The sequence below is a fragment of the Microbispora hainanensis genome (genome assembly GCF_036186745.1).
In the GTDB taxonomy this organism is placed as follows: Bacteria; Actinomycetota; Actinomycetes; order Streptosporangiales; family Streptosporangiaceae; genus Microbispora.
In genome coordinates this window covers 4,998,979-5,229,664 of the sequence record NZ_CP108086.1, presented here as the reverse complement: position 1 = coordinate 5,229,664, position 230,686 = coordinate 4,998,979, and the positions used below count along the sequence as shown (strand labels likewise).

At 72.4% G+C, this 230,686-nt stretch carries 206 protein-coding genes and 3 riboswitches (1 of these 209 cut by a window edge); of the genes, 73 read left to right on the top strand and 133 right to left on the bottom strand.

Annotated features, from left to right (window positions below):
• A protein-coding gene (locus OHB01_RS24395) for a hypothetical protein (protein ID WP_328709670.1) crosses the window boundary here: on the bottom strand, positions 1–220 show its beginning. The gene continues 422 nt to the left of window position 1, outside the view; only the first 220 of its 642 coding nucleotides appear in the window; the start codon lies at positions 218–220; its stop codon lies beyond the left edge, outside the window.
• Positions 221–353: 133 nt separating this feature from the next.
• On the opposite strand from OHB01_RS24395, the gene OHB01_RS24390 reads away from it, so the two are divergent.
• The 3 genes from OHB01_RS24390 (at position 354) to OHB01_RS24380 (ending at position 2,790) form a co-directional block, all read left to right on the top strand.
• Positions 354–710 (top strand): arsenate reductase family protein, encoded by a 357-nt coding sequence (locus OHB01_RS24390; protein ID WP_142645058.1) that lies wholly within the window; start codon positions 354–356, stop codon positions 708–710.
• 103 nt (positions 711–813) lie between these two features.
• Complete coding sequence (ybaK, locus tag OHB01_RS24385) at positions 814–1,311, top strand: Cys-tRNA(Pro) deacylase (RefSeq protein ID WP_142645057.1); 498 nt, start codon at positions 814–816, stop codon at positions 1,309–1,311.
• A gap of 78 nt (positions 1,312–1,389) precedes the next feature.
• Positions 1,390–2,790: an amidase gene (locus OHB01_RS24380; RefSeq protein WP_328709669.1), complete on the top strand. Its 1,401-nt coding sequence runs from the start codon at positions 1,390–1,392 to the stop codon at positions 2,788–2,790.
• Here OHB01_RS24380 and OHB01_RS24375 read toward each other — a convergent pair.
• Entirely contained in the window at positions 2,780–3,298 is a 519-nt protein-coding gene (locus tag OHB01_RS24375; protein WP_142645055.1) for a hypothetical protein, read from the bottom strand. The two genes, OHB01_RS24380 and OHB01_RS24375, sit on opposite strands and share 11 nt — an antisense overlap.
• Positions 3,299–3,399: 101 nt before the next feature.
• Between OHB01_RS24375 and murA the strand changes: the two genes are divergently transcribed.
• The 5 genes from murA (at position 3,400) to OHB01_RS24350 (ending at position 9,845) form a co-directional block, all read left to right on the top strand.
• Positions 3,400–4,704 carry a UDP-N-acetylglucosamine 1-carboxyvinyltransferase gene (gene murA, locus OHB01_RS24370; protein ID WP_142556869.1) on the top strand — a complete coding sequence of 435 codons (1,305 nt, stop codon included), beginning with the start codon at positions 3,400–3,402 and terminating at the stop codon, positions 4,702–4,704.
• A 52-nt stretch (positions 4,705–4,756) separates the two neighbouring features.
• Entirely contained in the window at positions 4,757–7,738 is a 2,982-nt protein-coding gene (locus OHB01_RS24365; protein WP_328854021.1) for a transglycosylase domain-containing protein, read from the top strand.
• A gap of 361 nt (positions 7,739–8,099) precedes the next feature.
• Positions 8,100–8,777 carry a response regulator transcription factor gene (locus OHB01_RS24360; RefSeq protein WP_328854020.1) on the top strand — a complete coding sequence of 226 codons (678 nt, stop codon included), beginning with the start codon at positions 8,100–8,102 and terminating at the stop codon, positions 8,775–8,777.
• On the top strand, positions 8,758–9,432 hold the full coding sequence (locus tag OHB01_RS24355) for a response regulator transcription factor (protein ID WP_221889852.1): 675 nt from the start codon (positions 8,758–8,760) through the stop codon (positions 9,430–9,432). The genes OHB01_RS24360 and OHB01_RS24355 overlap by 20 nt, the downstream gene beginning before the upstream one ends.
• A gap of 53 nt (positions 9,433–9,485) precedes the next feature.
• Positions 9,486–9,845 (top strand): response regulator, encoded by a 360-nt coding sequence (locus OHB01_RS24350; protein WP_205829675.1) that lies wholly within the window; start codon positions 9,486–9,488, stop codon positions 9,843–9,845.
• Here OHB01_RS24350 and OHB01_RS24345 read toward each other — a convergent pair.
• From OHB01_RS24345 to OHB01_RS24320, 6 genes are read right to left on the bottom strand one after another with little or no spacing between them, the layout of a single operon-like run.
• Positions 9,811–11,256, bottom strand: coding sequence for a phytoene desaturase family protein (locus OHB01_RS24345; RefSeq protein ID WP_142645052.1), 1,446 nt, complete (start codon positions 11,254–11,256; stop codon positions 9,811–9,813). The genes OHB01_RS24350 and OHB01_RS24345 overlap by 35 nt on opposite strands.
• The gene (locus tag OHB01_RS24340) at positions 11,246–13,144 is read right to left on the bottom strand and encodes a sensor histidine kinase (RefSeq protein WP_328854019.1); all 1,899 of its coding nucleotides are present in this window, start codon (positions 13,142–13,144) and stop codon (positions 11,246–11,248) included. Before OHB01_RS24340 ends, OHB01_RS24345 begins: the two co-directional genes overlap by 11 nt.
• Positions 13,145–13,147: 3 nt before the next feature.
• Positions 13,148–15,565, bottom strand: coding sequence for an ABC transporter permease (locus tag OHB01_RS24335; protein WP_328709664.1), 2,418 nt, complete (start codon positions 15,563–15,565; stop codon positions 13,148–13,150).
• 6 nt (positions 15,566–15,571) lie between these two features.
• Positions 15,572–17,971 carry an ABC transporter permease gene (locus tag OHB01_RS24330; protein WP_328854018.1) on the bottom strand — a complete coding sequence of 800 codons (2,400 nt, stop codon included), beginning with the start codon at positions 17,969–17,971 and terminating at the stop codon, positions 15,572–15,574.
• A complete protein-coding gene (locus tag OHB01_RS24325) occupies positions 17,968–18,687 on the bottom strand; it encodes an ABC transporter ATP-binding protein (RefSeq protein ID WP_142645048.1) in 720 nt (239 codons plus the stop codon). Before OHB01_RS24325 ends, OHB01_RS24330 begins: the two co-directional genes overlap by 4 nt.
• Position 18,688: 1 nt before the next feature.
• Positions 18,689–19,990, bottom strand: a complete 1,302-nt coding sequence (locus OHB01_RS24320; protein ID WP_328854017.1) for an adenylate/guanylate cyclase domain-containing protein — start codon at positions 19,988–19,990, stop codon at positions 18,689–18,691.
• Between the two features lie 131 nt (positions 19,991–20,121).
• On the opposite strand from OHB01_RS24320, the gene OHB01_RS24315 reads away from it, so the two are divergent.
• Positions 20,122–21,120 carry a cyclic nucleotide-binding domain-containing protein gene (locus tag OHB01_RS24315; RefSeq protein ID WP_328709661.1) on the top strand — a complete coding sequence of 333 codons (999 nt, stop codon included), beginning with the start codon at positions 20,122–20,124 and terminating at the stop codon, positions 21,118–21,120.
• Entirely contained in the window at positions 21,117–21,890 is a 774-nt protein-coding gene (locus OHB01_RS24310; RefSeq protein WP_328709660.1) for an MBL fold metallo-hydrolase, read from the top strand. The genes OHB01_RS24315 and OHB01_RS24310 overlap by 4 nt, the downstream gene beginning before the upstream one ends.
• Positions 21,891–21,921: 31 nt before the next feature.
• On the opposite strand, the gene dnaE is transcribed toward OHB01_RS24310, so the two are convergent.
• Both dnaE and OHB01_RS24300 read right to left on the bottom strand, forming a co-directional pair.
• Entirely contained in the window at positions 21,922–25,443 is a 3,522-nt protein-coding gene (dnaE, locus tag OHB01_RS24305; RefSeq protein ID WP_142645045.1) for a DNA polymerase III subunit alpha, read from the bottom strand.
• 79 nt (positions 25,444–25,522) lie between these two features.
• Positions 25,523–26,533 carry a chorismate mutase gene (locus OHB01_RS24300; protein ID WP_142645044.1) on the bottom strand — a complete coding sequence of 337 codons (1,011 nt, stop codon included), beginning with the start codon at positions 26,531–26,533 and terminating at the stop codon, positions 25,523–25,525.
• A 339-nt stretch (positions 26,534–26,872) separates the two neighbouring features.
• On the opposite strand from OHB01_RS24300, the gene OHB01_RS24295 reads away from it, so the two are divergent.
• Entirely contained in the window at positions 26,873–29,473 is a 2,601-nt protein-coding gene (locus OHB01_RS24295) for a serine/threonine-protein kinase (protein WP_328854016.1), read from the top strand.
• Positions 29,474–29,558: 85 nt separating this feature from the next.
• Here OHB01_RS24295 and OHB01_RS24290 read toward each other — a convergent pair whose 3' ends face one another.
• Positions 29,559–30,050: a hypothetical protein gene (locus tag OHB01_RS24290; protein WP_142645042.1), complete on the bottom strand. Its 492-nt coding sequence runs from the start codon at positions 30,048–30,050 to the stop codon at positions 29,559–29,561.
• 188 nt (positions 30,051–30,238) lie between these two features.
• Positions 30,239–31,012: a MerR family transcriptional regulator gene (locus OHB01_RS24285; protein ID WP_142645041.1), complete on the bottom strand. Its 774-nt coding sequence runs from the start codon at positions 31,010–31,012 to the stop codon at positions 30,239–30,241.
• 183 nt (positions 31,013–31,195) lie between these two features.
• Between OHB01_RS24285 and OHB01_RS24280 the strand changes: the two genes are divergently transcribed.
• Entirely contained in the window at positions 31,196–31,921 is a 726-nt protein-coding gene (locus OHB01_RS24280) for a GNAT family N-acetyltransferase (protein ID WP_328854015.1), read from the top strand.
• Positions 31,922–31,951: 30 nt separating this feature from the next.
• Here OHB01_RS24280 and rpsD read toward each other — a convergent pair whose 3' ends face one another.
• Positions 31,952–32,566: a 30S ribosomal protein S4 gene (gene rpsD / locus OHB01_RS24275; protein ID WP_142645039.1), complete on the bottom strand. Its 615-nt coding sequence runs from the start codon at positions 32,564–32,566 to the stop codon at positions 31,952–31,954.
• Between the two features lie 66 nt (positions 32,567–32,632).
• Between rpsD and OHB01_RS24270 the strand changes: the two genes are divergently transcribed.
• From OHB01_RS24270 to OHB01_RS24260, 3 genes are all read left to right on the top strand, one after another.
• Positions 32,633–33,355: a DUF2470 domain-containing protein gene (locus tag OHB01_RS24270; protein WP_328709655.1), complete on the top strand. Its 723-nt coding sequence runs from the start codon at positions 32,633–32,635 to the stop codon at positions 33,353–33,355.
• 194 nt (positions 33,356–33,549) lie between these two features.
• A complete protein-coding gene (locus OHB01_RS24265) occupies positions 33,550–34,695 on the top strand; it encodes a sensor histidine kinase (protein WP_142645037.1) in 1,146 nt (381 codons plus the stop codon).
• Entirely contained in the window at positions 34,692–35,327 is a 636-nt protein-coding gene (locus OHB01_RS24260; protein WP_328854014.1) for a response regulator transcription factor, read from the top strand. The genes OHB01_RS24265 and OHB01_RS24260 overlap by 4 nt, the downstream gene beginning before the upstream one ends.
• A gap of 123 nt (positions 35,328–35,450) precedes the next feature.
• Here OHB01_RS24260 and OHB01_RS24255 read toward each other — a convergent pair whose 3' ends face one another.
• Together OHB01_RS24255 and OHB01_RS24250 are read right to left on the bottom strand one after the other, a co-directional pair.
• Positions 35,451–36,881, bottom strand: a complete 1,431-nt coding sequence (locus tag OHB01_RS24255; protein WP_328854013.1) for a M1 family metallopeptidase — start codon at positions 36,879–36,881, stop codon at positions 35,451–35,453.
• A 65-nt stretch (positions 36,882–36,946) separates the two neighbouring features.
• Positions 36,947–39,727, bottom strand: a complete 2,781-nt coding sequence (locus OHB01_RS24250) for a M14 family zinc carboxypeptidase (protein ID WP_222709383.1) — start codon at positions 39,725–39,727, stop codon at positions 36,947–36,949.
• Positions 39,728–40,132: 405 nt separating this feature from the next.
• On the opposite strand from OHB01_RS24250, the gene OHB01_RS24245 reads away from it, so the two are divergent.
• On the top strand, positions 40,133–42,058 hold the full coding sequence (locus OHB01_RS24245) for a serine/threonine-protein kinase (RefSeq protein WP_142645033.1): 1,926 nt from the start codon (positions 40,133–40,135) through the stop codon (positions 42,056–42,058).
• A gap of 92 nt (positions 42,059–42,150) precedes the next feature.
• Positions 42,151–43,761: a serine/threonine-protein kinase gene (locus OHB01_RS24240; RefSeq protein ID WP_328854012.1), complete on the top strand. Its 1,611-nt coding sequence runs from the start codon at positions 42,151–42,153 to the stop codon at positions 43,759–43,761.
• 213 nt (positions 43,762–43,974) lie between these two features.
• Here OHB01_RS24240 and OHB01_RS24235 read toward each other — a convergent pair whose 3' ends face one another.
• Genes OHB01_RS24235 through OHB01_RS24225 form a run of 3 tightly spaced genes read right to left on the bottom strand, consistent with a single transcriptional unit; the run spans position 43,975 to position 45,900 of the window.
• Complete coding sequence (locus OHB01_RS24235; RefSeq protein ID WP_142645032.1) at positions 43,975–44,904, bottom strand: RluA family pseudouridine synthase; 930 nt, start codon at positions 44,902–44,904, stop codon at positions 43,975–43,977.
• Positions 44,897–45,454: a signal peptidase II gene (gene lspA, locus OHB01_RS24230; RefSeq protein WP_312845711.1), complete on the bottom strand. Its 558-nt coding sequence runs from the start codon at positions 45,452–45,454 to the stop codon at positions 44,897–44,899. The genes OHB01_RS24235 and lspA overlap by 8 nt, the downstream gene beginning before the upstream one ends.
• A gap of 53 nt (positions 45,455–45,507) precedes the next feature.
• The gene (locus tag OHB01_RS24225) at positions 45,508–45,900 is read right to left on the bottom strand and encodes a TraR/DksA family transcriptional regulator (protein WP_142645030.1); all 393 of its coding nucleotides are present in this window, start codon (positions 45,898–45,900) and stop codon (positions 45,508–45,510) included.
• Between the two features lie 709 nt (positions 45,901–46,609).
• On the opposite strand from OHB01_RS24225, the gene ileS reads away from it, so the two are divergent.
• On the top strand, positions 46,610–49,768 hold the full coding sequence (gene ileS / locus OHB01_RS24220; RefSeq protein ID WP_142645028.1) for an isoleucine--tRNA ligase: 3,159 nt from the start codon (positions 46,610–46,612) through the stop codon (positions 49,766–49,768).
• 82 nt (positions 49,769–49,850) lie between these two features.
• On the opposite strand, the gene OHB01_RS24215 is transcribed toward ileS, so the two are convergent.
• The gene (locus OHB01_RS24215) at positions 49,851–51,098 is read right to left on the bottom strand and encodes an MFS transporter (RefSeq protein ID WP_142645027.1); all 1,248 of its coding nucleotides are present in this window, start codon (positions 51,096–51,098) and stop codon (positions 49,851–49,853) included.
• Positions 51,099–51,195: 97 nt separating this feature from the next.
• Here OHB01_RS24215 and OHB01_RS24210 point away from each other — a divergent pair, with 97 nt between their 5' ends.
• Complete coding sequence (locus tag OHB01_RS24210; RefSeq protein ID WP_142645026.1) at positions 51,196–51,558, top strand: ArsR/SmtB family transcription factor; 363 nt, start codon at positions 51,196–51,198, stop codon at positions 51,556–51,558.
• A gap of 254 nt (positions 51,559–51,812) precedes the next feature.
• Here OHB01_RS24210 and OHB01_RS24205 read toward each other — a convergent pair whose 3' ends face one another.
• The 18 genes from OHB01_RS24205 to mraZ form a co-directional block, all read right to left on the bottom strand.
• Positions 51,813–53,897 carry a hypothetical protein gene (locus tag OHB01_RS24205; RefSeq protein ID WP_328854011.1) on the bottom strand — a complete coding sequence of 695 codons (2,085 nt, stop codon included), beginning with the start codon at positions 53,895–53,897 and terminating at the stop codon, positions 51,813–51,815.
• Between the two features lie 46 nt (positions 53,898–53,943).
• Positions 53,944–54,807, bottom strand: a complete 864-nt coding sequence (locus tag OHB01_RS24200) for a DivIVA domain-containing protein (RefSeq protein ID WP_142645024.1) — start codon at positions 54,805–54,807, stop codon at positions 53,944–53,946.
• Positions 54,808–54,856: 49 nt separating this feature from the next.
• Positions 54,857–55,123: a YggT family protein gene (locus OHB01_RS24195; RefSeq protein WP_205829672.1), complete on the bottom strand. Its 267-nt coding sequence runs from the start codon at positions 55,121–55,123 to the stop codon at positions 54,857–54,859.
• 104 nt (positions 55,124–55,227) lie between these two features.
• A complete protein-coding gene (locus OHB01_RS24190; protein ID WP_142645023.1) occupies positions 55,228–55,755 on the bottom strand; it encodes a cell division protein SepF in 528 nt (175 codons plus the stop codon).
• Positions 55,756–55,889: 134 nt separating this feature from the next.
• Positions 55,890–56,603 (bottom strand): YggS family pyridoxal phosphate-dependent enzyme, encoded by a 714-nt coding sequence (locus OHB01_RS24185; protein ID WP_142645022.1) that lies wholly within the window; start codon positions 56,601–56,603, stop codon positions 55,890–55,892.
• A 33-nt stretch (positions 56,604–56,636) separates the two neighbouring features.
• The gene (ftsZ, locus tag OHB01_RS24180) at positions 56,637–58,058 is read right to left on the bottom strand and encodes a cell division protein FtsZ (protein WP_328855864.1); all 1,422 of its coding nucleotides are present in this window, start codon (positions 58,056–58,058) and stop codon (positions 56,637–56,639) included.
• A 247-nt stretch (positions 58,059–58,305) separates the two neighbouring features.
• The gene (locus OHB01_RS24175; RefSeq protein WP_328709652.1) at positions 58,306–58,977 is read right to left on the bottom strand and encodes a cell division protein FtsQ/DivIB; all 672 of its coding nucleotides are present in this window, start codon (positions 58,975–58,977) and stop codon (positions 58,306–58,308) included.
• Positions 58,978–59,008: 31 nt separating this feature from the next.
• Positions 59,009–60,433: a UDP-N-acetylmuramate--L-alanine ligase gene (gene murC / locus OHB01_RS24170; RefSeq protein WP_142645019.1), complete on the bottom strand. Its 1,425-nt coding sequence runs from the start codon at positions 60,431–60,433 to the stop codon at positions 59,009–59,011.
• Positions 60,430–61,509, bottom strand: coding sequence for an undecaprenyldiphospho-muramoylpentapeptide beta-N-acetylglucosaminyltransferase (murG, locus tag OHB01_RS24165; RefSeq protein WP_142645018.1), 1,080 nt, complete (start codon positions 61,507–61,509; stop codon positions 60,430–60,432). The genes murC and murG overlap by 4 nt, the downstream gene beginning before the upstream one ends.
• Before the next feature lies 1 nt (position 61,510).
• A complete protein-coding gene (gene ftsW, locus OHB01_RS24160) occupies positions 61,511–62,962 on the bottom strand; it encodes a putative lipid II flippase FtsW (protein ID WP_142645017.1) in 1,452 nt (483 codons plus the stop codon).
• Positions 62,959–64,335, bottom strand: a complete 1,377-nt coding sequence (gene murD / locus OHB01_RS24155; protein ID WP_142645016.1) for a UDP-N-acetylmuramoyl-L-alanine--D-glutamate ligase — start codon at positions 64,333–64,335, stop codon at positions 62,959–62,961. The genes ftsW and murD overlap by 4 nt, the downstream gene beginning before the upstream one ends.
• Positions 64,317–65,393, bottom strand: a complete 1,077-nt coding sequence (mraY, locus tag OHB01_RS24150) for a phospho-N-acetylmuramoyl-pentapeptide-transferase (RefSeq protein ID WP_142645015.1) — start codon at positions 65,391–65,393, stop codon at positions 64,317–64,319. The genes murD and mraY overlap by 19 nt, the downstream gene beginning before the upstream one ends.
• Positions 65,390–66,757, bottom strand: coding sequence for a UDP-N-acetylmuramoyl-tripeptide--D-alanyl-D-alanine ligase (locus tag OHB01_RS24145; protein WP_142645014.1), 1,368 nt, complete (start codon positions 66,755–66,757; stop codon positions 65,390–65,392). The genes mraY and OHB01_RS24145 overlap by 4 nt, the downstream gene beginning before the upstream one ends.
• Before the next feature lie 63 nt (positions 66,758–66,820).
• A complete protein-coding gene (locus tag OHB01_RS24140) occupies positions 66,821–68,395 on the bottom strand; it encodes a UDP-N-acetylmuramoyl-L-alanyl-D-glutamate--2,6-diaminopimelate ligase (protein WP_142645222.1) in 1,575 nt (524 codons plus the stop codon).
• 79 nt (positions 68,396–68,474) lie between these two features.
• Positions 68,475–70,205 carry a peptidoglycan D,D-transpeptidase FtsI family protein gene (locus OHB01_RS24135; RefSeq protein ID WP_260617039.1) on the bottom strand — a complete coding sequence of 577 codons (1,731 nt, stop codon included), beginning with the start codon at positions 70,203–70,205 and terminating at the stop codon, positions 68,475–68,477.
• Between the two features lie 1,022 nt (positions 70,206–71,227).
• Positions 71,228–72,118: a hypothetical protein gene (locus tag OHB01_RS24130; protein ID WP_142645013.1), complete on the bottom strand. Its 891-nt coding sequence runs from the start codon at positions 72,116–72,118 to the stop codon at positions 71,228–71,230.
• Positions 72,115–73,038, bottom strand: a complete 924-nt coding sequence (gene rsmH / locus OHB01_RS24125; RefSeq protein WP_142645012.1) for a 16S rRNA (cytosine(1402)-N(4))-methyltransferase RsmH — start codon at positions 73,036–73,038, stop codon at positions 72,115–72,117. The genes OHB01_RS24130 and rsmH overlap by 4 nt, the downstream gene beginning before the upstream one ends.
• A gap of 283 nt (positions 73,039–73,321) precedes the next feature.
• Positions 73,322–73,753: a division/cell wall cluster transcriptional repressor MraZ gene (gene mraZ, locus OHB01_RS24120; RefSeq protein WP_079318531.1), complete on the bottom strand. Its 432-nt coding sequence runs from the start codon at positions 73,751–73,753 to the stop codon at positions 73,322–73,324.
• A gap of 572 nt (positions 73,754–74,325) precedes the next feature.
• On the opposite strand from mraZ, the gene OHB01_RS24115 reads away from it, so the two are divergent.
• From OHB01_RS24115 to OHB01_RS24105, 3 genes are all read left to right on the top strand, one after another.
• Positions 74,326–75,306: an AAA family ATPase gene (locus OHB01_RS24115; RefSeq protein ID WP_147942192.1), complete on the top strand. Its 981-nt coding sequence runs from the start codon at positions 74,326–74,328 to the stop codon at positions 75,304–75,306.
• 197 nt (positions 75,307–75,503) lie between these two features.
• The gene (locus tag OHB01_RS24110; protein WP_328854010.1) at positions 75,504–76,760 is read left to right on the top strand and encodes a DUF58 domain-containing protein; all 1,257 of its coding nucleotides are present in this window, start codon (positions 75,504–75,506) and stop codon (positions 76,758–76,760) included.
• A gap of 35 nt (positions 76,761–76,795) precedes the next feature.
• Positions 76,796–79,237, top strand: a complete 2,442-nt coding sequence (locus OHB01_RS24105; RefSeq protein WP_328854009.1) for a DUF3488 and transglutaminase-like domain-containing protein — start codon at positions 76,796–76,798, stop codon at positions 79,235–79,237.
• Between the two features lie 218 nt (positions 79,238–79,455).
• Here OHB01_RS24105 and OHB01_RS24100 read toward each other — a convergent pair whose 3' ends face one another.
• The 14 genes from OHB01_RS24100 to OHB01_RS24035 form a co-directional block, all read right to left on the bottom strand.
• Positions 79,456–79,836 carry a DUF3040 domain-containing protein gene (locus OHB01_RS24100; protein WP_142645008.1) on the bottom strand — a complete coding sequence of 127 codons (381 nt, stop codon included), beginning with the start codon at positions 79,834–79,836 and terminating at the stop codon, positions 79,456–79,458.
• A 147-nt stretch (positions 79,837–79,983) separates the two neighbouring features.
• Positions 79,984–81,228: a DNA polymerase IV gene (locus tag OHB01_RS24095; protein ID WP_142645007.1), complete on the bottom strand. Its 1,245-nt coding sequence runs from the start codon at positions 81,226–81,228 to the stop codon at positions 79,984–79,986.
• Between the two features lie 42 nt (positions 81,229–81,270).
• On the bottom strand, positions 81,271–81,993 hold the full coding sequence (locus OHB01_RS24090; RefSeq protein WP_142645006.1) for a methyltransferase domain-containing protein: 723 nt from the start codon (positions 81,991–81,993) through the stop codon (positions 81,271–81,273).
• 99 nt (positions 81,994–82,092) lie between these two features.
• Positions 82,093–82,503 carry a transcription antitermination factor NusB gene (gene nusB, locus OHB01_RS24085; protein WP_142645005.1) on the bottom strand — a complete coding sequence of 137 codons (411 nt, stop codon included), beginning with the start codon at positions 82,501–82,503 and terminating at the stop codon, positions 82,093–82,095.
• Position 82,504: 1 nt separating this feature from the next.
• The gene (gene efp, locus OHB01_RS24080; RefSeq protein ID WP_142645004.1) at positions 82,505–83,065 is read right to left on the bottom strand and encodes an elongation factor P; all 561 of its coding nucleotides are present in this window, start codon (positions 83,063–83,065) and stop codon (positions 82,505–82,507) included.
• 25 nt (positions 83,066–83,090) lie between these two features.
• Positions 83,091–84,152 (bottom strand): M24 family metallopeptidase, encoded by a 1,062-nt coding sequence (locus OHB01_RS24075; RefSeq protein WP_142645003.1) that lies wholly within the window; start codon positions 84,150–84,152, stop codon positions 83,091–83,093.
• A 273-nt stretch (positions 84,153–84,425) separates the two neighbouring features.
• On the bottom strand, positions 84,426–85,460 hold the full coding sequence (locus OHB01_RS24070; RefSeq protein ID WP_142645002.1) for an LLM class F420-dependent oxidoreductase: 1,035 nt from the start codon (positions 85,458–85,460) through the stop codon (positions 84,426–84,428).
• Positions 85,461–85,555: 95 nt separating this feature from the next.
• On the bottom strand, positions 85,556–86,353 hold the full coding sequence (locus OHB01_RS24065; RefSeq protein WP_147942195.1) for an SAM-dependent methyltransferase: 798 nt from the start codon (positions 86,351–86,353) through the stop codon (positions 85,556–85,558).
• A 77-nt stretch (positions 86,354–86,430) separates the two neighbouring features.
• Complete coding sequence (locus OHB01_RS24060; RefSeq protein ID WP_260617016.1) at positions 86,431–87,006, bottom strand: nucleotidyltransferase family protein; 576 nt, start codon at positions 87,004–87,006, stop codon at positions 86,431–86,433.
• On the bottom strand, positions 87,003–88,103 hold the full coding sequence (locus OHB01_RS24055) for an XdhC family protein (protein ID WP_147942196.1): 1,101 nt from the start codon (positions 88,101–88,103) through the stop codon (positions 87,003–87,005). The genes OHB01_RS24060 and OHB01_RS24055 overlap by 4 nt, the downstream gene beginning before the upstream one ends.
• Positions 88,096–89,295 carry a vWA domain-containing protein gene (locus tag OHB01_RS24050; protein ID WP_261985612.1) on the bottom strand — a complete coding sequence of 400 codons (1,200 nt, stop codon included), beginning with the start codon at positions 89,293–89,295 and terminating at the stop codon, positions 88,096–88,098. Before OHB01_RS24050 ends, OHB01_RS24055 begins: the two co-directional genes overlap by 8 nt.
• On the bottom strand, positions 89,288–90,190 hold the full coding sequence (locus tag OHB01_RS24045) for an AAA family ATPase (protein WP_147942197.1): 903 nt from the start codon (positions 90,188–90,190) through the stop codon (positions 89,288–89,290). The genes OHB01_RS24050 and OHB01_RS24045 overlap by 8 nt, the downstream gene beginning before the upstream one ends.
• A 106-nt stretch (positions 90,191–90,296) precedes the next feature.
• The gene (locus tag OHB01_RS24040; protein WP_142644998.1) at positions 90,297–90,617 is read right to left on the bottom strand and encodes an ArsR/SmtB family transcription factor; all 321 of its coding nucleotides are present in this window, start codon (positions 90,615–90,617) and stop codon (positions 90,297–90,299) included.
• A 118-nt stretch (positions 90,618–90,735) separates the two neighbouring features.
• Complete coding sequence (locus tag OHB01_RS24035; protein WP_328854008.1) at positions 90,736–90,930, bottom strand: hypothetical protein; 195 nt, start codon at positions 90,928–90,930, stop codon at positions 90,736–90,738.
• 20 nt (positions 90,931–90,950) lie between these two features.
• On the opposite strand from OHB01_RS24035, the gene OHB01_RS24030 reads away from it, so the two are divergent.
• Positions 90,951–91,412, top strand: a complete 462-nt coding sequence (locus OHB01_RS24030; protein ID WP_142644996.1) for a UbiX family flavin prenyltransferase — start codon at positions 90,951–90,953, stop codon at positions 91,410–91,412.
• Positions 91,413–91,646: 234 nt separating this feature from the next.
• Positions 91,647–92,261 carry a metal-dependent phosphohydrolase gene (locus OHB01_RS24025; RefSeq protein ID WP_142644995.1) on the top strand — a complete coding sequence of 205 codons (615 nt, stop codon included), beginning with the start codon at positions 91,647–91,649 and terminating at the stop codon, positions 92,259–92,261.
• A 49-nt stretch (positions 92,262–92,310) separates the two neighbouring features.
• On the opposite strand, the gene OHB01_RS24020 is transcribed toward OHB01_RS24025, so the two are convergent.
• Positions 92,311–92,577 (bottom strand): DUF4031 domain-containing protein, encoded by a 267-nt coding sequence (locus OHB01_RS24020; RefSeq protein WP_147942199.1) that lies wholly within the window; start codon positions 92,575–92,577, stop codon positions 92,311–92,313.
• Positions 92,578–93,653: 1,076 nt separating this feature from the next.
• Between OHB01_RS24020 and OHB01_RS24015 the strand changes: the two genes are divergently transcribed.
• Complete coding sequence (locus tag OHB01_RS24015) at positions 93,654–94,268, top strand: hypothetical protein (RefSeq protein WP_147942200.1); 615 nt, start codon at positions 93,654–93,656, stop codon at positions 94,266–94,268.
• On the opposite strand, the gene OHB01_RS24010 is transcribed toward OHB01_RS24015, so the two are convergent.
• Complete coding sequence (locus OHB01_RS24010; protein WP_222709384.1) at positions 94,252–94,560, bottom strand: hypothetical protein; 309 nt, start codon at positions 94,558–94,560, stop codon at positions 94,252–94,254. The genes OHB01_RS24015 and OHB01_RS24010 overlap by 17 nt on opposite strands.
• Here OHB01_RS24010 and OHB01_RS24005 point away from each other — a divergent pair.
• The 5 genes from OHB01_RS24005 to OHB01_RS23985 all read left to right on the top strand — a co-directional run bounded on the left by OHB01_RS24005 (position 94,554) and on the right by OHB01_RS23985 (position 98,692).
• Positions 94,554–94,766: a WYL domain-containing protein gene (locus tag OHB01_RS24005; protein WP_147942201.1), complete on the top strand. Its 213-nt coding sequence runs from the start codon at positions 94,554–94,556 to the stop codon at positions 94,764–94,766. The genes OHB01_RS24010 and OHB01_RS24005 overlap by 7 nt on opposite strands.
• 71 nt (positions 94,767–94,837) lie before the next feature.
• A complete protein-coding gene (locus OHB01_RS24000; RefSeq protein WP_142644991.1) occupies positions 94,838–95,695 on the top strand; it encodes an ABC transporter permease in 858 nt (285 codons plus the stop codon).
• Positions 95,668–96,573, top strand: a complete 906-nt coding sequence (locus OHB01_RS23995) for an ABC transporter ATP-binding protein (RefSeq protein WP_328854007.1) — start codon at positions 95,668–95,670, stop codon at positions 96,571–96,573. Before OHB01_RS24000 ends, OHB01_RS23995 begins: the two co-directional genes overlap by 28 nt.
• Positions 96,570–97,562, top strand: a complete 993-nt coding sequence (locus tag OHB01_RS23990) for an ABC transporter substrate-binding protein (RefSeq protein ID WP_142644990.1) — start codon at positions 96,570–96,572, stop codon at positions 97,560–97,562. Before OHB01_RS23995 ends, OHB01_RS23990 begins: the two co-directional genes overlap by 4 nt.
• On the top strand, positions 97,559–98,692 hold the full coding sequence (locus OHB01_RS23985; protein ID WP_142644989.1) for an LLM class flavin-dependent oxidoreductase: 1,134 nt from the start codon (positions 97,559–97,561) through the stop codon (positions 98,690–98,692). The genes OHB01_RS23990 and OHB01_RS23985 overlap by 4 nt, the downstream gene beginning before the upstream one ends.
• A gap of 141 nt (positions 98,693–98,833) precedes the next feature.
• Here the strand turns inward: OHB01_RS23985 and OHB01_RS23980 are convergent, their stop codons facing one another.
• The 6 genes from OHB01_RS23980 to ribD form a co-directional block, all read right to left on the bottom strand.
• On the bottom strand, positions 98,834–99,283 hold the full coding sequence (locus OHB01_RS23980; protein ID WP_142644988.1) for a PH domain-containing protein: 450 nt from the start codon (positions 99,281–99,283) through the stop codon (positions 98,834–98,836).
• 199 nt (positions 99,284–99,482) lie between these two features.
• Positions 99,483–99,971: a 6,7-dimethyl-8-ribityllumazine synthase gene (ribH, locus tag OHB01_RS23975; protein ID WP_142644987.1), complete on the bottom strand. Its 489-nt coding sequence runs from the start codon at positions 99,969–99,971 to the stop codon at positions 99,483–99,485.
• Positions 99,968–101,227, bottom strand: coding sequence for a bifunctional 3,4-dihydroxy-2-butanone-4-phosphate synthase/GTP cyclohydrolase II (locus tag OHB01_RS23970; protein WP_142644986.1), 1,260 nt, complete (start codon positions 101,225–101,227; stop codon positions 99,968–99,970). Before OHB01_RS23970 ends, ribH begins: the two co-directional genes overlap by 4 nt.
• Before the next feature lie 17 nt (positions 101,228–101,244).
• Entirely contained in the window at positions 101,245–101,877 is a 633-nt protein-coding gene (locus OHB01_RS23965) for a nicotinamide mononucleotide transporter family protein (RefSeq protein ID WP_142644985.1), read from the bottom strand.
• Positions 101,874–102,482 (bottom strand): riboflavin synthase, encoded by a 609-nt coding sequence (locus OHB01_RS23960; protein ID WP_142644984.1) that lies wholly within the window; start codon positions 102,480–102,482, stop codon positions 101,874–101,876. The genes OHB01_RS23965 and OHB01_RS23960 overlap by 4 nt, the downstream gene beginning before the upstream one ends.
• Positions 102,483–103,589 carry a bifunctional diaminohydroxyphosphoribosylaminopyrimidine deaminase/5-amino-6-(5-phosphoribosylamino)uracil reductase RibD gene (ribD, locus tag OHB01_RS23955; protein WP_260617012.1) on the bottom strand — a complete coding sequence of 369 codons (1,107 nt, stop codon included), beginning with the start codon at positions 103,587–103,589 and terminating at the stop codon, positions 102,483–102,485.
• Between the two features lie 130 nt (positions 103,590–103,719).
• A riboswitch (FMN riboswitch) is annotated at positions 103,720–103,870 on the bottom strand.
• 339 nt (positions 103,871–104,209) lie between these two features.
• On the opposite strand from ribD, the gene OHB01_RS23950 reads away from it, so the two are divergent.
• From OHB01_RS23950 to OHB01_RS23930, 5 genes are all read left to right on the top strand, one after another.
• Positions 104,210–105,238, top strand: coding sequence for an ABC transporter permease (locus OHB01_RS23950; RefSeq protein WP_142644983.1), 1,029 nt, complete (start codon positions 104,210–104,212; stop codon positions 105,236–105,238).
• Positions 105,239–105,270: 32 nt separating this feature from the next.
• Positions 105,271–107,064: an ABC transporter substrate-binding protein gene (locus OHB01_RS23945; protein ID WP_142644982.1), complete on the top strand. Its 1,794-nt coding sequence runs from the start codon at positions 105,271–105,273 to the stop codon at positions 107,062–107,064.
• 79 nt (positions 107,065–107,143) lie between these two features.
• A complete protein-coding gene (locus tag OHB01_RS23940; RefSeq protein ID WP_142644981.1) occupies positions 107,144–108,124 on the top strand; it encodes an ABC transporter permease in 981 nt (326 codons plus the stop codon).
• 50 nt (positions 108,125–108,174) lie between these two features.
• The gene (locus OHB01_RS23935) at positions 108,175–109,239 is read left to right on the top strand and encodes an ABC transporter ATP-binding protein (RefSeq protein ID WP_142644980.1); all 1,065 of its coding nucleotides are present in this window, start codon (positions 108,175–108,177) and stop codon (positions 109,237–109,239) included.
• Positions 109,236–110,267 carry an ABC transporter ATP-binding protein gene (locus tag OHB01_RS23930; protein ID WP_142644979.1) on the top strand — a complete coding sequence of 344 codons (1,032 nt, stop codon included), beginning with the start codon at positions 109,236–109,238 and terminating at the stop codon, positions 110,265–110,267. Before OHB01_RS23935 ends, OHB01_RS23930 begins: the two co-directional genes overlap by 4 nt.
• Before the next feature lie 295 nt (positions 110,268–110,562).
• Here the strand turns inward: OHB01_RS23930 and rpe are convergent, their stop codons facing one another.
• Together rpe and OHB01_RS23920 are read right to left on the bottom strand one after the other, a co-directional pair.
• Complete coding sequence (gene rpe, locus OHB01_RS23925; protein WP_142644978.1) at positions 110,563–111,234, bottom strand: ribulose-phosphate 3-epimerase; 672 nt, start codon at positions 111,232–111,234, stop codon at positions 110,563–110,565.
• 161 nt (positions 111,235–111,395) lie between these two features.
• Positions 111,396–112,682 carry an MFS transporter gene (locus tag OHB01_RS23920; protein WP_147942206.1) on the bottom strand — a complete coding sequence of 429 codons (1,287 nt, stop codon included), beginning with the start codon at positions 112,680–112,682 and terminating at the stop codon, positions 111,396–111,398.
• A 53-nt stretch (positions 112,683–112,735) separates the two neighbouring features.
• Between OHB01_RS23920 and OHB01_RS23915 the strand changes: the two genes are divergently transcribed.
• Complete coding sequence (locus OHB01_RS23915; protein WP_142644975.1) at positions 112,736–113,608, top strand: winged helix-turn-helix transcriptional regulator; 873 nt, start codon at positions 112,736–112,738, stop codon at positions 113,606–113,608.
• Positions 113,609–113,820: 212 nt separating this feature from the next.
• Here the strand turns inward: OHB01_RS23915 and OHB01_RS23910 are convergent, their stop codons facing one another.
• The 20 genes from OHB01_RS23910 to pyrR all read right to left on the bottom strand — a co-directional run bounded on the left by OHB01_RS23910 (position 113,821) and on the right by pyrR (position 138,095).
• Complete coding sequence (locus OHB01_RS23910) at positions 113,821–115,320, bottom strand: RsmB/NOP family class I SAM-dependent RNA methyltransferase (protein WP_419197549.1); 1,500 nt, start codon at positions 115,318–115,320, stop codon at positions 113,821–113,823.
• 350 nt (positions 115,321–115,670) lie between these two features.
• Positions 115,671–116,600 carry a methionyl-tRNA formyltransferase gene (fmt, locus tag OHB01_RS23905; RefSeq protein ID WP_142644973.1) on the bottom strand — a complete coding sequence of 310 codons (930 nt, stop codon included), beginning with the start codon at positions 116,598–116,600 and terminating at the stop codon, positions 115,671–115,673.
• A complete protein-coding gene (gene def / locus OHB01_RS23900; protein WP_142644972.1) occupies positions 116,600–117,148 on the bottom strand; it encodes a peptide deformylase in 549 nt (182 codons plus the stop codon). Before def ends, fmt begins: the two co-directional genes overlap by 1 nt.
• A gap of 46 nt (positions 117,149–117,194) precedes the next feature.
• A complete protein-coding gene (locus OHB01_RS23895) occupies positions 117,195–118,436 on the bottom strand; it encodes a hypothetical protein (RefSeq protein ID WP_142644971.1) in 1,242 nt (413 codons plus the stop codon).
• Positions 118,437–118,459: 23 nt separating this feature from the next.
• Positions 118,460–120,127, bottom strand: coding sequence for a hypothetical protein (locus OHB01_RS23890; RefSeq protein ID WP_142644970.1), 1,668 nt, complete (start codon positions 120,125–120,127; stop codon positions 118,460–118,462).
• A 40-nt stretch (positions 120,128–120,167) separates the two neighbouring features.
• Entirely contained in the window at positions 120,168–123,167 is a 3,000-nt protein-coding gene (locus tag OHB01_RS23885) for a primosomal protein N' (RefSeq protein ID WP_328854006.1), read from the bottom strand.
• A 142-nt stretch (positions 123,168–123,309) separates the two neighbouring features.
• The gene (metK, locus tag OHB01_RS23880) at positions 123,310–124,497 is read right to left on the bottom strand and encodes a methionine adenosyltransferase (protein WP_147942210.1); all 1,188 of its coding nucleotides are present in this window, start codon (positions 124,495–124,497) and stop codon (positions 123,310–123,312) included.
• Between the two features lie 186 nt (positions 124,498–124,683).
• Positions 124,684–125,052, bottom strand: a complete 369-nt coding sequence (locus OHB01_RS23875; RefSeq protein WP_142644968.1) for a hypothetical protein — start codon at positions 125,050–125,052, stop codon at positions 124,684–124,686.
• A 67-nt stretch (positions 125,053–125,119) separates the two neighbouring features.
• Complete coding sequence (gene coaBC / locus OHB01_RS23870; RefSeq protein WP_142644967.1) at positions 125,120–126,538, bottom strand: bifunctional phosphopantothenoylcysteine decarboxylase/phosphopantothenate--cysteine ligase CoaBC; 1,419 nt, start codon at positions 126,536–126,538, stop codon at positions 125,120–125,122.
• Between the two features lie 14 nt (positions 126,539–126,552).
• Positions 126,553–126,816, bottom strand: coding sequence for a DNA-directed RNA polymerase subunit omega (gene rpoZ, locus OHB01_RS23865; protein WP_030508986.1), 264 nt, complete (start codon positions 126,814–126,816; stop codon positions 126,553–126,555).
• A gap of 13 nt (positions 126,817–126,829) precedes the next feature.
• A complete protein-coding gene (gene gmk / locus OHB01_RS23860; RefSeq protein ID WP_260617010.1) occupies positions 126,830–127,474 on the bottom strand; it encodes a guanylate kinase in 645 nt (214 codons plus the stop codon).
• 38 nt (positions 127,475–127,512) lie between these two features.
• Positions 127,513–127,836, bottom strand: coding sequence for an integration host factor, actinobacterial type (gene mihF, locus OHB01_RS23855; protein WP_030450375.1), 324 nt, complete (start codon positions 127,834–127,836; stop codon positions 127,513–127,515).
• A gap of 219 nt (positions 127,837–128,055) precedes the next feature.
• Positions 128,056–128,754: an orotidine-5'-phosphate decarboxylase gene (gene pyrF / locus OHB01_RS23850; RefSeq protein WP_142644965.1), complete on the bottom strand. Its 699-nt coding sequence runs from the start codon at positions 128,752–128,754 to the stop codon at positions 128,056–128,058.
• Positions 128,751–129,725, bottom strand: a complete 975-nt coding sequence (locus OHB01_RS23845) for a dihydroorotate dehydrogenase (RefSeq protein WP_142644964.1) — start codon at positions 129,723–129,725, stop codon at positions 128,751–128,753. Before OHB01_RS23845 ends, pyrF begins: the two co-directional genes overlap by 4 nt.
• A gap of 21 nt (positions 129,726–129,746) precedes the next feature.
• Complete coding sequence (locus OHB01_RS23840) at positions 129,747–130,604, bottom strand: dihydroorotate dehydrogenase electron transfer subunit (RefSeq protein WP_142644963.1); 858 nt, start codon at positions 130,602–130,604, stop codon at positions 129,747–129,749.
• Between the two features lie 179 nt (positions 130,605–130,783).
• On the bottom strand, positions 130,784–134,062 hold the full coding sequence (gene carB, locus OHB01_RS23835; protein ID WP_147942211.1) for a carbamoyl-phosphate synthase large subunit: 3,279 nt from the start codon (positions 134,060–134,062) through the stop codon (positions 130,784–130,786).
• Positions 134,055–135,281 carry a glutamine-hydrolyzing carbamoyl-phosphate synthase small subunit gene (carA, locus tag OHB01_RS23830; RefSeq protein WP_328854005.1) on the bottom strand — a complete coding sequence of 409 codons (1,227 nt, stop codon included), beginning with the start codon at positions 135,279–135,281 and terminating at the stop codon, positions 134,055–134,057. Before carA ends, carB begins: the two co-directional genes overlap by 8 nt.
• Positions 135,278–136,609: a dihydroorotase gene (locus OHB01_RS23825; RefSeq protein WP_205829666.1), complete on the bottom strand. Its 1,332-nt coding sequence runs from the start codon at positions 136,607–136,609 to the stop codon at positions 135,278–135,280. Before OHB01_RS23825 ends, carA begins: the two co-directional genes overlap by 4 nt.
• Positions 136,606–137,541 (bottom strand): aspartate carbamoyltransferase catalytic subunit, encoded by a 936-nt coding sequence (locus OHB01_RS23820; RefSeq protein WP_142644959.1) that lies wholly within the window; start codon positions 137,539–137,541, stop codon positions 136,606–136,608. Before OHB01_RS23820 ends, OHB01_RS23825 begins: the two co-directional genes overlap by 4 nt.
• Positions 137,538–138,095 carry a bifunctional pyr operon transcriptional regulator/uracil phosphoribosyltransferase PyrR gene (gene pyrR, locus OHB01_RS23815; protein ID WP_168065543.1) on the bottom strand — a complete coding sequence of 186 codons (558 nt, stop codon included), beginning with the start codon at positions 138,093–138,095 and terminating at the stop codon, positions 137,538–137,540. The genes OHB01_RS23820 and pyrR overlap by 4 nt, the downstream gene beginning before the upstream one ends.
• A 490-nt stretch (positions 138,096–138,585) precedes the next feature.
• Between pyrR and OHB01_RS23810 the strand changes: the two genes are divergently transcribed.
• From OHB01_RS23810 to OHB01_RS23795, 4 genes are all read left to right on the top strand, one after another.
• On the top strand, positions 138,586–139,080 hold the full coding sequence (locus OHB01_RS23810) for a transcriptional regulator (protein WP_030508976.1): 495 nt from the start codon (positions 138,586–138,588) through the stop codon (positions 139,078–139,080).
• A gap of 187 nt (positions 139,081–139,267) precedes the next feature.
• Positions 139,268–140,512, top strand: a complete 1,245-nt coding sequence (locus OHB01_RS23805) for an arginine deiminase (protein ID WP_142644957.1) — start codon at positions 139,268–139,270, stop codon at positions 140,510–140,512.
• Positions 140,513–140,578: 66 nt separating this feature from the next.
• On the top strand, positions 140,579–140,848 hold the full coding sequence (locus tag OHB01_RS23800; protein ID WP_142644956.1) for a hypothetical protein: 270 nt from the start codon (positions 140,579–140,581) through the stop codon (positions 140,846–140,848).
• Positions 140,841–141,272: a type II toxin-antitoxin system VapC family toxin gene (locus tag OHB01_RS23795; protein WP_142644955.1), complete on the top strand. Its 432-nt coding sequence runs from the start codon at positions 140,841–140,843 to the stop codon at positions 141,270–141,272. Before OHB01_RS23800 ends, OHB01_RS23795 begins: the two co-directional genes overlap by 8 nt.
• A gap of 142 nt (positions 141,273–141,414) precedes the next feature.
• Here the strand turns inward: OHB01_RS23795 and OHB01_RS23790 are convergent, their stop codons facing one another.
• Together OHB01_RS23790 and OHB01_RS23785 are read right to left on the bottom strand one after the other, a co-directional pair.
• Positions 141,415–141,852, bottom strand: a complete 438-nt coding sequence (locus tag OHB01_RS23790; RefSeq protein ID WP_076432068.1) for an SAV_6107 family HEPN domain-containing protein — start codon at positions 141,850–141,852, stop codon at positions 141,415–141,417.
• Between the two features lie 403 nt (positions 141,853–142,255).
• Entirely contained in the window at positions 142,256–143,110 is an 855-nt protein-coding gene (locus OHB01_RS23785) for a L,D-transpeptidase family protein (RefSeq protein WP_240970789.1), read from the bottom strand.
• Positions 143,111–143,236: 126 nt separating this feature from the next.
• Here OHB01_RS23785 and OHB01_RS23780 point away from each other — a divergent pair, with 126 nt between their 5' ends.
• Positions 143,237–143,713 (top strand): YbaK/EbsC family protein, encoded by a 477-nt coding sequence (locus OHB01_RS23780; protein WP_142644954.1) that lies wholly within the window; start codon positions 143,237–143,239, stop codon positions 143,711–143,713.
• A 44-nt stretch (positions 143,714–143,757) separates the two neighbouring features.
• Positions 143,758–144,336 carry a GNAT family N-acetyltransferase gene (locus tag OHB01_RS23775; protein WP_328854004.1) on the top strand — a complete coding sequence of 193 codons (579 nt, stop codon included), beginning with the start codon at positions 143,758–143,760 and terminating at the stop codon, positions 144,334–144,336.
• 16 nt (positions 144,337–144,352) lie between these two features.
• Here OHB01_RS23775 and metF read toward each other — a convergent pair whose 3' ends face one another.
• Positions 144,353–145,285 carry a methylenetetrahydrofolate reductase [NAD(P)H] gene (metF, locus tag OHB01_RS23770; RefSeq protein ID WP_142644952.1) on the bottom strand — a complete coding sequence of 311 codons (933 nt, stop codon included), beginning with the start codon at positions 145,283–145,285 and terminating at the stop codon, positions 144,353–144,355.
• 140 nt (positions 145,286–145,425) lie between these two features.
• Between metF and OHB01_RS23765 the strand changes: the two genes are divergently transcribed.
• Positions 145,426–146,493 (top strand): polyprenyl synthetase family protein, encoded by a 1,068-nt coding sequence (locus tag OHB01_RS23765; protein ID WP_142644951.1) that lies wholly within the window; start codon positions 145,426–145,428, stop codon positions 146,491–146,493.
• 113 nt (positions 146,494–146,606) lie between these two features.
• Here the strand turns inward: OHB01_RS23765 and thiE are convergent, their stop codons facing one another.
• From thiE to OHB01_RS23750, 3 genes are read right to left on the bottom strand one after another with little or no spacing between them, the layout of a single operon-like run.
• A complete protein-coding gene (thiE, locus tag OHB01_RS23760; RefSeq protein ID WP_396688644.1) occupies positions 146,607–147,260 on the bottom strand; it encodes a thiamine phosphate synthase in 654 nt (217 codons plus the stop codon).
• A 28-nt stretch (positions 147,261–147,288) separates the two neighbouring features.
• On the bottom strand, positions 147,289–147,663 hold the full coding sequence (locus tag OHB01_RS23755; protein WP_142644950.1) for an Rv2175c family DNA-binding protein: 375 nt from the start codon (positions 147,661–147,663) through the stop codon (positions 147,289–147,291).
• 43 nt (positions 147,664–147,706) lie between these two features.
• Positions 147,707–148,885: an NAD(P)/FAD-dependent oxidoreductase gene (locus OHB01_RS23750; RefSeq protein WP_168065541.1), complete on the bottom strand. Its 1,179-nt coding sequence runs from the start codon at positions 148,883–148,885 to the stop codon at positions 147,707–147,709.
• Between the two features lie 171 nt (positions 148,886–149,056).
• Positions 149,057–149,167, top strand: a riboswitch (TPP riboswitch).
• Between OHB01_RS23750 and thiO the strand changes: the two genes are divergently transcribed.
• The 4 genes from thiO (at position 149,156) to pknB (ending at position 153,700) form a co-directional block, all read left to right on the top strand.
• The gene (thiO, locus tag OHB01_RS23745; RefSeq protein WP_142644948.1) at positions 149,156–150,292 is read left to right on the top strand and encodes a glycine oxidase ThiO; all 1,137 of its coding nucleotides are present in this window, start codon (positions 149,156–149,158) and stop codon (positions 150,290–150,292) included. (Overlaps the previous riboswitch by 12 nt.)
• The gene (thiS, locus tag OHB01_RS23740) at positions 150,289–150,489 is read left to right on the top strand and encodes a sulfur carrier protein ThiS (protein ID WP_079320013.1); all 201 of its coding nucleotides are present in this window, start codon (positions 150,289–150,291) and stop codon (positions 150,487–150,489) included. Before thiO ends, thiS begins: the two co-directional genes overlap by 4 nt.
• A gap of 2 nt (positions 150,490–150,491) precedes the next feature.
• Positions 150,492–151,256 carry a thiazole synthase gene (locus OHB01_RS23735; protein ID WP_142644947.1) on the top strand — a complete coding sequence of 255 codons (765 nt, stop codon included), beginning with the start codon at positions 150,492–150,494 and terminating at the stop codon, positions 151,254–151,256.
• Between the two features lie 353 nt (positions 151,257–151,609).
• Entirely contained in the window at positions 151,610–153,700 is a 2,091-nt protein-coding gene (gene pknB / locus OHB01_RS23730) for a Stk1 family PASTA domain-containing Ser/Thr kinase (protein ID WP_328854003.1), read from the top strand.
• Positions 153,701–153,870: 170 nt separating this feature from the next.
• Here pknB and alc read toward each other — a convergent pair whose 3' ends face one another.
• The 9 genes from alc to uraD form a co-directional block, all read right to left on the bottom strand.
• On the bottom strand, positions 153,871–154,836 hold the full coding sequence (gene alc / locus OHB01_RS23725) for an allantoicase (RefSeq protein ID WP_328854002.1): 966 nt from the start codon (positions 154,834–154,836) through the stop codon (positions 153,871–153,873).
• Complete coding sequence (allB, locus tag OHB01_RS23720; protein WP_142644945.1) at positions 154,833–156,203, bottom strand: allantoinase AllB; 1,371 nt, start codon at positions 156,201–156,203, stop codon at positions 154,833–154,835. Before allB ends, alc begins: the two co-directional genes overlap by 4 nt.
• Before the next feature lie 27 nt (positions 156,204–156,230).
• Positions 156,231–157,403: a glycerate kinase gene (locus OHB01_RS23715; protein WP_328854001.1), complete on the bottom strand. Its 1,173-nt coding sequence runs from the start codon at positions 157,401–157,403 to the stop codon at positions 156,231–156,233.
• A 43-nt stretch (positions 157,404–157,446) separates the two neighbouring features.
• Positions 157,447–158,811: an 8-oxoguanine deaminase gene (locus OHB01_RS23710; protein ID WP_328854000.1), complete on the bottom strand. Its 1,365-nt coding sequence runs from the start codon at positions 158,809–158,811 to the stop codon at positions 157,447–157,449.
• Between the two features lie 207 nt (positions 158,812–159,018).
• A complete protein-coding gene (locus tag OHB01_RS23705) occupies positions 159,019–159,531 on the bottom strand; it encodes a (2Fe-2S)-binding protein (RefSeq protein ID WP_142644943.1) in 513 nt (170 codons plus the stop codon).
• A complete protein-coding gene (locus tag OHB01_RS23700) occupies positions 159,531–160,388 on the bottom strand; it encodes an FAD binding domain-containing protein (protein ID WP_142644942.1) in 858 nt (285 codons plus the stop codon). The genes OHB01_RS23705 and OHB01_RS23700 overlap by 1 nt, the downstream gene beginning before the upstream one ends.
• A 3-nt stretch (positions 160,389–160,391) precedes the next feature.
• Positions 160,392–161,264, bottom strand: a complete 873-nt coding sequence (gene pucL / locus OHB01_RS23695; RefSeq protein WP_142644941.1) for a factor-independent urate hydroxylase — start codon at positions 161,262–161,264, stop codon at positions 160,392–160,394.
• Position 161,265: 1 nt separating this feature from the next.
• The gene (gene uraH, locus OHB01_RS23690) at positions 161,266–161,613 is read right to left on the bottom strand and encodes a hydroxyisourate hydrolase (protein WP_142644940.1); all 348 of its coding nucleotides are present in this window, start codon (positions 161,611–161,613) and stop codon (positions 161,266–161,268) included.
• Positions 161,610–162,083, bottom strand: a complete 474-nt coding sequence (uraD, locus tag OHB01_RS23685; RefSeq protein ID WP_142644939.1) for a 2-oxo-4-hydroxy-4-carboxy-5-ureidoimidazoline decarboxylase — start codon at positions 162,081–162,083, stop codon at positions 161,610–161,612. The genes uraH and uraD overlap by 4 nt, the downstream gene beginning before the upstream one ends.
• Before the next feature lie 175 nt (positions 162,084–162,258).
• Here uraD and OHB01_RS23680 point away from each other — a divergent pair, with 175 nt between their 5' ends.
• The gene (locus tag OHB01_RS23680) at positions 162,259–163,098 is read left to right on the top strand and encodes a deoxyribonuclease IV (protein ID WP_147942222.1); all 840 of its coding nucleotides are present in this window, start codon (positions 162,259–162,261) and stop codon (positions 163,096–163,098) included.
• Between the two features lie 562 nt (positions 163,099–163,660).
• Here the strand turns inward: OHB01_RS23680 and OHB01_RS23675 are convergent.
• On the bottom strand, positions 163,661–164,392 hold the full coding sequence (locus OHB01_RS23675; protein ID WP_142644937.1) for a LytR/AlgR family response regulator transcription factor: 732 nt from the start codon (positions 164,390–164,392) through the stop codon (positions 163,661–163,663).
• 235 nt (positions 164,393–164,627) lie between these two features.
• On the opposite strand from OHB01_RS23675, the gene OHB01_RS23670 reads away from it, so the two are divergent.
• Complete coding sequence (locus OHB01_RS23670) at positions 164,628–165,971, top strand: HAMP domain-containing sensor histidine kinase (RefSeq protein WP_328853999.1); 1,344 nt, start codon at positions 164,628–164,630, stop codon at positions 165,969–165,971.
• On the opposite strand, the gene OHB01_RS23665 is transcribed toward OHB01_RS23670, so the two are convergent.
• Together OHB01_RS23665 and OHB01_RS23660 are read right to left on the bottom strand one after the other, a co-directional pair.
• Positions 165,958–167,115, bottom strand: a complete 1,158-nt coding sequence (locus tag OHB01_RS23665; RefSeq protein WP_260617008.1) for a sensor histidine kinase — start codon at positions 167,113–167,115, stop codon at positions 165,958–165,960. The two genes, OHB01_RS23670 and OHB01_RS23665, sit on opposite strands and share 14 nt — an antisense overlap.
• A gap of 27 nt (positions 167,116–167,142) precedes the next feature.
• Positions 167,143–167,763 (bottom strand): sulfite oxidase-like oxidoreductase, encoded by a 621-nt coding sequence (locus OHB01_RS23660; protein WP_142644935.1) that lies wholly within the window; start codon positions 167,761–167,763, stop codon positions 167,143–167,145.
• A 252-nt stretch (positions 167,764–168,015) separates the two neighbouring features.
• On the opposite strand from OHB01_RS23660, the gene aroF reads away from it, so the two are divergent.
• Positions 168,016–169,065 carry a 3-deoxy-7-phosphoheptulonate synthase gene (aroF, locus tag OHB01_RS23655; protein ID WP_142644934.1) on the top strand — a complete coding sequence of 350 codons (1,050 nt, stop codon included), beginning with the start codon at positions 168,016–168,018 and terminating at the stop codon, positions 169,063–169,065.
• 64 nt (positions 169,066–169,129) lie between these two features.
• Here the strand turns inward: aroF and thiI are convergent, their stop codons facing one another.
• From thiI to OHB01_RS23635, 4 genes are all read right to left on the bottom strand, one after another.
• On the bottom strand, positions 169,130–170,326 hold the full coding sequence (gene thiI / locus OHB01_RS23650; RefSeq protein ID WP_142616738.1) for a tRNA uracil 4-sulfurtransferase ThiI: 1,197 nt from the start codon (positions 170,324–170,326) through the stop codon (positions 169,130–169,132).
• A gap of 244 nt (positions 170,327–170,570) precedes the next feature.
• Positions 170,571–171,221, bottom strand: a complete 651-nt coding sequence (locus OHB01_RS23645) for a response regulator (RefSeq protein WP_142645211.1) — start codon at positions 171,219–171,221, stop codon at positions 170,571–170,573.
• Between the two features lie 89 nt (positions 171,222–171,310).
• Positions 171,311–172,567 (bottom strand): MacS family sensor histidine kinase, encoded by a 1,257-nt coding sequence (gene macS / locus OHB01_RS23640; protein ID WP_328853998.1) that lies wholly within the window; start codon positions 172,565–172,567, stop codon positions 171,311–171,313.
• Positions 172,568–172,751: 184 nt separating this feature from the next.
• Entirely contained in the window at positions 172,752–173,777 is a 1,026-nt protein-coding gene (locus OHB01_RS23635) for a 6-phosphofructokinase (RefSeq protein ID WP_142644932.1), read from the bottom strand.
• A gap of 262 nt (positions 173,778–174,039) precedes the next feature.
• On the opposite strand from OHB01_RS23635, the gene OHB01_RS23630 reads away from it, so the two are divergent.
• A complete protein-coding gene (locus tag OHB01_RS23630; protein ID WP_142644931.1) occupies positions 174,040–174,948 on the top strand; it encodes a bifunctional helix-turn-helix transcriptional regulator/GNAT family N-acetyltransferase in 909 nt (302 codons plus the stop codon).
• Positions 174,949–175,052: 104 nt separating this feature from the next.
• Entirely contained in the window at positions 175,053–175,823 is a 771-nt protein-coding gene (locus tag OHB01_RS23625) for a trypsin-like peptidase domain-containing protein (RefSeq protein WP_328853997.1), read from the top strand.
• Between the two features lie 104 nt (positions 175,824–175,927).
• Here the strand turns inward: OHB01_RS23625 and OHB01_RS23620 are convergent, their stop codons facing one another.
• Positions 175,928–177,121, bottom strand: a complete 1,194-nt coding sequence (locus tag OHB01_RS23620; RefSeq protein WP_328853996.1) for an alkaline phosphatase PhoX — start codon at positions 177,119–177,121, stop codon at positions 175,928–175,930.
• A 413-nt stretch (positions 177,122–177,534) separates the two neighbouring features.
• Here OHB01_RS23620 and OHB01_RS23615 point away from each other — a divergent pair, with 413 nt between their 5' ends.
• From OHB01_RS23615 to mmuM, 4 genes are all read left to right on the top strand, one after another.
• Complete coding sequence (locus tag OHB01_RS23615; protein WP_328853995.1) at positions 177,535–178,824, top strand: MerR family transcriptional regulator; 1,290 nt, start codon at positions 177,535–177,537, stop codon at positions 178,822–178,824.
• 4 nt (positions 178,825–178,828) lie between these two features.
• Positions 178,829–181,657 carry a VIT domain-containing protein gene (locus OHB01_RS23610; RefSeq protein ID WP_328853994.1) on the top strand — a complete coding sequence of 943 codons (2,829 nt, stop codon included), beginning with the start codon at positions 178,829–178,831 and terminating at the stop codon, positions 181,655–181,657.
• An 825-nt stretch (positions 181,658–182,482) separates the two neighbouring features.
• The gene (locus tag OHB01_RS23605) at positions 182,483–182,950 is read left to right on the top strand and encodes a MerR family transcriptional regulator (protein ID WP_328853993.1); all 468 of its coding nucleotides are present in this window, start codon (positions 182,483–182,485) and stop codon (positions 182,948–182,950) included.
• Between the two features lie 473 nt (positions 182,951–183,423).
• Entirely contained in the window at positions 183,424–184,278 is an 855-nt protein-coding gene (gene mmuM / locus OHB01_RS23600) for a homocysteine S-methyltransferase (protein WP_142644927.1), read from the top strand.
• A 191-nt stretch (positions 184,279–184,469) separates the two neighbouring features.
• Here mmuM and OHB01_RS23595 read toward each other — a convergent pair whose 3' ends face one another.
• The 3 genes from OHB01_RS23595 to OHB01_RS23585 all read right to left on the bottom strand — a co-directional run bounded on the left by OHB01_RS23595 (position 184,470) and on the right by OHB01_RS23585 (position 188,348).
• Positions 184,470–186,008 (bottom strand): MDR family MFS transporter, encoded by a 1,539-nt coding sequence (locus OHB01_RS23595; protein WP_142644926.1) that lies wholly within the window; start codon positions 186,006–186,008, stop codon positions 184,470–184,472.
• Positions 186,009–186,642: 634 nt separating this feature from the next.
• On the bottom strand, positions 186,643–187,350 hold the full coding sequence (locus OHB01_RS23590) for an SDR family NAD(P)-dependent oxidoreductase (RefSeq protein WP_142644925.1): 708 nt from the start codon (positions 187,348–187,350) through the stop codon (positions 186,643–186,645).
• A 299-nt stretch (positions 187,351–187,649) separates the two neighbouring features.
• Positions 187,650–188,348, bottom strand: a complete 699-nt coding sequence (locus tag OHB01_RS23585; protein ID WP_142644924.1) for a lysophospholipid acyltransferase family protein — start codon at positions 188,346–188,348, stop codon at positions 187,650–187,652.
• A gap of 118 nt (positions 188,349–188,466) precedes the next feature.
• Between OHB01_RS23585 and OHB01_RS23580 the strand changes: the two genes are divergently transcribed.
• A complete protein-coding gene (locus tag OHB01_RS23580) occupies positions 188,467–189,231 on the top strand; it encodes an alpha/beta hydrolase (protein WP_142644923.1) in 765 nt (254 codons plus the stop codon).
• A 12-nt stretch (positions 189,232–189,243) separates the two neighbouring features.
• A complete protein-coding gene (locus OHB01_RS23575; protein ID WP_142644922.1) occupies positions 189,244–189,741 on the top strand; it encodes a hypothetical protein in 498 nt (165 codons plus the stop codon).
• A gap of 96 nt (positions 189,742–189,837) precedes the next feature.
• Here OHB01_RS23575 and OHB01_RS23570 read toward each other — a convergent pair whose 3' ends face one another.
• The 7 genes from OHB01_RS23570 to OHB01_RS23540 all read right to left on the bottom strand — a co-directional run bounded on the left by OHB01_RS23570 (position 189,838) and on the right by OHB01_RS23540 (position 196,109).
• The gene (locus OHB01_RS23570) at positions 189,838–191,037 is read right to left on the bottom strand and encodes a hypothetical protein (protein ID WP_142644921.1); all 1,200 of its coding nucleotides are present in this window, start codon (positions 191,035–191,037) and stop codon (positions 189,838–189,840) included.
• A 331-nt stretch (positions 191,038–191,368) separates the two neighbouring features.
• Positions 191,369–192,145 (bottom strand): endonuclease/exonuclease/phosphatase family protein, encoded by a 777-nt coding sequence (locus OHB01_RS23565; RefSeq protein ID WP_328853992.1) that lies wholly within the window; start codon positions 192,143–192,145, stop codon positions 191,369–191,371.
• A 4-nt stretch (positions 192,146–192,149) separates the two neighbouring features.
• A complete protein-coding gene (locus OHB01_RS23560) occupies positions 192,150–193,094 on the bottom strand; it encodes an ROK family glucokinase (RefSeq protein WP_142644919.1) in 945 nt (314 codons plus the stop codon).
• A gap of 195 nt (positions 193,095–193,289) precedes the next feature.
• Positions 193,290–193,736: a DUF5304 family protein gene (locus OHB01_RS23555; protein ID WP_142644918.1), complete on the bottom strand. Its 447-nt coding sequence runs from the start codon at positions 193,734–193,736 to the stop codon at positions 193,290–193,292.
• The gene (locus OHB01_RS23550; RefSeq protein WP_142644917.1) at positions 193,733–194,893 is read right to left on the bottom strand and encodes an ArsA family ATPase; all 1,161 of its coding nucleotides are present in this window, start codon (positions 194,891–194,893) and stop codon (positions 193,733–193,735) included. Before OHB01_RS23550 ends, OHB01_RS23555 begins: the two co-directional genes overlap by 4 nt.
• Positions 194,890–195,327 carry an SRPBCC family protein gene (locus tag OHB01_RS23545; RefSeq protein WP_142644916.1) on the bottom strand — a complete coding sequence of 146 codons (438 nt, stop codon included), beginning with the start codon at positions 195,325–195,327 and terminating at the stop codon, positions 194,890–194,892. The genes OHB01_RS23550 and OHB01_RS23545 overlap by 4 nt, the downstream gene beginning before the upstream one ends.
• A gap of 14 nt (positions 195,328–195,341) precedes the next feature.
• Positions 195,342–196,109 (bottom strand): metallophosphoesterase family protein, encoded by a 768-nt coding sequence (locus tag OHB01_RS23540; RefSeq protein ID WP_147942229.1) that lies wholly within the window; start codon positions 196,107–196,109, stop codon positions 195,342–195,344.
• Positions 196,110–196,348: 239 nt separating this feature from the next.
• Here OHB01_RS23540 and OHB01_RS23535 point away from each other — a divergent pair, with 239 nt between their 5' ends.
• A complete protein-coding gene (locus OHB01_RS23535) occupies positions 196,349–198,148 on the top strand; it encodes an AMP-dependent synthetase/ligase (RefSeq protein ID WP_142644914.1) in 1,800 nt (599 codons plus the stop codon).
• Between the two features lie 306 nt (positions 198,149–198,454).
• Positions 198,455–199,288 (top strand): SAM-dependent methyltransferase, encoded by an 834-nt coding sequence (locus OHB01_RS23530; protein WP_142644913.1) that lies wholly within the window; start codon positions 198,455–198,457, stop codon positions 199,286–199,288.
• A 106-nt stretch (positions 199,289–199,394) separates the two neighbouring features.
• On the opposite strand, the gene OHB01_RS23525 is transcribed toward OHB01_RS23530, so the two are convergent.
• The 5 genes from OHB01_RS23525 to OHB01_RS23505 all read right to left on the bottom strand — a co-directional run bounded on the left by OHB01_RS23525 (position 199,395) and on the right by OHB01_RS23505 (position 205,188).
• A complete protein-coding gene (locus OHB01_RS23525; RefSeq protein ID WP_328853991.1) occupies positions 199,395–200,504 on the bottom strand; it encodes a glycosyltransferase family 4 protein in 1,110 nt (369 codons plus the stop codon).
• A gap of 93 nt (positions 200,505–200,597) precedes the next feature.
• Positions 200,598–201,506: a hypothetical protein gene (locus OHB01_RS23520; protein ID WP_142644911.1), complete on the bottom strand. Its 909-nt coding sequence runs from the start codon at positions 201,504–201,506 to the stop codon at positions 200,598–200,600.
• 104 nt (positions 201,507–201,610) lie between these two features.
• The gene (locus OHB01_RS23515) at positions 201,611–202,219 is read right to left on the bottom strand and encodes a C40 family peptidase (RefSeq protein ID WP_328853990.1); all 609 of its coding nucleotides are present in this window, start codon (positions 202,217–202,219) and stop codon (positions 201,611–201,613) included.
• A gap of 71 nt (positions 202,220–202,290) precedes the next feature.
• A riboswitch (cyclic di-AMP (ydaO/yuaA leader) is annotated at positions 202,291–202,445 on the bottom strand.
• A 314-nt stretch (positions 202,446–202,759) separates the two neighbouring features.
• Complete coding sequence (locus OHB01_RS23510; protein ID WP_142644909.1) at positions 202,760–203,722, bottom strand: C40 family peptidase; 963 nt, start codon at positions 203,720–203,722, stop codon at positions 202,760–202,762.
• Positions 203,723–203,871: 149 nt separating this feature from the next.
• Positions 203,872–205,188 (bottom strand): NYN domain-containing protein, encoded by a 1,317-nt coding sequence (locus OHB01_RS23505; protein WP_147942231.1) that lies wholly within the window; start codon positions 205,186–205,188, stop codon positions 203,872–203,874.
• 493 nt (positions 205,189–205,681) lie between these two features.
• Here OHB01_RS23505 and OHB01_RS23500 point away from each other — a divergent pair, with 493 nt between their 5' ends.
• Both OHB01_RS23500 and OHB01_RS23495 read left to right on the top strand, forming a co-directional pair.
• The gene (locus OHB01_RS23500; RefSeq protein WP_142644907.1) at positions 205,682–207,403 is read left to right on the top strand and encodes a DEDD exonuclease domain-containing protein; all 1,722 of its coding nucleotides are present in this window, start codon (positions 205,682–205,684) and stop codon (positions 207,401–207,403) included.
• A 67-nt stretch (positions 207,404–207,470) separates the two neighbouring features.
• Positions 207,471–207,758: an Lrp/AsnC family transcriptional regulator gene (locus OHB01_RS23495; RefSeq protein ID WP_142616764.1), complete on the top strand. Its 288-nt coding sequence runs from the start codon at positions 207,471–207,473 to the stop codon at positions 207,756–207,758.
• 105 nt (positions 207,759–207,863) lie between these two features.
• Here OHB01_RS23495 and trpD read toward each other — a convergent pair whose 3' ends face one another.
• Positions 207,864–208,913, bottom strand: coding sequence for an anthranilate phosphoribosyltransferase (trpD, locus tag OHB01_RS23490; protein ID WP_142644906.1), 1,050 nt, complete (start codon positions 208,911–208,913; stop codon positions 207,864–207,866).
• Between the two features lie 276 nt (positions 208,914–209,189).
• Positions 209,190–209,585 carry a response regulator transcription factor gene (locus tag OHB01_RS23485; protein ID WP_142644905.1) on the bottom strand — a complete coding sequence of 132 codons (396 nt, stop codon included), beginning with the start codon at positions 209,583–209,585 and terminating at the stop codon, positions 209,190–209,192.
• 162 nt (positions 209,586–209,747) lie between these two features.
• Between OHB01_RS23485 and OHB01_RS23480 the strand changes: the two genes are divergently transcribed.
• From OHB01_RS23480 to OHB01_RS23455, 6 genes are all read left to right on the top strand, one after another.
• On the top strand, positions 209,748–210,365 hold the full coding sequence (locus OHB01_RS23480; RefSeq protein ID WP_142644904.1) for a cytochrome c oxidase subunit 3: 618 nt from the start codon (positions 209,748–209,750) through the stop codon (positions 210,363–210,365).
• Positions 210,366–210,382: 17 nt separating this feature from the next.
• On the top strand, positions 210,383–211,192 hold the full coding sequence (locus OHB01_RS23475) for a c-type cytochrome (RefSeq protein ID WP_142644903.1): 810 nt from the start codon (positions 210,383–210,385) through the stop codon (positions 211,190–211,192).
• Entirely contained in the window at positions 211,189–212,268 is a 1,080-nt protein-coding gene (locus tag OHB01_RS23470; RefSeq protein WP_328853989.1) for a ubiquinol-cytochrome c reductase iron-sulfur subunit, read from the top strand. The genes OHB01_RS23475 and OHB01_RS23470 overlap by 4 nt, the downstream gene beginning before the upstream one ends.
• Positions 212,265–213,896 (top strand): cytochrome b, encoded by a 1,632-nt coding sequence (locus OHB01_RS23465; protein WP_142644901.1) that lies wholly within the window; start codon positions 212,265–212,267, stop codon positions 213,894–213,896. The genes OHB01_RS23470 and OHB01_RS23465 overlap by 4 nt, the downstream gene beginning before the upstream one ends.
• 177 nt (positions 213,897–214,073) lie before the next feature.
• Positions 214,074–214,430: a hypothetical protein gene (locus tag OHB01_RS23460; RefSeq protein ID WP_142644900.1), complete on the top strand. Its 357-nt coding sequence runs from the start codon at positions 214,074–214,076 to the stop codon at positions 214,428–214,430.
• A 299-nt stretch (positions 214,431–214,729) separates the two neighbouring features.
• Positions 214,730–215,158, top strand: coding sequence for a hypothetical protein (locus OHB01_RS23455; protein WP_328853988.1), 429 nt, complete (start codon positions 214,730–214,732; stop codon positions 215,156–215,158).
• Positions 215,159–215,160: 2 nt separating this feature from the next.
• Here OHB01_RS23455 and OHB01_RS23450 read toward each other — a convergent pair whose 3' ends face one another.
• From OHB01_RS23450 to coxB, 4 genes are all read right to left on the bottom strand, one after another.
• Positions 215,161–216,336: a L,D-transpeptidase gene (locus OHB01_RS23450; RefSeq protein WP_168065535.1), complete on the bottom strand. Its 1,176-nt coding sequence runs from the start codon at positions 216,334–216,336 to the stop codon at positions 215,161–215,163.
• A gap of 134 nt (positions 216,337–216,470) precedes the next feature.
• On the bottom strand, positions 216,471–216,866 hold the full coding sequence (locus OHB01_RS23445; RefSeq protein WP_142644898.1) for a cytochrome c oxidase subunit 4: 396 nt from the start codon (positions 216,864–216,866) through the stop codon (positions 216,471–216,473).
• The gene (gene ctaD / locus OHB01_RS23440; RefSeq protein WP_260617001.1) at positions 216,863–218,527 is read right to left on the bottom strand and encodes a cytochrome c oxidase subunit I; all 1,665 of its coding nucleotides are present in this window, start codon (positions 218,525–218,527) and stop codon (positions 216,863–216,865) included. Before ctaD ends, OHB01_RS23445 begins: the two co-directional genes overlap by 4 nt.
• Complete coding sequence (coxB, locus tag OHB01_RS23435; RefSeq protein WP_240970787.1) at positions 218,524–219,219, bottom strand: cytochrome c oxidase subunit II; 696 nt, start codon at positions 219,217–219,219, stop codon at positions 218,524–218,526. The genes ctaD and coxB overlap by 4 nt, the downstream gene beginning before the upstream one ends.
• Before the next feature lie 322 nt (positions 219,220–219,541).
• Between coxB and OHB01_RS23430 the strand changes: the two genes are divergently transcribed.
• Both OHB01_RS23430 and OHB01_RS23425 read left to right on the top strand, forming a co-directional pair.
• Positions 219,542–220,675 carry a cysteine desulfurase family protein gene (locus OHB01_RS23430; protein WP_142644895.1) on the top strand — a complete coding sequence of 378 codons (1,134 nt, stop codon included), beginning with the start codon at positions 219,542–219,544 and terminating at the stop codon, positions 220,673–220,675.
• Entirely contained in the window at positions 220,675–220,989 is a 315-nt protein-coding gene (locus OHB01_RS23425; RefSeq protein ID WP_168065533.1) for a sulfurtransferase TusA family protein, read from the top strand. The genes OHB01_RS23430 and OHB01_RS23425 overlap by 1 nt, the downstream gene beginning before the upstream one ends.
• Positions 220,990–220,999: 10 nt before the next feature.
• Here OHB01_RS23425 and OHB01_RS23420 read toward each other — a convergent pair whose 3' ends face one another.
• Together OHB01_RS23420 and erpA are read right to left on the bottom strand one after the other, a co-directional pair.
• Complete coding sequence (locus OHB01_RS23420; RefSeq protein ID WP_142644894.1) at positions 221,000–221,986, bottom strand: carbohydrate kinase family protein; 987 nt, start codon at positions 221,984–221,986, stop codon at positions 221,000–221,002.
• Between the two features lie 180 nt (positions 221,987–222,166).
• A complete protein-coding gene (erpA, locus tag OHB01_RS23415; protein ID WP_079313357.1) occupies positions 222,167–222,520 on the bottom strand; it encodes an iron-sulfur cluster insertion protein ErpA in 354 nt (117 codons plus the stop codon).
• Between the two features lie 195 nt (positions 222,521–222,715).
• Between erpA and nadA the strand changes: the two genes are divergently transcribed.
• The gene (gene nadA, locus OHB01_RS23410) at positions 222,716–223,870 is read left to right on the top strand and encodes a quinolinate synthase NadA (protein WP_221889844.1); all 1,155 of its coding nucleotides are present in this window, start codon (positions 222,716–222,718) and stop codon (positions 223,868–223,870) included.
• A 171-nt stretch (positions 223,871–224,041) separates the two neighbouring features.
• Here nadA and OHB01_RS23405 read toward each other — a convergent pair whose 3' ends face one another.
• From OHB01_RS23405 to OHB01_RS23385, 5 genes are read right to left on the bottom strand one after another with little or no spacing between them, the layout of a single operon-like run.
• Complete coding sequence (locus tag OHB01_RS23405; protein ID WP_328853987.1) at positions 224,042–224,860, bottom strand: maleylpyruvate isomerase family mycothiol-dependent enzyme; 819 nt, start codon at positions 224,858–224,860, stop codon at positions 224,042–224,044.
• Positions 224,861–224,876: 16 nt separating this feature from the next.
• The gene (gene pspAB, locus OHB01_RS23400) at positions 224,877–225,425 is read right to left on the bottom strand and encodes a PspA-associated protein PspAB (RefSeq protein ID WP_142644891.1); all 549 of its coding nucleotides are present in this window, start codon (positions 225,423–225,425) and stop codon (positions 224,877–224,879) included.
• A gap of 13 nt (positions 225,426–225,438) precedes the next feature.
• A complete protein-coding gene (htpX, locus tag OHB01_RS23395) occupies positions 225,439–226,329 on the bottom strand; it encodes a zinc metalloprotease HtpX (RefSeq protein WP_142644890.1) in 891 nt (296 codons plus the stop codon).
• A complete protein-coding gene (pspAA, locus tag OHB01_RS23390; RefSeq protein WP_142616785.1) occupies positions 226,329–226,607 on the bottom strand; it encodes a PspA-associated protein PspAA in 279 nt (92 codons plus the stop codon). Before pspAA ends, htpX begins: the two co-directional genes overlap by 1 nt.
• Complete coding sequence (locus tag OHB01_RS23385; protein ID WP_142644889.1) at positions 226,604–227,416, bottom strand: PspA/IM30 family protein; 813 nt, start codon at positions 227,414–227,416, stop codon at positions 226,604–226,606. The genes pspAA and OHB01_RS23385 overlap by 4 nt, the downstream gene beginning before the upstream one ends.
• A 147-nt stretch (positions 227,417–227,563) precedes the next feature.
• Between OHB01_RS23385 and OHB01_RS23380 the strand changes: the two genes are divergently transcribed.
• Positions 227,564–228,208, top strand: a complete 645-nt coding sequence (locus OHB01_RS23380; RefSeq protein ID WP_142644888.1) for a DUF3043 domain-containing protein — start codon at positions 227,564–227,566, stop codon at positions 228,206–228,208.
• A 173-nt stretch (positions 228,209–228,381) separates the two neighbouring features.
• On the opposite strand, the gene OHB01_RS23375 is transcribed toward OHB01_RS23380, so the two are convergent.
• Positions 228,382–229,593, bottom strand: coding sequence for a hypothetical protein (locus OHB01_RS23375; RefSeq protein ID WP_142644887.1), 1,212 nt, complete (start codon positions 229,591–229,593; stop codon positions 228,382–228,384).
• 63 nt (positions 229,594–229,656) lie between these two features.
• On the opposite strand from OHB01_RS23375, the gene OHB01_RS23370 reads away from it, so the two are divergent.
• Positions 229,657–230,655: an aldo/keto reductase family protein gene (locus tag OHB01_RS23370; RefSeq protein WP_142644886.1), complete on the top strand. Its 999-nt coding sequence runs from the start codon at positions 229,657–229,659 to the stop codon at positions 230,653–230,655.
• Positions 230,656–230,686 lie beyond the last annotated feature (31 nt).

The window sequence follows — 230,686 nt, the reverse complement described above, 5'->3', positions numbered from 1 at the left end:
TGCGGGCCGCCGCGTCGCGCAGCGCCCGGTGGGTGAACAGCGCGGCGCCCGCGAGACCCGCGGCGTACGGCAGCAGGGTCTGCCAGTGGACACCGAAGTAGCTCATGCCGTGGTTGACCGCCAGACCCTCCGGCCGGAGGGTGACGCACACCCCGAGCCCGCCGAACAGGCATGCCTGTCCCTTCGCGACGTCACCCACGACACCACTGACCGTTCCCATCCGCTGCCCTCCCGCTCGGCCACTCCCATCGACAAAAGGCCACGTGAAGAAATTGTCCCCTTTAGATCGTTTTGCCATTCGCCGGGTGGGCATGAAGCCCCGTTTACGCTCCGCCGGGCGGGACAATGACCGCATGGAGATCTGGATCAACCCGGCCTGCTCGAAGTGCCGGTCGGCCCTGTCGCTGCTCGACGCCGAGGGCGCCGGATACACCGTGCGGCACTACCTGGAGGACCCGCCGAGCGCGGAGGAGCTCACCGAGGTGCTGCGCCGCCTCGGCCTGGAGCCCTGGGACGTAGCCCGCCTCGGCGAGCCCGTCGCGGCCGAGCTCGACCTGGAGTCGTGGCCGCGCGACGAGGCGGCCCGCGGGCGGTGGATCGAGGCCATGGCCGCTCACCCGATCCTGATCCAGCGGCCGATCATCACCGCCGACGACGGCACCGCCGTGGTGGCCCGCTCCCCCGAGGCCGTACGCTCCGTCCTCCCCTGAACGCTCCCCTGACGCGGTCGCCCGCCGGGAGCGGAGCGACCTTAAGCGGCCGGAGCGGAGCGACCTTAAGCGGCCGGAGCGGAGCGACCTTAAGCTTGCCGTCGTGAGCAAGACCAAGAGCAAGGGCGGCCAGGGCACTCCGGCGACGGTCGCCCTCACGCAGGCGAAGGCGGAGTTCACCCTTCACCCCTATGACCACGATCCGAACGCCCAGGCGTACGGCGAGGAGGCGGCCGACGCGCTCGGCCTGCCGTACGAGCGGATCTTCAAGACGCTGGTGGCGGAGACCGAGACGGGCCTCGCGGTCGCGGTCGTGCCGGTGGCGGGCAAGCTCGACCTCAAGGCGTTCGCGGCGGCGCTGAAGGGCAAGCGGGCGGCGATGGCCGAGGCGGCCAAGGTGGAACGGGTCACCGGCTATGTGGTCGGCGGCATCAGCCCGCTCGGCCAGCGCAAGCGGCTGCCGACTGTCGTGGACGAGTCCGCGCTCGGCTTCGAGACGATCTTCTTCTCCGCCGGGCGGCGCGGGCTGCAGATCGAGACCGCGCCGGGCAACCTCATCCGGCTCGCCCAGGCGGTGACCGCCCCCATCGCGAAGCTCTGAGCCTGTCTACTGTTGCCATCGCCCGTACGGCTCCGCGGCCGTAAGACTGGCCGGGGAACCACACCGAACGGGGGAGCCGTGAACGAGCTGGCCGACCTCACCGCGACGGAGATGGCCGCGCTGCTGCGGGCGCGCGAGGTGAGCGCCGTCGAGCTGACCGAGGCGTGCCTGCGGCGCGTGGAGGAGACGAACCCGCGGGTCAACGCCATCGTGACGCTGACCGCCGAGCGCGCGCTCGACCAGGCCGCACGCGCCGACGAGGACCTGCGGCGCGGCCTGGTGCGCGGCCCGCTGCACGGCATCCCGGTCGCGCACAAGGACCTCGCCGACACCGCCGGCGTGCGGACCACGTACGGCTCGCGGGCGTTCGCCGACCACGTGCCCACCGAGGACGACCCGCTCGTGCGGCGCATCCGCGAGGCGGGCGGGATCGCGCTGGGCAAGACGAACACCCCGGAGTTCGGCACCGGCTCGCACACGGTCAACGAAGTGTTCGGGGCGACGCGCAACCCGTACGACCTGTCGAAGAGCGCGGGCGGCAGCAGCGGCGGCGCGGCGGCGGCGCTGGCCTGCCGGATGGTGCCGCTGGCCGACGGTTCCGACATGGGCGGCTCGCTGCGCAACCCCGCGTCGTTCTGCAACGTGGCCGGTCTGCGGCCCACCCCGGGACGGGTGCCGGCGAAGTCGGCGACGGCGGCCTGGTACACGCTCAGCGTGCCGGGGCCGATGGCCCGCACCTCGGGCGACCTGGCGCTGTTCATGTCGGCCATCGCCGGGTTCGACCCGGTCTCGCCGTTCTCGATCCGCGAGGACGGCTCGGCGTTCGCGGGGTCGCTCGACATGGACCTCGCCGGGGTCCGCGTCGCCTTCAGCCCCGACCTCGGCGGCCTGCCGGTCGATCCCCGCACCGCGGCGGCGACGGCGCGGGCGGCCGAGACGCTGGCCGCGCTGGGGGTCGAGGTCGAGCGGGTGGATTTGGACCTGTCCGCTGCCGAGGAGGCGTTCCGCGTCTACCGGTCGTGGTTCTACGCGCTCAACTTCGGCGACCTCCCCGAGGTGGGCCCCAACGTGGCCTGGAACGTCGAGCAGGGACGGAAGGTCACCGGGGCCGACCTCGCCAGGGCCGAGCGGCTGCGCACCGGCCTGTTCCACCGCATGCGCGAGTTCTTCGGCCGCTACGACTTCCTGGTCGCGCCCGTCAGCCAGGTGCCGCCGTTCCCGGTCGAGCAGCCGTACGTCACCGAGGTGGCCGGGGTGGAGATGCCCGACTACCTGGCCTGGATGCGGTCGTGCTACTGGATCAGCGTGCTGCACGCGCCCGCGATGTCAGTGCCGTGCGGGTTCACGCCCGACGGCCTGCCGGTCGGCCTGCAGATCGTCGGCAGGCCATGGGCCGACATGGACGTCTTGCGCCTCGGGCACGCCTTCGAACAGGCGACCGGCTTCTGGCGGACCCAGCCGGGCATCGTCAGAGCTTAGGCCCCGGCGGCAGGGCCTGGGGCGTGCCGCCCCGCTGGTTGTAGGTCACGGCGAACTCGATGACCCAGAAGACCGCGGTGGCCAGGAGCGGCCAGGCGAACAGCACGCCGTGCGCGGTCAGGTCCAGCGAGGTGGTGGTGGTGTAGCCGTCCGGTCCCGCCGCCTGGACCCCGCCCTTGGCCGTACTGCCGACCAGCATGGCGACATATCCGGCGAGCAGCCCGCCGGCGGCGAGCCCGATGAGGACCTGGACCGGCTGCTTGCGCGACAGCACGTAGCCCACGATCCCGCAGGCCAGGCCGAACGCGCCGGTGACCACGGCGAACCAGCCGTCGGCCTCGATGAGCGACTGCGACTCGGGGTCGGCCAGATGCGGCGTCCCGTCGATCAGCACGTATCGCGCGGCGGGGGCGAGCGCCGACCAGACGTATCCCGCGACCACCCCGAGGACGGCGAGTACGAGGACGGTTACCCCGATCGCCGCCAGATTGCCCCTCAGATGCCGCACCGTCCCGATAGTACCCACGTGGTGATCGGGCCCGGTCCCGTTACTCTTGCCTGAGCCGCGTGCAGGGGACACACGGCATCGGTGTGGGCCAAGGAGGCCGAGTGAGCGAAGAGGTATGGCAGATCGACCCGTCCGGCCCCCTGCGGGGGGACGTGGAGGTCCGCGGATCGAAGAACGCGGTCTCGAAACACATGGTGGCCGCGATGCTCGGCACGGGTCCGAGCACGCTGCACAACGCCCCCGAGGTCGGCGAGGTGGGGCTCACCGCCGCCATGCTCGAAGCCCTCGGCATCCACGTGGAGATCACCCCCGGTGAGATCACCATCGAGCGGGGCTCCGAGATACGGCCGCGTGTGCCGGAGGAGTACACCGGGCTCAACCGCATCCCGATCCTGATGCTCGGCCCGCTGCTGCACCTGGCGGGCGAGGCGTTCGTCCCCCTCGTCGGCGGCGACCCGATCGGCAGGAGGCCGGTCAACTTCCACGTCGAGGCGCTGCGGTCGATGGGCGCGGAGATCGAGGTCGGCGACAACGGCATCACCGCCAAGGCGGCCCGGCTGCGCGGCAGCCGTATCACGCTCCCCTACCCCAGCGTGGGCGCCACCGAGACGATCCTCATGACGGCGGTGCTGGCGGAGGGCAAGACCGTCATCAAGGGCGCGGCGATGGAGCCCGAGGTGGTGGAGCTGGCGCTGTTCCTCCAGCGCATGGGCGCGATGATCGAGCTGAGCCCCGACCGGCGCATCGTCATCGAGGGCGTCGAACGGCTGCACGGCGCCTCCACCTGGCTGGCCGGCGACCGTATCGAGGCGTTCTCCTACCTCGTGGCGGGCCTGGTGACGGGTGGCGAGGTGCGCGTGCACGGCTGCCACCAGGACCGGCTCGTCACCGCCATCACCACGCTGGCGAGGATGGGCGCGCGGTTCGAGATCACCGACGAGTGGCTGTGCGCCTCCGCCCCGGACGGCCTGCGCGCCGCGGCGGTGCAGACCGACACCCACCCCGGTTTCATGACGGACTGGCAGACGCCGCTGATGGTGCTGTTCACCCGCGCCGAGGGCATGTCGGTGCTGCACGAGACGGTGTTCGAGAACCGGCTCGTGTACGTTCCCGCGCTGCAGAAGATGGGGTGCGAGATCGAGGTGTTCGCCCAGTGCCTGGGCGGGCCGGCGTGCCGCTACCACGACACCAACGCCAAGCACTCGGCGGTCGTGCGCGGAGTCTCCAACCTGCGCGGGGCCGACGTCACGCTCCCCGACATCCGCGCCGGGTTCTCCGCGGTGCTGGCCGCCGCCGTGGCCGAGGGCACCTCGACCCTGCGCGGCGTCAACCACATCGAACGCGGTTACCACAGGCCGTTCGAACAGTTCACCTCCCTCGGGTTGAAGATCAACCGGCTTACGTAAAGCTTTGTGGCCCCTGGGTTTGGAGAAACGCCAGAGGTCGCACTGATATCCCGTGACCTCTCGTCTTCTCGGCGTCAGTCTCGGGCGCGTCAGTCTCGGGCGCGTCAGTCTCGGGCGCGCCGTCCTCGCCCTGGGCATGTGCGGCGCGGCCGGGGGCACCCTGGTCGCCGGGCTGGTGATGCCCTTCGCGGGCGGGGCCGGCCTGGCGGCCAGGAGCGCCGCGTCCACCCTCACCTACCTGCCCGCGCCCCTGCGCGAGGAGCCGCTGCCCGAGGTGACACGGCTGCTCGACCGCAACGGGCGCCAGATCGCCCAGTTCTACTACCAGAACCGGCAGTCGGTGCCGCTGAGCGCGGTCGCCCCGGTCATGCGCCAGGCCATCGTGGCCATCGAGGACGCCCGGTTCTACGAGCACGGCGGCCTGGACATCAAGGGCACGCTGCGCGCCTTCGTCACCAACACGCGGGCCGGCGGGATCCGGCAGGGCGGCTCGTCCATCACCCAGCAGCTCGTCAAGAACATCATGGTGAGCCAGGCCGAGTCGGAGCAGGAGCGGGCGCAGGCCCTCGTCCGTTCGTTCCGCCGCAAGCTCGACGAGCTGCGGTACGCGCTGGCGCTCGAGCGCAAATACACCAAGGACCAGATCCTCGAGCGCTACCTCAACATCGCCTACTTCGGCGCGGGCGCGTTCGGCGTCCAGGCGGCGGCCAAGCGGTTCTTCGGCGTCGACGCCGCCGACCTCACGCTCACCCAGGCCGCGACGCTCGCCGGCGCCGTGCGCACGCCGTACGACACCGATCCCTCGCTGGGCGACGAGCACCGTGACCGACTGCGCACCCGGCGCGACCTGGTCCTCGGCCGGATGGCGGAGCTCGGCATCATCGGCAAGGACGCGGCGCGCACCGCCGCGGCCGCGCCGCTGGGGCTGCACCTGAGTCCCGAGCCCGGCGGCTGCGCGGGCAGCGCCCACCCCTTCTTCTGCGTGTACGTGGAGCGCGAGGTGCTCACCAACCCCGCCTTCGGCTACAGCAGGGCCGACCGGGAGCGGCGCCTCCAGCGCGGCGGGCTGACCATCTGGACGACCATCGACCCGGTCGCGCAGCGGGCCGCCGAGCGCGCCATCTCCGCACGGGTCAAGCCGCGCGACCACCAGGTGGCGTCGGAGACGATGATCGAGCCGGGCACCGGGCACATCCGCGCGATGGCCGTGAGCAAGCGCTACGGGCGCAACCCGCACAACCGCGACCTCGGGCCCAGCACCACCTACAACCTGGCGGCCGACACCGCCCACGGCGGCGGGCTGGGCCTGCAGGCGGGGTCCACGTTCAAGGTGTTCACGCTGGCCACCGCGCTCAAGCAGGGCATGCGGTTCGGCGACGGCTTCGCGATCCCCGGCGCGTACGTCCCGTCGTACGGCTATCGCGACTGCTCGGGCAGGGCGGTCAACGACCCGCACACGGTCATCCACAACGCGGGCGGTGAGGGCGGCGGCGGGCCGTACAGCCTGGAGATGGGCACCTGGCAGTCGGTGAACATCTTCTACATGCGGCTGGAGCGCGAGGTCGGCCTGTGCGACGTCGTGCAGACGGCCAAGTCGCTGGGCATCAGGCGGGCGGACGGCACGCCGCTCCACGAGGTGCCGACGTTCACGCTGGGCGCCAACGAGATGGACCCGACGACCGTGGCGGCGGCGTACGCGGCGCTCGCCGCCCGCGGCCGCTACTGCCGGCCGATGGCCATCACCGCCGTCGTGGAGCGCGACGGCACCCGCACCGACATCCCGCCCGCCTGCGTGACCGCGCTCGAACCCGCGGTCGCCGACGCGGTGAGCCACGTGCTCACGGGGGTCTTCAGCAAGGGCACGATGCGCGGACAGTCCATCGGCAGGCCCGCCGCGGGCAAGACCGGCACGAACAACGGCTACACCTCGGCCTGGTTCGCCGGGTACACCCCCGCCCTCGCCGCCGCCGTCAGCGTGGGCGACATCCGGGGTTCCTACCGCTATCCGCTCACCGGCGTCACCATCGGCGGCCGTTATTACGGCGCGGTGCAGGGCGCCTCGCTGCCCGGCCCGATCTGGGTGGACTCGATGCGCGCGGCCCTGCGGGACACCCCGGCGTACGGCTTCGTGCCGCCCGACATGGCCCGGTTCGGCGGCGGGTTCACCCCGGGCCTGAAGGAGGCGCTGGAGAAGCAGCGCGAGAAGGAGAAGAAGAAGCGGAAGGCCGAGCGCGAAAAGCACGACGACGACGCTTCGGAGCAGGATGCGACAGCCGGTGCGGCGAGCGGCGTCGCGGGGGCTTCCGGCGGCACCGCGACCAGCCCCCTGGCAGCGGGCGGCATGACCGCTCCTACCGGCGTCGGAGCCGCCCCCGCCGTCCCCGTGATCCGCCCGCCCATGCCCGGCGGCGTCTCCACCCGGCACTCGTCCGCCGCCTCGGGCGCGCGGACACCCGGCCGTCCGCTCTTCTCCGGAGCTCGCCCGGTGGCTCACGGCTCCTCTTCCCGTGCACCGGTCCGTACGGGGTCGGCCGGCGCGCCTCCGGCGGCCCGGCGGGTGGGCTGGGCGAGTCTCATCCGTCCCCGCGACGCCGCTTCTCCGGCGTCGGCTCCCGCCGCCCAGCGCGCCTCCGCCCGAAGCGGCCCACCCCAACAGGCCAAGGCCCGGAAGGCCACCGCCCAGCACGCCACGGCCCGCAAAACCACGGCCCGGCAGGTCGGGGCGCGCAAGAGCGCGGCGCAGAGGAGTCAGGCCCGGAAGAGCCAGGCGCGGAAGAGCCAGGCACGGCAGGACGAGGCGCGGCAGGACGAGGCGCGGCGGAGCAGGACGCGCCAGGGCGGAACCTCAGCGACCGGTGGCCGCAAAACCGCCCGTACCGCCACACACGCCGCCACACACACCGGCGCCGCACGAGACGGGCAGCGCGGCCGGGCGGCCCGCCAGACCGGTCACGGAGCGGGCGGACACCGCAAGAAGCACCCCGACGGTGGCCGCCATCCCCGCCACCAGACCAACGGCCACCCCCGGCACTGACAGCACGTCCCGAGCCGCCGCCCGCACCACCGGGCCAACGGCCACCCCAGGCGCTCACAGCACATCCCGAGCCGCCATCCCCACCACCCGGCCAACGGCCACCCGGCGCCGGCACCGCGACGCCTCGACACCGACAGCCGCGCCACAGGGTGAACAGCCACCCCGGCGCTGACACCGCGACATCGACAGCGGCCACGTGCGGCCTCAGGCGAACACCCGCCCCGGGCACTGACGCCGCGCGGTTCGCCCTGACGCGCGCGGGCCGCGCTCGCCGTTTCCCGGAGTGGGCGTCCGGCGCCGGCAGCCGGGACCGCCCGCTGCCGGTCTCGGGGAGTGTGCGAGCCGTGTCACACTGACTTGCATGCGGGTGGTGATCTGTGACGACTCGGCCCTGTTCCGTAAGGGACTGGCTCTCCTGCTCGACCGCGTCGGCGTCACCATCGTGGCGCAGGCCGCCGACCCCTCCGAGCTCACCGCCCTGCTGGAGAAGCAACCGGCCGACGCCGTCATCCTCGACGTACGGATGCCTCCCACCTTCACCGACGAGGGGCTGGTGGCGGCGACGGAGCTGAAGAAACGCTTTCCCGCCCTCGGCGTGCTGGTCCTGTCCACGTACGCGGAGGGGGCGCTGGCCGCGCGGCTGCTCGAATCGAGCCCGCGCGGCGTCGGCTATCTGCTGAAGGACCGGGTCGACGACGCGTCCGCGCTCCGGGACGCGCTGGAGCGGGTCGCCGCCGGCGGCGTCGCCGTGGACCCCGAGGTCGTCAGCATGCTGTTCCGGCTGCGGCAGGAGGAGTCGCTCGCCGACCGGCTCACCGCGCGCGAGCGGGATGTGCTGCGCCTGATGGCCGAGGGCCGGTCGAACGCGGCGATCGCCCGGGCGCTGTTCCTCGGCACGAAGACGGTCGAGGCGCACATCGCGGCCGTGCTCACCAAGCTCGACCTGAGCCAGACCCCGGATGACAACCGCCGTGTCCTCGCGGTGCTCACGTGGCTGCGTATGGAGGGGACAGGTGCCCATCAGAATCGTGATCGCTGAGGACTCGCTGCTCGTCCGCGAGGGCGTGCGGCGGGTCCTGGATCTCCAGCCCGACCTGGAGGTGGTCGCCACCTGCGGCGACCTGCCCGGGCTGATGGCGGCGGTGGGCGAGCACGATCCCGACGTCGTGGTGACCGACATCAGGATGCCTCCGACGGCGTCCGACGAGGGGGTCCAGGCCGCCGTCAGGCTGCGCGAGTCCCACCCGCGGGTGGGGGTCGTGGTGCTCTCCCAGTACGCCGAGCCCGCGTACGCGACGCCGCTGCTGGCGGGGGGCAGCAGCGGCCGGGCCTATCTGCTCAAGGAGCGGGTGAGCGACGCGCACGACCTGATCGAGGCGGTCCGCACGGTGGCCCGGGGCGGCTCGGTGATCGACCCGGCGGTGGTGGACGCGCTCGTGGCCGACACCGTGCACGCGCGGTCGTCGCCGCTGGCCCAGCTCACCTCGCGCGAGCGGGACGTGCTGGCCCAGATCGCGCAGGGCAAGAGCAACGCCGCGGTCGGGGCCGCGTTGTTCCTCACCGAGCGGGCGGTGGAAAAGCACATCAACGCGCTGTTCGCCAAGCTCGGGCTGGGCGCCGAGCCCGACATGAACCGCCGGGTGATGGCCGTGCTGATGTACCTGTCCGAGCACGGGGGTGCTAGCACCCGCTGATCGGGGTGGTCACGCCCTTGGACGCGGGCACCGGGTTCCGGGATCCTGGAGGCATGCGAGTGGTCGACGTGATCATCGTGGACGACCAGGCTCCGTTCCGTTCGGTCGCCCGCGCGTTGATCCGGCTGCTGCCGGGATGGCGGGTGGTGGGCGAGGCGGCGACGGGCGAGGACGCCCTCGACCTGGTGACCGGCGGCCGGCCCACCATGATCCTGATGGACATCAACCTGCCGGGGATCAACGGCATCGAGGCGACCCGCCGCATCCTGGCCGAGTCGCCCGACGTGAAGGTCGTGCTGGTGTCGACGTACGCCGCCGACGACCTGCCGCCCGACGCCGGCGCGTGCGGAGCGCTCGCCTACATCCGCAAGGACGACCTCACCCCCGCGCTGCTGCGCGCGCTTCCCGTCTGAGCGCCAGGCGGGCCGCCTGCAGGCCGCCCATGCCGTGCACCCCGGGCCCGGGCGGGGTGGCGGCGGAGCAGATGTAGAGGCCGGGCACGGGCGTCGCCCAGGGGTGCGGGGAGTAGACGGGCCGTCCGATGAACTGGCCCAGGTCGCCCGCCCCTCCCCCGATGTCCCCGCCCACGTTGTTGGGGTTGTGCGCCTCCAGCGCCCGCGTGTCCATGGTGGCGCGGGCCAGCACGAGGTCCCGGAAGCCGGGAGCGAACCGCTCGATCTGCGCCTCGACCGCCTCGGTCATGTCCACCCGCGAGCCGTTCGGCACGTGGCAGTAGGCCCACAGGACGTGCCCGCCCTCGGGTGCCCGGGTGGGGTCGGCCACGCCCGGCTGGACGAGCAGCACGTAGGGCCGGTCAGGATGGCGGCCCCGGCTCACCTCCGCCTCCGCGTGCGCGATCTCCTCCATCGTGCCGCCGAGGTGGACGGTCGCGGCCGCGCCCACGGCGGGGTCGGCCCACGGCACCGGTCCCGACAGCGCCCAGTCGAGCTTGAACACGCCGGGGCCGTAACGGTAGCGGCTCAGCCGCGCCCGGTAGGCCGCGGGCAGCCGGTGGCCCGCCACGGCCAGCACCTGGCGCGGCGTGAGGTCCAGGAGGATCGACCGGGCCGCGGGCACCTCGTCGAGGCTGCGCACCCGGTGTCCGGTGTGCGCCTCGCCGCCGAGGTCCTTGAGCCGGCGGACGAGCGCGTCGGCGAGCCGCTGGGAGCCGCCGCGCACCAGGGGCCACCCCACGTGGTGCGCGAGCCCGGCCAGCATCAGCCCATATCCGCCGGTGATCGGCGCGCGCAGGTCGAGCATCGAGTGCGCGGCCATCCCGGCGAGCGCCGCCCGCGCCCCGGCCGTACGGAACAGGGCGCGGGCGAGCGTGGTCGCGGGGAGCGCGGCCACCGCGCCGAACCCGGCGGCCCGCAGCGGCGCGCGCGGCACCGACAGAGGGGCGAGCAGTGTGTCGACGAGCCGGTCGCCCCCGCGCGTGATCATCCCGACCGTGGCCCGCCAGGCCGCGCCGTCCCGGCCGAGCCCCAGCGCGGTCTCGCCGAGCGAGCGGTGGACGAGCACCGCCGGGCGTTTGTCCAGCGGATGCGCGGCCGGTATGGCGGGATGCGCCCACTCGACTCCCAGGTCCTGCCAGAACCGGTCCCGGCGGAAGGCGGGCGAGGCCAGCGCGAGCGGCAGCACGGTCGCGCACAGGTCGTGCCGGAACCCGGGCAGTGTCACCTCCGCGGTGCGCAGCCCGCCGCCGAACGCGTCCGCCGCCTCCAGCAGCAGGACCCGCCTGCCCGCCTCGGCCATGGTGACGGCCGCCACCAGCCCGTTCGGGCCCGACCCGACCACCACGGCGTCGAAGCCGTCAGCAGCCATGCACCGGCACCTCTCCCCTGATCGTCGTCCCGGCCCCGGGCGCGGACTCGACGTGCAGCCGCCCGCCGATCGCGCCGAGCCGGTCGGTCATGTTGACGAACCCGTGCCCCTGGACGCCGCCCGGTGTGAAGCCCGCGCCGTCGTCGCGCACGCTGAAGTGCAGCACGCCGTCCTCGGCGTGGATGCGCACCTCCACGGACGCGCCCGGGCCGGCGTGCTTGCCCGCGTTCTGGATCGCCTCAAGGCAGCAGAAGTACACCGCGGCCTCGACCTGCTCCGGATAGCGTTCGGTCAGGTTCACCTCCACCCGGTACGGCAGCGCCACCCGGCGGCCGGCCGAGCGCAGGGCCTCGCCGAGCCCGTGGTCGCGCAGCAGGGGCGGATAGATGCCGTGGGCCAGCTCGCGGAAGGCGGCGTTGGCCTGCTGCACGTCGCCACGCAGTTCGTCGAGCAGCTCGGCGGCCATGGCGACATCATCCTTGATGATCTCGCGGACGAGGCCGAGCTTGACCGCGAGCGCGACGAGATGCTGCTGCGCGCCGTCGTGCAGGTCGCGTTCGATCGCCCGCCGGGAGGCGTCCGCGGCCGTGACGATGCGCAGCCGGGACGCCTGCAGCTCCTCGTTGCGCTGCCGCAGCTCCTCCAGCGACGCCTGCAGCGCGGTGTCCAGGCGCATGTTGTGCAGGGCCAGCCCCACCTGGCGGGCGAGCTGGATGAGCACGCGGTCGTCCTCCTCGGAGAACTCCACGCCTTCGCGTGGCCGCCGCACGACGAGCAGGCCCAGCAGGTCGCCCAGGTGGGCGGCGGGCGCGACCCTGATCGGCGCCTCGCGGTCGTCGAGCAGCGCGGGCAGCCAGACCGACGTCCAGGCGGTGCCGCCGATGCGGGTGCCCCCGATGACGAGCCGTTCCTTGTCGGTGAGGGTGATCACGTCGGCCGGGCGTTCCGGCACGCTGACCTGGCGGTGGAGCGTGCCGTCCGCGCCCACCCACACCTCGGCGCCGGCCTGGCCGAGCGCGGCCCGCAGCGACTCCACGAGCTGGAGCAGCAGTTCGTCGAACGGCACCGCGCGGCTCATCCGGGCGCCGAACGACGCGAGCGCCTCCTCCGGCGTCTGCCCGCGCCGTCCCAGCAGCGACATCCCCACCGAGACCAGGCGGAACCGTACGGGCAGGGCGAGCAGCACCGCCGCGAGCGAGGCGGCGACGCTGGCGACCAGCACGTCGCGCTCGGCGGCGACAGGACGGCGGGCCAGCCCGATGACCACGACCAGGTAGACCGCGACCACGAGCATGGTCAGGCCCGCGATCACCACCGCCTCGACCAGGGCCCGCTCCGCGAGGCGCGCGGTCGCCTTCACCTGGCCGAGCAGCAGGCCCACGGGCATGACCGCCATGGCGCCGAGCATCCAGGGCAGGAGATCGTGCGGGGTGCCGAGCAGGGCGTTGACCGCCACCAGCACGGCGTCGATCGCGGCCGTCACCACCGTGGCCGCGGCGATCCACTGCAGGGTGCGGCGGCGCGCGGCGGGAGCCCTGGGACAGCGGACGGCCACGCCCCCGAGTGCCACGGCCGAGGCGGCGGCCGCGGCGGCGACGACGGACCCCGTGGTGACCGGCAGCGCCGGCGTCCACACGAGCGCGCCCGTCGCCGCTCCGGCCGCGAGCAGCCGGCGGGCCGGGGATTCGAGCAGGCCGTCCGGCAGGCCGAGCCCGCAGATCAGCCAGGCCGCCACGACCAGCGGCGCGGCCCGGGGCACCACGACGGCCACCGCGTGCGTCACGGCGACGAGACCGGCCACGCGGGCCAGCGCCGGGCGGCCGGCGAAGAAGGCGGCCACCGTGGCGGCGAGCCAGGCGGCGGCGACGAGCGCACAGGCGATGATCATGGGCTACTCCGCCCGCAGGATGTGGCCGATCCGCAGCCGGCCGGCGAGCCGCCCCGGCCGGACGGCCAGCAGGTTGGCGACGGCGACGGTCAGCGGCCCGGCCAGGAGCAGCGCCGTCACCGCCAGGGGCGGCACGTACATCAGCGGCATCGTGTCCGCCACCACCCTCCACAGCGTGCGCCCGAGCGCGACCCCGAGCGGCACCCCGAAGCACAGCCCGAACAATGCCAGCAGCGTGGCCTGCACGACCACAGTCCATCGGGCCTGCCCGCGCGTCATGCCGAGCGCCCGCAGCACCGCCACGTCGTGCCGCCGTCGCCGGACCGCCGTCGCGAGGACGTGCCCGACGGCGCCGACCGCCAGGAGCGCCATGAAGACCGCCAGGAGGGCGGGCAGCCGCTCCACACCGCGGATCTGGACCATCGCCTCGGGCAGCGGCCAGGCGTCTCCGAACTCCATGTTCTCGGCGCCCTCGACCGCGGCGACGACGGCCCGCAGCCTCTCCCGCGCGGCGGCGACGTCGATGCCGGGACGCAGGGCGACCTCGGCCGCGTGGAACTTGAAGGCCTGCGCCCCGGCGAAGATCCGGTCGTATCCGCCGGAGGTGACCCAGCCTCCGTCGCCGAAGTCGTTGTGCGGGCTGGCGGGCACGAACGCGATCCCCGTGACGGTCATGGTCACCGGTGTGGCGCCGCCCCGCAGCGCGATCCGGTCGCCCACGCCGGCTCCGAGCAGGTCGGCGCTCTTGGGCGCGAGCGTGACCTCGCCCGCCGTCCGCGGCATCCGGCCGGCGAGGAGCGCCACCGGCAGCGGCCGGCCCACCGGGGCGTACGTGCCCATCGTGACGGAGACGTCTCCGGACTCCGCGACGGCGATCCGGCTGTCGTTGATCCCCTGGATGTCCGGCTCCCGCGCCAGGGTGCGCAGCACCTCGCCGGCCGGCCCGAAGTCCGTCCCGTTCATGCCGAAGAACGCCGACAGCTGGTAGGTCAGCCCGAACCGCTCCGGATGAGCGGAGGCGTCCTGCACCCCGGCGGAGAAGGTGAAGGCGGCCAGCACGCCGAGCACTCCGGAGACCGCGCCGACCAACGCCGGCCTGACCGGGACCGCTGCGGCGCCCCTGCCCGGCTCCAGGGCGAACCGCGCACCGACGACGAGCGGCACGGGAAGACCGGCGCGGGCCGCCGCGAGGGCCACCAGGGACCGGCGTCCCGCCGGGTCGTGCCGGGCGACGGCCAGGGTGACGGCCGCCGCGCCCCCGGCTCCGGCGAGGACGAGCGCGGGGATGAGGATCGACCCGCCGGCCAGGACCGGCCAGTCCAGGTCGAAGCCGGGAGCGGGCTCGACCAGCGCCGCCGATCCGATCGGCATCCAGGTGGACGCCACCGCCGCGGCGACGACCCCCGCGGCCGTGCCGGCGAGCGCCGCGAGGAACGGACCGGCCGCGGCCGCCCGCACCGTCTGGCGCGGCGTCAGGCCGACGGCCCGCAGCACCTGCAGGTCGGCGACCGTCGCCGCCGTGTAGCGCACCACCGACTGCCCGATCAGCACGATCGCCGCGGCCAGCGCGGCGAGCCCGAAGGCGAGCAGGCAGGCGGCCTCGAAGCCGGCCATCCGGCGGATAGGCTCGGCGAACTTCGTCTCGTTGTTCCACACGTCGATGTCGTTGCGGTGGGAGACCCTCGCGAGGCCCTCCCGGAACGCGGGGATGTCCCGCACGCCGTGCTTCAGCCGGACGATGGCGTTGACGAAGCCGTCCTCCCCGATCAGGTTCTCCCGATATTTCGCGAACAGTCCGTACGACGGGAGGAGGGCGCCGTTCTCCCCGACGCGGTCGGCGAACCACGGCGCGCGGACCATGCCGACGATCGTGACCGGGAGCGACGGTCCCCGTGGCGGCTCGCCGTTCGCCGGGTCGTAGTCCGGGTCCGATGCCTGATCAGGGGACATCAGCCGCATGACCAGCCGATCGCCCGTGCGGCGGTGGTAGGACTCGGCGAACCCCGGAGTGATCACGGCCTCGTCGGCCCGCCCCGGATCGGGCAGCCGTCCGTCGAGGACGACGGGCCGCTCGACGGTGTGCAGGAAGCCGGTGTCGGCGGGCGGGAAGCTGGAGATGTCGTCGGACGCGGGGATGCCGTCCACTCCGAAGCCGACCGTCACCGCGAACGTCGTCAGCGCCTCGACCTCGGGGAGCGCCCGCACCGGTGCCCAGTCGAAGCCCGGCTGGTTGGGCAGCACCGCGATCGTGGCGGGCAGCGTCTCTCGCTGCAGCCGGTCCAGCGCCGTGCCGCCGCGCCGTGCGCCCGCCACCGAGGCCAGGACGGTGGCCGAGGCGAAGGCCACGAGCAGGGTCAGCACCGCCAGTGGCCGCCAGCGGCGGCGTAGCTCCAGCCGCAACCAGGTGGCCGTCATGGTCATCGTCGCTCACTCCGTCCGGAGGATGTGGCCGATGCGGAGCCGGGCGGCGTGCCACCCCGGCCACAACGCGAGGAGGTTGGCGATCAGGACCGCCGCCGGCCCGATCGCCAGCAGCGCCCAGAGGGCGACCGGCGGCTCGTAGAACAGCGGGGTGCGCTCCGCGACGACACGCCAGAGCGTGCGGCCCAGCGCGACGCCGAGCGGCACGCCGAACGCCAGCCCGGCCACCGCCAGCAGCGACGCCTGGGTGAACACGACGAGCCGTGACTGCGCCCGGGTCATGCCGAGGGCCCGCATGACGGCGACCTCGTGCCTGCGCCGCCGTACGGCGGTGGCGAGCGCGTGGCCCACCGCTCCCACCGCGAGCAGCGCCAGGAAGCCGCCGAGGAAAAGCGGAAGGATCTGCACGTCCTGCACCTCGGCGAGCTGCTCGGGCGGTTGCATCGCCTCGACCGAGATCCGGTCGCCGCCCCCGATCCCGGCCATGTCCTTCGTGAGCCGGTCGAGGACGGCCTGCGGATCCGCGCCCGGGCGCAGGGCGACGAGCGCCAGGTGATACTTGAAGGCCGCGCCGAACATCGCCTCGAATCCGTCCGCGGTGGCCCACGCGCCCGCGTCGTAGTCGTTGTGCGACCCCTGCGGGACGAAGCCGATTCCCCGCACCGTCATCTCCCGCGGCCCGGTCGTGCCCGCGAGCCGTACGGACGAGCCGACCTCGGCGCGCAGGGACCGCGCGGTCGTGGGGGCCAGGACGACCTCGCCGGGGCCTTCGGGCATCCGCCCCGACAGGAGCACGACGTCCGCGGATCCGGCGAACGACTGGTGCCGGTAGACCGTGACGGAGACGCCGCCCGCCTCCGCGACCGCCACCCGGGCGTCGTTCACCCCCGCGACGTCGGGGTCCCGGGCGGCGGCCGTCATGACCTGCTCCGCCGCGGCCCAGTCCTCCCCGCTCTCGCCGAGGTAGGCGGTGAGCTGGAAGGTCTGCCCGAACCTGGTGGGATTGCCCGCCGCGTCGGCGACCCCCGCGGCGAACGTGAAGGAGGCGAGCACGCCGAGCACACCCGCGACCGCCGCCACCAGCGCGGGACGCACCGGAACCGAACTGGCGCCCTGACCGCGTTCCAGGGCGAACCGGGCGCCGGCCACCAGGGGCACGGGCAGCCCGAGGCGGTCCGCCGCCCGCGCCACCACGGAGCGGACCGGTGCCGCCTCGGACCGGGCCGACACGACGGCGAGCCAGGCCGCGGCGAGCGCCCCGGCCAGGACCAGCAGCGGGGCGGCGGCCCAGCCGCAGCCGAGCACGAGCGGGTCGGCGCTGAAACCGGGGGCGGGCTCGACCAGGGAGGCCGCGCCGATCGGCGTCCACATGGAGGCCGCCGCCGCGCCCGCGGTCCCCAGCGTCGAGCCGGCGACCGAGGCGAGGAACGGCCCGGCGCAGACGGCGGACAGGCACTGCCGTGTCGTCAGCCCCGACGCCCGCAGGACCTGCAGCTCTCCGACGCCGGCCGCGACGTAGCGGGCCACGGACTGGCCGACGAGGACGATCGCTGCGGCCAGGGCCGCCAGGGCGAAGAAGACGAGACACAGGCTCTCGTAGGCGTTGACCTGCTGACGGTGCCGGGCGACGTCGGCGGCGTTCCAGATCTCGATGTCCGTACGCCCGGTGATCTTCGCCAGCCCGGCGCGGAAGGCGGGCAGCCCGCGCTCCCCTTGGTCGAGCCGGACCAGGGCGTTGACGAATCCCGACGAGGAGGGGCCGAGGAAGTTCTTCGGATGCGCGGCGAAGAGGGCGGGCGAGGGGAAGACGGAGAACCAGGCGCCCTTGTCGGCGAGCTTGTCGGAATACCACGGGGAGCGGATGACGCCGACGATGCGCGCCCGCACGCGGGGACCGCCCGGCTCGCCGCTGAAAATGAAGTCGCCGGCCTGCCGCTCGGACAGCAGGCGCAGGGTGAGGGTGTCGCCGACGCCCAGTCCGTACGCGCCGGGGAAGTAGCCGGTGACCATGACCTCGTCCGGGCGGGCGGGGTCGGCGAGCCGTCCCTCCAGCACCACGGGCCGCTCGACGGTCCGGAACGCCTCACGGTCCACCGGGGGCAGGTAGCCGAAGTAGCCGGGCAGCTCCTCGACGAAGAAGGGCGCCACGGCGAAGCCCGACACCGCCGCCACGCCGGGCAGTGCGCGCACCGCGTCCCAGTCGAATCCCGGCTGGTTGGGCAGGACGACGGCGTCGGCCGGCAGGGTGACGGCGTTCAGTCGGGCCATCGCGCTGTCTCCGCGCCGCGCGCCGGCGAGGGCCGCCAGCACCGTGGTGGTCGCCACCGCCACGAGCAGCGCGAGCACGGCCAGCGACCGCGCCCGCCGGCGCGCCTCCAGCCGGAGCCAGACGCTGACAAGGCTCACGGCGTCTCCACCCGGCCGTCGCGCATCCGCACGGTGCGGCCCGCACCCGCGGCCACTTCCGGCGAGTGCGTCACCATGATGATCGTCTGGCCGGTGCCGTGGAGCCTGCGGAACAGTTCGAGGATCTCCAGCCCGCCCTCGCTGTCGAGCGCGCCGGTCGGCTCGTCGGCGAGCAGCAGCGTCGGCTCGTTCACGAGCGCGCGGGCGATCGCCAGGCGCTGGCGCTGTCCGCCGGACAGCACCGCGGGCACCTGCTCCGCGCGGTCGCTCAGCCCGAGCAGGTCGAGCACGTCGCGGGCCCGCGACTCGGCGGCCCGCCGCTTCATGCCGGCGAGGACGCCCGGCATGATCAGGTTGTCCAGCGCGGACACGCCGTCGAGCAGGTTGAAGAACTGGAACACGAATCCGATGTGGCCGCGCCGGAAGCGGGCCAGCCAGTCCTCGTCCCTGCCGTCCACCCGCTCGCCCGCGACCTCGATCGTCCCCTCGTCGACCGCGTCGAGGCCCGCGATGACGTTGAGCAGTGTCGACTTGCCGCAGCCGGAGGGGCCGGTGACCGCGACGAACTCTCCCTGGCGTACGTCGAGGTCGACCCCGCGCAGCGCGCGCACCGGGGCGAGGTCGGCGGTGAACGTGCGCCGGGCGCCGCGGACCCGCACCGCCGCGGGTTCCGTGGTGACGCCGTCGATCGCGGCGGCGGGCTGGGGGGCGGACATATCAGTTCACCTCTAGGTGATAGGCGTTGACGGGGGTGGAGCGGCCCTTGACGAGCCGGGGGCCGAGGGGTTTCCAGGGCCAGTGCTCGCCGGCCGCGCGCACGGTCGTCTCCGCCGCGACCGTGCCGGCGGGGCGGGCCAGGTCCTGCATGCGCTGGGCGAGGTTCACCGTGTCTCCCACGAGGGTGTACTCGACCCGTTCATCGCTTCCGAGGAGGGCCGCCGCTACCTCCCCCGTGGAAATGCCGATGCCGAGTCCGAAGGGGACGAGCCCCTGCCCGGCCCACTCGGCGTCGAGCCCGCGCTGCCGGACGTGCATCTCACAGGCCGCGTGTACGGCTCTCGCGGCGTGGTCGGGCGTGGGGTCGGGGGCGCCGAAGACGGCCATCACGGCGTCGCCCACATACTGCATGACCGTGCCGCCCGCGCTGAGGATCGCCGCGTTCATGGCCCGCCGGTGGGCGTTGAGCTGGCTCGCGAGCACCGCGGGGTCGGTGGCCTCCGCGATGGCCGAATAGCCGCGCACGTCTGACATGAGCACGGTCACGACGAGCCGTTCCGTGCGGCCTGCGGCGTCGCGGTCGCGCAGCAGCTTGTCGGCGAGGCCGCCGGGGAGCAGCCGCGACAGCGTCTCGCCCTGCTCGTCTCGGCGCAGGATCGCGGTGTGCAGCATCCGCAGCCGGCGCAGCGCCCCCTGCAGTCCCGCGCTCGCGCCCCTGGCGAGGACGAGGAAGAGACGCTCGATCTCGGCGTTGACCGCCTCGGGCGGCTCGCCCCGCGACGCGGCGATCGCCTTCACCGTACGGCCCTGGGCGACCTGGTGGAGCAGGTCCTCCTCCGCGGGCGAGAGCCGTCCATCGTCGTGGGCAGGCGTCACCAGCTCGCGCACGATCGCCGGGTCGATGAGCGAGCCGCCGGCGGCGACCTCCCGGATGGCCCTGCCGAGCAGGCCGGCGTCGGCGACCCGGTCCTTGAGAAGGTAGGCGTACCCGGCCGCGCCCTCGTCGAGCAGCCGGATCGCGTAGTCCGGGTCGTCGTACTGGCTCAGCACGACGACGCCGGTGCCGGGTAAGAGCTTGCGCACCTCGCGCGCCGCCTCGATCCCCTCGTCCTGGTAGGTCGGCGGCATCCGGATGTCGGTGACGACGACCTGCGGGCGCAGCCGGACCGCGGCGGCCACGACTTCGGCGTAGTCGGCGGCCAGCCCCACGATCTCCAGTGCGGCGTCGCGGCCCAGCAGCGCGCGCACACCCTCGCGGACGATCAGGTTGTCGTCCGCGAGCACCACGGTGATGCGTTCCACGAGCGAAATTACATATCCGGCGGGGCCGGGCGGGAAGGGTGCCAGGACGAGAGTCCGGGGGTGCTGGCACCCCCACGCGTTCGCAGGCTGACGCCCTCGAAGCCGGCCCGCATGGTTCCTACGGTCGGAGCATGCGAGTCGAATCGAAGATCACTTCTATCTCCTGGATCCCGTCCGAGGCGGTCAAGGGCTACACCAAGCCCGCGTTCACGATGGGGTTCACACATTACGACGATCCACCGCCCGACGTGATCACCGACGTCGCCGGCCTGCGTGACCGCGACGCGTTCCGGTTCGCCAACCGGCTGCGCGTCTGGGCCGAGTTCGACGGCGACCGGGTGGTCGCGCACGGCGCGGACGGCGGCCTCGTCATGGGCGCCACGACCGTCCGCCTGGGCCCGCTGGGCGTGCGGTTCGCCGCGTACGGCCTGCCCGACCTGCGGCCCGAGCCGCGGACCGGCGACGGGTGGATCACCTTCAGGCAGACCGCGGGCGGACGCACCGCGCTGCCGTTCCCCCGGCGCGTCTCGCGACCGCCGTACCTGCGGATGCAGTCGCCGCTCGTGTGGACCACGCTCGCGGTGACCCTGCACGCCGACGGACGGACCGAGGGGACGCTGGAGGGCGCCAGCCCGTTCCCCCGCCACTGGGTCTACGGGCCCGACGACCGGCTGACGCTCAAGGCCGGTCTCACCGACATCACGGCGTGGGCGGCCCAGGCGGGGCCGGACCGCACGCCGTGGGGCGACGAGGACTCCCCCGTGCTGGTCACCGCGGCCGAGACGGCGCTGGAGCGCCGGCTTTCCCTGCTGATCATGCGGGGCGCCCGCAAGCCGGTCATCCGCTCGCTGCCCGCCGGCACGCGGCTCGTGCGGCAGGGCGAGCCGGGTTCCTCCCTGTTCCTGCTTCTCGACGGCGTGCTCGGAGTGGACGTGGACGGCACGCCACTGCCCGAGCTCGGCCCCGGCGCGATCCTCGGTGAGCGCGCGGTGCTCGAAGGCGGCCTGCGCACGGCGACGCTGACGGCGCTGACCCCGGTCAGGGTGGCCGAGGCGGCCGCGGACGCGGTGGACAGGAAGGCACTGGCCGCGCTGGCCGAGGGGCACCGGCGAGAGGAACAGCTCACGTGAGGCTCGCGATGCTCGGCGTCCGCGGCTCGACCCCGGCGCCGGGCCCCGAGTTCGTGCGGTATGGCGGTCACACGAGCTGCGTGGCCGTGCTGCCCGACGACTCCGCCGTCCCGGCCCTGGTGCTGGACGCGGGAACCGGCCTGCGCGGGCTGGGGGCCCTGCTGGACGGGGCGCCGTTCCGCGGCTCCGTCCTGGTCACCCACCTTCACTGGGACCACGTGCAGGGGCTGCCGTTCTGCCCGCCGCTCGACCACCCCGGCGCGCGGGTCGACCTCTACCTGCCCTCGCCGCGGCCGCTCGAGACGCTGACCCGGGTCATGTCCCCGCCGCACTTCCCCATCACCCCGGGCGGCCTCGCGGGCGCCTGGCGGTTCCTCCCCTCCGCCTGCGGCGTGATCGAGGGGTACGCCGTCACCGTGGCCGAGATCACCCACAAGGGCGGTATCACCCACGGCATCCGGGTGGAGGGCGACGGAGTCGCCATCGCGTACCTGCCCGACCACGCGCCGCAGGCGGGATACGCGGCCGCCGCCGAGCTGGCGGCGGACGTCGACCTGCTGCTGCACGACGGCCAGTTCCTGCCCGGGGAGCAGGCGACGGCCGACGCCTACGGCCACTCCACGGTCGCCGACGCCGTCGCCTTCGCCGCCCGCTGCGGCGCCCGCCGCCTCGTGCTCACCCACCACGCCCCGGCCCGTACGGACGACGCGCTGGACGTGCTGGCCAAGGAGGTGGAGGTGGCCCGCCAGGGGGACGTGCTCACCCCCTGAGACTCGTTCCCGGCCCCGGCCGGGCGCCCGGTCAACCGGCCAGGCAGGCCGGGCCGAGCAGCTGCTTGAGGTCGCCCATCAGGGCGGGCGAGGGGGTCACCCGGAGCCGGTCGTCCAGCCGCATGACCGTCGTGCGCGGCCCGTTGTGCACCTGGAGGTGGACCTCCGTGGTGCCGGGGTGGGTGGTCAGCACCTCCTTGAGCCGGCCGACGACGGGCGGCGTGCAGCGGTTGATCGGCATGCTGACCACCAGCGGCCCGCCGTTCTCGGCACTGAGGTCCGGCGCGGTCACCTCCATCGCGATGATCTTCGCGACGTCCTCCCGCTTGTCGATCCTGCCCTTGACGAAGACGATCGCGTCCTCGGCGAGCACGGTCGCGCAGAGCTGGTAGGCCGACGGGAAGATCATGACCTCGATCGAGCCCTCCAGGTCCTCCAGCATGGTGAGGACCCAGGTGTCGCCCTTCTTGGTCACCTTGCGCTGCAGGCCCGACAGGATGCCGCCGACCGTGACGACCTGCCCGTCGGGACGGCTGTCGTCCTGGAGGGCCGCGATCGAGCAGTCGGCGCCCGCCGACAGGATGTGCTCGACGCCGAACAGCGGGTGGTCGGAGACGTACAGGCCGAGCATCTCGCGCTCGAACTGCAGCAGCGTCGTCTTGTCCCACTCCCCCGGCGGGATCTGCACGTCGAAGGTCTGGTCTTCGGCGCCGTCGATCGCGCCGAACAGCGAGTCCTGGCCGATCGCCTCGTTCTTCTTGATGTCGATGATCGCGTCGACGGCCTGTTCGTGCACCATCAGCAGGCCCTTGCGCACGTGCCCGAACGAGTCGAACGCGCCCGACTTGATCAGCGACTCGATGACGCGCTTGTTGCAGACGATCGCGGGGACCTTGCGCAGGAAGTCCTTGAAGTCGGTGAACCTGCCCTTCTCCTTGCGCGCCGCGATGATCCCGTCGACGACGTTCGCGCCGACGTTGCGGATGGCCGACAGGCCGAACCGGATGTCGGTGCCGCGCGGGGTGAAGTCGAAGTCGGAGTCGTTGACGTCCGGCGGGAGCACCTTGATGCCCATGCGGCGGCACTCGTTGAGATAGAGGGCCGACTTGTCCTTGTCGTCCTTGACGCTGGTGAGCAGGGCCGCCATGTATTCGGCCGGGTAGTTGGCCTTGAGATAGGCGGTCCAGTAGGACACCAGGCCGTATCCGGCGGTGTGGGCCTTGTTGAAGGCGTAGTCGGAGAACGGCAGGAGGATGTCCCACAGGGCCTTGATGGCCGCGGCGGAGAACCCGTTCTCCTTCATGCCCTTCTCGAAGAACTCGAACTGCTTGTCCAGCTCGGCCTTCTTCTTCTTGCCCATCGCGCGGCGGAGCAGGTCGGCGCCGCCGAGCGTGTAGTTGGCCACCTTCTGGGCGATGGCCATGACCTGCTCCTGATAGACGATCAGGCCGTAGGTCGTGCTGAGGATGTCCTTGAGCGGCTCCTCCAGCTCGGGGTGGATCGGGGTGATCTCCTGCTGGCCGTTCTTGCGCAGCGCGTAGTTGGTGTGCGAGTTGGCGCCCATCGGGCCGGGCCGGTAGAGCGCGAGGGCCGCGGAGATGTCCTCGAAGTTGTCGGGCTTCATCAGCCGCAGCAGCGTGCGCATGCCGCCGCCGTCCAGCTGGAAGATGCCGAGCGTGTCGCCCTTGGCCAGCAGCTCGTACGTCTTGGTGTCGTCGAGCGGGAGCTCCAGCAGCTCGATCCTGTTCCCGGTGTTCGTCTCGATCATCTTGAGGCAGTCGTCGATGATCGTGAGGTTGCGCAGGCCCAGGAAGTCCATCTTCAGCAGGCCGAGCGTCTCGCAGGTCGGGTAGTCGAACTGCGTGATGATCGCGCCGTCGGAGTCGCGGCGCATGATCGGGATGTGGTCGGTCAGCGGCTCGGCCGACATGATGACGCCCGCGGCGTGCACGCCGGTCTGCCGGATCAGGCCCTCCAGGCCGCGCCCGAGGTCGATCGTCGCCTTGACGTCGACGTCCTCCTCGTACAGCTTGCGCAGCTCGCCCGCCTCGTTGTAGCGCGGGTGGTCGGAGTCGAAGATGCCCGACAGCGGGATGTCCTTGCCCATCACCGCCGGGGGGAACGCCTTGGAGATGCGGTCGCCCAGCGCGTACGGGTAACCGAGGACGCGGCCGGCGTCCTTCACGGCCGCCTTCGCCTTGATGGTGCCGAACGTGGCGATCATGGCGACCTTGTCGGCGCCCCACTTCTCGGTGACGTAGCGGATCACGTCGGCGCGCCGGCGCTCGTCGAAGTCGATGTCGATGTCGGGCATCGAGACGCGCTCGGGGTTGAGGAACCGCTCGAAGATCAGGCCGTGCGGGATCGGGTCGAGGTCGGTGATGCCCAGCGAGTACGCGACCAGCGAACCGGCGGCCGAACCACGGCCGGGACCGACCCGGATGCCGTTGTTCTTGGCCCACATGATGAAGTCGGCGACCACGAGGAAGTAGCTCGGGAAGCCCATCTGGATGATGACCGACAGCTCGTTCTCGACCCAGGCGCGGTGCTCCTCGTCGACGCCGCCGGGGAAGCGGCGCTTCATGCCCTCCCAGACCTGCTGCCGGAAGTACTCCTCCTCCGTCATCCCCTCGGGGATCGGGTAGGTCGGCATGAGGTTGTGGTAGGGGAAGAAGCCCTCGGGGTCGACCTTCTCGGCCACCAGCAGCGTGTTGCGGCAGCCCTCCTGCCAGATGTCGGAGGAGTCGACCGCCCGCATCTCGTCGGCCGTCTTGATGTAGTAGCCGCTGCCGTCGAACCGGAACCGGTCGGGGTCGCTGAGCTGCTTGCCCGTCTGGATGCACAGGAGGGCGTCGTGACCGGCGGCGTCCGACTCGTACGTGTAGTGGGAGTCGTTGGTGACCACCGGCGGGATGTCCAGCTCGCGGCTGATCCGGATCAGGCCGTCGCGGACCCGGCGCTCGATGTCGAGCCCGTGGTCCATGATCTCCAGGAAGTAGTTCTCCTTGCCGAAGATCTCCTGGTATTTCGCGGCGGCCTTGAGCGCCTCGTCGTACTGGCCGAGCCGCAGCCGGGTCTGCACCTCCCCGGACGGGCAGCCGGTCGTGGCCATCAGGCCGTCGGCGTGCTCGGCGAGGATGTCGGCGTCCATCCGGGCCCACTTGCGGACGAAGCCCTCGGTGTAGGCACGCGAGCTGAGCTTCATCAGGTTCTTCAGGCCGGTCTTGTTCCGCGCCCAGATGGTCATGTGGGTGTAGTAGCCACCCGCCGAGACGTCGTCGCTCTTCTGGTGCGGCTCGCCCCACAGCACCGGCTTCTTGTGCATGCGCGACTCGGGCGCGACGTACGCCTCGATGCCGAGGATGGGCTTCACCCCGGCGCCGGTCGCCTGCTTGTAGAAGTCGTAGGCGCCGTGCATGTTGCCATGGTCGGTGATCGCGATCGCGGGCATCTCCAGCTCGCCCACGAGTTTGAACATCTGCTTCAGCCGCGCCGCTCCGTCGAGCATCGAATACTCGGTGTGGACGTGCAGATGAACAAACGAATCACCCATGAGACCCCCATCGTCACCGGACCGCGGACCAGAGCCTACGCCGTGATCGCCAACCAGTGGGACTCAGGTGAAACAGAGTTTATCTCCGTTCCTCGCCGTCGCGCGTCTCCTCCGACAGGCGCAGCCCGGCCTCGATCACGGCGTTCATGATGGGGGCGAGCCGACCCGCGCCGAGGCTGGGGGCGCGGCGGGCCATGGCCTCCACGAGGCGCCGCTCACGCTCCATGTCGCGCCCCCGGAACCCGCCGACGGGCTTGAGCCGCTGGATGCGCCCGGCCAGCGCGGCCCGGCGTTCGAGCAGCGTGGCGAGGGCCGCGTCCACCCGGTCGATCGCGGCCCGGGCCGCGCCGAGGGTCTCGGGGTCGTCGCGCCGCACGAGCGCCGCCATGACCGTCGCCGCCTCGTGCGCCGCCGCGAGGGCCGGCGCGGGCGCGCCCGGGGCGACCAGCAGGCCGTCCGCGCCCGCCGCCACCGCCGCGTTCGCGAGCCCGCCGTCGGCGCCCAGCCCGGCGAGCACGGGACGGCCGGCCCGCTCCCGAGCGGCGCGCATGAGCCCGAGATCGGGCGCGGCGTCCTCCGCGTGACCGCCGCTCTCGCATAGCACGACCGCCTCGTTGCCCTCGGCGGCGCAGTCGTCCGCCGCGGCCAGCCACTCCTCCAGCGTCGCCGCCCGCCCGTTCCGGCCGGCTCCCCGCTGGAGGACGACAGGGAGCCCGAGCCGGGCCGCGGCGCGGACGAGATCGGGGTCGGCCGCCCAGGCCGCCCCGACCACCACGCCGTCGGCGTGCCGGGCCACGATGGACAGGTCGGCGACCGTGGCGGGCTCCATCAGCAGTGGGCCGGCCTCGGCGACCGCCCTGTCTCGCGAGGAACCCTCCCCGGAAGCGTCCCCGTGCTCGGGCCCCGCGCCGTCCGCGGAAGTGCCGGCGGGAGCGCCGGGAGCGCCTGGAGTGCCGGGGATCGTGCCGTCGCCGCGCAGGCGCACCCAGCGGGCGTCCCGGCCCCCGATGACCACAACGGGGCGCCCGTCGCCGATCACGAGGTCGCCGATCCGTACGGCATCGCGGTCGAGTTGGGCTGCCTTCGTCATGTGGGCTCCTCCATGAGCGCCCCCGCGGAACCGGCGGTCCGCCACGAGGGCTCGCTGAGATCGGGACTGGCCGAGAAAACGAACGTCCGAAAACCAAAAAGGCAGAGACGCTGGCGTCCCTGCCTCAAGCCGGCTCCGGATGGTCGCTAGCTCACGTCACGCGACCGGCTCTCCGGAGCCGGCCTCGTAAACGAGCTGTACCTACCCATAACAAGGACCTTAGCAGCGGCGGGCCACGACTCGAACCGATTTGTCTCGGATTCCGGGATCGCCTGTCATGTACGCGGTTGATCCCTTTGCCATCCGTGGGACGATTCATGGGTCCAGGAAGGGGTTCGAGTGTCGCGTGCGGAAGGCCGGCTCGTCGGAGGCCGGTACCAGTTGGTGGAGCCGATCGGCCGGGGTGGCATGGGCGTGGTATGGCGCGCCCACGACCAGTTGCTGGACCGCGCGGTCGCGGTCAAGGAGGTCCGCTACGACAGCGCCATGGGCGACGAGCTCAGCGACCTCAATCGCCGGACCATGCGCGAGGCCCGGGCCGCGGGCCGCCTCACCCACCCCAACGTGGTGGTCGTCCACGACGTGATCGAGGAGGACGACCGCCCCTGGATCATCATGCAGCTCGTGCCGTCCCGCTCGCTGGGGCAGGTGATCAGGGAGGACGGCCCGCTGTCCGCCGAGCGCACCGTCGAGATCGGCCTGCAGATCCTCGACGCGCTGCGCGCCGCCCACCGCCAGGGCGTGCTGCACCGCGACGTCAAGCCGGAGAACGTGCTGCTCACCGATGACGGCCGGGTGGTCCTGACCGACTTCGGCATCGCCAGGCTCGAAGCCGACTCCACCATGACCCGCACCGGCCTCGTCGGCACCCCCGCCTTCATCGCCCCCGAACGGCTCCGCGGCGAGGCCGCCCAGCGCGAATCGGACCTGTGGTCGCTCGGCGCCACGCTCTACACGGCGGTGGAGGGCAAGCCCCCGCACGACCGGGGCATGGCGATGGCCACCATGCACGCCGTGCTGAACGACGACCCGGCCCCGCCGCGGCGCGCGGGCGCGCTGGGTTCCGTCCTCCAAAGGATGCTGGCCAAGGAGCCCGCCGACCGGCCCGGCTATGACGAGCTCATCCGGCTGCTCAAGCGGGCGGCGCGGGAGCTGGCCCCGCCGCCGTCCCGGCCCGCCGCCGAGCCCGCCTCCCCGCAGGCCGCGAAGCCGGAGGCCGCGAAGCCCGAAACGCCCGCCTCCCGGCAGGGCAAGGCGTCCCGGGGTGCGGCGCCGTACCCGCCCGTGTCCCCCTCGCCCGCGTCTTCGCCGGAGGCCTCCTCCTCCCGAAGGGACGAGGCGGCGGAGCGCACCCCCGCCGCCGGTGAGGGAGGAGCGGCCGGGCGCGGCGGCGCCCTGCGCGATGCCGCGGGCCCCGGCGAGATCACCTCGCCCCTCCCGGTCATCCGCGACGACGCGGCACCCGGACAGGCGGACGGCCCGGCCCAGGAGCGGCCCGGGAAGACTCCGGCGGCCATGCCGGAGACCGGCGCGCAGGCCGCCCCGCCCGCCCGTACGACGCCTTCGACCGGCACTTCCGCCAAGGGGAGGCCCGGGAAGGAGGACGGCCGGGCGGCGGACGCGGACGCCGGCGACGGCACCACCAGGATCGCCCCCGCCGCCTCCGCGGGCTCCGTGGCCTCCGTGGCCTCCGGTGGGAAGGGCCGTAATGGGCAGGAGGGCTCGTCCGCCGCCGGGAAGGCGAAGGATTCCGGCGCCTCCTCCGGTGAGCGCCCCGCCACCACGGCCTCCGGGTCGAGCGCGACACCGAAGGGCGCCACGGGCGGGAGCACCACAGGCGGGAGCACCACAGGGGGAAGCACCACAGGGGGGAGCGCCGCGTCGAAGGCCGCGGCGGGTTCGGCCTCGTCCGCGTCGTCCGCGTCGTCCGCCTCATCTGGTTCGTCCGGTTCGTTCGCCTCCTCCGGTTCCACCGGCTCCGGGAGCTCCGGCGGCTTCGGGGGTTCCGGTGGCGGCAGCCGTACGTCCCGGCCCTACGCGAACGACCGGCCCACGCCGGGTGCGGGCGACGAGCGGCCCGCCGCCACGGCGGACCGTACGCAGGAGTCCTCGGGCGGCATCGCCGGGAGCCCGATCGCCGGGCTGCGGCAGGCGTCCCCGACGATTCCCCCGCAGGACGGGGCGGCCTGGCAGGGGTCGCCGACCAGCCTGGTCGTGCCGCGGTCGTCGAACAGCCTGCTGAAGGTCGCGTTGATCCTCGTTCCCGCGCTGCTGGTCATCGCCGGTGTGGCGGGGTACCTCGGCCTGCGGGCGGGTGAAGGCGACTCGGGAAGCGACCCCGCCGCCGGGCCGAACGCGGCCGCGGCGGTCGGGGGCGGCGACACGCCCTCCGCTGCGGAGCCCTCATCGGCCGCGCCGAACTCCCCCGAGCCGTCCGCGTCGGAAGAGGAGACGAAGTCCCCCGAGCCCTCCCCCAGCCCCAAGACCTCCGAGCCCGCCGGTGTCCCCGACGGGTGGCACAAGTACAAGCACTCCAGCGGGTTCTCCATCGCGCTGCCGAAGGGATGGCATGTCGACGGCAGGGGCAACGGCGAGGTCCGCTTCCGCGGCGACTCGCACACCTATCTGGAGGTCCACCACACCACGAGTCCCGAGTCGGACGCGCTGAAGGTCTGGCGGCGCGACGTGCCGGGCATGAGCCGGAACTTCCCCGGCTACAAGCTCGTCGAGATCCGCGAGGTCAAGGGGTTCTGGAAGACCGCGGCCGACTGGGAGTTCACCTTCGGCGACAGCCGCTATCGGTCCCGGGTGATCGACCGTGGCTTCGTCACCGACAAGCACAACGGCTACGCGCTGCTCTACAAGACCCAGGACAAGGACTGGAAGAAGAAGAAAGAGCTCTTCGAGACCATCGCCTCCACCTTCAAGCCGGCGAAGTAGCGACCGGCGGGCGTGTCACGCCGGTGACCGCGGGCGCTCATACGCGGGTGCCCGCGGTCCCGGCACTGGCGGCGACGCGATGCGGTCAGGGCTGGCCGACGTAGTCGACCACCACGGTCGCCGGGCGGGCGGTCCAGCTGTCGTCCACGGGGGTGAACGTCACCTTCCCGGAGCCGTAGCACGGCAGTGTCGCGGTGGCCGGGATGTCGGCCTTGACCCCGTAGTAGCGCAGCACGAGCGCCCTTGTGACGGTCGACGGGTCGCCCAGGTTCACCGCGATCGAGGTGCCGCCGCTGCCGGTGTAGCCGAGGCCCGCGAGCGACGACGCGATCCCGGCGGGCCGCACCTCCACCGTCTGCCCGGGTAACGGATGCCCGGTCTGTCCAGGGAATACCGGCCCATAGCACGCCATCTTGATGACCGTGTGGCTGGTCTGGCCGTTGACGAAACCGTAGAAGTACTCGTGGGGGCCGATGGGAGCGGGGTCGGCGACCTCGGCCGAGGCGGGGAGCGCGGTGGCCGCCACGAGGACGGCGGCGGCCAGGGGGACGAGGCGCGCGGCGGCGGTGCGGAACACGGAACCTCCGGCTGACGACAGGTGCGCGAACGGGCGATCCGGACGGTAGGCCGGTCCTTCCTGCCGGTCAACGTCCGCCGTCCCCCGCTCGGCCCGGCGCTCGGAAGACGCGGCGGAACGGGTGAAACGTTCACCGGCTCAGCTCCGCCTCGGCGCCCCGGCCCCCTGACCACCGTGGCGGGGCGGGCTCAGCCGGTGTGGCGGGCCTGCGCCAGGTAGGCCACCAGGCCGGCGATCCGTTCGGCCGGCCAGGGCAGGCTCCGGCCGATCTCCGCGCTGTTGTCCTGCCACATCCTCTGGGCCGCCGCCCTCGTCCGCTCGCCCTCCGGTCCGGCGGGGTGGAACCGGCCCGCGAGGGCGTCCCAGCGGCGTACGAGGTCGCGGGCGCGCTCGTCCTCCGCGGGAACGCCGGTCTCCACGAGCCGCAGGCCCTCCTCTACGAGCCCCTTCCATTCGTGCTTGGCCGCTTCGACGCCCTCGCCGCCCAGGGCGGCCCTGCGCTCGGCCAGCCGCTCGCGCTGCTCTTCGGTCAAGTAGGTCTCGAACACCGACATCAACTCCAATGCGGTCATCAACCGGTCCGGATCGGGGCCGGACGAGTCGCCGGCCTGCCGGAGCAGGCCGCGGACCCGCCGGCGCAGCATCCCGATCAGCTCGGCATGCTCGTCGAGCCTGCGCAACTGCGCCGTCAGCAGATGGCGCATCGACTCGGGGTCGTCCGCCGCGCCGTCGAGAACGCCCGCGATCTCCTCCAGCGACAGGCCGAGGGTCCGCAGGGTGCGGACGCGGTACAGCCGCCGCAGGTCCCGCTCGGTGTAGCGGCGGTGCCCGGCGGGCGTACGCTCGCTCGCGCGCAGCAGCCCGATCTCGTCGTAGTGGTAGAGCGCGCGCACCGTCATCCCGGTCGCCCGTGCCAGCTCGCCGATCGACCATCGCCGCCCGGCGTCGTCCGTCCCGATCACGCTCGGAACGCTACGACCTCCCGCCGCGTAGGGTTCAAGCCCCGCGAGCGCGCGATCACCGGCGTCCGGCAGGCCTCCCTCTGCCGAGGACGGGAACCCGCCTGACTACACTGCGGCTGCGATCCGGTCGCGACGCCGTCGAAGGCTGGAGCTCCCCCGCCCGGAAACGAAAGGCACGGCACGATGGCCGACCGCGACACCGCCGCACTCGACGACCCCGTCGGCGAGTCGCTTCGCGGCCACCACGCGCACCTGGCCCGCCGGATCGGACGGGCGGCCGGTTATCCGCCGGAGATCGCGACGTTCTCCACGGTGTCCGCCGACCCCGGCCCGGCCGAGTGGGACGACCTCGCGCGGCTGCTCGGTCGCGGCGGGTTCGCCGATCTGTTCAGCTCCCCGGCTACCCCGCCCGCGGACTGGGAGCCGGTGTTCAGCCTCGACGGCTTCCAGATGATCTGGCCCGAGGGCGCCCACCCCGGTCACACGGAGGCCCAACCCGCTCATGCGGAAGCCGAGTCCGGCGCGCGGATCGCCGAGCTGGACGCCGGCGACGTGCCCGAGATGCTCGATCTCACCGCGCGGACCCGGCCTGGGCCGTTCTGGCCCCGGACCCCCGAGCTCGGCGCCTATCTCGGCGTCCGCGAGAACGGGGCCCTGGTCGCCATGGCGGGCGAACGGCTCCGCCCGCCCGGGTGGACCGAGATCAGCGCCGTCTGCGCCGCCCCCGAGGCCCGCGGGCGCGGTCACGCCTCCCGCCTGGTGCGCGCCCTGGTCACCCGCATCACGGCGCGCGGCGAGCGCCCGTTCCTCCACGTGGCCGAGGCCAACGTCGCCGCGATCGCGCTCTACGAGCGGCTCGGTTTCAAGGTCCGCAGGCGCGTGACGTTCCGCGGGTTCCGCACACCCTGACCGGCCGTCACGCCCGCCGCCGTCGCGGCGTCAGCGGGAGTAGTGCTCGACCACGAGCTGCTCGTCCACCGGCACGGCGATCTCCTCGCGTACGGGTCGCCGCAGCAGCGTGAAGCGCAGCGCGCGGTGGTCCACGTCGAGGTAGGGGGCGATCCGCTCGTCCGCGTACGCGCCCTCGGCGGCGGCCGCGAACGGCTGCATCCGGACCGACCGCTCCCGTACGGCCACCGACTGGCCCGGCTTGACCTGGTAGCTCGGGATGTCCACCTTGCGGCCGTCGACCGTGATGTGCCCGTGGTTCACGTACTGCCGGGCGGCGTAGATGGACGGCGCGAGGCCGGCCCGCAGGACGAGCGAGGCGAGCCGGGTCTCCAGCAGCGCCACCAGTTCCTCCCCCGAACGGCCGGGGCGGCGGACGGCCAGATCCCAGTAGCGGCGGAGCTGACGTTCCGGCACGTCGTAATACCAGCGGAGCTTCTGCTTCTCCAGCAGCCGCATTCCGTAGTCGCCGGTGTTGCGCCGGCTGGTCTTGCGGCCGTGCTCCCCCGGCGGGTAGGGCCGGGCCTCGAAGTACTTCACCGCCTTCCGGGTGAGCGGGACGCCCGCCCGGCGCGACAGCCGCACCTTCGGACCCGTGTAACGCATGACGCCTCTTTTCAAGTTAGGTGAGCCTTACTAAGGTAAGCCTAACCTACGAAGCGAGGAGCTCTCATGCGCCACCCGGTCACCGCAGCCCCCATCCCCGAACGCGTACGGACGCTCGCGGCGGTGGCGGCGCCCACGCACGTCTCCGTCGCCGGCTCCGGCGTGCCCACGGCCACCGCCCGGGGCGGCGTGGACGGCACGGGCCGGCCGGTCCTGCTCGTGAAGCCCGGCGAGACCCTGTACGGCACGCCCGCGGAGACCCTGGTGACGGTCGACCTCACAGTGAGCAGGGAGGTCGGCGGGGTCGAGCGGCAGCGCGCCCTGCTGAAGGTGCGGGGGTGGACGCAGCCCGTGCCGGAGGCGGAGACGCGGGCCACCGCCGTCGCCATCGCGGAGGCGTGCCCCGACGAGGACCTGTTCGCGGCGATCGAGGGCGGCGGTCCCGCGCTGCTGCGCGTCGACGTCTGCCACGTGATCTACCTGACCGGCCAGGAGTCGGGCGTCCTCGACGCCGAGAGCTACCTCGCCTCGGCTCCCGACCCGTTGCTCCCTCTGGCCGAACGCATGGTGCGGCACGTCAACGAGTCCCACGCGCGGCAGCTGAAGGAGGCGGTGGAGAGGCTGACGGGGGAACCGGCCCAGGAGGAGGTGTGGCTGTGGGAGCTCGACCGCTACGGCGCCACACTGCGGCCGGGGCCCGGCCACCTGGTGAGGATCCCCTGGCCCGCGCCCGTCACGACGCCCGCGGCACTCGAACACGCCCTGGCCTGTCTCATGCACGCCTCCTGAGCGACGGCCTCCCGCGTACGTGCGGGCGGGCGCTATTCGCATACCGCCCACACGGGCGTGGCGGCTCTCATGCGAGGAACGCTGGGTTCGCCCCGTTCGCGGGCACATCGAGCGGCGGATAGACACGGGCATGACCTTCGTCATGGCCCCGATGGGCGATTGCATCCGGTCCGGATCTCTCTAGGGTCGAGACCATGGCGCGTTTCGACTGGCTTCGCGACGCCGACCGGCCGTTCCTGTTCAACGTCGTGTTCTGGGCGATGACGGCCCTGCTGGCCGCCAGCCTCACTCAATGGGTCGCGGCCGGCCCCGCCGCCCGGCCGCAGGTCGTGCTCTTCGGCGCCAACCTCGTGCTGCTCGCGGTGCTCTGGCCGGTGCTTCCCTGGAATCCGGCGCGAGGCCGCCATTGGGTGGCCCCGCTGTTCCTGGCGGCGACGATCATGCTGGGGTTCACCGGCTCGCGGCAGACCCACCTGCCGCTGATCCTCATCGCGGTGGCCGACCTGGCCTTCCTGTACGGCATGCGCGTCGCGACGGCCATCCTGTCGGGCGTCGTGGTCCTGTGCGCCGTCACGCCTCCGCTCGTCGGCGACACCATCGCCGACGGCCTGGTCCAGGCCGCCTGGATGGCGGCGTTCTCCGCGTTCGTCCTGGGCATGGTGGCGTCCATACGCGAGGCGCGGCGCAGGCGCGAGGAGGCCCAGGGGTTGCTGGAGCGGATCAGGGAGCTGGCCGTCGCCGAGGAACGGGCGCGGATGGCGGCGGAGATGCACGACTCGGTCGGCCATCACCTCACCGTCATCAAGATGGGCCTGGAGAACGCCGAGCGGTTCCGCGAGCGCCGCCCCGAGGCCGCCTGGGCGGAGGTCCGCCAGGCCAAGGAGCTCACCGTGGAGGCGCTGGCCGACGCGCGGCGCTGGGTGCGGGCGCTGCGGCCGCTCGCGCTCGACGGCCGCGTCGGCAGCGCCGCGCTCGAACGGCTCGCGGCGTCGTTCGACGGCACCGGTATCAGCGTGAGCTTCGAGGTGCGGGGCGAGGAGCGGCGCCTGGAGGCCGACACCGAGCTCGTCCTCTATCGGGTGCTGCAGGAGGGCCTCACCAACGCGCTGCGGCACGCGAAGGCCGAGCACGTGCACGGCACGCTGACGTTCGGCGACGGCCGGGTGGCGCTCGTGGTCAGCGACGACGGAACGGGCCGGGACGACGGCTCGCGCGGCTTCGGGCTGGCGTCGCTGGCCGATCGGGCCAGGGCGCTCGGTGGCACGCTGGCCGGCGGCAACAGGCCGGGCGGCGGGTTCGAGCTGCGCGCCGAGCTGCCGCTGGCGGGGGTGCGGGCGTGACGCCGGTCACGGTGGTGCTGGTGGACGACCAGGCGCTGCTGCGCCAGGGCCTGCGCAAGCTGCTGGAGGTCGAGGACGGCATCGAGGTCGTCGGCGAGGCGGCCGACGGCCACGAGGCGCTGCGGGTGATCGGCGAGCGACGGCCGCACGTGGCGCTCGTGGACATGCGCATGCCGGGCATGAACGGCGTGGAGCTGATCGTCCGTCTGGCCGCCGGGCATCCGGAGGTGGCGGTCGTCGTGCTCAGCACGTTCGACGAGGACGAGTACATCTTCGGCGCGCTGCGCGGCGGCGCGACCGGCTATCTGCTGAAGGACTGCTCGCCGGAGGAGCTGGTCTCGGCCGTCCACCGGGTGAGCCGCGGGGAGACCGTGCTGGGCAGCCCGGTGGCGGCCCGGCTGGTCGCCGAGCTGCGGCACCTGCCGGTGAACGCGGTCGCCTTCCGCGGGCGGGAGCTGCTGTCGGCCCGCGAGGTGGAGGTGGCGCGGATGGTCGCCGCCGGGGCGGCCGACAGGGAGATCGCGGCCCGGCTGTGCATCACCGAGGGCACGGTCAAGAACCACGTGTCGAGCGTGCTGCGCAAGCTGGGCCTGCGCGACCGCACCCAGCTCGCCCTGCACCTGCGCCCCTGACGCCGCCGCCGCCGACCGGAAGAAGCCCGGCCGCGAAAAGCCCGGCCGGAAAGCCTCCGGCGATGAAAGCCCCACGCCATGAAACCCGGCGGCTCCCGCGGAACGGGAGCCGCCGGAGGAGGGTCACCAGGAGGTGGGCTTGCCCTTCTGGTACAGCCACACGTCGAAGAACGCCTTCAGGTCCTTGCCCGAGACCTTCTCCGCCGCCTTGATGAAGTCGGCGGTGCTGGCGTTGCCATACCGGTGCTGGGTCGTCCAGTCCTTGATCAGCGTGAAGAAGGCGGTGTCGCCGATCTTGCCGCGCAGCGCGTGCAGCGTCATCGCGCCGCGGTTGTACGGCACGTTGCCGAACATGTCCTCGGGGCCGGGGTCGGCCGTGACGACCTGCCAGAACGACGAGGTCGCCGCCCGGCCGTAGTTGCTGGAGCTGTCGAACGTCTGCTGCACGGTGGCGCCGCCGGTGTGCTCGGTCCACAGCCAGCTCGCGTACGTCGCGAAGCCCTCGTTGAGCCAGATGTCGGACCACTTGGCGACGCTCACGCTGTCGCCGTACCACTGGTGCGCGAGCTCGTGCGCCATCGTGCCGACGCTGGGCGCACTGGAGAAGATCGGCTTGGTCTGGCTCTCCAGGGCGTAGCCGACGTCCGGCGCGCGGTCGATGATGGCGCCCGCCTGGTTGTACGGGTACGGCCCGAAGATCGAGGAGAAGAACTCCAGGATGTCGGGGATCCGGGCGACGGCCGCCGCCGACTGGGCCTCCAGACGCGGGTCCACGGCCGTGTAGACCGGGATGCCGCTCGGCGTGGTCGTCTCGTTCACGGTGAAGTTCCCCAGCGTCACGGTGGCGAGGTAGGTCGCCATCGGCTCGGCCGAGTCCCACACGAACGTCGTCTTGCCCTTCGCGGTCGTCTTGGACACCAGGCGGCCGTTGCCGACCACCGTGACGCCCTCGGGGACCGTCGCGTGGAAGGTGAACGTCGCCTTGTCCGTGGGGCTGTCGTTGGACGGCAGCCAGGCCGGGGCGCCCTGCGGCTCGCCCGGCACGAAGGCGCCGTCGTCGGTCGGCACCCAGCCCTCGATCGAGCCGTCGGGGTCGGTGACGACCGGCGGCGTCCCGGCGTACGTCACCGTGACCGTGAACGTCTCCCCGGCCTTGAGCTTCGGCCGCGGCGTGACGACGAGCTCCTGCCCGTCGCGGCGGAAGTCGGCCGGGTGCTTGCCCACCTTCAGCGACGTGATCTCCGGGCCCCGGAAGTCCAGGTCGAACTGGTCGAGGTCCTGGGTGGCGACCGCGGTGATCACCGTCGTGGCGTCCATGACCTTGGTGGCGGGGTCGTAGGAGAACGTGACGTCATAGTGCTGAACGTCGTAGCCGCCGTTGCCCTGGTCGGGGAAGTACGGGTCGCCGAGCGAGGGGGCGCCGGCGGAGAAGCGCGGCTCCCCGGGCTTGCCGGGGGCCGCGAGAGCCGTGGTCGCCTGGGTGGTGGCGAGCAGCGCGGCCGCGAGGGCCGCACCGCCGAGCCGCACCGCCCGGCGCGAGCGGGACGAGGTCATGAGGTTCCTTTCGGAGGGCCGGGCGGCCGGGAGACCGGCCGCCCGGCCCGGTTTCTCAGGTGGGATCAGGCGACGACGGACCGGAGCGGGATGCCCGCTGTGCCGAGGTCGCGGACCAGGTCGCGGACGAACGGGTGCTCGTCAGCGGGCAGGCCGTCGGGGTTCGGGATCGTGATGTAGGACGAGCCGTCCGCGGACGCGGTCTGCGCCGTGTCCGTGTAGCGCTCGACCACCGCCTGCGCCCGCGCCAGGTCGGCGTCGGCCACCTGGATGACGATCGGACGCCACTCGCCGCCGAGGTTCGGCGGCTCCTCGGCCGTCGCCGCGGCGCTGCGCAGCGTGTCCGGAGCGACGCGGAGCTTCGCCTTGGGCGAGGCCTGCGACGCCGGGTAGAGCACGGCGTTGGCGAGCAGGTGGATGCCGTTCTCGTTGTACGCCCGGAACAGCGGGTTGTACGCGAACAGCACGGCGTGCCCGGCGCCGGTCGGCTCGTCGACGAGGGAGGCCGTGCCCTTGAGCGCCTCGGCGCCCACCGTGTAGCCGTTGGACCAGAACGTGTCGTCCGTGGGGTAGGTGAGCACGTTCACGCCGGTCTGGCTGGGGTTGAGGATCGGGTCGCCGTTGTTGAACTGGAAGTCCTCCGCCGGACGGCCGAGCGACACCGGGCTGTCCTGGGCCACGTCCACCCGGAAGTGCGAGCCGATGACCTGGTAACCGGTCGGCTTGGCCTTCTCGGTCGTGGAGGTGAGGCCGGCGGCCCTGGCCACCCGGGTGCCCTCGTTGCGCAGCCCGACGTACGTGCCGCCCGCGGCCACCCACTGCCTGAGGTTGGCCAGGCCCTGCTCGGTCAGGCCGCCGTTGGAGCTGCTGCCGTCCGGGACGAGCAGGACGGTCCGCTCGGTGAAGGCGGGGGTGTTGTCGTTGACGTCGGCCGCGGTCACCGGCTTGAGGCCGAGACCCCAGCGGTCGCCGAGCACGTAGCGGGCCTCGCCGTACGACCCGGAGGTGGTGGAGATGCCGGTGCCGGCGAACAGGCCGACGTCGGGGGTGCGCAGCGCGGCGCCGGACGCGGGGGTGCGGACGCCCTCGACCGTCACGCCCAGCGAGCGGGCCAGCTTGTCCAGATCGCCGCGCTTCATGGCGGCCTCGGGCAGGCTGACGACCCCGCTGGTGGCGTCACGCGTGAGCGGCACGCCCGCGCCGAGCAGCCGGAAGGTCAGCTCGGAGGCGGCGGCGGAGTCCATCGGGTAGGCGTACGACCCGCCCTTGGGCGCGTTGGAGGCGACGCCGCCGTCGATGTCCTTGACGAGGTCGGCCTTCGGCGACACCACGTCACCGGTGGTGATGGTGTCCACGCCGGCGAGCAGCGGGTTGCTCCACGAGGAGACGTCGTAGAAGTACGGGAACGGGACGTAGGGGTCCTCGCCCATGACCGCCTGGATCCAGTGCTTCTGCGGCTGGTCCATGGGGATCCAGTAGGCGCCCTCGGGCACCGTCACGTCACTGGCCGTCCGGCCGCCGAAGACCCGCGCGGAGGGCACCTTCACGGGCTTCTTCACCCGGTAGACCTCGACGTCCATGCGGCGCAGCCGCTCGACCAGGCGGCGTACGTCGCCGAGCTGCCGGTCGGGCAGCAGGAAGTAGGACCGGATCGTGATGTCGGGCACCGGGAACCGGACGGTGTTGGCCGGCTGCACGACCTCGTTCGGCTCCAGGGCGCCCGCGGCGCCCTCGGCCAGCGCGGTCTGCCAGATCGAGTAGTAGCCGTTCAGCACCTCGCGCCGGTTGTCGGCGGCCCAGCCGGTCGTGGCCCACTGGGTGTTGAACTGCTGCTGCACCCGGTCTTCGACCGCCGACGAGCTGCCCTTCTCGAACGTCATGCCGGCGGCGCCGAAGCCCGTGGCCGGGACGCTGTCGCCGTAGCCCATGTAGAACAGGTCGTACGTCGCGTAGTTGAAGTAGCACTCGGTGGTGACCACGTCGTTGCAGGCGCCGTTGTAACCGAAACCGGCGGCGTTCGCCGCGCCGATGCGGTTGATCCAGTCCACCGGCTGGTCGGCGATCTCGTGGTGGATCGGGTCGGCGTTCGGCGGGAAGAAGTACTGCCTGCCGCCCATCTCGTGCGCGTCGACGAAGACCTGCGGCGGATAGCGGCGCAGCATCTCGAGCTTGCCGTCGGTCTCCGGCTGGGTGCGGGCGAACCAGTCGCGGTTGAGGTCGAAGCCGTACTCGTTCGTCCGGCGGCTCGCGTCGCGGCCGTCCGGGTTCTGGGTCGGCATGATGACCGTGACCAGGTTGTCGTTGCGCTTGGCGACGTCGCAGGACAGGCCGCTGGCCAGCTCGTACAGGGTCTTGAGCGAGGCGTCGGCGCCGCTCTTCTCGCCGCCGTGCACGTTGCCCGCGATCCAGACGATGGCGGGCGAGTCGTCGGCGATGCGCGCCGCCTTGTCCGCCTTCAGCGACCTCGGGTCGCGCAGCGAGCGGATCTGGTCCGCGATCTTCTTGAGCTGCCCGGGCACCATGTTGTGGGAGTCGGACACGATGGCGTACGGCAGGTCCTGGCCGGTCACGCTGTGCGCCACGCTGCCCGTGACCACGCGGTCCGAGGCGCCGCCCACGGCCTGGACGTACTTCTGGATCTCTTCGGTCGTGAGCACCCGGGGCTGGCCCTTGCCCAGCGGGAAGCCGAAGAACTGCTCGGGGGACGGCACCTTGGCCTCGTGGGCGTTCGGGTCGGTGCTGCACCCCGCGGGCGGCTTGCCACCCGGCTTGCCGCCCGGCGCGGCCAGCGCCGGCGCCGCGGGCGTCAGCGTGGCCGACACCAGGACGGCGGCGCCGAGCGCCACACCAAAGGGGGATCTTCCGCACAGCAATGTGCGTAACCGCATCTCGCCTCCAGGCGGGGGGACGGGGAGGTCTCCGTGGGAGAGCGCCCGTCCGGGAAACGACAAAGTCACTGCGGACAGTATTAGAACGGAATAAACCGGACAAGCCGCCGCGAAACATAACCATGCGCGAACGGAAACTGTGAGCAATGGAGTTTTCGCAAGTCAATGTAGCGATGACTGTCCGAATCACCCTTTTATAACGTCCGATAACAACTGAGCATCGGGTTCGCCCGCCTCGCAGGCGTTCCCGGCCGGTCGGCGCGGACTGCGACTTGCCCGCCCGCGCCGGGCATCGCGTGATCGAAGACGGACGCCCGCGCGCTCCGCTGTGGGACCATTCAGGATGTTCGGAGGAGGGACAGAGTGGACGAGGAGCGCCGCGTCGCGGGCAGATATCACCTGCTCGAACCGATCGGCCGTGGAGGCATGGGCGTCGTGTGGCGTGCCCACGACGACCTGCTCGACCGCGCGGTGGCCGTCAAAGAGGTGCTCTACCACCCCGCCTCCGAAGAGGACAGGGAGACGTTCAACCGGCGCACCATCCGTGAGGCGCGAGCGGCGGGCCGCATCGACCATCCGAACGTCGTCGTCGTCCACGACGTCATCGAGGAGGACGGCCGCCCCTGGATCGTGATGCAGCTCGTGCGGGCGCAGTCGCTGGGCCAGGTGCTGCGCGACCAGGGCACCCTCCCGCCCGCCCGGGTCGCCGCGATCGGCCTGCAGGTGCTCGACGCGCTGTGCACGGCGCACGCCGCCGGGGTGCTGCATCGGGACGTCAAGCCCGAGAACGTGCTGCTCAGCGGGCAGACCCGGGTGGTGCTCACCGACTTCGGCATCGCGACGATGCCCGAGGAGGCCGGGCTGACCATGACCGGCGGCATCATCGGCACCCCCGCCTTCATGCCGCCCGAGCGGCTCAACGGCGATCCCGCGACCCCCGAGTCCGACCTGTGGTCGCTCGGCGCGACGCTGTACGCCGCGGTCGAGGGCGGAACGCCGTTCGACCGCAAGACGCCCGTGGCCACTCTGGCCGCCATCCTGCACGACGACCCGGCCCCGCCCCGGCAGGCGGGCGCGCTGACGCCGGTGCTCGAAGGGCTGCTGCGCAAGGACCCGGCCCGGCGGATGGGCGCGGCCGAGGCCGCGGCCCTGCTCAACGCCGCACTGACGGCCGCCCCCGGACCCGCCCCCGGACCCGCCGCCGCCCCCGGTCCCCCGTACAACCTGCCCGAGCCCGGCCCGTGGAGCGGCGCCCCGTCCGGGCCGCCGCAGCCTCCGCCCGGTACCCCGCAGCCTCCGTCCGGGCCGTCGCAGCAGCCTCCGTCCGGTTTCGCGCAGCCGCACGGGACCCGGCCGTACGGCGGCACCGCCGTATGGCCCGGGGGCGCCGGTCCCGAGGGACCGACCGGGCCCGGAGGCGGCATCGGCATGGCGGGCCACCCCACGGCGCCGAACGGCGGAGGGGTCAACGCCGCGAGCCACGCCGGTCCCGCCGCCCCACCCGGAAGCCACCCCGGTCCCGGCGGACCCGCCGTCCCGCCGGGAAGCAGGCCCGGCGCGTACGCCGCACCGGGTGCGCGCCCTCCGGGACAGGTCTCCGCGGCCAAGCAGACCCTGGCCAAGGTGATCCTGGGCGTCGTGTTACCGCTGGCGCTCGTGGCCACCGGCGTGGGCCTCTGGTACGGCTCCCGCTCACCGGCCGGCGACGAGACCCTCGCCGAGGATCCCAATACCACGCAGATCGGCCCCACCACGGGCGCCTATCTCCCGTCGGGGGACACCTCACCGAGCGCCTCCCCCGAGCCGGTCACGCCCTCGGAGAAGCCGTCACCGGAGGCCCCCAAGCCGCCCAAGGGGTGGAAGACCTACCACGACCCGCTGGGCTTCTCCATCGCCCTGCCCTCCGGCTGGGTCCCGTTCGGAAGGGAGGGCGCCCGGGTGCGCTTCCACCATCCGAACAGTCACGACTACCTGCAGGTGGACCTGACGCCGTGGGAGGACCCGAATCCGGTGAACGCCCTGCGCATCGTCGAGATGAACTCGACCAAGCAGGGCTACCTGCCGGGCTACGAGCGCATCGACTACAAGACGAGTCGTTACCTCGGGGTCGAGTCGGCGGAGTGGGAGTTCACGTTCAAACCGAGCTTCGGCAAGGTGCGGGTGATCGATCGCGCCTTCAGGCTCCGTGACGGCCGGTCCATCATGCTCTATTGGCAGGTCGCCGACTCCCGATGGACATCCGGTTTGTCCTATTTCAACGCCTTCACGCGGACCTTCCAGCCGGCATAGCCGATCCGGGGACGATCCGCAGGTCGAGGGGATTTCGCCCGGGCAGGCAATGATGTCGCATGCGTCCGCCCAAGGCGGGTAGCGCGACAACCATGGCTGAAGCGCAGACCTCCGAACGTGTCGTGGCAGGACGCTATCGCCTGATCGAGCCGCTGGGGCGGGGCGGCATGGGCACCGTGTGGCGCGCCGTCGACCAGGTGCTCGAACGTGAGGTCGCCGTCAAGGAGCTGCTCGCGTCGGCCGGGCTCACCGGCGCGGAGCGGGAGGTCTTCACCATCAGGACCTTCCGCGAGGCCAGGGCCGCCGGGCGGTTGAGCCATCCGGGCGTGGCCGCGGTGTACGACGCATTCGAGGAGAACGGCTGTCCCTGGATCGTCCTCGAACTGATCCCGTCCCGGACGCTGGGATCGGTCATCCGCGAGGAGGGCCCGCTGCCGCCACGGCGGGTGGCGGAGATCGGGTCGCGGGTGCTGGCCGCGCTGCGCGTCGCCCACGCGAACGGCGTGCTGCACCGGGACGTCAAACCCGACAACGTGCTGCTCGCCGACGACGGCCGGGTCGTGCTGACGGACTTCGGCATCGCCGCGATGGAGGACGACTCGCCGGTCACCCGCACCGGCATGCTGATCGGCACCCCGGCGTTCATCGCACCCGAACGGGCGGCGGGACGGCAGGCGCAGCGGGCCTCGGACCTGTGGTCGCTCGGAGTGACGCTGTTCATGGCCGTCGAGGGGCGCTCGCCGTTCCACCGGGGGCACGCGCTGGCGACGCTCGCCGCGGTCATGTACGAGGAGGCGGGCCCGCTCCACAACGCCGGGCCGCTGGCACCGGTGATCGAGGGCCTGCTGGTCAAGGACCCGGCCCGCAGGATGACCGCGGACTACGCCGCCCAGCATCTGTACGCCGTTGCCAGCGGCCAGGCGACCGACCCGGTCGTGCCGCGCCCGCGGCAGCCGCCCCGGCTCGCCCGGCTGATGCCCGGCTTCGACACCACGCCTTCGGCCCCCGCCTCCACCCCCACGCCGGTGCCCTTCGGCGAGGGCACCCCGACGCCGGTCCCGGTGCCCGCACCGGTGCCCGCACCGGTGCGCGGACGCCGCAGGCCGTGGGCGCTGGCGGCGGGCTCCGGGGCACTCGTCGCGCTCGTCGGGCTGGCGGCGGGCGCGGTCGCGTTCGCCACCGCCAGGTTTCCGGCCGACCCGAGGGGGACCGCCGTGGTGAGCACGCCCACGGTGACGGTCTACGCGACCAGGACCGCCCAGCCCGGGACCGCCGAGCCCGGGACCGCCGAGCCCGGGACCGCCGAGGCCGGCAGGCGGGCCGAGAGCCGCGGGGCGGAGAAGGCGGCCACCCGGCCGGTGGGGAACCCCGGCGCCGCGGGCGGGCACCGTACGGAGGATCGCGGCGGGCCCGCCGGAAGGCACGGCGGGGGAAAGCATGAAGGTGGGGCCGCGTCCAAGGGCGGGGGCAGGCCCAAGGGGTCTCCCCCGGCGAAGCGCAACGGCCCCGCGAAGCAGAGCGGCAATGGGCCCGCGGGCAAGCCCGGGAACGGCGGCGGCAGCGCCAAGCCGTCCCAGGGCGCAGGTGGAGGCCAGGGAAAAGACGAGGGCCGGGGGCCCACCACGGACGACACCACTGATCTCGGCGACCTCGGTGACATCCCCGACGGCTACATCCAGCCGGAGACCGGCTGGGCGGCCTGACCCGGCCGCGCCGCCAACGGTCCACCCGGCATCCTGGCGCGTCCCCCGGAGATCACGGCGCTCGCCCAGCCGGAGCGAAGACCATGGACACGTGGAACCCGGCGCCCCGGCGTTCCCCGCCCCGACAGGCCCCGGAGCCGGACAAACGCCCCGCTCGCCGGGCCGGGCGGCCCGCCCGCCCCCAAAAGCCTCTGGAGCCGGCGGAGCCGGGGTTCAGCCCTCGTCGGAGAGGATCTCCAGGGCGTGGGCGAGGTCGGCGGGGTAGTCGCTGGTGAAGGTCATCCACTCGCCCGTCGCGGGGTGCTCGAACGACAGCGAGACCGCGTGCAGCCACTGCCGGCCCACGCCGAGGCGGGCGGCGAGGGTGGGGTCGGCGCCGTACAGCAGGTCGCCCACGCACGGGTGCCTGAGCGCGGACATGTGGACCCGGATCTGGTGGGTCCTGCCGGTCTCCAGCTTGATGTCGAGCAGCGACGCCGCCCGGAACGCCTCGATCGTGTCGTAGTGCGTGACCGAGTCCTTGCCTCCGGCCACCACCGCGAAGCGCCCGTCGCCCGCCGGATGCCGGTCGATCGGGGCGTCGACGGTGCCCCGCAGCGGGTCCATGTGCCCCTGGACGAGCGCGTGGTAGCGCTTGTCGACCGTGCGTTCCTTGAACGCCCGCTTGAGGTGCGAGTAGGCCCGCTCGCTCTTGGCGACGACCATGACGCCGGTGGTGTTGGCGTCGAGCCGGTGCACGATGCCCTGGCGCTCGGCCGCGCCGCTCGTGGACACCCGGTGGCCGCCGCCGAGCAGGCCGCCGATCACGGTGGGGCCGGTCCAGCCGACGGTCGGGTGCGCCGCCACGCCGATCGGCTTGCTCACCACGACGATGTCGTCGTCCTCGTAGAGGATCGCCATGCCCGGCACCGGCTCGGCCACGGGCATCGGCGCGGCGGGCGGCGGCGGGATCGTGACGTCCAGCCAGGCCCCGGCATGGACACGGTCGGACTTCGCCGGGACGGCGCCGTCGACCAGCACGTCCCCCGACGCGATCAGCTCGGCCGCGCGGGTGCGGGAGAAGCCGAAGAGACGGGCCAGGGCGGCGTCGAGGCGCTCGCCCTCCAGGCCGTCCGGCACGGGCAGGCTGCGCTGGTCACCCATCGGTCCGCTCCCTCGCCGGCTCGGCGGCCTGCGTGTCCGCCTCGCTCTCCGCGTGGCTCTGCCCGCGGTCCTCGACCGGCTCCGGCTTGTCGGTCTGCCGGGTGCCGTCGATCTGGTAGCCGCGCCAGGCGAGGAACACGGCGAGCACGCCGCCGCACACGATGCCCGAGTCGGCGAGGTTGAACACCGGAAAGCGGGTGACCGGGAACACCTGGATGAAGTCGACCACATGCCCCTGGAACGGGGCCGGCCACCGGAAGATGCGGTCGGTCAGGTTGCCGACGGCGCCACCCAGCAGCAGGCCCAGCGTGATCGCCCAGGGCAGGCTGTGCAGCTTCCGAGCCGTACGCACGATCGCGACGACGACGGCCAGCGCGATCACCGTGAACACGATCGTCATGCCGGTGCCGATGCTGAAGGCGGCGCCGGCGTTGCGGATCACGGTCAGCACCAGCGCGCCGGGCACGACGGTGAGAGGCTCCTCGTGCTCCAGGAACTCCACGACGAGGAACTTGCTGACCTGGTCGAGCACGTACACGACCGCGGCCACGACAACGAGGAGAGCGATCTTCCGCGCGCGGTCGGGCCGCGCCGGTGGATCGCTCAGCGGCGCTCCTCCCGCTGCTTGCACGCTACGCACAGCGTCGCCCTCGGGAATGCCCGAAGACGCTCCTTGCCGATCGGCTTGTGGCACGATTCGCACTCTCCGTAAGTCCCTGCCTCGACGCGGGCGATCGCCCGCTCGTTCTGCGCGAGCAGGTCGCGCGCATTCAGGGTAAGGGCGATCTCGCGCTCACGCTCATAGGTCTTGGCCCCGGCGTCCGCCGGATCGTCCCCCGCGCCCTGGCTCACGTCGCCGGACGCGAGCTGCTCCTCCGCCCGGGCGATGTCGGTGCGCAGTTCCTCGATCTCGTGCCGCAGCCGCTCGCCGACCTCCGCGAGTTCCTCGTCGGACCAGACGTCGTCACTGATGGCGGTTCTCGCCGAGCGCGTCATTGCGGGCCTCCCCTTCGCCCAGAACCCGTCGGGCTCAGGGCACCCGTCGAGCGGGTGCGATTCGAGCCGGTCCGGGCAGAATAAGTCGCCGATAACGAATCGGCAACGGACTCGCCGAGGCTTTTACCCCACCCGTACCGGGACGGGGCATTCGGCCAGCTCCTCCTCGTCACGCTCTGTTTCGATCAGTTTGTCGCGGACGGTGTCATCGAGACCATGCCCCGGATCCCGAGGCGAAGGCCCGCGGACCACCACCGGTCGTCCTCCCGACGGCCGCCGGGGCCCGCCCGCACATCCCCACAACAATCGCGAGGCCTGCGCGTGTTCCTCCCTATTCCCGGGACGGGCCGGGTCTCACCCCTAACGTCGCGCGTATATCGGGAAGCCCTTCCGCCCGCGTTGCGTTATCGTCGTAGTCTGCAAGGTGTTGATGGGGACGAGTACCTCCGCATCCGCCCGCACAGCGACCCGGGGACGGTGTGAGCCCGGGGCGGGCCGCGCAGGGAAGATCACCCCGGAGCCGCCGGAAGAAAGGCCGTCCCGGCCGAGTAGAACCGGCAGCGGAGAGGAAAACGAGAGGGCGCCCGGCCAGGCCGGTCGTCAAGAAGGGTGGTACCGCGGAGCCGTTCCCGGCTTCGTCCCTTCACGCCATGTCAGCAGCGCTGTCAGCAGCCCCTGCCAGCTCACCGCGTGGAGGTCCCGCCCGACGATGTCTTCCCACTATTTCCGCTCACTTCCCGCGCAGGTCGACCTGCCGGCCCTCGAGCACGAGGTCCTCGAACGCTGGCGGGACGGGAAGGTCTTCGAGCGCTCGCTGGAGCAGAACGCCGGAGGCCCCACCTGGGTGTTCTACGAGGGCCCGCCGACCGCCAACGGCATGCCCGGCGTCCACCACGTCGAGGCCCGCGTCTTCAAGGACGTCTTCCCCCGCTACAAGTCGATGCGCGGCTACCACGTGCCCCGCAAGGCCGGCTGGGACTGCCACGGCCTGCCCGTCGAGGTCGCCGTCGAGAAGGAACTCGGCCTGTCCGGCAAGCCCGAGATCGAGTCCTACGGCATCGCCGAGTTCAACGCGCGCTGCCGCGAGTCGGTGCTGCGGCACGTGGACGCGTTCGAGGAGATGACCGAGCGGATGGGCTACTGGGTCGACATGTCCCAGGCCTACCGCACGATGGACCCCCAGTATGTCGAGGCCGTCTGGTGGTCGCTCAAGGTCGTCTGGGACAAGGGCCTGCTGTTCCGCGACCACCGGATCACTCCGTACTGCCCGCGCTGCGGCACCGGCCTGTCCGACCACGAGCTCGGCCAGCCCGGCGGCTACGAGACCGTCTCCAGCCCGTCGGTGTACGTGCGGATGCCCGTCCTGTCCGGCCCGCTGGCCGAGATGGGCGCCTCGCTGCTGATCTGGACCACCACCCCTTGGACCCTGGTGTCCAACACCGCGGTCGCCGTGCACCCCGACGTGACGTACGTCGCGGCCCGGCGCGGCGACGAGGTGCTGGTCGTGGCCGAGCCGCTGCTGCGGCGGGTCCTCGGCGAGGACGCCGAGGTGCTGGCCACCTACCAGGGCTCCGAGCTGGAGCACACCGCCTACCAGCGGCCCTTCGACCTGGTCGACATCGAGGGCGCCCACTACGTCGTGCTCGGCACGTACGTCACGGTCGAGGACGGCACCGGCCTGGTCCACCAGGCTCCCGCCTTCGGCGCCGACGACATGGCCGTCTGCAGGCGCTACGGCCTGCCGGTGGTCAACCCGATCGGCCCGGACGGCCGCTTCCTGCCGGACGTGCCGTTCGTGGGCGGCAAGTTCTTCAAGGACGCCGACGAGCCGCTGACCGAGAACCTGCGCGAGCGCGGCCTGCTGTTCCGCGGGGAGCACTTCGAGCACAGCTACCCGCACTGCTGGCGCTGCCACACTCCGCTGCTCTACTACGCGCTGCCGTCCTGGTACATCAGGACCACCGCGATCAAGGACCAGCTCCTCGCCGAGAACGAGCGCACCAACTGGTTCCCCGAGACGATCAAGCACGGCCGCTATGGCGAGTGGCTGCGCAACAACGTCGACTGGGCGCTGTCGCGGTCGCGCTACTGGGGCACCCCGCTGCCGCTGTGGGTCTGCTCGGAGAACGAGGACCACGTCACCTGCGTCGGCTCCCTCAAGGAGCTGGGCGAGCTGGCGGGCCAGGACCTGACCGGCCTCGACCCGCACCGCCCGTACGTCGACGACGTGACCTTCCCGTGCCCGTCGTGTCAGGCGGAGGCCCGGCGCGTGCCCGACGTGATCGACGTCTGGTACGACTCCGGCGCCATGCCGTTCGCCCAGTGGGGCGCGCCGCTGGTCAACAAGGAGGTCTTCGAGAGCTCCTACCCCGGCCAGTTCATCTGCGAGGCGATCGACCAGACCCGCGGCTGGTTCTACTCGATGATGACCGTCGGCACGCTGGTGTTCGGCCGGTCGTCGTACGAGAACGTGCTCTGCCTCGGCCTGATCCTCGCCGAGGACGGCCGCAAGATGAGCAAGCACCTCGGCAACGTCCTGCAGCCGATGCCGCTGATGAACCAGCACGGCGCCGACCCCCTGCGCTGGTACATGGCCACCTCCGGGTCCCCCTGGGCTCCGCGCAGGATCGGCCACGCGGCGCTGGAGGAGATCGTCCGCAAGGTCCTGCTGACCTACTGGAACACCGCGTCGTTCTTCACGCTGTACGCCAACGCCGAGTCGTGGTCCCCGGCCCGGGCGGCCGAGGCCCCGGCGTACGCGGACCGGCCGCTGATCGACCGGTGGGCGCTGGCGGAGCTGCACCGCACGGTGGCCGAGGTCACCGCGTCGATGGAGGAGTTCGACACCGCCCGGGCCGGGCGCCGACTCACCGAGTTCCTGGACGACCTGTCCAACTGGTACGTCCGCCGCTCGCGCCGCCGCTTCTGGTCCGGTGAGGCGTCGGCCTTCGCGACGCTCTACGAGTGCCTGGAGACCGTCACCCGGCTCATGGCCCCGCTCGTGCCGTTCCTCACCGACTATCTGTGGGACGTGCTGCGCGAGCCGGACGCCCCGGCCTCGGTGCACCTGGCCACCTGGCCCGAGGTGAACACCGCGCTGCTCGACCCCGAGCTGTCGGAGCGGATGGCGCTGGTGCGCCGGCTCGTTGAGCTGGGCCGCTCGGCGCGTGCCTCGTCGTCGGTCAAGACCCGCCAGCCGCTCGGCCGTGCCCTGGTCGGCGCTCCCGGCTGGGCCGCGCTCCCCGGCGAGCTGCGCGACCTGATCGCCGACGAGCTCAACGTCCAGCGGCTTGAGGACCTGTCGGGCTTCTCCGCCGACCTGGTGACGTTCACGGTCAAGCCCAACTTCCGCAGCCTCGGCAAGCGGTTCGGCTCGCAGACCAAGCTCGTCGCCGCGGCGGTGTCGAGCGCCGACCCGGCGGAGCTGGCCCGCGCCCTGCGCTCGGGCGGGTCCGCGACGGTCGACGCCGGTGAGCTGGGCACGGTGGAGCTGGGCACGGACGATGTGATCGTCACCGAGCAGCCGAAGTCCGGCTGGGCCGTGGAGACCGGCGCGGTGGACACCGGCACCGGCGAGACCGTGGCGCTCGACCTGGCGATCACCGACGAGCTGCGCCGGGCCGGCCTGGTCCGCGACGTGATCCGGCTCGTCCAGGAGGCCCGCAAGTCCACCGGCCTGTCCATCACCGACCGCATCCACCTGTGGTGGTCGGCCAAGGGCGAGCCGGCCGAGGCGCTGCGCGAGAGCGGCGACGCCGTCGCCGAGGAGGTGCTGGCGGCGAGCATCACCGAGGGCACCCCGGACGAGGACCTGCCGGTGCACGAGGACGCCGACCTCGGCCTGTCCTTCCGCCTCCGCAAAGCCTGATCCCGACGCCGATGGGGGCCGGTCACGCCGACCGGCCCCCATCGTGCATGTACGGCGGCCGGGGGTGCCCCGGCGGCTCCGCTCAGCCGGGCTCGACAATGCGGCGGCGGGTCGCCATGACGACCACCCCGCCCGCGAGGGCGAGGGCGGCCAGCACGGCGGCGAAGATCGTCGAGCCGGTGGTGAGGCCCGCCGCGTCGCTGAGATACCCCGCGGCGACCGGCAGGAGACCGGCGGGTACGTACCCTCCCACATTGAGCGCGGCGTTCGCCTCGGCCAGCCGGGTGGCCGGAACGGCGGCATTCAGCAGCGACAGCCCGGCCAGCTGGCCCATGCCCTGGCCGGCTCCGGCCAGCAGCGCGGCGGCCACCAGCAGCACGACCGAGCCCGCCCGCATGGCTCCCGCCAACGCCGCCATGGCGGCCACGGTGCACACCGCGGCGGCCGTCAGCACCGTGCGGCGTGAGACGCGCTGGACGGCGAACTGCGTGCCCGTCGCCGCGGCGAACATCACGAACGCGGTGACGCCGGCGAGGACGCGGCTACTGGAATGCAGCAGGCCCGCGAGCAGCGAGGGGCCCAGCGACAGCACGAACGAGGTCGCGGTGATGCCCGGGCCGAAGGTGGCGATGCCCAGCAGGAGCGGCAGGCGCCCCTCGGCAGGAACCGAGGGCACTCGAATCCACCGGCCGGAGATCACCCGGGCGGGGCGGCCCAGCGGCATCCGCAGCACGGTGACGGCGGCGGTCAGCAGCAGGGCGGCCTCCACCACGAACACGGTGACCGTGGGCCCCGGCAGAGTCTCCGCGAAGACGCCGGCCAGCAGCGGGCCCAGGCCCGCACCGAAGACCATGGCGCAGGAGGCAAGCAGCGCCGCGAGGCGCTTGCGGTGCGCCCCGGCCACATCCGTCACGGCGGCCATCCCGGCGCTGACCACGGCGCCCACCGCGATGCCGGTGCACACGCGGGCGACGGCCAAAGCGGCCACCGACGTGGCCGTGGCGAAGACCAGGCAGGCGATCAAGGCCAGCGCCAGGGCCGGCAGCAGGACCGCCTTACGGCCCAGCCGGTCCGATGCGACACCGCTGACCAGCAGGGAGACCAGCAATCCGACGATGTAGAGCGCGAAGACGACCGTCAAGGTCCCCTTGGAGAACCCGATCTCCCGCTGCCACAGCACATACAGCGGCGTGGCCGCGTTGGACAGCACGAACACCGCCGTGACCGGCCATGCGGCCAGCCAGACCCACCAGGTCGGCGCCGGCCGGGGCCGCGGCGGGGGCGCGGTCCCATGGGTGGCGGTGGCAGGGACGATGCGGACATGCGACATGAGAGGCTCCGTCTCCGCGGGCAGTACGATCTTTTTCGAAGTTAGCATGCAGTACGAGAAAATTCGTACTTGCTCCTAGCGGCAGGAAGGAGCCGCGATGCCCGCAGCCTCCACAGCGTTCAAGGTCTATCCCCCGCGTGCCGACGCGCCCCCGCCCTTGCCCGAACCCGCGCGTGAAGACATTCGGCTGGAACACGTGCTCGCCGCACTCGCCGATCCGCTGCGGCTGACCATCGTGCGCAAACTCCTGTTGGAGGCCGAGGAGTTCGACCATCCCTGCGGCTGGTTCGGGATCGACCGGCCCAAGTCCTCCCTCACCCACCACTTCCGCGTCCTGCGCGAGGCCGGCGTCACCCGTCAGCGGCAGTACGGCCTCGAACGCCGCAGCCAGGTCCGCGTCGACGACCTGCAGGAGCGCTTCCCCGGCCTCCTCGACCTCGTCGCCGCCTGGCATCCCTGACGGCCTCGCGCCCACGCCCAAGCGCCCCGGTCGCGCCGTCGGCAGCGGGGTGAACAGACAAGCCGCTCGCCGGGACCCTCCCGACGTTCTCGTCGCAGAAGTGATCGCGTTCGGTGCGGGATGCCGCAGGTTCCTTCGGACGTGCTCGCGAGGTGGACGTGTCACACCGTGCGGCAGGTCTCGCTGCCTCGCCGGGCTCGCGGATCAGCCGGTCCTGTCCCGATCGCGCGACCGTGGGACGATGCCCCGCGCTCTCAGTCGTTCTGGCAGACCGAGCAGGGGGTGAGGCCGGCCTCGTCTGCCTCGGCCCGCGTCATGGTCTCGACGCCCGAGTCGCCCATCCCGCTGATCAGGGGGCACTCGCCCTTGTGGTAGCGCCGTGTGCCGATCATGACCCGCACCGGCACGTCCCCGTCCGCGGACGGCTCCGCCGCGTCGGCCGCGCGATCCTCACCGGTCTCGTCGCCGGACCCGCCACGGTCCTCAAGGTCCGTATCCGTGCCGCCGGGACGGGACGTGGCCGCCCTTCCTGGGCGGGCCGTAGCGGCGGCGCGATCGCCGTCGCCTGCGCCGTCCTCCTCGTTGGAGGCGTCGGCCTTCCCGCTGCTCTTCTCAGCGGTGCTCCCGGCGGCGGGCGCCGAGCCGGAGGTGGAGCCGGCCGAGGCCGCGGATCCGGCGCGCCCGGATCCGGGGGTCTCTGCCGGCTCCACCGGCTTCCGGGCCCCCGCGCCCGCGGGCGTGGGGGCGTCCTCCGGACGGGACGCCGTGTCGGCGTCCGCGGTCCCGGAGTCGTTCTGGTCGTCACGGGCCTGCTCGTCGTCCGCCCGGGAGGAGGCGGCCTGCCGCGGCGAGGCCGCGCCCTTGGCCTTGCCCTTGGCGGCGGGTGCGCCGGACTCGCCGCCCTCCGGCGACGAGGTGTCCTCCGTCGCCTCCCCTGCGGCCTTGGACCGCGCGGGGTCCCACGGCTGGGAGAACATGCCGGGCTTGAACCAGCCGTGCACCGCGGTGTCGGTGAGCGACTCGTCCGTCTCGGCGTCCGACCGGCCCGATGCCGATCCCGTCGCCGGCGGAGACCAGGCCGGTGCGGACCATGACGTGGCAGAAGGCCGGGACGACGCGGAGGAACCGGACGACGATCCCGAAGACGAGGCAGAAGGCGAGGACTGCGAAGACGGGGACTGCGGGGCGGAGGCGGCGGGCCGCTGCGGCGTCGTCTCGGCACCGGGCTCCTGCGCCGCGCGCCGGCCGAACCAGTCCACGGGCGTGTGCGTGCCGCCCGTGGTCGCGGCGCCGGCCTCGGAAGTCGTGTCGGCCGCCGTGTCGGCCTGCTCGGCGGTCTCGCCGCCGGCGGTCTTCCCGGACGGCTTACCCGCCGTCTCACGGGGCTCTTCGCGCGCTTCGTCGTCGGACGGCGCAGACGATCCCTCTGTGGAAGGGGCGGCTGCGGAAGAGCCGGACGCGGGGGGAACGGCCGCGGCACCCGCCGCGCCGGCAACGGATGTGCCGGGGCCGGAGGACTCTGGTCCGGGCGACTCGGGCAGGCGCGGCCCCGGGACGCCGGGCTGAGGGAACCGCGCGACAGGCGGCTCACGATCAGCGGACGTGGGACGGGACGGGGTCCTGCCGGTCGTGCCGGAGGTCCCGGCCGAAGGCGTGGTGGTCGTGGGAGCGGCTTCCGCGCGCAGGCTCTCGTCGCGGGCCGCGTCACCGCGGGCTGTGCCGCCGCGGGATGGGGCCTCCTCCGGCTCCGCCGTACGGGTGGAGACCTCGGGGAGGCAGGTGGTGCAGGGCGTGAAGCCCTCCTCGCGGGCCTCCTCGTGCGTCAGCTCCTCGGTCTCACGCCCGGCGAGCTGGCGGCAGGTGGCCAGATGGAAGCGCTTGCGCCCGGGGATCACGATGACGATCGCGTCGGGGGCGAGGCCCCGGCCGGAACCGGCCGGCGGCCGCGTGATCGGTCCCGTCCGCTGCGGGGGCGGGGACGGGAAGGTCTGCGGGGGCAGTGCCCCGTGATGCGTGACCGGCGGGGCCGCCAGCATGGGCGCGGCCACCGGATGCGCCGGTGCCCCGGCGAGGGCTCCGCCGTACGCCCCGCTCACGGCACCGACGTGCGCGAGCTGGGGCACGGACGAACCCTGGGGGGTGGGAGCGGTTCCCTCGGCGGCACGCCCACCGGCAGGGAACAGCTCGTGGCGCCTCAGCAGTGCCCCGATCAGCAGGCAGACCGCCGACAGCACGCTGACGACGATCGACCACATCACGAGAGGGGGCGTCCCCAGCACGACGCCTGCGATGAGCAGGACGATTGCGGCGAGGACCAGGGCGGCACTGATGAGGATCACGGGGGGTTCTCCGAGCTATCGGGTCCCGGTGGGGACCCGCCACTGCTTACCGGCGGTCGTTGTGGGGGCCGTCGGGTCCGGGGAAGGCGCCGGAGTGCTGTGAGGGCTCCTGGCCGAACGGGTTGGGGGCCGCACCCATCTGCTGGGGAGCGGGGGCGACGGCGTGGGCCATGGCCGGGGCGGCGCCCACGATCGGGAAGCCTCCGCTGCCCTCACCGGCCACGTTGAGCTCGGCGAGCTGGTTCTCCAGGTACAGCTTGAGACGGCTGCGGTACTCACGCTCGAAGCTGCGCAGCTCCTCGACCTTGCGCTCCAGCTCGTCGCGGGTCTGCACGAGGGTGCCCATGGCCTGGCGGTGCCGCTCCTGGGCGTCGCGCTCCAGCGTCTCGGCGCGGGCGCGGGCGTCACCGATGATCTGCTCGGCCTGGCGGCGGGCCTTGCCGAGGATGTCGTCGGCCTCGCGACGGGCGCGGGTCACGGTCTCGTCCGCCTCGCGACGGGCGTCGGCGATCGCCTGGTCGGCCGTCTGCTGGGCGAGGGCGAGCACGCGGGCCGCGGTGTCCATGTTGTCCTCGGCGGGCGGCAGGCCCATGCCGACGGGCACCGGCTCGGGGCGGGCCGGCTCCGGAGGCTTGATCGGCTCCGGCTGGGGCGCCATCATCTCGGGCTTCGGCTCGGCCACGGGAGCGGGAGCCATCTGCATGGAGCCGGGCATGCCCATGCCTCCGGGCACCTTGCCCCTGAGGCACTCGGCCAGCTTCGCGCGGAGTTCCTCGTTCTCCTGGATGAGGCGGTCCAGCTCGGCCTCGACCTCGTCGAGGAAAGCGTCGACCTCCTCCTCGTCGTACCCCGGCCTCAGCCGGGTGGTACTGAACTGCTTGTTCCGCACATCAGCGGGCGTCAACGGCATTTGGGTCTCCTTGGCGCGCTTGGAGTCTGTCCGGTCGGACGGTACCCGATCAACGAAGCGCGTTCACGACTTGGATCAAGACCAAAACCACAATGAACAGCACTGTGAAGCTCAGGTCAAAGGCCACCGTACCCAACCTGAGGGGCGGAATGAAACGGCGGAGGAACTTGAGAGGTGGGTCGGTCACTGTGTAAACGACCTCCGCCAGCACCAGGACGACCCCTGTGGGCCGCCAGGCGCGGGCGAACGCCTGCACCGTATCTATGATCATTCTGCCGATCAGCAGAACCAGGAAGAGGGTCAGGGCGATGACCAAGATCTCGCTAATGATCCCCACGGTCGAGCCCCGCCTCCCCTCGGTCCAGCCGCCCTCGGGCCGCACGGGCACCGCTCAGCCGGTCACTGTTCATGTATGGAACTCTAGCTCTGGTTGAAGAAGCCGCGTTCCGCGATTCTGGCCTTGTCCTCGGCGGTCACCTCAACGTTGGCGGGGGACAACAGGAACACCTTGTTGGTAACACGTTCGATGCTGCCGTGTAGGCCAAAGACGAGACCTGCCGCGAAATCGACAAGGCGTTTTGCGTCGCTGTCGACCATCTCTGTCAGATTCATGATGACCGGCGTGCCCTCACGGAAGTGCTCGCCGATCGTGCGCGCCTCGTTGTACGTGCGGGGATGCAGGGTGGTGATACGCGCCAGATCGGTCGTACGGCGCTCCAGCACGGTCGTGGGAGGACGCGGGGCGGGGACGGCCGTCTCGGCGTCGTCCTCGCGCTCCAGGGGCCCGGAGTGCGCGCCCGAGGGCCCGGCGAAGCCGCGCCGCGGCGACTCGTACTCCTCGTCGCCATAGTCCTCGTCTGTGCCGTATTCTGCCGCGTACCTGTCTTCGTAGCGGTCGTCCTCCACGAGACCGAGGTAGACCGCCATCTTGCGCATCGCGCCGGCCATCGCTCGTCGTCCTCCGCGTTACTGGTGCCTTCAAGGTCCCTTTGGAAGGCCAGGGCGGTAGCCGTACCCCCCTTGGAGCTCACCGCTGATCGACCTCTACCTGTGCGCGGACACCATGGTCCACTTGGGGGACATTACCTGACGAAGGGCTTTCTGCGGCCGAGCAACGCCGTACCGACTCGAAGGTGTGTCGCGCCGTTCGCCACAGCTTGGGGGATGTCTCCGCTCATTCCGGCCGATATGACGTCGGCCGTGGGGTGTTCCTCGCGGACCCGCTCGGCGACGGCCCGCAGCCGCGCGAACGCGGCCGACGGGTCCTCCCCCAGCGGGGCGACCGCCATGACCCCTCGCAGGCGAAGCCCCTCCGTCTTCGCCACGAGCCCGGCGAGCGCCGGCACCTCCTGCGGTGCCGCGCCGCCCCGTCCGGCCCCGCCCTCGCCCGGAGCGGCGTCGAGGGCGACCTGGATGAGGCAGTCGACCTCGCGCCCCGCGCGTACGGCCTCGCGGCCGAGCGCGTCCACCAGCCGGGGGCGGTCCACCGAGTGGACCATGTCGGCGTAGGAGACGACCGAGCGGACCTTGTTGGTCTGTAACTGGCCGATGAAGTGCCACGTGAGGCCGAGACCGGCGCACTCGGCCGCCTTGGCCGCCGCCTCCTGGTCTCGGTTCTCGCCGATGTGCGACACGCCGAGCTCGGCGAGCAGCCGCACGTCGGAGGCCGGGTAGGTCTTCGTCACCGCGATCAGGGTGATCTCCGACCTCGACCGGCCCGCGGCCCGGCAGGCGTCCTCGATCCGCCGCTCCACCTCGGCCAGGGCCGCGGCCAGTTCCTCGCGCCGGTCACCCACGGACCGCGCCCCCGGCCGTACGGATGTCCATGGTCACTTGAGGAAGTCCGGCACGTCGAGGTCCTCCTCCTGCTCCTCGAACACCACCGGACGCCGGGGGCCCGGCTGCGCGGTCCTGGAGGTGATCGGGGTCGGCGGCTCGGGAGCCGGGCGCGGGATCGACAGCGGTCCGGTGGCGCCCTGGTCGCGACCGCCGTCGGCAGTCTCACGCGGGAACGCCGTGGACCCCTCGGCCTGCTGGGCCTGCGGCGCGGACGCCGGCTGCGACGTCGCCTGCTGGACCGGCTGGCTCGCGGGCTGGGCCGGCGGCGGCACCGGAGTGGCCGGAAGCGAGTTCACCGGAAGCTGGGTCACCGGCGGAGTCGCGGGCTGCGCCACGCTGCTCACCGGACGCACGGGCGGTGCGGGCTCCACGCGCGGCTCCGGCTTGGCCGGGGCGGGCGGGGGCGTCGCGGGACGGGCCGCCTGCTGGGGCCGCGACAACGGCGCGGCCACCGGCTTGGCCGGCGCGGGCTCGTCGAACCCGGCCGCGATGACCGTCACCCGCACCTCGTCGCCGAGCGCGTCGTCGATGACCGTGCCGAAGATGATGTTGGCGTCGGGCGCGGCGGCGTTGCTGACGAGCTGGGCCGCCTCGTTGATCTCGAACAGGCCCAGGTCGGAGCCGCCCGCGATGGACAGCAGCACGCCGTGGGCGCCGTCGATGCTCGCCTCCAGCAGCGGGCTGGAGACCGCCATCTCGGCGGCGGCGACCGACCGGTCGTCGCCCCGGGCGTGACCGATGCCCATGAGGGCCGAGCCCGCGCCGGACATGACCGACTTCACGTCGGCGAAGTCCAGGTTGATCAGACCGGGCGTGGTGATGAGGTCGGTGATGCCCTGCACACCGGACAGCAGCACCTGGTCGGCGGCCTTGAACGCGTCGAGCACGCTCACCTGGCGGTCGGAGATCGACAGCAGCCGGTCGTTCGGAATGACGATCAGCGTGTCGACCTCCTCGCGGAGAGTCTCGATGCCGGCCTCGGCCTGCATGGCCCGGCGCTTGCCCTCGAAGCTGAAGGGCCGGGTGACCACGCCGATCGTCAGCGCGCCGAGGGAGCGGGCGATGCTGGCCACGACCGGCGCGCCGCCGGTGCCGGTGCCGCCGCCCTCGCCCGCGGTCACGAACACCATGTCGGCGCCCTTGAGGACCTCCTCGATCTCCTCCCGGTGGTCCTCGGCGGCCTTGCGGCCCACCTCGGGGTTGGCGCCCGCGCCGAGACCCCGCGTGAGCTCGCGGCCCACGTCGAGCTTCACGTCGGCGTCACTCATCAGCAGCGCCTGGGCGTCAGTGTTTATGGCGATGAACTCGACGCCCTTGAGTCCCTCCTCGATCATCCGGTTGACGGCGTTCACTCCGCCGCCGCCGATGCCGACGACCTTGATGACCGCGAGGTAGTTCTGCGGTGCTGCCACGACGAGGGGCCTTTCCGCTCGTTTGCGTTTCATGCGGGCAGGGCCCGCTGTCTTCTGAACTCTCACCCTCAAGTTGAGATTTAGAGTTATGTCAACCTGAGGATTGATACGGACAGTAGGGTTGCGCGTCCCCCAGGGTCAACTAACCGCGCCGCAAGGCCGTCCGGCGTGTCGCGCGCTGTCCTTTTCGCACGAAGCCCCGCTCTCCGGCGGGCCCGGACCACGTTTTCCCGGCCCGTGAGAAATCTCACTTGACCGTCACCACCTGCGGCGAGCTGACATCGTAGCTGGTTCCCGGCTTGGCGAGGGCGGCGAGCAGGACACGTCCCTTCTGTGCCGAGCGCTCCGCGTCTCCCCACACGACCGTACGGCCGTCGGTGAGCTTGAGCGTGATCGACCGGGGCGAGGGGACGCGCAGCTCCCGCAGGCGCTGCAGGACGCTCTCCGGCAGCGCCCGGAGCACGGTGAGCCCGGCTCTGGTGGCGGGGTCGTCCACGGCGGCCCGCTGGACGCGCAGCACCGGCAGCCGGGGCGGGGCCACGGCCACCTCCTGCAGGACGACGCCATAGCGGTCGACGATCGCGGTCGTCACGCCCATGGGCACCGCTGCGGCGGGAACGCGCTCGACCACGCTGACGTGCAGCGTCCCGGGCCAGCCGCGCTCGACCGTGGCCGACTCGACCTCGCGCATGGCGCGCACCCGCTGTTCGACCCCGGCGATGTCGACGGTGGCGAGCGGCGTTCCGGTGCGCACTCCGACGACCTGCCGCACCTGCTCGGCAGGGATCCGGTTGTTGCCGGTGATCTCGACCTCGCGCACGCCGAGGACGGGCGAGAAGAACACGACCCACGTGGCGACGCCCACCACCCCGCCGGCCAGCAGGATGGCGAGCGCCGAACGCCGGACGGCCCGCCTCACCGGTCCCCCACGCTCCGGATCACGGCGCGCATCACCGGGCGGACAGCTCCGCGACGATCTTCGGGCCGAGCTCCGTCACGTCTCCCGCGCCCATCGTCAGGACGATGTCGCCGGGACGGGCCCGGCCGGCGACGAGCTCAGGCACGGCCCGCCGATCGGGCGCGTAGACGACCCGTTCGGCGGGAAGCGGCACCTTCCCCGCGACCAGCGCGCCGGAGACCCCGGGCTCGGGGTCCTCGCGCGCGCCGTACACGTCGAGCACGATCACCTCGTCGGCGAGGCCGAGCGCCGCGCCGAACTCGTCGGCGAAGAACCGGGTGCGCGAGTAGAGGTGCGGCTGGAAGACCGCGATGACGCGGCCGTCGCCGGTCACGACGTCGCGGGCGGCGCGCAGGTCGGCGGTCAGCTCGGTCGGGTGATGGGCGTAGCTGTCGAAGACCGTCACGCCCGCGGCCTCGCCCTTGGATTCGAACCGCCGCTTGGCCCCGGTGAAGGCCGCCAGGCCCTCCTTGACGTCGTCGAAGCGCAGGCCGAGGTGGAGCGCCACGGCGATCACCGCGGTGGCGTTGAGCGCGTTGTGCCGGCCCGGCACGGCCAGGCGCACCTCACCGCGTCCCGGCCCGCCGGGAACGGCGGGGCCGAGCTCCACGCCGAACTCCACGCCGAGGCCGCGCGGCACCACGTCGGTCGTGCGCAGGTCGGCGCCGGCGCTCTCGCCGTACGTGACGACGGTGAGGCCGCGCTCACGGGCGATGGGCACGAGTGCGGCGGCGCCCGGATCGTCGGCGCACACCACGAGCAGCGACCCGATGCGCTCGACGAAGCGGGCGAAGCTGTCGTGGACGGCCTGGGGGTCGCCGTAGTTGTCGAGGTGGTCGGCCTCGACGTTGGTGACCACGGCGACGCCCGGCGCGAGCATGAGGAACGAGCCGTCGCTCTCGTCGGCCTCCGCGACGAACACCTCGCCCGCACCGTCGTCGGCGCCGAGCCCGGTCGTCACGAGCTGCCCGCCGACGCAGTAGGACGGGTCCTCGCCGCACTTCTGCAGCGCCACGGTCAGCATCGAGGTGGTCGTGGTCTTGCCGTGCGTGCCGGCGACGGCGATGCCGGTGCGGCCGGCCATCACCGAGGCCAGCGCGGCGGCGCGCGGGATCACCCGCAGGTTCTGCCGCAGCGCCTCCCCCAGCTCGGGGTTGGAGTCGCGGATGGCGGTGGACACCACGACCGTGTCCACCTCCTTGATGTGGGAGGCGGCGTGGCCGACGTGGATGACGGCGCCCAGCTCGCGCAGCTCGGCCAGCAGCTCGGAGGGCCGCGCGTCGCTGCCCGACACCGGCACGCCTCGCTTGAGCAGGATCCGGGCGATGCCGGACATTCCGGCGCCGCCGATGCCGATGAAGTGCACCCGCCCAAGGTCGGCCGCGGGGACGGGATCCACGAGCTTGACGAGACTCATCGGTGAGCGATCTCCAGCACCTTGCGGGCGAGCGCCATGTCGGCGTCCTTGCGGCCCATCCGCGATGCGGCCTCGGACATCGCTACCACGCGCTCGGGGTCGTTCAGGATCGGCAGCAGCGTCTGGACGATCCAGGCCGCCGACAGGTCCGCGTCGTCGACCATCAGGCCGCCCCCGGCCCGCACGATGGGCTCGGCGTTGAGGCGCTGCTCGCCGTTGCCGTGCGGCAGCGGCACGTACGCCGCGGGCAGCCCCACGGCGGTGAGCTCGGCGCAGGTCATGGCGCCGGCGCGGGACAGCACGAGGTCGGCGGCGGCGTAGGCGAGGTCCATCCGGTCGACGTACGGCAGGATGACGTACTGCGGGTCGCCGGGCGGGGGCTCCACCTCGACGGTGTTCTTGGGCCCGATCACGTGCAGCACCTGGACGCCCGCAGCCCGCAGGTAGGGCGCGGCCTCCAGCGCCGCCTGGTTGATCGAGCGGGCGCCCTGGGAGCCGCCGAACACGAGCAGCGTCACCCGGTCGGACTCCAGCCCGAAGTACGACCGCGCCTTGTCGCCCATCGACAGGCGGTCCATCGTGCTGATCTCACGGCGCAGCGGGATGCCGATGTATTCGGCGTTCGGGAGCACGGCGTCCGGGTGGCCGGTGAAGACGTGCTCGGTGACGCGGGCGCCGAGCCGGTTGGCCAGGCCGGGCCGGGGGTTGGCCTCGTGGACCACGATCGGCACGCCGCGCCGCCGGGCGCCGAGATAGCCGGGCGTGGCGACGTATCCGCCGAAGCCGACCAGGACGTCCGCGCCGACCTTGTCGAGGATGCCCGCGGCGCTGCCGATGGCCCCCGCGAGGCGGCCGGGCACGGTCAGGAGCTGGGGGCTGAGCGAGCGGGGCAGCGGCACGGCGGGCACGAGTTCGAGCTCGTAGCCCCGGGCGGGCACCAGGCGAGTCTCCAGGCCGCGCTCGGTGCCGAGGCAGGTGATGCCGATCCTCGGGTCGAGCCGGCGAAGCGCGTCGGCCAGCGCGAGCGCCGGCTCGATATGGCCGGCCGTCCCGCCGCCGGCGAGGACCACCCTCATGTCACTCCCTGTCTTCGCGGACGCCTTCGCGGACGTCTTCCCGGATCTTCTCGCGAATGTTCCCGCGTCCGTTCCCTGTCGTTCCTCTTCGTGCCGTCGGCGGCCGCGCCGCCCGCTGACGGGCCGGTGCCCGCGAGACCGCGGGCCGCCGCCCGGCGCGGCCGTTCAGGCCAAGCCAGCTTAGAGCCCGCGCGGCCGGTCCCGGGCCACGGGCGGCGAGCGCCTCGGCCGCTCCGGGCTCCTGTTTGGCGAACGACACCAGCATGCCGAGCGCGGCGAGCGTCGGCAGCAGCGCCGATCCGCCGTACGACACCAGCGGCAGCGGGATGCCGGTGACCGGGAAGACCCCGATGACCGCGCCGATGTTGACGACGGCCTGCCCGGCGATCCAGGCGGTGACGGCGGCGGCCGCCAGGCGGACGAAGGGGTCCTTCGTCCGGATGGCGATGCGCAGCCCGGCGTAGCCGAGCAGGCCGAACAGCGCGACCACCACGAGCGTCCCCATCAGCCCGAGCTCCTCGCCCAGGATGGAGAAGATGAAGTCGCTCTCCGCGTGCGGGACGTAGTTCCACTTCTGCCGGCCCGCACCGAGCCCGATGCCGAACCAGCCGCCCGAGCCGATGGCCATCAGCCCCTGGACGGCCTGGAAGCCCTCCTTCTGCGCGGTGTCCCACGGGTGCAGGAAGCCGGTCAGGCGGTCGAGCCGGTACGGCTCGGCGATGATCATAGTGGCGGTCGCCAGTGCGAGCAGCGCGAGGATCCCGCCGAACAACCGCACCGGCGCGCCGACCACCCACAGCAACGCCAGGAAGATGATCATGAGCACGAGCGTCGTGCCGAGGTCGCGCCCGAGCATGACCAGGACGGCCAGCAGGGCCACGCCCGGCATCAGCGGGATCAGCAGCTGGCGCCACTCGATGCGGCCGACGCGGGCCCGCGTCGCGAGCAGGTCGGCCCCCCACAACGCCAGGGCCAGCTTCGCCGGCTCGGACGGCTGCACCGAGAACGGGCCGATGACGATCCACCGCTGGGCGCCCAGCAGTTCCTGGCCGAGGAAGATGACCATCAGCAGGCCGAGGATCGACAGGCCCATCAGCGGATAGCCCGCCAGGCGGAAGAACCGCTGCGGCAGCCGGGAGCAGACCCACATCAGCGGCAGCCCGATCGCCACCGAGGTGACCTGCTTGAGGAACCAGTAGAACGGGTCGCCGGTCCGCTGCAGCGCCTCGATGCTCGACGCCGACAGCACCATCATCAGCCCCAGCGCGAGCAGCAGCGCGCTGCAGCCGAGCACCAGGTGGTAGGACGTCAGCGGGCGGCCGAGCAGCTCGCGCAGCGCGGCGAGCTGGGCGGCGGCCCAGCCGACGGGCTCGGGCCCCCGACGCTCCGGCTCCCGGGCGGTGGCGGCGCCGGCCGAGCCGCCGGCCCCCGGGCCGGTCGCTGGGCCCGTCACGAGGCCGCCAGCCGCCGCACGGCTCGGGCGAAGGCCTCCCCACGGGCTCCGTAGCTCGCGAACATGTCCAGTGACGCCCCGGCGGGGGCGAGCAGCACGGTGTCACCCGGGGTGGCGAGCCGGGCGGCTTCGGCGACGACACGGTCCATGACCCCAGTGTCTTGCTCCGGCACGTCCACCACGGGGACATTCGCGGCGTGTCGCGCCAATGCGCGCCGGATCACATCCCGGTCGGTCCCCAGCAGCACCGCTCCGCGCAGCCGCGGCGCGGCCTGCCGTACGAGGTCGTCGACGTCGGCGCCCTTGAGCTGGCCGCCCGCGATCCACACGATCGACGGGTAGGCGGCCAGCGACGCGGCGGCCGCGTGCGGGTTGGTGGCCTTGGAGTCGTCCACGTAGTCGACCTCGCCGACCCGGGCCACGTGGGCGATCCGGTGCGGGTCGGGGACGAACTCCCGCAGGCCGCGGCGTACGGCCTCGGGCGGCACGCCGTACGCGCGGGCCAGCGCGGCGGCGGCGAGCGCGTTGGCGACGTTGTGCGGCGCGAACGGCCGCACATCGGCGAGGCAGGCCAGCTCCTCCGCCGAGGCCACCGGGTCGGCCACGAAGGCCCGGTCGACCAGCAGGTCCTCCACGACGCCCAGCTCCCCCGGCCGGGGCACGGCGAGCGTGAAGCCCACCCGCGAGGCGTACGGCTCGGCCAGACGGGACGACGACGCGTCGTCGGCGTTGTAGACCACCGTCCCCGCCGCCGCGAAGATGCGCGCCTTGGCCGAGGCGTACTCCTCCATGGAGCCGTGCCAGTCGATGTGGTCGGGCGCGACGTTGAGCACGGCTCCCGCGAGCGGGGCCACGGTGGACGACCAGTGGAGCTGGAAGCTCGACAGCTCCACGGCCAGCACGTCGTAGGGCCCGTCGACGGCCTCGACGATGGGGACGCCGACGTTGCCCACGGCCACGGCCTTGTGCCCGGCGGCCGACAGCATGGACCTGAGCATGCGGACGGCGGTGGTCTTGCCGTTGGTGCCGGTCAGCGCCAGCCAGGGGGCCGCGGGCTCCCGCCGCAGCCGCCAGGCCAGCTCGACCTCCCCGATGACCTCGACGCCCGCGTCCGCGGCGGCGACGAGCAGCGGGTGGGACGGACGCCAGCCGGGCGAGGTGACCAGCAGCGAGGTCCCGGCGGGCAGGGCGGGCTCGCCGAAGCGCACCTCCACGCCCAGCTCGGCGAGCTCGGCGGCCGTGACGCGCTGCCGCTCGCCGTCCGCGGCCTCCAGCACGGTCACGCGCTCGCCGCGTGCCGCCAGGGCCCGCGCCGCGGCGGCGCCCGACACGCCGAGACCGGCGACGACGACGGTCACTGCTTCGGCATCCATTCGAGGTAGAACAGCCCGAGACCGGCGGCGACGCACAGCGCGGCGATCAGCCAGAAGCGCACCACGATCGTCGTCTCGGCCCAGCCCGACAGCTCGAAGTGATGCTGGAGCGGCGCCATCCGGAAGACACGTCTGCGGGTCAGCTTGAAGGACCCGACCTGGATGATCACCGACATCGTGATGATGGCGAAAAGGCCGCCCAGGATGACGAGCAGGAGCTGGGTCCGGGTGGTGAAGGCCAGGCCGGCGATCACGCCGCCGAGGGCCAGCGAGCCGGTGTCACCCATGAAGATCTTGGCGGGCGGGGCGTTCCACCACAGGAAGCCGAGGCAGGCGCCCAGCACCGCCGCCGCGACCACGGCCAGGTCGAGCGGGTCGCGCACCCAGTAGCAGTTGGGGCCGAAGCCGACCGTCGTGCAGCTGTTGCGCAGCTGCCAGTTGCCGATCAGCACGTACGCCGCGAGGACCAGGCAGGTGGCGCCGGAGGCCAGGCCGTCGAGGCCGTCGGTCAGGTTCACCGCGTTCGAGAAGCCCACGATGAAGAACACGACCCAGATCATGAAGCCGATCAGCCCGATGGACGGCCCGATGTCCCGCAGGAACGACACGTGCGTGTCGGCCGGGGTGACGGCGTAGGCGTTGGGGAACCGCAGCACCAGCACCGCGAAGATCGCGCCGACGACGAGCTGCCCGCCCGCCTTGGCGCCGCTGCGCAGGCCCAGGCTGCGCTGCTTGTAGATCTTGATGAAGTCGTCGAGGAAGCCGACCGCGCCGAGGCCCGTCATCAGGAACAGCACCAGCAGTCCCGACGCCGTCGGCGGGTCGCTGACCGCGGAGAAGACGGTCACCCCGTGGGCCACGAAATAGCCGATCAGCGACGCGATGACGATCACCGTGCCGCCCATCGTGGGAGTGCCCTTCTTGTCGTAGTGTCCCGACGGGCCCTCCTCCCGGATGTTCTGGCCGTAGCCCCTGCGGGCGAACAGCCGGATGGCCAGCGGCGTGCCGACCATGGACAGCATCAGCGAGATCGCCCCCGCGATGAGGATGTTCCTCACCGGGCGTCACCTCCGAGGATCGCCTCGGCGACCCGCTCGAGCCCGGCCGCACGCGGCCCCTTCACCAGCACCACGTCGCCCGGCGCGAGGCGGCCGGACAACTCCCGCGCCGCCGCGGCGGCGTCCGGGACGTGGATCGCGCCGGGCGCGCCCCGGAGCACCGGCCCGGCGTCCTCTCCCACAACGACGACGGCCTCCAGGCCCGCGCCCGCGGCCAGCCGCCCGAGGTCCTCGTTGAGCGCCGCGCTGTCCTCGCCGAGCTCGCGCAGCGCGGCGATCACCGCGAACCGCCGCCGCCCCTCCCCCATCACCGCGAGGCTGCCGAAGGCGGCCCGCATGGAGTCGGGGTTGGCGTTGTAGGCGTCGTTGATCACGGTGACGCCGTCGGGCCGCTCGCCGACCTCCATGCGCCAGCGGCTGCGCGGCTCGGCCGCCGACAGCTCCTCGGCGATGACGGCCACCGGCAGCCCCAGCTCGTACGCGGCCGCCGCCGCGGCCAGGGCGTTGTCCACCGCGTGCGCGCCGTACAGGCGCAGCCGGACCGGGGCGGAGCCGGACGGCGTGCGCAGCGTGAACGAGGCGCGGCCGGTCGCGTCGAGCGTCTCGTCCTCCGCCCGCACGTGCGCCTCCGGCGAGCGCCCGAAGTAGGTCACCCGCGCGCTCGTACGGCCGGCCATCGCGCGCACCAGCGGGTCGTCGGCGTTGAGCACGGCGACCCCGTCGGCGGGCAGCGCCTCGACGAGCTCGCCCTTGGCCTGTGCGATGGCCTCCTTGCCGCCGAAGACCCCGAGGTGGGCGGTGCCGACGTTGAGCACCACGCCGATGCGGGGCGGGGCGATCCGCGCCAGGTAGTCGATGTGGCCGACGTTGCGCGCGCTCAGCTCCAGCACCAGGAAACGGGTGGTCTCGTCGGCCTTGAGGACGGTCAGCGGGTGGCCGATCTCGTTGTTGAACGAGCCGGCGGGGGCGACCGTGGGGCCGAGCCGGGCGGCGAGACCGGCGAGCAGGTCCTTGGTCGTGGTCTTGCCCGCGGAGCCGGTCACGCCGGCCACGGTCGTGCCGGGCAGCTCCGACAGCACGGCGGTGGCGAGCGAGGCCAGGGCCGCGAGCGGGTCGCTCACGATCACGGCAGGCGCGTCGACGGGCCGGGTGGCGAGGACGGCGACGGCGCCGGCGTCGTGGGCCTGCCGGGCGAAGTCGTGCCCGTCGGCCCGTTCACCCTTGATCGCCACGAACAGCGAGCCCGGTCCGGCCGCCCGTGAGTCGATCACGACGGGTCCCCGGACCACGGCCCCGGGGTCGGCCACCCCGTGTAGTGCTCCGGACGTGATCTCGGCGACCCGGGCCAGCGGCAACGGGATCATGGTGTCTTTCCTGCTCTCTTTCGCGTCGCTAACTCGGCCGCCTGGACACGGCCCGGCATCGGCTCACGCATCGGCGGCCTCCCGCACCGCCCGCCGTGCCCGGCTTCGCTCCGCGATGGCCGCGGCGGCCACCTCACGGTCGTCGAAGGGAATGACCTCGCCCCCGACATACTGCCCCTGCTCGTGTCCTTTGCCGGCCACAACTACCACATCTCCGGGCACCGCACCGCCGACCGCCAGACGGATGGCGGCCGCCCGGTCCGGCTCCACAATCACGTGGGCCCGCTCCTTGATGGGTACCCGCAGCGCGCCCTCCAGCATCGCGGCGAGGATCGCGAGCGGGTCCTCCGTACGAGGATTGTCGCTGGTGAACACGGCCAGGTCGGCGAGACGGACGGCGGCCTCGCCCATGATCGGGCGCTTGCCGCGGTCGCGGTCGCCGCCGCAGCCGAGCACGATCACCAGGCGGCCGCCCGGCCCGTCGTCCAGCACGGCGCGCAGCGAGCGCAGGACCGACTCGACCGCGCCCGGCTTGTGCGCGTAGTCGACGATCACCTGGACGTCGTCCGCGCCCGGCACCCGCTCCATGCGGCCCGGCACGCCGGCGAACTCGCCGACGCCGGTCACCGCGGCCTGCAGCGGGACCCCGGCCTCCACCAGCGCGACCAGCGCGCCGAGCGTGTTGGCCACGTTGAACGGGCCGGGCAGGGCCACCGACACCTCGGCCTCGACCCCGCCGGGACCGACGAGGCGGAACGCGCTGCCCGCGGAGCCGAGGCGCACGTCCTCGGCGCGCCAGTCGGCCTCCGGCGCCCCGGTGGCGGAGAACGTGGTGATGGGGATCTTGGCTGTCGCGGCCAGCTCACGCCCGTGGGCGTCGTCGATGTTCACCACGCCCGCCCGGCTGAACTCGGGGGTGAACAGCCGCGCCTTGGCCGCGAAGTAGTCGTCCAGGTCGCGGTGGAAGTCCAGGTGGTCCTGCGAGAGGTTCGTGAAGATCGACACGTCGTAGCGCAGGCCGTCCACCCGGCCGAGGGCAAGGGCATGGCTGGAGACCTCCATGGCCGCCGCGCTCACGCCCCGCTCGCGCATCAGCGCGAACAGCCCCTGCAGGTCGGTCGCCTCCGGGGTGGTGAGCTCGGGGATGAACCGCACGTCGCCCGCGCGGATCTCCACGCCGCCGACCAGGCCGGTGCGGTGGCCCGCCGCCCGCAGTCCCGCCTCCAGCAGGAACGTCGAGGTGGACTTGCCGCTGGTGCCCGTGACGCCGATGAGCGCGATGCCCTCGGCAGGCTTGCCGTACACCCAGGCGGCGACCTGTCCGAGCACCGCGCGCGGGTCGGGCACGACGAGCACCGGCAGCCCGGTGGCGACGGCCCTGTCACGGCCCTCCTCATCGGTCAGGATCGCCGTCGCGCCCGACGCCAGGGCGTCGGCGGCGAACTCCGCGCCGTGCCGGGCCTTGCCGGGCGCGGCCACGTACAGGTCGCCGCGCCGCACCCGGCGCGAGTCGAGGGTGATGCCGGTGACCGTGCCGCGCACCGCCCGCGCTCCGGGGGACGGGACGGCCGACGACGTCGCGCCGAGCAGGGACGCCAGGGCGGACAGCGGACGGGCCTGGACGGCCTCGGGACGCATGGACGACGGGGAACGCACGGCGAGAGCGTACCCCCCTCCGTCGCCCCTCCCGGCCACGTCGGCTCCGGTCACGTGCCCGTCACTCCGACGGGCGAAGGACCATCGCGGGCGCCTTCGTGCCGGTCGGCGGGATCTTCCTGCTCTTCAACGCGAAAGTCATGACGTCCTTGAACACCGGGGCGGCGACGGAGCCGCCGTAGTGGTCCTTCTTCGGGTCCTGGATCACCGCCAGGGCGACCAGCCTGGGCTGGTCCGCCGGGGTGAAGCCGACGAACGTGGCGGTGTACCCGCAGTATCCCGCGCACTTCTCGTCGTAGCGCATGGCGGTGCCGGTCTTGCCCGCGACACGGTAGCCCTCGATCGAGGCCTCCTCTCCCGTGCCCTCGTTGCCCACAACGGCCTCCAGCATCAGCGCGATCTTCTTGGCGTTGGCCTCGCTGATCACCCGGGTGCCCTTGGCCGGGGGGCTGGGGACGAACGCGCCGTGCTCGTCGGTGGTGCCCGCCACGATCGAGGGGGTCAACCGCACTCCGCCATTGGCGATCGTCTGGTAGACGCTGGCCATCTGCAGCGCGGTGACCGAAATGCCCTGGCCGTAGGCGATCGTACAGCGCTGGCTGCCCGACCACGTCTCCCACTGCGGCAGCAGGCCGGCCTGCTCGCCGGGGACCCCCGACCCGCTGCGCGCGCCGAACCCGAAGGACCGGAACATGTCGTACAGCCGCTGACTGGTGATCTTCTCCGATACCATGATCGTGCCGACGTTGCTGGACTCGGCGAGGATCCCGGTGAACGTCAGAGGCTCGGGCTTGTGCGGATGGGCGTCCCTGAGCTGCTGGTCGGCGCACTGGATGTGGTCGGGCACGCGGAAGACGGTCTCCGGAGTGACCACACCCGCCTCCATCGCCGCCGCGGCCGTGATCACCTTGTTGGTGCTGCCCGGCTCGAAGATCTCCGACACGGCCCGGTTGGCGCGGTCCTCGGCCGGGGCCGACTGCCAGTTGTTGAGGTCGGCCTGGGGCGCGTTCGCCATGGCGAGGATCTGCCCGGTCCGCACGTCCATGACGATCACGCTGCCGCTGCGCGCCCGGCTCTCGCGCACCTGCCGGTCGAGCGCCTGCTCCGCCGCCCACTGGAGGTCCCTGTCGATGGTGAGGCGCACGTCGCGGCCGGGCACCGGCGCCTCGCGCTGGCTGCGCGTCATCGGGATGCGCTGCCGGTTCGCGCCGAGCTCGACGCTCTGCTTGCCGTCCTTGCCCGCCAGGATGGCGTCGTACGCGCTCTCCAGGCCCTCCAGGCCTCTGCCGTCGACGCCGACGAACCCGAGCAGGCCGCCCGCGAGCGAGCCTCCGGGATAGAGACGGCGGTAGGTCTCCTTCATGCCCACGCCCTTGAGCTCGAAGCCCATGATGCGCTTGGCCCGAGGCGGCTCGACGTCGCGGGCGAGCGGGATGTACCGCTGGGTGGTCTTGGCCAGCGCGGCGGCGATCTCCTCCTTGGGCTTGTTCAGCTCCCGGGCCAGCGTGGTGGCGACCAGGTCGCGCTTGGCCGGGTCGACGTCCGCTGGGTCGACGTAGATCTCCCTGGCCTCGACCGTCACGGCGAGGTCGTGGCCGTTGGCGTCGGTGATCGAGCCGCGCTTGGCCGGCAGCGTCTCGGGGCGTACGCGCTGCTCGGCTGCCCTCGCCTGGAGCACCTTGGAGTCGAACCCCTGGAGCTGGACCAGCCGGCCGGCGAACAGCGACAGCACGATCGCCATCACGACCAGCGCCGCCCGCAGCCGCCGGGCGGGGTTGCCCAGCCGGAGCACGGCGGGCGGACGCGGCGGGCCGGGCGGGCCCGAGGGACGCTGGGGACCCGGCGGGCGCGGCGGCGCGCCTCCGGTTCGGGGACGCCCGCCGCCGGTGCCACCCGTCCCACCGGACGCGCCGGGTCCGGACGCCCGTGATGCGGACGGCCGTGCAGTGGACGGTCGCGGCGCGGACGGGCTCGCCGCGGACGGGCTCGCCGCGGACGGACGTGGTACGGACGGGCGCGGCGCGCCGGTCCTGCCCGGGGCGCCCGCCTTCGACGACGCGCCGTCTCCGGTCGTTCTCGATGTCCCCGACGTCCCCGGGGCACCGGGCCTGCCGGGAGCGCCGGACCTGCCGGTGGACTTTCCCGGGGCATCGGGTTTTCCTGAAGCGCCGGGTTTTCCGGTGGCCCCGGCCTTGCCTGGGACACCGGGCCTTCCCGTGACGCCGGGCTTTCCCGCGGCGCCCTGCTTTCCCGTGCCGGATTTTCCTGCGGTGCCCTGCTTTCCTGTGGCGCCGGGACGCGGATCGCCGCCGTTCGCCGCACGTGGACGGCCGGAGGCGCCGGACGCGCCTCCCCGCGCACCGTGACCCGACGTCCCGTGACCCGACGTACCGTGACCCGACGCGCCGTGTCCTGACGTACTGGGCCCCGACGCGCCGTGTCCTGACGTACTGGGCCCCGACGTACTGGGCCCCGACGCGCCGTGCCCCGGCATGCCGGTATGCGGCCGGGCGGGTCGCCGCCCGGCCGACTCGCCGCCGCGGCCGTTCCTGATGTCGTCGCGCGCGCCGTCCGCCCGGCCGCCGCCCTGCCTGCCTCCGCCTTCCGGAGCGCCGCCGGTGCGGCCGCGCCGGGGCGAGCCGCCCGTCGCGTCGTCGCGTCCGGGGTCGGCGGGACGACCGAGCCTCGGCGGCCCGTCCTGGCGGGGCGGCCGCCCCGGGGAGCCCGGGCTCCTCCTGTCACCGCCCGGGCCCTGGCCACCGCCTCGCCCGCTGGGACCCCCGCGGCCGGGACCCGGGTTCCGGCCGCTGTCTCTCACCGGTCCGTGCCCTCCTTCTGGGCCTGCTCCCGCGCCGCCGCGCCGCCGCCCGCGTCGAGGAACTTCGGCGCGGACTTGTCGGGCTCGAGGCCCTGCGCCGCGGCCTGCTCCTTCACCGCGTTGGGCTGCGTCCACTGGCGGAGCTGGTTCTCCTGCTCCGCTGCCTGCTCGTGCAGCTCGTCGATGCTCGACTGCAGGTCGCTCAGCCTGAACGAGTCCTTCGAGAGGACCACGTTCAGCAGCAGGAGGGTCACCAGGCCACCGCACATGAGGCCCACGACGAGCAGCACGAAGGGCGCGCGCGGCGGCCGCCGGAACGCCCGCCGCGCCATTGTGGCACGTGAGGTCGCCGCCGGCCGGGTTTCCGCACCACCGCGCCCGACGCGCCGCGGCGCGGGCACTACCTCGGTGAGACTCCTGGCCTCGCGGGACGGTGCGGGGCGGGTCGCCGTACGGGATGCGGCGGAGCGGGACGCGGCGGTGCCGGAAGCCGCCGTGCCGGACGTGGCGGGGGCGGTCGTACGCACCCGGGAACCGTCGCGCTTCGGGGCCGCGACGGATCCCGCGGACGCCGCCGCCTCACCGGGGCGCGCGTCCGTACGAGCCCTGCGGGGAGCCGGGACCGCCTCACGGCGGGGCCGGCCGTCCGCGCCCGGCCGGGACGCCGGGGCGGCCTCGCGACCGCGGCTCTGCGCGCCGCCGCGGGGAGCCGGGACGGCCTCGCGCGCGCGGTCGTCGCCGGGCGCGCCGGGGCGGACGCGGCGCTTGTCCGGAGCGGCGACGGCCTCGCCCGCCGGCGCGGCTGTCCGGCCCGGCGTGCGGCCGGGCACGCGGGGCGGCGCGGCCGTACGCCCGGCCGCCCTCCTGCTCTCCTGCTCTGTCCTCATCCCTCGCGGATCCTCTCTGCCGCCCGCAAGCGGGCCGAGGCCGCCCGCGGGTTGCGGGCCACCTCCTCGTCGTCCGGGAGCTCCGCTCCCCTCGTCAGAAGGCGGAACCGGGGCTGGTGAGCCTCCAGGGGGACCGGCAGCCCGGGTGGGCTGGTGTCCCTGGTTCGCGCCGCGAGGACCTGCTTGGTGAGCCGGTCCTCAAGGGAGTGGTAGGCGAGCACGACCACGCGCCCGCCCAGCGCCAGCGCGTCCAGTGCGGCGGGGAGCGCCTGTTCGAGCGCCGACAGCTCGCCGTTCACCTCGATGCGCAACGCCTGGAACGTTCTCTTCGCCGGGTTGCCCCCGGTCCGCCTCGTGGCGGCGGGTATCGCCGCGCGGACCAGGTCGGCAAGCCGTTTCGTGCTGGTGATGGGGTCCTTGGCGCGCTCTTTGACGATGAGGCTCGCGACGCGTGCCGCGAAGCGCTCCTCGCCGTAGTCGCGCAGGATGCGTGTGAGGTCCGCGGCGGAGTAGGTGTTCACCACACGCTCGGCGGTGAGCTCCTGCTCGCGGTCCATCCGCATGTCGAGGGGGGCGTCATAGGAATAGGCGAAACCGCGCTCGGCCTCGTCGAGCTGAGGGGATGACACGCCGAGGTCGAACAGCGCGGCGTCCACACGGGGCCGTCCGGCGTCACGGAGCACGTCGGCCAGTTCGTCGGAGACGGCGCGCACCAGAGTGATCCGGTCCGCGTACGGCGCGAGCCGGGCGGTGGAACGCTCGATGGCGGTGGGGTCGCGGTCGATGCCGATGAGGTGGAGGGAGGGGTGGGCGGCCAGAAGCGCCTCGGCGTGCCCGCCGAGACCGAGGTTGGCGTCCACGGCCACCGGCTCCGGTCCGGACAACGCCGGAGCGAGCAACTCCAGCACGCGATCGAGCATGACCGGAACGTGACCACCCGGGTGACCGGGCTCTTGCGACAACGCTTCCAACCCCCATTTACGCCGCAGTACTCGCGGATTCGCGGCTGTGCCGCCGGTGACTACCCAACGGACCCCCACCCATGCCGGTTCCCGGAGAACCGACCCGTCCGGCCAGGTCCCCATCCGCGTCGCCGGCCGTGGCGTCTGACACCGGGGAAGGTGCATCAGCTGCCACATGGGAGCGGGTGGAGACCTCGCCGAACGTCACCGACGGGTCAATTGATCAAAAGAAAGGACCGATCTACAGAATCCCGGGCAGCACCTCCTCCGACAGATCGGAGAATGCCTGTTCCTGGGCCTCCAGGTAGGTGTCCCATGCCTGGGCGTCCCAGATCTCCAGTCGCGTGTTGGCGCCGATCACGACGCAGTCACGTTCCAGACCGGCGTAACGCCGCAGCGTCTGGGGAATCGTGATGCGTCCCTGCTTGTCCGGCACCTCGTCGGACGCGCTGGCGAAGAAGACACGGCTGTAGTCGCGGACCGCCTTCGCCGTCACCGGAGCGGTACGCAGGGCCTCGGTGATGCGCTGGAACTCCTCTACGGGGAAGACGTAGAGGCAGCGCTCCTGGCCTTTGGTGATCACCAGACCCTCCGCCAGCTCCTCGCGATACTTCGCCGGCAGGAACAGCCGTCCTTTGTCGTCGAGGCGCGGGTGGTGGGTGCCAAGGAACACCGGACCCACCTCCTGTGCCTTGTGGAGCGCTCAGCGCTATAGCCCCTGCCCTCCACTGCGCACCACCATACTCCACTTCTCCCCACCGTCAACCGATTCTGGCCGTGTCGGCATTCAAAATCGACGGCGTTTTCGCAGGTGAAATGGGGTGGGTCGGGGTGGGGCGCCGCGGCGCCCCCCGCCCCGCGCACGGGCGTGTCGGCACCCCGGAAACCCCGGCGCGTACGGGGTTCCCGGGGGCGGCAGGAGAGGGGTGGGGGAACCGGGTGGAGGGAAGTGGAGCGCGCCAGGCTTCAGGTGCCATGAGCCGCCGCACGGGACGCCGGTGGACGTCGCGGGATGGCGCGGGAAGTCGCGGGATGGCGCGGGAAGTCGCGAAAAGTCACGGGATGTCACGGGATTCGGACGAACGCGCCACGCGACCGTGAAGAGACGCCACAACACTGTGGGCAGTTCACCCGGATTTCCGGACAAAGTCGCTCGAGAACCAGAGGGGACATAGGGTCAGTACACAGAATGGAAAAGGAACGTATAACGCCCCATTCTCGGGGACGCACCCTCATGGAGGCCTGGTGGCAGTAACTCCCGACGTCACCGATGCTTCAGCTCGGCTCGAGGATCTCATCGACACCGCCCACCGGATCCGCGCCTCGATCGAATCGGTGATCGAAGGCAAGAGCGACGTCGTCCGTCTTACTCTCACCGTGCTCCTGGCGGAGGGCCACCTGCTGATCGAGGACGTGCCCGGTGTGGGCAAGACGATGCTCGCCAAGGCTCTGGCGCGCTCCATCGACTGCCCGGTCAAGCGCGTCCAGTTCACCCCCGACCTGCTGCCGAGCGACATCACCGGGGTCAGCGCGTACAACCAGCAGACGCGTGAGTTCGAGTTCAAGCCCGGACCGGTCTTCGCCAACATCGTCGTCGGCGACGAGATCAACCGCGCCTCCCCCAAGACGCAGTCCGCCCTCCTGGAGTGCATGGAGGAGCACCAGGTCACGGTCGACGGCGTGACCTACGCGCTGGAGGCGCCGTTCATGGTCATCGCGACGCAGAACCCGATCGAGATGGAGGGCACCTATCCCCTCCCCGAGGCGCAGCGCGACCGATTCACCGCCAAGATCGCCATGGGATACCCGGAGCCTGCCGCCGAGCTGGAGATGCTGGACGTGCACGGCGCCTCGCAGCCGCTGGACAAGATGGAACCGGTCGCGACCACGGCGGAGGTGGCCGCGCTGATCGAGGCCGTCCGCGCGGTCTACGTCTCCCAGCCGGTCAAGCGCTACGCGGTCGACATGGTCGCGGCCACCCGGCACTCCCCCGACCTGCGGCTCGGCGCCTCCCCGCGCGCCACCCTTCATCTGGTGCGCAGCGCGCGGGCCCACGCCGCGCTGTCCGGCCGCGACTACGTGATCCCGGACGACCTGCAGGAGCTGGCCGTCCCCGTGCTGGCGCACCGCCTGATGCCGAGCCTGGAGGCGCAGGGGCAGCGCCGCCACCCCGAACAGCTCGTCGGCGAGCTGGTGCGGCGCGTCCCGGTGCCCGACGCCAAATAGCGGACGCGAGTGGGCCGGATGTGAGCGAGCCGGATGTGGGCGAGCCGGGTGCGAGTGAACAGGGTGCGAGTGAACAGGGTGCGAGCGAGCAGGGCGCCGGTAAGCGGGGCACCGGTAAGCGGGGCACCGGTAAGCGGGGCACCGGTAAGCAGGGCGCGCGCCCGGCGATGTGACAGTGAGCAAGTGACGGAGGGCCCATGATCGGGCTGAAGGCTCTGACCCCGCGAGGACGCTCGTTCCTCGCGTCCGGCGTGGCGGCCCTGCTGTGCGCCCTCGTCCTCGGCGAGCAGGACCTGCTGCGCGTGTCCGTGCTGATCATCGCGATGCCGTTGCTCGCCTCGATGGTCGTGGCCCGCACGCGCTATCGGCTGGCCTGCGCCAGACGGCTCACCCCGGCGCGGGTGCAGGCCGGCGAGCAGACCACGGTCACCCTGCGGCTGGAGAACGTCACCCGGCTGCCCACCGGGCTGCTGCTGGTGGAGGACACCCTGCAGTACGCGCTGGGGACCCGGCCGAGGTTCGTCCTCGATCGGATGGAGTCCCGCGGCGTCCGGGAGATCGACTACAAGGTGAGCTCGGACCTGCGCGGGCGCTTCCCGATCGGGCCGCTCTCGGTGCGAATCGCCGACCCGTTCGGGCTGGTCGAGCTGACCCGCTCGTTCACCATCACCGACACGCTCGTGGTCACGCCCGAGGTGGTGCCGCTGCCGCCGGCGCGTCTTTCCGGGGAGTACAGCGGCGGCGGCGACAGCCGTACGCGGTCGGTCGCGGCGGCGGGCGACGACGACGTGGCGCCGCGCGAGTATCGCCAGGGCGACGACCTGCGCCGCGTCCACTGGCGCTCGACGGCGCGGCACGGCGAGCTGATGGTCAGGCGCGAGGAGCAGGAGTGGCAGAGCCGGGGCGCGCTGCTGCTCGACACCCGCAGGCACGCCCACCGGGGGGAGGGGCCGCGCTCGTCGTTCGAGGTCGCGGTCTCCGCCGCCGCGTCCATCGGCGTGCACCTGTCCGCGGAGGGGCTCGCCCTGCGCCTGGTCACCGACCAGGGCGCGGGACACGTGGTGGACACCGGCCAGTCGTGGTCGCTGCTCGACACGCTCTCGGTCATCCGGCAGAGCACGGCGCGCTCGCTGGAGCACGGCATCGGCGCGCTGCGTCAGGGCGGCGGCGAGGGCCTGATCATCGCGGTCCTCGGGGGGCTCGATCCGGAGGAGGCCCGGGCGCTCGCCCAGCTCCGCCACTCGGGCGTGACCGCCGTCGCGATCCTGCTCGACCTCGCCTCCTGGGACCGCGCGTCCGGGCACGGGGCTTCCTGGGACGCCGTCGCCGAGGAGAACGCGCGGGCCGCTCGATCGGTCCTGACCGGCGCCGGGTGGCGGGTGCTCGACCTGCCCGCCGGCACGCCGCTCGCCGACGTGTGGCCGCAGGCCGGAAACAAGAGGAGCGCGGCCTGAGCCGGCCGCACCGGCGGGACGGAAGGTAGGAAGCAATGAAACTGCCGGTTGCGGCGGGGCTGGCCACGGCGGCCGTCACGATCACGCTCTATCCGCTCTTCGAGGGCGGCACCTGGTTCTGGTCCTGCATGGGGGCGATCCTGGTCGTCACCGTGACCGGCACGGTGGCCTCCCGTCTGGGCGCCCGCCCATGGGTGGCGCCCGCCGTGACGCCCGTGACGGTCCTGATCTACCTGACGCTCGTCTTCACGCCCGACGAGGCGTGGCTGCGGATCATCCCCACCAAGGACTCGGTCATCCGGCTCGCCAAGCTGATCGCCTCCGGATATGACGGCATCCAGCAGTACGCCGCCCCGGTGCCGGACCGTCCCGGCATCGTGCTGCTCACCACGGCGGGTGTGGCGCTGATCGCCCTGCTCGTGGACGTCTTCGCGGTGCGGCTGCGCCGGGCGGCGCTGGCCGGGCTGCCGATGCTCGCCCTGTTCACCGTGCCCGCGGCGGTCATCACCGACCCGATCGGGTGGATCGCGTTCGTCGTCGCGGCGTTCGGCTACATCGGCCTGCTCGTCGCCGACGGGCGCGAGCGGCTGAGCCGCTGGGGCCGGGCCGTCGTGGTGCGGCGTTCATCCGACGCCTCGCGCGGCTCCGCCCCCGACACCGAGCGGCTCGCCCTGTCGGGCAAGCGCATCGGCGTGACGGCGATCGCGCTGGCCGTGCTGGTGCCCGCGCTGCTGCCGGCCCTCTCCCCCGATCCGCTGTTCGGCTTCGGCGTCGGCAACGGCCTCGGCGGGGGCGGCGGCAACATCGGCATCCCCGACGCCATCGCCAAGCTCGGCGGCCAGCTCAGGCAGCAGCGCAACGCGACCGTGCTCACCTACACCAGCAGCGACGACGTGCCGCGTTATCTGCGGATCTTCTCGCTCGACATCTTCGACGGGACGAAGTGGACGCTGGCCCCGCTGCGCGGACGCCCGGAAGACCGCGTGTCGGAGGGGCCGCTGCCGCCCGCTCCCGGGCTGCGGCCCGGGGTGACGGTGAAGCGCGCCGAGATGTGGGTCAAGATGAGCGATGAGATCGACACGCTCCACTTCCTGCCGCTGCCCTACCCGGCCAGGCAGGTCGAGGCCGACGGCGACTGGCGCGCCGACCGGGCCTCGCTCATGGTCTTCTCCACCGAGGACGAGGCGGCCGGGCTCGACTACCGGGTGATGACCGAGGAGCCCGAGCCCACCCTGACCGAGCTGCGCACGGCGGTGACCCTCCCGGACAGCGACCGCTACCTGCAGCTGCCCGAAGGACTCGACCCGCGGGTGACCGCCCTCACCCATCGCATCACCGCCGACGCCGCCTCGCCGTACGAGGCCGCGGTCAAGCTGCAGGAGTGGTTCACCCAGGACGGCCGGTTCACCTACGACGTGCGCGCGTCCGGATCGGGCGCGCAGGCGCTGTCCCGGTTCCTGCTGCGTGACCGCACCGGCTACTGCGAGCAGTTCGCCGGGGCGATGGCCGTGATGGCGCGTCTGCTCAACATCCCGGCGCGGGTGTCGATCGGATACACCGGCGGCACCAAGATCGGCAACGAGTGGACGGTCCGCACCCACGACGCCCACGCGTGGCCGGAGCTGTTCTTCGACGGGATCGGCTGGCTGCGGTTCGAGCCCACCCCCACCGGCGCCACCGGGCAGGGCACGGCCCAGGTGCCGCTCTACTCGCTGCCTGTCACGCCGACGGACGGCCCTACGGCGAACCCGTCCGACGGGCCGTCGTCGAGCGCGGAGGACGACGCCGGGCAGAGCGCCGGACCGGCCCGGCCGAACCCGCGCCAGCTCGACCGCGACCTCGACGGCACGGCCACCGCGGCCGACCCCGGCATGCCCGTGCCCGTCGAGATCGGCATCGGCGTCGCCGCCGCGCTCGCGCTGCTGTTGCTGCCCGCCGCCGCGCGGGTCCTGGTGCGACGTCGTCGCCTTCGCCTGGTCACGCGTACGGCGGCGGGAGGCCACGCGGCCTGGGCCGAGCTGCGCGACATGCTCACGGACCTGGGGATGGCCGGGGAGCCGAGCGAGACGCCGCGCGCGCTCGGCCGCCGGATCGGCGAGCGGTACGCGCTCGGGCCGCAGGCCGCCGAGGCGCTCACCCGCGTCGTCACGTCGGAGGAACGGCTCAGGTACGCCCCCACGCCCTCGGCGTCGGGGCCCGTCCCGGCGGACCTGCGCCGGATCAGGCGCGATCTGGCGTCGAAGGCCTCACGGTGGCGGCGTCTCGGGGCCGCGCTCGCCCCGATGTCCGTGCTGCTGCGGGTGCGGGCGGCCGGCGAGGGCGCGCTCGACGTCTTCGACCGGCTGGAGGGGCTGCGGCCCCGGCTCTGGCGGGCGCGGCCCGGCGGAACGCGGGCGGCCGCCACGCCGGAACGCCCGGACGGCACCCGGGCCGACGACACCGCGAAGGAGCGGACCCTCACCGGCGCCCGCCGCTGATCGCCCTGCCCCCGGCGGCCACTGGCCGGGGGTGCCGTTCCCTTTTGGGGCGGACGGGGGAAAGCGCGCGGCAGGCGAGCACCCGCGGGCAGGGCGGGGCGAAAGCACCGATCAGCGCGGAGGCGCGCCGCGGGCGAGCCGGGGGCGCGGGGCGCCGCAGACGACTCGGTGGGCCCGGGAAGCGGGCCCACCGGCGGTGGCTCAGGTCGTGATGGGGATCAGTGCTCGTCGTGGCGACGGCGCCAGCGCTCCTCCATGCGCTCCATGAAGCTCTGGCGCTGGGGACGGCGGCCGCGGCCGCGGGCCGTCGGCGGGGAGTCACCGAACCCGTTCATGCGCTTCCAGCTCGACAGGCCCCACAGGCAGGTTGCCAGCATGACCACGAAGCCGGCGGCACCGAGCCAGATCTGGGCCGCGACGGCGCCGACCATCAGCAGGACCACGCCGAGTGCGAAGCCTATGGAGGCCTTCACCAGGCGGCGCTTGTAGTGGCTGCGCGGATCGCTGATCCGTACGGTGTTCGCCCACTTCGGGTCCTCGGCATAGAGGGCCTGCTCGATCTGGTCGAGCAAGCGCTGCTCGTGCTCAGACAGCGGCACGGCGCCTCCCAAGGACGGCCCCATTCAGGGGAAGACGGCAACGGACGACACGGGGTGTCCGAACCTCGCGGTCGGTTATCCCCAGAATACGAGGCCTCAGACGTAGGCGAAAGAAAACGTCCAACGCGGTCCAAACCGGAGGTGACGTCATAGACCTATTGGACCAAACGGACGCCGAACAAGCGATGCCGGTTTCACCGCGTCCGGACCGAAGCGGCGGGCCGCCCGGTCCATGGCCTGTTCGGCCTCCCGCCAGCCGGTCTCCCGCTCCCCCAGGCCGAGCTGACGCGTCGCCGCGGCGGCCGGGATCAGGTTCTCCACACGCACGCCGACCAGCCGCAACCGCACCCGCTCCAGCCCGGCGGCCTCGTAGAGCTCGCATGATGTGTCGAAAATCTCCTTCGCGACGTCGGTCGCCTCGCGCAGCGTACGCGACCGGGTGATGGTCGTGAAGTCGGATCGTCGGAGTTTGACGCTGACCGTGCGGCCGACATGCCCACCGGCCCGCAGGCGCGCGGCGACCCGCTCCGACAGCCGCAGCAGCTCACGCCTGATCGTCTCAGGGTCGTCGACGTCGTGCGGGAACGTCTCCTCGTTGCCGATGCTCTTGTCGGGCGCGTGCGGCACCACCCGGCGGTCGTCGCGTCCCCAGGCGAGGGCCGCCAGGTGCGCGCCGACGGCGCCGAACTCACGCTGGAGCGTCGCCACCGGCACCTGGGCCAGGTCGCCCACGGTGCGGATGCCGAGCCGTACGAGGGCCTGCTCGGTGCGCTCTCCCACGCCCCACAGGGCGGCGACGGGCAGCGGGTGCAGGAACTCCACGACGCGGTCGGCCGGGACCACGAGCAGGCCGTCCGGCTTGCACTGGCGCGAGGCGAGCTTGGCCACGAACTTCGTGCTCGCCACCCCCACCGAGCAGGTGATGCCGAACCGCTCGGCCACCTGGGCGCGGATCATGCGGGCGATGGCCGCGGGGCTGCCGAGCCTGCGGCGGGCCCCGCCCACGTCGAGGAACGCCTCGTCGGACGCGATCGGCTCGACTTCCGGGGTGATCGACTGGAAGATCTCCATCACGCCGCGGGACACCTCGGCGTACTTCGCGTGGCGGGGCGGGATGACCGTGGCCTGCGGGCAGATGCGCCGGGCCCGGGTCATCGGCATCGCCGAGTGGACCCCGAACCTGCGGGCCTCGTAGGTGGCGCTCAGCACGACCCCGCGCGCGCCGGTGGCGCCGACGATGACCGGGGTGCCCCGCAGCTCCGGACGGTCGAGCAGCTCGACGCTGGCGTAGAAGGCGTCCATGTCCACATGGAGGATGGGGCAGCCGCTGTCGTCGGCCGGGCCGTCCGGCGGTGGCGACGGATCCCGAGGCAGCAGCTGATTCCGGGACATGAGGTCACCCTACCCGACCACCACGCTATCCGAACATCTTTTCTACTGACGATAGGCGATGACGTGGATCTGGGTGGCGATGTCGCGGAGCACGGGATGGGTGGCCGCCGCCCGCTCCAGCGCCACGAGGCCCTCGGGGTCGCTCTCGGCCAGCATGCCCGGCACGAGGTCGGCGAAGATCCGCACGCCCTGCACCTCGCCGACGGTGAACCCGGCGCCGGACAGCAGCTCGCCCAGCGTCTCACGGGAGAAGCGGCGCGGCGTGGGGTCGCGGTCGCCCCAGCGGCCCGCCGGGTCGGACAGCACCCGGCGCGCCTCGTCGAAGTGGCCGGCCAGCGAGCGGTGGACGGCCGCGGCGACCGAGTTGGCGGCCAGCACGCTCACCACGCCGCCGGGCCGCAGGATGCCGCCGACCGCGCCCAGCGCACCCGCCGGGTCCTCGACGTACTCCAGCACGCTGTGACACAGCACCAGGTCGGCGCTGCCGGGCGCCAGCAGGTCGCCGAGGTCGGCGGCGTCGCCCTGCAGGCCCTTCACGCCGACGCCCGTCTCGGCGGCGCGGCGCTCCAGTGCGGCCAGCGAGTCGGGGGTCGAGTCGACCACCGTCACGGTGTGCCCGAGCGTGGCCAGCGGCACGGCGAAACCGCCCGTGCCACCGCCGGCGTCGACGATGTCGAGCGTCTCGCGCCCGGTGGCGGCCGTCCGCTCGGCCAGGAGCGCGCGCAGCGCCTCCCAGACGACGGCGCGGCGTGTGGCGTCACGCACTTGCGGCCTCCCTGTCGGGCCTCTCGGAGCTGTCGGCCTCCCGGACCGCCTTGGCCGCCCGGGATGCCGGGCCGCCGGTCGGGCCGAGGGACCGTGGGATCAGAGCGAAAGCGAGGGCTTGAGCTGCTTGAAGCGGGCCAGCAGCCCGTTGACGAACTGCGGCGACTCGTCGGTCGACAGCTCCGCGGCCAGATGCACCCACTCGCTGATGACCACGCCCTCCGGAACCTCCTCCGACCACAGCATCTCGTAGGTCCCGCCGCGCAGGACGTTGCGGTCCACGGCCGGCATGCGCTCCAGGGTCCAGCCCTCGGCGTACGTCGAGATCAGCTCGTCGATGCGGTCCAGATGCCGGACCACGCCCTCGACGATGAAGGAGGTGTACTCGTTGACCGGCGGGTCGGCCCGCTCAACCCGCTCGGCGAGCACGTTGAGCGGGCTCAGCTGCCGGGCCTCGGCCTCGAAGAGAATGTCCAGCGCGCGGCGGCGGGCCTTCCCCCGAGCCGACACGTCAGGCCCGACCGAGGTACTCGCCGGTGCGAGTGTCGACCTTGACCTTCTCGCCGGTCGTGATGAAGAGCGGGACCTTGATCTCGGCACCGGTCTCCAGGGTGGCGGGCTTGGTGCCGCCGGTGGAGCGGTCGCCCTGCAGGCCCGGCTCGGTGTGCGAGATCGTCAGCTCGACGGCCGCCGGGAGGTCGACGTACAGCGGGTTGCCCTCGTTGAACGCGACGGTCGCGGTCGTGTTCTCCAGCATGTAGTTGGCCGCGGTGCCCACCACGTCGCGCGGGACGTTGACCATGTCGTAGGTCTCGGTGTCCATGAACACGAAGTCGTCGCCGTCGAGGTAGGAGTACTGCATGTCGCGCTTGTCGACGTTCGCCACGTCGACCTTCACGCCGGCGTTGAAGGTCTTGTCCACGACCTTGCCGGACAGGATGTTCTTGAGCTTGGTGCGGACGAACGCGCCGCCCTTACCCGGCTTGACGTGCTGGAACTCGACAACGGTCCACAGCTCCCCACCGTCGAGCTTGAGCACGAGTCCGTTCTTCAGGTCGTTCGTCGTCGCCACGTAGCGTCTCCCGCGTGCGGCTGCCCTACAGGACGAGCAGCTCCTTGGTCGTCAGTGTGAGAAGCTCCGGCCCGTCAGCACGCGTCACAAGCGTGTCCTCGATGCGCACACCGCCCCTGCCCGGAAGATAGACCCCCGGCTCGACGGTGATCGGAACTCGATCCTCTAGTCTACCGGTCTTGCCAGGGCCCAGGAACGGCAGCTCGTGGATCTCCAGGCCGACTCCGTGACCCAGCCCGTGACCGAACCGCTCGGCGTGACCCGCCTCGGCGATCACGTCGCGCGCGGCGGCGTCCACCTCGTGCGCCGTCGCCCCCGCCCGTACGGCGTGGCGGCCCGCGCGCTGGGCCTGCCGTACGAGGTCGTGGAGGTCGCGCTGCCAGGCGGCGGGCGGACCCACCGCGACCGTGCGGGTCATGTCCGCGTGATAACCGTCATAACGGGCGCCGAAGTCCATGGTCACCAGGTCGCCCCGCTCGACCGGCCGGTCGGAGGGCGAGTGGTGCGGGATCGAGCCGTTGGGGCCGCTCGCCACGATGGAGTCGAAGGCCGGCTTGTCGGCGCCGAGCTCGACCATCGCGGCCTCCAGCCACCGGGCGATCTGCCGCTCGGTGACGCCGGGGGCGATGCGCTCCACGACCAGCGAGAACGCCTCGTCGGTGATCGCGCAGGCGCGGCGCAGCGCGGCGATCTCCCCTTCGTCCTTCACGGACCTGACGGCCTCCACGAGGCCGCCGGCCGGATGGAGGGCGGCATGCTCGGCGGCCAGCCGCTGGAACAGCCCCACCGGCATGTGGTCGGCCTCCACCGCGATCCGCGCCGCGGCGGGCACGCGGCCGAGCAGGGCCCCCGCGACGTCACGCTCCTGCGTCACCTCGATGCCCGAGCACACCGCCTGTGCCGTCTCCAGGTAACGCGAGTCGGTGGCGAGCGCGGCCTCACCCGTCGCAGTGACGAGCACGGCGGCGTTGGAGCTGCTCAGGCCGGTCAGGTAGCGGACGTTGACCGGCCAGGTGACCAGGGCGGCGGCCGCGTCGTGCTCGGGGAGCGCCGCGGCCAGCCGCGCGCGGCGGGATTCGTACGTCACGTCCCGGACTTTACGCCCACCCGGCGGCACTCACACGCCGCGGCCGAGGAGGCCGCGGGGCCCGAGCCCACCGAGATCGTCGAGCGGGGCGGGCCGCCAGGCGTGCGGGCAGGGACGACCTTGCAACGTATGCCGCTCACGCGAGGTGACCCGCCCGGCATGCACCCGTGCCGTCCACGCGGGTGAGCCGTGGCGGCGCGGCGCGGGCCGCCCAGGCGACGCGGGCGGCCCAGACGCTCACGAGGCGCGGGCAGGTCAGGCGGCGCGGGCGGCTCAGGCGGCCATGTCCTTGATCTTCTCGATGAGCTTGACGCGCTCCTCATGCGTGGGGGCCATGGGTGCGACGTTGAGCGTGGTGACCCCGGCCTCGCGCAGCGCGGCCAGCCGCTCCCGCACGTGGCCCTCCGAGCCGACCAGGGACACCCGCTCCAGCAGCTCCCTGGGCACCAGCGCCTCGGCCTCCTTCTTCCTGCCCTCCAGGTAGAGGTCCTGGATCTGCTCGGCCTCCTTCTCGTAGCCGTAGCGGCGGGCGAGGTCGTTGTAGAAGTTCCTGCCCTTGGCGCCCATGCCGCCGATGTAGAGGGCGGCCATGGAACGGCCCAGCTCAAGCACGCCCTCGACATCGTCGCCGATCGCGAGCACGGCCTGCGCGATCACGTCCAGCTCGCCGAGAGCGGGGTCCCTGCGCTCGCGGCCGGCGGCCAGCGAGGGGCCCCACACCTCGCCTGCCTTCTCCGGCATGTAGAAGATCGGCTCCCAGCCCTCGGCCAGCTCGGCGGCGAGCTCCACGTTCTTCGGCCCGATGGCGGCGATCACGATCGGGACGCGCTCGCGCACCGGGTGGTTGATCAGCTTGAGCGGCTTGCCGAGGCCGGTGCCGCCCTCCAGGGGCAGCGTGTAGTGCTTGCCGGAATACTCCAGCCGCTCGCGCCGCCACACCTTGCGGCAGATCTCGATCACCTCGCGGGTGCGGCCGAGCGGCGCGGTGTACGGCACGCCGTGGAAGCCCTCGATCACCTGCGGGCCGGAGGCGCCGATGCCGAGGGTGAACCGCCCGTCGGAGACGTAGTCGAGGCCGGCGGCCGTCATGGCCAGCAGGGCCGGCGTGCGGGAGTAGATCGGCAGGATGCCCGAGGCGATCTGCAGCCGCTCGGTCCTCGCCGCGATGTAACCGAGCTGGCTGACGGCGTCGAAGCTGTACGCCTCGGCCACGAACACGATGTCGAGCCCGGCCTTCTCGTAGTCGGCCAGCTCGGCGACGGTCTCCTTGAAGCCCCCCGAGTAGTTGAGGGCCATACCGATCCGCATCCGCTTCGTCCTTCCGCGCGTGAACCCGCCAGTAACCGAATGATGTTCCACACTCGGGTCCCAAGGCTAGCCAGCCGGAAGGGCCGTGACCACCGTCAGGCGCGGCGGCCGACGCCTCCGAGCACCGGCAGGAAGCCGCCGCGCAACGGCAGCGCGTCGAGCTCGGGGCGCCACTCGTTCAGCGGCACCGTGCCCGGCTCGACCAAGTCGAAGCCGTCGAAGAACCGGGCGATCCGCGCCGCCGGCCTGGCCTCGAAGGGCGCGTTGGCCCTGCCGTACACGCCGCCCGCGGCGGCCATCGCCTCCGGAACGGGGTCGGAGCAGGCGTGCGAGATGACGATGTGGCTTCCGGAGGGAAGCACTTCGCGGTAGGCCGCCACGATCCCCTCCGGGTCCTCCTCGTCCGGCACGAAGTGGAGGCAGGCCACCAGCAGCAGCGCGACGGGCCGGTCGAAGGCGATACCGGCCGCCGACGCCGCGGCGACGATCTCCTCGGGCCCGCGCAGGTCGCCCTCCAGGAAGCGCACCCGCGGATCGCCCTCCAGCAGTGCCCGCGCGTGCGCCGCCACCACCGCGTCGTTGTCCACGTACGTCACGAGCGAGTCGGGCGCGTGCTCCAGCGCGATCTCGTGGACGTTGCCCTGCGTCGGCAGCCCGGCGCCCAGGTCGAGGAACTGGCGGATGCCGCACTCGGCCGCCAGGTAGCGCACGGCCCGGCCGAGGAACGCGCGGTTCTCCCGCACGGCCTCCCGTACGTGCCCCTCGGACAGCTCGATGATCCGCTCGGCCGCCGCCCGGTCGGCCGGGAAATGGTTCTTGCCGCCCAGGTAGTAGTCGTACATGCGGGCGACGTTGGGCTGAGTGACGTCGAACCCGGGCGCCTGCTCCGTCATGACAACGCTCCCTGCTCCGCCGGACTGCTTTTGCGATCATTGTGACGGAGCTCACCATCGGCGGCGAATCGGGCAAATCACTCCTTGCTGAGTCGCCGCAGGTCATCCGGGGTGTCGATATCCGCAGGAGCGCCCACGTCGTCGCAGGGCACGGCCGTCACCAGCTCCGGGTGCGCGCGCAGGAAGGGCCGCGCGCCCACGTCGCCCTCGGCGAGCGCGGCCACCTCCGCCAGGTGCTCGCGCGCGACGAGCACCGGGTTGCGCGGCGCTCCGCCGTACGCCGCGACGGCGACACGGGCGCCCGCCTCGAACGCGGCGATCAGCCGGCGCACCGCCTCGGGCCGCACCAGCGGCTGGTCGGCCAGCGCGATCACCACGGCGGGGGCGGACGGCGGCAGCGCGCGCAGCCCGGCCCGCAGCGACGACCCCATGCCGGACGCCCACCCGGGATTGCGCACGACGACCGCGCCCGCGACCGGCACGTCGGCGGCCCCGAGCACGATCAGCACCGGGCGGCACCCGCCCTCGGCCAGCAGCCGCACCCCGCGGTCGGCCAGCCGCTCCCCCTCGAACTCCACCAGCGCCTTCGGCATGCCGAGCCGGCTGCCGCCCCCGGCGGCCAGCAGCAGCCCCGCGACCGCCGCGCCGCTCACCGCGGCTCGCCGTGGATGCGCCCCGACGTCTCGCTGAGCGGCCTGCCGGTGCCGCCCCAGCGAAGCCGGATCAGCTCGGCCGCGATCGACACGGCCGTCTCCTCCGGCGTACGCGCCCCGAGGTCGAGCCCGATCGGCGACCTCAGCCGGGCCAGCTCGTCCTCGGTCAGGCCCGCCTCGCGCAGCCGCGCCAGCCGGTCCTCGTGCGTGCGCCGCGACCCCATCGCCCCGACGTACGCCGCGGGGGTGCGCAGCGCCACCTCCAGCAGCGGCACGTCGAACTTCGGGTCGTGGGTGAGCACGCAGATCACGGTGCGCTCGTCGACCTCGACGCCGGACAGATAGTCGTGCGGCCAGGCCACCACGACCTCGTCGGCCTCGGGGAACCGCTTGGCCGTGGCGAAGACCGGCCGCGCGTCGCACACGACCACGTGGTAGCCGAGGAAGCGCCCGATCCGCGCCACGGCAGCGGCGAAGTCGATCGCGCCGAAGACCAGCATGCGCGGCGGCGGCGCGAACGACTGCACGAACACCCGCAGGTCGTCCAGCCGCCGCTCGCCCTCGGGGCCGTAGCGCCGCACGCCGGTCAGGCCCTGCGCGAGCATGCCGCGCACGTCGTCGTCCACCGCGTCGTCGAGCCGGGCCGAGCCGAGCGAGCCCGCCGCCCGGTCCGGCCAGACCACGCGCCGCGCCCCCACGCGTCCGGGGCCCGCGACGATCGTGGCCACGGCGACCGGACGCCGCGCGGCGACGTCCGCGGCGACCTCTCCGAGCTGCGGATAGTCCTGTCTGGAGACCGGCTCCACGAACACGTCGATGATCCCGCCGCAGGTGAGGCCGACCGCGAAGGCGTCGTCGTCGCTCACGCCGTACCGCTCCAGCACCGGCGTCCCGGTCGCGACGACCTGCGCGGCGAGCTCGTAGACCGCTCCCTCGACGCAGCCGCCCGACACGCTGCCGGCCGCTTCGCCGTCGAGGACGGCCATGGCCGCGCCGGGCGGGCGCGGCGCGCTGCGGAAGGTCTCGACGACGGTGGCGAGGCCGAACCGCCGCCCCTGCTCCCACCAGCGCAGCACCTGGTCGAGCACGTCACGCATCGGCCCCTCCCCTCCCCCCGGCCCGCACGGGCCGGTCGCCGGCCAGCAGCGCGGCCAGCTCCTCGTACGCGGCCAGGCTGTGCCCCGCGACGAAGTCCGTCACATAGGGCAGCGCCGCGCGGATGCCCGCGGTGAGCGGCCGGTACGCCGGGTCGCCCTTGTGCGGGTTGACCCACACGACGCGGCGGGCCAGCCGGGACAGCCGGGCCATCTGCACGCCCAGCAGGCCCGCCTCGCCCCGCTCCCAGCCGTCGGAGGCGATCACGACGATCGCGCCCCGGGGATCGGGCAGGCGCAGCAGCGCCCGCACCTCCTCCCCCAGCCGGGTGCCGCCGCTCCAGTCCGGGATGGCCGCCGAGCACTCGTCCATGGCGTGGCCGGGGTCGCGATGGCGCAGCGCGGCGGTGATCCTGGTGAGCCGGGTGCCGATGCTGAACACCTCGGTCGCCCGCGGCTCCGCGCGCACCAGCGCGTGGGCGAAGCGCAGCAGCGTGTCGGCGTAGGCGGCCATCGAGCCGCTGACGTCCACGAGCATGACGACCCGCCGCGGCCGTTCCCGGCGCACGCGGCGGCGCAGCCGCGCCGGTTCCCCGCCGTGCCGAAGGATCTCCCTGACCGTGCGCCGCGCGTCGATCGCGCCGCCGTGGGGCGACGGGCGGTGGCGGCGCGTCCTGCGCGGCTGCCGCGCACCGCGCAGCAGCGCGAGCAGGCGGTGCACCTGCCGCCGCTCGGCCTCGCTCATCCGCGCCACGTCCCGGTGCCGCAGCACCTCGATCTCGCTCGCCGTGGCCGGGGGCGCGCCCTGCTCGTCACCCTGCTCGCCCGTCGTTTCCCGCTCCCTTCCGCCGTACGGCGACGCCACCGGGCGGGTCACGGACACGGTCATCGCGCGTACGCGGTGCGGCGGGGCGGAGGCGGCGGAGAAGTAGGCCGCGAAGCAGTGGTCGTAGCGCGCCAGGTCGTCGGGCCCGGCGCACAGGGTGAGACGGCCGGCCCAGTAGACGTCCCGCCCGTCGGCGGCGTCGAGGTGGCCGAGCGCGGCCAGGAAGGTCCGCGTGCGATGGTGGTCGGCCGCGACCCCCGCGGCCCGCAGCGTGCGGACGAACCCGGTCAGCACCGCGACCGGTTCGGGGCCGCCGGGCGGCGCGAGCGGGCCCGTGCGGCGGCCGGTCACGGGGGCGTCGTCAGCCACGGCCGCCGTCCGGCGTGAGCAGCCCCCGGGCGCGGACGGTCTCCTGGTCCTCCCGGTGCTTGAGCACCGCGCCCAGCGTCGCGGCGGCCAGGGCCGGATCGAGCTCGACCGCGCCGAGCGTGAGCAGCGCCTCGGCCCAGTCGAGGGTCTCGGCGATGCCCGGCGGCTTGACCAGGCCCGCCTCGCGCATCCGGCCCGCCGTCCGCGCCACGTCGGCCGCGAGCCGCTCCGCGCATCCGGGCAGGCGCCGCCGCAGGATCGCCACCTCCCGGTCGAACCCGGGGTGCTCCAGCCAGTGATACAGACAGCGCCGTTTGAGGGCGTCGTGCACCTCGCGGGTGCGGTTGGAGGTCAGGACGACGACCGGCGGGGTCGCCGCGCGGATCGTCCCGATCTCCGGCACCGAGATCGTGAAGTCGGACAGCACCTCCAGCAGGAACGCCTCGAACTCGTCGTCGGCCCGGTCGATCTCGTCCACCAGCAGCACGCTGGGCTGGGTCTCCAGTGCCCGCAGCAGCGGCCTCGCGATGAGGAACCGCCGGCCGTAGATCTCGCCCTCCAGCGCGGCGACGTCGGCCGCGCCCGCCGCCTCGGCCGCCTTGAGATGCAGAAGCTGCCGGGGGAAGTCCCAGTCGTACAACGCCTGCGCCGCGTCGAGCCCCTCGTGGCACTGCAACCTGATCAGCGGCGCGCCGAGGATCGCCGCCAGCGTCTTGGCCAGCTCGGTCTTGCCGACGCCCGCCTCGCCTTCCAGGAACAGCGGTCTGCCCATCTTCAGGGCGAGGTAGGCCGCGGTCGTCACGCCCTCGTCGGCCAGGTAGTCATGGTGGTCGAGCAACTCCGCCAGCGTCGCCGGCGCGTCGAGGTCCGAGATCGTGGTCGTCCGCCGCAGCACACGGCCAGGCTACGTGGCGGCGTTCCGCGAGGCTCTGGCCGATTCCACCAAAGCCGGACGGGCCGGGTGGGGTCGCGTCACCACGATCGCACAGACCCGTCCGGTCCTACTCCGGATCAGTGCCGAGCACGGCGTCCAGCAGGCCGGGGAAGCGGTCGTCGAGGTCCTCCCTGCGCAGGCTCACGTATCGCTGCCTGCCCTCGGGCACGTTGCGGACGACACCGGCCTCACGGAGGGTCTTCAGGTGGTGCGACAGCGTCGACTTCGGCACCTCTCCTCCCGTGGGCTGGCACGCGGCCACCTCCAGCGGCCCCTGCGCGAGCCGCCGTACGAGCGCCAGCCGCGAAGGGTCGCTGAGCGCGAACAGCACGTCGGTCAGCACCAGGCTCGCGGCGTCGGGGTGGGGCAGGTCCCGGGTTCCAGGCATAGTTCGATAATAGTTGAACTATCGCGCGCCGCGCCGTACGGCGTGACGACCCGGAACGCACCGCCACCCCGGCCTCGTCCTCCTCATGGCCGCCCGGGAGCGTACGGCCCGAGCCGGCTCAGCGCTCGCCGCGCAGGGCTTCGGCGGAGTAGCCCGCGATCTCCTGGTATCGCTGGGAGATCGCGGCCAGCTCCTCCACCTTGATCACGTCGTCGATGGACTCGAACGGCCGGTCGCCGGTCCCCTGCCACACCTCGCGGATGATCACGTCCGGCGGCATGCTCCGGTTGGCCAGCACGACCTGCGCCGTCACGGGCCACGTTCGACGCCGAGGTGGTGCACAACTTCCGCGACATCGGCGCCTCCATCGCGTCCGGCTACCCGGTGGACGGGATGATCGTGATCCCGTGCAGCGTCAAGACGCTCGGCGCAATCGCCTCGGGCGTGTCGGAGAACCTGCTGGTGCGGGCCGCCGACGTGACCCTCAAGGAACGCCGGCGGCTCGTGCTGTGCGTGCGCGAGACGCCGCTGCACCTGGGACACCTGTGGGCGATGGTCACCGCGACCGAGATCGGCGCGATCATCGCACCCCCGATGCCTGCCTTCTACTCCAATCCGGAGTCGCTGGACGACGTGGTGGACCACATCGTGGCCCGGGCGCTGTCGCTGATCGGCGTGCACGTGCCCGCCGCGCCACCGTGGCAGGGCACCCCCGCCTCGGCGACGCGTACCGGCGATCAGGAGCGGCCCGGCGACGCGGACCCGGCGACCGTGCTGGGACGTCCCGCCTGGTAGGCCGCCCGCCCATTGGTTCGGCAGAGGCCCGGACGAGCGGGTGGTCCCGCAGCGCTCAGGCCCGGCACCGTTCAGATCAGGCACCGTTCAGGTCCGGCAGCGCTTAGGTCCGCGGCACCGTTCAGGTCCGGCAGCGCTTAGGTCCGCGGCACCGTTCAGGTCCGGCAGCGCTTAGGTCCGCGGCACCGTTCAGGTCAGGCACCGTTCAGGTCAGGCACCGTTTAGGTTCGGCGCATGACCGATGATCGGAGCCTGCCCCGGCCCGGCTGCCTCAGCGGCTCGCCCGCCGGGCGGGCGCTGGCCGCCGAGCTGGAGGCCCGCTGGGCCGAACCGCACCGGCGCTATCACACAACGGCCCACCTGCGGGCGGTCCTGGCCGCGATCGAGCCGCTCGCCGCCCAGGCCCGGGACGCCGACGCCGTACGGCTGGCCGCGTGGTTCCACGACGCCGTCTACGAGGGGCGGCCCGGGTGGGACGAGGAGCGCAGCGCCCAGCTCGCCCAGGCCCGGCTGCCCGCCTGCGGCCTGCCCGCGGAGCGGGTGCGCGAGGTGGCCCGGCTCGTACGGCTCACGGCGGGGCACGCCTACGAGCCCGGCGACGTGAACGCGGCCGTCCTGTGCGACGCCGATCTGGCGATCCTCGCGGCGCCGCCCGGCGCCTACGAGGCGTACGCGAGAGCCGTACGCGAGGAGTATCGGCACGTGCCGGACGAGGCGTTCCGGATCGGACGTGCCGGGGTGCTGCGGGAGTTGCTCGGCAAGCCCCGCCTGTTCGGCACTCCGGTGGGCAGGGACCTGTGGGAGGCGCGGGCCCGCGAGAACGTCGCCGCCGAGCTGGCCGCGCTCTGACCAGCGCACGCACACGGCGGGTCGCCGGCCGACGCCTTTACGATGTAGATCAAGCGCGGGTCTTCGGGCGGCGCAGGCCGGACGCGCGCAGGCGGCGCACCAGCTCCTGGCTGCCGACGGGCTCGGCACCGAGGAACACGGCCCGGTCGTAGACCGTCTCCGGCACGTCGTAGTGGTCCCGGTCGAAGGCGCGCTCTGGCACGCCGAGCAGGCGGGCGAAGTCGTGCAGCTCCTCCAGCGAGGAGTCGCTGACCAGATGGGACCACAGCAGGCCCCGGGGTCCCGGCCAGTTCGGCCGGTCGATCAGCACCGCCATGCGCCCCTCCCCCGGGCCCGTCGCACGACCCGCGGCGGCGGAGCACCCGACCGCGCTGCGGGTCCGGGGGTCGTCCCCCGTGTCGTCCCGGGTGAGCATAGTGCGCGGCCCCGACCGGCATCCCGCCGCCCGCCCCCCGGGATACGGCAGCCGACGCCGCGACCGAGGAACCCCGATCGGATCCGGAATCAGAGCGAATTCGCAGGGGAATCGGCGCGGAATTCGGAGCGCGTCCGGCCGGACCCGGCTCGAATTCGGACCGGAATCAGCGCGGACCCGATGCGGGCCCAGCGCGGATTCCGGGCGAATTCAGCGCGGCTCAAGGGCGGATTCCAGGCGGGATGACAGATCGCCGGATAACGCGCCGGCAACCCCCGTGGACCGCCCCAGCGGGGATCGCCGTCCTAGCACTTCCCCGCAACGCGCTTACATTTGGGACAGCATTTGAACTTGCGGTGGTTTGTGCATCGATAAGTGCACCTGGGCGGCTTCGGGTTCGTGTAGGCATCGCCGGGAGCCGCCCGCGTGACGGTCGCGTCACCCACGCCCGCCGATGCGGGAGACGCCGTGGCCGGCCAGAGCGCGATCGTGCCGAGCAGCGCCGAGCCGACGATGATGCTCAATCGCCCACCTCGCATGACCTTTCCCCTCTCCATTAAGCCGCGACGCGGCGGTTTGGGCTATTTCTCCCTCATTGTCCAAATTTGCTACGAGAGGCGTCCAGCCCGTCGCCCGCCATCGCGCATGATCCAGGGAAAATCCGATGCGAATCCGGATGCGGCGATTGGCAGGGATCGACGAATGAGGGGCCGGTTCGGCTCCGGCATGGCCCCCGGTTTCCACCGACGTGGGATCTACGTCTGCACGATGGACCTCACCGGGCCGGGCCCGATTCCCCGGCGGCTTCGCCCGCACGTCCCGCGCTTTCGCCATGCCGACCGTGCGGCGGCCGCAAAATGTCCGTCCGGCCACGGCATGGAAAGCGCCCCGACCCGGCAAAGACCCGCATAGTCCCCGTCTGGGCGGCAACCGTCGGGAGCCAGGGTCACAGGAGGCAGGGGTCACGGGAGAAGACGATGGCTGCACGAACTGTCCGGTCCGTTACCGCGCTCGCGGCGGCGGCCGTGCTGACGGCGGCGCTGCTCGCCGGCTGCGGCGGCGGCACGACCACCGTCGTCCCGGTGTCCGGCGGCGCGGCCAGCCCGGTGGCCGGGGGTGCCGCCGTGGCCGGCCCGGCGGCGGTCGCCACGCCGACCGCCGCCGAGACCGAGGACGACTCGCCATGCCCGACCGGCGGCAACGTCAAGAAGTTCGCCAAGACGCGGTTCGCACTGCACGCGGGTCTCGCACTCGGCGCCTTCCACCGCTACATCTACAAACCGCTACGCAGCGGCGGCTTCAAGGCCGGGGCCGACAAGCGCAAGCGCACGATCGCCAAGGCCGCGATCGCCGGCGTCTTCGCCCTGCACCAGCTGAAGGTCGCCAAGCGCTTCGCCAGGGCCAATCCGACCCTGTGCAGGGCCGTCGAGGGCGTCAGCTCCCGTTTCAAGACGCTGGCAGGCAAACTGCACGACGGCACCGCCACGCCGGCCGACATCGCCGCAGGCAAGAGCTCGATCGACGGCCTGCAGCGCGACGCGTTGCGGACCGGCTACAAGTTCAAGGAGCAGAACGTCACCATCCCCGGGTGAGCCGCGGATGACGATGCCGCCGGCGCGCGCCGGTCAGCCCGTACGTGAACGTCTGCGGTGCCGCGCGCAGCAGACCGTGGTGGTCGACGCCGTTCATCCAGTCCTGTTCCATCAGCCGGGCATAGGCCGCCCGCTCGTCCTCGGTCATCTCCGGCAGGTCCTTCTCGGCGGGGAAGCCGAGACCGCTGATGATGTAGACGCCGACGACGTTGTCCGGCGCCGCCTTGGCCAGCTCCGGGGCGACGTAGGCCCCGAAGTCCCGGCCCTGCGTGCCGTAGCGCTCAGGTGGCACGCCGGCTCGGCGCCGCCGCGGGGAGCGTCGAGCCGATCGACGACCACAGCTGCCGCCTGCGCGGGTGGGCCGACACCCTGGAGTGGCTCGCGTCGCGTCTGCTCATGCTCGGCTGCGCGTTCGAGGTGCACGAGCCGCCGGAACTGCGGGCGTATCTGCGCGAGCTGAGCGCCCGTGCCGCTCGCGCCGCGACACCCGGCGATTAACCCATTGACTTGGTAGGAAATGTGGGCAACGCTGGTGGCGAACCCTTCGTCGTCAACAGCGAGGTGTGTCCATGTCCGTCGTCGAACTCCAGGGCGAGTTAGGAGGCGAGTTAGGAGGCGCGGTCCGGGCGGATCCCCGGCCGCGTCCCCGCTCCGCCACGGCCCGCGGCCCGCGGAGGGGGTGGCACAGGTGGATCAGTCCCCTCGTCGTCGTGCTGCTGTGGCAGCTCGCCAGCACGCTCGGGCTGCTGCCCGCCCGGTTGCTCGCCGCCCCGTCGCAGATCGCCGTGACCGCGCTCGACCTGGTGGGCTCGGGGACGCTGCCCACGGCGATCGCGGTGTCCCTCGAACGGGTGCTCCTCGGCTTCGCCGCCGGCGCGGTCGCGGGCGTCGGCCTCGCGCTGGTCGCCGGGCTGAGCCGGGCGGGTGAAAACGCCGTCGACCCGCTCATGCAGATGCTCCGGGCCCTGCCGTTCTTCGGCCTGATCCCGCTGTTCATCCTCTGGTTCGGGATCGGGGAGACGCCCAAGGTGCTGCTGGTGGCGCTCGCCGTCTCCTTCCCGCTCTACCTCAACACGTTCTCGGGCATCCGGGGCGTGGACGGCAAGCTCGCCGAGGTCGCCCGTACGCTGCGGCTCGGCCGGGCCGCGCTCGTACGGCACATCGTGCTGCCCGGCGCGCTCCCCCAGACGCTCGTCGGGCTGCGGCAGAGCCTCGGAGTGGCCTGGCTGGCGCTGATCGTGGCCGAGCAGGTCAACGCCGACGCCGGCCTCGGCTACATGATCAACGACGCGCGGGAGTTCCTGCGTACCGACGTGATCGTGGTCGGCCTTCTCGTCTACAGCGCGCTCGGCCTGCTCACCGACGCCCTGGTCCGGCTCCTGGAAAGGAGGGCGCTGGTATGGCGGCGCGAGTTCCTGTCCCGGTGAGCGGCCCGGTGAGCGGCCCGGTGAGCGGCCCGGTGAGCGGCCCGGTGAGCGGCCCGGTGAACAGCACAGTGAACAGCACCGTGAACAGCGCGGTGACCGGCGCGGCGGACACCCCCGTGAACGGCACGGTGACCGGCGCTGCGGACGCCCCGGTGAACGGCACGGCAAGCGGCACGGCGGTGGCCACCGTACGCGGGCTCACCCGGCGTTTCGGCGACCGCACCGTGCTCGACGCCCTCGACCTCACGATCGGACGCGGCGAGTTCGTCGCGCTCCTCGGCCGCAGCGGCTCGGGCAAATCCACGCTGCTGCGCGCGCTCGCCGGCCTGGACGAGGAGGTCGAGGGCCGCCTGGAGGTGGACGGCTCGGTGGCCGTGGCCTTCCAGGAGCCCCGGCTGGTGCCGTGGAAGCGGGTGCGCGACAACCTCACGCTGGGCCTCGACGCGCCCGACCCGGCCGCCCGGGCGGAGGCGGCACTGGCCGAGGTGGGCCTGACCGACCGCGCGCGAGCCTGGCCGCTGACCTTGTCCGGCGGCGAGGCGCAGCGGGCGAGCCTGGCCCGCGCGCTCGTCCGCGAGCCGAGGCTGCTGCTGCTCGACGAGCCGTTCAGCGCGCTCGACGCGCTGACCCGGATCACCGTGCACCGCCTGGTGCTCGACCTGTGGGCGGCGCACGGCCCGGCCGTGCTGCTGGTGACCCACGACGTGGACGAGGCGCTGCTGCTGGCCGACCGGATCCTGGTGCTCGACGGCGGACGCCTCGCCCACGAGTGGGCCGTCACCGCGCCGCGCCCCCGGCACCGCGACCACCCCGACCTGCTCACCCTGCGCGCGGCCCTGCTGTCCGCGCTGGGCGTCACCCCGGAGGGACCCGCATGACCAGGAGACCGCTCGCCGCGCTGCTGATCGTCCTGGCGGCCGTCACGGCCTGCTCCTCGACGGGACAAAGCACGTCAGGAGGGAACGACGGGCAGGCCACGGGCCGCGTCACCCTCCGGGTCGGCGACCAGAAGGCCGGCTCGGAGGCCCTGCTCAAGGCCGCGGGGCTGCTCGACGGCACCTCCTACGCGATCACGTTCTCGCAGTTCACCTCGGGGCCGCCGCTGCTGGAGGCGGTCAACGCCGGGGCGGTCGACATCGGCGGCGTCGGCAACACCCCGCCCGTCTTCGCCGCCGCCGCGGGCTCGAAGATCAAGATCGTCGCCGCGTACCGGCAGAGCGCCAAGGGGTCGGCGATCCTCGTCCCCAGCGGGTCCGCGATCACCTCTCCGGCCCAGCTCAAGGGCAAGAAGGTCGCGGTGGCCAAGGGTAGCTCCGCCCACTACCACCTGCTGGCCGTCCTGAAGAAGGAGGGCCTGTCGTTCAAGGACATCCAGCCGCAGTATCTCCAGCCCGCCGACGCCCTGGCGGCGTTCTCGTCCGGCACCGTCGACGCCTGGGCCATCTGGGACCCCTTCACCTCGCAGGCCGAGATCCAGCACAAGGCGCGGCTGCTGGTCGACGGCGCGGGCATCGTCAACGGGCTGAACTTCCAGGTGGCCGCTCCCGCCGCGCTCGACGACCCGGGCAGGCGGGCCGCGATCGACGACTTCCTCACCCGTCTCGCCAAGGCGCGGAACTGGGCCGCCGGCCATCTGGACGAGTGGGCGAAGGTGTGGGCGCAGGAGACGGGCCTGCCGGTCGAGGTGGCGAACGCCGCCGTCGCCAACGCCGTGGCCACCCCGATCGTGATCGACGACGCGGTCGTCGCCTCGGAACAGGAGATCGCCGACGCGTTCACCGCCGAGGGCCTCGTGCCGGGCGCCATCACCTTCTCCCAGTTCGTCGACGACCGCTTCAACGACGTCGTCAGGAAGGCGCAGCAATGAGATTCCACTGGTTCCTGCCCACCTCGGGCGACGGCCGCTCCATCACCGGCGGCGGCCACGGCCTGGCGCGCCGGCACGGCCAGGCGAGGGCCGCCGTGTCCCGGCCGCCGACGGTCGACTACCTGGCACAGGTGGCCCGCGCGGCCGAACAGGCCGGGTTCGAGGCGGTGCTCACCCCCACGGGCACCTACTGCGAGGACGCCTGGCTGGTCACCGCCGCGCTCACCCAGGTGACGACCCGGCTGAAGTTCCTGGTCGCGTTCCGGCCGGGGGCGCTGTCCCCGACGCTCGCGGCGCAGATGGCCGCCACCTACCAGCGGATCTCCGGCGGCCGGCTGCTGCTGAACGTGGTGACCGGTGGTGAGGCGGCCGAGCAGCGGCGGTTCGGCGACCACCTGGGCAAGGACGAGCGGTACGCGCGGACCTCCGAGTTCCTGTCGATCGTGCGCGGCGCCTGGGACGGTCCGTTCGACTTCAGAGGCAACTATTACGAGGTCGAGGGGGCGACGGTCGCCGAGCGGCCCGACCCCGTGCCCGAGCTGTACTTCGGCGGCTCCTCGGCCGCCGCGGGCCCGGTCGCGGCCCGGCACGTGGACGTCTATCTCACCTGGGGCGAGCCGCCGTCCCAGGTCGCGGCCAAGCTCGACTGGATGCGCGAGCTGGCCGCCGCCGAGGGCCGCACGCTGCGCTTCGGCATCCGGCTGCACGTGATAACCAGGGACACCTCCAAGGAGGCGTGGGCGGAGGCCGGGCGGCTGCTCGACCAGATCTCCCCCGAGGACATCGCGTCGGCGCGGGCGATCCTGTCCCGCAGCGAGTCGGTCGGCCAGCAGCGGATGCTCGCCCTTCACGAGGGCTTCCGCGGCGGCAGGGCCAGGGACCTGGAGATCCACCCCGGACTGTGGGCGGGGGTCGGCCTGGTGCGCGGCGGCGCGGGCACCGCGCTCGTCGGCAGCCACGCCGAGGTCGCCGATCTCGTGGAGGAGTACGCCTCACTCGGCGTGGAGGAGTTCGTCCTGTCGGGCTATCCGCACCTGGAGGAGGCCTTCTGGTTCGGCGAGGGCGTGCTGCCCGAGCTGCGCCGCCGCGGTGTGCTCGGCGCCGGCGAGCCCGTACGGCTCAGCGCCTGACGGCGTCACCCGCCGCGGCTCCATGGCCGTGGCAGGAGGCCCGTGACAGAGGCCCTGTGACAGGAGGCCCCGTGACGGAAGGTCTCGTCACAAGCGGTCAGGAGCCCCGCCGTCCAACGGGCGGTCCGGCCCCCGTCGCCGTCAGAGGCGGTCGGGGGCCTCGCCGCGTTCGCGGATCAGGGCGGTGAGCTGGGCCACCGCCCGCCGCGATCGTTTCCGCTCGGTGCTCTGGATGCCCATCGCCCCCAGGCTGACCCCGTTCGCGAGGTCCAGCTTGGGCCAGGGGTCGCCCTCCACCATGGTGACGTCCAGCACCTCGGCCCACTCGAAGCGGTGGACCCGCAGGGCGTTCACCACCGTGATCCCCTTCTCGTCGGCCGTGACCCGCAGGCGGCCGAGCAGGTGGAGCACGCACGCCACCGCCACGCCGAACACCACCATGCCCACCCGGTCCGGCAGCCCGAACTGCTCGGGCAGGCCGACGGCGAGCAGGATCGAGCCGATCACCATCACCGCCGCCATGCCGTACGCGATGATCGTCGTGATGCGGGGACGCCACGTGACGGGCAGCGGCGGCGCGCTCTCAGGCATGACGACCCCCGCGAGCCGGCACGGCGAGGCGGCGTACGGCGTCCCCGGCCTGCGGGACCGTGGGCGGATACTGCGTGATCACCAGTCAAGTCTTCCCGGCTCGGCGCTGCGGATGCGAGGGCCGCGGCTTCGAGGCTGTGGCTTCAAGGCTGTGGCTTCAAGGCTGGGGCTTCGAGGCCGCGGCTTCGCGGACTGCGGTTCAGGTGACCGGGCGAGGTCGGCCGGCGAGGCCGCGGAGGAGGAGGGCGGTCTCCAGGGCGGCGATCGTCGCCTCATACCCCTTGTCCTCCTTGCTGCCCGGCACGCCGGACCGGTCAACCGCTTGATCAAGGGTGTCACAGGTGAGCACCCCGTTGCCCACCGGGGTCGACTCGTCGAGCGAGACCCTGGTCAGTCCCGCGGTCACCGAGTCGCAGACGTAGTCGAAGTGGGCCGTCTCCCCCCGGATCACCACGCCGAGCGCGACGACGGCGTCGCAACGCCGTGCCAGGGCCTGCGCGACCACCGGGATCTCCAGCGACCCGGCCACACGGGCCGTGACGACGGCCGCGCCGCTGTCGCGCGCCGCCTGCTCCGCCCGCGCGAGCAACTGGTCGGTGATCTTCTCGTGCCACCGGGCCGCGACGATGCCGACGGTCAGCCCGCCCGCGTCCACCGCCGCCGCGTCCGGTCGTCCGACGCCGCTCATGAGGCCTCCTTGCCGAAGTGTTCGCCGTGGATGTCGCGGGGCACGTCGCCCGAGATCTCGTGACCGAGCCGGTCACGCTTGGCGGTCAGATACTTCTCGTTGTAGGGGTTCATCGCCACCGGCATGGGCTCGCGGCCCAGGACCTTGATGCCGTACCCGTCCATGCCCCGCACCTTGGCCGGGTTGTTGGTCAGCAGCCGCACCGACTTCACGCCGAGGTCGGCGAGCATCTGCCCGGCGTTGGAGAACTCCCGGGCGTCCACCGGAAGCCCCAGCTCCAGGTTGGCGTCGACGGTGTCGCTGCCGTTGTCCTGCAGGCTGTAGGCCCGCAGCTTGGCCAGCAGGCCGATGCCGCGTCCCTCGTGGCCGCGCAGGTAGACGATCACGCCGCGCCCGTTCTCGGCGATCATGCGCATGGCGGTGTCGAGCTGCACGCCGCAGTCGCAGCGCAGCGAGCCGAGCACGTCGCCGGTGAGGCATTCCGAGTGCGCCCGGACGAGCACGTTCTCGCCGTCCTCGATGTCGCCGTACACCAGCGCGACGTGCTCGCCGCCGTCGAGCGCGCTGGCGTAGCCGTACGCCCGCCAGACGCCGTAGCGGTTGGGGATGCGCGTCTCGGCGACCCTGGTGACCATGCTCTCGGACCTGCGGCGGTGCTCGATGAGCTGCTCGATCGACACGAGCGCGAGGTCGTGCTCGTCGGCGAACTCGCGCAGGCGGGGCAGGCGGGCCATCGTGCCGTCGTCGTTGACAATCTCGGCGAGCGCGCCGGCCGGGGTCAGCCCGGCGAGCCTGGCGAGGTCGACCGACGCCTCGGTGTGCCCGGGCCGCGCCAGCACGCCGCCCTCGCGGTAACGCAGCGGGAAGATGTGCCCCGGCCGGACCAGCTCGTACGGCTCGGTGGCCGAGTCGCACAGCGTCCTGATCGTCTTGGCCCGGTCGGCGGCGGAGATGCCCGTGGTCACCCCGTCCCTGGCGTCCACGCTGATCGTGTACGCGGTGCGCAGGCGTTCGCGGTTGTCCTGCACCATCAGCGGCAGGCCGAGCCGGTCGAGCGTGGCGCCCTCCATGCCGACGCAGATGACGCCGCTCGTGTAGCGGATCATGAAGGCGACCAGCTCCGGCGTGGCCTTCGACGCCGCGAAGATGAGGTCGCCCTCGTTCTCACGGTTCTCGTTGTCCACCACCACGACGGGCTTGCCGTCCCTGATGTCGTTGACGGCCCGCTCGATCGGATCCAGCCTGATCCCGCTCATGGGACGCCTTCCCTCACTCATGCGGTCACCGCCCGCAACCCGCGCGACTGGCGCAGCCAGTCACGGAACCCGATCATCACCATCACGAAGAACAGTCCGTAGACGAGGCCGGAGACCACCAGCCCGGAGCTGAACGCCAGCGGAACCCCCACGAGGTCCACGGCGACCCAGATGATCCAGAAGTCGACCAGCGCCTTGCCCTGCGCCCAGGTCGCCACCGCGCTGCCGACGAAGATGTAGGCGTCCGGCCACGGCGCCCAGGAGATGTTCCAGCCCCGGGAGTTGAGGAAGGTGAACAGCAGCGCGACCGCGACCGTCCCGGCGATCATGACGGCCACGAGCGCCCCGCGCTCCCGGACGCGCGCCGAGCGGATCGGCAGCTCCGCGCCGCCGCGGGTGCCGCGCGACCACTTCACCCAGCCGTAGACCGCGAGGATGCCGAACAGCGCCTGCTTGAGCGCGTTGCCGGTGATGTGCGCGCTGAACGACGCCACGAACAGCAGCACGGAGCCGACGAGCTGCACCGGCCAGGTCCAGATCGTCTTCTTGATCGCGAGCCACACCGTGCCCAGCGCGCACACGTTGCCCACCAGGTCGGTCCACAGGACGTGCTGCCCCAAGACGTCGAACCCGGCCTCCGTCCAGCTCATGCCGAGGCCCCCTTGGCGGTCGCCGCGGTGAGCTTCTCGACATACTTGGCGATCACGTCGACCTCGAGGTTGACCGGCTCGCCCGGCTGCTTGCGGCCGAGCGTGGTGAGGTCGAGGGTGGTGGGGATCAGGCTGACGGAGAAGGTGTCGTCCGTCACGGCGGCCACGGTGAGGCTGACGCCGTCCACCGCGATCGAGCCCTTCTCGACGACATAGCGGGCGAGGTTCGCGGGCAGCGAGAGCCGCACGACCTCCCAGTGCTCGCCGGGCTCGCGCGACAGCACCTCCCCGGTCCCGTCCACGTGGCCCTGCACGATGTGCCCGCCGAGCCGCTGGTCGGCGCGTACGGCACGCTCCAGGTTGACCCGTGAGCCGGGGCGCAGCGCCCCGAGCGACGACCGGTCGAGGGTCTCCTTCATCACGTCGGCGGTGAAGGAGTCCCCCTCCGCGCCGGCCACCGTGAGGCAGACGCCGTTGACGGCGATCGAGTCGCCGTGCCGGGCGTCGGCGGTGACGAGCGGGCCGCGCACCGTGAGGCGCGCGGAGTCGCCCAGCGGTTCGAGTGCCACGACCTCGCCGAGCTCCTCGACGATTCCGGTGAACATTCAGCTCTCCTTAGGGGACTGCGGGGCGGAGGACTTGGGCCGCAGGACCAGCCTCAGGTCCGGCCCGACAGGGGTGACGCCGGCGAACTCCAGCCGGTGGATCTCGGTGATCGTGGAGGCGCCCGCGGGGCCGAGCGCGGCCGCCCCCGCACCCAGCAGGGCCGGGGCGAGGTAGCCGACGACCCGGTCGACCAGGCCCTCCCGGAGGAAGGCGCCGGCGAGGACGGGCCCGCCTTCGATCAGCACGCTCACGACCTGCCTGCCGTGCAACTCGGCCAGGAGGGCGCGCAGGTCGATCCCGCCGGGGACGCGCGGGAGCCGTACGGCGTGGGGGGACAGATGGGCGGGGACGGCCGCGTCCTCGGCCACGGCGACCAGCGTGGGGGCCTCGCCGTCCAGGACGCGGGCGGCGGCCGGGGTGCGGGCGCCGGAGTCCACGACCACGCGCAGCACGGGCGCCTCGCGGAGCGGGGCGGGGACGCGGGCGGTGAGCCGGGGGTCGTCGGCGAGCACGGTGCCGATCCCGGCGATCACGGCGTCGCTCTCGGCCCGCAGCCGGTGCACGTCGGCCCTGGCCTCGGGCGAGGTGATCCACTGGCTGGTGCCGTCCTCTGCCGCCGAGCGGCCGTCCACGGTGGCGGCGAACTTCCAGGTCACGTACGGCCGGCCGGCCCGGACGTAGGTCAGCCAGGCGGCGTTGACCTCCTCGGCCTCGGCGGTCAGCACGCCCTCGTCCACCACCACGCCGTGCTCCCGCAGGACGGCGGCGCCGCCCGCGGCCTTCGGGTTGGGATCGGAGACGGCGACGACGACCCGGGCCACGCCCGCCTTGAGGAGGGCGGCGGAGCAGGGGCCGGTCCTGCCGGTGTGGTTGCAGGGCTCCAGCGTCACGTAGGCCGTGCCGCCCCTGGCCCGTTCGCCGGCCTCGCGCAGCGCCACGACCTCGGCGTGCGGCCCTCCGGCGTAGGCGTGGAAGCCCTCGCCCGCGACCTCGCCCGACGGATCGAGGATCACACAGCCGACGACGGGGTTGGGACTGGTGCCGCCCAGTCCCCGGGCGGCGAGCGCGATCGCGCGCCGCATGTGAAGGATGTCCCGTGAGGTCACCCCGGTCTTCCTCTCGCCGTTGTCTACGGCGGGCCCCGGGGTTGTTCGGGATGCGGCCTCGCATCATCTGCACGGACGGCCTCGCTCCGGCGCGGCCACACGGCCGCCCGGCGGCACCACGACCGCCCGTTCGCGCGCTTCCTCCCATCCGGACTTTCACCGTCGGTCCTGGAATCTCACCAGGTCCACCGGCCGATGGCTTCGGCCGGGTCGCGGACTTCACCCCTGGGGGCAGGGATGTCACCGCCGGTTCGGAATTACACCGACCCCGGAGCACGCTGCTCTGCTACCCGTCAGTGTAGCCGTGCCCGGCTCGTGGCCCGAAGGTGGGATTGGGGTGATCTGCGGCACACGCTTAGCAGTTGCGTTTCGTCTCAGCGGTGTGCGAGTTGTGTCACAAAGCTGTGACACAAAAGGATTTGTGTAATAAGTAGTGTTCCGCGCCACGTATAACGAGGTCAATGCGGTCGCAGGACACAAGGTGATTTACTTTGCACAACGAAGCAAGCAAGCGGCGAACTACCCGCCTCAAGTGATTGACCCCCGCAAAATTAGTTGCCAGGGTTCCCTATAGTCGGATCTCTTCCGATCGTTAATGGTCCATCCGGGAGCACCGCACCATGACGTTCCCCTCCTCGACCGCGACCGACGCCGGCGCGGAGTCCGCGGACGCCGCGGACGCCGCGGGCACGGCCGGTTCCGGTCCCGCCGTCGTCGGCCGCTCGCCCGGCCAGCTCATGTGGCGCCGCTTCCGGCGCGACAAAACGGGCGTGGCATCGGCCATCATCGTGCTCGCGTTCTTCCTGATCGCGTTGCTGGCTCCCGTGATCTCCGCGCTGTACGGCAAGGATCCGTACACGACCTACGGGCAGAACCAGCCCGGCCTGCTGAACGACTTCGGCTACCCGATCGCGCCCAACGGCGGCATCAGCGGCGACTTCTGGTTCGGCCTGGAGCCCGGCCTGGGTCGCGACGTGTTCACGCAGCTCGTGTACGGCATCCGCACCTCGCTGAGCATCGCCCTCGTCGTGACGGTGATCACCACCATCATCGGCGTCGCGATGGGCATCACCTCCGGCTACCTCGGCGGCAAGACCGACTACGTGATCGGGCGGGTCATCGACACGCTGCTCGCCTTCCCCTCGCAGCTCTTCCTGATCGTGTTCCTGCCGGTCGTCGAGGCCGCGATCGTGCTGCCCGAGGAGGAGACGCCCGTCTGGCTGCGCTACGTGTCCATCTGCGTCGTCCTCACCGTCCTCGGCTGGGCCACGATCGCCCGGTTGCTCCGCGCACAGGTGCTGTCGCTGCGGGCGCGCGAGTTCGTCGAGGCCGCCCGCGTCACCGGCGCGTCGCCGTTCAGGGTGATCTTCAAAGAGCTTCTGCCCAACCTCTGGACTCCGATCATCATCCAGTCCACGCTCGCGCTCCCGCTGTACGTGGGCGCCGAGGCCGGTCTCGGCTTCCTGGGCGTCGGCATGACGGAGCCCACCCCCGACTGGGGCCGGATGTTCCAGGTGGGAGTGAACGTCTACCACTCCGACGTGACCTACCTCCTGTTCCCCGGCGTCTCGATGCTGATCTTCGTGGTCGCCTTCAACCTGCTCGGGGACTCCATTCGCGACGCCTTCGACCCCAAGACAAAGCGCTGACCACACGCGCTCTCCCCCATAGGAAGGACCACATGAGATCGCATAGCAGGCGGATCGCCTCGATGACGGCCGTGCTCGCGGTGGGCGCGCTCGCCCTCGCCGGCTGCGCCAAGGGCGGGGGCGGCGCGGCACCCCAGGGCGCTGCGGGCACCTCGCAGAAGCCGCTGGAGAACAAGGCCGTCAGCGCCATCTCGGTCGGCACCGCGGCCGACTCCACCGGCCCCGCCCCCGAGGTTCCGGGCGCCAAGTCCGGCGGCACGGTCTACATGATCGACCGGGACGACTTCAGCCACCTGGACCCGGGCCGCGTCTACGTGAACTACAACTCCTCGGTGTCCCACCTGTTCACCCGCCAGCTCACCGCGTACAAGCACGACGACTCGGGCAACATCAAGCTCGTCGGCGACCTGGCGACCGACACCGGCACCACCACCGACAACGGCAAGACGTGGAAGTTCACGCTCAAGGACGGCCTGAAGTGGGAGGACGGCTCGCCGATCACCTCCGCTGACATCAAGTACAGCTTCGAGCGCCTGTTCGCCGACTTCATCACCGAGGGCCCGGACTACGCCGAGACGTGGCTGGTCCCGGACCCGAAGAAGCCGTTCCGCGACCAGTACAAGGGCCCGTACGACGGCAAGGAGCTCGACACGATCGAGACTCCGGACGACAAGACGGTGGTCTTCCACCTCAACGGGGAACACCCGGACTTCAACTTCACCGTGGCCATGACCGGCTACGGCGCCGTGCCCAAGGCGCACGACACGAAGCAGAAGTACGACAAGCAGCCGTTCTCCTCGGGTCCGTACAAGATCGTGAGCCACATCACGGACAAGTCGCTGGACCTGGAGCGCAACCCGAACTGGGACCCGAAGACCGACCCCATCCGGCACGCGTACCCGGACAAGTTCCACATGGAGTTCGGCCTGCAGGCGCAGCAGACCACCGAGCGCTTCATGGCCGACACCGGCACCGACAAGCAGGCGTTCACCTTCCACAACCCGGTCGCCCCCGAGCGGGTCCAGGAGGTGCTGGGCAACCCCGAGCTGATGAAGCGGTCGCTGCAGGGCCTGACGCCGTTCACGACCTTCTACAACATCAACACCAAGCGGATCACCGACGTCAACGTCCGCAAGGCCATCATCACGGCCTGGCCGTCCAAGCAGATCCAGCAGCTCGAGGGCGGCGAGATCGCGGCCGGCAAGATCGCCACGACGGTCATGAGCCCGACGGTCCTCGGCTACGAGCAGTTCGACCTGTACAACAAGCTCGCCAAGCCCGAGGGCGACCCCGAGGCGGCCAAGGCGCTGCTCGCCAAGTCGGGCACCCCGAACCCGACCGTCGTCTACGCCTACAACCAGACGCCGGTCCAGGAGAAGGTCACCGTCGCCATCAAGGAGGCGCTGACCAAGGCCGGCTTCAACGTGGTGGCCAAGCCCCTCAACCCGACGACGTACTACGACGCCATCGGCCCGGTGGACAACAAGTACGACATCTACTGGGGCGGCTGGGCGGCCGACTGGCCGACCGGATCGACCGCGATCCAGCCGCAGTACGACGGCCGGCTGATCTCCGACAACCAGCCGAACTACACGCACCTCAACGTGCCGGAGATCAACGACGCCATCGACAAGGCCAACGCGATCAGCGACCCGGTCGAGGCCGGCAAGGCGTGGGCCGCGATCGACCGGCAGATCATGGACCAGGCCGCGATCGTCCCCGAGTTCTACCAGACCTACTTCGGTCTGTACGGCTCGGGCCTCGGCGGGGTCAAGTTCGACCCGATCGAGGGTGAGCAGTCGGCCCTCGACATCTACGTGAAGTAGCAGCAACCAGGGTCCGCCGCCCCTTCGCCGGGGCGGCGGGCCCCAGGCCCGTCCCGCCCGCAGGAGCAAGTGCGAGACCATGACCAGCTATCTGGTACGCCGCGTCGCCGGCGCCCTCGTGATCCTGATGATCATCAGCGCGATCACGTTCTACCTCTTCTACGCCGTCCCGCGTGACCCTGCCCGGGCGTTCTGCGGCAAGATCTGCCAGCCCGAGACACTGGCGCTGATCCGGCACAACCTGGGCATGGACGAGCCGCTCTTCGTGCAGTACTGGCACTGGCTGGCGGGCATCTTCACCGGCCGCGAGTTCGTCCAGTTCGGCGAGTGCCCGGCGCCCTGCCTCGGCTACTCCTTCGCCACCCAGGAGCCCGTCTTCGGCGCCATCGTCGACCGCTTCCCGGTGACGCTGTCGCTCACCCTGGGCGCGTCGGTGGTCATCCTGGCGTTCGGCATCATGACCGGCATGATCGCGGCCTGGAAGGTCGGGCAGCCGCTCGACAAGATCGCGAGCGCCTCGTCGGTCGTCGGAGCCTCGCTCCAGATCTACTTCGTCGGGCCGCTGCTGGCGTTCTACCTCGTGGACACCCTGCAGCTGATCCCCCGCCCGTCGTACGTGCCGATCACCGAGAACCCGTTGGACTGGTTCACCCACCTGCTGCTGCCGTGGGTGGTGTTGTCGATCATCTTCACCGCCAACTACACCCGCATGACCCGTTCGCAGATGGTCGAGCAGCTCACCGAGGACTACGTCCGTACGGCCCGCGCCAAGGGCATGTCGAACAAGGCGGTCTTCTTCCGCTTCGCCTGGCGCGGCGCGATGATCCCCATCGTCACGATCTTCGGTGTCGACCTCGCAACGCTCCTGGGCGGCGCGATCATCACCGAGCAGACGTTCAGCCTCCACGGCATCGGCGAGCTCGCCGTACGCGCCGTGCAGAACACCGACCTGCCGATGCTGCTCGGCGTGACCATCGTGGGCGCGGCGGCGATCGTCCTGCTGAACATCGTGGTGGACGTGCTCTACGCGTTCATCGACCCGCGGGTCCGCCTGACCTGAGCCCGCCCTACCAACGCCCTACCAAGTCGAACCGGGAACTGGAGCAGCAAGTGACCACCGTGTCGTGGAGCAGCGAGCCGGGGACCTCGCGCGGCCCCGGGCCGTTCCTGTCCGTCCGCGACCTGAGCGTCGAGTTCAGCACCGAGGACGGCATCGTGCACGCCGTCGACGGCCTGTCCTTCGATCTGGAGAAGGGCACCACGCTCGGCATCGTCGGCGAGTCCGGATCGGGCAAGTCGGTGACCAACCTCGCCATCCTCGGCCTGCACGACCCCGCACACACGAAGATCAGCGGGGAGATCTGGCTGGAGGACCAGGAGCTGATCTCGGCGGACCGCACCACGATGGAGCAGCTCCGCGGCAACCGCGTCGCGATGATCTTCCAGGACCCGCTGACCGCGCTGTCGCCGTTCCACACGATCGGCCGGCAGATCGGCGAGGTCTACCGCAAGCACAAGGGCGCGAGCAAGAAGGAGGCCCGCGACCGGGCCATCGAGATGCTCCGCCGGGTGGGCATCCCGCAGCCGGAGCGTCGCGTGGACAGCTACCCGCACGAGTTCTCCGGCGGCATGCGCCAGCGCGCGATGATCGCGATGGCGCTGGTGTGCGACCCCGACCTGCTCATCGCCGACGAGCCGACGACCGCGCTCGACGTGACCGTGCAGGCGCAGATCCTCGACCTGCTCAAGGAACTCCAGCAGCAGTTCGGCACCGCGATCATCCTGATCACCCACGACCTCGGCGTGGTGGCCGGCACCGCCGACAACGTCATGGTCATGTACGCCGGGCGGGCAGCCGAGCGCGGCACCGTCCGCGAGGTGCTGCGCGAGCCGCAGCACCCCTACACGTGGGGCCTGTTGTCGTCGATGCCGCGCCTGAACGCGCCCGTCGACGTCCCGCTGATGCCGGTGCGCGGCACTCCCCCGAGCCTGCTGAACCCGCCGTCCGGCTGCCCCTTCCACCCGCGCTGCGACTACACGAAGCTCGCCGGGCCGGAGCTGTGCTTCGGCCAGCGGCCGTCGATCTCCCCGGAGACCGGGCACGGCGACGCCTGCTACCTCACGCTGGAGCAGAAGAGGGAGCTCCGCACCGCGAAGACCGAGGACCACGCATGAACGAGACGCTGCTGGAGCTCAAGGACCTGGTCAAGCACTTCCCCGTGCGGGGCGGTGCGCTGATCAAGCGCCAGGTGGGGGCCGTCCACGCCGTGGACGGCATCGACCTCACGGTCGGCGAGGGCGAGACCGTCGGCCTGGTGGGCGAGTCGGGCTGCGGCAAGTCCACCAGCGGCCGCCTGGCGGCGCGCCTCCTCGAACCCACCTCCGGCAAGATCCTCTATCGGGGCCAGGACATCAGCCACCACTCGCGCCGGCAGCTCAAGCCGATCCGGTCCGAGATCCAGATGATCTTCCAGGATCCCTACAGCTCGCTCAACCCGCGCCACACCGTCGGCACGATCATCCGCGGGCCGATGGAGGTCAACGACATCAACCCGCCCGGCGGGCGCAAGAAGCGGGTCCAGGAACTGCTGGAGATCGTCGGCCTCAACCCCGAGCACTACAACCGCTTCCCGCACGAGTTCTCCGGCGGCCAGCGGCAGCGCATCGGGATCGCCCGGGCCCTGGCGCTCGACCCCAAGCTCATCATCGCCGACGAGCCGGTCTCGGCACTGGACGTCTCCATCCAGGCCCAGGTGGTCAACCTGCTGCAGCAACTGCAGCGCGACCTCGGCATCGCGTTCCTGTTCATCGCGCACGACCTCGCGATCGTCCGGCACTTCTCGCAGCGCGTCGCCGTCATGTACCTCGGCAAGATCGTCGAGGTGGGCGACCGCGAGTCGATCTACGAGCGGCCCCGGCATCCGTACACGCACGCCCTGCTGTCGGCCGTGCCGGAGCCGGACGTGTCGAGCGAGCCGCGCGAGCGCATCCGCCTGGCCGGCGACGTCCCGTCGCCGATCAACCCGCCGTCCGGCTGCCGGTTCCGCACGCGCTGCTGGAAGGCCCAGGACAAGTGCGCCACCGAGGTGCCGCCCCTGGTCAGGCTCAGCGGCAACCGCGAGGGTCACCTGACCGCCTGCCACTTCCCCGAGGCGCCCACCACGCAGGGCGAGGACGTGGTCCTCGACCCCGCCCTCGCCTGACGCTTCCCGGCACGCGCGACGGGCGCGGCCCCCTCGGGGGTCGCGCCCGTCGTCGTTTCGTCCGATGTACGCCCGCTGCCCTGCCGTACGGATGCGGCACCGGCGGCGTGGCCCGGTGGTCGGCGCCGCTGTCCCCCGGGGACGCCCGAAGCGGTGACGGCCACCGCCGTCAGCCGCCCTGCGGCGCAGGATTCCGGCCCCGGAGGCGCCGACGCGCAGGTGCCTGCCGTGTGCTCGGCGACGGGCCGGGCGGGGCCGTTCAGGCGGGCGGGGCCGTTCAGGCGGGCGGGGGCGTTCAGGCGGGCGGGGCGGCCCGTTCGGCGAGGCTCCTGAGCTCCTGGACGGCGCGGGCGGGGTCGTCGGAGCCGTAGACGGCGTTGCCCGCCACGAAGACGTCGGCCCCGGCCTCGGCACAGCGCTCGATCGTCTCCGCGGAGACACCGCCGTCGACCTGGAGCCACACCTCGCCGCCGTACTTGTCGATCAGCGCCCGGGCCCGCGACAGCTTCGGCAGCACGATGTCGAGGAAGCGCTGCCCGCCGAAGCCCGGCTCGACGGTCATGACGAGCATCATGTCGATCTCGGGCAGCAGGTCCTCGTACCCCTCGACGGCGGTCGCCGGGTTCAACGCCAGACCTGCCCTGGCCCCGGCGGCGCGGATCGCCCGCAGCGTGCGCACGGCGGCCTTGGCCGCCTCGGCGTGGATCGTCACACTGGCCGCGCCCGCCTCCGCGTAGTCCGGCGCCCATCGATCCGGGTCCTGGATCATGAGGTGGCAGTCGATCGGCGTCGAGGTGGTCTTCAGCAGCGACTCGACGACCGGCAGGCCGAGCGTCAGGTTCGGCACGAAGTGATAGTCCATGACGTCGACGTGGAGCCAGTCGGCGACGTCCTTGACGCGTGCGGCCTCGTCGGCGAGGCGGGCGAAGTCCGCGGACAGGATGCTGGGCGAGATCTGAACGGCCATAGTGCCTGCAGTCTATTTCGCCGGGACCTCCGTCCCGCTCCTTCCCCCGGCAACCCCGGCGACCCCGACGACCCCGACGACCCCGACGACCCCGACGGCCCCGACGACCCCGACGACCCCGACGGCCCCGTCGTCCCCGATGGCAGGGCGCGGGTGCCCGCTCAGGCTTCGGCGGCGAGCTGCCGCCGATGCGCGGGCGGGCCGGTGGAGTCGCCGCTCCGCCGATAGTCGGTGAGGTCGCGCAGGCGCCGGATCGGTGAGGCCAGCAGCACCAGCGGAATGCAGACGGCCGGGACGACGAAGATCAGCAACGTGATCCGGCCGCCGAGCATCCCGGCGACCGCTCCGGCGACCAGGCCTCCGACCGGGATCGCGCCCCAGGAGACGAAGCGCACCGTGGCCATCACCCGGGACAGCAGGCCGGGCGGGCTGGCGATCTGCCGATAGGTGCGGGTCACCACGCTGAACGTCACGATGCCGGCGGCGAACACCACGTTGCCCACGGCGAAGGCGGCGAAGCCCGGCCAGCCGGCGCCGAGGGGAATGACGAGCGCCCCGGCGACCGCGGCGAAGCCGGCGACGATCAGGGCCCGGGCGGTGCCGAGCCTGGCCGTGACCCGGTTCGTCAGGGCCGCGCCGATCAGCGAGCCGACGCCGTCCGCCGCCAGCAGCAGGCCGACGAGGCCGGGCGCGGCGTGCAGCTCGCGTACGAGATACAACGCGTAGAGCGCCTGCTGTGCCCCGCAGACCGCGTTGGCCGCGGTGGCGGCCCACATGCACGGGCCCATGACCGGGTGGCGCGCGACGAAACGCCAGCCTTCGCCGATCATCTCGCGCATCGGCGGCCAGCGGTCGGGGGCCTGTGCGCGGCGTTCCGGCAGGGTCCGCAGCAGCAGGGCCGAGACGAGGTAGCCGGCCGCGTCGACGAGGAGGGTGGGCACCGCCCCGAGCACCTGGACGACGATGCCGCCCGCCGACGGCCCGCCGAGCTGGGTGGCGGCATGGGTGCCCGACGTCAGGCTGTTGCGCGACTGCAACTGCTCCCTGCTCACGATCGACGGCAGAAAGGTCGAGTTGGCGACGTCGAAGACGACGTTCGCGAAGCTCGTCACGAGGGCCACGATCACGAGCTGGGCGACCGTCAGCCGGTCGGACCACCAGGCCAGCGGGATGGAGACGATCGCCGCCGCACGGGCCAGGTCGGCGCCGACCTGCACCCGTCGCATGGGGAGCCGCTGCACCACCACCCCGGCGGGCAGGCCGATCACGATCCAGGCGACGTAACCGGCGGCGGCGATCAGGCCCATCTCGAACGCGGAGGCGTCGAGCACCGTCAGGGCCGTCAGCGGCAGCGCCACCGCGCCGACCGCCGAGCCGACCGCGCTGACCGTGCCGGCCGTCCACCACCGCCAGAAGACGGCCGCCCCGCCTCCGCTGTCCATTCCCATCCCCGCGCCTCTCCTCAGTCAGTTCCAATCTGAAACGCACTATACTGGAGCGCGTGAAGCGCGCGGATCTACCCGACTCCGACTGCGGTATCGCGCAGGCCCTCGGCGTGATCGGCGACTGGTGGACGTTCCTGATCGTTCGCGACATCGCGGGCGGCATCACCCGCTTCGACGGTCTTCAGCGTGAGCTCGGCGTCAGCCGCCGGGCGCTGGCCGAACGCCTGGCCGGGCTCGTCGACCACGGGGTGCTGGAGAAGCGGCCCTATTCCGAGCACCCGCCGCGTTACGACTACGTGCTGACCGCGAAGGGCGAGGGCCTGCTGCCGGCGCTCATCGCACTGCAGGACTGGGGCACCAGGCATGTGATGGGCGACGGGGCGCTGACCGCGACCAGCGAGGACGGGTCCGCCGAAAGCCGCCGCGTGCACGATCTGGTCGGCCGGAAGGTGCCGGACGTCGTGCTGGATCGCCACGACGGCGAGCCGGTCACGCCCGTCGCGCCGGGCGTCTGGACCGTGCTGTTCTTCTTCCCCGGTGCCTTCGCCCCGGGCACCCAGGGCTACCCGCCCGGCTGGACCGACATCCCGGGGACGAAGGGATGCACCCTGGAGGCGCTCACCTACGCGTCACGGCATGCCGGCTTCGAGGCGGCAGGCGCCGCGGTCCGGGGCGTGAGCACGCAGCGGCCCGACCAGCTGGCCGCCTTCGTCGAGCATGCGACGTTGCCCTATCCCCTGCTGTCCGACCAGGACAGCAGGCTCGCCGCAGGGCTGCTGCTGCCGACCTTCCGGACGGCCGGCGTCGACCGCTTCAAGCGCCTCACGCTGCTGGCCGACCCCGGCGGGATCATCCGGGCGGTGCAGTTCCCGATCAACGATCCGGCCGGTTCCGTGGACGAGATGCTCGCCCTCGTCCGCGATCGATGACATCCACCGCCGCCCGCAATCAGCCGCGCGTACGCGGGCCGATGACTGCGGCCCGCGCGCCGGCCGCCTGACGCGCGCCTGCGCTTCACCGTCGCCCGGGAGACGCCCGGCTCCGCGGGTGGTCTCCTCCGCGGGTGGTCTCTGTGGGTGGTCTCCTCTGTGGGCGGTTGCGGCTGTGGGCGGTTCGGCTGTGGGCCGTTGCGGCGGGACCGTCAGGTGCGGCGCAGCAGCGCGAGGAACATCGCGTCCGTGCCGTGCCGGTGCGGCCAGAACTGCGCGTACGGGCCGTCGCCGAGACCGGGCACCTCCGGCAGGAACGCGCGGGCGTCCAGCACCTCCACGCGGTCGCGCACGTCCTCCACCATCGCGCGGGTCTCGGCCAGGTGCGGCGAGCAGGTGACGTACGCAACGACACCGCCCGGCCGGACGGCCTCCAGCGCCGAGCCGAGCAGCCGCCGCTGCAGCGCGGTCAGCTCGGGGATGCTCCGGGGGTCGCGCCGCCAGCGGGCCTCCGGACGCCTGCGCAGGGCGCCGAGCCCGGTGCAGGGGGCGTCGAGCATCACCCGGTCGAACACGCCCGGCCGCCAGGCGGGCCGGGTGCCGTCCGCCGTGATCACCTTCGCCTCGCGGGTGGTGCCCCACACCAGCCGAGCCCGGTGATACTGCACGTCGGCGCCGAGCAGCCGGGCGCCGCGCTGGGCCGCCACCGCGTCGAGCAGCCCGGCCTTGCCGCCCGGGCCCGCGCACATGTCCAGCCAGGTGAAGTCCTGGTCGAGCGGCACACGGGTCAGCGCGAGCGCCACGAGCTGGCTGGCCTCGTCCTGCACCGCGGCCCGCGCCTCCCCCACCGCGGGAAGCGAGCCCGGGTCGCCCTCCGGCAGATAGGCGGCGTACGGCGAGTAGGCGGCCCGCTCGGCGCCCGCCGCGACCAGCTCGTCCACCGTGGCCCGGCCCGGCCGCGCCACCAGCGCCACGCGGGGCCGCTCGTTGTCGGCCTCCAGCAGCGCGGCCGTCTCGTCCACGTCGCCGCCGACCGCGTCGCGCAGGGCGGTGACGATCCAGCGCGGGTGGCTGTAGGCGATCGCCAGGTTGCCGATCGGGTCCTGGTCACGCGGCGGTGCGACGATCTCCAGCCACTGCTCCAGCGTGCGGCCCGCGACCTTGCGCAGCACGGCGTTGGCGTAGCGGGACGGGCCCGGCCCGACACGCAGCCGCACGAGGTCGATGGTCGCGCTGACCGCCGCGTGGGGCGGGATCCGGGTGCGCAGAAGCTGGTGGACGCCGAGCCGCACCGCGTCGAGCAGCGGCGGGTCCACCTCCTCCGGCGGCCGGTCGCTGCACGCGGCGATGACCTCGTCGTAGGTCCCCAGGCCGCGCAGCGTGCCGTACGCCAGCTCGGTGGCGAGGGCCGCGTCACGGCCGGTGATCCGCCGCTGCCGCAGCAGGGTCGGCATGAGCAGGTTGGCGTACGCGTCGCGCTCGTCGACGGCCCGCATCAGGTCGTAGGCGGCGTTGCGCGCCTCGTCGCGGGGCGGGCGTCCGCGGCCCTGCCTCGGCTGCCCGGCCTTCGCCGCGTGCGCGGCCTGCCCGCCGCGTCCCGGCCTGCCGCCGCGTCCCGGGCGGGCCTGTCCTGAGTCGCCTCCCGGGCCGCCGCCCTGGCCGCTCCCCTGGCCACGCCGTGCGCCGCCGCCCTGCCCTCTGCCCTGCTTCACGGTGTCACCCTCGACCCTGCCACAACCACTGCCACGACCACTGCCACGACCACTGCCACGACCCTGTTCACCCTGAGATGCCGCCGCTCTTACTCCGCCCTCCGCGGCCCTGTCATCTTCGGCGCTGTCACCTTAGACACCGCCCCGTTCGATGGAGGCACGTGCGGCGCTACCGCCCTCGGTCCTGTCCCTCACCGATCCGCCGGCCCTAGTTCCGCCGGCCCTAGTTCCGCCGGCCCGGTCGGCCAGCCCTGGTTCCGGCCACCGGGACGGTTCCGGCTCGGCGGCGGATTCCACTGCCTGCCGGGCGTCTCCCGGAACGATGCCGGGGCCGTGGCGGGCGGGGCCGTTCAGACCAGGGTCTCACCATCCGCGAACCGGACGCCGCGCCCCCATTCGGCCGCGGTCATCTGGCGCTTGCCCTGCGGCTGCACCTCGCCGAGCTCCACCGGGTGGGTGCCGGTCCCGACGAGGACGGACTTCCGCGTGGCCGCGATCTCGCCGGGGGCGAGCTTGCCCGCGTCGGGCGCGAGCCGCACCGGCCCGATCTTGACCCGCTGGCCGCGGAACTCGGCCCACGCGCCGGGAGCCGGAGTGCAGGCCCGCACCAGCCGGTCGACCCGCATCGCGGGCGCGGTCCAGTCGATCCTGGCGTCCTCGACCGTGATCTTCGGGGCCAGGCTGACGCCGTCCGCGGGCTGCGGGCGCGCCTCCAGCGTGCCGTCCTCTACCCCGTCGAGCGTGGCGAGCAGCAGCCCCGCGCCGGCGTCCGCGAGCCGGGCCAGCAGTGCCCCGCTCGTGTCGCCGGGCCGGATCCGCTCGGTGAGCACGCCGAACACCGGCCCCGCGTCCAGCTCCTTCACGATGCGGAAGGTCGAGGCGCCGGTGACGTCGTCGCCGTGCAGCACGGCGTGCTGCACGGGCGCCGCGCCGCGCCAGGCGGGCAGCACGGAGAAGTGCAGGTTGATCCACCCCTGCGGGGGGATGTCGAGCGCCGCCTGCGGCAGCAGGGCGCCGTACGCGACCACGGGGCAGCAGTCGGGGCCGATCGCCCTCAGCCGGTCGAGGAACTCCGGGTCTCCGGCCTTCGCCGGCTTGAGCACCTCGATCCCCGACTCCTCGGCGAGCTGCGCCACCGGGCTGGGATGCACCTTGCGGCCACGGCCGGACTGCGCATCGGGCCGGGTCACCACGGCCGCCACCTCGTGACGGGGCGAGTCCAGCAGGGCGCGCAGCGACGGGAGCGCGGTGTCGGGCGTGCCGGCGAAGACCAGGCGCACTACAGGGCCCTTCCCTGCGTGGCGTGCGGCGAGACCTTCACCACCGGCGCCGACAGGCCGCTCCACTCGGCCTCGCGGATCGCCTTCATCGCGAGCTTGCGCTGCTTGGGGTCGAGGCGGTCGATGAACAGCACGCCGTCGAGGTGGTCGGTCTCGTGCTGGAAGCAGCGCGCCATGAGGTCGGTGCCCTCGATCGTCACCGGCTCGCCGTGCATGTTATAGCCCTTGGCCACCGCTCTGATCGCGCGGGGCGTCGGGAAGGTCAGGCCGGGGAAGGACAGGCAGCCCTCCTCGCCCTCCTCGTCGATCTCGCCGCCGAGGTCGAGATCGGGGTTGATGAGGTGCCCGAGCTGCTCGTCGACGTAGTAGGTGAACACGCGCAGGCCGACGCCGATCTGCGGCGCGGCCAGGCCGGCGCCCGGCGCGTCCATCATGGTGTCGGTCAGGTCCTTGACGAGCTTGCGCAGTTCCTTGTCGAAGTCGACCACCGGCTCGGCAGGGGTGCGCAGCACCGGGTCGCCGAACAGGCGGATCGGCTGAATGGCCAAGGGTTGACTCCGTTCACGTCACGTACACGAGGAGGATCACCCCAGTCTACGGGCGCGAACGCACCTTCATCGCCGTCTTCCTGGCGGTCTTCGCGATCAGCGGGTCGGGGTGGTGCCTGCCGAGCATCTCCAGCACCGCGAGAGCGTCGGGGTGGTCGACCCGGCCCATCTGGGGCACCAGCGTCAGCAGGTCCTCCCCGAGGAGGTCGAAGTGGGCCACCGAGTCGACCGGGGCGCCGATGTAGAGCAGGGCGGCGAGGGTGTCCACCGCCACCCAGGCCCCGTCGCCCTCGCCGAGAGCCGGCGCCTCCAGATCGCGTACGCCCAGCCAGGCGGCGGCGTAGCGCCACATCATCGGCTCGTCCAGGGCCTCCCGTACGGCCTGCGCGGCCTCCGGGCCCAGCTCCTCCAGCACGGTCCCTGCGGTGCCGCGCTGGGCGGCGTTGCCCGACGCGGCGATCTTGATGAGCTCGCGCGCCGCGTCCTCGGGCACCCGGCGCTCCAGCCACAGCGTGGCGGCGCTGGCGGAGGCCCGGCCGGTCAGCATGGCGTCGATGAGGTCGGCGGCGCCCAGCTCGGCGAGCGCGGCCACCTCGCCGAGCGACGGCGCGTCGTGGCCCTCCCTGAGCAGGTCGCGGCGCACGGCCCACACGCCCGGCTGGGTGAGCCGGACGAGCTCCCCGGTCAGCTCGATCAGCCCGCAGTACTCCAGCAGCGCCATGGCCGCCGCCAGCTCCCCCGGCAGCGTCATCCGCAGCCGCCGCAGGTCCGCCGGCCGCGCCTCGCAGCCCACCTCGTGGGCCTGGAGGATGCCGCCGGCCAGGGCGGCGAGCGGCATGCCCTCACGCACCGAGTAGATCGTGGCGAGGATCTCGGTCAGGTGCTCGTCGATGACCGCCGACCCGGTCAGGCCCTCCTCGGTGCGGTCGAGCACGTCCATGACCACGCCGTCCCAGAACTCCATCGGGTCGGGCACGCCGGGCCCGGGGCGGGCGCCCTGCCGGGTGACCTCCACGAGGCGGCCGTTGACCGCGACCACCCACAGCAGGCGCAGCCTGGCGGCCTCCAGGCCCAGCTCGGCGACGACCGCCTCGGCCTCGGCGGGGTGCGGCAGCCCCTGCTCGGTGACCTCGCACACACCCCGGGGAGAGGCCGCGCAGCGGGCCCCGACCCACTCGGCCACGCGGCGGGCGTCCCGCACGAGCGGGACCTCCCGAACCGCGAGGACGAGCTGCTCGTCGGGGGCGATGTCGACCGGCGGAAAGGTGAGCACGTCGCTGTCGGCCATTCCAGCAACTTACTGCACAGCAGTCACCTGATGCCCCGCGAACGAGCCTTGAAAGCCGCTTTCCGGGCGGCTTTGGCGGCGGCCTGGTCCGTCAGCGTGCTGCCGAGCAGTTCGAGAACCTCGACCACGTCGGGGTGATCCACCCGCCACATGTCCTCGATCAGATGGGCGGGCGGCCCCGAGGCGGCGATGTTCTCCGCGAAGCCCTCCGGGTCCGCCTCGGCGGCGGGCAGCGCGAGCGCGAGCATGTCGACGCTCACCCACAGGACCTCCTCGGGGGTGAGCGCGGGCGCGTCCAGGCCCCGCGAGGAGAGCCAGTGGATGGCGTGCGGGCGCAGCTCGGCGTCGTCCAGGTAGGACCGCACGACCGGCGCCGCCTCGACGCCCAGCCGGTCGACGATGGTCACGGCGACCCCGCGCACCTCCGCCGGGGCGCCGGCCACGGCGGCGAGCAGCTCCGCCGCCGCCTGCTCCGGGGTGCGCCGCGACAGCCACTCGGCGATGTCCCGCTCGGCCGCCTCGTCGGTCGTGCCGTCGCCGATCAGCCCGGCGATCAGCCCGCTCGCGTCGCCCTCGGCCGGGGCGGGCGCGAGCGGCGCGTCCAGGCCCATGCCTGCGTACAGCTCCCGCAGGCCCCACAGGGCGTGCGCGGTCAGGGCCAGGCCGTCCTCGGTGCGCTGGACCGTTCCCGCGTACACCAGCGTGGCCAGCGCCTCGTCGAGCCGCCCGACGGGCCGACCCGCGGCCACCTCGCGCAGGTAGTCGGCGAGCGCGTCCACCGGGACGGGCGACTGCAGCCGATAGAGCAGGTCGTGGATCTGGGACATCCCCTCGTCCACGACCGCCTCCCCGGTCAGCGGCACGGTCCTCTCCACGAGGAACTCCAGCGCCGACCGCCACAAATCGAGCAGCTCGTCCTCGCCGCGCGCGTCCAGCTCGCGGAAGTCCTCCGCGACCACGACGGCCGTGCCGTCGAGCCGGGCCAGGCCCAGATCGAGCGCGAGCCGCCACGCCGGCTCCGGGCACTCGACGCCGAGCTCGGCCGTGCACGCCCGCGCGTCCCTGACCCGCATGGACCGGCGCTTGGTCACCGTGCGGCCGCCGTCCGCCAGCCAGGTCACCACCCGGTGGGCGTCGCGCAGCAGCGGCACCTCGCGTACGGCCCGCGCCACCTCCTCGCGCGGCGCGAGCCGTACGGGCGGCAGGGGCGCGCAGCCGGGGCAGTCGCACTCGCCGCCGTCGGCCGCCTCCTCCGCCCGCGCGGACTGGGCCGCGTCGAGCTCCAGGTCGTCGGGTCCGATGGCGCTGAACAGGCTCTTGGCCATGCCGAACTTGGACGTGTCGGCCAGCGCCTGCGGCATCTCGGGCTCGATGCGGTCGATGGTCTCCCGCATCCGGACGGCCGTCTTGCTGCCGATCTCGCCCGTGTCCAGCAGGAACTCGACCAGTGTCCGCGCCGCGGCGACCGTCTCCGGCGCGCTCTCCGGCGGCGCGATGACCTTGCGCGGATAGATCTCCAGCAGGAGCTCCTCGAAGGTGCCCGGCCGGAAATCGCCCAGTTCGTTCACCTCCAGGTAGTCGCTGGCGTAGTCGCACAGCAGACGTACCTCGTCGACGTCGACCTCGACGTTCCGCTCGCGCCCCCAGGCACGCAGGCCGTCGATGGCCCGGTTCACCCATTCGATCGACACAGAGGCACGCTAACGGCTCCCTTAGTGCGAGGCGAATCGGTCAGATGAGGTCGAGCGGATCAATGTTCACACGGACCACGTCCGGAGCCTTGCGCGCGGAGCGCACACCGGAGGCCCCCTTGAGCGCCCGGGCCAGCGCGGACCCGAGATAGCGCGGCACCCGGACCATCGCCCGCTCCAGCCCGCCGTCCACCGGCACCGGCCCCAGCACCTGCGCTCCGGGAGGCAGCCCGGCGGACGTCAGCGTCGCCCTGACCGCCGCTGCCGGGCCGGTCAGCGTCGCCATCCGGACGGCCGGGGGAAAACCCAGCTCGGCCCGCTCGTCGAGCTCGCGTTCCGCGAAGGTGACGGGATCCCAGCGCAGCAGGGCCTGTACGGCGGGCACCCCGGCGTCGGCCAGGACGACCAGCTCCCCCGCCGGACGCAGCAGGGCGGCGGCGTTCATCCAGCGTCGCAGCGCCTCCTCGGCCGCGCGCAGGTCGGGACGGCCCAGCAGCGCCCATCCGTCGAGCAGCACGGCCGCCGCGTAGCCGCCGTCCGGCACGGGCTCGGCCCCGGGCGTCGCCACGACCAGCGCGGGGGCGCCGCTCACCGTCGCGAGCACGCCGTCGCGCCCGCTGGTGCGCACGGCCACCGAGGGAAAGGCCCGGCCCAGCTCCTCGGCGGTGCGGCGGGCGCCCACGATGACGGCCCGCACACCCGTCCCGCCGCAGGACGGGCAGCGCCAGTCGCCCGCGATCCGGCCGCACCAGCGGCAGTAGGGCACGGCGTGCCCGCCGCGCAGCGCGAGCGGACCCGAGCACACCGGTCCGGTGGCCGCGGGCTCCGCCGGCACCGGGTCCACGAGCGGCCTCGCCCTGCCGCCCGCCCTGCCGCTCTCCTGGCCGGTCCCCCCGGGGACCACGGGCCGATGGACGCCCGATCCGCGCCCGGCGGCCGTCGCGGCGCGGCCCCGCGTGTCGCCGCCGAGCGCCGGCGCGCCTCCCAGGGCGGCGTCCGGTGCCGCCGCCGGGCGCACCTGCGGCAGGCCCGAGCAGCGGGCGGGGGCACGGCAGTGACGGCACGCCAGCGCGGGCAGATAGCCCCTGCGCGGCACCTGGACGAGCACAGGGCCGTGCTCCAGGCCCTCGCGCAGCGCCCGCCAGGCGATGCTGGGCAGGCGGGCCGCCCTGGCCGCCTGGTCGCGGGCCAGCTCCGCGTCGTCGCCCGCCGGGCGCACCCGGGGCGCCCGGGCCCGGACCGCCCCCCGGTCCGGCACCAGCGGCGCGGCCCAGCCCCTCTCGACGAGCGCCGTTGCCTCGGCCGTGCGCGCGTAGCCGCCGACGAGCAGGCCCGCCCCCGCCTGATGCGCTCGCAGGGCGAGCACCTCCCGCGCGTGCGGATAGGGCGCGTGGCGCTCGGCGTGCAGGTCGTCGCCGTCGTCCCAGACGACCGCCAGCCCCAGGCGGGCCACCGGCGCGTACGCCGCGGGGCGGTTGCCCACCACGATGCCGATCTCGCCGCGCAGCGCCTTGAGCCAGCGCCGGTAGCGCTCCGCGGGCCCGAGGTCCGCCGTGATCGCCACATGCGGAGTCTCTCCCAGGGCCGCGGTCACCAGCGCGACGTCCTTGCCGTCGGGCACCACCACGACGACGCCCCGGCCGCCGTCCAGCGTCGCCCGCGCGGCGGCCGCGATGGCGCGCGGCCACGCCGGCCCGTCCGCATCCGTGCCGGGCAGGGCCGTCCACACGGCGCGTGGAGCCCTGCCCTCGGCCAGCGCCTCAAGGAAGCTGGCGCCTGCCGGGTAGGCCCTCCAGGCGTCCCCATACGCCCGCGCCGCCCGCCGCCCCGCCTCCCCGCGTGGCCCGGTCTCCTGCGGCGCGGTCTCATCCGGCACAGCCGGGGATGCCCCCTTGCCGTGCGCGGCCTCGGGTGGCGCGCCTTCGTGTGGGGCGGGCTCGCCTCGCACCGCCTCGGGTCGCGTGGCTTCGGGTGGCGTGGTCTCGCCGTGGACCGCCGCCGCGTGCGCCGCGTCTTCGGGGGCCACCCCCCGCCCCGGTCCCGCACCCTCGGATGGCGTGGTCTCGCCGTGGACCGCCGCCGCGTGCGCCGCGTCTTCGGGGGCCACCCCCCGCCCCGGTCCCGCACCCTCGGATGGCGTGGTCTCGCCGTGGACCCTCGCCGCGTGCGCCGCGTCTTGGGGGGGCGCTTCCGGCTCCTCTCCCGCGCCCTCGGCGGGGTGCGAAGGAGGGCCGTCGTCCACGGTCGCGCGTACGGGCTCGGGGGCGGGCTCGGGGGCGGGCTCCGGGGCGGGCTCGGGGGCGGGCTCCGGGGCGGGCGGGGGAACGTCGCCGTCACCGGAGGACGCCGCCCGGCGGGCGGGGGTTCTCGCCTCGCCCTCGACCCGGGCGTGCCGGGGCGGAACGGCCAGGCGCAGGACGTCCGACATGGTCCCGGCATAACGGTCGGCCACGGCGCGGGCCAGCCGCGCGATGTCGGGAGTGAGGACGGGCTCCGGGGAGATCACCCGTTCGAGGAAGGACAGCCGGCCCTCGTGCTCGCTCTCGGGGAGCCGTTCGAGCAGGTAGCCGTCGGCGAGCTGCCCGGCGAAGCGGACGCGCACCCGGCAGCCGGGCACCGCCTCGGCGTCCATCGTGGTGGGGACCAGGTAGTCGAAGGGGCGGTCGAGGTGCGGCAGCGGCGTGTCCACCACGACCCTGGCGACCGGAAGGTTCTGGGCCGCCTCACGCGCGCCCTTGGACGCGCCCGCGCGCGCCCGCCCCGCGCCCCGTGCTGTCGCGCCCTGCCCCCTCGCCGCCGCGCCCTGCCCCCTCGCCGCCGCGCCCTGCTCTCTCGCCGCCGCGCCCTGGCCCCGCACGGCCGTGCCCCGGCCTGTCGCGCCTTCACCCCGCGCGTCCTGCCCCGGCGCAGCAGCTCCCTGCCCCTGCCCCTGCCCCTGCGCGGCGGCGCCCCGCGCCCGCTCGGCGGGCCGCCGTACGGCGGCCGGGGGCGCCGGAAGGAGCGCCTCCTGAGGATGCGGGGCGCGGGTCGGCTCGGTCACGTCTACGTCCTACCAGACCCGGCGAGCCGCAATCGCACGTACGCCCACCGCCTGTGGACATCCACATGCCCGGCGGGCATGCCAGGGCGGCGCCCGCCGTCAGAGGCGGGCGCCGCCCGGAGTGCGTGCCGTCAGGCGGGGGTCACAGACCCGCGGCCGTACGCAGGGCGTCGGCCCGGTCGGTGGACTCCCAGGAGAAGCCCTCTCGGCCGAAGTGGCCGTACGCGGCGGTCTCGGAGTAGATCGGGCGCAGCAGGTCGAGGTCCCGGATGATCGCGGCGGGGCGCAGGTCGAAGACCTGGAGCACCGCGTCCTGGATCACGTTGACCGGCGCCTTCTCGGTGCCGAACGTCTCGATGAACAGGCCGACCGGCTGGGCCTTGCCGATGGCGTAGGCGACCTGGACCTCGCAGCGGTCGGCCAGGCCGGCCGCGACGACGTTCTTGGCGACCCAGCGCATGGCGTACGCGGCCGAGCGGTCGACCTTGGACGGGTCCTTGCCGGAGAAGGCGCCGCCGCCGTGGCGGGCCATGCCGCCGTAGGTGTCGATGATGATCTTGCGGCCGGTGAGGCCGGCGTCGCCCATCGGGCCGCCGATCTCGAAGCGGCCGGTCGGGTTGACCAGCAGGCGGTAGCCCTCGGTCTCGATCTCCAGGTCGGCCAGCACGGGCTCGACCACGTGCTCGCGGATGTCGGGGGTCAGCATCTCCCGCAGGTCGATCTCCGGAGCGTGCTGGGTGGAGACGACGACGGTGTCGAGGCGGACCGGGCGGTCGCCGTCGTACTCGATCGTGACCTGGGTCTTGCCGTCGGGACGCAGGTAGGGAACCGTGCCGTTCTTGCGCACCTCGGACAGGCGGCGGGCCATCCGGTGCGCGAGCTGGATCGGCAGCGGCATCAGCTCGGGGGTCTCACGGCAGGCGTAGCCGAACATCAGGCCCTGGTCGCCCGCGCCCTGACGGTCGAAGTCGTCGGAGCCCTCGCCCTCGCGGTGCTCGTAGGCGTCGTCCACGCCCTGCGCGATGTCCGGCGACTGCGCGCCGATGGACACCGACACGCCACAGGAGGCGCCGTCGAAGCCCTTGTGGGAGGCGTCGTAACCGATCTCGAGGATCTTCTCGCGGATCAGGGCGGGGATGTCGACGTAGGTCTCCGTCGTCACCTCACCGGCGACGTGGACCTGGCCAGTGGTGATCAGCGTCTCGACGGCGACCCGGCTCTTGGGGTCGTCCTTGAGCATGGCGTCGAGAATCGCGTCACTGATCTGGTCGGCGATCTTGTCCGGGTGGCCCTCGGTGACCGACTCGGAGGTGAACAGGCGACGGGACAACTCAGGGCTCCTCATGCAGCGGCTGCTGACGTCCATGAGTGACCGGCGGTAGAGCCTCGCCCCACCGCGGTCACTCGATGCTCACGCGAGTCTAGCCCTAGGCGCTGCGGAGCCGCGAAGCCATCCGGTTTCGGGTCGCCGGGATGATGGACCGAAAGCGGGCCCGGCGCGCCCGCGTACGGCGTGTCAGAGATCGGGCAGAGGGTCTCTGGGCAGGTCACCGGGTGTGAACGCCTCCGCGTCGGCCGCCGCGACCACGGCGGCGTACTCGTCGTCGACCTCCAGTGTCATGCCGCCGATTTCGATGCGGGGGCCCGACCCGAACTCGATCGGCCCGAGACGGGTGCGGCGGGGGTAACGCGCCCACACCCCCGACGGCTCGTCCCTGCTGAACATCTTGGTGGACAGCAGGGTGATCGACCGGTCCGTCACCACGACGAGGAAACCGATCGTGGCAGGGGGCGGCACGGCCACCGCGGGGAACACGTAGCGGATGTCCTCTCCGGGGCCGAGCATCGCCCGGCAGCGCTCCCTGATCGTGGCGGACACCGGCATGGCGATCGCTCCCTCGACGCACGCTGTGGGGGCTGGGGCGGGCGCCCGCGCCGGCACCACGCGAAGATCAGGCGAGACGCTGCGCCACCAAATCCCACACTACGTCGGCGAGATCCTCTTTGGGACCCCTCGGAATGTCCACGGACCCGCCCTCCGCCGTGAGGACGACCGCCGCGTTGTCCGGCGTGCCGAACGCGAGGTTCTCCCCGACCTGGTTCACCACGAGCAGGTCGCAGCCCTTGCGCTCCAGCTTGGCTCTGCCGTTGGCCAGGACGTCGTCGGTCTCCGCCGCGAATCCCACGATCACCCGGGGATACGGCCCATCGGCCCCGGCGTCCCGTGTGGCACCGGCCCTGGCCTCCCCCACAGCGCCCGGCCCGACGGCCTCGGCGTCCTGCGCGGCGCCCAGGCCGTCACCGGTCTCCCGCGCGCCACCCGCCCCATCGGCCGTCCGCGCGGCGCCCAGGCCGTCGCGGGTCTCCCGCGCAGCGTCCGGGCCGTCGCCGATCGCGGGTCCGCCGCCCACGGCGGCGTACGCCTCTCGCTTGGCCCGGCGGATCTCCCCCAGCTCGGCCAGGATGTCCGGATTTTTCGCCAGATGGATTGGATCAGGCTCGGCGGACGACTTCTTGATCTTCGTGTCGCTCTGCCGTACGGGCCGGAAGTCGGCGACCGCGGCGGCCATCACGACCGCGTCGGCGTGCTCGGCCGCCGCCAGGACCGCGTCGCGCAACTGCCGCGCCGACTCGACCCGGACGACCTTCGCGCCCGCGGGATCGGGCAGCGTCACGTTCGCCGCGACGAGCGTGACCTCCGCGCCCCGGGCGACGGCCGTACGGGCGAGGGCGTATCCCTGCAGCCCGGAAGACCGGTTGCCGATGAAGCGCACGGGGTCGATCGCCTCGCGGGTGCCTCCGGCCGAGACGACGACGTGCCGGCCGGCCAGGTCCTCGCGCCGCCCGGCCAGCACCCGCCGGCACACCTCGAAGATCTCGGCGGGGTCGGGCAGCCGCCCGGGGCCGGTGTCGGCGCCGGTGAGCCTGCCGACGGCGGGCTCGATCACGATCGCGCCGCGCTCGCGCAGCGTCGCCACGTTCGCCCGCGTGGCCGGGTGCTCCCACATCTCGGTGTGCATCGCGGGCGCGAACACCACCGGGCACCGCGCCGTGAGCAGCGTGTTGGTGAGCAGGTCGTTGGCCAGCCCGTGCGCGGCGCGCGCCAGCACGTCCGCCGTCGCCGGGGCGACGACCACCAGGTCGGCGGACTGCCCGATGCGCACGTGCGGCACCTCGTGCACCGACTCCCACACCTCGGTGGTCACCGGATTGCCCGACAACGCGGCCCAGGTCGGCTCGCCGACGAACCGCAGAGCGTCACGGGTCGGCACGACGCGCACGTCGTGCCCCGACTCGGTGAACAGGCGGAGCAGCTCGCAGGACTTGTAGACCGCGATGCCGGCGCTCACGCCCAGCACGACAGACGTCATGACGGAGGCGGTGCTCAGCCCTCGATGGGCTCAGAGGTGAGCAGGCCCTCGGAGACCTCGCGCAGCGCGATCGACAGCGGCTTCTCCTGGGCGTGGGTCTCCACGAGGGGCCCCACGTACTCCAGCAGGCCCTCGCCGAGCTGCGAGTAGTAGGCGTTGATCTGGCGCGCCCGCTTCGCACCCATGATCACGAGGCTGTACTTGCTGTCGACGATGTCGAGAAGCGCGTCGATCGACGGGTTGGTGATGCCTTCCGCGTAGGCGGAGCTGCTTGCCACGTCAGTGATTCCCCTAGCTAGGTGAGTTTCCCATCAAGGTTATCAGCCGGTGGCACACATCCTTGACGGACGTGTTGACGATCGTGAGATCGAACTCCTTCTCCGCCGCCAGCTCGATCCGGGCCATCTCCAGGCGCCGGGCGATCACGTCGGGAGGCTCGGTGCCGCGGCCGCGCAGCCGCCGCTCCAGCTCCTCCCAGCTCGGCGGGGCGAGGAACACCAGCAGGGCATCGGGCATCGTCTTGCGCACCTGCCTGGCGCCCTGCAGGTCGATCTCCAGCAGGGTGGGGACCCCTGCCGCCAGCTTCTCCAGCACCGGCCCTCTGGGCGTGCCGTAGCGGTTGCCGGCGAACTCGGCCCACTCCAGAAGCTCACCGGAGGCGACGAGCCGGTCGAACTCGTCGTTGTCGGCGAAGAAGTACTCCACGCCGTGCTGCTCCCCCGGCCGGGGCTTCCGGGTTGTCACCGAGACCGACAGCCACACCTCTGGGTGGGACCGCCGGAGCTCGGCGACGACCGTGGACTTCCCCACACCCGACGGACCGGACAGGACCGTCAGGCGCGGGCGGGGCTTGGAGTCACCGCCGTGTGCCCTGGACCCGCTGGTCGCGACTGCCTCGTGGGCCCGATCTCCAGCGGACCGGGACATGTCGGTCACTCCGTACCCCCGTGAAACTCGCTCGTACGCCGCCGAGATCAGCTCTCGGCGCCGCCGAACTCGCGCTCCAGGGAGGCGCGCTGGTTGGCGCCGAGACCCCGCACGCGGCGGGATTCGGCGATACCAAGGCGCTCCATGAGCTGCTTGGCGCGGACCTTGCCGACGCCAGGGAGCGACTCCAGCAGAGCCGAGACCTTCATCTTGCCGATGACGTCGTCGGTCTGCCCATCCTTCAGCACCTCAGCCAGCGAAACCGCGCCGTGCTTGAGCCGGTTCTTGACCTCGGCACGCTCCTTGCGTGCCTTGGCAGCCTTCTCAAGAGCTGCGGCGCGCTGCTCGGGGGTCAGGGGAGGAAGAGCCACGCCGGGTCACCTCGAATTTCTTGTCGATGTACTCGGACGGGAGGGGAAACTAGCTGGTCTTGGCCGTAACGGCAACGTCAAGGGCGGTTTCTCGGACTACAAAATTGATTTTACTACTTTTGGTATTGGAAAAGTCACTCTTCGTAGATCAAAACCGCCTCAGCAGGCCCTAAGCAGGATGACGCAAGGTGACGGCGCCCGAGGCCGGCGAACGCCCGATCAGGCGCTCACGCGACGCAGCGCGGCGGCGATCCCGGCGGCCGCCGCACCCGGGTCCGGCGCCCCGGTGATGGGCCGTCCGATCACCAGAAGATCGGCTCCCTGGGCGATCGCGTGCTCCGGCGTGGCCACCCGCGCCTGGTCCTGGGTGTCGGCGCCGGCGGGCCGCACGCCCGGAGTGATCAATGTCACGTCCGGGCCGACCTCCGCGCGTACGGCGGCGACCTCCCTGGGCGAGCAGACGAGGGCCTGGGCGCCCGCCCCGACGGCCACGGCGGCCATGCGGCGCGCGATGTCGGTAGGGGGTCCCTGCATGCCGAGCTCGCCGAGATCGGCCTCGGAAAGCGACGTCAGGAGCGTCACGGCCGCGATCTGGATGTTGGGGGCCGCCTCGACGGCCGCCTTGACCATCGCGTGGCCCCCCGCGGCGTGCACGGTGAGGTACGTCGGCTTGAGCCGGGCGACCGCCCGGGCGGCGGCGCCCACGGTGTTGGGGATGTCGTGCAGCTTGAGGTCCAGGAAGACCTGCACGCCGCTCGCGCCGCGCACCGAGGCGATCACGTCGGGGCCGTGGCGCAGGTAGAGCTCCAGCCCCACCTTCACCGTCGAAACGTGCGGGGTGACCAGGCCGGCCCAGCGGGCCGCGGTCTCCATGTCGGGCGCGTCCAGGGCGACGGCGATGGGAGCGGGCGTGGTCAAAGCGAACTCTCCTCGAGGTCTGTGCGTGTTCGTGGTTGCGCGCCCGCCGGGCGGTGGGCCAGGCCCACGGCGTCGGCGAGCCGGTCGAACCCGCGCTCCTGCAGAAGCTCCTCAAGCTCCCTCAGGACGCGTGGGCAGGCGTAGGGGTCATGGAACAGCGCCGTGCCCACAGCGACGGCGCAGGCGCCCGCCAGGACGAGCTCAAGGGCGTCCCTGCCGGTCGTCACGCCGCCCATGCCGATGATGGGCACTCCCGGCAGCGCCGCGTGCACCTGCCACACGCAGCGCACCGCCAGGGGCCGTACGGCGGGGCCGGACAGGCCGCCGGTGCCGGCCGCGAGCGATGGGCGCATCGTGTCCACGTCGATGCTCATCCCCACCGGGGTGTTGATCATGGCGAGGGCGTCGGCGCCGCCGTCCACGCACGCGCGGGCGACCGCGACGATGTCCGCCACGTCCGGGGACAGCTTGGCGATCACCGGCACCTCGTACGGCGTGGCCGCGCGCACCGAGGCCACGACCTCCGCCGCGGCGGCCCCGTCGCGGGCGAACACCCTGCCGCGGTCCTCGACGTTCGGGCACGACAGGTTGATCTCCACGGCGGTGATGCCCTCGACGCCGGCCAGGCGCCGTGCCAGCGCGGTGTACTCGGTCACGGTGCCGCCGCCGATCGACACGACCGTGCGGGCTCCGCGCTCGGCCAGCCAGGGCAGCTCGCGCTCCAGGAACGCCTCGACTCCCGGGCCCTGCAGGCCCACGGCGTTGAGCAGCCCCGAGGGCGTCTCGGCCATCCGCGGCGTCGGCCGTCCCGCGCGCGGGGCCATGGTGATCGACCGGGTGACGAAGGCGCCCAGCCGGTGGACGTCGGAGAACTGGGCCAGCTCGCGGCCCGTCCCGCCGCAGCCCGAGGCGGTCAGCACGGGGTTGGGCAGCTCCACATGGGCCAGGTAGGTCCGCAGGTCGGCGGTCACGGCCGCCTCCCCCGCCCCGGCTCAGGCATGCCGTCCGCCGGGCGCGCCGAGCGCGTCGAACGGGATCGTCCCGACGTCGTCGAACCGCACCCGCTCGCCCCGGAACACCGGCCCCTCGGTGCAGGCGCGGACCATGCGGGTCACGCCGTCGTCGCCGATGACCGGCACCACGCACGTCATGCAGACCCCGATGCCGCAGGCCATGGACTCCTCCACGGCCACCTGCACGGGGATGCCGAACTCGGCGGCGACCGCCGTGACGCCGCGCAGCGTCGCCATCGGCCCGCACGCGTAGACCGCGTCGGCCCGCGCGTCGGCGATCACGCCGGGCAGCACGTCGGTCACCGTGCCGCGCATGCCGAGCGAGCCGTCCTCGGTCGTCAGCGTGGTCGTCTCGCCCATCCTGCGGGCCCGCAGCGCCCCGAAGACCCGGTCGGCCGACGGCGCCCCCAGCACGAAGTCGATGCGGCAGCCCCGCTGCTGCAGCGCGTCCGCCAGCGCGAACAGCGGCGCCGCGCCGTGCTCGTCGCCGACCAGTACGCAGGTGCAGGGGTCGCGGGGCAGGGGGAACGGACGGCCGAGCGGGCCGACCAGGTCGAGCGTGTCGCGCGCCCGGAGGTCGGCGAGCCAGGCCGTCCCGGCACCGCGCACGCCGAAGACGAGCTCCACCGTGCCACCGTAGTCCGGCTTCACGTCGTGGATCGTGAAGGCCCGCCGGGTGAGCATCGAGGAGTTGCGGCCTCCGACGGCGACCGTGACGAAGTGGCCCGGCCGGAACCGGTCGGCGATGCCCGGCGCGACGACCGTGAGCGCATGGTAGGCGTCCACGCGGCGCGTCGTCAGCACCGTGCCCGTGACCTGAACCGGACTCCCGGCCACTCCCTTCCTCCCTGCCTATGGCGCGCGCCCTGCTCATGGCGCCCGCTCCGTTCGAACGGGCGCCTGAGCCGGCTTGGTCGTGCCGGAGGCGCGCAGTGTACCCAGCCCTCGTCGCTCCGGGTCGCTCGTACCTCGCCCCCCTCGCTCCTCAGTCCAGATTGCCAGCGCGCCCTCCGCGCTCAGTCTCGCAGCCTCCTGGCGTGTTCCTGCAGGGAACACACGTCGATGTCACCCCTGACGATGTGCTGGATGCCCTGCACGGCCGCCGCCAGGCCCTGGACGGTCGTGATGCAGGCGATGCCGCGGCTGACGGCGGCGGTGCGGATCTCGTACCCGTCGAGGCGCGGCCCGCCCTGACCGGGGCTGCCGAACGGGGTGTTCACGATGAGGTCCACCTCCCCGTCGAGGATGCGCCGCACGATCGTCGGCTCACCGTCGGGACCCGTCCCGTCGCTGTGCTTGCGCACGATCTTGGCACGTACGCCGTTGCGGCGCAGCACCTCGGCGGTGCCCTCCGTGGCAAGGATCTCGAAGCCGAGGTCCGCGAGCGCCTTCACGGGGAAGATCATTGCCCGCTTGTCCTTGTTGGCGACCGAGACGAACGCCCGCCCCTTGGTCGGCAGCGCGCCGTAGGCCGCCGACTGCGACTTGGCGAAGGCCGTGCCGAAGAACTCGTCGATGCCCATGACCTCGCCGGTCGAGCGCATCTCCGGCCCGAGCACGGTGTCCACGCCGCGGAACCGGTTGAACGGCAGCACCGCCTCCTTGACCGCGACCGGCGCGTCCAGCGGCAGCGTGCCGCCGTCGTAGCCGGCCGGCAGCATGCCCTCGGCGCGCAGCTCGGCGATCGTCGCGCCCAGCATCAGCCGCGCCGCCGCCTTGGCCAGCGGCACCGCCGTCGCCTTGGACACGAACGGCACCGTACGGCTGGCCCTCGGGTTGGCCTCCAGGACGTACAGCACGTTGGAGGCCATGGCGTACTGGACGTTCAGCAGGCCGCGCACGCCCACCCCGCGGGCGATGGCCTCGGTGGCCGCGCGGATCCGCTTGATGTCGAAGCCGCCCAGCGTGATCGGCGGCAGGGCGCACGCCGAGTCGCCGGAGTGGATGCCGGCCTCCTCGATGTGCTCCATGACGCCGCCGAGGTAGAGCTCCTCGCCGTCGAACAGCGCGTCCACGTCGATCTCGATGGCGTCGTCGAGGAACCGGTCGATCAGCACCGGGTGCTCGGAGGCCGCCTTCGCCATGTACGCCCCGAGGGTGTCCTCGTCGTACACGATGGCCATGCCGGCGCCGCCGAGCACGTACGACGGCCGCACGAGCACCGGATAGCCGATCTCCTCGGCGACGGCCTGAGCCTCTTCCACGGTCGTCGCGGTGCCGTGCTTGGGCGCGGGCAGCCCGGCCTCGGCGAGGACCCGCCCGAACGCGCCGCGCTCCTCGGCGAGGTGGATCGACTCGGGCGAGGTGCCGACCACGGGCACCCCCGCGTCCTTGAGCGCCTGGGCGAGCCCGAGCGGCGTCTGGCCGCCGAGCTGCACGATGACGCCGGCCACCGGCCCGGTCTCCTGCTCGGCGTGCACGACCTCCAGGACGTCCTCCAGCGTGAGCGGCTCGAAGTAGAGCCGGTCGGAGGTGTCGTAGTCGGTCGAGACGGTCTCGGGGTTGCAGTTGACCATCACGGTCTCGTAGCCGGCCCTGGACAGCTCGAACGACGCGTGCACGCAGGCGTAGTCGAACTCGATGCCCTGGCCGATGCGGTTGGGCCCGCTGCCCAGGATGATCACCTTGGGCCGGTCCCCTGCCGGCACCTCGGTCTCCTCGTCGTACGTGGAGTAGAGGTACGGCGTGCGCGCGGCGAACTCGGCGGCGCAGGTGTCCACGGTGTTGTAGACGGGCCGGACGCCGAGCTCGTGGCGCGCGGCCCGCACCTCGGGCTCCGGCACGCCCAGGATCTCGGCGATCTGCGCGTCGCTGAAGCCGTGCCGCTTGGCCAGCTCCAGGGTGGGCCGGTCGAGCGCGGTGATCGACCGGGCGACCTCGTCGATCGCGAAGAGCTGGTCGACGAACCACGGGTCCACCGACGTGACCTCGTGGATCTGCTCGGGGGTCGCGCCCGCCCTGATCGCCTGCTGCATGGTGCGCAGCCGTCCGTCGTGCGGCCTGCGGCAGGCCTCCAGGAGCTCGTCCAGGTCGCCGGGCTCGCCCGCCCAGGTGAACGACGACCCCTTCTTCTCCATCGACCGCAGCGCCTTCTGCAGCGCCTCGGGGAAGGAGCGGCCGATCGCCATCGCCTCGCCGACCGACTTCATGTGGGTGGTGAGCGTCTGGTCGGCCCCGGCGAACTTCTCGAACGCGAACCTCGGCACCTTGACCACGATGTAGTCGAGCGACGGCTCGAACGACGCCGGGGTCTCCTTGGTGATGTCGTTGGGGATCTCGTCGAGGGTGTAGCCGATGGCGAGCTTGGCGGCGATCTTGGCGATCGGGAAGCCGGTGGCCTTGGACGCCAGCGCCGACGACCGCGACACGCGCGGGTTCATCTCGATGACGATCATGCGGCCGGTCTTCGGGTCGACCGCGAACTGGATGTTGCAGCCGCCGGTGTCCACGCCGACCTCGCGGATGACCGCGATCGCGACGTCGCGCATGTTCTGGTATTCGCGGTCGGTCAGCGTCAGCGCGGGCGCCACCGTCACGCTGTCGCCGGTGTGGACGCCCATCGGGTCGATGTTCTCGATGGAGCACACGATGACCACGTTGTCGTTGCGGTCCCGCATGACCTCGAGCTCGTACTCCTTCCAGCCGAGGATCGACTCCTCCAGGAGCACCTCGGTGGTGGGGGACGCGTCGAGGCCGGCGCCCGCGATGCGGCGCAGCTCGGCCTCGTCGTGGGCGAACCCGGAGCCGGCGCCGCCCATGGTGAAGCTCGGGCGGACCACGACGGGGTAGCCCAGCTCGCCGGCCGCGGCCAGGCACTCGTCCATCGTGTGGCAGATCGCGCTGCGCGCCGACTCGGCGTTGAGGCCGCGCTCGGCGGCGACCTTGGCGACGATCTCCTTGAACCGCTCGCGGTTCTCCCCCGCCTGGATGGCGTCGATGTCGGCGCCGATCAGCTCGACGCCGTACTTGTCGAGCACGCCCGCCTCGTGCAGCGCCACGGCGGTGTTGAGCGCCGTCTGGCCGCCCAGCGTGGGCAGCAGCGCGTCGGGCCGCTCCTTGGCGATGATCTTCTCGACGATGTCCGGCGTGATCGGCTCGACGTAGGTGGCGTCGGCGAACTCCGGGTCCGTCATGATCGTGGCGGGGTTGCTGTTGACGAGGACGACCCGGAAGCCTTCGCTGCGCAGGACGCGGCAGGCCTGGGTGCCGGAGTAGTCGAACTCGCACGCCTGTCCGATGACGATCGGGCCGGAGCCGATCACCATGACGGACCTGATGTCCGTACGCTTAGGCACCCTCGGCCCCCTTCTTGTCGTCGGTGTCCTCGGTCGCGCTCCGTCGTGCCGGGGGCGCGCCGAATGACCGAGCCTCGCTCGCAGGCAGGGAGGCACGCTGCGCGCCGCTCCCTCGCTCCCTCCCGCGCTCCATCAGCTCGCAGAACTCGTCGAACAGGTACGCGGCGTCGTGCGGGCCCGCGGCCGCCTCGGGGTGGTACTGCACGCTGAACGCGGGACGCTCCAGCAGGCGCAGCCCCTCCACGCAGTCGTCGTTGAGGTTGACGTGGCTCACCTCGGCCGCGCCGTACGGGGTCTCGAAGGGGCCGTCGAGCGGCGCGCGCACGGCGAAGCCGTGGTTGTGCGCGGAGATCTCGACCTTGCCCGTCCTGCGGTCCTGCACCGGCTGGTTCACCCCGCGATGGCCGTACCGCAGCTTGTAGGTGCCGAGGCCGAGCGCCCGCCCGAGGATCTGGTTGCCGAAGCAGATGCCGAAGAACGGCACGCCCGCGTCCAGCACCTCGCGCAGCGACTCGACCGCGTAGTCGGCGGTGGCGGGGTCGCCGGGGCCGTTGGAGAAGAAGACGCCGTCCGGGTCGAGGGCGAGGATGTCGGCCGCCGTGACGGTCGCCGGCAGCACGTGCACCTCGCAGCCCCGCTCGGACATCCGCTCCGGCGTCATCGCCTTGATGCCGAGGTCGACCGCGGCGACGGTGAAGCGCTTGCGGCCGCGCGCCGGCACGACGTACGGCTCGGCCGTGCTGACCTCGCGGGCCAGGTCGGCGCCCTCCATGCCGGGCGAGCGCCGCACCCGCTCGACCAGCTCGTCGATGTCGCCGCCCTCGCTGAAGACGCCCGCGCGCATCGCGCCGCGCTCGCGCAGGTGGCGGGTGAGGGCGCGGGTGCCGGGCATCGCGATGCCGACCACGCCCTGGTCGCGCAGGTAGTCGTCGAGCGTCCTGCGGGAGCGCCAGTTCGACGGGATCCGGGACGGCTCGCGCACCACGTAGCCCGCTACCCAGACCCTGCCGGACTCGGGGTCCTCGTCGTTGACGCCGGTGTTGCCGATGTGCGGGGCGGTCATCGCCACGATCTGGCGGTGGTAGGAGGGGTCGGTGAGCGTCTCCTGGTAGCCGGTCATGCCGGTGTTGAAGACCATCTCGCCGAACGTCTCGCCCACCGCGCCGTACGGGGTTCCTTCGAAGACGCGTCCGTCCTCGAGCACGAGCAGGGCTGTCATACGAGCTTCCCTTCGAGAACGGTGGGGCGGCCGCGCAGGAACGTCGCGACGACGCGGCCGGGCAGGGTCAGCCCCTCGTAGGGGGTGTTGCGGCTCTTCGACGCCATCGCGGACGGGTCCACGGGCTGCCGGACCGACGGGTCGTACAGGGTGACGTTGCCGGGGGCTCCGGCCTCGATCGGGCGGCCGTGGCCGGCGAGCCTGCCGATCCTGGCCGGCCGGGCGGACATGCGGTCGGCGACGCCGGCCCAGTCGAGCAGGCCGGTCTCGACCATGGCCTCCTGGACCACGGACAGGGCCGTCTCCAGGCCGATCATGCCCATGGCCGCCGCGGCCCACTCGGTCTCCTTGTCCTCGACCGGGTGGGGCGCGTGGTCGGTGGCCACGCAGTCGATCGTGCCGTCGGCCAGCGCCTCGCGCAGCACCCGTACGTCGTCGGCGGTGCGCAGCGGCGGGTTCACCTTGTAGATCGGGTTGTACGGCCCGAGCGGCGAGCTCTCCGCGCAGGAGTCGGTCAGCAGCAGGTGATGGGGGGTGACCTCGGCGGTCACGTCCCAGCCCTTCGACTTGGCCCAGCGGATGATCTCGACGGAGCCCGCGGTGGAGACGTGGCAGACGTGCAGCCGGGAGCCGACGTGCGCGGCGAGCAGGCAGTCGCGCGCGATGATCGCCTCCTCGGCGACCGCCGGCCAGCCGGTCAGGCCGAGCCTGGCCGACACCTCGCCCTCGTTGAGCTGGGCGCCCTCGGTCAGCCTGGGCTCCTGGGCGTGCTGGGCGACGACGCCGTCGAACGCCTTGACATACTCCAGCGCCCGGCGCATCAGCACGGCGTCGGACACGCACTTGCCGTCGTCGGAGAAGACCCGCACGCGGGCCGCGGAGTCGGCCATCGCGCCGAGCTCGGCGAGCTGGCGGCCCTCCAGGCCGGAGGTCACCGCGCCCACGGGCTGCACGTCGCAGTGGCCGAACTCCTGGCCGAGCCGCCAGACCTGCTCCACCACGCCCGCGGTGTCGGCCACCGGGGAGGTGTTGGCCATCGCGTGGACGGCGGTGTATCCGCCCCGCGCCGCGGCCTGGGTGCCGGTCTCGACGGTCTCGGCGTCCTCCCGGCCGGGCTCGCGCAGGTGGGTGTGCAGGTCGACCAGGCCGGGCAGGGCGACCAGCCCGTCGGCGTCGATCGTCTGGTCGGCCTTGGCGCCCGCGAGGTCGCCGGTCTCCGCCACGACGCCGTCGCGCAGCAGGATGTCGCCCGGGGCGCCGCCCAGGATCCGCGCGCCCTTGATGAGGATGGTGTTCACAGTTCCCCCGTGAAGGTCGTACGTGCTCATTCGGCGCCTCCGATCGCGGGCTCGGAACCGCCGAGCAGCAGGTAGAGGACGGCCATCCGGACCGTCACGCCGTTGGTGACCTGCTCGACGATCGTCGAGCGCGGCGAGTCGGCGACCTCCGCGGAGATCTCCATGCCGCGGTTCATCGGGCCGGGGTGCATGACGACGGCGTCGTCGTGCAGGCGGGCGAAGCGCTCGCGGTCGAGGCCGTAGCGGCGGCTGTACTCCCGCGCCGAGGGGAAGTAGGCCGCGTTCATCCGTTCGAGCTGGACCCGCAGCATCATCACGACGTCCGACTTGGGCAGCACGGCGTCGAGGTCGTACGAGACCTGACAGGGCCAGGTCTCGACCGCAACCGGAAGCAGGGTCGGCGGGGCGACGAGCGTCACCTCCGCGCCGAGCGTGTGCAGCAGCAGCACGTTGGACCGGGCGACCCGGCTGTGCAGCACGTCGCCCACGATGGCGATCTTCAGGCCCTCCAGGCGGCCCAGCCTGCGGCGGATGCTGAAGGCGTCGAGCAGCGCCTGGGTGGGATGCTCGTGGGTGCCGTCCCCGGCGTTGACCACGCTGCCGCGCACCCAGGTGGCCAGGCGGTGCGGCGCGCCCGAGGCGCTGTGCCGGATCACCACGGCGTCGGCGCCCATGGCCTCCAGGGTGAGCGCGGTGTCCTTCAGCGACTCGCCCTTGGACACGCTCGACCCCTTGGCCGAGAAGTTGATCACATCGGCCGACAGGCGCTTGGCCGCGGCCTCGAAGGAGATGCGGGTCCGGGTGGAGTCCTCGAAGAAGAGGTTCACCACCGTGCGGCCGCGCAGCGTGGGCAGCTTCTTGATGGACCGCTGCGAGACCTGCGCCAGCTCCTCGGCCGTGTCGAGGATGAGGAGCGCGTCGTCGCGGGTGAGGTCGCCGGTCGAGATCAGGTGATGCTTCATCGGTCGTCCTCCTTGATGAGCACGACCGCGTCGCGCCCGTCGGTCTCCTCAAGGAAGACCTTGACCTTCTCGCTCTTGGAGGTCGGCAGGTTCTTGCCGACGTAGTCGGCGCGGATCGGCAGCTCGCGGTGGCCGCGGTCGACGAGCGTGGCGAGCTGGACGGCCCTGGGCCTGCCCACGTCGTTCAGCGCGTCGAGCGCGGCGCGGACGGTGCGGCCGGAGTAGAGGACGTCGTCCACGAGGACGACGGTCCTGCCGTCCACGCCGTTCTGGGGAAGTTCGGTGCGGCCGAGCGGGCGCGCGGGCCGCAGGCGCAGATCGTCGCGGTACATCGTGACGTCGATGGCGCCGACGGGGACCTTGATCCCCTCGAACTGGGCGATGCGCCCGGCGATGCGGTGCGCGAGAGTGGCGCCGCGGGTGGGGATACCGATCAGGACGACGTTCTCCGCGCCCCTGGTGCGTTCGAGGATCTCGTGTGCGATCCGGGTGAGCGCCCGGTGGATGTCGGGCCCTTCCAGTACGGCGCGGGCCTGATTTCGGGCATCAGACATCAAAAAGTCACCACCTTTCCCGCCTCACGGGACGGGTCTTAAAAGGGTGTCGGTTCTGCTTAGAGTATCAGGGCCGTCTGCGAACCCCCCTCCCGCCAGGGGTGATGCCACCGCAGGGGGTGTTCGCCCTCGGCGTGACGAGGACGTGCCGGGGCCTTCGGGGACCCTCCGGCGCCGTTCACGGGGACGCGCCGGGGACGTCCGGAAGACGGGCGAGAGACGGGCCGGGGATCGGAAGCCGCATCACACCGGGTGTCGGTGATTTCGGTGAGAGCACTGTTTCACGCTCTTTTTTCCAATCAGCTTGACCTTTGGGAGTGTCGGCTTTACCGTCACTGTCCGTAACCACAACACGCGACCTTCCTGGGTAAAACCCGACGCAGCGGTCACCGAAGGTGCCGGTCTCGGGCACCAGCCCCGGTGTACGGAACGCTTAGGACAAGGACGCACAATCAAGTGAGAAGAGACATAGAAAGCCGGGGGCCACACGATGCCGTCTGACTACGCCAAGTCGCTGGGCGCGCGCCTGCGCGCCATCCGGACCCAGCAGGGGCTGTCCCTGCATGGTGTGGAAGAGAAGTCCCGCGGACGGTGGAAGGCCGTCGTCGTGGGCTCCTACGAGCGGGGCGACCGCGCGGTGACCGTGCAGAAGCTCGCCGAGCTCGCGGATTTCTACGGAGTGCCGGTGTCGGAGCTTCTTCCGGGCGGAGCCGCCCCCAGCCCGCTTGCGCCCGCTCCCAAGTTGGTCATCGACCTTGAGCGCCTTTCGCAGCTGCCGAAGGACAAGGCCGGTCCGCTTGCCCGTTACGCCGCGACCATCCAGAGCCAGCGGGGTGACTACAACGGCAAGGTGCTGTCCATCCGGCAGGAGGACCTGCGTTCGCTGGCGGTCATCTACGACAAGTCGCCGGTCGAGCTGACCGAGGAGTTCATCCACTGGGGCGTGCTCGACGCGGAGGCCCGCCGCGCCGTCGAGTCCTTCTGACCTCCCACGGGTCCGCACCCGGCTCCCCGCGGCGATGCCGGTCGTTTCCGGCACGCGCCGTGCCTGGAGCGGTCCGGGCGGCGCCTTCGCGGCATCGGCGTCGGCGGGCCCCTTCGTCACGGGCGGCGTCTCCGCGACGGGGAGCCGCCCGTACGACTGATTCCCGCCACGCGGGGATAGGCAGGACATGACGTTTTTCGTGGGCTCCGAGGTGGGCAGGCTCCGCCGGGTTCTGGTCGACATACCCGAACTCGCGCTCAAGCGGCTCACCCCGGGCAACAAGGACGCCCTGCTGTTCGACGACGTGCTGTGGGTGCAGCGCGCTCTGGAGGAGCACCGGGAGTGGTGCGAGGTGCTCGCCGGGCGCGGCGTCGAGGTGCATCACCTCGGCGACCTCCTCCGGGAGGTGATCGAGATCCCCGACGCGCGCAAGCACATCCTCGACGGCAGCGTCGACGAGCACTGGTTCGGCCCCCTGACCGCCGACGCGATCCGCAACACGCTCGACGCCCTCGACGCGGACGCGCTCGCGCCGCTGCTGACGGGCGGGATCACCAAACGCGAGATCCTCGAACTGGGCTGCGACCCGGCCTCCATCGTCTTCCACACCCTCGGCCTGGACGACTTCGTCCTCCCGCCGCTGCCCAACCACCTGTTCGCCCGCGACACCTCCTGCTGGATATACGACGGGGTGTCGATCAATCCGATGCGCAAGAAGGCCCGCAGGCGGGAGACCGTCAACTACGAGGCGGTCTACCGGTGGCACCCGCTGTTCGCCCCGGGCTACGGCAACCCGGACGGCGGCGGTTTCAACGTCTGGTACGAGGGCGTGCGCATGGCCCCGGCCACCATCGAGGGCGGCGACGTCCTGGTGCTCGGCGACGGCGTCGTGCTCGTCGGGGTGAGCGAGCGCACCCAGCCGCAGGCCGTGGAGATGCTGGCGACCAACCTGTTCCGAGCGGGGTCGGCGACCCGCATCGTGGCGCTCGTCCTGCCCAAGACCCGCGCGTTCATGCACCTCGACACTGTCATGACCAACGTCGACGTGGGCGTGTTCACCAAATACGCCGGGCTCGGCATGCTCCCGTCCTACACGGTGGAGCCGGGCGACACCGACAAGGAGCTGAAGATCACCGACCATCCGCCGGAGGACATGCACAAGGCGATCGCCCGGGCCATCGGCCTCGACGACATCAAGGTCCTCACGCCGACGCAGGACGTGCACGCGGCCGAACGCGAGCAGTGGGACGACGGCTGCAACGTGCTGGCGCTGGAGCCCGGCGTGGTCGTGGCCTATGAGCGCAACACCACGACCAACAACCACCTGCGCAGGCACGGCATCGAGGTCATCACCATCCGGGGCAGCGAGCTCGGCCGCGGGCGCGGCGGGCCGCGGTGCATGAGCTGCCCTCTGGAGCGCGACCCCGTCTGACCACAGCCGCGATCCCACCGGCCTGAATCCCCGCACCGCGCGAGCAGCGTCGGTATGATCCCGGGTATGAGCGGAGACAGGAAGGCGCGGATCACGATCACCGTGGACCCCGGCGTCCTTGAATACGCCGAGCACCTCGTGGCGACCGGCAAGGCCACCAGCGTGGCCGCCGTCTTCAACGACGCCATCGCGGAAAAGCGCATCACCGACCAGCGCGCGCTCGCCCTGCTGCGCGAACGCGCCCGCCAGGCCGACCCCGAACGGGTGGCCCGCATGATGCGGCACGTGAACCGCCAGCTCGCCGAGCATGGTTTCCCAGCAGCGTCCGGTGAGTGACTTCACCCCCACGCCGTACATCCTCGACACCAGCGTGCTGACCGACGTCGCCCGCGGGGACGCCGACGTCATCGGCCTCCTGCAGGACTTCGACCGGGCCGGTCAGACTCTCGTCGTCCCCGCACTGGCGGCCGCCGGGGCACTCCTCGACGGCCGCGGCACGCCGGACGCCCAGGCCCTGCTCGCCGGCCTGGCCGCGTTCGAGCATGCCGTCGTCGCCCCGCTGGACGGCATCGCACAATCCGCCAAGCTCGTCGACACGATGGCCGTCACCGGCCTCGACATCCATGACGCTCACGCCGCCGCAATCGCGGACGTCTCGGTCTGCCCGATCCTCACCCTGCGCGGCGGCAAATGGCAGCGACCGTCCCGTGCCCTGGACAACCCGCTGCGCATCATCGAGATCGCCGACCCCGACGAATAGGCCCCGTGGGACACGCTGGTGAGGCCTGACGCGATCCCGAGCGAGAGCCCCAACGCATGGCCGCTCCATAGCCCGCCTGGGCAGGGCTCGGTGCCAGCCGGCCGTGGGTTCGGCGTCGGGCGGGCATGGGCGGGGTGCGGGGTCAGCCGGCCATGGGGAGGGTGGGACGGCCGGGCAGGCCGAGGATCGACTCGACCTCGCCGACGAACCTGTCCGCCTCCGCTATGATTTCCTCCGCGTCGTTCTGCGTGACGGCGCGGACCATGCCGGCCTCGGCCGCCGCGCGCTTGGTCGCGCTCACCGCGAAGTAGGCCGCCCAGTCCGCGAGCTTGGGCTCGGCCTCCGGGAGCAGCTCCCAGGCGCTGCGCAGCCGCCGCCTGCGGCCGTCCATCGGACGTGGACGAGCCGCGAGGATCCCGGCGGCGGCGCGGAGAGCCGCCAGATGGGCCGAGACGTAGCGGTCCGCGGGTGTGGGCCCGACGGTGGCGTCAGCGAGGCATGCCCTGGCGTCCGCGAGGTGTGCCAGAACCGCCTGCGAGAGCCGGGGCCCGCTCTTCTGATCGTCGTTCTGCTCAGTCATGCCCGCCTCCTTGAGTCGTGGCACTCCGGCGAAGGTCGCCGGTGACCTCACAGTCGCAGATCGCACCGACAATTTCGCCGGCCGGAGATCCCGCGAACCGCTCGAGATCGCCCGGCGCTTTCCCAGGCTCCCGTGGGCGGCCGGACGAGGAGCTTCCCCTCTCCCCGTCCGGCCCACGCCGCGGGCCGTGCCGCATCCGTCTCCGCCGACGACGAAGGCACGGAACCAACGGGGTGGGCGCGAGCCGCGAGTCCCACGCCCACTCCATCGAACATAGATTCGATCATGTTCCCTGTCAAGACTGTCAACGAAAACGTGTTCGAGGATCGCGTTCGAAACGAGCGGGGCGGACGACAGAGGGGCCCCGCGCGACGATCTCGCGCGGGGCCCCTCCTGAAGGGAGTCAGCGCCTGAAGGCGCCCCTGACGTGCACCGGGACGCCCGTGCCGAGCATGCCCGGCAGGATCTCGGCCACGCTCATGGGCAGCCGCACGCAGCCGTGCGACGCCGGGTAGAGCGGCACCGACAGCGCGCCGTGGAGCGCGATGCCGCCGTTGAAGAAGATGGGGTTGTAGAGCTGCCCCAGGTAGGACCGGTGCCAGCCCTTGACCCGCCAGGTGGTCCTGTAGTCGCCGGTCGGCGTGCGGGCGCTGCCGGAGAACCGCTGCCGCTTGCCGTTCCAGGTGGCCCACTCGGTGTAGGGGATGCCGCTGCCGCTGGAGATGTGGCTGATCAGCACCGGCACGCCACCCCGATAGAGAACCATCACCTGCTTGGTCAGGTTCACCTCGACACGGTTCGCCTTGCCCCTGGGCACCAGGACCTTGGGCGCCCGGGGGTTCTCCAGCGCCCGCCAGGTGCGGGCGGCGATCGTGCTGGTCGGCGTGATCCCCTGCACCTTCTGGAACGCCCAGACCGCCATCTGCGTGGCCCCGCCGTACCGTCCGTCAATGCTGCCGGGCACATACCCGAGCTCCTTGAGCCGGGCCTGCAGCGCCTTGACGGCGGAGCCCTTGGCGCCGAGCTTGAGCGTCTTGCCCGGGGCGGTGAACGGCGCGTAACCGGTGGCGCGTGCGGGGACGGCGGCCCGCGCCGGGAGCGCCGAGGACGGCGAGAGCGCGGGAAGCGCCCCGAGCACGGCCTCCGCCGGTGCGGCGGTGCTCGCCTGGGCCGTGCCCGCGGCGCCGGTCGCCGCGAAGGCCGTCGCGAACGTCACGACCCCGGCCGCGACGAGTAGTCTCCGTCGACCCCTCATCATGACCAACCCCCTCATAAGCCGGTTTCTCGATCAAAGGACTCACCTTACGGTCCGATTGTGAGCCGCGTGATCGTAAGTGGCCATAATCGGCCGCGTATGTCCTGGCAATCCGTTTAGAGTGACCGGGTGGCAGAAAAGTTGCATCCGAACGTCGCCCGGGTTCAGGAGGCCCTGCGGGCCCACGCGGTGACGGGCGAGGTCGTCGTGCTCGATGAGGCCGCGCCGACGGCCGCCACGGCGGCGGCCCAGCTCGGCTGCGAGGTCGGCGCGATCGCCAACAGCCTGATCTTCGACGCGGACGGCGCGCCGCTGCTGGTGCTGACCAGCGGCGCCCATCGCGTGAACACCGATCTGATCGCGCGCCTCGTGGGCGCGGCGAAGGTGCGGCGGGCCACGCCGGAGTTCGTCCGCGAGCACACCGGGCAGCCCATCGGCGGCGTCGCCCCGGTCGGCCACCCCGCGCCCGTACGGACGCTGGTGGACACCTGGCTGAGCAAGCACGACGTGGTCTGGGCCGCCGCCGGGCACCCCCACACCGTCTTCCCGACCTCCTATGACGAGCTGCTGCGCATCACTGGAGGCACGTCGGCGGATGTGGAGTGACGCCTGCCGAACCGGCCCGGCGTCGCTTTGCTAGTGTGCGACGAGTGATCCGACTGCGACGGGTGGGGCCCGACGAGTTCAGGGCCGTGCTGGACACCGTGCTGGAGATCTACACGGTCGCCATGCGCCCGCCGTCGGACCAGCTCGCGGGCCGTATGGCGATCATGCGCAACCACGCCACCTATCCCGACTTCGACTGCGTGCTCGCGGAGGAGGCGCGGACCTCCGTCATCGTCGGCTTCGCGTACGGCTTCCACGGCGGCCAGGGGCAGTGGTGGCACGACGTCGTGCGGGGGGCGCTGCAGGACCGGGCCGGGCCGCTGGTGGCGGACGACTGGTTCGGCGACGCCCTGGAGATCGCCGAGATCCACGTGCGCCCCGAACATCAGGGCCGGGGCGTCGGCCGGCGGATGATCCACGCGCTGTGCGAGGGCCGCCCGGAGCGTACGGCCGTGCTGTCGACGCACGACGCCCCCACGGTGGCCCGGCACCTCTACCGGGACGTCGGGTTCACCGACCTGATGACCCGGTTCGTCTTCCCCGGCGGCTACGAGGAGTACGTCATCGCCGGGGTGCGGCTGCCGCTGGCCGAGCGCGAGGCCGCCGGGGCAGAGGAAAGCTGACGGGACCGGCCGGCTCTCAGCCGGCCACAGCGGCGGCGGGCACGCTGTGCAGCGCCTGGAACACCTCGCGGGTCGCGCTCGACCGGTTGAAGGTGATGAAGTGGATGCCGGGCGCGCCCTCGTCGAGAAGCTTCTGGCACATCTCGATGGCGTGCTCGATGCCGAGGCGGCGGACCGCGGCCGGGTCGTCGGCGACGGCCGCGAACCGCTCGGCCACCTCCGGCGGGAACGGCGCACCGGACAGCTGCTCCGACCGGGCGATCGTGCTCATCTGCGTGACGGGCATGATCCCCGGGATGATCGGGGTGTCGCACCCGTGGGCCGCCACACGGTCGCGCAGCCGCAGGTAGTCCTCGGCCCTGAAGAACATCTGGGTGATCGCGTAGTCCGCGCCGGCCCGGCACTTCTGCACGAAATACTTCGTGTCCGACTCGATGGTCGCCGACCTGGGGTGCTTGTACGGGAAGGCCGCCACGCCCACGCAGAAGTCGCCCGCCTGGCGGATCAGCCGCACCAGCTCCTCGGCGTACAGCACGCCCTCGGGGTGCTTGACCCACTCGTCCAGGGGGTTGCCGCCGCGCGGGTCGCCGCGTACGGCGAGGATGTTGCGCACGCCCGCGTCGGCGAACCTGCCGACGAGGTGGCGCAGCTCGCGGATCGAGTGGTCGACCGCGGTGAAGTGGGCGACGGGCGTCAGCGTGGTCTCGTGCGCCAGCCGCTCGACGATGTCCACCGTGCGGTCCCGGGTCGAGCCGCCGGCGCCGTAGGTCACGGAGACGAACGTCGGGCGCAGCGCCTCCAGCTCACGGATCGCCCGCCACAGCTGCCGCTCCCCCTCGTCGGTCTTCGGCGGCATGAACTCGAACGAGAACGAGCGCTCACCCGCGGCCAGCAGTTCGCGGACCGTCGGGACGCGATCAGGAAGCCGCGAGGGCAGACCGAGAGCCATACCGGCAAGGGTACAGCGACGGTGGTTTTGGCGGCCGTCACAGTCTTGCAATGTGGACATTTGCCCTATCAGAGCGAGTTGACACGATTGGAGGGGATCTGCTGATAGGTGTCTGGATCAACCCCGGTTAGTCTCAGAACATGACCGCTTCCGCCGCCTCGCTCGATTCCATCCGTACGGAGGTGGACCTCGCACTCCGGGAGTTCCTCGACCGGCAGCGACCACACTTCGGTGACCCCCATCTGGCCGTCCTGCTGTCCGCCGCGGAAGACTTCCTTGCTGGTGGCAAGAGGCTGCGGCCCGCCTTCTGCTACTGGGGCTGGCGCGCCGCCGGAGGAGGCGACGACCCGGGGCTGCGCTTCGCCGCCGCCTCGCTGGAGCTCCTCCAGGCCAGCGCGCTCATCCACGACGACGTCATGGACGCCAGCGACGTGCGCCGGGGCATGCCGTCGGCGCACCGCCGGTTCGAACGCATGCACACCGAGGCGGGCTGGCACGGGTCGGCGCCGCAGTTCGGCGAGGGCACGGCCGTGCTGCTGGGCAACCTGCTGCTGGTGTGGTCCGGGGAGATGTGGCGCACCAGCGGCCTCGCCCCCGAGGCGATCGCCGCCGCCCAGCCGATGCACGACTACATGCTCACCGAGCTCATGTGCGGGCAGTATCTCGACCTGCTCGAACAGGCGCAGGGGGAGAGCACGTTCGACAGCGCGCTGCGGGTGGCGCTCTACAAGAGCGGCAAATACTCGGTCGAGCAGCCGCTCCGGCTCGGGCTCGTCCTCGCCGCCCGGGCCCGCCACGCCTGGATCGACCGGCTCTGCGTGCAGTACGGCCAGCAGGTGGGCATCGCCTTCCAGCTCCGCGACGACATCCTCGGCGTGTTCGGCGACCCGGCGGAGACCGGCAAGCCCGCCGGTGACGACCTTCGCGAGGGCAAGCGGACCGTCCTGATCGCGCGTGCGCTCGCCTCGGCCACCCCCGCTCAGACGGAGGTCGTACGGTCCCTGCTCGGCGACCCGGAGCTGGACGCCGAAGGGATCGGGCGGTTGCGTACGGTGATCGAGGAGACCGGCGCGCTGACGGCGTGCGAGGACATGATCAAGCGCTACCTCGACGACGCGCTGCACGCCCTCGACCAGGCGCCGATCGAGGACGACGCCCGCGCCGCACTGGCCGCCCTGGCCGTGGCGGCCACGGCCCGCCGCACCTGACCGGACGACGGACATTCCTCACCTGGCGGCGGGCGTCCCGCCCCGCCTGACGCGGACGTTCCGCCGCGGGTGACGGGCGGGCGCCCCACCGTGCCTGACCGTGCGCGTTCCGCTCAGAGCGGGACGGCGGACAGCCGTGCCTTGAGCGCGGCGGCGGCGGCGCCCGGATCGTCGGCCTCGGTGATGGCACGGACGACCACGGCGCGGCGCACGCCGTGCGCCATCACCTCGTCGAGGTTGCCCAGGTCGATGCCGCCGATGCCGAACCACGGGCGGTCGGCGCCCAGGCTCGCGGCATGCTGAAGCAGCGCGGGGCCGGGCGCCGGACGGCCGGGCTTGGTGGGCGTGGGCCAGATCGGCCCGCAGCAGAAGTAGTCCACGCCCGGCTCCACGGCGGCGGCCGACGCCTCGGCCGCCGAGTGCGTCGACCTGCCGATGAGCACGTCAGGACCGAGGATCTCCCGCGCCACCGGGACCGGGAGGTCGTCCTGGCCGAGGTGCAGGATGTCGGGCCGCGCGGCGTAGGCCACATCCGCCCGGTCGTTCACCGCCAGCAGGGCACCATGCCTGTCGCAGGCCGCGCGGAAGACCTCGAGCAGCTCCAGCTCCTCGCGCGCCTCCAGGCCCTTCTCCCTGAGCTGCACGATGTCCACCCCGCCGGACAGGACCGCGTCGAGGAACTTCTCCAGATCGCCGCGGTCCCTTCTGCCGTCAGTGCAGAGGTAGAGCCTGGCCTGCGCGAGCCGCTGTCGCCGGATGTCGTCCACCCGACCACAATGCCATGCGGCGGCGGGGTCAGAAGCCGAGGGCCTGGGCCCTGCGCTTGACCTCCGTGTGCCGGCCCTTCACGATCGCGTCGATCGGGGCCCCGGGCAGCGAGTCGTCCGGGGTGAACAGCCACCGGATCGACTCCACCTCGTCGTACCCGGCGTCGGACAGGACGGTGAGCGTGCCGGGCAGGCCCTTGAGCACCTCACCGTCCGCGATGAACACCGCCGGGATCTGCGGCTCGCCGCCGCCCCGGCGGACGCCGACGAGCTTCTTGTCCTTGAGGAGTTGCTTGGCGCGGCCGACGCTGAGCCCCAGCTTCTTGGCGGCCTCCGAGAGGGGGAGCCACTCCCCTACGAGCTGGTCGGTCTCCCGGTCGATCTGCGCAACAGTAAGCGTCACGGAACCACCATTACCACAGGCGGGCCGCCACGAAACACCTCGATTAAGCCATAATGCAGTCGCGTAGCGGCCGGGCCGAATCCCCCACCCGCAGGGGGTCGAGCCGCCGGCCGCTCTCGATGATCTTCCGGCCCTGCACCACGTCGCGGGGGCGGTCGACGGTGAGCACCGCGGCGAGCCGGTCGTCGGCCTTCAGCCAGCACACCGCCCACTTCGGGTCCCTGCGCGGGTCGCCGCGCAGCACCATGCGGTCACCGGCCTCCCGGTGACCGGCGAACTGCACCATGTGGCCGAACTGCTCCGACCAGAAGTACGGCACCGGGTCGTAGACCGCCTCCTCGCCCAGCAGGGTGGCGGCGGCCACGTCGGGGGCCTGGAGCGCGGTGTCCCAGTGCTCGACGCGCAGCCGGGTGCGGAACCTGCGCGACCACCAGCTCGCGCAGTCGCCCACCGCGACCACGTTGGGCAGCGACGTGCGCAGGTGCTCGTCGACCACCACCCCGTCGTCGACCCGGACCGCCGACCCCTTCAGCCAGTCGACGGCCGGGCGCACACCGACGCCGGTGACGACCACGTCGGCCGGCACCCGGGCGCCGGACATGAGCGTGAGGCCGTCGGGGTCCACGCTGCCGACCAGCGCCCCGAGGCGCAGCTCGACGCCCGCCCGCGCGTACCAGCCGGTGGTGTGGCTGCCCACCTCGGGCCCGAGGGCCACGGCGAGCGGGCTCTCCCCCGCCTCCACGACGGTCACGGCGCACCCGGCCCTGGCCGCCGCGGTGGCGACCTCGGCGCCGATCCAGCCGGCCCCGACGACGGCCACGCGGGCCCCGGGGACCAGCCGTTCGCGCAGCGCGAGCGCGTCCTCGATCGTGCGCAGCACGTGCTGGCGGCCCTCGCCGCGCAGGCGGATCGGGGCGGCGCCGGTGGCGATCACCAGGCCGTCGTACTCCAGCTCTCCCTCGGTCGTCTCCAGCACGCCCTCGCGCAGGCCCTTGGCCGCCGTGCCGAGGCACAGCCGTACGTCGAGGGCGTCGAGATCGGAGTCGACCACGGTGGAGTCGGTCTCTCCGAGCAGCACCGCCTTCGACAGCGGCGGCCGGTCATAGGGGCGATGGTTTTCCTCGCCGATGAGCGTGATGCGTCCGGTGAACCCACGGAACCTCAACGCCTCGATGCTTCGCACGCCGGCCAGGCCGGCACCCACCACCACGACGTGATCCACAGCTCGACCATAGATTGCCGACAGGGGCCCTGGCCAACGGGGCCCCCATAACGAGTTGGGTAATTGACGCGCACTCGAACAGGCCCGGGTTGTGAGGCCCCGGGTGCTCTCACCACCCGGGCTCATCGGTCCCGCGATCGGCCGTTTCGGGCGGCGTACTACCCTTGGGGACGTAAGACGCGCGGGAGCCCGGCGGACCGGGCTGAGAGGAGAGCACGAGGCTCTCGACCGCCCCGACCTGATCCGGGTAATGCCGGCGAAGGGAGCGCTGTGTCCCGCACACCGCCACCCGGCGTTCAGTCCGGCTACGACGTCGTGATCGTGGGCGGCGGGGTGGAAGGCCTGGCCGCGGCCTGGCGCACCGTCCGGCGCGGCCTGTCGGTCGCGGTGGCCGACCCCTCCCCCGGAGGCGGCGCCACCCACGCGTCCGCGGGGATGCTCGCGCCGGTCAGCGAGGTGACCTACACGGAGGAGCCGCTGCTGCGGCTCGGTCTCGCGTCACTGGCGGCCTGGCCGGCGTTCCGGGCGGAGCTTGAGGACGAGACCGGCGCCGACCTCGACTACCGGACCGAGGGCACCCTGGAGGTCGCCCGCGGCGCGGACGACATGGCCGTCCTCGACGACCTCGCCGCCTTCGAGCGGACGCTCGGCCTGCGGGTCGAGCGGCTCACCGGGCGCGAGTGCCGCTCCTTCGAGCCGATGCTCTCTCCCTCCGTACGCGGTGGGCTGCTGGCCCGCGACGACGCCTGGGTCAACCCCCGCAGGGTCGTACGCGCCCTGCTCACGGCGTTCGAGAAGGCGGGCGGCACGCTGGTGACCGAGCGAGTCGCCGCGATCGACGCCCCGGAGGCGGGGGGTCCGTCCGTACGGCTGGAGTCCGGCGGGACCGTCGCGGCCGGGCAGGTCGTCGTGGCGGCCGGGTCGTGGTCGGCGTCCCTGCTGCCCGGCCTGCCGGTGCGCCCGGTCAAGGGCGAGATCCTCCGGCTGCGCGGGCCCCGGGGCTTCCTCACCCGGTGCGTCAGGGGGCTGGTGCACGGCTCCCCCGCCTACCTCGTCCCCCGGGGCGACGGCGAGATCACGCTGGGCGCGACCACCCAGGAGATGGGGTACGACGCGCGGGTCACCGCCGGAGGCGTCTACGAGCTGCTGCGCGACGCCCGCGAGCTGGTGCCCGGCATCACCGAGCTCGAACTCGCCGAGACGACGACCGGCTTCCGCCCGGGCACACCCGACAACCTGCCGCTCATCGGTCCCGCCGGGCCGCCCGGCGTGCTGGCGGCGACCGGGCACGGGCGCAACGGGGTGCTGCTGTCCCCGGTCACGGCCGACGCCGTCGCCGCGTTCCTCACCGGCGACGAGGTGCCCCCGGTCGCCCGGTTCTGCGATCCAGGGAGATTCAGCCAATGAAAGTCACGATCAACGGAGGCGCGGCCGAGCTGCCGGACGGCGCCACGGTCGGCGACGCCGTACGGACCCTCACGGCCCTCACGTCGGGGGTCGCGGTGGCGCTGAACGGCGAGGTCGTCAGCCGGAGCGCCTGGGACTCCACCCAGGTCGCCGACGGCGACGGCGTCGAAGTGCTCACGGCCGTGCAGGGAGGGTGAACATGACCGACGACGTCCTCGTGCTGGGCGGGGAGAAGTTCACCTCGCGGCTCATCATGGGCACCGGCGGCGCGCCGTCGCTCGAGGTGCTCGACCAGGCGCTCGAGGCGTCCGGCACCGAGCTGACGACCGTCGCGATGCGCAGGCTCGACCCGCAGTCGCGTGGCTCGGTGCTCGACCTGCTGCGCGCCCGCGGCATCAAGGTGCTGCCGAACACGGCGGGCTGCTTCACCGCCGGGGAGGCGGTGCTGACCGCCCGGCTGGCCCGCGAGGCGCTGGAGACCAACTGGGTGAAGCTGGAGGTCATCGCGGACGAGCGGACCCTGCTGCCCGACCCGATCGAGACCTTCGACGCCGCCGAGCGGCTGGTCGCCGACGGCTTCGTGGTGCTGCCGTACATCGGCGACGACCCGGCACTGGCCCGCAGGCTCCAGGACGCCGGGTGCGCGGCCGTGATGCCGCTCGGCGCCCCGATCGGCTCCGGGCTGGGCATCCGCAACCCGCACAGCATCGAGCTGATCGTCGAGGCGGCCACGGTGCCGGTGATCCTCGACGCCGGCATCGGCACGGCCAGCGACGCCGCGCTCGCGATGGAGCTGGGCTGCGACGCCGTCCTGCTGGCCAGCGCCGTGACCCGGGCGCACCGGCCGGACCTGATGGCGGCGGCCATGCGGCAGGCGGTCACGGCCGGGCGGACGGCCCGCCTCGCCGGGCGCATCCCGCGCCGCCGCTACGCCGAGGCGTCCTCGCCCGCCCGCGCGTCCTGAGATCCGCCGCACAGTCCGGCACCGTGGTCCGGCGCCACGGTCCGGCACCACAGTCCGACCCCGTGGTCCGGCACCACGGTCCAACTGTGCGGACCGACCCTGCGGTCGGGCACCACAGTCCGGCTCTGGGGTCCGGCTCTGCGGTCCGGCACCGCCGTGGCCTCTGTCCTCCTCTCGCCCGCCTGCCCCGGAACGCCGGCGCGGGCGAGGCGGGAGGCGGCCGATTCCGCGTCTGGTAAGGCCGGTTTTCGGAATCGGTATGGCTTTTCGGACGGCGCGCGAGGCTGCCGAATAGGTCTCGGTTTGGGATTCGGGAACACGCCCGGCGGCAAATCACCCGTAAACTCTGGCGAGTGGACACGACGCTAACCGACCCGCTCGTGGGGCAGTTGCTCGACGGGCGCTACCGCGTCGAGTCCCGGATCGCCCGGGGTGGCATGGCCTCCGTATACCTGGCTCTGGACGTCCGGCTCGACCGCACGGTCGCCGTCAAGGTGATGCACCGCTCGCTGGCCGAGGACCCGCAGTTCGTGCGGCGTTTCATCGGCGAGGCCAAGTCGGTGGCCAGCCTCTCGCACCCCAACATCGTGCAGGTCTTCGACCAGGGCACCGACGGGGCGCACGTCTACCTGTCCATGGAGTACGTCCCCGGCCGTACGCTGCGCGACGTGCTGCGCCGGCGCGGCCACCTCCCGGCCCGCGAGGCCCTGGAGATGGTCATCCCGGTGCTCGCCGCGCTCGGCGCGGCCCACCAGGCCGGGCTCATCCACCGCGACGTCAAGCCCGAGAACGTGCTGCTCGCCGACGACGGCCGGGTGAAGGTCGTGGACTTCGGCCTGGCCCGCGCGATCGAGGCGACCAACCAGACCAAGACCGGCATGATGATCGGCACGATCGGCTACATGTCGCCCGAGCAGGTCACGACCGGCAACGCCGACGCCCGCAGCGACGTGTACGCCGCCGGGATCATGCTGTTCGAGCTGCTCACCGGGCGGCAGCCGTACTCGGGTGAGACGCCGATGTCGGTCGCCTACCGGCACGTGCACGAGACCGTGCCCGCGCCGTCGTCGATCGTGCCCGACGTGCCGCCGGTGATCGACGCGCTCGTCGCCGCGGCCACCGACAAGGACCCCGCCGCGCGCCCGGCGGACGCGACCGCGATGCTCGTCGCCGCCGTCGAGGTCCACCGTACGCTGCCGAAGACCGGGCACACCGACGCGCACGCCGCCCGCCACGGGGCCCCGGACACCGGCGCCCACAGCGGCGTGCGGACGGGCGCCCACCGGACCATGCCGCCGGCCGGCGGGGCCTCGTCGTTCGGCACGGAGTCGCACGGCACCGGGTCGCACGGCACCGGGTCTCCTGGCACGGGGCCGCACGGCAGCGGATCGTTCGGCAGCGGGTCGTTCGGCATGGGGGCGCACGTGCTCGCCGAGCCCGAGTCGCCGCTCGGCCACACGATGATCCAGCCGCGCTCGGAACTGCTGACCGACCGGGCCGAGACGGGACGGCGCAGGGGACGCGGCGGGATCAGGCCCGTCTGGTTCGTCGCCGCGCTGGCCCTCGTCATGCTGGCGGGCGTCGCGTTCACCGGCTGGTGGTTCTCCCAGGGCCGCTACACGAAGGTCCCCGACCTGGTGAACAAGCCCGTCACCGTCGCGAGGCAGATGGCGCAGCAGGCCGGCTTCGAGGTGCGGATCGGCCAGGCGCGGTTCGACGACAAGGTGCCGAAGGACATCGTTCTCGACACCGAGCCGGGGCTGGGAGCCGAGGTGGTCAAGGGCTCGGTGCTCACCCTGATCCCGTCGGCCGGCCCGGAGCTGATCGCCGTACCGCTGGTCGAGAAGTACAGCCTGGCGGACGCCCGGGCGAAGATCGCCGATGCCGGGCTCACCCCCGGGCGGGTGAGCAAGAGCGCGAGCGACACCGTCCCCCGCGACCAGGTGATCCGCACCAACCCGCCGGTGGGCAAGCGCGTCAAGAAGGGCAGCACGGTCAACTTCGTCGTCAGCGCCGGGCTGCTGATGCCGGACGTCACGCAGATGATGCGCGACCAGGCGGAGAAGTTCCTGCGCGAGAAGGGCTTCAACGTCCAGGTCGACGAGACCACCGACGACGCCCCGCCGGGCACGGTGATCGCCCAGGACCCGGCCGGCGGCGCCGAGGTGGTGGCCGGGGCGACCGTCCACCTGACCGCCTCACGCGGCCCGGACCAGGGCTTCCACTGGCCGTGGGAGGCCAACCCCGCCGATCCCGACCAGACCCCGCCCGTCGTCGTCGCCGTCCCCAACGTGATGTTCAAGTCCGTCAAGGACGCGGCCAACGAGCTGAAGGCGGCCGGTTTCAAGGTCAACGTCCGCAGGGTGATGGGCACCGACCGCGTGGTCGGCGAGAATCCGCTCGGCCAGCAGCCGCCGGGCACCACCATCACCATCTGGCACTGATCCGCGCCTCCCCGCGCCTCGTCATCGTCCCCGGCGTCCCTCCGGGGGCGTGCGCGACGCGCTCGGCCATGCGGCCGGCTCACGCATGAAGAGCCCCGCCGGTTCCGGAGAACGACGGGGAGTAATGACCCCGGCGGGACGTCGTACTCGAGTCCCCGTGTGCGCAGGACTCAGGGGATGAGGGTGCCGAGGAGGCGGAGGCGGGCGAGGCCGCCGTCGGGGTAGATGTCGAGCCGGGCGTGGGTCATCCGGCGGTCGTCGTCCAGGCGGAAGCGGTGGCGGGTGTCGGGCTGCAGGCGCGTTCTGGGCAGCAGCGTGAACCAGGCGTCCTCGTCCTCCAGCGGCGCACGGTCCGCGTCCGCGCCCTTCAGCGACGCCCAGCCGGGGGCGTTGAACACCAGGTTGGTCGTGTCGAGCTCGGCGACGGCCACCCGGCCGGGCCCGGCCAGGGCCACGACGAGCCAGTCGTTGCCGTCGTCGCGGCGGCGGGCGGTCTCCCAGCCCTCGGCCTGGTTGCGGGCCAGGCCGGGCGCGATGACGTTGTTCGGCGAGGAGTAGAACTCATTGGAGCACGCCGTCACCAGGCCGCCGTTCTCCAGCGCGGCGAGGTCGATGGTGAGGCCTTCCAGGAACGTGTGGTCGGGCACGACCCGCCCGTGGACCCGCAGCCGCGCGACGCCGCCGTCGGGGAAGATGTTCAGCCGCACGTGGGTGAAGCGGCGGGGATCGGTCACGGCGAACTCGTGGACCGCGTCGCCCTTCAGCGGGCTCTTCGGCACGATCTCCACCCAGCCGTCCAGCTCCTCCGGCGCGGGGTGGCCCTCGGCCGCGCACGCCTCGACCGACGCGTACGGCGGGTAGTTGCCGCGGAACCACGCGGTGTCCACGACGACGCCGTGAATGACCCCGGGCATGCCGAGCCGCACGATCGCCCAGTCGTGGCCGGGCTCGCGCCGCCGCCGGGTCTCCCAGCCGTCGTAGACCTGTCCCTTGGCCCCGAACGTGTGCGGCCGGAACTCGGCCGGTCCCGGCCGGATCAGGGCCTCCCGTTCGGCGAACGACTCGTCGTTGGCGGCCACGACCGACCCGCCGTACGTACGGAGAGCGAGATCGGGCAGGCGGGTGAAGCCGGTCATCGGGCTCCTCTCGTCAGCAGCCGGCCACGCGGGGTGGCGAAGTCGACGGGCGTGCCGCGTAGCCAGGTGGTGCGCACCACGCCCGCCAGCCGCGCGCCGTGATAGGGAGACACCGGGTTGCGGTGGTGCAGCTCCGCGACGTCCACGGTCAACTCGGCGTCGGGGTCGAAGGCGACGAGGTCGGCGTCGTCGCCCTCCCGGATCGCCCCCTTGCCGGGCAGGCCAGCCAGGCGTGCCGGTCCCTCGGCCATCCAGCGCGCGACGTCGGCCAGGCCGTGGCCGCGGGCGCGCGCGGCGGTCCACACGACGGGCAGGCCGACCTGGAGCGAGGAGATCCCGCCCCAGGCGGCGGCGAAGTCGGGCACCTTGAGGTCGGGCGTCGACGGGGAGTGGTCGGAGACGATCCCCATGAGCACACCGTCGGCGAGCGCCCGCCACAGCGCGTCGCGGTTGGCGGCCTCCCGGATGGGCGGGCAGCACTTGTAGGCGGGCCCGGTGACCTGCTCGGCCGCCAGGGTCAGATAGTGGGGGCAGGTCTCGGCCGTGACGCGCACCCCTGCCGTCCGGGCGGCGCGCAGCGGTTCGACGCAGGCGGCGGCCGACACGTGCACGATGTGCGCCCGCGCGCCCGTCTCCGCCGCAAGCTCGATCACCTGCTCGACGGCCCTGCGTTCGGCCTCCTGCGGGCGCGACCCGAGGAAGTCGCCGTACGCGGGGCCGCCGGGCTCGGACAGCAGGGCGGGGTCCTCGGCGTGGGCGATCAGCAGGCCGTCGAACGTGGCCACCTCGGCCAGCGCGGCCCGCAGCCCGTCGCGGTCGAGCGCGGGGAACTCGTCCACGCCGGACGGCGACAGGAAGCACTTGACCCCGGCCACGCCGGCCTCGTGCAGGGGCCGCAGGTCGGCGAGGTTGCCGGGGATCGCGCCGCCCCAGAAGGCGACGTCCACGTGACACCGGCCCTCGGCGGCCTTCCGCTTGACGTCGAGTGCCGCCACGTCCACGGTCGGCGGCAGCGAGTTGAGCGGCATGTCCACGATCGTGGTCACGCCCCCGGCCGCCGCCGCCCTGGTGGCGGTCGCGAAGCCCTCCCAGTGGGTGCGGCCCGGCTCGTTGACGTGCACGTGGGAGTCGACCAGCCCGGGCAGCAGCGGCAGGTCGCCGAGGTCGGCCGACTCCTCGGCCGCCGGTGGCTCGTCGTAGGGGCGCAGGGCCGCGATCACGCCGCCGCGCACGGCGACGGCCAGCGGACGCTCCCCCTCCGGGGTCACGGTCCGCCGTGACCGCACCACCAGGTCGTACGCCCCCTCCGCCGCCGCGACCCCGCTATCCGCCGCCGGCCCGGGCCGGTCACCGCCGCGATCACGCACGAGACTCGCCGCTCCCCTCACGATCACCTACTCGTTCACGAGATGTACGGCGGCGATCCGCGCCGCCAGCCGCTCCAGCAGCGGCCCGGCCTCGGCCATGCACCGCCGCACGTCGGGCTCGACGTCGGTCAGCGCGTACGCCGCCTCGATGCAGGCCGCCCTCAGCTCGTCGTCGCCGACGGTGCGCCGCCCGCAGACGGCCACGACCGGCACGCCGTGCTTGGCCGCGGCGGCGGCGACGCCCACCGGGGCCTTGCCGCGCAGGGTCTGCTCGTCGATCGAGCCCTCACCCGTGATCACCAGCCGGGCGCCCTCCACGTGGCGGTCGAAGTCCACGAGGTCGAGCAGATAGCCGATGCCGGGCCGGATCTCCGCGCCGAGGAACGTCAGCGCGCCGAAGCCCACCCCTCCCGCGGCGCCCGCCCCCGGCCGCCCGGCCACGCCCATCGCCCGCACCACGCCGTCGTGCTCGGCCGCGCCCGCCAGGCCGTGGGTGTGCGCGGCGACGGCCGCCAGCCGGGCCAGCCCGGCCTCCAGCACGGCCACGTCCTGCGGGCTCGCGCCCTTCTGCGGGCCGTACACCGCCGCCGCGCCGTACGGCCCGAGCAGCGGGTTGTCCACGTCGCTCGCCACGATCACCTCGAAGCCCCGCAGGAGGCCGGAGGCGTCGATGGTGTGCAGGTCGCGCAGCGCCGCCCCGCCCGCGGGCAGGTCGTTGCCGGCCGCGTCGAGCAGCCGCGCGCCGAGGGCCTGGGCCATGCCCGCGCCGCCGTCGGTGCAGGCGCTGCCGCCCAGGCCGAGCACGATCCGCGTCGCGCCGTGCCGTACGGCGTGGGCGATCAGCTCGCCGGTGCCGCGGCTGGTGGCGGTGAGCGGCACCGGCTCGCCCGGCAGCCGGCGCAGGCCCGACGCCTCGGCCAGCTCGATCACCGCGACCCGTGCGCCGGGCTCGTCGCGTACGGCGTAGCTCGCCGTGACCGGATCGCCGGCCGGCCCGGTCACCCGCGTCTCGATCCGGGTGAACCCGCTCGCCACGACCGCGTCCACGGTGCCGTCGCCTCCGTCGGCCACCGGCAGCTCGACGACGGGGACGTCCCCCGCTCCCGCGAGACGCAGCCCGGCGGCCACGTGCGCGGCCACCTCGGGTGAGGTGAGCGACCCGCGGAACTTGTCCGGTGCGATGACGACGTGTCCTGTCATGGTGTGGCTCACCTGTGGCCCTTCGATCGTGTCCGGGAACGCCTCAGACATGATCCATCGTGGTGAGCCTGCGGTGGGCGTCGGCCCCGGCCCGCGCGGCCTCCTCCCCTGGCACGGTGCGCAGCTCGCCGTCGTCCACGACGGTCCGGCCGCCGACGAGCAGCCGGGCGAGCGGCGGGGTCGTGCCGAACGCGAACGCGACGACGGGATCGTCGATCGCCGCGTGGAAGCCGCCGAGCCGCCACAGCGCGACGTCGGCGAGCTTGCCGGGCTCCAGCGAGCCGATCTCTGTCTCCCTGCCGAGGCAGCGGGCGCCGCCGAGCGTGGCCATCTCCAGGGCCTGCCGGGCGGTCAGCGCGCGCGGGCCGTAGCGGGCCCGCTGCGTGAGCACGGCCATGCGGATCTCCCCGGCCAGCGGCGTCATCTCGCTGGACGCCGCGCCGTCGACGCCGAGCCCGACCGGCGCGCCCGCGGCCAGCAGGTCGGACACCCGGGCGATGCCCGCGCCGAGGCGTCCGTTGGACGACGGGCAGTGGGCCGTGCCGGTGCCGGTCTCGCCGAAGCGCCGCACGTCCTTGTCGGTCAGATGGACGCAGTGGGCCAGCCACACGTCGGGGCCCAGCCAGCCGAGCCGGTCGAGGTATTCGACGGGCAGCACGCCGAACTGCTCCCTGCAGTGCTCGTCCTCGTCGGCCGTCTCCGCCACGTGCGTGTGCAGCCGTACGCCGTGGGAGCGGGCCAGCTCGGCCGAGCGGGTCATGAGCTCGCCGCTGACCGAGAACGGCGAGCAGGGGGCGACCGCGACGCGCAGCATCGACCCGAACGACGGATCATGATATTTCCGGATGGCGTCGTCGGTGGCCTGGAGAATCTCGTCGATGTCCTCCACGACCTCGTCCGGCGGCAGGCCACCCTGAGAGGCGCCCCGGTCCATCGATCCCCGGCAGGGGTGGAAGCGCAGCCCGACCCGCCGCGCGGCCTCGATCTCCGCCTCGAAGAGGTCTCCCCTGCCCTTGGGGAAGACGTAGTGGTGGTCGGTGGAGGTGGTGCAGCCCGACAGGGCAAGCCAGGCCAGCCCGGCCGTCGCTGCGCCGGCCACCACCTCGGCGTCCATCCGGGCCCACAGCCGATAGCTGGCGACCAGCCACTCGAACAGCGTGCCGTCCGGGGTCACTCCCTGGGACGCCCACTGGTAGAGGTGGTGATGGGTGTTGACCAGGCCGGGCGTGGCGAGGCAGCCGGAGCCGTCGACGCGTTCGGCCCCCTCCGGCACTGCCGGGGCGGGTCCTGGGCCGACCGCGGTGATCAGGCCGTCCTCCACGACGACGTGACCGGACGGGATCTCCGCCCCGGCGACGGGGACGACGTAGGCGTTCTCGATGACCACCGGGCGCTGACGCTCAGCCAATGGGACCCCCGTACACAGACGATTCGGGCGCCGCCCCTCGCGGATCACGGCCCGTACGCGGCAGCACCGCCGCCTGGTGATCGCGGCGGGGCATCCGTGACGCTCGGAGTGCGGACATGGCGCACCGCGGATAACACCCCGTACGCGGCAACGCCACCGGGTGATCGCGGCCTTTACGCGGCACCGCCGTCGGGCGGTCGCGGCGGGTCATGCGCGGGAGCCGCTTTCCGCGCGGCGGGCGGCGGCCAGGCGGACCGCGTCGAGGATCTTCTCGTATCCGGTGCAGCGGCACAGGTTGCCGGCCAGGGCCTCCCGGATGTCGGCGTCCGGCGGCGCCCCTTCGGTGCCCGCGAGCAGCGCGTGGGCCTGGACGATGAGACCGGGGGTGCAGAAGCCGCACTGCACGGCCCCCGCGTCCACGAACGCGCGCTGCACCTCGTCGAGCCCGCCGCCCAGCTCACCGTCGGACCCCTCACCGGGGGCCGCCAGGCCCTCGACCGTCACCACCTCGCGTCCCTCCGCCTGGCCCGCGGCGACGAGGCAGGCGCAGACCGGGGTGCCGTCGAGATAGACCGTGCAGGCGCCGCATTCGCCCTGTTCGCAGGCGTTCTTGGCGCCCGGCAGGCCGAGCCGTTCGCGCAGGACGTAGAGCAGGCTCTCGCCCTCCCACACGTCGTCGGCCGTCATCGGGCGGCCGTTCACGGTCACGTCGACCCTCATCACGCGCTCCCCCTGAAGTCGTCCCATGCCCAGCCGAGCGCGCGGCGCGCCATCACGGCCAGCGCGTGCGTACGGTAGGCGGCGCGGCCCCGCACGTCGTCGATGGGCGCGGCGGACGCGGCCACGAGCTCGCCGAAGCGGCGCGCGACGACCGGATCGAGCGGGCCCTGGCCGTCCCAGTCCAGTCTCTCCGACGCGAAGTCCCCGGCCTGTGGGGCGTGGCGCGGGGTCGGCGCGGCCGAGCCGATGCCGGTGCCCACCCGCCGCTCGCCCGGGTCGAGCGCGACCGCGAACGAGCACACCGCGATCACCATGGCGTTCCTCGTGCCGATCTTCGAGAAATACTGCGGGCCGGTGGCGGCCGGGACGCGTACGGCGCGGATCAGCTCGTCGGGGGCGAGCGCGTTGCGCTTCACCCCGGTGTAGAACTCCCCGATCGGGATCAGCCGGGTGCCGCGCACCGACTCGGCCTCCACGACCGCGCCGCCCGCCAGCAGCGGCGGATGGCTGTCGCCGGCGGGCGAGGCCGCGCCGAGGTTGCCCGCGACCGTGCCCCGGTTGCGGATCTGCGGCGACCCGACCGTGCGGGACGCCTGGGCCAGGCCGGGCAGCTCGGTCCCGAGCTCGGCGATCAGGCGGGAGTAGGTCACGCCCGCGCCCACGCGGATCTCGCCGCCCTCCCGCGACCAGTCCCGCAGCTCGGGGATCGCGGTGAGGTCGAGCAGGGCGGCCGGGCGGCCCTTGTCGAGGTTGATCTCCACCATGACGTCGGTGCCGCCCTGGATCGGCGTGGCCTCGGGCCGCTCGGCCTTCAGCGCGAGGGCGTCCGGCCAGGTCGTCGGTCGCAGGAAGTCCATCGGCTACTCCCAGGCCGGGCCGGCGGCGGGCGCGTCCTCGCGCAGCACCGTGCCCTCGATCAGCCCGTACGGCCGGTCGGCGGCGAAGAAGACCTCGCCGTCGTTGTCCAGCCCGAAGGGCGCGAGATCCACGAGGAAGTGGTGCTTGTTGGGCAGCGACAGCCGCACCTCGCAGACCCCCGGGCACTCGGCCAGCACCCGGGTGCCCATGGCGTACAGGGTCTGCTGCAGCGACAGGCTGTAGGTGTCGGCGAAGGCCGCGAGCAGGGCGGCCCGCGCGTTCTCGTAGGTCTTGTCCCAGTCCTGTGTCGCGTCCTGGGAGGCGTCCGCGTGCCGCCAGGCCACGTCCACCGCGGTGGCCAGGACGCGGTCGCGGGTCTCCGGCAGCGTCGTGTACTCGTCCTTGGCGAAGCCCCAGAACTCGGAGTTGGTCGTGTTGAGCACGACGAGGTCGCGCAGCCCGGAGACCACCCACGACGCCGTCCCGTCGTAGTGGGCCACGCAGGTGCGGACCTCCCGGCCCGAGCGGACGAACGAGTGCCCGAACGCGCCGTTGCGCTCCCAGGCGTGCTCCTCGACGGCGACCCTCGCGTGGTGGATCGCGGGCTGGGAGTCCACGAAGTGACGCGCCAGCAGCAGCGCGAAGTCCTCGATCGCCCCGACGCCGTGTTTCTTGGCGAACGCGAAGACCGTGTTCTTCTGCGTGTCGGTGGGCAGGACGGCGGAGTTGTCCCCGCTCAGGTGCACCTCGGTCATGTCGCCCGACAGCGACGTGCTGACCGTGAGGTCCTTGATCCGGTGGGCGTCGCCGTGCCGGGTCACCCGTACGACCCTCGTCTCGGCCTTGCCATACCTGTTCGGCCCCAGAACGGCCATGTCAGCTCCCCCGGTAGGTCGAATAGGCGAACGGGCTCAGCAGCAGCGGCACGTGGTAGTGCTCGCCGGCCTCCCGGATGGCGAACACGACGCTCACCTCGGGGAAGAACGCCTCGTTCCCCAGATAGGCGCCGGTGTCGAACACGAGCCGGTAGGTCCCCGGGCGCGGGTCCTCGGCCGGGTCCCATTCCCGGCCCAGCGGGGTCCACTCGCGGATGCGGCCGTCGCCGTCGGTGCGGCCCTCCGCCACCGGCACGAACCCGTGCGCGGCGCGGCGCGAGAGCCGTACGAACAGGTCCTTGGCCGGCCGCCCGGCGGCGGTGTCGAGCACGTGCGTCGAAAGGCTCACCGGCCCTCCCAGAGCTTGGCCAGCCGCAACGCGACGATCTTCGACAGTTCGTCCCTGACGACCTTGCGCTCGGTCTCCTCGTCGTTGCCGAGCCGGTCGCGCAGCAGCGCCAGCAGTTCGCCGGCCTCCCGGCCCGTCGCGCAGACCAGGTAGACGTGGCCGAAGCGGCTCTCGTAGGCGGCGTTGCCCTCGCGGAGCGCGCCGAGCACGTCCCGGCCGGCGTCCGCGGTTCCGGACTGCTCCGACCGCGACCACGCGGCCTCGCGTCCCGCACCGGCGGGCCGTTCGCCGATCCGCGGGTGCGCCGCCAGCGCCTCCAGCACGTCGTCCCAGGTCAGCTCCGCGAGGGCGGCCTCGCTCGCGCGCCGGAGCCCGTCGAGATCGCCGTACGGCCCGCGCGCGGCGACCGCCTCCACCCATCTGGTGGAGGCGCAGCAGGACCGCAGATCCTCCCGGCTGAGTTCGCGCATGCCCGTCAGTCAACCGCCGGGCCCGGGGCGATTCCAGCGGTGCGAAGTCCGAACCGGGCGCCCCGCTCCGGGGGCCGCTTTGTACGTTGTGACAAAGGGGGCGGCATCAGCCTGCGCCAACGCCCTGTGCCACTACTCCGCGCCACTACCCGGTGCCAATACTCTTGGGAGCATCATGACTCCTTCCAATCTCATCGGCGGACACGTCTTCGTCACCGGCGGTCTCGCCAAGGGCGGGCTGAAGTACGCGGCCGACATCGGCGCGGAAGTGATCCAGGTCTTCGTCACCAACCCCCGAGGCTGGGCGCTCTCCGAGGGAAACCCGGCGGAGGACGCCAAGCTCCGCGAGTCGGGCATGCCCGTCTTCGTGCACGCCGCGTATCTCGTGAACTTCGGGTCGCCGACGCCGGAGACCCTGGAGAACTCGATCGCGGTGACCCGGCACACCCTGCGCAGGGGCGTCGAGACCGGCGCGCTCGGCGTGGTCGTCCACACCGGCTCGGCCGTGAGCCAGCCGCGCGAGGCCGCGATGCGCCAGATCCACGAGCGCCTGCTGCCGGTGCTGGACGAGATTCCGGACGACGGTCCCGACCTGCTGCTCGAACCGATGGCGGGCCAGGGCCAGATGCTCTGCGCGACCGTGCAGGACCTCGGCCCCTATCTGGAGGCCCTCGACCATCACCCCAAGGTCGGCGTGTGCCTCGACACCTGCCACGCGTTCGCCGCGGGGCACGACCTGGCCGCGCCGGGCGGGGTGAAGGAGACGATGGACGCGCTGAACGACGTCGCCCCCGGCCGGCTCAAGCTGATCCACGCCAACGACTCGAAGGATCCCTGCGGCTCGAAGCGGGACCGGCACGAGAACATCGGTGCGGGGCACATCGGCGCCCAGGCGTTCGGCGACCTGATGCGCCATCCCACGGCCGCCGGGGTGCCCATCTGCATCGAGACGCCCGGCAAGGTGGAAAAGCACCGCGAGGACATCGAGCTGCTCAAGAAGCTGCGCGGCGACTGACCGGCACGTTCCCGGTGCCCGCCGGTCCCTCGCGTCACAGCGGAACAGCGGGAACAGCGGGTTCCGGGGCGAGCGGTTTCCTGGCGACGGCTCCTCCGGGTGAGCGGCCTTTCCGAGGTGAGCGGCCTTTCCGAGGTGAGCGGCCCTTCGGGTGAATGACTCTCCCGAGGCGAGTGGCTCTTCCGGAGTGAGCAGGTCTCCCGGGGGATGCGAGTCTTCCGGCGGACGCGGCTCTCCGGGTGATCGGGATGGGGCGTTCGCGGCGATCCGGCGCCCCCGTATGGCCGGATCGCCGCGCACCCCCCGATACGCGTGGGCGGGGCCCTTCCCCCCCGAGTAGGGCCCCGCTTGGTAACCAGTCGGTGACAATCTGCTCACCTTGTGATTACCCCGCGTGTCTTGCGACGTGCGAAAGACTACGAGGTGTAGTCGGGCGGCGGGATGGCCCTTCGGACGAGCGGTCTCTAGTTAGCGCCATGCGGCCCGCTCCCGCACGACGAGCGGGCCGCGGAAGACGACGAGCGGTAGATCGGGGCGCACGAACACACCCCCCGGCACGGGCTCACGGACGGAACTGCCGGACGAGCTGCTCCCGCACCTGCCGGGTGTGCCGCCTGCTCACCGGCAGCGTCTCGCCGCCCACCTGCAGGACCACCCGCCCGGCGTCGAAGCGAAGCTCGCTGACGTGCCGCGCGTTGACCAGGGTGCTGCGGTGGGCCCGGACGAACCCGGAGCCCGCCCAGCGGCGTTCCAGCGCCGCGAGGGACATCCGTACGAGATAGACGGCCTCGGCCGTGTGCAGGCGGACGTAGTCGCCGTGTGCCTCGGCGTAGCACACGTCCTGCCGGGCCACGAACTTCGTGCGGCCCCCGAGCTCGACCGGGATCGTCTCCAGGTCCTCCCCCTCGGCGCCGGGAGGCGCGACGGCCGCCGAGAGCCGCCGTACGGCCTCCGCCAGCCGCTCCGGGCGTACGGGCTTGAGCAGGTAGTCGACGGCCTCCAGCTCGAACGCCTGGACCGCGCAGTCGTGGGCACTGACGAAGACCAGGCGGGGAGGCATGGGGAACCCGCCGATGAGCCGGGCGAGGTCGAGGCCGTCGAGGCCCGGCATGCGCACGTCCAGGAACACGCCGTCGAGGCGCACCCCGTCGGCGATCATCTGGACCATGTCGTGCAGGGCGGCCCCGCCGTCGGTCGCCGTGCTCACGTGCTCCACCCGGGCGTCCTGGCGGAGCAGGAAGGCGAGCTCGGACAGGGCGGGGACCTCGTCGTCCACCGCGAGGACACGCAGCATGGCGTCCACCGTGCCGCGTGCCCGGCCCTCCGCGCAAGGGGTGACCGAACGGTAAGTCACATTCCCGATACGCTCCGCCACTTTCCAGTGCGCAGTGAGGCAAGTTTCCCGCCAAGACATAGTAGAGCTATTGGCCTTTGGGCGTCTAACAGGACTTTTGTCCGTTGGGGCTGCTTACCGTTGAACAGGTAGCCCAGGCCCACCGAGGAACTTCGATGAGCATCAGGCCCGACAGGTGCCTTTTTTCTCCAACTCGATCCAGGCGCGGGTGACGCTGACCGTGGCGGCGGTGTCGGTGCTCGTCGTCGCGGTGATCACCGTGGGCTTCTGCCTGCTCGTCCGCCACCGGATCGAAGCCGAGATCTACCAGGAGACCCGCAGGGTCGCGATCGAATGGATCGGCTCGATGGAACACGGGCGGATTCCGCCGCCGACGCCGACGGCACGGGTGCCGCTCGTCCAGCTCGTCGACTCGCGCGGCCAGGTGGTGGCGGCCGGGCCCATGGCCGGCGATCGGCCGCTGAGCACGGTCAGGCCGACCGAGAACCACATCGACGACGTGACCGAGTGTCCCGAGGGCAAACCGTGCATCATGCTCACCGCCGCCCGGGTTCCGATGTTCCAGTCCCGGGAGTTCTGGCAGGGCGAGCCCCACTTCGTCTACGCCGGCACGGACCAGCCGCCCGCCCTGCGCGGGCAGCGGCTGGAGCTCTTCAGCGCGCTCGGCGGGGTGCTGCTGGTGGTCCTGTGGACGTGGACGACCTGGCGGGCGACGGGCCGCATCCTGCATCCCATAGACACGATCCGGCAGCGGATGTCCGAGATCACCGCCCACGACCTGTCCCTGCGGGTGCCGCAGCCGTCCGGCCAGGACGAGATCTCCCGGCTGGGCCGCACCGCGAACGAGACGCTCGACCGGCTGGAGTCGGCGGTCACGCGGCAGCGGGAGTTCGCCGCCGTCGTGTCCCACGAGCTCAAGTGCCCGCTCGCCGGCCTGCGGACGGGGCTGGAGGAGGCGCTGCTCTTCCCGGAGATCGACGCACGCGAGGCGATCGCCAGGTCGCTGCCGGCCGCCGACCGCATGCAGCGGATCATCGACGAGCTGCTCACCTTCGCCAGGCTGCGCAACACGCCGTCCTCGCTGGAGCCGGTCGACCTCGGAGCGCTCGTACGCGCCGAAGCGGCGGCGCGTACCACGGGCGTGCCGGTGCGCACCAGGACCGAGCCCGACGTGCTGGTCCTCGGCAACCGTGTGCAACTGGCCAGCGTCGTGACGAACCTGCTGGTGAACGCGCAGCGCCATGCCACCCGTCAGGTGGAGGTGAGCGCCCAGCGCGCCGGGGCCCAGGCGCAGGTGGTCGTGCAGGACGACGGCGAGGGCATCGACGAGAAGGACAGGGAGCGCGTCTTCGAACCTTTCGCCCGGCTGGAGGCGGGACGACGCCTCGATCCCCACGGCAGCGGCCTCGGCCTGGCCCTGTGCCGGGCGATCGCCGTGGCGCACGAGGGCAGCCTGTGCCTCGAGGACTCCCCGCACGGTGCCCACTTCGTCCTCCGGCTCCCGCTCATGACCGGCTGAGCCCCGGTCGGGCCGGGACGGGGCGGGGGCGGGTCTTGGGGATGCGCAGCCGGATGCGGGTGCCCTTGCCGGGCGCGGTCTCCACCATGAGCCCGTAGTCCTGGCCGTAGAGGTGGCGCATGCGCAGGTCCACGTTGCTCAGCCCGATCCCGCTGCTCTCCTCGGCGAGCGCGGCCCGCAGGTGTTCGGGGTCCATGCCGACGCCGTCGTCCTCGACCCAGATGTGCGCCTCCGGCCCGGCGTCCCTGATCACGACCCGGACCTCCCCCGGCATGCCGTGCTTGATGGCGTTCTCCACCAGCGGTTGCAGGCACAGGAACGGCACGTCGACCCGCAGCACCTCGGGAGCGACCTGGACGGTGAAGCGCAGCCGGTCGCCGAACCTCGCCTGCTCAAGCAGCAGGTAGCGGTCGACGCAGCTCAGCTCGTCGGCGAGCGAGGTGAAGTCGGCCGCCCTGCGCAGCGCGTAGCGGATGAAGTCGGCGAAGTCGAGCAGCAGCTCGCGGGCGCGCTCGGGATCGGTCCGGACGAACGAGGCGATCGTGGTCAGCGAGTTGTACACGAAGTGGGGCGAGATCTGCGCCCGCAGCGCCCGCGTCTCCGCCTCCAGGGTGCGCCGGCGGGAGGCGTCCAGCTCGGCGAGTTCGAGCTGGCCGGACATCCAGCGGCCCACCTCGGCCGCCGTGCGCATCAGACCGGCGCCGATCTCGGTGTCGTACGCCGCGAGCGCGCCGACCGCCCTGCCCTCCACGGTCAGGGGGACGACCACCCCGTGCCGGTCGCCTTCCGCGGCGGAGGCGAGGCGCGGCCTGCCGCCCGCCATGGTCGCGCGCACCTCCGCGAGGACGGCCTCGTCGGCCGGCACGCCCGTTCCGTTCCTGGCCAGGACGCGGTCACCCGTGGCGACCACCAGGCCGGCGGTGCCGAGCAGCGTCCGCAGGTGCCGCGCGGCGCGGCGCGCGGAGCCGCGGGTGAGCCCGGCGCGCAGCGAGCCCGCCGCCAGCCCCGCGACGCGCAGGGCGAGGAACATCGCCTCCTCCGGCAGCGCGCCGGGCGCCGGCCCACGACCGGCGAGAGCGCGGCCCAGCGCGCCGCCGCAGACCCCGCAGAGCGCGCACAGCGTGACCCAGACGGCTGAAGACACGCCGGACACCGTAGCCGCTCGGCGGCCTCACGGTGGGCCGTCGCCCGGGTCCTCCTGGTATGAGTAGCGCTGCTCCTTCCAGGGATCGGCCACGTTGTGATAGCCGCGTTCCTCCCAGAAGCCGCGCCGGTCCTCGGTCAGGTATTCGATCGCGCGCACCCACTTCACGCTCTTCCAGGCGTACAGGTGCGGCACCACGATCCGTACGGGATAGCCGCGCTCGGGGGACAGCGGGTTCCCGTCGAGGTGCGTCGCGAACAGCGTGGCCGGCCGGTCGAAGTCGGACATGCGCATGTTGGCGCTGAAGCCGTACTCGGCCCAGACCATGACGTGACGCACGCCGGGCGCCGGGGGCACGCGGTCGAGCAGCACCGACGTGGGCACGCCACCCCACTCGTTGCCCATGAGGGAGAACTTGGTGACGCAGTGGAAGTCGGCGATGACGGTCGTCGTGGGCAGCGCGGAGAACTCCTCCCACGTGAAGTCGTGGACCCGGCCCGAGGCCGTGGCGCCGAACACCTGGAACCGCCACGTCTCGGGGCGGAACGCCGGGACCCGTCCGTAGTGGACGACGGGCCGTCCACGTGGGACGTACTGGCCCGGCGGCAGGCGCGTCTCCTCCTCAGGGTTCTCCGGCACGCACGCCATCCTGCCATCCGCCCGGAGTACGGCCGCACCGGCCCCCTGGGGGTGGGGGTGCGGCACGACAAGGACGCGTGCGCTATATTTCGTCGCATGCGCACCGCTTGGTCGTTTTGGTATGGCGACGGACCCGTGAGGACCGATCGCCTCCATGCGCTGCGCTGACAGCCACGGCGAACGAAGGCCCCGGGTCCAACGGACCCGGGGCCTTCGTCGTTTTTCCCCCGACCCGCACGATCAACAGCGACAGGAGTCACCATGGTCATCGTCATGGCCCCCGAGGCAACGCAGGACGACATCGAGGCGATCACCGACGTCGTGGCCGCCGCCGGAGGCGAGGCGTTCGCGAGCCGCGGCGTGAACCGCACGATCATCGGCCTCATCGGCGACGTCGAGCAGTTCGCCGCGCTCAACCTGCGCGCCATGCCGGGCGTCGCCGACGTCGTGCGGGTCTCCACCCCGTACAAGCTCGTGAGCAGGGAGAACCACCCGCAGCGCTCCACGGTGACCGTGCGCGGCGTCCCGATCGGCCCGGACACCGTCACGCTGATCGCCGGCCCGTGCGCGGTCGAGACCCCGGAACAGACGCTTGAGGCCGCGCTGATGGCCAAGGCCGCGGGCGCGACGCTGCTGCGCGGCGGCGCCTACAAGCCGCGCACCTCGCCGTACGCCTTCCAGGGGCTGGGCGAGAAGGGCCTGCGCATCCTGGCCGACGTGCGCGAGCAGACCGGGCTGCCGATCGTCACCGAGGTCGTGGACGCCCACGACGTGGCGCTCGTCGCGTCGTACGCCGACATGCTGCAGGTCGGCACCCGCAACGCGCAGAACTTCGCGCTGCTGCAGGCAGTGGGCGCGGCGGGCAAGCCGGTCATGCTGAAGCGGGGCATGACGGCGACCATCGAGGAGTGGCTCATGGCGGCCGAATACGTCGCCCAGCGCGGCAACCTCGACATCGTGCTGTGCGAGCGCGGCATCCGCACCTACGAGCCCGCCACCCGCAACACGCTCGACATCTCGGCGGTCCCTGTCGTACAGCGGCTGTCGCACCTGCCGGTGATCGTCGACCCGTCGCACTCCGGCGGCCGGCGCGACCTCGTGCTGCCGCTGTCGCGGGCCGCCGTCGCGGTCGGAGCGGACGGCCTCATCGTCGACGTGCACCCCCACCCCGAGCAGGCCCTGTGCGACGGCCCGCAGGCCCTGGTGGACGGCGACCTGGACGCCCTCGCGGCGGTCATGCGCGACTTCCCCCCGCTGGTGGGCCGCACCGCCGCCACCGGCGCGACGACGCCGTCCGCCATCCCCGCCTGAACCCGTCTGCTGGGCCCGGGGACCGCGTTACGCGGTCCCCGGCTCCTGCCAGGCCGGGGAGGGCTCAGACGTCGAGCTTGTACGGCTGGATCGAGTCGGCGAGCTGGGCGGCGAGGTCCTCGGCGTCGAGGCGCTTCTCGATCTGCTTGAGGTCCTCGATCTTCGCGCGGGTCTCGGCCTGCCGGGGCGCGAGCAGCGTGCAGCAGTCCTCGTCGGGCAGCTCGGAGATCTCCAGCGTCCCGATCCTGCGGGCCTCGGCCATGATCTCGGTCTTGTCCAGGCCGATCAGCGGGCGCAGGATCGGCAGGTCCACGGCGTGGTCCTGGGCCGTGATGTTGGCGAGGGTCTGCGAGGAGACCTGGCCGAGGCTGTCGCCGGTGACCAGCGCCTCGGCGTGGATGCGGTGGGCGACCTCCTCGGCCGTCTTGAGCATCAGCCGCCGCTGCGCGATCACCGCGAGCCGGTCCTGGCCGGAGTTCCTGATCGACTGCTGCGCCTTGCCGAACGGCACCACCCACAGCCGCGACTTGCCCTGGAACTTGTCCAGGTTGCGCACCAGCGCGTACGCCTTGTAGATCGACTCGGAGGTGGTGAACGGGATGCCGGAGAAGTGCAGGAAGTCCACCCGCAGGCCGCGCCGCATCATGCGGTAGGCGGCGACCGGGGAGTCGATGCCGCCGGACAGCAGCGCCAGCGCCCGGCCGCTGGAGCCGACCGGCAGGCCGCCCTGGCCCGGCCGGCCACCGGTGAACAGGAACGCCTCGTCCTTGTCCACCTCGATGTGCACGGTCAGCTCCGGGTTGCTCAGGTCGACCGGCAGCCCGTAGGTGTCGTTGATCGCCCCGCCGACCACGCGGTCGAGCTCGTTCGAGCGCAGCGGGAAGCGCTTGTCACGACGCCGCGACCGTACGGCGAAGCGCGCCTTGCGGGCCACCTCGTCGCTGTCCCTGATCAGCTCGATAGCGGCCTTGGTGATCGCGTCCGTGTCCTTCGCCACCCGCCAGGCCAGATGGACCAGCACGATGCCGGGCACGTCGGCCACGCGGGCCGCCACGGCCTCGGCCTCCTCCACCTCGGTCCCCGCGGGCAGGAACAGGGCGATCACCCCGTGCCGCTGGCGGATGTCGACCCGGTGGTCCTTGAGAGCGTGCTTGATGTTCGCCCGCAGGCGCATCTCGAAGATCTCGCGGTTCCGGCCCTTCAGAACCACCTCGCCTAACTTGAGCAGCACCGAGGGCTCTCCGAGGGCGGTCATGGTCATCTGTGGAAACCTCCGGAACGGACGTGGACGGCCGTCACGCCGGGGAGGGCTGCGGCCAGGGGACGTTCGCCAGGGACAACGCGTCGCGGCGATGCAGGCTTCCCACTGTAATGCCGCCGCCGCGACAGCGCCGATCAGCACCCGGCGCCCCGCCATTCTTTGCCCTGCCGCGTCGTCGCGCCGGGGGCGTCCCGGACTCCGGGCCGGTCACCGCGCCGGAGGAACCTCCGTCGATGGCCCCGCGCTAGTCGAGCTCGGCCAGGCCCTTCTCTATCGCGTAGCGGACCAGTTCGACGCGGTTGTGGAGCTGGAGCTTGCTCAGCGTGTTCTGCACGTGGTTCTGCACGGTGCGATGCGACAGCACCAGGCGCTCGGCGATCTGCCGATAGGTCAGGCCCTTGGCGACCATGCGCAGCACCTCGGTCTCCCGGTCGGTCAGCCGGGGGCCGTCCTGCGCGGCGTCGCGGCCCGGGCCTGCCGTCCGGTGGGCCAGCCTGCGATACTCCCCCAGCACCAGCCCGGCCAGGCCGGGGGTGAAGACGGCGTCGCCCTCGGCGGTGCGCCGGACGGCGTCCAGGAACTCCTCCCGGCTCGCCGATTTCACGAGATATCCGGAAGCGCCCGCCTTGACCGCTTCCAGGACGTCCTCCTCCTCGGCGCTGGCCGACAGGACGAGCACGCGCGGCGGGACGGCGGACGCGCCGAACCCCCGGGCCACCTCGACGCCCGGCAGGTCGGGCAGCCGCAGGTCGAGCACCACCACGTCGGGCCGCACCGCCGCCGCCACGCGCAGCGCCTGACGGCCCTCCCCGGTGGTGGCGACGACGTCGTACCCGGCCTCGGCCAGGTCGCGGGCGACCGCCTCCCGCCACATCGGATGGTCGTCCACCACCATGACCCGCACCCGCGGGCGTTCCCGGCGACCGGCGCCCTCACCGGCCGCCGGGCGCGCGGGATCGCCGGCGCGCAGCCGTTCGTCTCCGCTCACGACCGCCTCCCGCTCGCCTCGTCCGCGCTCGCCTTGTCCGCGCTCGCCTTGTCCGCACCCACTGGGACCGTCAGCTCGATCTCCGTTCCCGTACGCGACGAGGTGATGGCCACCGTGCCGCCGAGGTCGGCCACGCGGCCCCGGATCGAGCGGGCCACGCCCATGCGCCCCTCGCGGGCCGCCTGCTCCAACCGGCCCTCGGGGATGCCCGGCCCGTCGTCGCGTACGGTGACGACGACCGCGCCGTCGTCCTCCTCCGCGAGTATCCACGCGCGGGTGCCCTCGGGACAGTGCCGGGCGACGTTGTCGAGGGCCGCGCCGACGGCCGCCGCCGCCTCCCGCGCGCTCCCGGCCGGCAGCCGCAGCGGTGTCGCGGGCGCGGACACCGTCACCCCGGAGGTGCCGTACGGCCGCAGCAGCTCGCGCAGGTCGACATCGGATTCCGCCGCGCCGGTCCCCGTGGAACCAGGAGAGGTGTGGGCGAGGCGGCGGCGCTGCCACACCGGAGCATGGAGACCGGGCGGCGGGGCGGGATCCGGCTCCTCCGCCACGGGCGGGGCCTGCACCAGCGCCCGCAGCGCCGCCTCCTGCTCCCCCGCCAGCCTGCCCAGCTCGGCCGCCTCGCCGCCGATCTCCGCGCCCCTGCGCTGCACCAGGGCCAGCACCTGGAGCACTGAGTCGTGGATGCCGCGGGCGAGCCGCTCCCGCTCGCGGCCGGCCGCCTCGATCCGCGCGGCGCGCCGCATGCGCTCCTCGGCCTCCCGCGCGAGCCGGGCGACATGCCCGACGACCACTCCGGCCATGAACATGAGCACGGCGCCGTTCACCGGGATCGAGGCGAGATCGACCCCGTTGCCGCTGCGCAGCCACAGGTCGGCCGCCGACATGACCGCGGCGGCGACCGCACCTGCGCGGCGTCCCCGCGCCACGCCGTACGCCAGGACGGGGCCGGCCGCCCAGGTCGCCGTGATCGGGATCGCCCCGGCCAGCATGTCGTCGCGGCTCTGCGCGTACGGCGCGGCCAGCAGGCACGCCACCGTGACGACGAGGTCGGCGGCCAGCAGCGGCCCCCGCCGTGCGGAGGGAGGCGGGACGAGCATGACGACCGTCCAGACGGCCATCACGCCGACGACGGCCCAGGCCACGGCGGGACGGGCGTAGCCGCCCGCCCTGAGCACGAGCAGCGCCGCGTACGCGAGCGACGCCACGCGGAACACCGCGATCGCCCGCCAGAACGGTCCCTCGATGCCCATCGCGCGGCGACCTCTCCTGATCGAGCCGGGGAGGGCCGGGCCCTCCGCTCACATACTCGGGCAATCGCCGCGCCCGGGGGGCTCACTTCGCGTGATTCGGGGCCTTTCATGCGTACGGCTCCCGCGGGGCGACGCGGGAGCCGTACAGGATCGTGCGCGGGCCCGGGTGACGGGCCCGCACCGATCAGCCGAAGAAGACCTCGGCCTCCTCGTAGCGGGAGACCGGCACGGTCTTGAGCTCGGCGGTCGCCTCGGCGAGCTCGACGCGGACGATGTCGGTGCCGCGCAGCGCGACCATCTTGCCGTAGTCGCCTTCGTGCACCGCGTCGATCGCGCCCAGGCCGAAGCGGGTCGCGAGCACGCGGTCGTAGGCGGTCGGGGTGCCGCCGCGCTGGATGTGGCCGAGGACCGTGGTGCGGGCCTCCTTGCCGGTGCGCTTCTCGATCTCCTTGGCGAGGACCTCGCCGATGCCGCCGAGACGCACGTGGCCGAACGCGTCGAGCTCGCCCGCCTGCAGCGCCATCTGGCCCTCGAGCGGGTGGGCGCCCTCGGCGACGACGATGATCGGCGCGTAGCGGGTCTTGAACCGCGACTCGACGTAGGCGCAGACCTTCTCGATGTCGAACGGCTTCTCCGGGATGAGGATGACGTTGGCGCCGGCGGCCATGCCCGCGTGCAGCGCGATCCAGCCCGCGTGACGGCCCATGACCTCGCAGATCAGCGCGCGGTGGTGCGACTCGGCGGTGGTGTGCAGCCGGTCGATGGCCTCCATCGCGATGTTGACCGCGGTGTCGAAGCCGAAGGTGTAGTCGGTGGCGTTGAGGTCGTTGTCGATCGTCTTGGGCACGCCGACGACCTTCACATCGCGATCGAACAGCTGCTTGGCCACGCCCAGCGTGTCCTCACCGCCGATGGCGATGAGCGCGTCGACGCCCTGTGCGGCGAGGTTCTCCTTGATCCGCTCGACGCCGCCCTCGATCTTGATCGGGTTCGTGCGGGAGGAACCGAGAATGGTGCCGCCGCGCGGGAGGATGCCCCGGACGGCCTGGATGTCGAGCGGCATGGTGTCGCCCTCCAGAGGGCCACGCCAGCCGTCGCGGAATCCGACGAACTCGTGCCCGTACACGCCGACGCCCTTGCGGACGACGCCGCGGATCACCGCGTTCAGCCCGGGGCAGTCGCCGCCTCCGGTCAGGACTCCAATACGCATGACGGGTTCTTCCTCCATCTGGGATTACGCGTGGAATGGCGCGGCCGGCCCGACGCAGGCCCCGGCACTCCACCGCACCGCATTCTGCCTGAGCCTATCTCAATGGTCTAGACCAAAAGGAGAGGCTACGCCACCCGGCCGACCAGACCAACTCAGTCTCGCACGACGAGACCGCGCTCGTCGTGAGTGGCGTCTTCCCAACCGGCCGCTGCGGCTCTATCTTTGACTTCGTCAATCATTTCCTTGAGTTAGGCAAGGGAAAATGGACATCGTTTCCGAAGTCCGTGCGTTCAACCGCTTCTACACGTCCGTCATCGGCGTGCTCGGGTCGGGAATGCACGACACCCCCTACTCCCTGACCGAGGCGCGGGTGCTGTTCGAGCTCGGCACCAGGGACGCCGCCGACACCGCCGACGTCAGGGCAATGCTCGATCTCGACCCCGGCTACCTGAGCCGGATCCTCACCAGGTTCGAAGGCGACGGGCTCGTGTCCCGGGAGCGGTCGGCCGAGGACGCCCGCCGCCAGGTCGTACGGCTCACCCCCAAGGGCCGCGACACCTTCGCCCTGCTCGACCGGCGTTCGGCCGACGAGATCGAGACCCTCCTGGCCAAGCTGACCGATCCGGAACGCCGCCGGCTCGTCACCGCGATGGGCACCGTACGCAGCCTGCTGGAGCCCGGCGAGCGGCGCGAGCCGTACGTGATCAGGCCCCCGCGGGCGGGCGACCTCGGCTGGGTGGTGCACCGGCACGGGGCCCTCTACAGCGAGGAGTACGGCTGGGGCGCCGCGTTCGAGGCCCTGGTCGCGCGGATCGTCGCCGAGTACGTCGAGGACCAGGACCCCCGCCGGGAGGCGGCCTGGATCGCCGAGGTGCACGGCGAGCCGGTGGGATGCGTCTTCTGCCTGCGCAAAGGCGACACGACGGCCCAGCTCCGCCTGCTGCTGGTCGAGCCGTCCGCCCGCGGCATGGGCATCGGGCGGCGCCTGGTCGACGAGTGCCTGCGCTTCGCCGCGTCGGCCGGCTACAGCCGGATCGAGCTCTGGACCCGCGACGTGCTCGTCAGCGCCCGCCGGATCTACCAGGCCGCCGGGTTCGAGCTGGTGGAGCAGTATCCGAGCGAGGAGTCGGGCATCCCCGTCACCGACCAGATATGGGCCAAGGACCTGTGACCTTCCAGGTCGATCCAGGCGGCCTGTGACCCGCCCGGCCGATCTGGGCGGTCCGGGTGGTCCGGGCGGTCCGGGTGGTCCGGGCGGTCCCTATCATGATCTTCGTGCTGGGACCGGTGCGGCGGACCGTGAGAACGCCGAGACAGAGTGTCGCGCTCGCGGTTTGCGTGGCGGTGCTCGCGGGAGCGGGCGCGGCAGGGTGCGCGGGCGCTCATGTGCCCGCACGGCCCGCCGCCCCTGCAGCCGGGGCCACGACCGAGGTCACCGCCATGTCCGAAGCCGCGCACAGCGTGGTGCGGGTCCGGGGTTACGCCTCCTCCTGCCGGAAACCGCTGGAGGCGACCGGATTCGTCTACGCACCCGAGAGGGTCATGGTCAACGCGCACACCGTGGCAGGAGCGGACCGCGACCTGGAAGTCGTCCTCGGCGACGGGCTGCGGTTCGCCGCACAGGTGGTGGCCTTCGACCCGGAGGCCGACGCCGCCGTCCTGCGGGCGCCCGGGCTGACCGCCCGGCCGCTGCGGTTCACGCAAGCCTCGATCACCGCCGCCGTGGTCGTCGGCTACCACAAGGGCGCGACCGTCCCGGTCGAGCTGCCCGCCAAAGTACGGCCGGACCAGCCCGCCGAGTCGTACGACATTTACAACCGCGTGCGAGTCTCACTGCGGATCCATCGCTTCCAGGGTGCGGCCATCACACCCGGCATGTCGGGCGCTCCGCTGGTCTCCGACGGAGATCGGGTGGCGGGGATGGTCTTCGCGGCGGACACGGAGAAGGCCGACGTCGGCTACGCGCTCACGACGGCACAGTTCAGCGCGGTCGCCACGTCCGGCAGGAGGGCCACCACCGCCGTGCCGCACGACCCCTGCGACTGACATCCCTCGTACGCCGGGGGCTGCGGTCCGCCAGGCGAGTGGGCCGGATCGCGGCGGAGGGCCCGGCGATCCGTGTCGTCCGGCCTCGCCAGGCCATTGCCGGTTCAGGCCCGGAAGAGATCATGGAACGGCCCGCGGACCTCGACGGTCACGACGGCCGGGGCGGGCCGCCCGCTCCGGGACGGACGGCAGGAGAAGTAGAGCCGGTCGCCGTCGGGCGACATCGCGGGCCCCGTCACGGCCCAGCCGCCCGTGACACGCAGGAACGGCGCCGCCCGGTCACCGGCGACGAGGGTGAACCCGCCGTCAGCGCAGCCGCCCGGCGTCCCGGCCGTTTCGTGCAGCACGGTCAGACACTCGCGGGCGGCGTCGTACGCCCACACCCGGCCATCGCCCTCGGTGACGAACCGCACCAGGCCATCGGAAAAGTGGCAGTCGCCGCCGCCCGCGAACCTCCTGGCCCCTCTCACCTGCTCCCGCAGGGGCACATAGTGGGGCACATGGTCGGGGAGTGCCGGGATCGGCACCCGTTCCCACGTCACGGACTCCTCGCCGGGGTCGCCGGCCAGCACCTCCAGCACGCCCGTCGTGAGGTCGCCCCTGTCGTCCGGGCGGAACCGATACAGGCATCCGTCCGGCTCCCCCTCCGTGAGGTAGACGACGCCCCGGTCGGGATCACAGGCCACGCCGGCATGGGTGAACAGGCCCATCCCGAGCCGGGGCATGGGGGCGCGCCGGCCGTACGGGTCGCATTCGAAGACCCGGCCGTACGGCGTCCGCTCGCCCGAGATCCAGGTGTGCCATGGCGTGGCGGCGCCGGGCCCGCAGCGGTCGGCGCCGGACAGGATGCGATATCCGCCGCGCAGGGTCCCGTCCGGGGCGAAACGCAGCGCGGTCACGCCGCCGAGCAGCGGCAGCGCGCAGTTGGACACGTATATCCAGCCGTCCTCGTCGGGGAAGCAGCCGCCGTCGTCCGGGGCCGCGGGCCAGACGACTCCCCCGGCACGCTCTCCCGACCGCGCCACGACCCGGGCGGCGAAACCCGGCGGCAGGGCCCGCAGCACGTCCGCCGGGAACGGGTCATCCGGATCTCCCGGCCCGTACGACTCGTATGGCTCGTACGACTCTGGGCCGGGCGGCCCGTAGGACTTGTGCAGCTCGCGGTCGGGCGGCCCGTAGGACTCGTACGGCTCGTGACCGGGCGGCTCACCTCCGTCGCCAGGCCGTGCGAACGCCGCGCGCCACAACGATCCCGGCAGCGCCGAGAGCGCCACCGATCGGACGGAAGTTCCCTGCACCGCTGACCGCCTCCTCGCCCTGCCCCTGGTCATGCCGACCGCCCACCGATGGGCCTGCCGAGTCCCCGCACCCCCGGCCGGCTGGGCGTGCGGCGCGTGATGCGTGGTGCGTGGTGCGTGGAGCGTGGTGCGTGGAGCGTGGTGCCCGCCGGGCCCGGTTCGCCCGTCCAGGCTCAGGAGGGGCCGCACCCTCCTCCGTTCGCTCGTTCCGCGCGGGCCGTCCCTCGTTTCCCGCCTCGCGTTCTCCTGTCCCTCGGCGGCCCGTCGCACACGTCGCTGCACCCAGTCGATCCGTTTCGTGTGAACGGCGGGAGAAGCGGCGTTCCTCACCGAGACGAACTCTTCGAAAACCATGACGCCGCATGACGGAGGCGATATTGACAGTGTCATTATGACAGTGTCATCGTGGAGGCATGAGCGACACCTGGACGATCGGCGAACTGGCGGAGCGGGCGGCGGACCTGCTCAGCCAGGAGCGGCGCGTCCACGGCCGGGAGCCGGGCAGCGGCGGTGGTCCCGAGTCGGGCGCCAAGGGCCGGGAGCCGGGCAGCGGCGGTCCCGGGCCGCGAGCCGACGGCCCCCAGTCACGCGCCAACGGCCCCGAGCCCCGCCCGAACGGCCCTGAGCCGCGCGCCAACGGCAGAGTCCGCGAAGTGCCGAACGAACGGCTCATCCGCTGGTACACGACGATCGGGCTGCTCGACCCCCCGCTCGGCCGGCGCGGCCGGGTGGCCCTCTATGGCCGCCGTCACCTGCTCCAGCTCGTGGCCGTGAAGCGCCGCCAGGCGGAGGGCCGGTCCATCGCCGACATCCAGGCGGAACTGGCGGGCGCGACCGACGCCATGCTTATGCGCGTCGCCGGGCTCACCGAGCCGTTGCCAGGACCGGCGCCCCGGCCGCTCTCCCCGCCCGCTCCGCCTTCCCCGCCCCCTCCGCACCGCCCGGCGGTCCCGGCTCCGGTGAGCGCCGCGGACCGTCCTCCCGGCCCGCCGTCCCCTCCGGCACCACCGGCGCCCGGTTGGCACGGGGCGAGCTACGGGGCGAACCCGGAAACCGACGCCGAGCCCGCCATCCCGGACATCGCACGGCCTGCGGCCCGCGACCGCTTCTGGGCGCGCCCGGCCTCATCCGCCGCCACGGCCGGCTCAGGCCACTACCTGACCCCGAACAAAGACATCGCACACGGAGACACCCCCCACAGGAACTCCCCGCGCAGAGGCGCCACGCGCGGAGACGCCTTGCACGGGAACACCCCGCATGAGGACATCGCACGCGGGGACGCCGCGACTGTTGACGCCACACCCGCGAACACCGGGCCCACGGAAACCGGGCCCTTGAACGCCGGGCTCATGAACACGGGGCTCATGAGCACAGGGCCCATGAGCACAGGGCCCATGAGCACAGGGCCCATGAACGCCGCGCCCCTCGACGTCGTGCTTCCGGACCTCACGTTCTCGGAGGTCGCACTCCCGGACGTCGTGCACGGCGTGCGGCTCGCGCCCGGGGTGACGGTCCTGCTCGACCGGGCTCACCGGGTCCCGGACGGCCACGAGGTGGCGGCGCTGCGCCGGGCCGCGGCTCCACTTCTCGCGGCCCTCGCCGCGCTCGGCCTGGCCGGGCCGTTCGAGAGCGCCCGCGCCCCCCACGACGCCTCGGCACTCGATCCACATGCTTCCGACACGTCCGACCCGCTGGAGGGATGACGCCATGACCGTTCCCATCACACCTCTGCGGCCGGAGGAGTGCCGGCCCGTGCCGGACGCCGGGCTCGGAGCGCTGGAGACCGAGAAGGGCAACCTTCCCCTGGAGAGCGTGGACGTCACCGCCCACGTCACCGGACTGGTGGCGGGCGTCGAGGTCGTCCAGACCTTCCGCAATGCCTTCGACGTGTCGCTGGAGGCGACGTACGTCTTCCCGCTGCCGCCGCGGGCCGCGGTCACCGCCTTCCGGATGGAGGCGGACGACCGGGTCATCGAGGGCGTGCTCAAGGAGCGCGGGCAGGCGCGGGCCGACTACGACCGGGCGCTCTCCGAGGGGAGGCGTGCGGCGATCGCCGAGGAGGACCGGCCCGACGTGTTCACGATCAGGGTCGGCAACATCGTCCCCGGGGAGCGCGTGGTGGTCCGCCTCACGCTGAGCCAGCCGCTTCCCTACGAGGACGGCGCTGCCGAGTTCCGCTTCCCGCTGGTCGTGGCACCCCGCTACATCCCCGGGGCTCCGCTGTCCGGCCCGTCGGCGGGCGGCGGCGTGGCGCCCGACACCGACGCCGTGCCCGACGCATCCCGGATCACGCCGCCCGTCCTGCTTCCCGGCTTTCCCTATCCCGTACGGCTGTCGCTCGCGGCGACGATCGACCCCACCGGGCTCGACCTGCGTGAGGTCCGTTCCAGCCTGCACGAGGTCGATCGGGAGGGCGACACGATCAGGCTGCGGCCCGGCGAGCGGCTCGACCGTGACTTCATCCTGCGCCTGGCGTTCGACGCCTCCTCGTCACTCGCGCTCGTGCCGGACGACGCCGCCGACGCCACGGACGCCGGTTCGCCCGGCGACGAGGGCACGGCCCACGACGGCGGCACGGCCGACAGCAGCGGCACGGCTGACGGCAGCGGCGCCGCGAAGGGCACACCGGAGGACAGGGCACAGGGCACAGCGAAGGACCCGGCCAGGGACCCGGCTGACGCCGAGGGAACCTTCGTGCTGACCCTGCTGCCGCCGCCGGATGACGGCACCCGCACCGCGTCCCGTGACGTCGTCCTGCTGCTCGACCGATCCGGCAGCATGACGGGCTGGAAGATGGTGGCCGCACGGCGCGCCGCCGCCCGGATCGTCGACACGCTCACCCGGCATGACCGGTTCGCCGTGCTCTCGTTCGATTCGGTCGTGGAGCGGGCCTTCTCCGACGGCCTGGTGGAGGCTACCGACCGCAACCGATACCGCGCCGTCGAGCACCTGTCCCGGCTCGACGCACGCGGGGGCACGGAGATGCTCGCTCCCCTGGAGGAGGCCCTGCGGCTGCTCGATGACCACAACGCGCCCACCCACACCGCGCCCACCCACACCGCGCCCACCGGCAACATGCCGGGCCACAACATGCCAGGCCACACCGCGCCGACCCACACCGCGCCCGCCCCGGGGGCGGCCACCGGCACGGACCCCGGCCGGTCGGGTGGGGACGGCGGGTACGGCGGATCCGGCCCGTCCCGCGAACAGGCACGCGACCGCGTGCTCGTCCTGGTGACCGACGGCCAGGTGGGCAACGAAGACCAGATCCTCGAACGCATCGGCTCCCGCCTGCACGGCATCCGGGTGCACACCGTGGGCATCGACAGGGCGGTGAACGCGGGGTTCCTCGGGCGGCTGGCCCTGGCCGGCTCGGGCCGGTGCGAGCTGGTCGAGTCGGAGGACCGGCTCGACGCGGCGATGGAGCACATCCACCGCCGCATCGGATCGCCGCTGGTGACGGACATCGCGCTGAAGGCGGAAGGCGTGGATCTCGTGGCGGACACCGTCACGCATGCCGGCTCGCTCTACCCCGGCGTCCCTCTGGTCGTGAGCGGACGTTACCGGGGGCGGCGGCCCGCCGGAGCCCTCACGGTGCAGGGCCGTACGGCCGACGGCCGCCCCTGGGAGGAGCGGATCGAGGGCCGTCCCGTCCGCAACCCGGCGGCCCGGGCCGTGTGGGCACGGGCATATCTGCGCGCCCTGGAAGACCGATACGCCATGGGCGACCACTCCCTCGAACGGCGGATCGTCGACGTCTCACTGCGTTTCGGCGTGCTGTGCCGGTTCACCGCCTTCGTGGCCGTCGACACCCGCGTCACCGGCGAAGGCGGCCCGGAGCACCGGGTGATCCAGCCGGTCGAACCGCCGAGCGGCTGGGAGATGCCGACCGCGATGCCGATGGTGGCACCCGCCGCTCCGATGATGGCGAGAATGGCCGCGTTCACCACGGCCCGCCCTGAGATGCCTTCCGCCGCGGCGGCTGAAGGGCCCATCGCGGCGGCTCCGCCGCCCGGCGCACCCCCGGCCGCACCGCCTGCCCCGCCTTACGCCGGCGCGCCCGCACCGGCTCGGAGACGGGGCGCCCGTGGGTTCTCCATCGGTCGTTTCCTTCCGCATCCCGGCGAAGGGTTCGCCCCTGTCACGGATTTCGAGGGCATCCGGCCGCTGCTGGCCGAGGAACTCGCGAAGCTGGGCGAGGCGGAGTCGCTGCCCGAGTGGGAGCGGCGGCGTTATCTCGCGGATCTCGCCAGTCGCCTGCGCGTCCTCGCGCAGATGGCAGGTGGTCACCCGGATCTCGCCGCACTCGCTGCCGACCTGGAGAGAGCCGAGTGGGCCGAGGTCTCACTCGACGACCTCTGGCGGCGGACGGTCGATCTGCTGACCATCCTGACCGGCGGGCCCGGCGTCGGCTCGACAGGCCCGACGTCCCCCGGGTCCACGACCCCTGGGCACGCGTTCCCGGGTCCCTTGGGTTCCCCGGGCTCCGCGCCCGGACCGAAGGAGGGCCGGCGTCCTTTCTGGAAGCGATCGTGAGACGCCATCCGGGAGAGGCCGCGACACGACAGGGCTGAAACGAGTGCGGCCGGGACGCCCGGCGAGGAAGCCGGGCCCCGGCCGCTTCGGGTTCCGCTGTAAGCGGAGCCCTTTACGAGGGTTCGGGTAGGCGAATGACATCGGACGGCGGGGTGGGTGCAGGACGCCGAGGCTCCCTCACCCCTCCCGTGTCAGGCCGATCGTCGCGTCCACCTGCGGGGACGGGAGACCGGCGGCGCAGCAACCGATTGAGAAGCCCTTTCAGCCCCATATGCCACCAACGCCTGAGATTGTCGATCGGTTCCTCACCGCGAGAGCCAGCCGCGTGCTCGCCGATCGCCGATCACTGGTCGCTGGTCGCTGGTCGCTGGTCGCTGGTCGCTGGTCGCTGGTCGCTGGTCGCTGGTCGCAGAAAGCGTGGCCGCCGGAGAGAACGCAGTCCAGCCTCTTGGTCCGAGATCGTTCCCGAATCGTTCCCGAGATCGTCCCGGCGATCGCGATTCCGGTACGGCCCTACCGGTCCTCCTTCGGCACTACCGGTCTGGCCACCGACGGAGGCCACCGAGGTGGGCTGTCTAGATGGGTGCACGCCGCTCAGACCGGTGGAGGCGGGTGAAGGCCGATGGAGGCTGCCGTGCCGGGGCCTCGCGCGGGCATTCCGGAGACGGCCGTATTGGTGATCGGCAGATCCGCCGACCGGGCCTGCGGTCCGATCGGCATGCGTCGCCGTCGCGGGGATGGTCCGCTCCGCGAGCCCGACCGAGCCGGCGCCGGTGACTGGCGGCACCCGCTTCGGGTAACGGTCACGAGGTTAGGCTTTCGAACATGCTCGAAGTGGATACGCAGGCGAGGTCCAAGCCCGCTCACCCGGTGCCGGAGGAGGGGCTGAGCATCGCCGAAGCCGCCCGCCGCACCGGTGTCAGCGTGCACACGTTGCGCTACTACGAACGCGCCGGTCTGGTCGTCTCCCCCGTCGGCCGCACCACCGGCGGCCAGCGGCGATATCACGGGGTCGACCTCAAGTGGATCGTCATCTGCACGAAAATGCGGGCCACCGGCATGCCCATCAAGGCCATCAGGCGCTACGCCCAGCTCGTCTCCGCAGGAGCCGGCAACGAGCAGGAACGGCTTGCCCTCCTCGAAGCCCACCGCGCGGAGGTGGCCGCCAAGCTCGCCGAAATACAGGAGAACCTCAGGCTCATCGACCACAAGATCGACGTGTACCGAGGTCGTCTCGCCGCCGGTGACGCCGATCAGCTGTGGGCACCCAGCCAGCCAGCGGACGCCCGCTGAGCCACTCCCCCACGTACGGCGGGCCTCCCGCGCCGCAGTAGAGCCGACCCCTGGGCGTGGACTTCGCGGGCGACCGGCGCGCTGTTGCCTGCAGGAGCGTGAGCTGTTCGGGTGTCGCGGCCTGTGCGGGCAGGAGAGCCGGTCGCTGCTCCGACTCGGCCGGGGAACCGGCAGTCGAGCCCGACTCGGCCTTCAGGCCGCGCCATACGGCCCCGCACCTCCACCACACACAGTGGACCCCGCGGCCTCCCACGCCGCATCACAGCCGACCCCGAGCCCGGCTCGGCCTTCAGGCCGCGCCATACGGCCCCGCGACTCCACCGCACACGGCGGACCTCGCGCACCATCTGCACGCGGCACAATGCCGCGCCTCGACCGGCTCGGCCGACCGGCCAGAGGCGTCCGAGACTCGGTCCGGCCGACGGTGAGGCCGCGACGCCGGTTCCCCGCGTGAGCACGTAGGGTTGCCCGGTATGAACCCAATCGTCCTCGACGGCGGTCTCGCCACGCACCTGGAGACACTCGGCTGTGACCTGAGCGACGACCTGTGGTCGGCACGGCTGCTCACCGACGATCCCAGCGTCATCCGTCAGGCGCACCTCGACTACTTCACGGCCGGAGCCGATGTCGCCACCACGGCGAGCTACCAGGCGAGCATCCCCGGGTTCGTACGGCACGGCCTCACCACCCAGGAGGCCCGCGACCTCATCCGGCTGTCGGTGACGCTTGCCGTACAGGCGAGGGACGAGGCCGGGCACGGGCTCGTCGCCGCGAGCGTGGGACCGTACGGCGCCTACCTGGCCAACGGCGCGGAGTACACCGGTGACTACGACCTGGACGAGGACGGCCTCACCGAGTGGCACCGGGAGCGGTTCGAAATCCTCGTCGGCGCGGGGGCCGACCTGCTGGCGTGCGAGACGATCCCCTCCCAGACCGAGGCGCGGGCGCTCGCGAGGCTCCTGCGCGAGACGCCGACCGTGAAGGCGTGGGTCACCTTCTCCTGCCGGGACGGCGAGCACATCAGTGACGGGACGCCGTTCGAGGAGTCGGCAGCGATCTTCGCGGACCTCCCGCAGGTGGTCGCCGTGGGCGTGAACTGCACCGCGCCGCGCTTCATCCCGGACCTGATCAAGCGCGGGGCCTCGATCGTCTACCCCAACTCGGGCGAGACGTGGGACGCCGCTAACCGGCGCTGGCTGGGGCTCGCCGATCCCGTCGAGTTCGGCAGGGCGGCGGCCGGGTGGGCCTCGCTCGGCGCCCATTATGTGGGCGGCTGCTGCCGCACCACCCCGGCCCACATCCGCGAGATCCGCGCCCAGCTCGCCTGAGCATGCTCCCACGCCACATGTGAGAGGCGAGACGCGCGAGAGCTCCACGCGAGAGGCGAGACCCGCACAAGAGATCCGCGCGCGAGACCGGCTCGCCACGTGAGAGCTGCACGACAGACCTGCACGCGTTGCCACGCCGGCGGCGGACCGCCCGTTCGTGGGGCGTATCCCGCCGCCGGCTGCGTGCTCGGTCAGCCCATGGCGGCCGGGCCGTCGGTGCTCCGGGCGGCGAGCGGGATCTCCTTGAGGAAGAAGGCCACGACCAGCGCGAGGGCGACGAAGGGCAGGCTGGCGAGGAACACGTCGTCGATCGCGCTGGTGAACGCGACCAGCACGTGATCCTTGACCGGCTGCGGCAACTGCTGGATCGCCTGCACGTTGTTGGCGTCCACGTGCCCCGGCGGCATCCTGCCACCGAACTCCACGGTCAGGTAGTGGGTGAGCCGGTTGGTGAGGACCGCGCCCATGATCGCCGTGCCGATGGCGGCGCCCATCATCCGGAAGAACGTCGTGGAGCTCGTCGCCACGCCCATGTCGGCGCGCTCCACCGCGTTCTGGATGGCCGTGACGATCGTCTGCATGGTGAACCCGAGCCCTGCGCCGAAGAGGTAGGCGTAGACCGCCACCTGCCAGTACGGCGTGTCCACCTTGATCGTGGACAGCAGCCACATGGCCACCAGGAGGACCGCCCCGCCCAGGATCGGGAAGATCTTGTATCGGCCGGTCCGGCTCATGATCTGGCCGGAGGTGATGGACGTGGAGAAGATGCCGAAGACCGCGGGCAGCAGCGCCAGGCCGGACACGGTCGGCGACATGCCCTGGACGGCCTGGAGGTAGACCGGCAGGAAGATCATGCCGCCGAACATCGCCAGGCCCGCGAGGAAGCTGAAGGCGTTGCCCACGCTGAAGATCTTGTTGCGGAACAACCGCATCGGCAGGATCGGCTCGGCCGCCCGCAGTTCGACGAACACGAACAGCGCCGCGAACCCCACGAATCCGGTCAGCAGGGCCAGCGAGCCGGGAGCCGTCCAGCCGATGTCGCCGCCCGCCCAGTCGAGGTAGAGCAGGAAGCACGACACCCCGGCCACGATCAGCGCCGCGCCCAGGTAGTCGATGCGGTGGCTGCGCCGGGTGAAGGGGATCCGCAGCGCCATCGAGGTGACGACGAGCGAGATAAGCCCGATCGGCAGGTTGATCCAGAAGATCCACCGCCAGCCGGGGCCGTCGGTGAAGAAGCCGCCGAGCAGCGGCCCGGCGACGCTGGAGGTGCCCCACACGGCGCCGAAGTAGCCCTGGTATCGGCCGCGTTCACGCGGCGGGATGACGTCGCCGATGATGCTGAACGCCAAGGCCATCAGCCCGCCGCCGCCCAGGCCCTGGATCGCCCGGAAGCCGATGAGCTGACCGATGTTCTGGCTCAGCCCGGCCAGCACTGAGCCGAGCAGGAAAATGCCGATGGCGGCCTGGAAGATCGTCCGCCTGCCGTACAGATCGGAGATCTTGCCCCACAGCGGGGTCGCCGCGGTCGAGGTGAGCAGGTAGGCGGTGACCACCCACGACAACTTGTCGAGGCCGCCGAGCTCGCTGACGATGCGCGGCAGGGCCGTGCCGACGATGCTCTGGTCGAGGGCGGCCAGCAGCATTCCGGCCGCAACTCCGGAGAGCACGACCAGGATCTGACGGTGCGGCAGATATCCCGTCTCGGCCTGCTGCTTCTCGCGGACGCTCATGCCGGGCACCCGCACGCGGCGACCCGAATCCGCCGCCCGCGACCGGCGGCCCGGACACGGCGCCCACAGGCGGCGACCCGGGATGTGGCTTCGCGGACGGCGTCTCCGGCGCGGCGCCCGCGAGCGGCGCGCCGCGCCCTGTCCCCGGCCGCGCACCCCGCTGTGTACCAGGCCGTATCCCCGTCTGTGTACCAGGCCGTGTTCCCGTCCGCGTGCCGGGCCGTGGTTTCGCGGGGTACGGCGGACCCGCTCGCCGGGATCATGGACGGGCCGTCCAATCCGTCACCCGCGCCGTCACCCGCTCCGTGCCTCGCGGCGCCGGGCTCGGCCCATGTGCGGTGCCTGCGTGCTGGCATGCTCCTACGCCTTCCGATCCGAACGTGTCTGAACGTCCCAAGGTGCGCGGCGAACACCGCAACGTTACCCGTCCGGTCCGGAAGTATTAGGAATTCTCGCGAGCTGCCCGGGTCGTTTCCGTCTTGGCCGCCGCCGCGTACCTGTCGGACGTACTCCTGGGCCGGGAAGCTCCGTCAGCGTGGACATCAGCGTGCGGGAGAACCGGCGGCAGGCGGCCTGCGGAGTCGGCCGCAGGCCGCCCGCCGGGACCGGTTCCATCCGCGTTCGCCGTACGGCTTCACCAGCGCAGCGGCCCGTTGATGTCGAAGTAGCCGCCGGTCGGACCGTCGGGGCCGATCTCCGCCATCCGGACGATGATCTCGGCCGCCTCTTCGACGGTCTGCGTGCCCGTGTTGCCGTTCAGGTCCGTCTTGGTGAAGCCGGGCTCGACGGCGTTGATCCGCATCTGCGGGAACGCCTTGGCGTACTGCACGGTGAGCATGTTGACCGCGGTCTTCGACGCCGGGTAGGCGAGGCCCGGGTAGAAGTGCGCGTGGTGGGCGGGGTCGGACAGGGCGGTCAGCGAGGCCAGGCCGCTGCTGACGTTGACCACGACCGGCGCGGCCGAGCGCTTGAGCAGCGGCAGGAACGCGTGGGTGACGCGGACCAGGCCGAAGACGTTCGTCTCGAAGACGGCGCGCACCTGGTCGGCGGTCGTGGACTCGGGGGCGGGAATGGCGTTGCCCTCGACGCGGGGCTCGACACCCGCGTTGTTGATCAGCACGTCGAGCCCGCCGTCCGCCTCGATGGTCTTGGCCGCCGCCTCGACCGTGGCGTCATCGGTGACGTCGAGAAGGACGAACCGCGCGCCCAGCTCCTGCGCGGCCCGGCGGCCGCGCTCGGCGTTGCGCGCGCCCACGTACACGGTGTGACCCGCGGCGACGAGCCGGCGGGCGGTCTCGCGGCCGATGCCCTTGTTCGCTCCGGTGATCAGTGTTGTCGTCATGCCTCCACTCTCCGGAACGGCGCGGTGGGCAGCCAGATGTCCCTGCTTCCTGGGACTGCCGGTACCAGGCGCGGCGCCGGCCCAGGATGTCCACTCGGGGCATGACGGCGACGGAACTCGGCAGGGCTCTGCGCGGCTGATGGGCTACCCCCTCCGGCCTGCGCGGCTGTGCGCGACAAGCGAGCGGTTCACCCGGACAAGTGAGCGGTTCACGCGGGCAGGCGAGCGGTTCACGCGGCCCGTGGGACTCGGCGGACACACGAAGCGGGCGACGCCCGTCGGCCGTCCGGCCGGAAACATCAGGACTTCTCGCGAGCCGCCCGGGTCGTTTCCGTCTTGGCCGCCGCCGCGTACTTGTCGACGTACTCCTGGCCCGACAGCTCCATCAGCGCGTACATGATCTCGTCGGTGACCGCCCGGAGCACAAGGCGGTCGTTCTCCATGCCGTAGTAACGGGAGAAGTCGAGCGGCTTGCCATAGCGGACGCCGGGGCGGATGCCGAACCTGGGGATCAGCCGGCCGGGGGGCATCATCTCGAACGTGTTGACCATCGCCCACGGGATCACCGGCGCCCGGGACTCCAGCGCGAGCCGGGCCACACCCGTCTTGCCCTTGTAAAGGCGGCCGTCGGGCGAGCGGGTGCCCTCGGGGTAGATGCCGAGCACCTGCCGCTCCCTGAGGATGCGCAGGCCGGTGCGGAGCGCCGCCTCGCTCGCCTTGCCGCCGGAACGGTCGATCGGGACGGTGCCGACGCCCGAGAAGAAAGCGCGGCTCACCACGCCTTTGAGCCCGCGGCCGGTGAAATATTCGGCCTTGCCCAGGGAAATCACCTTTCGGGGCAGGAATCCGGCCCCGAAGAAGTGGTCGGCGAACGACAGGTGGTTGCCGGCCAGGATGACCGGGCCCTCCTTCGGCACGTTCTCCACCCCCTCGGCCCAGGGGCGGAACACGAAGCGGAGGATCGGCCAGAGGATGGCCTTCACCACCCAATAAAACACGTGGGCACCCCCTCGGCTCGGATGTGCAGTCATCTTCGCACGCCCAGCCCTCTCGCACTAACGCTGACCAACGTGCGAGTATCGGGCGGAACACGCCGCCGTTTCACGGAGGTCACCCATGCCAGTGCTGCCCGGTGCGGAACCGTACCACCATGAGGGCGGCGACATCGGCGTCCTGCTCTGTCACGGATTCACCGGCTCGCCGCAGTCGCTGCGGCCCTGGGGTGAACACCTGGCGGAGGCGGGGCTGACGGTGTCCCTGCCGCGTCTGCCAGGACACGGGACGACGTGGCAGGAGATGAGCCGCACCCGCTGGGAGGACTGGTACGCCGAGCTCGACAAGGCGTTCGCCGACCTGCGCGGACGGTGCGCGGAGGCGTTCGTGATGGGCCTGTCCCTCGGCGGCTGCATGGCGCTGCGCCTGGCCGAGGTGCACGGTGACGCCGTCGCGGGCGTCGTGGTGGTCAACCCTTCCGTCGTCAACGACGTGCCGCTGCTGCGGCTGGCCCCGGCCCTTAAGTACGTCGTACGCTCGATCCCGGGGGTGGCGGGCGACATCAAGAAGGAGGGCATGAGCGAGCTCGGCTATGCGCGTACGCCCGTCCGGGCGGCCGCCACGCTGCCCCGGTTGTGGAAGCTCGTCCAGTCCGACATCGCCAAGGTGACCCAGCCGGTGCTGGTGTTCCACAGCAGGAACGACCACGTGGTAAAGCCGGGGAGCGTCGCGTTCCTGCAGGCGAGAATGGGAAACAATCTGGAGGTCAGAGAGCTGGCGGACAGCTATCACGTGGCCACTCTCGACAACGACGCGCCTGTGATCTTCGAAGGGAGCCTGGAGTTCATCCGCTCCCACGCCTCGGTACCCTTGACGAAGGACTTGTGACCCGGGATCGACGTGACGCCGCAAAGTGACGAGGACGAGGTCTGGCGCCAGATCGTCGCCTCGTTCAACGAGACAGCCGAGGACGCCTCGGCCGAACAACCATGGCCTGACCGGGAGAACGTCACCGAGGAGACCGACGCGGGCGACGACGCCCCCGGCGGGGGTGCCTCCGGCGGCGTGGCCCTCGGCGACGACGCTCTCGGCGACGAGGTCCGGGACGACGACCGGACCGCTGAGGAACAGGCTCCCACCTCCGGCGACGACGATCATTTCATCCCGCCGCCCCCTCCGCCGCTTCCGCACGGCGACACCCTCAGCCGGCTCTCCTGGCTGGCGCTGTTCGGCGGCCCCGCCTACCTGCTCCTGGCCGCTCTGCTTCAGTGGCCCATGGACGGCTGGATCGTGTTCGCCGCGGTGTCCGCGTTCATCGCGGGGTTCGTGATCCTCGTCGTACGCATGGGCGACGGCCCGCCCGCCGACTCCGGCTGGGACGACGGCGCGGTCGTCTGACCACGGCTCGGCCGTCTGACCGGGGCGAGGCCGTCTGCCGCGGCCGGTACGTCGGAGCACGCCCCGGGCCGGGCCCGGGCTCCGGGGTGCCCGTGTTCATTCGGTCTCGCCGGCCGCCTTCACCGTGTGGCCGTCGGCGGGAGGCGGGCCGAACCGCTCCACGAGGTCGGTGTAGCGGCCCTTGCCGTCCAGGACGTGACCGACCGCCATGGTGAGATCGCCGACGTGCGCGACCGCCTGCAGCCGCACCGTCCGATCGCCGGCCGGCTTCGGGCCTCGAAGCGTGGTCCAGTGCGATCCGTCGTAGCGGAGCAGGAAGCCCTCGCCCTCGTGCTTCGGGTCGTACCCCGAGATCCAGAACCTGCCGTCGCTGTCCCCCGTGACGCCGTACAGCTCGGCGCGCCGCTCCGGCGGCGTCACGCGCTTCCACTGCTTGCCGTCCCAAGCGAGCACCAGCGGCGCGATGCCGCCGTCGCGCTGGTAGACGCCGCCGACCGCGACCGCACGCTTGCGGCCGTCGGCGTACACGTCCCGCAGGAAGCCGCCCTTGATCGCCGGCAGGTCGGCCTGTTTCCACCCGCCGCCGGTCAGGTGCATGGCCAGCGGGCCGGAGCCGGTGTCGCCCACCGCCCAGCCGTCCGACCGGCCCGCGAACGCCACGCCGTACATCGCGCCCACGGGGCCCTGGACGGTCTTCCAGGTCGTGCCCTTGGCGGATCCGCCGCTGCTCAGCAGGAACGCCTTGCCGTCCCGGCTGCCGACCGCGACCACCCGCCCGGAGGAGGCCGCGACACCGCCGAGCCAGTCGCCGGTGCGCAGCTGCGGCACGCCGACGCGGTCGAACCCGTCACGCGAGCCCTTGGCGACGTACGGCAGGCCGTCGTGGCCGTCGCCGACGGCCCAGACCTCGGAGGCGGAGGCGGCGGCGACCGACCGAAGGTGGCCGGCGCCGGTGGCGTCGCCCCTGATCGGCACCTCGCTCCAGGAGGAGCCGTTCCAGTGGGTGATGATCCCCTGGTTGCGCCAGAAGTCCCAGGCGTTCTGCTGGCCCACGGCCCAGATGTCCGTGGCCGACAGGCCGGCCACGTCCGACAGCGAGCCGTCGGGCTGGAGCCGTCCGGTGGAGGAGCCCGCGTCCTGGGCGACCTCGTCCCCCGACGGGCCGCGCCCCACCTGGGCACGGACGATCCCTGCGTACGCGTGCGCGACCGATGTGGCGCACGGGAGGAGTCCGGCCAGCAGGCCGGCGGACAGCACACACAACGGCACCGCACGCCGTGTGAGGCGGCGGGTCATGAAACGATCGTACGGGTGACCGGGCACTCCCCGTCACACAGGTCGCGAATCCGGTCACCCCGAGATGCGGAAACGCGGCCCTGCCGGCGGTCTCCGCGCCCACCTGGAAGCCGCGGCACCCCGCCCGAATCCCCACCGCCCGAATCCCCACCGCCCGAACCTCCACCACCCGAACCTCCACCGCCCGGCCCGCCGGGGCCGGTTCAGCCGTGGAGGCGCTCCCGGCCGCGTCAGGCCCCCGGCGGCCGCGACGCCCACCCGCGGCGGGTCCAGGCCCTGGCCGCAGTCGTGCGGGCGCTCCCGGCCGGGTCGGCCCCGGCGGACGGCCGCGTCAGGCCCCGGCGGACGGCGTCACGGCGATCTCGGCGACGACCGGCAGGTGGTCGCTCGCGGCGGACAGGTCCCCGGGCCGGACGTCCGCGCCGCCGTACGACACGACGGTCAGGCCGGGCCCCGCGAAGATCGCGTCGATGCGCACGCGGGGATCGCGGGCCGGGAACGTCGCGCCCGCCCGGCCGTCCTCTCCGTCCGTCCCGATCCGCGGCTCGGCGTCCCGCACGGCGGCGAAGCAGTCCGTGTAGCGTCCCGAGAGAAGACGCCAGACCGGGGAGCCGGGAACCTCGTTGAGGTCCCCGGCGAGCACCGGCGCGGCCCCGGACTGCCGGGCCGCGCGCTCCAGGATCGGCATGATCTGGGCGGCGTGGCGCAGCCGCGCCCCCGCCACGAGGTCGAGGTGGGCCGAGCACACGGCGTACCTCTCCCGGTCCTTCTCCACCGTCTTCTCCACGACCTTCTCTACGACCTTCTCTACGACGGCGAGCGCGACGGACCGCCACTCCAGCCCGGGAAACCACCGCAGGCGGTGCCCATGCCCGCGCAGGAGCCGTACGGCCGGGGAGATCAGCACGGCGGTCCCGCCCACGCGGCCTCCGGCGGCCACGGACAGGCCGGCCGCGCGGGCCAGCGCGCACCGCTCCCGCCGCCAGCCGGGCAGGCGGGGCGCCTCCTGCAGGCACAGCACGTCGGGCCGCAGGGCCCTGATCACCCGGACCAGCGCCCTGCGGTCGTCCTTCAGCCCCCGGACGTTGTAGGTGGCGACCCGCAGCACGCCGTCAGCGGAGCCGGGCCAGGTCTCCGGCGCCCACCAGCCCCGCCGAGGGGCCCATCTCGGCCACCCTGATCTCGGCGAGCGGGCGGTGGCCCCGGCCGGTCAGCCGCGCGGCGAACTCCTCGCGCACCCGGTCGGCGAACAGGTCCGCCGCGCCGGAGACGCCGCCGCCGATGATGAAGCACCCGGGGTCGAGGACCGCCGCCATGTCGGCCAGCCCCTGGGCGAGCCACTGGGCGAGCGACTCGAAGGCGGCCAGCGCCGCCCTGTCGCCCTGGCGCGCGGCCTCGGTCACGTGCTCGCCCTGGATGCCCTCGGCCGTGCCGCCGCCGAGCCGCAGCAGGTGGGCGGCGCCCTCCGGGTCGGCCTGCGCGTTGTTGCGCGCGTCCATCAGCAGCGAGGTGCCGCTGGCGTACCGCTCCCAGCAGCCGTTGTTGCCGCAGCCGCAGGGGCGGCCGCCGGGCACCGCCTGCATGTGGCCCAGCTCGGCGCCCATCCCCCACCGGCCGCGGTAGAGCTGGCCGCCGAGCACGATGCCGCCGCCGATGCCGGTGCCCACGGTCACGCATACGACGTGGCTCTCGCCCCGGCCCGCGCCGAACCGGTATTCGCCCCAGGCCATCGCGTTGGCGTCGTTCTCGACGACGACCGGCAGGCCGACCAGGTCGGCCACCTTCTCGCGCAGCGGCTCCTCGCGCCAGGCGAGGTTGGGGGCGAAGCGGATGACCGAGCGGGTCTCGTCGACGAAGCCCGCCGCGCCGATGCCGACGGCCTCGACCTCGTGCCGGGCCGCGAGCTCGGTCACCGCATCGGCGATCGTGAGCGCCATCTTCTCGGGACTGCCCGCCGGGCTGTGCCGCAGGCCGCGCTCGATGATGGCGCCGTGCTCGTCGACGACACCATACGCGATCTTGGTACCGCCCACGTCCACGCCGATGGTCAGCGCCATTCGTCATCCTTCCACCCGGTCCGGTTCTCATCCGGATCCGCTTGTCGCCCGGACCCGCTTCGCGGCCACGTCCGCTTCGCGCCCGGGTCCGTTTCCGGCCCGGGCTGCTACGGCCCGAGCCTGCACGCCGCGCCGATTGAAGCCGATCAGACCGGGTTGTGGCAATCCCGCCACCGTCCGCCCTCGACCGGCCCGTCAGCCCAGGTCGATGTGCTCGACCTTCGAGTCGCCGGGCCGCCGCTCCCCGTCCGGGCGTTCCTTACCGCCCGTCATGGGGCGTTGCAGGGCGTCGACCGCCTCCCGGAACGCCGCGAACAGCTCTCCGCCCGCCGCGATCAGGTGGCCGGTGACGTCGCCGCCGGACTCGCGGCGTGCCGCGATGACCCGGCACACCGGGCAGGCCCGGCAGACGTACTCGTCGTGGTCCTCCGCGACCGCCTCGCTCCAGACGTCGTCGCTCCGGCCGCCCGCCCCGGCGCCGCCGAAGGCGGATCCGAAGCCGCTCACACCGCCCTTCACGAGCGCCTTGCCGAACTCCCGGCCCATCCGCCGCTGCACGGCGTCCAGCAGCTTCATCGCCTCCTCCGCCGCCGACCCGAGCGGGTCCTGGCGGCGGGGAGTGGTGTCGTTGGAATCCGTCATTTCGCCCCTCCTGCCTGGAACCGTACCCGGAGCCGGCCGTCCCGGAGCACCGCCGAGGAGATCTCACGCCGGGCGAGGGCGGCGGGCAGGGTGATGACGCGCCGGTAGGACCCGGCGGTGACGATGATGTCGTCGCCCTTGCGGGCGAGATCGAGGTCGTCGCGGTCGGCCAGCGGCAGCGACAGCGTCAGCTCGTCGGTGGTGAACGTCAGCGGCGGCTCGACGCCGGGACGCGCGAAGGGGTCGCGGTCTCCGTACATCCGCGCGGCGAGGTCCGAGAGGGCGGCGGTGCCGACCGGCTCCGCGGGGAGATAGGGGACGGTGAGGACGGGCAGCGGCGCGAACGACTCGTGCACCGCGGCGAGCTGCCTGCTCTGGGCCTCCACCCATCCCAGCCGCCACTCGTCGGCGCCCTCCGCCGGGAAGACCCGGTTGGCGATCACCGCGTCGACGCGGTAGCCGTACAGGCTGAGCGAGGTGAGGGTGCGCCGGGCCTCGGCGACGACCACGGCCTCGGGGGTCAGCACGAGCCGCACGGACGCGTCGTCGCCGGTCAGCAGGGCGCGCACCTCCAGCAGGCCGCGGTGCAGCCGCTCCCCCGCCGAGACGACCTCGCCCTCGGGGACGCTCACCTTGGCGACGTGCCGGATGACCGGCGACAGCGCCCTGAGCATCCGCCTGCCCGTGGGGAGCAGGCGGTTGACGTGCCAGTCGAGCGCCTCCGGCAGCGCGAGCAGGCGCAGCGTCTCGGCGGTCGGCGCGCAGTCGACGACGATCACGTCCCAGCGGCCGGTGCGTGCCTGCTCGCGCAGTTCGAGCAGCGCGAGGATCTCCTCCGCGCCGGGCAGCACGGTGATCTCCTCGGCGGTGACCTCGTCGAGACCGAGCTCGGCCAGCACGTTGCCGGCGTAGTCGCGTAACTCTCCCCAGTGCCGTTCAAGCGACCTCTGGGTGTCCACCTGCTGCAGGTGCAGGCCGGGCGCGGCCTCGACCGGCTCCGACGAGGGCGGCACGCCGAGCGCGTCGGCGAGCGAGTGCGCGGTGTCGGTGGACACGACCAGCGTCTTGTTGCCCCGCCCGGCGGCGAGCGTGGCGGTCGCGGCGGCCGCCGTGGTCTTGCCGACCCCGCCCTTCCCCGTGAAGAGGAGGATTCTCATCGGCTCTCGACGCGCCGCTTGAGCCCTTTCAGCGCGGTGTCGACGATGACCTTCTCGGCCTTGCGCTTGATCATGCCGATCATCGGGACCTTCAGGTCCACCGCGAGGTCGTAGGTGACCTCGGTGCCGCCGCCGTTCTCGGTCAGGCGGTAGCTGCCGGTCAGGCCCGACAGCATCTTCCCGGCCTCGACCATCCGCCAGGTCACGCCCGCGTCCTCGTCCCAGTCGTACCCGAGGACGTAGTCGTCGCTGATCACGCCCGCGTCGAGGACGAAGCGGACCCGGGAGGCGCGGCCGTCCGCGCCCGTCTCCAGGACCTCCACCTTCTTCACCTGGCCGGCCCACTCCGGATAGGCGGGGAAGTCGGCGATGACGGCCATGATTGTCGACCGGCCGGCGCCGATCGTGATGCTCGACGAAGTGCGATCAGCCATGCGCCAACCGTACTTCACCATTCCAGGGCGAAAGGCGTGCCACGGCCGCGGAAATGGCCGACGTTGACGCATTCCGTGCGACCTATGCGGGTGCGGCCGACCAAGGGCTGGTGGACGTGGCCGAACAGCGCGAAGCGCGGCTGCGTCCTTTTGATCGCCTCCAGCGTGGCCTCGCTCCCCCGTTCGAACCGCCGGGCCACCACGTCGTACAGCAGGTCGGGGACTGCGGGCGGGATGTGGCAGCACAGCACGTCCACCTCGCCCACCGCCTCGACCTTGCGCGCGTACTCCTCGTCGTCGATCTCGTACGGCGTGCGGTATCTGGTGCGCAGGCCGCCGCCGACGAACCCGAAGGTCAGCCCGCCGATCTCGGCCACCTCGCCGTCGAGTACCCGCTGGCCGGGCCGCAGATGGTCGGCCCACAGGCGCGGCATGTCCACGTTGCCGTACGTGAGGTAGGCCGGAGTGGGCATGGCGGTGAAGATCTGCTCGTACTGGCGGCGGACCGCCGCCTCGATGTGGTCGCGGGGGTCGCCGTCGAGGGAGGCCCACAACCCGGACGACAGTTGCCGCGCCTCGTCGAAGCGGCCCGCCGTGCGCAGTCCCACGTACTCGCTCGCCTTCTCCGCGCCGAACAGGTCGGGGAAGATGCCCTGCGAGTGGTCGGCGTAGTCGATGAACAGGAGCAGGTCGCCGAGGCAGATCAGGGCGTCGGCCCCGTCACCCGCACGGGCGAGCGCGTCGGCCCGGCCGTGGACGTCGCTGACGACGTGGATGCGCATGCCGACATGGTAAACGGCCGCTTTACCTAGCATCCGCTTGGGTAACGGGAAGGTGTCGGGCCCACCGCGCGGGGGACACTGATAGCGTCCGCGTGCTCCCCCGGATAACGCCTGGGTGACGAACCTACCCATGCGTAACATCGCACGGTAGCGTCCGGTGAGACACGAAGAGTTATGCCCGCAACGCGGTCCCCGCCCTGCGCAGGGGGATCGCGCGGACGTGCGCGAAGGAGTGACCCGTGCGCGAGTTCAGCGTTCCCGTGCTGGTGGACGTGCCCCCGTCCGCCAATTGCACCGACGTGGTGTTCCAGCGCGGTGTGGACGAGCCGGACGCCGTCATCATCCGCCGCAAGGAGAGCGAGGACCCGGCCGCGCCGTGGACACCGGTCACCGCCGCGCAGTTCAGGGACCAGGTGGCGGCCGTCGCCAAGGGGCTGATCGCCGCCGGGATCGAGCCCGGCGACCGGGTCGGCCTGATGTCGCGCACCCGTTACGAGTGGACGGTCGCCGACTACGCCATCTGGGCGGCCGGCGCGGTCGGGGTGCCGATCTACGAGACCTCCTCCGCCGACCAGGTGAAGTGGATCCTGACCGACAGCGGCGCCAAGGCCGCGTTCGTGGAGACGGCCGCGCACGAGGAGACCGTACGCGAGGCAGTGCCCGAGCTGCCGCTGCTGTGGCGCATCGACGGCGGCGCGTTCGCCGAGCTGGAGCGCCTGGGCGCCGACGTGTCCAACGACACGCTCGCCGAGCGCAGGGCGAGCCGGGGCGGACGCGACCTCGCCACGATCATCTACACCTCGGGCACCACCGGCATGCCGAAGGGCTGCCGCCTGACCCACGACAACCTGCTGTTCACCGCGCGCAACGTCTCGCGCGGGCCGCTGGAGTCGATGTTCGACGTGGAGGGGCGGGCCGCGCTGCTCTTCCTCCCCCTGGCGCACAGCTTCGCCCGGATCATCCAGGTCGTCCTGATCGAGACCGGCACGGTGCTCGCGCACAGCCCGAACATGAAGAACGTGGCCCCCGACCTGCGGGAGTTCAAGCCCACGTTCCTGCTGGGCGTGCCGCGCGTGTTCGAGAAGGTCTACAACGCCGCCGAGCAGAAGGCCAACGCGGAGGGCAAGGGCAAGATCTTCCACGCCGCCGTACGGGCCGCGATCGAGTGGAGCAGGGCCGAGAGCTCCGGCGGTGCCGGCCTCGGCGCCCGGCTCAAGCACGCGGCCTTCGACAAGCTCGTGTACGGCAAGCTGCGGGCGGCCACGGGCGGCGCGCTGACGGCGGCCGTCTCCGGCGGCTCGGCCCTCGGCGAGCGGCTCGGCCACTTCTTCCGCGGCGTGGGCATCGAGGTGTTCGAGGGCTGGGGGCTCACCGAGACCAGCGCGCCCTCGACCGTCAACATCCCGGGCGCCAACAAGATCGGCACGGTCGGCAAGCCGTTCCCCGGCGTGAGCATCCGGATCGCCGACGACGGCGAGATCCTCGTGAAGGGCCGCCACGTCTTCGACGGCTACTGGAACAACGAGCGCGCCACCAAGGAGGCGATCGACCCGGAGGGCTGGTTCCACACCGGGGACGTCGGGCAGCTCGACGAACACGGCTACCTGAGCATCACCGGCCGCAAGAAGGAGATCCTCGTCACCGCGGGCGGCAAGAACGTCGCCCCTGCGCCGCTTGAGGACGCCATCCGGGCGCACCGCCTGATCAGCCAGGTCATGGTCGTCGGCGACGGCAGGCCGTTCATCGGGGCGATCGTCACCCTCGACCACGAGGCGATGGAGCAGTGGAAGGAGGCCAACAGCCGCTCCGGCGCGTCCATGGCCGAGCTGTGCTCCGACCCGGCCGTCATCGCCGAGGTGCAGCAGGCGGTGGACGACGCCAACCGGATGGTCTCCAAGGCCGAGCAGATCAAGAAGTTCAGCATCCTCGACATCGAGCTGAGCGAGGAGAGCGGCCACGTCACGCCGAAGCAGTCGATCAAGCGACACGTCGTGGCCCGCGACTTCGCCAAGCAGATCGACGAGCTGTACGGCGACTGAGCGGCGACCTGGACACCGCGGGTGCGCCGGGCGCGCCGACGGAACTCCTGAAAGTTTCATCGGCGTCGGCGCACCCTCCGGACGGCGCGGGCCGCGGTCGCGCGAGAGGACCGGGACGGCCGGGGACATGCGGTGATCAGCCCCCTATGGGAGTGGGTCTTCTTCGCCGCCGGTGACGGACGACCTGCGGCGACGCCGCGCCGGCCCTGTTGACCACCGGAAACATCGCAGCCGTCCCGCAGCAGCGCGCTTCGCTTGGTTATGCTCCAAGCGCATCCATGATCATTGTCTGGAGAGGGGCGGGCGATGAGCGACAGAGCCGGCAGATGGAACTGGACGCACCGCGATCCCGACTACCTCCCCCCGGAGATCGACACCACGAAGCCCAGCATCGCGCGCGTGTACGACGCGTTCCTCGGCGGCAAGGACAACTTCGCGGTGGACCGCGCGGTCGCCACGGAGGGCATGCGGCACTTCCCCGACCGCGGCGAGGGCGCCCGCAACAACCGGGCCATGCTGTTCCGCGGCGTGAAGTACATGGCCGCGCAGGGCATCGACCAGTTCCTCGACATCGGCTCGGGCCTGCCCACGATGGACAACACCCACTCGGTCGCGCAGCGGATCGATCCCGCCGCGAAGGTCGTCTACGTGGACAACGACCCCATCGTGCTGGCCCACGCGCGGGCGATCCTGCAGACCGACAAGCGCACCCGCGTGATCACCGCGGACATGCGCGAGCCCGAGGTGATCCTCGGCCACCCCGAGGTCGATGGCTTCCTCGACTTCTCCCGCCCCATCGGCCTGCTGCTGGTCGCCGTGGTCCACCACCTCGCCGACGAGGAGGACCCCGACGGCCTCGTGGACACCTACAAGGCCCGCCTGGCACCCGGCAGCTACATGCAGCTCACCCACTTCTGCTCCTGCGCGCCGGAGATGCGCGAGCTGGAGGCGGTGCTGCTGCAGATGCTGGGCACCGGCCGCGCCCGCGACATGCCCGAGATCGTGCGGTTCTTCGACGGCCTCGAACTGATCGAGCCCGGCGTGGTGCACGTGCCCGAGTGGCGTCCCGAGAAGCCCGTGAGCTACCCCCTCGACCTCGGCGGCATCTGCGTCGCCGGCGGCGTGGGCCGCAAGCCCTGACCGGCCGGAACGACCTCGCGGGCGTGCCCACGAGGCGGCCGCACAGCGGGCATGCTCCCGGCTGAGGCAGCCATACAGCGGGCCGTGCCCACCGGCTGAGGCTGCCTCACAGCAGCGCGGCGAACCGGGCCGCGACGAGGTCCCAGCGCCACTCCTCCTCGATCCAGGCCCGGCCCCGCTCGCCCATCGCGCGGGCGCGGGCGGGGTCGGCCAGCAGATCGCCCACCGCGGCGGCCACCGCCGTGTGCGACGTGCCGTCGACCACCAGGCCCGTCTCGCCGTGCCGTACGGCGTCGGGGGCGCCCCCGGAGGAGCCCGCGACCACGGGCAGCCCGGTGGCCGACGCCTCCAGATAGACGATGCCGAGGCCCTCCACGTCGAGCCCGCCGAACCTGCTGCGGCAGGGCATGGCGAACACGTCGCCCGCGTCGTAGTAGGCCGGGAGGGACGCCCAGGGCACGGACCCGGTGACGACCACCGAGCCGCGCAGGCCGGCCCCCGCCGCCGTCCGTTCCAGCGACCGCCGCAGCGGGCCGCCGCCGACCAGCAGCAGGACCGCGCCGGGAACCCGCCGCAGAACGAGCGGCCAGGCCCGCAGCAGCACGTCCTGGCCCTTGCGCGGCACCAGCCGGGAGACGCACACGACCACCGGCCGGTCGCCCAGGCCGAGGGACGCGCGGATCCGGTCGCCGCCCGCCCCCGGACGATAGAGAGTCGTGTCCACGCCGGGCGCGAGCTGTACGAGCCGGGAGGCGGGCACGACCCGGGCGATCCGGCGGCGGGTGTACTCGCCGAGATAGGTCACGATGTCGGCCCCCGCCCCGATGCGGCGCAGCAGGGCGCGCGCGCCCGGCAGGCGGGCCCACGACGCCTCGTGCCCGTGGGTGAGCATGACGATGCGGCCCGCGCCCGCGGCGCGCAGGCCGGGAGCCAGCAGCCCCAGCGGCGCCGCCGCGCCGAAGACGACGGTCGCGCCGTCCTCCACCAGCGCCGCCGCCCGTCGCGCCACCGCGCGGGTCGGCAGCATCAGCGAGGAGGGATGCCGGACCACCTCGTACGGCTGGCGGGCGTCGAACTCCTCACACCCCTTCCAGCGCGGGGCGTACACGACCACGGAGCCGGGCGGCCTGCGCACGGCGAGGCCGTGCACGAACGCCTGGATGCCGCCCGGTCTGGGCGGGAAGTCGTTCGTGACGATCAGCGTCCGCTTCGTCATCCTCACCCCCGCTGCCGGCGTGATCACGCGGTCCCCCCGCGCCGCCCGAGAACGCATTGTCGCAGTCCCGGCCGGGTCGTCGCGGTCGGACGATCAGGTCCGGGCGAGCTGCTCGCGCGACCACGACCGCCAGGCGCGGGTCAGGTCGCCGGCGGTCAGCCCGAGCTCCTCCCGCAGGGCGGCGCCGATCTCCTCGCGCAGCGCGGCGCGATAGAGGGCGACCAGCCTCGGCTCGCCGAACCGGGCCGCGATGTAGCGGCAGGCGAGCCACGCCTCCTCGTACGCCTGGGCGGGCCTGGCGGCGAAGTCGGCGGGCCCCGGCAGGCCGCCGAGCGCCGCCCTCCCGGCCGCGACGTCGGCGGCCAGCTCGGCGGCGACCGTACGGACCGGCAGCCCGCTGTCCAGGTAGCCCACGTAGTCGGCGAAGCCCTCCATGAGCCACATCGGCACCGTGCGGCGGCCGGCGGTCGCGACGTGCGTCAGCTCGTGGGTCATGACGACCAGGCGGCCGGTCGCGGACAGGCGGGCGAACGCGGCCGGCTGCACGATCACCCGGTCGCCGGTGGCGACGGCCGCCAGGCCGTCCACCTTCGCCGGCGCGGCCAGCACGGCGGCCTGCTCCTCGGTGCGCGGCACCAGGACCACCGCGCCGCCGAGCCCGCCCCAGACCCTCGTGACCGTACTGCCCGCGCGGCCGGCCAGCGCGGCGATCTCGGCGACCAGCGGCCGGGGCGACCCGACGACGACGGCGCGCTCGCCGCGGGCGACCGAGGCACCGGTCCACATGCCGGGATGCTCGCGTACGGCGGCGCGGGCGTCGAGCCGCAGGGCGCGCAGCGGGTCGGGCGGCGCCGCGGCGGCGGGCCCGGCCAGCAGCGCGGCCAGCGCGACGGCCACGGCCGCGATCCGGCGGGGAGTGGCCCCGGCGGGTCCGGGCCGGCTCCGGCCGGCTCCGGCACGCACGCCCGGCGCGCACGCGGGCACGCCGCTCGTGACAGTCACGCCGTGCATGGTAGCCAGCGCATGTCACGGCCCCGCCCACCTCGGCGAGGTGGACGGGGCCGTAAGGACGGCGCCGGTCGAGGGGGCTTGGTGACCGGTGCCCGTCAGACGCCCGGCCGGACGGCACCCACGAAGGTGCTCCTCCGGTAGGCGTCCAGCTTGTCGATCCTGACCCGCGTGCCGCTGTGCGGGGCGTGGATCATCCTGTTGTGCCCGACGTACATGCCGACGTGGCCGCCGCCGCTGGTGAAGATGAGGTCACCGGGCTCGAAGTGCCCCCAGGACACCTTCTTCCTGACCGCGCTGCGGATGGACCACGTCGTGCGCGGCAGCCGTACGCCGGCCTTGCGCCAGGCGTACTGGACCAGGCCCGAGCAGTCGAACGCGCCCGGTCCCGTGGCTCCGTAGCGGTAGGGGTCGCCGATCTGCTTCTCGGCGGCCTTCACCGCGCGCCGGGCCCTGGCCCGCTGGAGCGAGGCCCTGCTGATCTTCCGCTTGGCGGTGTGCCTCTTGGTCCGCTTCTTCGCGGCGGCGTTGCGGGCGGCGGTCTTCGCGCTCTCCTCGGCGCCCGTCTTCGTGGCCGTCTTGGTGGCCGTCTTCGTCGCCGTGGCCGTCGTGACGACCGTGACCGTCGCCGGGTCGGCCGCCGGGTCGGCCGCCGTGCCGGCTGCCGCCGCCGGATGTGCTCCAGCGACACCTACGGATGCCGTCAACGCGGCACCACTAACGGCAATTCGGGCAAGACGGGACAGACTGGGGGTGGTAGACAGGATCTCTCCTCGGGTCTTCCGCTCACGCCTACCGGGTTAGCTGACGGGTTCGGGCGGGGAAGTCGCCCTACGGCGCGCGATGCGCCGATTCACCCCGGACCTTCGCGTGAAGGTCGGTGGTTCCCCGGCTCCGTGCCTCCTGACTGCACGGACTCGGCTGGCCATCGGCGTCGGGGGGATCCCACGGGGGGAGGGTGATGAAGGACGCCGATGCCGCTGGATGACTGCGACCGGCCGGCCGGACCGGGACGCACGGCGGCGAGGCGTGCTCGCCGCGGCCCAGAAGCTACCCAGGACTCGCGGCGTTCGGCAAAGCGCTCCGGCCGGATAAAGATCGCATAACGAAGGCCGCGGAGAAGAAATCGCAGCTTACCCACACCGCGAATGCGCCAAATGTGACCCTGCCCACAATTTGCACAACAAGCGCCGATGGGGTCACATTTGCCGCGTCAGTCACAGATCGTCACGGAGACGGCGGGACCGTCAGGGGCGCACGGCTCCGATCGCGTGATACTCGGCGAGTGTGACGACTTTCACAACATCGCCGGTCTGCGGGGCATGAACGACCTTCCCGTCGCCGGCGTAGATGCCGACGTGCCCGTATCCGGCGTGCCAGAGCAGGTCGCCCGGCTGGAGGTCGTCGAGCGAGACCCGGCGGCTCGCGCCCCAGGCCCACTGCTCGTAGCTCGTCCGGGGCAGCCGGACGCCCGCCGCCGCCCACGCGGCCTGCACGAGCCCGGAGCAGTCCCAGGCGCCCGGTCCGGTGCCCCCGTAGCGGTAGGGCTTGCCGATCTGCTTGTAGGCGAACTGGAGGGCGGCCAGCGCGTTGCCGGACGCCGGCCCGTTGTAGACGACGCCGGCGCTGTTGGGGTTGCCGGGGTTGAACGTCCCGAGCGAGCGCAGCAGCTTCATCTGCTCCCGGACGAGCTTGTCGACCTTCTCCTTCTCGTCCGCCAGCTCGTCCTTGACGTCGGCGGCCTCCTTGTAGACCTGCTTGCTCTGGTTGCGGCGGTTCTTGAGGTCCTTGATGGCGCCCTCGTACGCCTTGAGCCGCCCGGCCCGCTCGGCCGACATGTGGTTGAGCGTGGCGAGACCGCTGAGCATGGCGTCGGGGTTGGAGCTGTAGAAGACGCCGCCCCACGACCCCATGTCGCCGACCTGGTAGCTGCTGACGGCCATCGAGACCAGCCCGGAGCGTAACTCCTCGACCCGGGCGTTCTGCTTCTTGTAGTCCTCGTTGATCGTGAGGTACTTCTGCCGGGCCTTCTTCCACTTCTCGTTGGCCGCGTTATAACGGTCCACGAGCTGGTCGGCCTGCGCGTTGAGCTTGCTCAGCTTCGCTTTCACCTGCGCGACAGTGGGCTTCGGATCCGCCTGCGCGCCCGTCATCGGAGTGAGCAGGACCACGGCGGCCAGACCGGCGGCCACCGGCACACGCCCTCGCACTGAGCCCCCTTGAGGATAAACCTCTTTGATCGACGAAACCTGCGGCGCGACTCTATCTAGGCGATCTTGAAGCTTCAACCTATTCGCAGGTATTCGCGGCAGTCGTCACATACTGTGACGTCGCAGGTCCGGGGCGTGCGCGGGACGCGTCAACCGCGGCCGAGACGGCGCAGCAGCAGGATCGAGGGCACCGGCCGGGCGCCCATGCGGCGCACCGACTCGGCCACCTCCCGGTCGGAGGAGACGACCGCGATGGCCCGCCCCGGCGGCTCCGCCCGCACCAGCGTGCGGATGAGGTCGTCGGCGATCTCCCCGGGCGCGCTGAACATCACCCGCACCCCGCGCGGCGCGGACACCTGGACGGGCCCGTTCAGCTCGGCGCCGTCGAACACGCACGTCACCTCCGCCCGCGTCTGCACGGCGAGCCCGCCGAGCCCGGTCAGCAGCCGGGCTCGCTGGTCGGCGAGGGTCAGCGACGGATAACCGGTCTTGGTCACGTTGTAACCGTCGACGATCAGATGCAGGTGAGGGATGGCCAGGAGCTGGTCGAGAAGCTGCGGGTCGTCGTTGGCCAGCGCCCGCGCGGGGACGGCCGTCACGCCCGGCTCGCCGGGCACCACCGCGTTCACGTAGTCGGCCGGCCTGCTGATCGTCGTGGGCAGGCCGAGCTCCTTGCGCAGCCCGGAGGCGGCGTCCTGGAGCGCGTCAAGCAGCACCCGCACCCGGGCGTCCTCGATGCTGCGGCCCTCGCGGGCGGCCCTGCGGCTGGCCTCGAGCTGGCGCTCGGCGTCCGCCAGGCGCTCCTTGAGCCGGCGCAGCTCGGTCTCGGCCGCGCCGTTGGCGCTGGCAGCCCTGGCACGCGCCTCGGCCGTCTCGGCCTCCAGCTCGGCCGCCCTGGTCTCGGCGGCCTTGACCCGCTCGCGGGCGTCGTGCAGCTTGCGCCGCAGGTCGGAGTTCTCCGCGCGGGCGGCCTTGAGCTGCTCGCGCACCCGGTCGATCTCCTCCTTGGCGGAGGCACGCTGCGCCGCGAGCTGCTCGCGCAGCCGCGTCTCCGCCTGCTCCCGCTGGGTGCCCGCGGCGGCGGCCTGCTCAAGGTCGGTCCGCGCCTGCTCGACCAGGTCCGGCCAGCCGGGCGGGCGGGTCAGGTAGGCCGCCGCCGCGACCAGCACCGGCTCGGCCGCCGGGGGCACCGTGCCCTCGGCCAGGCTCCCCACCAGCTCGGGCCAGGCGGTCTCCACCGCCTCGGCCACCCGCTCGCGGAACTCCTTGTCGTTTTCCAGCTGGGCCGCGATCGGCGCGCTGCCAAGACGGGCGCGCTTGCGCGGGTCGAACCTGGCGATGTTGCGCAACGGCGGCGGCACGGCCGCGGCGGGCATCGAGCCCAGCACCTGCGCGGCGACCTCCACCACGTGTAAACGGACCTGCTCGGGCAACGGACGAGACAGGCCTTCTCCGGCTGAACTCATCTCGTCGCTCCTCGGCCGTGTCCTACAGATCTTCTGCCCACTGGGGTCGCCCCGGCGGCGCCTCGCGGTGCTGTCGCCCCCGAATGCGAGAACGTCCCGATATCCGGCGTCCCCGAGGCGTGAGCCTCACGGCGCGCCCACCGGACCGCCCTCCCACGGCAAGATCTGCGAGACACTCCCATGTTCCTGTCTTCTTTTAAGGGTACGGCCGTCACACCGTGACCATGTCGCGTTCATGATCTGTCACGACGTCCGCCGGGGCCGGGACCCGGCGACGCACAACCCCTTCGCGGACGGCCCGATTCCCGTCCGTACGCTTTCGGCGGTGTTCACACGCTTCGCCGGGGCCTGGAGCGACGAGCTGGTCTACGCGATGCCGGCCCGCGAATGGCGCGCCGCAGCGGCCTGGGCGCAGCCGCCCGCCTGACCGTCGCTTGACCTCCGCATGGGGTGGGTGCGGCAATTGTCGGTCGGGACTTCTATGGTCTTGGGCGTGGATGCGGTACAGGGCACGCTGGACGAGCTCGGCACTCCCCTGCGGGAGGTCACGTTCGTCGTCTTCGACCTGGAGACCACCGGCGGGTCGTCCGCGGAGCACGCCATCACGGAGATCGGCGCGGTGAAGGTGCGCGGCGGCGAGGTGATCGGCGAGTTCGCCACGCTGGTCGACCCCGGTGGCCCGATCCCGCCGTTCATCTCCGTGCTGACCGGCATCACCGACGCGATGGTCGTGGCCGCGCCGAAGTTCTCCGAGGTGCTGCCGAGCTTCCTGGAGTTCATCGCGGGCGTCGCGCTGGTGGCGCACAACGCGCCGTTCGACATGTCGTTCCTGAAGGCGGCGTGCCAGGTCAACGGCTACCCGCCCCCGGCCAACCCGGTGGTGGACACCGCCGACCTCGCGCGCCGCGTGCTGACCCGCGACGAGACGCCCAACTGCAAGCTGGCCACCCTCGCGCGGGTCTTCCGCAGCTCCACCGAGCCCTGCCACCGGGCGCTGGCCGACGCGAAGGCCACGGTCGACGTGCTGCACGGCCTCATCGCCCGGGTCGGGTCGCTCGGCGTGCACACGCTGGAAGACCTGCGCGGCTTCGTGCGCGCTCCCACGCCGGAGCAGCAGCGCAAACGCCACCTCGCCGACGGGGTGCCCGGCGCGCCCGGCGTCTACATCTTCGAAGACGCCAAGGGCGAGGCGCTCTACATCGGGAAGAGCTCCAACCTGCGCAACCGCGTGCGCAGCTACTTCACCGCGAGCGAGACCCGCTCCCGCATCCGCGAGATGGTCGGCATCGCCGAGCGGGTCAGGACGATCGTCTGCGCCACCGCGCTGGAGGCCGAGATCCGCGAGCTGCGGATGATCGGGGCCACCAAGCCGCGCTACAACAGGCGGTCCCGCTTCCCCGAGCGGGTGGTCTGGCTCAAGCTGACCGACGAGGCGTTCCCGCGGCTCAGCGTCGTGCGCGAGGTGAAGGACGACGGCGCGACCTATCTCGGCCCGTTCGGCAGCAGCCGCACCGCCGACGACGCGCGGACCGCCATGCACGAGGCGCTGCCGCTGCGCCAGTGCACCGAACGGCTGTCGCCCCGCGTGCGCCGCCCCGCCTGCGCGCTCGCCGAGATCGGCCGCTGCGGCGCGCCCTGCGAGGGCCGCGAGAGCGAGGAGAGCTACGCCCGCCACGTCCGCCGCGCCCGGCACGCGATGGAGCTCGACGCGGAGGCGGTCTTCTCGGCGATGGAGGCGCGCATGAGCCGCCTGTCGGCCGAGCAGCGCTATGAGGAGGCGGCCGTCGACCGGGACCGCCTCGCGGCCTACGTCAGGACCGCCGCGCGCATGCAGCGCCTGCGGTCCCTGACCGGCATCCCGCAGATGGTCGCGGCCAGCCCCGCCTTCGACGGCGGCTGGGACATCCACGTCATCCGGCACGGCAGGCTCGCCGCGGCCGGCGTGATGCCCAGGGGCGCCCACCCCACGCCGTACGTGGACGCGCTGGTCGCCACGGCGGAGACCGTCGTCCCCGGTCCCGGGCCCACCCCGGCCGCCAGCGCCGAGGAGACCGAGTGCGTGCTGCGCTGGCTCGACTCCCCCGGCGTGCGCCTCGTCCAGGTCGACGGCACCTGGAGCCTCCCCGCGTACGGCGCCGGGCGCCTGGTCGAGCGCATCGAGCGCGCCTACCGGCACCAGCGCGGCGACCGCCGTGAGGGACGGCCCCTGCGGTGAGGCCGCGGGGGTGGCACTAAGGTCGGGGGCGACAGACCCGAGCCGCGAGACAGCAGGAGAGACGCGCATGGTCACCGCGATCGTCCACATCAAGGCGGACGTCGACAGGATCCCCGAGGTCGCCCAGGCCATCGCCGAGATCGAGGGCGTCAGCGAGGTGTATTCGATCACCGGCGAGTTCGACCTGCTGGCCATGGTCAGGGTCGGCCGATACGACGAGGTGGCCGAGGTCGTGCCCGGCCGCGTCAACAAGGTGCCGGGCGTGCGGCACACCGAGACGCACATCGCCTTCCGCACCTACTCCCGTCACGACCTGGAGGCGGCCTTCTCCATCGGCCTCGCCGACGCCGACTGAGACCCCGCCCGGCGGCGCGGCGGTTCAGGCCGGACCCGGCACGTCCCCGTCACGGCGGACGGCCGGGCCCTCCCGCGGTGGAGGCGATCCCGATCGGGAGCGCGATCAGCCCTTTCCGCCGAGCGCGCTGCTGATCTCGATCCAGCGCTCCAGGGTCTGCGCGGCCCTGCCCGAGTCGACCGCCTCGGCCGCGCGGGCGTACGCCGCGCGCAGGTCGCCGGTCAGGTCGTCGCCCGGGCCGTCGTAGGCGACCAGGCCGGCCGCCGCGTTCAGCAGCACCGCGTCGCGCACCGGCCCCGTCTTGCCGCGCAGCAGGTCGCGCACCGCCGCCGCGTTGAACTCGACGTCGCCGCCGCGCAGGTCGCCCGGCTGGGAACGGGGGATGCCGAGGTCGGCCGGGTCGATCGTCGTCTGGGTCGCGGTGCCGTCGCGGACGACGAAGACAGTCGACGGGGCCGCGGTGGACAGCTCGTCGAGGCCGTCGTCGCCCCGGAAGACCAGCGCCGACACGCCGCGCTCGGCGAAGACCCCGGCCATGACCGGCAGCATGCGCGCGTCGAACACGCCGATCGCCTGGGCGGCGGGGCGCGCGGGGTTGGCCAGCGGCCCGAGGAAGTTGAACACCGTCGGCACGCCGATCTCCTTGCGCGGCGGGCCGGTGAAGCGCAGCGCCGGGTGGTAGACGGGCGCGAAGCAGAAGGCGATGCCGGCCTCCACGGCGACCCTGGCGGTGGTCTCCGGCGACAGGTCGAGGGCGACGCCCAGGTGTTCGAGCACGTCGGCCGCGCCGCACAGCGAGGAGGCCGCCCGGTTGCCGTGCTTGACGACCCGGGCCCCGGCCGCCGCCGCGACGATGGCGGCCATGGTCGAGACGTTGACGGTGTGCGCCCGGTCGCCGCCGGTGCCGACGATGTCGACCACCCGCCCTTCGACCGTGAGCGGGGTCGCGCGCTCGAACATGGTGCGGACGAGGCCCGTCACCTCGGCGACGGTCTCGCCCTTGGCCCGCAGGGCGACGGCGAAGGCGGCGATCTGCGCCGGGGTGGCCGACCCCGACATGATCTCCCCCATTACCCAGGCCGTCTCGTCGGCCGTGAGGTTCTCGCCCGCCAGCAGGGCGTTCAGCGTGGAGGGCCAGGTGGTGCGCGTGTCCATGGTGGGCTCCGCGGATTCGATGTGGAGTCGGGTCGGCGTGTTGGCTGTGCCGCCCGGCCGGAAGGCCGGGACGCGGGGCCGGGCGCGACCGCGCCCGGCGTCCAGGGTCAGGGTGTGCCCGGCGCCGGCGCCCCCGCTTGCGGGCCCGCCTGACGACGCGCCGGGGCTCCCGCGCCTTCGTTGGAGCGCCCGGTTCGGTGTGCCCCGCCCGGCGCGCCCGATTCGGCACGTCCGGCTGAGGGCACCCCTTCACGGGCGCGGCTCGGGGCGCGCGGCTCAGTGCGCCTTGGTGAGGCTGAGACGGCGCCGCATGAGGTCGGCCACGGCCTCGGCCAGGACGACGGGGTCGATGGGCTGCGCGACGACGGCGTCGGCGCGGGACCAGTTGGCCAGCCAGCGATCGTCCCTGCGGGCGATCAGCAGCAGGATCGGGGGGCAGTTGTGCACCTCGTCCTTGGCCTGCCGGCTGACCCCCATCCCGCCGGCCGGCTGCGCCTCGCCGTCAAGGATGGCGACGTCGATGTCGCCGGAGTCGAGGTGCTTGATCACGGCCGGCTGGGTCGCGCACTCGACGATCTCGACGAGGGGCACGTCCGCGGCGGGGCGCCGCCCGATGGCCAGCCGCACCTTCTCCCGGGTGCTTGCGTCGTCGCTGTAGACGAGAACCCTCATTTCACGCTCACTGTCGAATCGCGGGGTATGGTCATCGTGATGCTACCGGCGCGGCTGCAGGGCTCGCAGCCCCGGGGCGATTGCGATGACATGCCCGTTTCGTAGGCGCAGATGGACCCTAGCGGGGGGTCGTGGGGCGACCCGACCTGGGGAGCCGCAATAATGCTGGGCGTGGCGACAGCATCCGCAATTACTACGACGACGAGACCGCACGGGTCCAGCCGGCCGAACCTGGTTCAGGTCGGCACCATCGTGTGGTTGTCCTCTGAGCTCATGTTCTTCGCGGCGCTGTTCGCGATGTACTTCACCATCCGGTCGGTCAGCCTGGGGCAGGGCACTCACTGGCCCGAGGCGGACCTCAACGTCCCGTTCGCGACCTTCAACACGACCGTCCTGGTTCTGTCGAGCGTCACGTGCCAGCTGGGCGTGTGGGCCGTCGAGAAAGGCCAGGTCAAGAAGCTGCGATTCTGGTATGTCGTAAGCTTCCTGATGGGTGCGTTCTTCGTGGGCGGACAGCTCTGGGAGTACGGAAACCTGGCGAAGGAGGGTCACATCCTCTCGCACTCTCCGTACGACTCGGTGTTCTACCTGACCACGGGCTTCCATGGCTTGCACGTGACGGGTGGTCTGATCGCGTTCCTCTTCATCCTGGGACGCACGTACGCCGCGAAGCGCTTGACGTATGAGCAGCAGACCAGCGCGATCGTCGTGTCCTACTACTGGCACTTCGTCGACGTGGTCTGGATCGGCCTTTTCGCGACCATCTACATCATCAAATGATCGGAACGGGGATTTCGGTGAATTCCATCACCGCCCGACGGCGCCATCCCCTCGCGCGAGTCGCCGTCGTGGCGCTCGCGCTGGGCCTGCTCGGCGGCGGCTATGCGCTCGCGGCGCCGAACGGCAGCACCGCGGACGCCGCGATCGCGTCCGGCAAGGCCGACGACGTGGCGCAGGGCAAGAGCCTCTTCGTGGCGCACTGTGCGAGCTGCCACGGCATGAACGCCGAAGGCACCAAGAAGGCTCCGACGCTCATCGGCGTCGGAGCCGCCGCTGTGAACTTCCAGGTGAGCAGCGGCCGCATGCCGGCCGCCGACGCGGGTCCCCAGGCTCCGCGCAAGCCGCGCGCCGAGTGGGCGACCGACCAGGCCGTCGACCAGCTCGCGGCGTACGTCCAGTCGCTGGGCGGCGGCCCGACGGTGCCCAGCGCCGAGCAGGTCGACCCGGCCAAGGGCGACCCGGCCAAGGGCGGCGAGCTCTTCCGCGCCAACTGCATCCAGTGCCACAACTTCGTGGGCGCCGGCGGCGCGCTGACCTACGGCAAGTACGCGCCGCCGCTGAACCCGGCGACGCCGACGCAGATCTACGAGGCGATGGCCACCGGCCCGCAGGCGATGCCGGTGTTCAACGACTCGACGATCACGCCGGAGCAGAAGCGTGACATGATCGCGTACATCACCCACGTGCGGTCGCAGGTCGACCCGGGCGGTTCGGGTCTGGGCCGTATCGGTCCCGTCACCGAGGGCCTTGTAGCGTGGGTCGTGGGTCTCAGCCTCCTGATCCTGGCCTCCATCTGGATCACAGCGAAGAAGCGACGGGCGGCATGACAGAGCAGAACGAGTTCCCCGAGAGCGGCCGGGTGCAGACGCGCGTCCTCGGCACTCCGCCCGCGGACGCGCCGATCGTCGACACCGACCCGGTCCACGCGCCCGAGGGCGTTCCCGGCGTGATCCCGCAGGACCCGGTCAAGGCCCGCAAGGCCGAGCGCCTCGTCGCTCTGCTGTTCCTGGTCACCTTCCTGGCCGGGGCCGGCTTCATCGCCTCGTACGTGATCTTCCAGGTCGGCACGATCGACAGGACGGCCACGTCGAACCTCGCGCTCGGCGGCACCCTGGCCCTGGCCCTGCTCTCGCTGGCCGCGGGGCTCACGGTCTGGGTCCGGCGGATCATGCCGAAGTACAACCTCGTCCAGGAGCGCCACGAGATGCGCTCCGACGACGACACGCGTGAGTACGTCCAGGAGACCTTCCTCCAGGGCGCCGACGAGAGCGGTTTCGTCAAGCACAGGCTGCTGCGCCGCACGCTGCTGCTGGCCGCCGCTCCGCTGGGCCTGGCGCCGCTGGTGCTGCTGAAGGACCTCGGCCCGCTGCCGGGGACCTCGCTCAGGCACACCGTCTGGGGCGAGCCCACCAAGGACGGCAAGCCGCGCCGCCTCGTGGTCGAGGGCTCCGGCCAGCCGATCCGCGCGGCCGACTTCAACTCGCCCGGCGGCATCCTCTCCGTGGTCCCCGAGGGCTACGAGGAGGACCTGAACGCCCTGGCCAAGGCGACGCTGATCCTGCTCAAGTTCCGTCCGGAGGAGCTCAAGTCCGGCACGAACCTGAACTGGACGCACGACGGCATCGTCGCCTACTCCAAGATCTGCACCCACGTGGGCTGTCCGGCGGCGCTCTACGAGCAGACGACGCACCACATCCTGTGCCCGTGCCACCAGTCGACCTTCGACGCGGCGGACGGCGCGAAGGTCGTCTTCGGGCCCGCCGCGCGGCCACTGCCGCAGCTCCCCATCGGAATCGACGAGGAGGGCTACCTCGTCGCGAAGTCCGACTTCGACGTCCCGGTCGGTCCCAGCTTCTGGGAGCGCGGCGACGCCGAAGCCGAAGTTAGGGAGAAAGCATCATGAACGCTCCCCCGAAGGCCATCACAGGCGTCTCGACGTTCGTCGACGACCGCATCGGCGCGGGGAACTTCCTCAAGCGCAACCTGAGGAAGATCTTCCCCGACCACTGGTCGTTCCTCCTGGGGGAGATCGCTCTCTACTCGTTCATCATCCTGCTGCTGACCGGTACGTTCCTGACGTTCTGGTTCAAGCCGGGTATGGCCGAGACGACATACACGGGCAACTACGCCCCGCTGTACGGCGTGAAGATGTCGGAGGCCTACGCCTCGGCGCTGCACATCAGCTTCGACATCCGCGGTGGTCTGCTCATGCGGCAGATCCACCACTGGGCGGCGCTGCTGTTCGTGGCCGGCATGACGGTGCACATGCTCCGTGTCTTCTTCACCGGCGCGTACCGCAAGCCGCGCGAGCTCAACTGGATCATCGGCATCCTGCTGCTCTCGCTGGCGCTCCTTGAGGGCCTCACCGGCTACTCCCTCCCCGACGACCTGCTCTCCGGCGCCGGTCTGCGGATCACCGAGGGCGTCATGCTGGCGATCCCGATCGTGGGCACCTACCTCCAGTTCTTCCTGTTCGGCGGCGAGTATCCGGGCCACGACGTCATCTCGCGGTTCTACTCGATCCACATCCTGCTGATCCCGGGCATCCTGCTCGCGCTCGTCACGGCCCACATGATCCTGATGTGGGTGCAGAAGCACACGCAGATGCCGGGCAAGGGCAGGACCGAGAAGAACGTGGTGGGCGCCCCGTTCTACCCGGCCTTCATGATCAAGGCGGGCGCGTTCTTCCTGTTCACGTTCGGCGTCATCGCGCTGCTCGGCACCTTCGCCCAGATCAACCCGATCTGGCTGTTCGGGCCGTACACGCCGGCGGACATCTCGGCCGGTTCCCAGCCCGACTGGTACATGGGCTTCCTGGAGGGCGCGCTGCGTCTCATGCCGGCCTGGGAGATCAACTTCCTCGGCCACACGGTGACGTTCAGCGTGCTGATCCCGGCGCTGGTGCCGCTGGGCATCGTCATGACGGGCCTGGCGCTCTATCCGTTCCTGGAGCAGTGGGTCACGGGCGACCGCCGCGAGCACCACGTCGCCGACCGGCCGCGCAACAACCCGCACCGTACGGCCATCGGCATCTCGGGCATGACCTTCTACGGCATCCTGTGGCTGCTGGGCGCCAACGACGAGATCTCGGCGAACTTCCACATCAGCCTGTACACGACGACCTGGTTCGGGCGGGTCGCGATCTTCGTCGGCCCGGCGATCGCGTACTGGATCACCTACCGGATGTGCATCGGCCTCCAGCGCAAGGACGCCGAGGTGCTGTCCCACGGCGTGGAGTCCGGCGTCATCAAGCGGATGCCGAACGGCCAGTACATCGAGATCCACACGCCGCCGGCGGAGGACATCGCCGAGCACATCCGCGGCAAGAAGGAGATCCCGGTGCTCGAAAGCGCCGAGGACGGCGAGGGCATCCCGCCCAAGAGCGCCCGCAGCGCCCTCGGCCGGCTCCGGGCCAAGCTGAGCGAGGCGTACGGCACCGACCACGTGCCGCTGACCGACGGCCACCACGAGGAGGGCCACGAGGGGGAGCACGCGGGCGTCGGCGCAGGCGACCGCAAGGAGCTCCACTGACGGGCACCTGACCTACCGGCACGAAGCGGCCCGGCTGGGGGAACCACTCCCCCGCCGGGCCGTTGCGTTTCTGTGTTTCCCGCGTCGCTCATCGGGGTGCTCGGACCCGCCGGTCGTGCCGGAGGCGCGCGATGAGTCGTGCCGGAGGCGCGCGATGAGTCGTGCCGGAGACGCGCGATGAACACAACCCTCGTCACGCTCTGGTCGCTCCGCTCCCGCGCGCTCCTCACTCCAGACTCCGGCGCGCCCCCTCCGGCTCGCTCGGTGTTTCCGCGTTTCGCCGATCACGGTCAGGACGAGGACCTGCGCGCCGCAGCCCTCGGTGATCAGCCGGGTGGCCTCGATCCCGTGCGCCTGCCCTTCGGCACGATCGGGCTCGGCGCGGACCCCATGGCCCCCGGGTTCGGCGCCCGGATCTTCGCCGCGGGCGACGGTGGTCACAGCGACTATCTGGACGACGGATCGCCCGCTCTGGCGAGCATCGCCCGGATCCTGCCGGGGCATGCTCCCACCGGGGTGAGCCATGCTCCGTGACCTCGTCCAGCGCGTCGAGGCGGCGACACCCGGCGGGCGCGACCGGGCCGTCGACGCGCTGCGCGCCGTCGCCATCGCCGGTGTGGTGGCGGGCCACTGGCTGGTGACCGCCCCCGTCGCCGACAGCGGCATGCTGCGCGTCACCAGCCCGTTGAAGTACATGCCGCGGCTCGCGCCCGCTTCCTGGCTGTTCCAGACCATGGCCGTGTTCTTCTTCGTGGGCGGGCGGGTGGCCGTCGAGAGCCACGGCCGCGCGCGGGCCAGGGGCGAGGGCCACGGGCCGGTGGGCCGCCGCCCGGATGGGCCGGCTGTTCCGCCCTGCGGTGCCCCTGGTGGGCGTGTGGAGCGCGGCGGCGGTCGCGATGCTCGCGTGGGGGGCCGATCCGGGCACCGTCCACGCGCTGGTCAAGCTGGTGTGGTCGCCGATGTGGTTCCTGCTGGTCTTCGCCGCGCTGACGGCGGCGACCCCGCTCGCCGCCCGGCTGCACCCGGTGTGGCCGCTCGCGGCCGTCGCCCTGGCCGACCTCGTCAGGTTCGGCCTGGACGGGCCGTCCTGGACGCACGGAGTGGGCTGGACCAACGTGGCGACCGGCTGGCTGGTGCCGTACTGTCTGGGCATCCTGTGGGCGCGCGGGCGGCTGGACGGCCGCCTGACAGGGTGGGCGCTGCTGCTGGGCGGGGCCGCCGCCACCGCCGTTATCCGAGACGGGCCGCCCGTACGGCGGTGAGCTCACAGGCTCTCGGAGGGAGCGGCACGCAGGCTGCTCCGCTTGAGCCACTGCGGCCAGGAGTCCTGCCAGTAGCTCCAGCCGTTGGTGGCCTCCAGCCTGCGCGGCGTCCCGGTGACGATGATCGGGTCGCCGATCAGGGTGTTGTTCTTGAACCACTTGGCGTTCTCCGGGCTGACGTTCACGCAGCCGTGGCTGACGTTGGAGTTGCCCTGGTCGCCCACGGACCACGGAGCGCCGTGGACGTACTCGCCGGTGTTGGAGATGCGGACGCTGTTGTACACCGTCGTCTGGTAGTAGCCGGCCTGCCCGGGGCCCGCGTCCGGCGACGTCATGACCGTGACGTCCTCCCTGGACATCGCCACGTGGATGCCGCTGGTGGTGTGGTGGCGGAGCACGTCGCCCATGCCCGCGCTGATCGGCATGTTCTTGATCTGCTTGCCGTCCCGCTCGATCTTCATGTGGTGCGTCTGGGTGTTGGCGACGCTGATCTGCGAGCGGCCGATCTCGAAGTTCCTGACGTAGTCCTGCTTGCCGTACATGCCCTCGCCGCCCCTGACGCCGGCCAGGCGCGCGGTGACGCGGACCTTCGTGTACGTCGGCCAGTATTTCTCCGGGCGGAAGACCACGTTCTTGTCGTCGAGCCAGTGCCAGGCGCCCTCGATGGGCTTGGACGCCTGCACAATCAGGTTGCGCTCGACGGACACGCGGTCGGTGACCGGCTTGTCGAAGGTGATGATGATCGGCATGCCGACGCCGACCTTCAGGCCGGTGTCCTCCTTGTTGGGCAGCAGGGTGGAGATGCCGAAGATCTTGGCGGCCTGCTTCGTGGTGAAGCGGACGGTCCTGGTCGTCGAGCCGCCGGGCCCCGCCGCCGTCGCCTCGACGCTGTAGGACGTCCCCGGGGCCATGGAGCGCTCGCTGCGCCACTGGGTGCGGTCGGGGCTGAACACGCCCGCGACGGGCTTTCCCCCGGCCTGTACGGCCACGTGGGTGAGCGTGCCGCTCGCCGCACCGATGAGGATCGGCAGCTCGGGCGGCAGGCCCGCGGCGCCGTCGAGCGGGCTGATGCTGATCGCCGTCCGTGGGCCTTGGTCTTCATCCCGTCCGCTCGACGTGGAACATCCGGCAACCATCACGAGAAGGGCCAGCGCCCCCGCCCCAGCACGCACGTCCATCCCCCTAGCGTCGCTTTCCGGGGGTTATTCCCTGATGACGTACCGTTCGGGCAGTCCGGGGACCGCATGGCGGCAAAGAACACGACGGCCGGCCGGCGAGATCGCCGACCGGCCGTCAGAGGCCCTCCACCCGCTCAGTGCGAGAAGTTGCCCCGGTAGTACTGGAACACGAATCCGATCATGCTCATGACGGTGCAGAACAGGCCGATGAAGAACAGCCACCAGCCGACCGCGAAGCCGAAGAACGTCAGCGCGGCCGACAGGCAGACGAACAACGGCCACCAGCTGTGCGGGCTGTAGAAGCCGATCTCGCCCGCGCCGTCGCTGATCTCGGCCTCCTTGTTGTCCTCCGGCTGGTCGCCGATGCGGCGCGCCGTGAACAGCAGGTAGTAGCCGATCATGAGAGCCAGGCCGACGGAGATCGCCATGGCGGTGGTGCCGGTCGGCTCCTTGGACCAGAACCAGTAGACCACGTCCGCGGCGGCGAAGAAGACGCCGCAGAGCAGGAACATCCACCCCTGGATCTTCATCGGGACTCCTCCACCAGCTCAGGCTTGGCGGTGATGTGCGGGTACTTGAGGTCGAACGCCGGGCGCTCGGACCGGATCCGAGGCAGCGACGTGAAGTTGTGCCGCGGCGGCGGGCAGGAGGTCGCCCATTCGAGCGAGCCGCCGAAGCCCCACGGGTCGTCCACCGTGACCTTGGGCGCCTTACGCCACGTCACCCACACGTTGTAGAAGAACGGCAGGGTGGACAGGCCGAGCAGGAGCGCGCCGGCCGAGGAGACCATGTTCAGGTCGGTGAAGCCGTCGGTCGCCGAGTAGTCGGCGTAGCGCCGGGGGAAACCGATGACGCCCAGCCAGTGCTGCACCAGGAAGGTCAGGTGGAAGCCGAAGAACAGCAGCCAGAAGTGGAGCTTGCCGATCTTGTCGCTCAGCATCTTGCCGGTGAACTTGGGCCACCAGAAGTAGAAGCCCGCGAACATCGCGAACACCACGGTGCCGAAGACCACGTAGTGGAAGTGGGCCACGACGAAGTAGGTGTCGCTGATGTGGAAGTCCAGCGGGGGCGACGCCAGGATGACGCCGGTCAGACCGCCGAACAGGAAGGTCACCAGGAAGCCGACCGCGAACAGCATCGGCGCCTCGAACGACAGGTGTCCCCGCCACATGGTGCCGATCCAGTTGAAGAACTTCACACCGGTCGGCACGGCGATGAGGAACGTCATGAACGAGAAGAACGGCAGCAGCACCTGCCCGGTCACGAACATGTGGTGCGCCCACACGGTGACCGACAGGCCCGCGATGGCGATGGTCGCGCCGACCAGGCCGATGTAGCCGAAGATCGGCTTGCGGCTGAAGACCGGGAGGATCTCGGTGATGATGCCGAAGAACGGCAGCGCGATGATGTAGACCTCGGGGTGACCGAAGAACCAGAACAGGTGCTGCCACAGCATCGCCCCGCCCGTGGGCGAGTCGAAGATGTGCGCGCCCAGCTTGCGGTCGGCCTCGAGAGCGAGCAGCGCGGCCGCCAGGACCGGGAAGGCCAGCAGCACCAGGATGCTGGTCAGCAGGATGTTCCAGGTGAAGATCGGCATCCGGAACATCGTCATGCCGGGGGCCCGCATGGTCAGGATCGTGGTGATGAAGTTCACCGCGCCGAGGATCGTGCCCAGACCGGACATCGCCAGGCCCAGCACCCACATGTCGCTGCCGAGGCCCGGCGAGGTCACCGCGTTCGACAGCGGCGCGTACGCGGTCCAGCCGAACGACGCGGACCCGTTCGGGGTGAAGAAGCCGCCGACGGCGATCAGACTGCCGAACAGGTAGAGCCAGTAGCTCACCATGTTCAGCCGGGGGAACGCCACGTCGGGCGCGCCGATCTGCAGCGGCATCAGCTCGTTGGCGAAGCCGGCGAACAGCGGCGTCGCGAACATGAGCAGCATGATCGTGCCGTGCATCGTGAACAGCTGGTTGAACTGCTCGTTGGACACGAACTGCAGCCCCGGCTGCGCGAGCTCGGCCCGCATCACCAGCGCCATGAGGCCGCCGATGAGGAAGAACACGAACGACGTGATCAGGTAGAGGTGCCCGATCACCTTGTGGTCGGTCGAGGACAGCCACTTGGCGATGACCGTGCCCTTGCGGTACGGCCGCGCGGCGAGGCCGACCGGTTGCTGGATGGCGGTCACTGCGCACTCCCCGCCTGGCTCTTGATGTACTGGTCGAACTCGGCCTGCGGGACGAGCTTCACGGAGAACAGCATCCTGCTGTGGTCGGTGCCGCAGAGCTCGGCGCATCGGCCGACGAAGACGCCCGTCTTGTCGAGCGTCGTGATCTGGAACTTGTTGTGCACGTTGCCCGGGAAGACGTCCTGCTTGAACAGGAACGCCGGCACCCAGAACGAGTGGATGACGTCGGGCGAGTGCAGGTCGAACTGGACCTGGGTGTTGACCGGCAGCACGAGCTGCGGACCCTGCGGGTTCTCCGGGCTCTGCTTGCTGAGGTCGACCGGCACGCCCGCGACCACGGCCTTCTGGCCCTGGTATTCGGTCGTGAAGCGCCAGCTCCACTGGTAGCCCTCGACGGCCACCTTGACCGGGGCGTCGTTGCTGATCCGCGTGATCTCGGTCTCGTCACGTGCCGTGAAGTAGAAGAAGACCGCGACCATGATGACCGGGACCACCGTGTAGAGGATCTCGATCGGCAGGTTGTAGCGCACCTGCGGAGGCAGCTGATCGGGGCTGTTCTTCTTCTTGCGATGGAAGATGCACGCCCACAGGATCAGTCCCCAGACGACCACACCGGTGGCGAGAGCCGCGATCCAGCTCCCGTTCCAGAGCGTCTGGACGATGCCGGCCTGCTTGGTGACACCTTCCGGCATGCCCCCACGGGACCACTGATCGATCGCCTGGTTGCTACACGCCGTCCCGGACGCCACCAGCAGCGCCAGGGCGGCGGCTCCGGGCAACCGGCGGCGTGCCCACGGTCGCCGTGTCGTACGGCGGGTCGGACTCACGGATCGCCTACCCCACAGATGAAGCCCAAGAGTTCCTCTCCTGGGCGATTTTTCCAATTGACCATTGGGTGAGACCTGCGCCAACCTTGCGGCCGGTCTGCCCTTTACTTGGTTGAGTTCACGCTGGGGGACACATTAGCGCGGACCGGCGCCGCCCCTCTGAGCAGCCCCCGTTAATGTCCTAACTGTGGCCTACCTGGACGCGGCTTCGACCGAACCTCTCCATCCCGCGGCCCGTGACGCCCTGCTGGCGGCGATCGACGCCGGTTGGGCCGATCCCGCCCGCCTGTACGGCACGGCACGCCGGGCCCAGATGTTACTGGAGCGCGCGCGGGCAGAGGTAGCCGAACTGATCGGCGCCCGGCCCGACGAGGTGTCGTTCACCGCCTCGGGGACGCAGGCGGTGCACCTGGGCGTGCTCGGCACGCTGGCCGGCCGCCGCCGGGCCGGGAACCGCCTCGTGGCGGGCGCCGTCGAGCACTCCAGCGTCCTGCACGCGGGCGCCCTCCACGAGCGCGACGGCGGCGAGGTGGAGATCGTCGGCGTGAGCCGTACGGGCCGGGTGGACGCGGACGCGTTCGCCGAGGCCGTCGCGCGGCCCGGCACGGCCCTGGCGTGCCTGCAGACGGCCAACCACGAGGTGGGCACCCTCCAGCCGGTCGAGGAGGCGGCGCGGGCCTGCCGGGAGGCGGGCGTGCCGCTGCTGGTCGACGCCGCGCAGTCGGCGGGCCGCCTGCCGGTCCCGGAGGGCTGGTCGGTCCTGACCGCGAGCGCGCACAAGTGGGGCGGCCCGGCCGGGGTGGGCGTGCTGGCGGTGCGCAAGGGCGTGCGCTGGCGCTCGCCCTTGCCCGAGGACGAGCGCGAACGGCGGCGCGTGCCCGGGTTCGAGAACGTGCCCGCGATCGTGGCCGCCGCCGCGGCGCTGCGCGCCCGGGCCGAGGAGGCGGAGGCCGAGGGCCGGCGGCTGTCCGCCCTGGTCGACAGGATCCGCGCCGAGGTGCCCCGGCTGGTGCCCGACGTGGAGGTCGTCGGCGACCCCGTCCTGCGGCTGCCGCACATCGTCACCTTCTCCTGCCTGTACGTCGAGGGCGAGGCGCTGCTCACCGAGCTCGACAAGGCCGGTTTCGCCGTCTCGTCCGGGAGCTCCTGCACGGCGAGTACGCTTCGTCCATCGCATGTTCTGGAGGCGATGGGCGTGCTTACGCATGGGAATGTGCGGGTATCGCTGCCCCGTGGCGCGTCCGAGGACGACGTCGATCGTTTCCTCGCGGTGCTTCCGGACATCGTGCGGCGGATCCGGTCGAGCTTGGGGGTGCACTGATGTGGCGCAGACGGACGGGCGGCGCCCGGCGGTCTCCTGAGGCGGCTGCGGCCGAGCCCGCCCCGCCGGTCCAGCCGGCGGAGCCGCCCGCGCTGACGATCGACGCGCTGGGCCGCAAGTGCCCGATCCCGATCATCATGCTGGCCGAGCGCATCAACCAGGTGGCGACGGGCGGCGTGGTCGCCGTGCTGGCCGACGACCCCGCCGCGTTCACCGACGTCCCGGCCTGGTGCCGGTTGAAGTCACACGAGCACGTGGGGAGCTACGAGCTGCCGCAGGGCGGCTGGTCCATCCACGTGCGCCGCAACTACTGAGCGCCCGCCGTCAGGCGTAGTGGCAGCGGGCGTGCTGCCCCACCTCTCCGGCCGCGTCGGCGCCGTACGCCGCGGCGAAGCGCTCCAGGAAGACGCGCTGGCTCAGCTCGTACTCCTGGCAGCCGACCTGCTCCAGCACGTGGGTGGCGGTGAGGTTGCCGATCTGGCCGCAGCGCTCCAGCGACAGCCCCCAGGCGAGGCCCGCGAGGAACCCGGCGCGGAAGGCGTCGCCGACGCCGGTCGGGTCGGCCTTGCCCAGCTCGGGAGCCGGCGAGATGTGCAGCGACGGCTCGCCCTTCCGGTCGATCCTGGCGCCCTTCGGCCCGAGGGTGGTCACCCGGACGCCGACCCGGTCGAGGATCTCCTCGCCCGACCAGCCGGTCTTCTGCTCGATCAGCCCGAGCTCGTAGTCGTTGCTGAACAGGTACGCCGCGCCCTCCACGAGCTGGCGGATCTCCTCGCCCGGCATGCGGGCGAGCTGCTGCGACGGGTCGGCGGCGAACGGGATGCCCCGCTGCCGCGCCTCGTCGGTGTGCCGCAGCATCGCCGCCGGGTCGTTGGGGCTGATCAGGACGAGGTCGAGCCCGCCGAGACGGTCGGCGATCGGGCCCAGCTCGATCTCCCGCGCCTCGGCCATCGCGCCGGTGTAGAACGAGGCGATCTGGTTGTGGTCCTCGTCGGTGGTGCACAGGAAGCGCGCCGTGTGGTGCAGCTCGGAGACGTGCACCGATTCGCAGTCGACGCCGTGGCGCTCCAGCCAGGAGCGGTAGTCGGCGAAGTCGGTGCCCACGGCGCCGACGAGGACCGGGGTGAGCCCGAGGCAGCCCATGCCGAACGCGATGTTGGCCGCGCATCCGCCACGGCGGATCTGCAGTTCGTCGACGAGGAACGACAACGACACCCGGTCGAGCTGCTCGGCGATGAGCTGGTCGCCGAAGCGGCCGGGGAACGTCATCAGATGGTCGGTGGCGATTGAGCCGGTGACGGCGATGCGCACGGGGTCATTCTCCTCGTTGTCAGCATCAGGGAGACAAGGGCGGGGACGTTGATCCCGCCGAACCTTCTGAGCGTACCGTCTCCGGCATGACGACGCCCCGTACGGAAGCGATCCGTACGGGGCGTTCGACCCACCCTTGAGCGCGGCGCGACCCGGCGCGCGCCGGGCACGCGCTCGCTGTCAGTTGAACGAGTCGCCGCAGGCGCACGACCCCGTCGCGTTGGGGTTGTCGATCGTGAAGCCCTGCTTCTCGATCGTGTCGACGAAGTCGACCGTGGCCCCGATGAGGTACGGCGCGCTCATCCGGTCGGTGACGACGTTCACGCCGCCGAAGGTGGAGACCACGTCGCCGTCCATCGACCGGTCGTCGAAGAAGAGCTGGTAACGCAGGCCGGAACAGCCACCCGGCTGGACGGCCACCCGGAGCTGCAGCCCTTCCTCGCCCTGCTGCTCGAGCAGGCTCTTGACCTTGGCCGCGGCCGCGTCAGTCAGGATCAGGCCCTGCTGCGTGGTCTCGCTGCTCTCAACCGTCATGTGCTGACTCCCGCGTCTGCGCCAACCGCCCTTCGGGGCGGTTCGATTGGTTCTGACGTCCTACTAGACGCTACCAACACCCGTGCAGCCCTACACATTCCAGATGCCCCACAGGCGACCGCGCGACGAACCAGGCGACGTGATGTGTAATGATTAGTCGTCAGTTAGACGATAAGTCCCCGAGGGGGTGTGGTCGTGACGATCACCGAGACCGGCCTTCCGCTCTTCATCCTCGGCCGGGGCACCGACCCGCACAGCGAACGCGGCGTCGACTGCCCGGGCGAGCTGCCTCCAGCGTCCGATCCGACCCTCGTGGAGCGCGCCCGCGTCGCCAAGGAACGGCTCGGCGACCGGTTGTTCGTGCTCGGTCACCACTACCAGCGTGACGAGGTCATCCAGTTCGCCGACGTGACCGGCGACTCGTTCAAGCTCGCCCGCGAGGCCGCCGCCCGCCCCGAGGCGGAGTACATCGTGTTCTGCGGTGTCCACTTCATGGCCGAGTCGGCCGACATCCTGACCAGTGACACCCAGAAGGTGGTGCTCCCCGACCTGGCCGCCGGCTGCTCGATGGCCGACATGGCGACCTTCACCCAGGTCGAGGACTGCTGGGACGCCCTGGAGGACGCCGGCATCGCCGACCAGGTGGTGCCGATCACGTACATGAACTCCAGCGCCGACATCAAGGCGTTCTGCGGACGGCACGGCGGCGCCGTGTGCACCTCCTCGAACGCCAGGCGAGCCCTCGACTGGGCCTTCGAGCAGGGCGAGAAGGTGCTGTTCCTGCCCGACCAGCACCTGGGCCGCAACACGGCCGTGCTGGAGATGGGGCTGTCGCTGGACGACTGCGTGGTCTACAACCCGCACCGCCCGAACGGCGGCCTCACCCGGGAGCAGCTGGAGAACGCGAAGATGATCCTGTGGAAGGGCCACTGCTCGGTCCACGGGCGCTTCTCCGCCGCATGCGTGGACGAGGTGCGCGAGCGCATCCCCGGGGTGAACGTGCTCGTGCACCCCGAGTGCCGCCACGAGGTCGTGACCAAGGCCGACTACGTCGGTTCGACCGAATACATCATCCGCAAGCTGGAGGAGGCCCCGGCCGGGTCCTCGTGGGCCGTCGGCACGGAGCTGAACCTGGTGCGCCGGCTGGCGAACCGGTTCCCCGACAAGACCATCACGTTCCTGGACCGGACCGTGTGCTATTGCTCCACCATGAACCGCATCGACCTGCCGCACCTGGTCTGGGCGCTGGAGTCGCTGGCCGACGGCGAGGTGGTCAACCAGATCACCGTCGACGAGGACACCACCCACTGGGCCAAGGTCGCCCTCGACCGCATGCTGGCCCTGCCGTAACCGTCGTAACAGCGGCCCCATGACGCAGGGCGCCCCCGGATCTCCCGGGGGCGCCCTGCGTTTCCGTGCTTCTCCATGTCGTCCGGGGTGTCCGGGGTGTCCGGGGTGTCGGGGGGTTGTCCCGGCGTTCCACGGCCCCTGCCGCGGATCCGGTCCGTGCGGATCCCGGCCTCAGATCTTGGCGCGCTCGCGCCACCAGTCCAGCAGGGCCGTGTCGCCCTCGACCGCGCCGGGCTCGCGCCGTCCCCACAAGGTCAGCATCAGGTCGCCGGTCGTCTCCGCGCGCACGGTGACATTCGCGCTGACATTCGCGGTGACATCCGCGCTGACATCCGCGCTGACATCCGCGGTGCCATCCGCGGTGACCGCATCCGGCACGCCGAGCCGCTCGTACGCGAACCCCTGGGGCATGAGCCGTACGAGCCAGGCCCCGCCCGTCTCCGCCCGCCAGGAGATCGTCTCACCGTCGCCCTTCAGCTCGGCGATCTGGGAGCGCCACCGGGCGTGCGGAAGCGTGTCGAAGAACTCCGCGACCCCGTCGGCCGCGACGTCCTCGTCCACCTCCGGGGTGATCCCGAGGGCGATCTCGGCGTCGGCGCGGTGGACGACGGTCTCGTGGAGCTGGCGGCGCGACCAGAACCGGGCGGTGCGGTTCGGCGTCCAGTTCCACACCTCGGTCTCCGGTTCGCGGCTCTTCAGCGCCTCGGTGAGCCGTACGGCTCCCGCCTCCAGCCAGTCGGCGTGGCCGGCGAAGTCCTCGGGGAAGCCGTGGTCCATCGCCGCGCGGTCGTACCGGCGGACGGCGGCGTCGCGCACCATCGCGGCGGCCCACCGGTGGATGGCCCCCGTGTGCTCGACCAGCTCTCTGAGGTCCCATCCCGGGCAGGTCGGCACGGGTGTCGTCCCGTCCCGTCCCCGTACGGCCTCGGCCATCCGGCCGATCTCCGCGGCGGCGGCCTCGGTGTGCCGCAGGTGGGTCCACTCGGTCATGGGGGCTCCCAAGGAGTCAGAGGCCCGGGGCGCCCCAGACGGGAAACCAGCTCGCGAGTTCGGGTTCGATCGGGAGCTCGCGGTCCAGGACGCCGCGCACCTGCAGTTCCAGCGCGTTGTCGCGGCGCGGTTCGCCCATGGGGGCGAAGGGGTAGAACGTGCCGCGCTTGTAGAGATACACGATCGCCAGCTTCCGGTGGGAGGGGTCGGCGAAGGTGACGAGCGAGCACAGCAGCGAAGGGCCGAACCCGGCCGACTCCAGGGACGAGTTGGCGGCATGCAGGTCGGTCACGAGCCCGGCCACGTCGGGGTTGCGCACCTGCAGCCAGGTGTAGCCGTAGGAGTCCCGGGAGACCTCGACCCTGCCCATCAGGGCCTCGATGTCCTGTTCGAGCCGGGCGAAGGCGCCGCCCTCGGCGGCGCGGAAGCACACCGACCCGGTGCCCGCGGGGGCGAAGCCGGTGGCGGCCTGCAGCGTCACGGCGGCCGACGGCAGGGCGAACAGTGCGTCCAGGTCGGGCCTGGCGGGCTTGGAGCGGCCGAGCAGCGAGTCGAACCAGCCCATCAGCGTCCCCTCATCAGCGGCCCAGCGCGGCGGCGATCCTGGCGAGCTGGTCCAGCCGGCGCTCCAGCGGGGGGTGGGTCGACAGCAGCGAGGCGATGCTCTGGCCGGAAACGGCGGGCGCGAAGAAGAAGGCGTTGAACGGCTGCGCCTCGCGCAGGTCCCTGGTCGGGATCCTGCCGATCTCGCCGCTGATCTTGACCAAAGCGCTGGCCAGGGCGCTCGGCTGCTGCGTCAGCAGCGCGCCCGCGCGGTCGGCGGCCAGCTCGCGGTAACGCGACAGCGCCCGCGTCAGCAGGAAGCTGACGGCGTAGACCAGGCCCGAGACCGCGAAGATGATCAGCCCGATCGGGGGCCCGTTGTCGTTCCGCCGGCCGCCCAGACCGGTGTAGAGCGCGAAGCGCGTCATCAGACCGGCCACGACCCCCAGGAACGAGGCGATCGTCATCACCGCCACGTCGCGGTGGGCCACGTGCGACATCTCGTGGGCCAGCACGCCTTCGAGCTCCCGCGTGTCGAGCCTGCGCAGGATGCCGGTGGTCACGCAGACCACCGAGTTCTTCTGGTTGCGTCCGGTGGCGAACGCGTTGGGGAGATCCGAGTCGGCGATCGCCACGCGGGGCTTCGGCATCCCCGCCATCGCGCTCAGCCGGTCGATGATGCCGTGCAACTCGGGAGCCTCCTGCGGGGAGACCTCCCGCCCGTGCATCGCGAACAGCGCGATCTTGTCGGACAGGAAGTACTGCGCCAGCAGGAGGCCCCCGGCGATCACGAGCACGGTGACCGCACGTACGCCCACCGCGACCAGGACGGCCACGAACGCGACGTAGAGCAGGCCGAGCAGGAACATCGTCACGGTCATCCGGACGGTGAGGCCGCGATCTGGGGCGAAGCGCGTGGAGGCCATCAGCCAGGGATGAGCCCGGTGTCCCCGAGCATCTCCCGCACTTCCTCGATCGAGGCGTCGGCCGGCGGCAGGATCAGCTCGGACGGCTCCAGCGAGTCGTCCGGCAGGGCCTTGCCGACATGCCGCACCTTGTCGAGGAGCGCGTGCAGCTTGGTGCGGAACTCGGTCTCGTCGCCCGACTCGATCGCGGCTTCCAGCTCGCTGTCGAGCTCGTTGAGGACGTCGATGTCGGCGGCGCCGATCTCGACCTGTCCCTCGCCCATGATTCTGACGATCACAGTCCCTCCCCCGGCTGGCGCAGCTGCTGCGTGTGCTGCTGCTGGGTGGACGGGGCGGCCTGGCCCTGCTGGCCCGGCTGCCCCTGCTCGATCGCGCTCCTGGGCGCCGGGCCCTGGCCGAGCTCGGCCTTCATCCTGGCGAGCTCCAGCTCGATGTCCGAACCGGCGCCCATGCGGTCGAGCTCCGCCTGGATGTCGTCGCGCTGCCCGGTGAAGTCGTCGAGAGCGCCGCTGGCGAGCAGCTCGTCGATCGCGCCCGCGCGCGCCTGCATCTGCGCGGTCTTGTCCTCGGCCCGCTGGATGGCCAGACCGACGTCGCCCATCTCCTCCGAGATGCCGGAGAACGCCTCGTTGATCCGCGTCTGGGCCTCGGCCGCCGTGTAGGTGGCCTTGATGGTCTCCTTCTTCGTGCGGAAGGAGTCGACCTTGGCCTGGAGCCGCTGGCTGGCGAGGGTGAGCTTCTCCTCCTCGCCCTGGAGGTTGCTGTACTGGATGCGCAGGTCGGCGATCTGGGCGTTGAGACCGTTGCGGCGGGTCAGCGCCTCGCGGGCCAGATCCTCACGCCCGGCCGACAGGGCCTGCCTGCTCTGGTTCTCCAGCTTCGCGGCCTGCCCTTCGAGCTGGTTGATCTGCAGCTCCACCCGTTTGCGGCTGGTGGCCACGTCGGCCACGCCCCGGCGGACCTTCTGCAGCAGCTCAAGCTGGCGCTGATAGGAATAGTCCAGCGTCTCCCGCGGATCCTCCATCTTGTCCAGGGCCTTGTTGGCCTTGGACTTGAAGATCATGGAAAGTCTCTTCATCACGCTCATGCGCGTCGGCCGTCCCCTTCTCCAAGGTTGTGCATGGGTGACCCCAGCCGTCTCAAACCCCTTGTCAGGCGGCGCTGCCGCCTGGGTTCACCCTACGCATAACGCGCGAGGGCGTCACTAAGTTGCACTCCCGGTAGGCTGAGCGACGTGTTCCGACGTCGCACTCAGACCTCTGCGGAGGACTCCCCCGTCCCTGTAGAGGATCCTAAGCCCCACGGCACCCCGGGTAAGGGCCGTCCTACCCCGAAGCGGAGCGAGGCGCAGGGCCGCCGCCGCTCCCCGGTGACCGCTCCGGCCAACCGCAAGGAGGCCTACCGCCTGGCACGCGAGCGCGACAAGGCGCTGCGCGCCAAGCAGCGCGAGGCCATGCTGCGCGGCGACGAGCGCGCGCTCCCGGCACGCGACCGCGGCCCGGTGCGCAAGTTCGCGCGCGACTGGGTGGACTCGCGGCGGCTGCCGGGGCAGTACTTCCTGCCCGTCGTGTTCGTCATCATGCTGCTGTCGATGGTGCCGTTCCCGATCCCGGTGCGTTCGGCCGTCATGCTGCTCTACACGCTGTCCCTGCCGGTCGTGATGGTGCTCGTGCTGGCGAGCTCCTTCTACGTGGCCGGGAGGGTGAAGAAGGAGGCGGCGGCGAAGTTCCCGGGCGAGGACCTCAAGGGCGTGGGCTTCTACGCCGCGATGCGCTCGTCCCAGATGCGCCGCCTGCGCTTCCCGAAGCCGAACGTCCTGCCCGGCGGGCTGCCGGTCGCCGTCAAGAACACGACCGGCACGGCCGGCGCGAAGAAGTGACCCGCACGACCGCCTGAACCACACAGTCGGATTCGGGCCATCGGGTTCGGGCTGTCTTACCCGGGGTGCCCAGGTCGCCCGGGCCTGGGCCGCCCGGGTGATCCGGCCTGCCCAACGCGGGTTGTTCACCCTTCCCGCCCTGTTCGTCCGGGCCGCCTGGGTGTCCGGCCCGGTCAACGCGGCTGTCCGGCCCACTCCCAGTCGAGGACGCCCCCGCGCACCACGGGGGTCCACCCGCCCACCGGGCCGCCCTCCGCGAGGCCGTCCGCCGTGGCCTTGAGCAGCGCGTAGTACGACGGCCACTCGTTCTCGAAGTGGGGCGCATCCCGGTCCGCCGAGCCCACCCCGCCCGTGGCGGAGTCCGTCACGAGATAGTCGCCGTCGTCGGAGTTGCAGGCGAAGGGGATGCCCCCGCCCATCCGGCACGCCTCGGGCCAGGAGGAGACCAGCCCGCGGGCGCCCAAGAGTGCGTAAGAGGGCGAGAACCGGAACCCGGCCGTTCCCCGGGCTCCGTCGTGGCGCAGCAGCGAGGCCCGCAGCGAGTCGGGGATGCGCGTCCCCATCCGCGCCTCGGCCGTCGCCACCAGCCGCCGGGTGGCCGGGCCGTTCAGCGAGGCGTACGTCCTGGGCGCGTGCGCCTTCAGCCACCTCTCTATCCGGCGCCACTGCCGGTTCACCGCGGTCGTCACGCGCCGGGAGACCGGCCGTACGACGGGGGTCGCGGACGCCCTCCGGACCCCGCACTTGGGAGCGGGGGACGGCGCCTGTGACACGGCCTCCGCGCCCACGGGAGCGGTGGACGGCACGACGTTGCCGACCAGGCCGCACGTGTCCGCGAGGCAGGGCTCGGCGTGCTCCTCCACGTATCCCTCCCCCACCGTCTCACCACCGGAAGGCACGTGGTTCCCCGCCATCGTGCAACCGTCCGCGAGGCAGGGGCCGGCGGGGTCTCCCGCGTACGCGGTCGAGCCGGACGACGCCCCGGGCCGCGTGCCGAACACGGCGCTCTCCAGCGCCTGCGACGTGAGCACGAGCAGGCCGAGCGCGACGAGCCCGGCCGTCCAGCGGCGCGCCCTGCGCCCGTGCGGCCCCCGCAGCCGCGCCAGCCCGTCGAGGAGACGCGCGACCGGCGCGCCGGCCTCCGGCCGGTCGTACCTCGCGAGATCCTCGCTCGTGGGCCATCCGAGCACGGGCTCGGAGCCGCGCCCGGCCGGCTCTCCCGTCTCCTGCGGCGAGGCGGCCGGCCGCGCAGCCGGGACCGGGCGAGGAGCGGCCTGTACGGCGATACGGCGGCGGCGGACGGCGACGAACCCTATGGCGACACCGGCGACCAGCGCGACGGCCAGAGCCAGCCGCGCGGGGCGAGAAGCGATCAACCGGCGCACGCCGGGCACCCTACCGCCAACTACCCGGAAGAGTGACTCGGTGTCGTGATCTAAGGTCGGACCATGGAATACCGTCATCTTGGCCGCAGCGGCCTCATGGTCAGCGAGATCAGCTACGGCAACTGGATCACCCACGGGTCGCAGGTGGAGGAGGACGCCGCCGTCGAGTGCGTCCGCGCGGCTCTGGACGAGGGCATCACGACCTACGACACCGCCGACGTCTACGCCGGGACCAGGGCCGAGGAGGTCCTCGGCCGGGCGCTGAAGGGCATCCGCCGCGAGTCGCTGGAGATCTTCACCAAGGTCTACTGGCCGACCGGCGAGGGCAAGAACGACCGTGGCCTGTCCCGCAAGCACATCATGGAGTCGATCAACGGGTCGCTCCGCCGGCTGCAGACCGACTACGTCGACCTCTACCAGGCGCACCGCTTCGACTACGAGACGCCGCTCGAGGAGACCCTGCGGGCCTTCGACGACCTCGTACGCCAGGGCAAGGTGCTCTACGTCGGCGTCAGCGAGTGGACGGCCGACCAGATCGCCCGCGCCTTGAAGATCGCCGACGAGATGGGCTTCGACCGCCTGGTGTCCAACCAGCCGCAATACTCGATGCTCTGGCGGGTCATCGAGGCCGAGGTCGTGCCGCTGTGCGAGAAGGAGGGCCTGGGCCAGATCGTCTGGTCGCCCATCGCCCAGGGCGTGCTGACCGGCAAGTACCTGCCCGGCCAGCCGCCGCCGGCCGGATCCCGCGCCACCGACCCGTCCGGCTCGGGCTTCATCGGCCGGCTGATGGACGACGAGCTGCTGCGCCGGGTGCAGGACCTCAAGCCGATCGCGGCCGACCTGGGGCTCTCGATGGCCCAGCTCGCCGTGGCGTGGGTGCTGCAGAACCCCAACGTGTCGTCGGCCATCATCGGGGCCACCAAGCCCGAGCAGGTGCGCGACAACGTCAAGGCCGCGGGTGTGAAGCTCGACGCCGAGGTGCTCAAGAAGATCGACGACGTGCTCGGCCCGGTCGTGGAGCGCGACCCGGCCAAGACCGTCAGCCCGCCGGCGCGTCCCTGACGCCGTCCGCGGTCATGCCGGATCGGTGATC

Bases quoted from the DNA above. Each gene is read 5' to 3' on its own strand.
- OHB01_RS24020 (WP_147942199.1), bottom strand. From the start codon at position 92,577: ATGGCGGTGCTGATCGACCGGCCGAACTGGCCGGGACCCCGGGGCCTG.
- OHB01_RS24270 (WP_328709655.1), top strand. From the start codon at position 32,633: ATGCGCCACCCGGTCACCGCAGCCCCCATCCCCGAACGCGTACGGACG.
- metF (WP_142644952.1), bottom strand. From the start codon at position 145,285: ATGGCTCTCGGTCTGCCCTCGCGGCTTCCTGATCGCGTCCCGACGGTC.
- OHB01_RS24315 (WP_328709661.1), top strand. From the start codon at position 20,122: ATGCGAGTCGAATCGAAGATCACTTCTATCTCCTGGATCCCGTCCGAG.
- OHB01_RS24240 (WP_328854012.1), top strand. From the start codon at position 42,151: ATGGCTGAAGCGCAGACCTCCGAACGTGTCGTGGCAGGACGCTATCGC.
- OHB01_RS24130 (WP_142645013.1), bottom strand. From the start codon at position 72,118: ATGAGGACAGAGCAGGAGAGCAGGAGGGCGGCCGGGCGTACGGCCGCG.
- OHB01_RS23635 (WP_142644932.1), bottom strand. From the start codon at position 173,777: ATGCGTATTGGAGTCCTGACCGGAGGCGGCGACTGCCCCGGGCTGAAC.
- OHB01_RS23370 (WP_142644886.1), top strand. From the start codon at position 229,657: ATGGAATACCGTCATCTTGGCCGCAGCGGCCTCATGGTCAGCGAGATC.
- OHB01_RS23805 (WP_142644957.1), top strand. From the start codon at position 139,268: ATGACGTTTTTCGTGGGCTCCGAGGTGGGCAGGCTCCGCCGGGTTCTG.
- OHB01_RS23405 (WP_328853987.1), bottom strand. From the start codon at position 224,860: ATGACCGAGTGGACCCACCTGCGGCACACCGAGGCCGCCGCCGCGGAG.
- OHB01_RS24390 (WP_142645058.1), top strand. From the start codon at position 354: ATGGAGATCTGGATCAACCCGGCCTGCTCGAAGTGCCGGTCGGCCCTG.
- OHB01_RS23810 (WP_030508976.1), top strand. From the start codon at position 138,586: ATGCCGTCTGACTACGCCAAGTCGCTGGGCGCGCGCCTGCGCGCCATC.
- OHB01_RS24265 (WP_142645037.1), top strand. From the start codon at position 33,550: ATGGCGCGTTTCGACTGGCTTCGCGACGCCGACCGGCCGTTCCTGTTC.
- OHB01_RS24025 (WP_142644995.1), top strand. From the start codon at position 91,647: ATGACCGATGATCGGAGCCTGCCCCGGCCCGGCTGCCTCAGCGGCTCG.
- OHB01_RS23465 (WP_142644901.1), top strand. From the start codon at position 212,265: ATGAACGCTCCCCCGAAGGCCATCACAGGCGTCTCGACGTTCGTCGAC.
- coaBC (WP_142644967.1), bottom strand. From the start codon at position 126,538: ATGACGTCTGTCGTGCTGGGCGTGAGCGCCGGCATCGCGGTCTACAAG.
- coxB (WP_240970787.1), bottom strand. From the start codon at position 219,219: ATGCCGGAAGGTGTCACCAAGCAGGCCGGCATCGTCCAGACGCTCTGG.
- OHB01_RS23680 (WP_147942222.1), top strand. From the start codon at position 162,259: ATGACTCCTTCCAATCTCATCGGCGGACACGTCTTCGTCACCGGCGGT.
- OHB01_RS24345 (WP_142645052.1), bottom strand. From the start codon at position 11,256: ATGGCTGCTGACGGCTTCGACGCCGTGGTGGTCGGGTCGGGCCCGAAC.
- OHB01_RS23945 (WP_142644982.1), top strand. From the start codon at position 105,271: ATGAGATCGCATAGCAGGCGGATCGCCTCGATGACGGCCGTGCTCGCG.
- OHB01_RS23950 (WP_142644983.1), top strand. From the start codon at position 104,210: ATGACGTTCCCCTCCTCGACCGCGACCGACGCCGGCGCGGAGTCCGCG.
- OHB01_RS24065 (WP_147942195.1), bottom strand. From the start codon at position 86,353: ATGACGGAGCAGGCGCCCGGGTTCGACGTCACTCAGCCCAACGTCGCC.
- rpsD (WP_142645039.1), bottom strand. From the start codon at position 32,566: ATGCGTTACACGGGTCCGAAGGTGCGGCTGTCGCGCCGGGCGGGCGTC.
- OHB01_RS23700 (WP_142644942.1), bottom strand. From the start codon at position 160,388: ATGGACTTCCTGCGACCGACGACCTGGCCGGACGCCCTCGCGCTGAAG.
- thiS (WP_079320013.1), top strand. From the start codon at position 150,289: ATGAAAGTCACGATCAACGGAGGCGCGGCCGAGCTGCCGGACGGCGCC.
- pspAB (WP_142644891.1), bottom strand. From the start codon at position 225,425: ATGGGCTGGTTCGACTCGCTGCTCGGCCGCTCCAAGCCCGCCAGGCCC.
- OHB01_RS24350 (WP_205829675.1), top strand. From the start codon at position 9,486: ATGCGAGTGGTCGACGTGATCATCGTGGACGACCAGGCTCCGTTCCGT.
- OHB01_RS24015 (WP_147942200.1), top strand. From the start codon at position 93,654: ATGGCTGCACGAACTGTCCGGTCCGTTACCGCGCTCGCGGCGGCGGCC.
- OHB01_RS23595 (WP_142644926.1), bottom strand. From the start codon at position 186,008: ATGAGCGTCCGCGAGAAGCAGCAGGCCGAGACGGGATATCTGCCGCAC.
- OHB01_RS23525 (WP_328853991.1), bottom strand. From the start codon at position 200,504: ATGACGAAGCGGACGCTGATCGTCACGAACGACTTCCCGCCCAGACCG.
- OHB01_RS24210 (WP_142645026.1), top strand. From the start codon at position 51,196: ATGCCCGCAGCCTCCACAGCGTTCAAGGTCTATCCCCCGCGTGCCGAC.
- trpD (WP_142644906.1), bottom strand. From the start codon at position 208,913: ATGGACACGCGCACCACCTGGCCCTCCACGCTGAACGCCCTGCTGGCG.
- OHB01_RS24335 (WP_328709664.1), bottom strand. From the start codon at position 15,565: ATGACCATGACGGCCACCTGGTTGCGGCTGGAGCTACGCCGCCGCTGG.
- thiI (WP_142616738.1), bottom strand. From the start codon at position 170,326: ATGACCATGACCGCCCTCGGAGAGCCCTCGGTGCTGCTCAAGTTAGGC.
- OHB01_RS24215 (WP_142645027.1), bottom strand. From the start codon at position 51,098: ATGTCGCATGTCCGCATCGTCCCTGCCACCGCCACCCATGGGACCGCG.
- OHB01_RS23555 (WP_142644918.1), bottom strand. From the start codon at position 193,736: ATGACGGATTCCAACGACACCACTCCCCGCCGCCAGGACCCGCTCGGG.
- murC (WP_142645019.1), bottom strand. From the start codon at position 60,433: ATGAGTCTCGTCAAGCTCGTGGATCCCGTCCCCGCGGCCGACCTTGGG.
- OHB01_RS23450 (WP_168065535.1), bottom strand. From the start codon at position 216,336: ATGGACGTGCGTGCTGGGGCGGGGGCGCTGGCCCTTCTCGTGATGGTT.
- OHB01_RS23630 (WP_142644931.1), top strand. From the start codon at position 174,040: ATGGACATCGTTTCCGAAGTCCGTGCGTTCAACCGCTTCTACACGTCC.
- OHB01_RS23895 (WP_142644971.1), bottom strand. From the start codon at position 118,436: ATGGCCGACAGCGACGTGCTCACCTTTCCGCCGGTCGACATCGCCCCC.
- OHB01_RS23545 (WP_142644916.1), bottom strand. From the start codon at position 195,327: ATGGCTGATCGCACTTCGTCGAGCATCACGATCGGCGCCGGCCGGTCG.
- OHB01_RS23480 (WP_142644904.1), top strand. From the start codon at position 209,748: ATGCTGGGCGTGGCGACAGCATCCGCAATTACTACGACGACGAGACCG.
- mmuM (WP_142644927.1), top strand. From the start codon at position 183,424: ATGAACCCAATCGTCCTCGACGGCGGTCTCGCCACGCACCTGGAGACA.
- OHB01_RS24000 (WP_142644991.1), top strand. From the start codon at position 94,838: ATGTCCGTCGTCGAACTCCAGGGCGAGTTAGGAGGCGAGTTAGGAGGC.
- OHB01_RS23825 (WP_205829666.1), bottom strand. From the start codon at position 136,609: ATGAGCACGTACGACCTTCACGGGGGAACTGTGAACACCATCCTCATC.
- ileS (WP_142645028.1), top strand. From the start codon at position 46,610: ATGTCTTCCCACTATTTCCGCTCACTTCCCGCGCAGGTCGACCTGCCG.
- uraD (WP_142644939.1), bottom strand. From the start codon at position 162,083: ATGCGCGAACTCAGCCGGGAGGATCTGCGGTCCTGCTGCGCCTCCACC.
- OHB01_RS23610 (WP_328853994.1), top strand. From the start codon at position 178,829: ATGACCGTTCCCATCACACCTCTGCGGCCGGAGGAGTGCCGGCCCGTG.
- OHB01_RS23990 (WP_142644990.1), top strand. From the start codon at position 96,570: ATGACCAGGAGACCGCTCGCCGCGCTGCTGATCGTCCTGGCGGCCGTC.
- OHB01_RS23445 (WP_142644898.1), bottom strand. From the start codon at position 216,866: ATGAAGATCCAGGGGTGGATGTTCCTGCTCTGCGGCGTCTTCTTCGCC.
- OHB01_RS24105 (WP_328854009.1), top strand. From the start codon at position 76,796: ATGAAACTGCCGGTTGCGGCGGGGCTGGCCACGGCGGCCGTCACGATC.
- carA (WP_328854005.1), bottom strand. From the start codon at position 135,281: ATGACAGCCCTGCTCGTGCTCGAGGACGGACGCGTCTTCGAAGGAACC.
- OHB01_RS23995 (WP_328854007.1), top strand. From the start codon at position 95,668: ATGGCGGCGCGAGTTCCTGTCCCGGTGAGCGGCCCGGTGAGCGGCCCG.
- OHB01_RS24040 (WP_142644998.1), bottom strand. From the start codon at position 90,617: ATGCCTGGAACCCGGGACCTGCCCCACCCCGACGCCGCGAGCCTGGTG.
- OHB01_RS23965 (WP_142644985.1), bottom strand. From the start codon at position 101,877: ATGAGCTGGACGGAGGCCGGGTTCGACGTCTTGGGGCAGCACGTCCTG.
- OHB01_RS23560 (WP_142644919.1), bottom strand. From the start codon at position 193,094: ATGGCGCTGACCATCGGCGTGGACGTGGGCGGTACCAAGATCGCGTAT.
- OHB01_RS23790 (WP_076432068.1), bottom strand. From the start codon at position 141,852: ATGACTGAGCAGAACGACGATCAGAAGAGCGGGCCCCGGCTCTCGCAG.
- OHB01_RS23495 (WP_142616764.1), top strand. From the start codon at position 207,471: ATGGTCACCGCGATCGTCCACATCAAGGCGGACGTCGACAGGATCCCC.
- OHB01_RS23875 (WP_142644968.1), bottom strand. From the start codon at position 125,052: ATGCCGGTGTCCGCCACGATCAGGGAGCGCTGCCGGGCGATGCTCGGC.
- alc (WP_328854002.1), bottom strand. From the start codon at position 154,836: ATGACCGGCTTCACCCGCCTGCCCGATCTCGCTCTCCGTACGTACGGC.
- OHB01_RS24360 (WP_328854020.1), top strand. From the start codon at position 8,100: ATGCGGGTGGTGATCTGTGACGACTCGGCCCTGTTCCGTAAGGGACTG.
- OHB01_RS24110 (WP_328854010.1), top strand. From the start codon at position 75,504: ATGATCGGGCTGAAGGCTCTGACCCCGCGAGGACGCTCGTTCCTCGCG.
- OHB01_RS23615 (WP_328853995.1), top strand. From the start codon at position 177,535: ATGAGCGACACCTGGACGATCGGCGAACTGGCGGAGCGGGCGGCGGAC.
- OHB01_RS23540 (WP_147942229.1), bottom strand. From the start codon at position 196,109: ATGCGCATCCACGTCGTCAGCGACGTCCACGGCCGGGCCGACGCGCTC.
- OHB01_RS24280 (WP_328854015.1), top strand. From the start codon at position 31,196: ATGGCCGACCGCGACACCGCCGCACTCGACGACCCCGTCGGCGAGTCG.
- OHB01_RS23820 (WP_142644959.1), bottom strand. From the start codon at position 137,541: ATGAAGCATCACCTGATCTCGACCGGCGACCTCACCCGCGACGACGCG.
- OHB01_RS23530 (WP_142644913.1), top strand. From the start codon at position 198,455: ATGAGCGACAGAGCCGGCAGATGGAACTGGACGCACCGCGATCCCGAC.
- OHB01_RS23970 (WP_142644986.1), bottom strand. From the start codon at position 101,227: ATGAGCGGGATCAGGCTGGATCCGATCGAGCGGGCCGTCAACGACATC.
- OHB01_RS24145 (WP_142645014.1), bottom strand. From the start codon at position 66,757: ATGATCCCGTTGCCGCTGGCCCGGGTCGCCGAGATCACGTCCGGAGCA.
- OHB01_RS24070 (WP_142645002.1), bottom strand. From the start codon at position 85,460: ATGCGGATCGGTATGGCCCTCAACTACTCGGGGGGCTTCAAGGAGACC.
- OHB01_RS23470 (WP_328853989.1), top strand. From the start codon at position 211,189: ATGACAGAGCAGAACGAGTTCCCCGAGAGCGGCCGGGTGCAGACGCGC.
- rpe (WP_142644978.1), bottom strand. From the start codon at position 111,234: ATGGCCGTTCAGATCTCGCCCAGCATCCTGTCCGCGGACTTCGCCCGC.
- OHB01_RS23800 (WP_142644956.1), top strand. From the start codon at position 140,579: ATGAGCGGAGACAGGAAGGCGCGGATCACGATCACCGTGGACCCCGGC.
- OHB01_RS23940 (WP_142644981.1), top strand. From the start codon at position 107,144: ATGACCAGCTATCTGGTACGCCGCGTCGCCGGCGCCCTCGTGATCCTG.
- OHB01_RS23985 (WP_142644989.1), top strand. From the start codon at position 97,559: ATGAGATTCCACTGGTTCCTGCCCACCTCGGGCGACGGCCGCTCCATC.
- OHB01_RS24225 (WP_142645030.1), bottom strand. From the start codon at position 45,900: ATGACGCGCTCGGCGAGAACCGCCATCAGTGACGACGTCTGGTCCGAC.
- dnaE (WP_142645045.1), bottom strand. From the start codon at position 25,443: ATGGGTGATTCGTTTGTTCATCTGCACGTCCACACCGAGTATTCGATG.
- ribH (WP_142644987.1), bottom strand. From the start codon at position 99,971: ATGAGCGGCGTCGGACGACCGGACGCGGCGGCGGTGGACGCGGGCGGG.
- OHB01_RS23960 (WP_142644984.1), bottom strand. From the start codon at position 102,482: ATGTTCACCGGAATCGTCGAGGAGCTCGGCGAGGTCGTGGCACTCGAA.
- OHB01_RS23980 (WP_142644988.1), bottom strand. From the start codon at position 99,283: ATGCCTGAGAGCGCGCCGCCGCTGCCCGTCACGTGGCGTCCCCGCATC.
- OHB01_RS23715 (WP_328854001.1), bottom strand. From the start codon at position 157,403: ATGACAGGACACGTCGTCATCGCACCGGACAAGTTCCGCGGGTCGCTC.
- OHB01_RS23785 (WP_240970789.1), bottom strand. From the start codon at position 143,110: ATGATGAGGGGTCGACGGAGACTACTCGTCGCGGCCGGGGTCGTGACG.
- macS (WP_328853998.1), bottom strand. From the start codon at position 172,567: ATGGGCATCGAGGGACCGTTCTGGCGGGCGATCGCGGTGTTCCGCGTG.
- OHB01_RS24340 (WP_328854019.1), bottom strand. From the start codon at position 13,144: ATGATCATCGCCTGTGCGCTCGTCGCCGCCGCCTGGCTCGCCGCCACG.
- OHB01_RS23660 (WP_142644935.1), bottom strand. From the start codon at position 167,763: ATGGCGTGCGTGCCGGAGAACCCTGAGGAGGAGACGCGCCTGCCGCCG.
- OHB01_RS23460 (WP_142644900.1), top strand. From the start codon at position 214,074: ATGAACACAACCCTCGTCACGCTCTGGTCGCTCCGCTCCCGCGCGCTC.
- OHB01_RS23930 (WP_142644979.1), top strand. From the start codon at position 109,236: ATGAACGAGACGCTGCTGGAGCTCAAGGACCTGGTCAAGCACTTCCCC.
- pucL (WP_142644941.1), bottom strand. From the start codon at position 161,264: ATGGCCGTTCTGGGGCCGAACAGGTATGGCAAGGCCGAGACGAGGGTC.
- OHB01_RS24140 (WP_142645222.1), bottom strand. From the start codon at position 68,395: ATGCGTCCCGAGGCCGTCCAGGCCCGTCCGCTGTCCGCCCTGGCGTCC.
- OHB01_RS23455 (WP_328853988.1), top strand. From the start codon at position 214,730: ATGGGCCGGCTGTTCCGCCCTGCGGTGCCCCTGGTGGGCGTGTGGAGC.
- OHB01_RS23550 (WP_142644917.1), bottom strand. From the start codon at position 194,893: ATGAGAATCCTCCTCTTCACGGGGAAGGGCGGGGTCGGCAAGACCACG.
- OHB01_RS24095 (WP_142645007.1), bottom strand. From the start codon at position 81,228: ATGTCCCGGAATCAGCTGCTGCCTCGGGATCCGTCGCCACCGCCGGAC.
- OHB01_RS23425 (WP_168065533.1), top strand. From the start codon at position 220,675: ATGTGGCGCAGACGGACGGGCGGCGCCCGGCGGTCTCCTGAGGCGGCT.
- htpX (WP_142644890.1), bottom strand. From the start codon at position 226,329: ATGGCCTCCACGCGCTTCGCCCCAGATCGCGGCCTCACCGTCCGGATG.
- murG (WP_142645018.1), bottom strand. From the start codon at position 61,509: ATGAGGGTGGTCCTCGCCGGCGGCGGGACGGCCGGCCATATCGAGCCG.
- OHB01_RS24190 (WP_142645023.1), bottom strand. From the start codon at position 55,755: ATGGCCGGCGCGATGCGCAAGATGGCGGTCTACCTCGGTCTCGTGGAG.
- OHB01_RS24200 (WP_142645024.1), bottom strand. From the start codon at position 54,807: ATGCCGTTGACGCCCGCTGATGTGCGGAACAAGCAGTTCAGTACCACC.
- OHB01_RS23765 (WP_142644951.1), top strand. From the start codon at position 145,426: ATGACCGCTTCCGCCGCCTCGCTCGATTCCATCCGTACGGAGGTGGAC.
- erpA (WP_079313357.1), bottom strand. From the start codon at position 222,520: ATGACGGTTGAGAGCAGCGAGACCACGCAGCAGGGCCTGATCCTGACT.
- OHB01_RS23705 (WP_142644943.1), bottom strand. From the start codon at position 159,531: ATGAGGGTCGACGTGACCGTGAACGGCCGCCCGATGACGGCCGACGAC.
- OHB01_RS23735 (WP_142644947.1), top strand. From the start codon at position 150,492: ATGACCGACGACGTCCTCGTGCTGGGCGGGGAGAAGTTCACCTCGCGG.
- aroF (WP_142644934.1), top strand. From the start codon at position 168,016: ATGGTCATCGTCATGGCCCCCGAGGCAACGCAGGACGACATCGAGGCG.
- OHB01_RS23675 (WP_142644937.1), bottom strand. From the start codon at position 164,392: ATGCTGCGTGTCCTCGCGGTGGACGACGAGGTCCCCGCCCTGTCCGAG.
- OHB01_RS24325 (WP_142645048.1), bottom strand. From the start codon at position 18,687: ATGTCCGCCCCCCAGCCCGCCGCCGCGATCGACGGCGTCACCACGGAA.
- OHB01_RS23485 (WP_142644905.1), bottom strand. From the start codon at position 209,585: ATGAGGGTTCTCGTCTACAGCGACGACGCAAGCACCCGGGAGAAGGTG.
- OHB01_RS23385 (WP_142644889.1), bottom strand. From the start codon at position 227,416: ATGAGCGTGATGAAGAGACTTTCCATGATCTTCAAGTCCAAGGCCAAC.
- OHB01_RS24055 (WP_147942196.1), bottom strand. From the start codon at position 88,103: ATGCGTGACGTGCTCGACCAGGTGCTGCGCTGGTGGGAGCAGGGGCGG.
- OHB01_RS23505 (WP_147942231.1), bottom strand. From the start codon at position 205,188: ATGAGTTCAGCCGGAGAAGGCCTGTCTCGTCCGTTGCCCGAGCAGGTC.
- OHB01_RS24235 (WP_142645032.1), bottom strand. From the start codon at position 44,904: ATGGGTGACCAGCGCAGCCTGCCCGTGCCGGACGGCCTGGAGGGCGAG.
- OHB01_RS23580 (WP_142644923.1), top strand. From the start codon at position 188,467: ATGCCAGTGCTGCCCGGTGCGGAACCGTACCACCATGAGGGCGGCGAC.
- pyrR (WP_168065543.1), bottom strand. From the start codon at position 138,095: ATGTCTGATGCCCGAAATCAGGCCCGCGCCGTACTGGAAGGGCCCGAC.
- OHB01_RS24255 (WP_328854013.1), bottom strand. From the start codon at position 36,881: ATGACCTCGTCCCGCTCGCGCCGGGCGGTGCGGCTCGGCGGTGCGGCC.
- murD (WP_142645016.1), bottom strand. From the start codon at position 64,335: ATGGATGCCGAAGCAGTGACCGTCGTCGTCGCCGGTCTCGGCGTGTCG.
- OHB01_RS23570 (WP_142644921.1), bottom strand. From the start codon at position 191,037: ATGACCCGCCGCCTCACACGGCGTGCGGTGCCGTTGTGTGTGCTGTCC.
- OHB01_RS23920 (WP_147942206.1), bottom strand. From the start codon at position 112,682: ATGGGAATGGACAGCGGAGGCGGGGCGGCCGTCTTCTGGCGGTGGTGG.
- OHB01_RS24300 (WP_142645044.1), bottom strand. From the start codon at position 26,533: ATGACGAAGGCAGCCCAACTCGACCGCGATGCCGTACGGATCGGCGAC.
- rsmH (WP_142645012.1), bottom strand. From the start codon at position 73,038: ATGCTCGATCGCGTGCTGGAGTTGCTCGCTCCGGCGTTGTCCGGACCG.
- OHB01_RS23605 (WP_328853993.1), top strand. From the start codon at position 182,483: ATGCTCGAAGTGGATACGCAGGCGAGGTCCAAGCCCGCTCACCCGGTG.
- OHB01_RS23645 (WP_142645211.1), bottom strand. From the start codon at position 171,221: ATGGTGGTGGACGACCATCCGATGTGGCGGGAGGCGGTCGCCCGCGAC.
- OHB01_RS23590 (WP_142644925.1), bottom strand. From the start codon at position 187,350: ATGACGACAACACTGATCACCGGAGCGAACAAGGGCATCGGCCGCGAG.